Annotated in this window: 164 protein-coding genes and 7 pseudogenes (1 of these 171 cut by a window edge); 67 read left to right on the top strand and 104 right to left on the bottom strand. The window is 60.0% G+C overall.

From position 1 onward, the window contains the following. On the bottom strand, positions 1 to 1,158 hold a 1,158-nt coding region (locus ACOI7Z_RS08215), incomplete at its 3' end, for a tyrosine-type recombinase/integrase (RefSeq protein ID WP_420702137.1). Further along, a complete protein-coding gene (locus ACOI7Z_RS08210; RefSeq protein ID WP_087849877.1) occupies positions 1,106 to 1,462 on the bottom strand; it encodes a hypothetical protein in 357 nt (118 codons plus the stop codon). The genes ACOI7Z_RS08215 and ACOI7Z_RS08210, both read right to left, overlap by 53 nt. A 155-nt stretch (positions 1,463 to 1,617) precedes the next feature. Here ACOI7Z_RS08210 and ACOI7Z_RS08205 point away from each other — a divergent pair, with 155 nt between their 5' ends. Together ACOI7Z_RS08205 and dcuR are read left to right on the top strand one after the other, a co-directional pair. Then, positions 1,618 to 3,234, top strand: a complete 1,617-nt coding sequence (locus ACOI7Z_RS08205) for a sensor histidine kinase (RefSeq protein ID WP_086076207.1) — start codon at positions 1,618 to 1,620, stop codon at positions 3,232 to 3,234. Beyond that, positions 3,231 to 3,950, top strand: a complete 720-nt coding sequence (dcuR, locus tag ACOI7Z_RS08200; RefSeq protein ID WP_023289524.1) for a two-component system response regulator DcuR — start codon at positions 3,231 to 3,233, stop codon at positions 3,948 to 3,950. Before ACOI7Z_RS08205 ends, dcuR begins: the two co-directional genes overlap by 4 nt. On the opposite strand, the gene ACOI7Z_RS08195 is transcribed toward dcuR, so the two are convergent. Continuing rightward, positions 3,931 to 4,881: an FAD:protein FMN transferase gene (locus tag ACOI7Z_RS08195; protein WP_023289523.1), complete on the bottom strand. Its 951-nt coding sequence runs from the start codon at positions 4,879 to 4,881 to the stop codon at positions 3,931 to 3,933. The genes dcuR and ACOI7Z_RS08195 overlap by 20 nt on opposite strands. Positions 4,882 to 4,946: 65 nt before the next feature. Then, the gene (locus tag ACOI7Z_RS08190) at positions 4,947 to 7,724 is read right to left on the bottom strand and encodes a flavocytochrome c (RefSeq protein WP_087849876.1); all 2,778 of its coding nucleotides are present in this window, start codon (positions 7,722 to 7,724) and stop codon (positions 4,947 to 4,949) included. 642 nt (positions 7,725 to 8,366) lie between these two features. Here ACOI7Z_RS08190 and ACOI7Z_RS08185 point away from each other — a divergent pair. Together ACOI7Z_RS08185 and fumA (ACOI7Z_RS08180) are read left to right on the top strand one after the other, a co-directional pair. Further along, the gene (locus ACOI7Z_RS08185) at positions 8,367 to 9,878 is read left to right on the top strand and encodes an anion permease (protein WP_049092623.1); all 1,512 of its coding nucleotides are present in this window, start codon (positions 8,367 to 8,369) and stop codon (positions 9,876 to 9,878) included. A 53-nt stretch (positions 9,879 to 9,931) separates the two neighbouring features. After that, on the top strand, positions 9,932 to 11,584 hold the full coding sequence (fumA, locus tag ACOI7Z_RS08180; protein WP_087849875.1) for a class I fumarate hydratase FumA: 1,653 nt from the start codon (positions 9,932 to 9,934) through the stop codon (positions 11,582 to 11,584). A gap of 313 nt (positions 11,585 to 11,897) precedes the next feature. On the opposite strand, the gene pcaC is transcribed toward fumA (ACOI7Z_RS08180), so the two are convergent. Genes pcaC through ACOI7Z_RS08150 form a run of 6 tightly spaced genes read right to left on the bottom strand, consistent with a single transcriptional unit; the run spans position 11,898 to position 16,962 of the window. Continuing rightward, positions 11,898 to 12,287, bottom strand: coding sequence for a 4-carboxymuconolactone decarboxylase (gene pcaC / locus ACOI7Z_RS08175; RefSeq protein ID WP_023289519.1), 390 nt, complete (start codon positions 12,285 to 12,287; stop codon positions 11,898 to 11,900). Further along, entirely contained in the window at positions 12,277 to 13,044 is a 768-nt protein-coding gene (pcaD, locus tag ACOI7Z_RS08170) for a 3-oxoadipate enol-lactonase (protein WP_080901503.1), read from the bottom strand. Before pcaD ends, pcaC begins: the two co-directional genes overlap by 11 nt. Next, a complete protein-coding gene (locus tag ACOI7Z_RS08165; protein WP_065882276.1) occupies positions 13,034 to 14,386 on the bottom strand; it encodes a 3-carboxy-cis,cis-muconate cycloisomerase in 1,353 nt (450 codons plus the stop codon). The genes pcaD and ACOI7Z_RS08165 overlap by 11 nt, the downstream gene beginning before the upstream one ends. A 9-nt stretch (positions 14,387 to 14,395) precedes the next feature. Then, positions 14,396 to 15,598: a 3-oxoadipyl-CoA thiolase gene (gene pcaF / locus ACOI7Z_RS08160; protein ID WP_048297434.1), complete on the bottom strand. Its 1,203-nt coding sequence runs from the start codon at positions 15,596 to 15,598 to the stop codon at positions 14,396 to 14,398. Positions 15,599 to 15,608: 10 nt separating this feature from the next. Beyond that, positions 15,609 to 16,265 (bottom strand): 3-oxoacid CoA-transferase subunit B, encoded by a 657-nt coding sequence (locus tag ACOI7Z_RS08155; RefSeq protein WP_023289515.1) that lies wholly within the window; start codon positions 16,263 to 16,265, stop codon positions 15,609 to 15,611. A gap of 10 nt (positions 16,266 to 16,275) precedes the next feature. After that, complete coding sequence (locus tag ACOI7Z_RS08150; RefSeq protein ID WP_023289514.1) at positions 16,276 to 16,962, bottom strand: 3-oxoacid CoA-transferase subunit A; 687 nt, start codon at positions 16,960 to 16,962, stop codon at positions 16,276 to 16,278. Positions 16,963 to 17,131: 169 nt separating this feature from the next. Here ACOI7Z_RS08150 and ACOI7Z_RS08145 point away from each other — a divergent pair, with 169 nt between their 5' ends. Then, positions 17,132 to 17,938 carry an IclR family transcriptional regulator domain-containing protein gene (locus ACOI7Z_RS08145; RefSeq protein WP_023289513.1) on the top strand — a complete coding sequence of 269 codons (807 nt, stop codon included), beginning with the start codon at positions 17,132 to 17,134 and terminating at the stop codon, positions 17,936 to 17,938. Here ACOI7Z_RS08145 and smrA read toward each other — a convergent pair. Together smrA and ACOI7Z_RS08135 are read right to left on the bottom strand one after the other, a co-directional pair. Next, positions 17,935 to 18,498, bottom strand: a complete 564-nt coding sequence (gene smrA, locus ACOI7Z_RS08140) for a DNA endonuclease SmrA (RefSeq protein ID WP_032452707.1) — start codon at positions 18,496 to 18,498, stop codon at positions 17,935 to 17,937. The genes ACOI7Z_RS08145 and smrA overlap by 4 nt on opposite strands. A gap of 101 nt (positions 18,499 to 18,599) precedes the next feature. Beyond that, positions 18,600 to 19,508 carry a LysR family transcriptional regulator gene (locus tag ACOI7Z_RS08135; protein WP_044522727.1) on the bottom strand — a complete coding sequence of 303 codons (909 nt, stop codon included), beginning with the start codon at positions 19,506 to 19,508 and terminating at the stop codon, positions 18,600 to 18,602. A gap of 166 nt (positions 19,509 to 19,674) precedes the next feature. On the opposite strand from ACOI7Z_RS08135, the gene ACOI7Z_RS08130 reads away from it, so the two are divergent. The 3 genes from ACOI7Z_RS08130 (at position 19,675) to abgT (ending at position 24,080) form a co-directional block, all read left to right on the top strand. After that, the gene (locus tag ACOI7Z_RS08130; RefSeq protein ID WP_087849874.1) at positions 19,675 to 20,985 is read left to right on the top strand and encodes a M20 family metallo-hydrolase; all 1,311 of its coding nucleotides are present in this window, start codon (positions 19,675 to 19,677) and stop codon (positions 20,983 to 20,985) included. Then, positions 20,985 to 22,430 (top strand): M20 family metallopeptidase, encoded by a 1,446-nt coding sequence (locus tag ACOI7Z_RS08125; RefSeq protein ID WP_087849873.1) that lies wholly within the window; start codon positions 20,985 to 20,987, stop codon positions 22,428 to 22,430. The genes ACOI7Z_RS08130 and ACOI7Z_RS08125 overlap by 1 nt, the downstream gene beginning before the upstream one ends. 123 nt (positions 22,431 to 22,553) lie before the next feature. Further along, entirely contained in the window at positions 22,554 to 24,080 is a 1,527-nt protein-coding gene (abgT, locus tag ACOI7Z_RS08120) for a p-aminobenzoyl-glutamate transporter (RefSeq protein ID WP_049013443.1), read from the top strand. A gap of 32 nt (positions 24,081 to 24,112) precedes the next feature. On the opposite strand, the gene ACOI7Z_RS08115 is transcribed toward abgT, so the two are convergent. Then, on the bottom strand, positions 24,113 to 24,271 hold the full coding sequence (locus ACOI7Z_RS08115) for a hypothetical protein (protein ID WP_023289507.1): 159 nt from the start codon (positions 24,269 to 24,271) through the stop codon (positions 24,113 to 24,115). A 262-nt stretch (positions 24,272 to 24,533) separates the two neighbouring features. On the opposite strand from ACOI7Z_RS08115, the gene ogt reads away from it, so the two are divergent. The 3 genes from ogt (at position 24,534) to uspE (ending at position 27,084) form a co-directional block, all read left to right on the top strand. Continuing rightward, positions 24,534 to 25,049, top strand: coding sequence for a methylated-DNA--[protein]-cysteine S-methyltransferase (gene ogt / locus ACOI7Z_RS08110; RefSeq protein WP_023289506.1), 516 nt, complete (start codon positions 24,534 to 24,536; stop codon positions 25,047 to 25,049). Positions 25,050 to 25,242: 193 nt separating this feature from the next. Beyond that, positions 25,243 to 25,995, top strand: a complete 753-nt coding sequence (fnr, locus tag ACOI7Z_RS08105) for a fumarate/nitrate reduction transcriptional regulator Fnr (RefSeq protein ID WP_004887031.1) — start codon at positions 25,243 to 25,245, stop codon at positions 25,993 to 25,995. Positions 25,996 to 26,133: 138 nt separating this feature from the next. Then, positions 26,134 to 27,084 (top strand): universal stress protein UspE, encoded by a 951-nt coding sequence (gene uspE, locus ACOI7Z_RS08100; RefSeq protein WP_004887033.1) that lies wholly within the window; start codon positions 26,134 to 26,136, stop codon positions 27,082 to 27,084. Between the two features lie 119 nt (positions 27,085 to 27,203). On the opposite strand, the gene ACOI7Z_RS08095 is transcribed toward uspE, so the two are convergent. From ACOI7Z_RS08095 to pntA, 3 genes are all read right to left on the bottom strand, one after another. After that, positions 27,204 to 27,392 carry a YdiH family protein gene (locus ACOI7Z_RS08095; RefSeq protein ID WP_004887037.1) on the bottom strand — a complete coding sequence of 63 codons (189 nt, stop codon included), beginning with the start codon at positions 27,390 to 27,392 and terminating at the stop codon, positions 27,204 to 27,206. A 148-nt stretch (positions 27,393 to 27,540) separates the two neighbouring features. After that, the gene (gene pntB / locus ACOI7Z_RS08090) at positions 27,541 to 28,929 is read right to left on the bottom strand and encodes a Re/Si-specific NAD(P)(+) transhydrogenase subunit beta (RefSeq protein ID WP_004887040.1); all 1,389 of its coding nucleotides are present in this window, start codon (positions 28,927 to 28,929) and stop codon (positions 27,541 to 27,543) included. A gap of 10 nt (positions 28,930 to 28,939) precedes the next feature. Continuing rightward, the gene (gene pntA / locus ACOI7Z_RS08085) at positions 28,940 to 30,469 is read right to left on the bottom strand and encodes a Re/Si-specific NAD(P)(+) transhydrogenase subunit alpha (protein ID WP_087849872.1); all 1,530 of its coding nucleotides are present in this window, start codon (positions 30,467 to 30,469) and stop codon (positions 28,940 to 28,942) included. 521 nt (positions 30,470 to 30,990) lie between these two features. Between pntA and ydgH the strand changes: the two genes are divergently transcribed. The 3 genes from ydgH (at position 30,991) to folM (ending at position 34,260) form a co-directional block, all read left to right on the top strand. Beyond that, complete coding sequence (gene ydgH / locus ACOI7Z_RS08080; RefSeq protein WP_004887044.1) at positions 30,991 to 31,941, top strand: DUF1471 family protein YdgH; 951 nt, start codon at positions 30,991 to 30,993, stop codon at positions 31,939 to 31,941. Between the two features lie 177 nt (positions 31,942 to 32,118). Further along, positions 32,119 to 33,501 carry an amino acid permease gene (locus ACOI7Z_RS08075; RefSeq protein ID WP_044522700.1) on the top strand — a complete coding sequence of 461 codons (1,383 nt, stop codon included), beginning with the start codon at positions 32,119 to 32,121 and terminating at the stop codon, positions 33,499 to 33,501. Positions 33,502 to 33,537: 36 nt separating this feature from the next. Further along, positions 33,538 to 34,260, top strand: coding sequence for a dihydromonapterin reductase (gene folM / locus ACOI7Z_RS08070; protein ID WP_032452696.1), 723 nt, complete (start codon positions 33,538 to 33,540; stop codon positions 34,258 to 34,260). Here the strand turns inward: folM and ACOI7Z_RS08065 are convergent. Beyond that, positions 34,257 to 34,592 (bottom strand): GlpM family protein, encoded by a 336-nt coding sequence (locus tag ACOI7Z_RS08065; protein WP_023289501.1) that lies wholly within the window; start codon positions 34,590 to 34,592, stop codon positions 34,257 to 34,259. The two genes, folM and ACOI7Z_RS08065, sit on opposite strands and share 4 nt — an antisense overlap. 128 nt (positions 34,593 to 34,720) lie before the next feature. Here ACOI7Z_RS08065 and rstA point away from each other — a divergent pair, with 128 nt between their 5' ends. The 4 genes from rstA to tus all read left to right on the top strand — a co-directional run bounded on the left by rstA (position 34,721) and on the right by tus (position 38,604). Next, positions 34,721 to 35,437, top strand: coding sequence for a two-component system response regulator RstA (rstA, locus tag ACOI7Z_RS08060; RefSeq protein WP_023289500.1), 717 nt, complete (start codon positions 34,721 to 34,723; stop codon positions 35,435 to 35,437). A gap of 231 nt (positions 35,438 to 35,668) precedes the next feature. Continuing rightward, positions 35,669 to 36,031 (top strand): hypothetical protein, encoded by a 363-nt coding sequence (locus tag ACOI7Z_RS08055; protein ID WP_087849871.1) that lies wholly within the window; start codon positions 35,669 to 35,671, stop codon positions 36,029 to 36,031. Between the two features lie 263 nt (positions 36,032 to 36,294). Then, entirely contained in the window at positions 36,295 to 37,596 is a 1,302-nt protein-coding gene (gene rstB, locus ACOI7Z_RS08050) for a two-component system sensor histidine kinase RstB (RefSeq protein WP_065882260.1), read from the top strand. Positions 37,597 to 37,671: 75 nt separating this feature from the next. Continuing rightward, positions 37,672 to 38,604, top strand: a complete 933-nt coding sequence (gene tus, locus ACOI7Z_RS08045; protein WP_087849870.1) for a DNA replication terminus site-binding protein — start codon at positions 37,672 to 37,674, stop codon at positions 38,602 to 38,604. On the opposite strand, the gene fumC is transcribed toward tus, so the two are convergent. After that, positions 38,594 to 39,994 carry a class II fumarate hydratase gene (fumC, locus tag ACOI7Z_RS08040; RefSeq protein WP_087849869.1) on the bottom strand — a complete coding sequence of 467 codons (1,401 nt, stop codon included), beginning with the start codon at positions 39,992 to 39,994 and terminating at the stop codon, positions 38,594 to 38,596. The genes tus and fumC overlap by 11 nt on opposite strands. Positions 39,995 to 40,331: 337 nt before the next feature. Continuing rightward, on the bottom strand, positions 40,332 to 41,978 hold the full coding sequence (gene fumA, locus ACOI7Z_RS08035) for a class I fumarate hydratase FumA (protein ID WP_023289495.1): 1,647 nt from the start codon (positions 41,976 to 41,978) through the stop codon (positions 40,332 to 40,334). 201 nt (positions 41,979 to 42,179) lie between these two features. On the opposite strand from fumA (ACOI7Z_RS08035), the gene manA reads away from it, so the two are divergent. Together manA and ACOI7Z_RS08025 are read left to right on the top strand one after the other, a co-directional pair. Next, positions 42,180 to 43,358, top strand: a complete 1,179-nt coding sequence (gene manA, locus ACOI7Z_RS08030; RefSeq protein ID WP_023289494.1) for a mannose-6-phosphate isomerase — start codon at positions 42,180 to 42,182, stop codon at positions 43,356 to 43,358. Positions 43,359 to 43,444: 86 nt separating this feature from the next. Further along, positions 43,445 to 45,004, top strand: coding sequence for a YdgA family protein (locus ACOI7Z_RS08025; protein WP_065882257.1), 1,560 nt, complete (start codon positions 43,445 to 43,447; stop codon positions 45,002 to 45,004). 39 nt (positions 45,005 to 45,043) lie between these two features. On the opposite strand, the pseudogene ACOI7Z_RS08020 reads toward ACOI7Z_RS08025, so the two are convergent. Beyond that, positions 45,044 to 45,313 (bottom strand): annotated as a pseudogene (locus ACOI7Z_RS08020) (substrate-binding domain-containing protein); the annotation flags it as partial. Between ACOI7Z_RS08020 and ACOI7Z_RS08015 the strand changes: the two are divergent. Beyond that, positions 45,300 to 45,389: pseudogene (locus ACOI7Z_RS08015) on the top strand (hypothetical protein); the annotation flags it as partial. The pseudogenes ACOI7Z_RS08020 and ACOI7Z_RS08015 sit on opposite strands and share 14 nt — an antisense overlap. 295 nt (positions 45,390 to 45,684) lie before the next feature. Further along, positions 45,685 to 45,888 (top strand): putative selenium delivery protein YdfZ, encoded by a 204-nt coding sequence (gene ydfZ, locus ACOI7Z_RS08010; protein ID WP_004151566.1) that lies wholly within the window; start codon positions 45,685 to 45,687, stop codon positions 45,886 to 45,888. Between the two features lie 69 nt (positions 45,889 to 45,957). On the opposite strand, the gene ACOI7Z_RS08005 is transcribed toward ydfZ, so the two are convergent. Then, on the bottom strand, positions 45,958 to 46,437 hold the full coding sequence (locus ACOI7Z_RS08005; RefSeq protein WP_170927874.1) for a hypothetical protein: 480 nt from the start codon (positions 46,435 to 46,437) through the stop codon (positions 45,958 to 45,960). Between the two features lie 239 nt (positions 46,438 to 46,676). Here ACOI7Z_RS08005 and ACOI7Z_RS08000 point away from each other — a divergent pair, with 239 nt between their 5' ends. The 4 genes from ACOI7Z_RS08000 (at position 46,677) to ACOI7Z_RS07985 (ending at position 49,220) form a co-directional block, all read left to right on the top strand. Beyond that, positions 46,677 to 47,030 (top strand): DUF1304 domain-containing protein, encoded by a 354-nt coding sequence (locus ACOI7Z_RS08000; protein WP_048297423.1) that lies wholly within the window; start codon positions 46,677 to 46,679, stop codon positions 47,028 to 47,030. Between the two features lie 103 nt (positions 47,031 to 47,133). Then, positions 47,134 to 48,345 (top strand): selenium metabolism membrane protein YedE/FdhT, encoded by a 1,212-nt coding sequence (yedE, locus tag ACOI7Z_RS07995; RefSeq protein WP_048294706.1) that lies wholly within the window; start codon positions 47,134 to 47,136, stop codon positions 48,343 to 48,345. Next, complete coding sequence (gene yedF / locus ACOI7Z_RS07990) at positions 48,342 to 48,575, top strand: sulfurtransferase-like selenium metabolism protein YedF (protein ID WP_004204092.1); 234 nt, start codon at positions 48,342 to 48,344, stop codon at positions 48,573 to 48,575. The genes yedE and yedF overlap by 4 nt, the downstream gene beginning before the upstream one ends. A 252-nt stretch (positions 48,576 to 48,827) precedes the next feature. After that, complete coding sequence (locus ACOI7Z_RS07985; RefSeq protein WP_023289488.1) at positions 48,828 to 49,220, top strand: DUF1398 domain-containing protein; 393 nt, start codon at positions 48,828 to 48,830, stop codon at positions 49,218 to 49,220. Positions 49,221 to 49,259: 39 nt separating this feature from the next. On the opposite strand, the gene ACOI7Z_RS07980 is transcribed toward ACOI7Z_RS07985, so the two are convergent. Then, on the bottom strand, positions 49,260 to 49,418 hold the full coding sequence (locus ACOI7Z_RS07980) for a YqaE/Pmp3 family membrane protein (RefSeq protein WP_002903230.1): 159 nt from the start codon (positions 49,416 to 49,418) through the stop codon (positions 49,260 to 49,262). Positions 49,419 to 49,700: 282 nt separating this feature from the next. On the opposite strand from ACOI7Z_RS07980, the gene gap reads away from it, so the two are divergent. After that, positions 49,701 to 50,699: a type I glyceraldehyde-3-phosphate dehydrogenase gene (gene gap / locus ACOI7Z_RS07975; RefSeq protein ID WP_016160929.1), complete on the top strand. Its 999-nt coding sequence runs from the start codon at positions 49,701 to 49,703 to the stop codon at positions 50,697 to 50,699. Between the two features lie 48 nt (positions 50,700 to 50,747). Here gap and aldA read toward each other — a convergent pair whose 3' ends face one another. Then, positions 50,748 to 52,187, bottom strand: coding sequence for an aldehyde dehydrogenase (gene aldA / locus ACOI7Z_RS07970; protein WP_087849867.1), 1,440 nt, complete (start codon positions 52,185 to 52,187; stop codon positions 50,748 to 50,750). Between aldA and ACOI7Z_RS07965 the strand changes: the two genes are divergently transcribed. Continuing rightward, positions 52,186 to 52,323 (top strand): hypothetical protein, encoded by a 138-nt coding sequence (locus tag ACOI7Z_RS07965; RefSeq protein WP_048334914.1) that lies wholly within the window; start codon positions 52,186 to 52,188, stop codon positions 52,321 to 52,323. The two genes, aldA and ACOI7Z_RS07965, sit on opposite strands and share 2 nt — an antisense overlap. 61 nt (positions 52,324 to 52,384) lie before the next feature. On the opposite strand, the gene ACOI7Z_RS07960 is transcribed toward ACOI7Z_RS07965, so the two are convergent. Beyond that, entirely contained in the window at positions 52,385 to 53,185 is an 801-nt protein-coding gene (locus ACOI7Z_RS07960) for a YdcF family protein (protein ID WP_087849866.1), read from the bottom strand. Positions 53,186 to 53,566: 381 nt separating this feature from the next. Here ACOI7Z_RS07960 and ACOI7Z_RS07955 point away from each other — a divergent pair, with 381 nt between their 5' ends. Continuing rightward, complete coding sequence (locus ACOI7Z_RS07955) at positions 53,567 to 54,892, top strand: MFS transporter (protein ID WP_087849865.1); 1,326 nt, start codon at positions 53,567 to 53,569, stop codon at positions 54,890 to 54,892. Between the two features lie 630 nt (positions 54,893 to 55,522). Here ACOI7Z_RS07955 and ACOI7Z_RS07950 read toward each other — a convergent pair. From ACOI7Z_RS07950 to ACOI7Z_RS07925, 6 genes are read right to left on the bottom strand one after another with little or no spacing between them, the layout of a single operon-like run. Further along, entirely contained in the window at positions 55,523 to 56,953 is a 1,431-nt protein-coding gene (locus ACOI7Z_RS07950) for an amino acid permease (RefSeq protein ID WP_032452677.1), read from the bottom strand. A 9-nt stretch (positions 56,954 to 56,962) separates the two neighbouring features. After that, positions 56,963 to 57,958: a succinylglutamate desuccinylase gene (gene astE, locus ACOI7Z_RS07945; RefSeq protein WP_087849864.1), complete on the bottom strand. Its 996-nt coding sequence runs from the start codon at positions 57,956 to 57,958 to the stop codon at positions 56,963 to 56,965. 10 nt (positions 57,959 to 57,968) lie between these two features. Next, a complete protein-coding gene (astB, locus tag ACOI7Z_RS07940; RefSeq protein ID WP_087849863.1) occupies positions 57,969 to 59,309 on the bottom strand; it encodes an N-succinylarginine dihydrolase in 1,341 nt (446 codons plus the stop codon). Positions 59,310 to 59,330: 21 nt separating this feature from the next. Further along, on the bottom strand, positions 59,331 to 60,797 hold the full coding sequence (gene astD / locus ACOI7Z_RS07935; RefSeq protein WP_086075404.1) for a succinylglutamate-semialdehyde dehydrogenase: 1,467 nt from the start codon (positions 60,795 to 60,797) through the stop codon (positions 59,331 to 59,333). Further along, complete coding sequence (gene astA, locus ACOI7Z_RS07930; protein WP_420702129.1) at positions 60,788 to 61,810, bottom strand: arginine N-succinyltransferase; 1,023 nt, start codon at positions 61,808 to 61,810, stop codon at positions 60,788 to 60,790. The genes astD and astA overlap by 10 nt, the downstream gene beginning before the upstream one ends. 18 nt (positions 61,811 to 61,828) lie before the next feature. Next, entirely contained in the window at positions 61,829 to 63,034 is a 1,206-nt protein-coding gene (locus ACOI7Z_RS07925; RefSeq protein WP_023289479.1) for a bifunctional succinylornithine transaminase/acetylornithine transaminase, read from the bottom strand. A gap of 169 nt (positions 63,035 to 63,203) precedes the next feature. Between ACOI7Z_RS07925 and ACOI7Z_RS07920 the strand changes: the two are divergent. Together ACOI7Z_RS07920 and ACOI7Z_RS07915 are read left to right on the top strand one after the other, a co-directional pair. Further along, positions 63,204 to 63,350 (top strand): annotated as a pseudogene (locus ACOI7Z_RS07920) (hypothetical protein). Between the two features lie 212 nt (positions 63,351 to 63,562). Then, positions 63,563 to 64,837, top strand: a complete 1,275-nt coding sequence (locus ACOI7Z_RS07915) for a Glu/Leu/Phe/Val family dehydrogenase (RefSeq protein WP_023289478.1) — start codon at positions 63,563 to 63,565, stop codon at positions 64,835 to 64,837. Positions 64,838 to 64,899: 62 nt separating this feature from the next. Here ACOI7Z_RS07915 and ACOI7Z_RS07910 read toward each other — a convergent pair whose 3' ends face one another. The 7 genes from ACOI7Z_RS07910 to ACOI7Z_RS07880 are packed head-to-tail and all read right to left on the bottom strand — an operon-like array spanning position 64,900 to position 72,382. Continuing rightward, positions 64,900 to 65,553, bottom strand: coding sequence for an HAD family hydrolase (locus ACOI7Z_RS07910; protein WP_087849862.1), 654 nt, complete (start codon positions 65,551 to 65,553; stop codon positions 64,900 to 64,902). Continuing rightward, complete coding sequence (locus ACOI7Z_RS07905; RefSeq protein ID WP_023289476.1) at positions 65,534 to 66,319, bottom strand: AfsA-related hotdog domain-containing protein; 786 nt, start codon at positions 66,317 to 66,319, stop codon at positions 65,534 to 65,536. The genes ACOI7Z_RS07910 and ACOI7Z_RS07905 overlap by 20 nt, the downstream gene beginning before the upstream one ends. A gap of 13 nt (positions 66,320 to 66,332) precedes the next feature. Continuing rightward, positions 66,333 to 67,538, bottom strand: coding sequence for an acetyl-CoA C-acyltransferase (locus ACOI7Z_RS07900; protein ID WP_087849861.1), 1,206 nt, complete (start codon positions 67,536 to 67,538; stop codon positions 66,333 to 66,335). Positions 67,539 to 67,540: 2 nt separating this feature from the next. After that, a complete protein-coding gene (locus ACOI7Z_RS07895) occupies positions 67,541 to 69,025 on the bottom strand; it encodes an FAD-dependent oxidoreductase (RefSeq protein WP_087849860.1) in 1,485 nt (494 codons plus the stop codon). A 60-nt stretch (positions 69,026 to 69,085) separates the two neighbouring features. After that, positions 69,086 to 70,150: an aldo/keto reductase gene (locus ACOI7Z_RS07890; protein ID WP_087849859.1), complete on the bottom strand. Its 1,065-nt coding sequence runs from the start codon at positions 70,148 to 70,150 to the stop codon at positions 69,086 to 69,088. After that, a complete protein-coding gene (locus ACOI7Z_RS07885; RefSeq protein ID WP_023289472.1) occupies positions 70,147 to 71,334 on the bottom strand; it encodes an MFS transporter in 1,188 nt (395 codons plus the stop codon). Before ACOI7Z_RS07885 ends, ACOI7Z_RS07890 begins: the two co-directional genes overlap by 4 nt. 49 nt (positions 71,335 to 71,383) lie before the next feature. Beyond that, positions 71,384 to 72,382, bottom strand: a complete 999-nt coding sequence (locus tag ACOI7Z_RS07880) for an aldo/keto reductase (protein WP_023289471.1) — start codon at positions 72,380 to 72,382, stop codon at positions 71,384 to 71,386. Between the two features lie 100 nt (positions 72,383 to 72,482). Here ACOI7Z_RS07880 and ACOI7Z_RS07875 point away from each other — a divergent pair, with 100 nt between their 5' ends. The 6 genes from ACOI7Z_RS07875 (at position 72,483) to ACOI7Z_RS07850 (ending at position 78,780) form a co-directional block, all read left to right on the top strand. Then, positions 72,483 to 73,397, top strand: coding sequence for a LysR family transcriptional regulator (locus ACOI7Z_RS07875; RefSeq protein ID WP_087849858.1), 915 nt, complete (start codon positions 72,483 to 72,485; stop codon positions 73,395 to 73,397). A 134-nt stretch (positions 73,398 to 73,531) separates the two neighbouring features. After that, positions 73,532 to 73,963 carry a MarR family winged helix-turn-helix transcriptional regulator gene (locus ACOI7Z_RS07870; protein WP_048297412.1) on the top strand — a complete coding sequence of 144 codons (432 nt, stop codon included), beginning with the start codon at positions 73,532 to 73,534 and terminating at the stop codon, positions 73,961 to 73,963. Further along, on the top strand, positions 73,963 to 75,615 hold the full coding sequence (locus ACOI7Z_RS07865; RefSeq protein WP_087849857.1) for an MFS transporter: 1,653 nt from the start codon (positions 73,963 to 73,965) through the stop codon (positions 75,613 to 75,615). Before ACOI7Z_RS07870 ends, ACOI7Z_RS07865 begins: the two co-directional genes overlap by 1 nt. Before the next feature lie 28 nt (positions 75,616 to 75,643). Beyond that, entirely contained in the window at positions 75,644 to 76,729 is a 1,086-nt protein-coding gene (locus ACOI7Z_RS07860) for an HlyD family secretion protein (RefSeq protein ID WP_032452665.1), read from the top strand. Beyond that, positions 76,726 to 78,105 carry an efflux transporter outer membrane subunit gene (locus tag ACOI7Z_RS07855; protein ID WP_065882229.1) on the top strand — a complete coding sequence of 460 codons (1,380 nt, stop codon included), beginning with the start codon at positions 76,726 to 76,728 and terminating at the stop codon, positions 78,103 to 78,105. The genes ACOI7Z_RS07860 and ACOI7Z_RS07855 overlap by 4 nt, the downstream gene beginning before the upstream one ends. A 15-nt stretch (positions 78,106 to 78,120) precedes the next feature. Further along, entirely contained in the window at positions 78,121 to 78,780 is a 660-nt protein-coding gene (locus tag ACOI7Z_RS07850) for an O-methyltransferase (protein WP_087849856.1), read from the top strand. 60 nt (positions 78,781 to 78,840) lie between these two features. Here ACOI7Z_RS07850 and hrpA read toward each other — a convergent pair whose 3' ends face one another. Then, on the bottom strand, positions 78,841 to 82,743 hold the full coding sequence (gene hrpA, locus ACOI7Z_RS07845) for an ATP-dependent RNA helicase HrpA (protein WP_048334923.1): 3,903 nt from the start codon (positions 82,741 to 82,743) through the stop codon (positions 78,841 to 78,843). Positions 82,744 to 82,946: 203 nt separating this feature from the next. Between hrpA and azoR the strand changes: the two genes are divergently transcribed. Then, positions 82,947 to 83,552: an FMN-dependent NADH-azoreductase gene (gene azoR, locus ACOI7Z_RS07840; RefSeq protein WP_002902889.1), complete on the top strand. Its 606-nt coding sequence runs from the start codon at positions 82,947 to 82,949 to the stop codon at positions 83,550 to 83,552. A gap of 36 nt (positions 83,553 to 83,588) precedes the next feature. Here the strand turns inward: azoR and ACOI7Z_RS07835 are convergent, their stop codons facing one another. The 14 genes from ACOI7Z_RS07835 to paaA form a co-directional block, all read right to left on the bottom strand. Then, positions 83,589 to 83,996, bottom strand: coding sequence for a GFA family protein (locus ACOI7Z_RS07835; RefSeq protein WP_023289463.1), 408 nt, complete (start codon positions 83,994 to 83,996; stop codon positions 83,589 to 83,591). Positions 83,997 to 84,007: 11 nt separating this feature from the next. After that, positions 84,008 to 84,604, bottom strand: coding sequence for a phenylacetic acid degradation protein PaaY (gene paaY, locus ACOI7Z_RS07830; RefSeq protein WP_023289462.1), 597 nt, complete (start codon positions 84,602 to 84,604; stop codon positions 84,008 to 84,010). Positions 84,605 to 84,613: 9 nt separating this feature from the next. After that, positions 84,614 to 85,540 (bottom strand): phenylacetic acid degradation operon negative regulatory protein PaaX, encoded by a 927-nt coding sequence (gene paaX / locus ACOI7Z_RS07825; protein WP_420702124.1) that lies wholly within the window; start codon positions 85,538 to 85,540, stop codon positions 84,614 to 84,616. A 99-nt stretch (positions 85,541 to 85,639) separates the two neighbouring features. Further along, a complete protein-coding gene (paaK, locus tag ACOI7Z_RS07820) occupies positions 85,640 to 86,956 on the bottom strand; it encodes a phenylacetate--CoA ligase PaaK (protein WP_023289460.1) in 1,317 nt (438 codons plus the stop codon). Positions 86,957 to 86,982: 26 nt separating this feature from the next. Beyond that, a complete protein-coding gene (pcaF, locus tag ACOI7Z_RS07815; RefSeq protein ID WP_044522629.1) occupies positions 86,983 to 88,188 on the bottom strand; it encodes a 3-oxoadipyl-CoA thiolase in 1,206 nt (401 codons plus the stop codon). Beyond that, entirely contained in the window at positions 88,188 to 88,610 is a 423-nt protein-coding gene (gene paaI / locus ACOI7Z_RS07810) for a hydroxyphenylacetyl-CoA thioesterase PaaI (RefSeq protein WP_023289458.1), read from the bottom strand. Before paaI ends, pcaF (ACOI7Z_RS07815) begins: the two co-directional genes overlap by 1 nt. Then, the gene (locus ACOI7Z_RS07805; RefSeq protein WP_170927872.1) at positions 88,600 to 90,024 is read right to left on the bottom strand and encodes a 3-hydroxyacyl-CoA dehydrogenase; all 1,425 of its coding nucleotides are present in this window, start codon (positions 90,022 to 90,024) and stop codon (positions 88,600 to 88,602) included. Before ACOI7Z_RS07805 ends, paaI begins: the two co-directional genes overlap by 11 nt. Continuing rightward, entirely contained in the window at positions 90,025 to 90,813 is a 789-nt protein-coding gene (gene paaG / locus ACOI7Z_RS07800) for a 2-(1,2-epoxy-1,2-dihydrophenyl)acetyl-CoA isomerase PaaG (RefSeq protein WP_087849855.1), read from the bottom strand. 2 nt (positions 90,814 to 90,815) lie between these two features. Then, positions 90,816 to 91,583 carry a 2,3-dehydroadipyl-CoA hydratase PaaF gene (gene paaF, locus ACOI7Z_RS07795; RefSeq protein WP_087849854.1) on the bottom strand — a complete coding sequence of 256 codons (768 nt, stop codon included), beginning with the start codon at positions 91,581 to 91,583 and terminating at the stop codon, positions 90,816 to 90,818. Then, positions 91,580 to 92,650, bottom strand: coding sequence for a 1,2-phenylacetyl-CoA epoxidase subunit PaaE (paaE, locus tag ACOI7Z_RS07790; RefSeq protein WP_087849853.1), 1,071 nt, complete (start codon positions 92,648 to 92,650; stop codon positions 91,580 to 91,582). The genes paaF and paaE overlap by 4 nt, the downstream gene beginning before the upstream one ends. 7 nt (positions 92,651 to 92,657) lie before the next feature. Next, complete coding sequence (gene paaD / locus ACOI7Z_RS07785) at positions 92,658 to 93,155, bottom strand: 1,2-phenylacetyl-CoA epoxidase subunit PaaD (RefSeq protein ID WP_023289453.1); 498 nt, start codon at positions 93,153 to 93,155, stop codon at positions 92,658 to 92,660. Between the two features lie 11 nt (positions 93,156 to 93,166). Beyond that, complete coding sequence (gene paaC, locus ACOI7Z_RS07780) at positions 93,167 to 93,922, bottom strand: 1,2-phenylacetyl-CoA epoxidase subunit PaaC (protein WP_087849852.1); 756 nt, start codon at positions 93,920 to 93,922, stop codon at positions 93,167 to 93,169. Positions 93,923 to 93,929: 7 nt separating this feature from the next. Beyond that, positions 93,930 to 94,217 carry a 1,2-phenylacetyl-CoA epoxidase subunit PaaB gene (paaB, locus tag ACOI7Z_RS07775; protein ID WP_023289451.1) on the bottom strand — a complete coding sequence of 96 codons (288 nt, stop codon included), beginning with the start codon at positions 94,215 to 94,217 and terminating at the stop codon, positions 93,930 to 93,932. A gap of 11 nt (positions 94,218 to 94,228) precedes the next feature. Beyond that, complete coding sequence (paaA, locus tag ACOI7Z_RS07770; RefSeq protein ID WP_240513463.1) at positions 94,229 to 95,158, bottom strand: 1,2-phenylacetyl-CoA epoxidase subunit PaaA; 930 nt, start codon at positions 95,156 to 95,158, stop codon at positions 94,229 to 94,231. Between the two features lie 286 nt (positions 95,159 to 95,444). Between paaA and paaZ the strand changes: the two genes are divergently transcribed. Together paaZ and tynA are read left to right on the top strand one after the other, a co-directional pair. Next, positions 95,445 to 97,490 carry a phenylacetic acid degradation bifunctional protein PaaZ gene (gene paaZ / locus ACOI7Z_RS07765; protein WP_050534148.1) on the top strand — a complete coding sequence of 682 codons (2,046 nt, stop codon included), beginning with the start codon at positions 95,445 to 95,447 and terminating at the stop codon, positions 97,488 to 97,490. Positions 97,491 to 98,192: 702 nt separating this feature from the next. Continuing rightward, a complete protein-coding gene (tynA, locus tag ACOI7Z_RS07760) occupies positions 98,193 to 100,460 on the top strand; it encodes a primary-amine oxidase (RefSeq protein ID WP_087849849.1) in 2,268 nt (755 codons plus the stop codon). 2 nt (positions 100,461 to 100,462) lie between these two features. On the opposite strand, the gene ACOI7Z_RS07755 is transcribed toward tynA, so the two are convergent. From ACOI7Z_RS07755 to ACOI7Z_RS07725, 7 genes are all read right to left on the bottom strand, one after another. After that, the gene (locus ACOI7Z_RS07755) at positions 100,463 to 101,446 is read right to left on the bottom strand and encodes a zinc-dependent alcohol dehydrogenase family protein (protein ID WP_072413118.1); all 984 of its coding nucleotides are present in this window, start codon (positions 101,444 to 101,446) and stop codon (positions 100,463 to 100,465) included. 22 nt (positions 101,447 to 101,468) lie between these two features. After that, a complete protein-coding gene (locus ACOI7Z_RS07750) occupies positions 101,469 to 102,287 on the bottom strand; it encodes a phytanoyl-CoA dioxygenase family protein (protein WP_087849848.1) in 819 nt (272 codons plus the stop codon). Between the two features lie 24 nt (positions 102,288 to 102,311). Beyond that, positions 102,312 to 103,496: an acetylornithine deacetylase gene (gene argE, locus ACOI7Z_RS07745; protein ID WP_372405403.1), complete on the bottom strand. Its 1,185-nt coding sequence runs from the start codon at positions 103,494 to 103,496 to the stop codon at positions 102,312 to 102,314. Then, complete coding sequence (locus tag ACOI7Z_RS07740; protein WP_044522615.1) at positions 103,474 to 104,148, bottom strand: DUF1028 domain-containing protein; 675 nt, start codon at positions 104,146 to 104,148, stop codon at positions 103,474 to 103,476. The genes argE and ACOI7Z_RS07740 overlap by 23 nt, the downstream gene beginning before the upstream one ends. Further along, positions 104,145 to 104,579, bottom strand: coding sequence for a RidA family protein (locus ACOI7Z_RS07735; RefSeq protein ID WP_004190423.1), 435 nt, complete (start codon positions 104,577 to 104,579; stop codon positions 104,145 to 104,147). The genes ACOI7Z_RS07740 and ACOI7Z_RS07735 overlap by 4 nt, the downstream gene beginning before the upstream one ends. Positions 104,580 to 104,605: 26 nt before the next feature. Continuing rightward, positions 104,606 to 105,862: a flavin-containing monooxygenase gene (locus ACOI7Z_RS07730; RefSeq protein WP_023289443.1), complete on the bottom strand. Its 1,257-nt coding sequence runs from the start codon at positions 105,860 to 105,862 to the stop codon at positions 104,606 to 104,608. A 170-nt stretch (positions 105,863 to 106,032) separates the two neighbouring features. Continuing rightward, entirely contained in the window at positions 106,033 to 106,947 is a 915-nt protein-coding gene (locus tag ACOI7Z_RS07725; RefSeq protein WP_023289442.1) for a LysR substrate-binding domain-containing protein, read from the bottom strand. A 488-nt stretch (positions 106,948 to 107,435) separates the two neighbouring features. On the opposite strand from ACOI7Z_RS07725, the gene ACOI7Z_RS07720 reads away from it, so the two are divergent. The 4 genes from ACOI7Z_RS07720 to ACOI7Z_RS07705 are packed head-to-tail and all read left to right on the top strand — an operon-like array spanning position 107,436 to position 111,446. After that, on the top strand, positions 107,436 to 108,956 hold the full coding sequence (locus tag ACOI7Z_RS07720; protein WP_023318097.1) for an amino acid ABC transporter permease/ATP-binding protein: 1,521 nt from the start codon (positions 107,436 to 107,438) through the stop codon (positions 108,954 to 108,956). Positions 108,957 to 108,982: 26 nt separating this feature from the next. After that, complete coding sequence (locus tag ACOI7Z_RS07715; RefSeq protein ID WP_086075385.1) at positions 108,983 to 109,855, top strand: phytanoyl-CoA dioxygenase family protein; 873 nt, start codon at positions 108,983 to 108,985, stop codon at positions 109,853 to 109,855. Positions 109,856 to 109,878: 23 nt separating this feature from the next. Beyond that, positions 109,879 to 110,709, top strand: coding sequence for an ABC transporter substrate-binding protein (locus ACOI7Z_RS07710; protein ID WP_087849846.1), 831 nt, complete (start codon positions 109,879 to 109,881; stop codon positions 110,707 to 110,709). A 5-nt stretch (positions 110,710 to 110,714) separates the two neighbouring features. Next, positions 110,715 to 111,446, top strand: coding sequence for a class II aldolase and adducin N-terminal domain-containing protein (locus ACOI7Z_RS07705; protein ID WP_032452631.1), 732 nt, complete (start codon positions 110,715 to 110,717; stop codon positions 111,444 to 111,446). Between the two features lie 17 nt (positions 111,447 to 111,463). On the opposite strand, the gene ACOI7Z_RS07700 is transcribed toward ACOI7Z_RS07705, so the two are convergent. Beyond that, positions 111,464 to 112,354, bottom strand: coding sequence for an oxidoreductase (locus tag ACOI7Z_RS07700; protein WP_086075384.1), 891 nt, complete (start codon positions 112,352 to 112,354; stop codon positions 111,464 to 111,466). A gap of 124 nt (positions 112,355 to 112,478) precedes the next feature. Then, positions 112,479 to 113,978 (bottom strand): aldehyde dehydrogenase family protein, encoded by a 1,500-nt coding sequence (locus ACOI7Z_RS07695; RefSeq protein WP_087849845.1) that lies wholly within the window; start codon positions 113,976 to 113,978, stop codon positions 112,479 to 112,481. A gap of 235 nt (positions 113,979 to 114,213) precedes the next feature. On the opposite strand from ACOI7Z_RS07695, the gene feaR reads away from it, so the two are divergent. Further along, positions 114,214 to 115,116 (top strand): transcriptional regulator FeaR, encoded by a 903-nt coding sequence (gene feaR / locus ACOI7Z_RS07690; protein WP_087849844.1) that lies wholly within the window; start codon positions 114,214 to 114,216, stop codon positions 115,114 to 115,116. Here feaR and ACOI7Z_RS07685 read toward each other — a convergent pair whose 3' ends face one another. The 3 genes from ACOI7Z_RS07685 to ACOI7Z_RS07675 are packed head-to-tail and all read right to left on the bottom strand — an operon-like array spanning position 115,117 to position 118,269. Next, on the bottom strand, positions 115,117 to 115,440 hold the full coding sequence (locus ACOI7Z_RS07685) for a YdbL family protein (protein WP_087849843.1): 324 nt from the start codon (positions 115,438 to 115,440) through the stop codon (positions 115,117 to 115,119). A gap of 7 nt (positions 115,441 to 115,447) precedes the next feature. Beyond that, on the bottom strand, positions 115,448 to 115,633 hold the full coding sequence (locus ACOI7Z_RS07680; protein WP_004204017.1) for a YnbE family lipoprotein: 186 nt from the start codon (positions 115,631 to 115,633) through the stop codon (positions 115,448 to 115,450). Beyond that, a complete protein-coding gene (locus ACOI7Z_RS07675) occupies positions 115,630 to 118,269 on the bottom strand; it encodes a YdbH family protein (protein ID WP_087849842.1) in 2,640 nt (879 codons plus the stop codon). Before ACOI7Z_RS07675 ends, ACOI7Z_RS07680 begins: the two co-directional genes overlap by 4 nt. Positions 118,270 to 118,475: 206 nt before the next feature. On the opposite strand from ACOI7Z_RS07675, the gene ACOI7Z_RS07670 reads away from it, so the two are divergent. The 3 genes from ACOI7Z_RS07670 (at position 118,476) to hslJ (ending at position 120,676) form a co-directional block, all read left to right on the top strand. Beyond that, entirely contained in the window at positions 118,476 to 118,976 is a 501-nt protein-coding gene (locus tag ACOI7Z_RS07670; RefSeq protein WP_087849841.1) for a DedA family protein, read from the top strand. A gap of 147 nt (positions 118,977 to 119,123) precedes the next feature. Further along, entirely contained in the window at positions 119,124 to 120,113 is a 990-nt protein-coding gene (locus ACOI7Z_RS07665) for a 2-hydroxyacid dehydrogenase (RefSeq protein WP_032452619.1), read from the top strand. A gap of 122 nt (positions 120,114 to 120,235) precedes the next feature. Continuing rightward, positions 120,236 to 120,676 (top strand): heat shock protein HslJ, encoded by a 441-nt coding sequence (gene hslJ / locus ACOI7Z_RS07660; protein WP_087849840.1) that lies wholly within the window; start codon positions 120,236 to 120,238, stop codon positions 120,674 to 120,676. Between the two features lie 31 nt (positions 120,677 to 120,707). Here the strand turns inward: hslJ and ACOI7Z_RS07655 are convergent, their stop codons facing one another. Continuing rightward, the gene (locus ACOI7Z_RS07655) at positions 120,708 to 120,971 is read right to left on the bottom strand and encodes a DUF333 domain-containing protein (RefSeq protein WP_008805145.1); all 264 of its coding nucleotides are present in this window, start codon (positions 120,969 to 120,971) and stop codon (positions 120,708 to 120,710) included. A 361-nt stretch (positions 120,972 to 121,332) separates the two neighbouring features. Between ACOI7Z_RS07655 and nifJ the strand changes: the two are divergent. Further along, positions 121,333 to 124,859 (top strand): annotated as a pseudogene (gene nifJ, locus ACOI7Z_RS07650) (pyruvate:ferredoxin (flavodoxin) oxidoreductase). 358 nt (positions 124,860 to 125,217) lie between these two features. Continuing rightward, positions 125,218 to 126,342, top strand: a complete 1,125-nt coding sequence (gene ompK37 / locus ACOI7Z_RS07645; RefSeq protein WP_044522574.1) for a porin OmpK37 — start codon at positions 125,218 to 125,220, stop codon at positions 126,340 to 126,342. On the opposite strand, the gene ACOI7Z_RS07640 is transcribed toward ompK37, so the two are convergent. Beyond that, complete coding sequence (locus ACOI7Z_RS07640) at positions 126,330 to 126,488, bottom strand: hypothetical protein (protein ID WP_158240102.1); 159 nt, start codon at positions 126,486 to 126,488, stop codon at positions 126,330 to 126,332. The genes ompK37 and ACOI7Z_RS07640 overlap by 13 nt on opposite strands. On the opposite strand from ACOI7Z_RS07640, the gene ACOI7Z_RS07635 reads away from it, so the two are divergent. The 3 genes from ACOI7Z_RS07635 to ttcA all read left to right on the top strand — a co-directional run bounded on the left by ACOI7Z_RS07635 (position 126,487) and on the right by ttcA (position 128,373). Then, entirely contained in the window at positions 126,487 to 126,699 is a 213-nt protein-coding gene (locus ACOI7Z_RS07635) for a KTSC domain-containing protein (RefSeq protein WP_023289427.1), read from the top strand. The two genes, ACOI7Z_RS07640 and ACOI7Z_RS07635, sit on opposite strands and share 2 nt — an antisense overlap. An 81-nt stretch (positions 126,700 to 126,780) precedes the next feature. Beyond that, a complete protein-coding gene (gene uspF / locus ACOI7Z_RS07630; protein WP_023289426.1) occupies positions 126,781 to 127,215 on the top strand; it encodes a universal stress protein UspF in 435 nt (144 codons plus the stop codon). A gap of 222 nt (positions 127,216 to 127,437) precedes the next feature. Further along, positions 127,438 to 128,373: a tRNA 2-thiocytidine(32) synthetase TtcA gene (gene ttcA, locus ACOI7Z_RS07625; protein ID WP_048297383.1), complete on the top strand. Its 936-nt coding sequence runs from the start codon at positions 127,438 to 127,440 to the stop codon at positions 128,371 to 128,373. 45 nt (positions 128,374 to 128,418) lie between these two features. Here the strand turns inward: ttcA and dbpA are convergent, their stop codons facing one another. The 3 genes from dbpA to zntB form a co-directional block, all read right to left on the bottom strand. After that, the gene (gene dbpA / locus ACOI7Z_RS07620) at positions 128,419 to 129,792 is read right to left on the bottom strand and encodes an ATP-dependent RNA helicase DbpA (protein WP_044522571.1); all 1,374 of its coding nucleotides are present in this window, start codon (positions 129,790 to 129,792) and stop codon (positions 128,419 to 128,421) included. A gap of 14 nt (positions 129,793 to 129,806) precedes the next feature. Beyond that, positions 129,807 to 129,983: a hypothetical protein gene (locus ACOI7Z_RS07615; protein ID WP_369707506.1), complete on the bottom strand. Its 177-nt coding sequence runs from the start codon at positions 129,981 to 129,983 to the stop codon at positions 129,807 to 129,809. A gap of 335 nt (positions 129,984 to 130,318) precedes the next feature. After that, on the bottom strand, positions 130,319 to 131,302 hold the full coding sequence (zntB, locus tag ACOI7Z_RS07610; RefSeq protein ID WP_032436262.1) for a zinc transporter ZntB: 984 nt from the start codon (positions 131,300 to 131,302) through the stop codon (positions 130,319 to 130,321). A gap of 278 nt (positions 131,303 to 131,580) precedes the next feature. Between zntB and ACOI7Z_RS07605 the strand changes: the two genes are divergently transcribed. The 3 genes from ACOI7Z_RS07605 (at position 131,581) to ACOI7Z_RS07595 (ending at position 133,836) form a co-directional block, all read left to right on the top strand. Beyond that, positions 131,581 to 132,324: a DeoR/GlpR family DNA-binding transcription regulator gene (locus ACOI7Z_RS07605; RefSeq protein ID WP_023289422.1), complete on the top strand. Its 744-nt coding sequence runs from the start codon at positions 131,581 to 131,583 to the stop codon at positions 132,322 to 132,324. Next, the gene (locus ACOI7Z_RS07600; protein WP_072420311.1) at positions 132,287 to 133,405 is read left to right on the top strand and encodes an oxidoreductase; all 1,119 of its coding nucleotides are present in this window, start codon (positions 132,287 to 132,289) and stop codon (positions 133,403 to 133,405) included. Before ACOI7Z_RS07605 ends, ACOI7Z_RS07600 begins: the two co-directional genes overlap by 38 nt. Before the next feature lie 236 nt (positions 133,406 to 133,641). Beyond that, entirely contained in the window at positions 133,642 to 133,836 is a 195-nt protein-coding gene (locus tag ACOI7Z_RS07595) for a hypothetical protein (protein WP_004203980.1), read from the top strand. A gap of 273 nt (positions 133,837 to 134,109) precedes the next feature. Here ACOI7Z_RS07595 and ACOI7Z_RS07590 read toward each other — a convergent pair whose 3' ends face one another. Further along, complete coding sequence (locus tag ACOI7Z_RS07590) at positions 134,110 to 135,489, bottom strand: amino acid permease (RefSeq protein WP_043522066.1); 1,380 nt, start codon at positions 135,487 to 135,489, stop codon at positions 134,110 to 134,112. A 334-nt stretch (positions 135,490 to 135,823) separates the two neighbouring features. Here ACOI7Z_RS07590 and ACOI7Z_RS07585 point away from each other — a divergent pair, with 334 nt between their 5' ends. From ACOI7Z_RS07585 to ACOI7Z_RS07575, 3 genes are all read left to right on the top strand, one after another. Then, entirely contained in the window at positions 135,824 to 136,303 is a 480-nt protein-coding gene (locus ACOI7Z_RS07585) for an Lrp/AsnC family transcriptional regulator (protein WP_023289419.1), read from the top strand. Positions 136,304 to 136,554: 251 nt separating this feature from the next. Further along, positions 136,555 to 137,169 (top strand): YitT family protein, encoded by a 615-nt coding sequence (locus ACOI7Z_RS07580; RefSeq protein ID WP_004176405.1) that lies wholly within the window; start codon positions 136,555 to 136,557, stop codon positions 137,167 to 137,169. A gap of 38 nt (positions 137,170 to 137,207) precedes the next feature. Next, complete coding sequence (locus tag ACOI7Z_RS07575; protein ID WP_087776798.1) at positions 137,208 to 138,407, top strand: amino acid aminotransferase; 1,200 nt, start codon at positions 137,208 to 137,210, stop codon at positions 138,405 to 138,407. Between the two features lie 44 nt (positions 138,408 to 138,451). On the opposite strand, the gene ACOI7Z_RS07570 is transcribed toward ACOI7Z_RS07575, so the two are convergent. From ACOI7Z_RS07570 to ACOI7Z_RS07560, 3 genes are read right to left on the bottom strand one after another with little or no spacing between them, the layout of a single operon-like run. Continuing rightward, positions 138,452 to 139,120: a methionine ABC transporter permease gene (locus ACOI7Z_RS07570; RefSeq protein WP_044522560.1), complete on the bottom strand. Its 669-nt coding sequence runs from the start codon at positions 139,118 to 139,120 to the stop codon at positions 138,452 to 138,454. Then, complete coding sequence (locus ACOI7Z_RS07565) at positions 139,113 to 140,126, bottom strand: methionine ABC transporter ATP-binding protein (RefSeq protein WP_032429140.1); 1,014 nt, start codon at positions 140,124 to 140,126, stop codon at positions 139,113 to 139,115. The genes ACOI7Z_RS07570 and ACOI7Z_RS07565 overlap by 8 nt, the downstream gene beginning before the upstream one ends. A gap of 8 nt (positions 140,127 to 140,134) precedes the next feature. Next, positions 140,135 to 140,938, bottom strand: a complete 804-nt coding sequence (locus ACOI7Z_RS07560) for a MetQ/NlpA family ABC transporter substrate-binding protein (protein ID WP_087849838.1) — start codon at positions 140,936 to 140,938, stop codon at positions 140,135 to 140,137. Positions 140,939 to 141,158: 220 nt separating this feature from the next. Here ACOI7Z_RS07560 and ACOI7Z_RS07555 point away from each other — a divergent pair, with 220 nt between their 5' ends. Further along, complete coding sequence (locus ACOI7Z_RS07555; protein WP_087849837.1) at positions 141,159 to 142,334, top strand: aminotransferase class I/II-fold pyridoxal phosphate-dependent enzyme; 1,176 nt, start codon at positions 141,159 to 141,161, stop codon at positions 142,332 to 142,334. Between the two features lie 19 nt (positions 142,335 to 142,353). Here the strand turns inward: ACOI7Z_RS07555 and ACOI7Z_RS07550 are convergent, their stop codons facing one another. The 3 genes from ACOI7Z_RS07550 to ACOI7Z_RS07540 form a co-directional block, all read right to left on the bottom strand. Continuing rightward, a complete protein-coding gene (locus ACOI7Z_RS07550; RefSeq protein ID WP_023289413.1) occupies positions 142,354 to 142,713 on the bottom strand; it encodes a hypothetical protein in 360 nt (119 codons plus the stop codon). A gap of 206 nt (positions 142,714 to 142,919) precedes the next feature. After that, positions 142,920 to 143,831: an NmrA/HSCARG family protein gene (locus tag ACOI7Z_RS07545; RefSeq protein ID WP_087849836.1), complete on the bottom strand. Its 912-nt coding sequence runs from the start codon at positions 143,829 to 143,831 to the stop codon at positions 142,920 to 142,922. Beyond that, positions 143,831 to 144,694, bottom strand: coding sequence for an MBL fold metallo-hydrolase (locus ACOI7Z_RS07540; RefSeq protein WP_170927870.1), 864 nt, complete (start codon positions 144,692 to 144,694; stop codon positions 143,831 to 143,833). The genes ACOI7Z_RS07545 and ACOI7Z_RS07540 overlap by 1 nt, the downstream gene beginning before the upstream one ends. An 87-nt stretch (positions 144,695 to 144,781) precedes the next feature. Here ACOI7Z_RS07540 and ACOI7Z_RS07535 point away from each other — a divergent pair, with 87 nt between their 5' ends. Continuing rightward, entirely contained in the window at positions 144,782 to 145,705 is a 924-nt protein-coding gene (locus tag ACOI7Z_RS07535; RefSeq protein ID WP_087849834.1) for a LysR family transcriptional regulator, read from the top strand. A 21-nt stretch (positions 145,706 to 145,726) separates the two neighbouring features. Here the strand turns inward: ACOI7Z_RS07535 and ACOI7Z_RS07530 are convergent. Then, positions 145,727 to 146,632, bottom strand: a pseudogene (locus ACOI7Z_RS07530) (LysR family transcriptional regulator). Between the two features lie 138 nt (positions 146,633 to 146,770). Here ACOI7Z_RS07530 and ACOI7Z_RS07525 point away from each other — a divergent pair. Both ACOI7Z_RS07525 and ACOI7Z_RS07520 read left to right on the top strand, forming a co-directional pair. Continuing rightward, positions 146,771 to 147,700 carry an aromatic alcohol reductase gene (locus ACOI7Z_RS07525; protein ID WP_087849833.1) on the top strand — a complete coding sequence of 310 codons (930 nt, stop codon included), beginning with the start codon at positions 146,771 to 146,773 and terminating at the stop codon, positions 147,698 to 147,700. A 25-nt stretch (positions 147,701 to 147,725) separates the two neighbouring features. After that, entirely contained in the window at positions 147,726 to 147,932 is a 207-nt protein-coding gene (locus tag ACOI7Z_RS07520; protein ID WP_087849832.1) for a DUF1471 domain-containing protein, read from the top strand. A 50-nt stretch (positions 147,933 to 147,982) separates the two neighbouring features. On the opposite strand, the gene ACOI7Z_RS07515 is transcribed toward ACOI7Z_RS07520, so the two are convergent. Continuing rightward, entirely contained in the window at positions 147,983 to 148,861 is an 879-nt protein-coding gene (locus ACOI7Z_RS07515; protein ID WP_044522551.1) for an AraC family transcriptional regulator, read from the bottom strand. 158 nt (positions 148,862 to 149,019) lie between these two features. Here ACOI7Z_RS07515 and ACOI7Z_RS07510 point away from each other — a divergent pair, with 158 nt between their 5' ends. Beyond that, the gene (locus tag ACOI7Z_RS07510; protein ID WP_032452600.1) at positions 149,020 to 149,775 is read left to right on the top strand and encodes an SDR family NAD(P)-dependent oxidoreductase; all 756 of its coding nucleotides are present in this window, start codon (positions 149,020 to 149,022) and stop codon (positions 149,773 to 149,775) included. Between the two features lie 4 nt (positions 149,776 to 149,779). Here the strand turns inward: ACOI7Z_RS07510 and ACOI7Z_RS07505 are convergent, their stop codons facing one another. The 20 genes and pseudogenes from ACOI7Z_RS07505 to tssB all read right to left on the bottom strand — a co-directional run bounded on the left by ACOI7Z_RS07505 (position 149,780) and on the right by tssB (position 176,208). Next, the gene (locus ACOI7Z_RS07505) at positions 149,780 to 150,274 is read right to left on the bottom strand and encodes a hypothetical protein (RefSeq protein ID WP_032452599.1); all 495 of its coding nucleotides are present in this window, start codon (positions 150,272 to 150,274) and stop codon (positions 149,780 to 149,782) included. Between the two features lie 126 nt (positions 150,275 to 150,400). Next, positions 150,401 to 150,943: a type VI secretion system lipoprotein TssJ gene (gene tssJ, locus ACOI7Z_RS07500; RefSeq protein ID WP_087849831.1), complete on the bottom strand. Its 543-nt coding sequence runs from the start codon at positions 150,941 to 150,943 to the stop codon at positions 150,401 to 150,403. Further along, positions 150,921 to 152,006, bottom strand: a complete 1,086-nt coding sequence (gene tssG / locus ACOI7Z_RS07495; protein WP_087849830.1) for a type VI secretion system baseplate subunit TssG — start codon at positions 152,004 to 152,006, stop codon at positions 150,921 to 150,923. The genes tssJ and tssG overlap by 23 nt, the downstream gene beginning before the upstream one ends. Then, positions 151,970 to 153,724, bottom strand: coding sequence for a type VI secretion system baseplate subunit TssF (tssF, locus tag ACOI7Z_RS07490; RefSeq protein WP_087849829.1), 1,755 nt, complete (start codon positions 153,722 to 153,724; stop codon positions 151,970 to 151,972). Before tssF ends, tssG begins: the two co-directional genes overlap by 37 nt. Positions 153,725 to 153,803: 79 nt before the next feature. After that, positions 153,804 to 155,396 (bottom strand): type VI secretion system protein TssA, encoded by a 1,593-nt coding sequence (gene tssA / locus ACOI7Z_RS07485; RefSeq protein WP_087849828.1) that lies wholly within the window; start codon positions 155,394 to 155,396, stop codon positions 153,804 to 153,806. Beyond that, entirely contained in the window at positions 155,393 to 158,842 is a 3,450-nt protein-coding gene (locus ACOI7Z_RS07480; protein ID WP_087849827.1) for an ImcF-related family protein, read from the bottom strand. Before ACOI7Z_RS07480 ends, tssA begins: the two co-directional genes overlap by 4 nt. Next, entirely contained in the window at positions 158,829 to 159,965 is a 1,137-nt protein-coding gene (locus ACOI7Z_RS07475; protein ID WP_065882158.1) for a hypothetical protein, read from the bottom strand. Before ACOI7Z_RS07475 ends, ACOI7Z_RS07480 begins: the two co-directional genes overlap by 14 nt. Beyond that, positions 159,962 to 160,219: a PAAR domain-containing protein gene (locus ACOI7Z_RS07470; RefSeq protein WP_048334957.1), complete on the bottom strand. Its 258-nt coding sequence runs from the start codon at positions 160,217 to 160,219 to the stop codon at positions 159,962 to 159,964. Before ACOI7Z_RS07470 ends, ACOI7Z_RS07475 begins: the two co-directional genes overlap by 4 nt. Before the next feature lie 42 nt (positions 160,220 to 160,261). After that, positions 160,262 to 162,667: a T6SS phospholipase effector Tle1-like catalytic domain-containing protein gene (locus ACOI7Z_RS07465; RefSeq protein ID WP_087849826.1), complete on the bottom strand. Its 2,406-nt coding sequence runs from the start codon at positions 162,665 to 162,667 to the stop codon at positions 160,262 to 160,264. Further along, positions 162,655 to 163,184 (bottom strand): annotated as a pseudogene (locus tag ACOI7Z_RS07460) (DUF3304 domain-containing protein). Before ACOI7Z_RS07460 ends, ACOI7Z_RS07465 begins: the two are co-directional and overlap by 13 nt. Before the next feature lie 95 nt (positions 163,185 to 163,279). Further along, a pseudogene (locus tag ACOI7Z_RS07455) lies at positions 163,280 to 163,808 on the bottom strand (DUF3304 domain-containing protein). Positions 163,809 to 163,832: 24 nt separating this feature from the next. Further along, positions 163,833 to 164,609, bottom strand: coding sequence for a DUF4123 domain-containing protein (locus tag ACOI7Z_RS07450; protein WP_065882150.1), 777 nt, complete (start codon positions 164,607 to 164,609; stop codon positions 163,833 to 163,835). 3 nt (positions 164,610 to 164,612) lie between these two features. Continuing rightward, on the bottom strand, positions 164,613 to 166,982 hold the full coding sequence (locus ACOI7Z_RS07445; RefSeq protein ID WP_170927873.1) for a type VI secretion system Vgr family protein: 2,370 nt from the start codon (positions 166,980 to 166,982) through the stop codon (positions 164,613 to 164,615). Between the two features lies 1 nt (position 166,983). Then, the gene (tssH, locus tag ACOI7Z_RS07440) at positions 166,984 to 169,638 is read right to left on the bottom strand and encodes a type VI secretion system ATPase TssH (protein WP_087849824.1); all 2,655 of its coding nucleotides are present in this window, start codon (positions 169,636 to 169,638) and stop codon (positions 166,984 to 166,986) included. A gap of 265 nt (positions 169,639 to 169,903) precedes the next feature. Further along, entirely contained in the window at positions 169,904 to 170,395 is a 492-nt protein-coding gene (gene hcp, locus ACOI7Z_RS07435; RefSeq protein ID WP_023289393.1) for a type VI secretion system effector Hcp, read from the bottom strand. Positions 170,396 to 170,399: 4 nt separating this feature from the next. Then, positions 170,400 to 172,106: an OmpA family protein gene (locus ACOI7Z_RS07430; RefSeq protein ID WP_087849823.1), complete on the bottom strand. Its 1,707-nt coding sequence runs from the start codon at positions 172,104 to 172,106 to the stop codon at positions 170,400 to 170,402. Further along, complete coding sequence (tssL, locus tag ACOI7Z_RS07425; protein ID WP_087849822.1) at positions 172,103 to 172,780, bottom strand: type VI secretion system protein TssL, short form; 678 nt, start codon at positions 172,778 to 172,780, stop codon at positions 172,103 to 172,105. Before tssL ends, ACOI7Z_RS07430 begins: the two co-directional genes overlap by 4 nt. Continuing rightward, on the bottom strand, positions 172,777 to 174,120 hold the full coding sequence (tssK, locus tag ACOI7Z_RS07420; RefSeq protein WP_170927869.1) for a type VI secretion system baseplate subunit TssK: 1,344 nt from the start codon (positions 174,118 to 174,120) through the stop codon (positions 172,777 to 172,779). Before tssK ends, tssL begins: the two co-directional genes overlap by 4 nt. 9 nt (positions 174,121 to 174,129) lie before the next feature. Next, the gene (tssC, locus tag ACOI7Z_RS07415; RefSeq protein ID WP_044522514.1) at positions 174,130 to 175,674 is read right to left on the bottom strand and encodes a type VI secretion system contractile sheath large subunit; all 1,545 of its coding nucleotides are present in this window, start codon (positions 175,672 to 175,674) and stop codon (positions 174,130 to 174,132) included. 42 nt (positions 175,675 to 175,716) lie between these two features. Then, positions 175,717 to 176,208 (bottom strand): type VI secretion system contractile sheath small subunit, encoded by a 492-nt coding sequence (gene tssB / locus ACOI7Z_RS07410; protein ID WP_023289388.1) that lies wholly within the window; start codon positions 176,206 to 176,208, stop codon positions 175,717 to 175,719. Between the two features lie 600 nt (positions 176,209 to 176,808). On the opposite strand from tssB, the gene ACOI7Z_RS07405 reads away from it, so the two are divergent. Then, a complete protein-coding gene (locus tag ACOI7Z_RS07405; RefSeq protein WP_023289387.1) occupies positions 176,809 to 177,375 on the top strand; it encodes a DJ-1/PfpI family protein in 567 nt (188 codons plus the stop codon). Between the two features lie 142 nt (positions 177,376 to 177,517). Here the strand turns inward: ACOI7Z_RS07405 and ACOI7Z_RS07400 are convergent, their stop codons facing one another. Next, positions 177,518 to 178,279, bottom strand: a complete 762-nt coding sequence (locus ACOI7Z_RS07400; protein ID WP_032452582.1) for an SDR family NAD(P)-dependent oxidoreductase — start codon at positions 178,277 to 178,279, stop codon at positions 177,518 to 177,520. A 108-nt stretch (positions 178,280 to 178,387) separates the two neighbouring features. Between ACOI7Z_RS07400 and ACOI7Z_RS07395 the strand changes: the two genes are divergently transcribed. Both ACOI7Z_RS07395 and ACOI7Z_RS07390 read left to right on the top strand, forming a co-directional pair. Beyond that, positions 178,388 to 179,302, top strand: a complete 915-nt coding sequence (locus ACOI7Z_RS07395; protein WP_087849821.1) for a LysR family transcriptional regulator — start codon at positions 178,388 to 178,390, stop codon at positions 179,300 to 179,302. A 302-nt stretch (positions 179,303 to 179,604) separates the two neighbouring features. Then, the gene (locus tag ACOI7Z_RS07390) at positions 179,605 to 179,793 is read left to right on the top strand and encodes a hypothetical protein (protein ID WP_023289384.1); all 189 of its coding nucleotides are present in this window, start codon (positions 179,605 to 179,607) and stop codon (positions 179,791 to 179,793) included. A 45-nt stretch (positions 179,794 to 179,838) separates the two neighbouring features. Here the strand turns inward: ACOI7Z_RS07390 and ACOI7Z_RS07385 are convergent, their stop codons facing one another. The 5 genes in view from ACOI7Z_RS07385 to opgC are tightly spaced (at most 19 nt apart) and all read right to left on the bottom strand, a layout consistent with a single transcriptional unit that may run on beyond the window. Next, positions 179,839 to 180,306: an ATP-binding protein gene (locus ACOI7Z_RS07385; protein ID WP_087849820.1), complete on the bottom strand. Its 468-nt coding sequence runs from the start codon at positions 180,304 to 180,306 to the stop codon at positions 179,839 to 179,841. 19 nt (positions 180,307 to 180,325) lie between these two features. Continuing rightward, positions 180,326 to 180,664: an STAS domain-containing protein gene (locus tag ACOI7Z_RS07380; RefSeq protein WP_023289382.1), complete on the bottom strand. Its 339-nt coding sequence runs from the start codon at positions 180,662 to 180,664 to the stop codon at positions 180,326 to 180,328. Beyond that, complete coding sequence (locus ACOI7Z_RS07375) at positions 180,654 to 181,868, bottom strand: PP2C family protein-serine/threonine phosphatase (RefSeq protein WP_087849819.1); 1,215 nt, start codon at positions 181,866 to 181,868, stop codon at positions 180,654 to 180,656. The genes ACOI7Z_RS07380 and ACOI7Z_RS07375 overlap by 11 nt, the downstream gene beginning before the upstream one ends. Before the next feature lie 8 nt (positions 181,869 to 181,876). Then, positions 181,877 to 182,776, bottom strand: coding sequence for a hypothetical protein (locus ACOI7Z_RS07370; RefSeq protein WP_087849818.1), 900 nt, complete (start codon positions 182,774 to 182,776; stop codon positions 181,877 to 181,879). Between the two features lie 10 nt (positions 182,777 to 182,786). Then, positions 182,787 to 183,399 carry the 3' portion of an OpgC domain-containing protein gene (gene opgC, locus ACOI7Z_RS07365; protein WP_087849817.1) on the bottom strand. 605 nt of this gene lie beyond the right edge of the window, so only the last 613 of its 1,218 coding nucleotides appear in the window; its start codon lies off the right edge, out of view; the stop codon is at positions 182,787 to 182,789.

Below are 183,399 nucleotides of genomic sequence, written 5' to 3'. Positions count from 1 at the left end.
CAGCGCTTCCTGTTTTTGGGGTATGTACTTGCTGCGGTTATAGATTCCGGCCACCCCCTTTATGGTGTGTCCCAACAGTTGCTCAACAACATAAAAATCAACTCCCATGTCGTTGAGGCTTGTTGAGAACGTTCGTCTCAGGTCATGTAATGACCACCGTTTTTCATGTTTCAGAGATACAAAGTTTGTGCATCCCATCGCGCTGACGATTGAATCAGATTTCAGTTCCCCGAGTATATACCTACGCCTTTTAGTCTCTTCGTGCAGGTTTACGATCCACTGCCGCATTTTCTGAGGCACCGGCCGGAGAATCTCTTCGCCGTTTTTACTGTGCTCTTTTGGCACCGTCCAAAGCCATTTTTCGAAGTCCCATTCGTCCCATGTGGATAGACGTGCCTCACTGAGCCTGCATCCAAATACAAGGCACAAGATAGCTATCCGCTTCTTGTAATTCATAACACGGGTTTTGCCCTTACCATGAAAGTAAACACCCCACAGATCGGAAACATAGCTTTCTTCAAGCAACCGTTCTCTCTTGTTTTGATACGTGCCAATATCACCGGGGCTCAAGTCATCCAGCACATTACATCGCACATACTGGCGCACCCGGCAGTATTTAAAGATCTGCTTTAACTCAATCAGCATCGCGGCAGACTGAACCGGCACGATTTTCTTCACGCGATCAAAGCATCTTATCCAGTCTGACAGGCTGCATTTCTCGACAGGAAAATCCCCAATGTAGGGGAAGATGTATCTCTCATAACGACGATAGATACGCACCGTCTCCTTGCGTTTTTCCCTAGCATAATTATCAAACCAGTAATCGACAGCGTTCTTAACCGTCACAGGAGTGAACAGACGCTCTTTGGTGAGTTTATTCTCTATCCGTGGATCCAGTCCTTGTGATAACCATGCCCGGCACTCATCCCTTTTCTCCCTGGCCTGTTTAAGTGTCATATCTGGATACTTGCCTAACGTCATCCAGACAGGAGCACTTTGTCGGCCAGAATGTCTAAAGAAATAAACAAAGCTTACAGTGCCAGTCTTGCTCACTCTGGCAGACAGTCCCCGACCATCGGCCAACATCTTTTGACGCGGCTGCGGTTTACCATGTAAGGCTTTTAGCGCCTTGTCGCTTAACTTGTTCTCGCCAGCCATAAAACCTCATTCTGCAATACACATTGCAATACACACTTAGCTGCAACGCCGAAAAACAGTAGAAAAGCAATGCAAAAAACATTTCTTTCTTCTTCACAATTAACAATGAGTTAATGAATGAGTCCGGTTCTTCATGCGTACCCATGAGGTAGTGTGATGGATAATGGATCACCACCCCGCTGCGATGCCGCCAGCGCGCGATCTCCCACTCTGCTTCCGCTTCACGGTCCTGTTGACGATGCTGCGTCAGTCGTTCAACGTGCTGTTGCCGGAGGATATCCCGGACCAGAGATGCCAGTTCCATCATGTCTGCCTTAAGCCTGTGGCGAAAAGCGACAGTTTATCGTGGTCGGGCCGAGGCTACCGTAGCAAAAGCGGCCTTTTGCTTTGATTACACGGCTTTATGAATGCCGCGCTATCAGCGATAATAATCGTTCACTGAATCTATCCGGGATCGTCATGAAGGCATCAGAGCACCCGCCTCGCGTTCGTCAACGCGCCTTACCGCTAAAGCTGAGCACCGCCGTCTCCTTGATGATTGGCAGCGTGATCGGCGCCGTGCTGCTGCTGGTCTATGCCCTGTGGTATATGCAGATCAGCAATGCCACCCGCGACGGCCTGAAGGAGACCGCGCTGGCGGTGGCGCGTACCATGGCTGATATGCCGCAGGTGAAGCGCGGACTGGCGGCGCCGCCGCAGCAGCAGATTATTCAGCCGCTGGCGCAGGCCATCACCCGGCGCAACGACCTGCTGTACGCTATCGTCACCGATATGCACGGTATTCGCTATTCGCATCCGGACAGCTCGATTATTGGCAAACGCTTCATCGGCCACGATATCCAGCCGACGCTGCAGGGAAAAGAGAACGTGGCCATTAACCACGGGGTGCTGGCCCCGGCGCTGCGAGTGTTTACCCCGGTGTTCAACGACCAGCATCAGCAGATTGGCGTGGTGGTGGTCGGCATTTCGCTGAGTAAAGTGGACGAGCAGATCGCCAACAGCCGCTGGGACGTGCTGCTGACCATCCTGTTCAGCGCGCTGGTCTGCGCCATCGGCACCTGGAGCCTGGTGCGCGGCCTGAAGCGCGTCCTGCTGGGGCTGGAGCCGCACGAAATCTCCACTCAGTTTCAGCAGCGTCAGGCCATGCTTCACGCCCTCAAGGAGGGGGTGGTGGCCGTCGATGCCCATGGTGAGGTTAATCTGATCAACCCGGCGGCGCGCGAGATTCTCTTTTCCGGGCCGGACAAGACCCTCGCGCATACCCCGCTGCTGGCCGACCTGCAGACGGTTTTGCACAGCGGCGAGCCGATGTACGACCGCGAGCTGGGGTGCAATGGCCTGTTGCTCATCAGCAACACGGTGCCTATCCGCAGCCAGGAGGCGGTGGTCGGCGCCATCTGTACCTTCCGCGATAAGACCGAAGTCAGCCAGCTGCTGCAGCGGCTGGACGGCATGATGAGCTATGTGGATGCCCTGCGCACCACCTCTCATGAGTTCATGAACAAACTGCACGTGATCCTCGGCCTGCTGAATATGAAAAGCTATGGCAAACTCGAGGAGTACGTGCTGCAGACCGCCCACCGCTACCAGGCGGACATCGGCGATATTCAGCACCGCATTAAATCCCCGGTGGTGGCCGGCTTTCTGATAAGTAAAATGCAGCGCGCCACCGAGTGCGGCTTTACCCTTAAGCTGGCGGAAGAGAGCCTGGTGCCGGATTGCCCGAATGAGAAGCAGGTCACCGTGCTGGTGACGGTGCTGGGCAACCTTATCGAGAACGCGCTGGACGCCATGAGCGGTCAGGCGGAGGGCGAAATCGGCCTGCTGCTGCACTATCAGGACGGCTGGCTAAGCGGTGAAGTGAGCGACGACGGGCCGGGGATCCCGGAAAACAACATCGACGCTATCTTTAACAAAGGCTTCTCCACCAAAGGCGAGAATCGCGGCGTCGGGCTGTTTCTCGCCAACCAGCAATTACGCGAGCTGGGCGGCACCCTCGCCGTCGAGTCGGAACCCGGCGTATTTACCCAATTTTTTGTTCATCTCCCCTGGGATAGTAAAAGGAAACGTGCGTGATAAATGTGTTGATTGTTGACGATGATGCCATGGTGGCCGAACTGAATCGCCTGTACGTGGCAAGGGTTCCCGGCTTTCGTTGCAGCGGGAGCGCCTCGACGCTCAGTCAAGCCCGGGAGATGATTAACGATCCGCAGCTGGAGATCGATCTGGTGCTGCTGGATGTCTATATGCAGCAGGACAGCGGGCTCGATCTGCTGCCGACTATCCGTAAATCGGGGCGCGCCATCGACGTCATCATGATCACCTCGGCGGCGGATGCCGCCACGGTGCAGACCGCCATGCATTACGGAGTGGTCGATTACCTGATCAAACCTTTCCAGTTTCCCCGTTTTGAAGAGGCGCTCACCACCTGGCGGGAGAAGCGCAAGCTGATAACCGGCCAACCCTATTACGAGCAGGCCGACGTTGACCGCCTGCTGCACGGCGGCGCGCCGGAGGCCAGCGACGCGCGCAAGCTGCCCAAGGGGCTCACCGCGCAAACCCTGCGCACCCTGTGCCAGTGGATTGACGCTCACCCGGACGTTGAATTCTCTACCGATGAGCTGGCGGCGGCGGTGAATATCTCCCGCGTTTCCTGCCGCAAGTATCTGATCTGGCTGGCGCAGATCAATATTCTCTATACCACTATTCACTACGGCGCCACCGGGCGGCCGGTCTATCGCTACCGCCTGGTGGCCGAACAGTACAGTTTGCTTAAGCAGTACAGTCAGTAACGCGGTAGCCGCTGTCCAGCGACGCAAAGCGCAAGCGCTGCGGCGATGACAGTATAATGTCGCGATTTTTGGTGACGAAAATCGCGTCGATATCCTGCCGCTGACGCAACGCTGCGCAGCCTTTCTCGACGCCGAGGCCGAACAGCAGCGTGGTCCAGATATCGCCGTCTAAAGAATCGCTGGAAATCACCGTGACGCTGTCGAGTTCGTTGTCCAGCGGGTAACCGCTGCGCGGGTCGAGAATATGGTGCCAGCGCTTGCCGTCCTGCTCGAAATAACGTTCGTAGGTGCCCGAGGTGACTACCGACTGTCCGTTGACCGTCAGGGAGCCGATCAGCGCCTGCGCATCGGCAAACGGTTTTTTCAGGCCAATAGCCCATTCGCCGAGGGTATGCACATTGCCGCCGAGGTTGATCAGCGCCCTTTCCACCTGCTGCTGACGCAGATAATCACGCACCCGGTCAGCGATATAGCCTTTGGCGATCGCCCCAAGATCCAGCTCCATCCCCGGCTGCTGAAGAAACACGCTGCAGGTTGCCTCATCAAGGATCACCTCCTGCGGGCGGGTCAGCGCCAGCCGGGCCCTGATTTCGCCGGCGTCAGGCACGCTGTGTCCCTGAAAGCCAATCCGCCACAGCTTCACCAGCGGCCCAATCGCGAGGTTAAAGGCGCTGTCGCGCACCATGCTGGCGGCTTTGGCGCACTGAATGAGCTGAAAGACCGGGCGGCTGACGGTCACCGGGTGACGTCCGGCGGCGTGGTTGATATCCATCACCTGGGACTCGGCGCGGTTAACGGTAAGCAGATCTTCGTAGCGCTTGATTAACTGAAATACGCGGGAGGCCAGCGCCTCATCATGGGAGCAGAGTTTGAGCAGGATGGGAGAACCCATCAGAACGGCGGAGTAGCTATAGACGCGGTTATCAGACATCGGGCTCTCCTTAGTAGGGGTAAGCCGGGCGGCGACAGCGCCGGCCCGGCATCAACAATGGCGTGTTATCCTCTGGCGCGTTTCGCCGCCTGGTGGCCCGCGAGGGTGCCGAAGATGATGATATCCGCCACCGCGTTACCACCGATACGGTTGCCGCCGTGGATCCCGCCAACCACCTCACCGGCGGCGTAGGCGCCGCGGATCGGCTGCCGGGCCACGTTCAGCACTTCGCCATCGGTGTTAATGGTCACGCCGCCCATGGTGTGGTGCACCCCCGGGGCGATACGAATGGCGTGGAACGGACCTTCGTTAATCGGCGCGCGCAGCGCGGTGGTACGGCCAAACTGTTCATCATGCTGTTTTTCCACCGCCCCGTTGTAGCACTCGAGGGTGGCGAGGAAGGCATGGTAATCCATCCCCAGTTTCTCCGCCAGTTCACGCGGCGAGCTGGCGCTGGTGACGAAGCCTTTGGCGATGTACTCATCGGCGGCTTTGTTTTTCGCCCGTACATGTTCGTCAAAGACGATGTACGCATAGTGTTCCGGCAGGGCGATAATCGCCGCGGAGACTTTATCGCGGGTCTCCATTTCGTTGAAGAAGCGGTTACCCTGCTGGTTGACGAGGATCGCCCCACCGCCGCGAATCGACTCGGAAATCAGATAGGAGGTCTGCTGTTCAACGGTCGGGTGAATTTGAATTTCGCCCATATCCACCGTGTCGGCGCCGATACGCTCCAGCAGCGCGATACCGCTCCCGGTGGCCCCTTTGTGGTTGGTGGTGACGAAGCCTTCGAGGTCAGGACGATACTTCACCACCATCGCGCTGTTGGCGCTGAAGCCGCCGGTGGCCACCACAATGCTTTTGCTCTGGATTTCAACGATCTCGTTTTCGTCGTTGATCAGACGCACGCCGCTGACTTCATCGCCGCTCATCAGGATCTCCTCCACCGAGGTATCCAGCAGGACGTCGATGCCGCGTTTGGTGATGTTGCGCACCAGGCCGCTAATCAGATAGCCGCCGACCGCTGACCCGTCGCGCGGACGGTGGGTGCGGTCAATGCTCATCCCGCCGGTGGTGGTGATATCGTTGAGCATAATGCCGCGGTCAGCCAGCCATTCAATGGCTTGCGGTGCATTCTCCACGAAGCGGCGCAGCAGCTGCGGGTTGTTTTTATTGTGCCCACCTTTCAGGGTTTCCTGATAGAACAGCTCTTTGCTGTCCTGAATGCCTTTCACGCGCTGGAAGCGGGTCTCCGCGGCGTTCATCCCGGCGGAAGCCTTGATGGTGTTCCCGCCAATGGTCGGCATTTTCTCGACGATCAGCACGCTGGCGCCTTCGTCGTGAGCCTGAATGGCGGCCGCCAGACCGGCGCCGCCGCTGCCGACCACCACCACATCATAGCTTTTCGGCGCGGCGTCATTGCCGCCCTCTTCCGCCGCCAGCGCTTTGCTCGATTTCAGCATCGCTTTGGCGACCGCTTTTTTCACCGCCTCGCTCTGGCTGGTGGCCCCGGAAATAGCGTCCACGTGCGGGGTATTGGCGGTCAGAATACGTTCGCGGATCTCTTCGAAGCTGGTGGTGAACTCCACGGTCTGCACCGGGCTCGCCGCCAGTTCGATATCGGCGATATGGTCATTTTCGAGGCTGACGTTGATCACCAGCTCATTGGCGTCATCCTGAACGGTTTCAACAAACATCCCCGGCTTAAATTTGGCGTCGCCCATGCTCATGTCGCGGATCATCGCTTCCACCAGCGAGAAGCGCCACAGCGGTTCCGGAATGTGCAGCGCCTCGCGCTGGGTGCTGTCGATAAACAGCTCCAGCTCTTCACCCGCGGCGATACGAGCCGCCCAGTCCGGATAGGCGATGCAGGCGCGGCCCACGGCGATCAGGTCATAGCCGTGATCGAGGCCCAGCTCGGCATCGGCGACGTTAACCACCCCGCCGACGCCCATCACCGGCACCTGAGCCAGAGTGTCAGAGCGCATGGCGCAATATTTCTCAATCAGCGGCGTTGGGTCGCAGGTATCAACGATAGAGGGACGCAGAGTCGCGCCCACCGAGAAGTGCAGATAATCGACGCCGCGAGCGGCCAGTTTTTCCAGCAGATACATGGTGTCGTCGAAGCGGATCCCCGGGACCTCCATCTCTTCCGGCGAGAAGCGGTAACCGATGATAAAGGCATCGTCAGCGTACTGGCGGGCCATTTTATGGGTGATGTCGAGCACCGCCAGCGGGAAACGAGCGCGATTGTCGCGGCTACCGCCCCACTCATCGTCGCGCTGGTTGGAGTTCGGCGAATAGAACTGCTGAATGAGATAGGTGTTAGCCCCGTGAATTTCGACTCCGTCGAAACCGGCGAGGATAGCGCGACGGACCCCATCGCCAAACTTGGCGATCATGCCTTCCACTTCGTCTCCGCTCAGCGCCCGCGGCATCGCGGCGCCCTCACGCGGGGCGGCGATAGCGCTCGGCGCCACCGGCTGGCGACCGCCGATCAGCTGCGGGTCGACCATGCGGCCGCCGTGATAGATCTGCAGAATCGCTTTCGAACCTTCCGCTTTAATCGCTTCGGCGATTTTCGCCAGGCCGGCGATTTTTTCATCGTTATCGATACCGATAGCACCCGGGAAGGCCAGGCCGTAGTCATCAATAAAGCAGCACTCGACAATAATGGTGCCGATGCTGCCGGCGCGAGCGCGATAGTATTCCACCAGCTCGCTGGTGACAGTCCCATCGTAATAACCGGTGCAGGTGGTCATCGGCGCCATGAGCAAACGGTTTTTCAGCTCCGTACCATTTGGTAAAGTAAATGGCTGCAGAATTCGTTCGTTACTGGTCATAAGTTACGCTCCAGATTTTAAAATATTAAAAATTCAGAATGGGGTGACGGAATCATTAATGGTTGTGGTTTTTTAATTCCTGTTGTCATGCCAATAATATAACGGGTTTTTTAGTTACTAAATCAATTACGTTAGTTATAAAACTATTTAACCCCAGCAATAACATCGCTACCTCTATTGTATTATTAAAATAATAAATAGCATTTACATAATACAAATAAACGATAACATTTCAGATACTTACGTTAACATTCACAACGACCAAACTCGCGCACATTACAGTTATTATTCAGCAACTTACGAAACAAATGAAAAAAATTAGCATTAATTGCTTATTTTTATTTTAACATTTACCGATATTTTCGCCAAAATAACACCTCATCACATAGGGTTATACTGATAATAAAAAAAATAGTGAAATCACCTGCTTTTCTTGATCTTGATCAATTGCAACGGCCATTGAAAGCGCAATATATAAATAACCAATAAATTTAATTTAACGCCCATCAAATCGCGTTAAATAATCGCCCCAACGATACTCAGAAACGCAAAATAAAAACTAAAGAAACTTTTGTAATTAAAGAAACCACTGAGCGCATCGCTGGCGTAAACGTTATTTTCAACAACTTGCAGATACTCATTATGAAAGAGAAAAAGACAACCATACCGCCTGCCGGTGCAGTCAATCCAACGACTGCGAATAAAAAACGTCTCCTGATGATGGCGCTGCCAATTATCGTTGCCGTGCTGTTACTCTTCGTCCCGGTCCCGGACGGCCTGCCGCCGTACGCCTGGCACTACTTCGCTATCTTCGTCGGGGTGATCGTCGGGTTGATTTTTGAACCACTGCCTGGCGCCGTTATCGGCATCACCGGCGTGGTGGTCATCGCCCTGTGCAGTCAGTGGCTGCTGTTCAGCCCGGAACAGATGGCCGCACCCGGCTTCAAAATGGCCGGCGCCTCCTTTAAGTGGGCGGTGAGCGGCTTCGGCAACTCCACCGTGTGGCTTATCTTCGGCGCCTTTATGTTCGCCGCCGGCTACGATAAAACCCAGTTTGGCCGCCGCCTGGCGCTGATTCTGGTGAAATATCTCGGCCGTCGCAGCCTGACGCTGGGCTACGCCATCACCTTCGCGGATCTGCTGCTGGCGCCGTTTACGCCGTCGAATACCGCGCGCAGCGGGGGCACCATCTACCCGATTATCGCCAACCTGCCGCCGCTGTACGGTTCAAAACCGAACGATCCGAGCGCGCGTAAAATCGGTTCCTATCTGATGTGGGTAGCGATCACCGCCGCCTGTATCACCAGCTCGATGTTCCTGTCGGCACTGGCGCCGAACCTGCTGGCGCTGGCGCTGGTAAAAAGCATCGTCGGTATCAACATCTCCTGGGGCACCTGGTTCATCGCCTTCCTGCCGCTTGGCGTACTGCTGATCCTGACCATGCCGCTGCTGGCCTACTGGTTCTACCCGCCGGAAGTGAAAGTCAACAACGAAGTGCCGCTGTGGGCCGCTCGTGAACTGGAAAAACTGGGCAAACTGTCGCGCAATGAGATCCTGCTGCTGGTGTTCGTCTGCTTCGCGCTGATGATGTGGATCTTCGCCGCCGACTGGATTGAACCGGCTCTGGCCGCCCTGCTGGTTATCGTGCTGATGCTGTGGACCGGCGTGCTCTCCTGGAGCGATATCACCAACAACAAAGCGGCGTGGAACACCTTTGTCTGGTTCGCCACCCTGGTGGCGCTGGCCGACGGCCTCTCCTCTACCGGCTTTATCGCCTGGCTGGGTAAAGAGGGCGGCGCGCTGATGAGCGGTATCTCTCCGGGGATGGCGACCATCGTCCTGCTGCTGGCGTTCTACCTGCTGCACTATCTGTTTGCCAGCACCACCGCGCACACTACCGCGCTGCTGCCGGCCATGCTGACCATCGCAGCCACCATTCCGGGGATGAATATGGAAGTGTTCGTTCTGCTGATGGTCACCTCGCTGGGCGTGATGGGGATCATCACCCCGTACGGTACCGGCCCAAGCCCGATCTACTACGGCAGCGGCTATCTGCCGACTAAAGATTACTGGCGCCTCGGCACCATCTTTGGCGCCATCTTCCTGGCCGCCCTGCTGCTGATTGGCTATCCGTGGATGTCCATGATGTTTTGATTCATAACCGCCGGGACCACCCCGGCGGTTTTATCTTTATGGAGTAAGTGATTATGTCGACTAAACCGTTTGTTTATCAGGATCCGTTCCCGCTGGCGCACGACGATACCGAATACTATCTGCTCAGCAAAGCGCACGTCTCCGTCGCCGAATTTGACGGCCAGGAAGTGCTGAAAGTGGAACCGCAGGCGCTGACCCTGCTGGCGCAGCAGGCCTTCCACGACGCCGCCTTTATGCTGCGCGTCTCCCATCAGCAGCAGGTCGCGTCGATTCTGCTCGACCCGGAGGCCAGCGATAACGATAAATATGTCGCCCTGCAGTTCCTGCGCAACTCGGAAATCGCCGCCAAAGGCATTCTGCCCACCTGCCAGGACACCGGCACCGCCATCATCATGGGTAAAAAAGGCCAGCGCGTCTGGACCGGCGGCGGCGACGAAGCCGCCCTGGCGCAGGGCGTGTACAACACCTATACCGAAGATAACCTGCGATACTCGCAGAACGCCCCGCTGGATATGTATAAAGAGGTCAACACCGGCACCAACCTGCCGGCGCAGATCGATCTCTACAGCGTCGACGGCGACGAATATAAATTCCTGTGCATGGCGAAAGGCGGCGGTTCCGCCAATAAAACCTATCTCTATCAGGAAACCAAAGCGCTGATCACCCCGGCGAAGCTGAAAAACTATCTGGTGGAGAAGATGCGTACCCTCGGCACGGCGGCCTGCCCGCCGTACCATATCGCCTTTGTCATCGGCGGCACCTCGGCGGAAGCGACGCTGAAAACCGTCAAGCTGGCCTCCACCCGCTACTACGACGGCCTGCCGACTGAAGGCAACGAGCACGGTCAGGCGTTCCGCGATGTGCAGCTTGAGCAGGAACTGCTGCAGGAAGCGCAAAACCTCGGCCTCGGCGCGCAGTTCGGCGGCAAATACTTCGCCCACGATATCCGGGTGATCCGCCTGCCGCGCCACGGCGCCTCCTGTCCGATCGGCATGGGCGTCTCCTGCTCCGCCGACCGCAACATCAAAGCCAAAATCAACCGCGACGGTATCTGGATTGAGAAACTGGAGAGCAATCCAGGAAAATATATCCCTGAACATCTGCGTCAGCAGGGCGAAGGCAAGGTGGTCAGCATCAACCTTAATCAGCCGATGAGCGAGATCCTGGCGCAACTGTCCGCCCATCCGGTTTCCACCCGCCTGAGTCTCAACGGCACTATTATCGTCGCCCGCGATATCGCCCACGCCAAGCTGAAAGAGCTTATCGATAATGGCGAGGAACTGCCGCAGTACGTGAAAGATCATCCGATCTACTACGCCGGCCCGGCCAAAACGCCTGCCGGTTACGCCTCCGGCTCCCTCGGCCCGACCACCGCAGGCCGCATGGACTCTTACGTCGATCTGCTGCAGTCCCATGGCGCGAGCATGGTGATGCTGGCGAAAGGCAACCGCAGCCAGCAGGTCACCGACGCCTGCCACAAACACGGCGGCTTCTACCTCGGCAGCATCGGCGGCCCGGCGGCGGTGCTGGCGCAACAGAGCATCAAGAGCCTTGAGTGCGTGGCGTATCCGGAACTGGGGATGGAGGCGATCTGGAAAATCGAAGTGGAAGATTTCCCGGCGTTTATTCTCGTCGATGATAAAGGCAACGATTTCTTCCAGCAGATCCCGAACAAGCAGTGCGCCGGCTGTAAACAGCACGGCTAACGCCCCCCTCTGGCGCTAACAGCAGGCCGTCGCCGTTCAGGTGACGGCTTTTTTTATGCCCGCGCCGCGCCAGCTTGAATTCACTTCCTGCCCGGCTATGCTCAACGACAAGTCGTCCCTTGGATGCTGAAAAATAACAATAATTCCCTTTCCCGGGTTGATGCTGACCCTCAGGTCGACCGGGACGATGCCCCAGCCGTCGCGCCGCAGGAGGGTGAGAAATAAGGATAACGTAGCGGCATTTCCGCCGGGTGGCGGCGTACGCCTTACCCGGCCGACAACGACTGCCGGGCAATTCGACCTGGACGACGACTCAACCCTGCGCGGCGTCAATGTCGTCAAACACCTGCTGCGCCAGATGCATCGTGGCATTGGCCGCCGGCAGTCCGCAGTACAGCGCAGAGTGCATGATCAACTCTTTCAGCTCATCGCGGGTCACCCCGTTGTTAAACGACGCGCGCAGATGCATCTTCAGCTCCGCCTCGCGATTGAGAGCAATCAGCATGGCAATGGTGATCATACTGCGGGTGTGGTGGTCGAGCCCCGGACGGGTCCAGGTCTCACCCCAGGCGTAGCGGGTGATAAAGTCCTGAAACTCTTCGTTCAACGGCGTCAGATGCTGCAGCGTACGGTCGACGTGGGCGTCGCCCAGTACTTTGCGCCGCACCGCCAACCCGTCCTGATAGCGCTGTTTATCCTCCATGGCGTTCTCCCTGGAAAAAGCTCAGCAGCGCTGAAGTAAAGCTTTTCGCCGCCTCAATGTTTGACAGATGCGATGCCGGCAGAACTACCACCTGGGAGGCGGGGATCTGCTGCTGCAGGAAATTAGCGTCACCGACCGTGGTGACAGGGTCACTTTCCCCGGCAATGATTAACGTCGGCAGCGGGATCTGCCCTACTTCGCCCCGCAGGTCGGCGGCGGCCAGCGCCTCACAGCAGGCGGCATAGCCTTCGGCGTCGGTATGGGTCAGCTGGTGACACAGGGCTTCCACCACCTCCGGCGCCTTCTGGCGAAACGCGTGGGTGAACCAGCGATCTGCCGCCCCGGCGGCCACCACCGCCATTCCCTCCTGGCGTACCGCCCGCGCCCGCGACAGCCAGCTGGCCTGATCGCCGATGCGCGCCGCGGTGTTCGCGACGGCAAGACCATAAAAACGCTCTGGCGCAAAGCGGCCCAGCCACAGACCGGTCAGACCGCCCATCGAGATCCCGCAGAACCAGGCGCGGTCGATATTCAGATGATCGAGCAGCGCAATCACATCTTCCCCCAGCTGGGCGAGGGTCACTTTGCCATTTTTCGTCGTTTTACCGTGGCCGTGGGTGTCGTAGCGCAGCACCCGGAAATGGGCGGTTAACGCCTCTATCTGCGGCTGCCACATCGCCCGGGTGGTACCCAGCGAGTTGGAGAGAACGATAACCGGCGCACCTTCCGGTCCGTCGAGTTGATAATCAAGATTCATCATGTTGCTCCTGATAACGCGCCAGCACCTGGCGCACAAAGCGTTCGGCGCTGCCGGTCGCCGTTGCCGGGTCCAGCAGCGTGGTTAAGCGTTCGCGGGAGAGATACTGACTAACCTGCGGGTCTGCCGCGAGCAGATCGACCAGCGGGCGGTGGCGGTCCAGCGCCTGACGGCACAGCACCTCAATATGATGGTGCGCCTCAGCTTTGCCGATGCATTCCGCCAGCGCCAGGGTCACCGCCTCAGCCATGATCAGCCCGTGGGTGATATCGAGGTCGGCGCGCATCTTTTGCGGGAAGACCTGCATGTCGCGCACCAGCGCCTCGCTTTGCGCCAGCGCCCCGCCCACCAGGGTAATCAGCTCTGGCAGGGTCTCCCACTCCGCCTGCCAGCCGCCCAGCGCCCGCTCGTGCTGCTGAATCTGGCAGGCGTAGAGGGTGGCCATCAGACCCGGGGTGCGCTGGGCGGCGGTCAGGATCGCCGCGCAGGCCACCGGATTGCGCTTATGCGGCATCGTCGACGAGCCGCCGCGCCCTTCCGCTACCGGCTCGCCCACCTCAGCCACTTCGGTCTGCATCAGCAGGGAGAAGTCGTTAGCGAATTTCCCCAGGGTGCCGCAGACGCCAGCGAACCAGGCGCCTGCCTCCAGCAGCCGATCGCGCTGGCTGTGCCACGGGGTATCCGGCAGCGACAGACCGAGGTTCTGCGCCAGCGCCTGGCCAACCGCCGGTCCTTGCGCTTTCAGCGCGTCCAGGGTCCCCGCGGCGCCGCCGAACTGCAGCACCAGCAGACGCGGACGCATCTCCCGCAGCCGCTGCTGCCAGCGCAGCAGCGCGTCGAGAGTGCCCGCCAGCTTCAGACCAAAGGTCACCGGCAGCGCATGCTGCATCCAGGTCCGGCCCGGCATCACGCTGTGGCAATGACGGTCGGCCTGCCCGGCGAGGGCCGCCAACAGTCGCTCAAGCAGTTGCTCGGCGGCATCCAGCGCCCCGCGCAGCTGGAGCACCAGCCCGGTGTCGATAGCATCCTGACTGGTGGCGCCCCAGTGAACGTAGCGCGCGGCGTTTGGATCCCGTGCTTTTACCTGGGCCGTCAGCTGTTTCACCAGCGGGATCGCCAGATTACCCGCCCCCACAGCCGCCTCGCCCAGGGCGGTAAAATCGATCGCCTCGTGGCGGCAGGCCGCGACAATCGGCCCGACCGCCGCCGCCGGCACCATCCCGCAGGCGGCCTGCGCCTGGGCCAGCGCCGCTTCAAAATCCAGCATGCCCTGCACCCGCTGCGCGTCGCTGAACCAGTCGGTGAGCGGACTGCTGCGCAGCATCGGGGTCAACAAACTCATTCTGGCTCCTTAAACACGTTCAATAATCAGGGCGATCCCCTGCCCGACGCCGATGCACATGGTGCACAGCGCGTAGCGGCCGCCGGTCCGTTTCAGCTGGTAAGCTGCGGTCATCGCCAGGCGGCCGCCGGAGGCGCCGAGCGGATGCCCCAGGGCGATCGCCCCGCCGTTGGGGTTCACATGGGCGGCATCGTCCGGTAAGCCCAAATCGCGGGTCACCGCCAGCGCCTGGGCGGCGAAGGCTTCATTCAGCTCGATCACATCCATCTGGGCTAACGTCAGACCGGTCTGCGCCAGCACCTTCCGCACCGCCGGCGCCGGGCCAAAGCCCATAATGCGCGGCGCCACCCCCGCCGTCGCCACGCCGACCACCCGGGCCAGCGGCTGAAGATCGTTGGCCGCCAGCGCAGTTTCGCTGGCCAGCAGCAGCGCGCAGGCGCCATCGTTAACGCCTGAGGCGTTGCCGGCGGTGACGCTGCCGTCGGCGCGCACCACGCCGCGCAGTTTCGCCAGCGCCTCCAGCGAGGTGCTGCGCGGGTGTTCATCGCGGCTAAACCGCAGCGGTTCGCCTTTACGCTGCGGCACCTGGACGGCGATCAGCTCATCGGCAAAACGCCCAGCCTCCTGGGCCGCGGCGGTGCGCAGTTGACTGCGTAAGGCGAACGCATCCTGATCGGCGCGGGAAATGGCAAACTCATCGGCGACATTTTCCGCCGTCTCCGGCATGGAATGCACGCCGTACAGGGCTTTCATCTGCGGGTTAATAAAGCGCCAGCCGATGGTGGTATCCTCCATCTGCATGCTGCGGCTAAAGGCGCTCTCCGCTTTACCCATCACAAACGGCGCCCGGGACATACTCTCCACGCCGCCGGCGATCATCAGCTGCGTCTCCCCGCTTTTAATCGCCCGCGCCGCGACGCCGATCGCATCGAGGCTGGAGCCGCACAGGCGGTTGATGGTGCTGCCGGGCACGCTCTCCGGCAGCCCGGCCAGCAGCAGCGCCATCCGCGCCACGTTGCGGTTGTCTTCCCCGGCCTGGTTGGCGCAGCCAAAGATCACATCGTCAATGCGCGAAGGATCCAGTCCCGGGTTACGCTCCAGCAGCGCTTTCAGGGGCAGCGCCGCCAGGTCGTCAGCGCGCATCGTCGCCAGGGTACCACCAAAACGGCCAAAGGGTGTACGCACCGCATCACAGATAAATGCCTGATTCATCATAGGTTCCTTACGCGCTTTCCGCCAGTTGTTCAAAGGTCAGCGTCACCGGAGTGATGCGCTGCAGCTCTTCAAAAGAGAGACCGTTAAAGATTTCCCGCACCACCGGGCCGCGGTCGGTAATGTCGATCACCGCCAGGTCGGTATAGATCCGGCTCACGCAGCCGACGCCGGTCAGCGGGTAGCTGCACTGTTCCACCAGCTTGCACTCGCCGTCGCGGGTTAGATGGTCCATCATCACAAACACCTGGCGAGCGCCGATGGCCAGATCCATCGCCCCGCCGACCGCCGGGATGGCGTCCGGCGCGCCGGTGCTCCAGTTGGCGAGATCGCCGCTGGCGGAGACCTGATAGGCCCCCAGCACGCAGATATCGAGATGGCCGCCGCGCATCATGGCGAAGGAGTCGCCATGGTGGAAATAGCAGCCGCCCTGCAGGAGGGTAACGTACTCTTTACCGGCATTGATCAGCTCGGGATCTTCTTCTCCGGGCTGCGGCTTCGGCCCCATGCCCAGCAGGCCGTTCTCGCTGTGCAGGAACACCTCTTTGTCGGCAGGCAGGTAGTTGGCAATCCGGGTCGGCAGGCCAATGCCGAGGTTAACGTAAGCGCCTTCGGGGATATCGCGGGCCACGCGCTGGGCCATTTCGTCACGGGTCAGTTTTTGCATCTCGGGTTCCTCAGGCGCGTTGTGCGGCAGTCAGGTTTTCCAGCGAGAACACGCGCTGGACGAAAATGCCGGGGGTGATGATGTGTTCCGGGTCGAGGTCGCCCAGCGACACCAGCTGCGAGACTTCAACGATGGTGGTTTTCGCCGCCGTCGCCATAATCGGGCCAAAGTTGCGCGCTGCTTTGCGATACACCAGGTTGCCCCAGCGGTCGCCCTGGTGGGCTTTAATCAGCGCGAAATCGGCTTTGATCGGATACTCCAGTACATAGTGGCGGCCGTCGATTTCCCGTGTCTCCTTGCCTTCCGCCAGCGGCGTGCCGTAGCCGGTGGGGGTAAACACCGCGCCCAGCCCGGCGCCGGCGGCCTGGATCCGCGCCGCGAGGTTGCCCTGCGGCACCAGCTCCAGCTCCACTTTGCCGCGGCGATAGAGGTCATCGAAAATCTGGGAATCGACCTGGCGCGGGAAGGAGCAGATCATTTTGCGCACCCGGCCAGCCTTAAGCAGCGCCGCGAGCCCCACTTCGCCGTTGCCAGCGTTGTTGTTAATGATGGTCAGGTCGCGGGCGCCCTGGTCAATCAGGGCGTCAATCAGAAAGGTCGGCTGGCCGGCGGGACCAAAGCCGCCGATCATAATAGTCGCCCCGTCGTGGATCCCGGCGATGGCCTCGCTCAGCGTCGATACGCTTTTATCAATCATCAGGTCGCTCCAGTGATGTGCGGTAATCGCACTTTTATTCGTTGTTCGCACAAAATGTGACCCGCTTAACGATGTCGGTCAAGGGCGATAATAGAAATATGGTGCGATAATCGAACATCGGTTATCTTTAGCGAAAGAATGTGATCGATGGCAAATATGGGGAACAGAAATGGACAAGCATCCAGACGATTTACTGACCGGCGACGGCGATCCGTTCAAGGGCGATCCTAACTTCATGGCCTCGCTGGCGCGCGGCCTGGAGGTGATTCAGGCATTCACGCCGCAGCGGCCCCTGCTGTCTATCTCACAGATCAGTCAGAAGACCGGCATTCCGCGCGCAGCGGTGCGCCGCTGCCTGTATACCCTGAGCAAGCTGGGGTTCGTTTATGCCGAAGACGGTAAGCATTTTCAGCTGCGGCCGCGGATCCTGGCCCTGGGGCACGCCTGGCTGGCCTCGACGCCGCTGGCGCGTTCGGCGCAGCCGGTGCTGCGGCATCTGAGCGAAATGCTCAATGAGTCCTGCTCCATCGCCACCCTTGACGGGGACGATATCCTGTATATCGCCCGCGCTTCCAGCTCGCGGATCATGACCATCGACCTCGATATCGGCAGCCGCCTTCCGGCGTGGGCGACCTCGATGGGTCGGGTGCTGCTCAGCCATCAGCCGGAGGAGAAGCTCAACGACATGCTGGCCCGGGTAACCATGATCCGCTATACCCCGCAGACGGTGGATTCGGTGGCGAAGCTGCGCGCCGAGCTGAAACGGGTGCATCAGCAGGGGTATGCCCTCAACGATCAGGAGCTGGAGATGGGCCTGCGCTCCCTCGCGGTACCGCTGTTTAACGCCCAGGGGCAGGCGCAGGCGGCGCTGAACGTCGGGGTGCATGCGGGCCAGATGTCGGCCCGCGAGATGATCGACCGCGTGCTGCCGGAGCTGCAAAAAGCCGCTCGCGAGCTGACGCTGCTGCTGCGCTAGCGGCTGCGCTTGGCGTGCCGCTCCCAGGTCTCCTGCTTCGCTTCGGCCGATTTACGCAGCGCGACATAGCAGGCGCCGCTACCGCCATGATGTGGTAGCGCGGCGCAGAAGGCCTGCACCTCCGGCAGCTCTTCCAGCCAGCGCGCCAGATAGCTGCGGATGATATTGGCATGGGACTGGTCGTCGCGGCCTTTGCCGTGAACGATCAGCACATTGCGTAACCCCTCTTTCTGCGCCTGCACCATAAAGGCGAAGAGCATCTGCCGGCACTGTTCCACCGGCTGGCGCAGCAGGGAGAGGCTCGCCTGCTGGCTGTATTTCCCCCGCCGTAGCTTATCCAGCACACCGCTCTGCAGCCCTTCGCGCTTAAACTCCAGCGGCGTGGCGAGCGGTACGATATCGAGATAGCCGGTAGTGAGAAAATTATCCAGTTGCAGGGTGTCGACGCGCTGCGGGGCGCGACTGTTGCGCCCGGGATGCCAGTGCACGTCATTGTTACGTTTCAGGGGCTGGACATCTTCCATGGCGTCAAGAAACAGGGATTTGTCATCAAGGTTCATGGGCTCTCCTCCAGCGGCTGTCGCCAGCTACTATAGCCGCCTCGCGCTCCCCCCTCAACGCGTTTAGCCCCGTCTGCTGGCAAAGTGAGCGCGACGGGCGGTTAAGGAAACAATTGTCGACTCTGGCGGCGAAACAGGGTGATTAATGACGCCGTTAGCGGCGTCTGCCGGGTGTCGCGCCGCTGGATCAGAAAATAGGCCGCCGTCGGCAACGCTTCGCGGACGGGGATCATCATCAGCTTGTCCGCCATCATCGGATCGTTGCCGAGCTCCACCGGCAGGATACTGAGAAAATCGCTTTTCACCACCAGGCTGATGCACGACGAGAAGGTCTCGCACACAATATCCACCTTTGGCGCCAGTCCGGCCTGATTAAACCGGTCCTGCAGCTGTTTAAAGTAGCTGCCGCGCGGCGTCGGCATGGTCCAGTGGTGATCCATCAGCTCCACCAGCGAGGTGGCCTGCGCCGCCGGATGCCCCGCGCGGGCGAAGACCGCGAACGGTTTCTCAAACAGTTTTTCAAAGCTGAACTCATGGTCGTACGGCCCGGGATAGTAGGTGTTGATGGTGAAATCCAGCTCCCCCTGGCGCAGCTCATTGATCATCGCCAGCAGCTGGCCCTCCATGATCCGCACCTTCACCTGCGGATGCTGCTGATGAAAGCGGCAGATCACCGACGGCATCAGCGACCGGGCGACGCTGGCGCCAAGGCCAATATTGATCTGCCCGGCCTGCTCTCCCTGGCGCTGCAGCAGTTCATCCTGCGCCGCCCGCAGCTCCTCGAGGATCAGGCTCGCATGTTGATAAAAACTTTCGCCATCGTCAGTCAGCGCCACCCCCTGGCGGCGGCGGACGAACAGCTGAGCGGAAAGCCCCTCCTCCAGCTCTTTAATCGCTTTGGTCAGGGCCGGCTGCGAGACCGCCAGCGAGCGGCTGGCGCCGCGAATACTCCCTTCCCGGGCCACCTCGACGAAGGCGCGAATTTGATGAAATTTAATCTGAAATGCCATGCTTTTGGTGATAACCGTTGTTTATCAGACGGAAGAAAATGACATCTACTGTAATCCATCAGGCTGTGGCAGGTTAAGAGCGTTAAGGCCTGTAGCGCGTCAGTGATAAACAAAAGCTATCACACCGTGAACGCCGTCACATTTTTTACTTATGACAGGATAAGCTATGCCGCAACTTGATGAATACCTGCGCCAGCTGGCGCCAGCCATGACCCAATGGCGCCGCGATTTTCACCTGCACGCTGAATCCGGCTGGCTGGAGTTTCGCACCGCCAGCAAGGTGGCGGAGATCCTCGACGGGCTCGGCTACCAGCTGGCGCTGGGGCGTGACGTCATCGATGCCGACAGCCGGATGGGGCTGCCGGATGAGGAGACCCTGACCCAGGCTTTCGAGCGCGCCCGCGAGCAAGGGGCGCCGGAACGCTGGTTGCCGGCGTTTGAAGGCGGGTTCGCCGGCGTGGTGGCGACGCTCGACACCGGACGTCCCGGCCCAACCCTGGCCTTTCGCGTCGACATGGACGCCCTCGACCTCAATGAGCAGCACGATGACAGCCACCGCCCCCATCGCGACCATTTCGCCTCCTGCAACGCCGGCATGATGCACGCCTGCGGCCACGATGGACATACCGCCATCGGGCTGGGTCTGGCGCATGTGCTCAAGCAGTATGCCGCCCAGCTCAACGGGGTCATTAAACTGATTTTCCAGCCTGCTGAAGAGGGTACCCGCGGCGCCCGCGCGATGGTGGCCGCCGGCGTGGTGGACGAGGTGGACTATTTCACCGCCATCCATATCGGCACCGGCGTTCCGGTCGGCACCGTGGTGTGCGGGGGGGACAACTTTATGGCCACCACCAAATTCGATGTGCAGTTTAGCGGCGTGGCCGCCCATGCCGGCGGTAAGCCTGAAGATGGGCGCAACGCGCTGCTCGCCGCCGCCCAGGCCGCCCTTGCTCTGCACGCCATCCCACCGCACAGCGCCGGCGCGTCGCGGGTCAACGTTGGGGTGATGCAGGCTGGCACCGGACGCAACGTGGTGCCCTCTTCGGCCCTGTTAAAAGTGGAAACCCGCGGCGAAAGCGAAGCCATCAATCAGTATGTTTTTGACCGGGCGCAGCACGTCATCGCCGGGGCCGCGGCGATGCATCAAGCCGGGTACGAGTTACGCATGATGGGCGCGGCCACCGCCAGCGCCCCGTCGCCGGCGTGGGTGGCGTACCTGCGCGAACAGGCCGCCCTTGTGCCCGGCGTGCAGCAGGCGGTGGATCGCATCGCCGCCCCGGCGGGATCGGAAGACGCCACCCTGATGATGGCCCGGGTCCAGGCGCGCGGCGGCCTCGCCTCGTACATGATATTCGGCACCGAACTGAGCGCCGGTCACCACAACGAGAAGTTTGACTTCGACGAGAGCATAATGACGGTCGCGGTCGACACCCTGGCGCGCGTCGCGCTTAACTTTCCCTGGCAGCGGGGGGTGTGATGGAACCCATCTTTCAGTTTGTGGACGAGGTGATTGAGGCAAGCCGCGAGAGGTATTGCGCTATCGCCGATGATATCTGGGATCACCCGGAGACGCGCTTTGAGGAGTTCTGGTCCGCCCGCCGGCTGGCGGACGCCCTGGAAGCGGAAGGTTTTCAGCTTACCCGGGATGCCGGCGGGATCCCCAATGCTTTTATCGCCAGCGTTGGCGAGGGCCAACCGGTTATTGCCCTGCTGGGCGAGTTTGACGCCCTGGCGGGTCTTAGCCAGCAGGCCCACTGCGCGGAGCCGACATCGTCGACGCCGGGGGGCAACGGTCACGGCTGCGGGCACAATCTGCTCGGGACGGCGGCTTTCGCCGCGGCGGTCGCCGCTAAAAAATGGCTGCAGCAGCACGGCGGCGCAGGCACCCTGCGCTTCTACGGTTGCCCGGGGGAAGAAGGCGGCTCGGGCAAAACCTTTATGGTGCGCGAAGGGCTGTTTGATGACGTCGATGCGGCCCTCACCTGGCATCCAGAGGCCTGGGCCGGGATGTTCAGCACCCGCACCCTCGCCAACATTCAGGCGGCGTGGCGCTTTACCGGCACCGCCGCCCACGCCGCCAATTCGCCGCACCTGGGGCGAAGCGCCCTGGACGCGGTCACCCTGATGACCACCGGCAGCAACTTCCTGAATGAACATATTATCGAGAAGGCGCGGGTTCATTACGCCATTACCGATACCGGCGGCGTCTCGCCCAACGTCGTCCAGGCCCAGGCGGAAGTGCTGTATCTGATCCGCGCGCCGGAGATGGCCGACGTGGAACAGATTTTCGCCCGCATTGAGAAGATTGCCCAGGGGGCCGCGCTGATGACCGAGACCCACGTCAGCTGCCGCTTTGAAAAAGCCTGCTCGGGCTATCTGCCCAACCGCACGCTCGAAGCGGCGATGTACCAGGCGGTATGCCATTACGGCACGCCGGCATGGAGCGACGACGAGCGCGCCTTTGCCGCAGCGATCCGCGCCACGCTCAGCGACAACGATATCAACAACAGCCTGAACAATATCGCCGGCACCGGCGGCGAGGCGGGGAAAACCTTCGCTCGTCGCCACCGCGACACGCTGCTGATTGATGAGGTGGCGCCGTGGGCGGCTACGGATACGCTCCTCGCCGGCTCCACCGACGTCGGCGACGTCAGCTGGAAAGCGCCGGTGGCCCAGTGCTTCAGCCCCTGCTTCGCGGTGGGTACCCCGCTGCACAGCTGGCAGCTGGTGAGCCAGGGACGCACCGCCATCGCCCATAAAGGGATGCTGCTGGCGGGGAAAGTCCTCGCGGCGACGGCGATCCGCTTATTCAGCGACCGCGCGCTGCTGGAGGCCAGCCAGCGAGAGCTCAGGCAAGCGCTGGCCGAACATCCCTACCGCTGCCCGATCCCGGCGGAGGTGAGACCGTCGGTTTTACGCTAACCATACAGACCAGACCGCTCCTGACAGACGCTGACCGGCATCGCGGCACGCACCGACCATAATAACCGCCGGCAGTACGGGAGCAGGCCTGCCTAACACAACAACGACAACAGAGGAACGCCCATGAGTATGTCATCCATACCGTCGCCTTCCCCCGCCGGAAAGCGCTATGGCTGGGTAGAGAAGATCGGTAATAAGGTCCCACACCCGTTTTTGCTGTTTATCTATCTTATCGTGGCGCTGATCGCCGCCACGGCGATACTCTCCGCCTTCAACGTCGGGGTCCAAAATCCTGCGGACGGGTCGCGGGTGGTGGTCAAAAACCTGCTCAGCGTGGAAGGGTTGCACTGGTTTCTACCGAACGTGATTAAAAACTTCAGCGGTTTCGCGCCGCTGGGGGCGATCCTCGCCCTGGTGCTGGGCGCCGGCTTTGCCGAGCGGGTGGGCCTGTTGCCCGCGCTGATGGTGAAGATGGCCTCCCACGTTAGCGCCCGTTATGCCAGCTATATGGTGCTGTTTATCGCCTTTTTCAGCCATATCTCTTCCGACGCCGCGCTGGTGATCATGCCGCCGCTGGGGGCGCTGATGTTTCTCGCCGTCGGTCGGCATCCGGTCGCCGGCCTGCTGGCGGCCATTGCCGGCGTGGGCTGCGGCTTTACCGCCAATTTACTGATCGTCACCACCGACGTGCTGCTCTCCGGGATCAGCACCGAGGCGGCCAAATCCATCGATGCCTCTCTGCACGTCAGCGTGATCGACAACTGGTACTTTATGGCGACCTCGGTGATCCTCCTGACCCTCGTCGGCGGTTTGATCACTGACAAGCTGGTGGAGCCGCGGCTGGGCCAATGGCAAGGCAGTCGTGATGACAAGCTGCAGACGCTGACCGCCGAGGAGCGTTTCGGCCTGCGCATCGCCGGCGTGGCGACGCTGGCGTTCGTGGCGGTCATCGCCCTGATGGTGGTTCCCGAAAACGGCATTCTTCGCGATCCGGTTCAGCACACGGTCATGCCCTCGCCGTTTATCAAAGGCATCGTGCCGCTGATCATCTTTTTCTTCTTTGTCGTGTCGCTGGCTTACGGCATCGCCACCGGCAAAATTCGCCGCCAGGCCGATCTGCCGCAGCTGATGATTGAGCCGATGAAAGAGATGGCCGGATTTATCGTGATGGTCTTCCCGCTGGCGCAGTTCGTGGCGATGTTCAACTGGAGCAATATGGGTAGGTTTATGGCCGTTGGCCTGACGGACCTGCTGGAGAGCGCCGGCATGAACGGCGTCCCGGCGTTTGTCGGTCTGGCGCTGCTGTCGGCTTTTCTGTGTATGTTTATCGCCAGCGGCTCGGCCATCTGGTCGATTCTGGCGCCGATCTTCGTGCCGATGTTTATGCTGCTGGGCTTCCACCCGGCGTTTGCGCAGATCCTGTTTCGCATCGCCGATTCATCGGTGCTGCCGCTGGCGCCGGTTTCACCGTTTGTGCCGCTATTTCTCGGTTTTTTACAGCGCTACCGACCGGACGCCCGCCTCGGGACATACTATTCGCTGGTGCTCCCTTACCCGCTGATTTTTCTCGCCGTCTGGCTGCTGTTGCTGGTGGGCTGGTATCTGGCAGGACTGCCCATCGGCCCTGGCATCTATCCGCGGCTTCCTTAAGCCGTTGAAGCGCCAGGGACGGCGGCTTACGCTTAACGCGGCACCTTCACTTTGACCTTGCGGGGGAGATCCGCGGCTCCGGCGAAGATGCCGAAAAGCGCGCGATACCCGCGTTCGAGCAACAGCGTGAGGCCATGGATAACCAGGCCGCTGAAGATCAATACGATTACGCCAGTCAGTATATATTGCATAGCCCCACCTCTGAGTTATTAACCGCACCGCGCCGACGGCACCTTCCCGGGCGCGCAAAGCTGCGCGGAGGACCGGCGTCGTCAGCTTAAAAGTAGCAAAAACCATGCCCGATAACCCGCCAGGATCGATCCAAAAATAAATCAACGTAACGGCCGCTGGCTGCCGGTCGATGATGCGGGTTTATCTTTTGGGAGTATAGTTGGCCGCCGCCGGCGCGTGGTATCGTGTGGCCCTCGTGTACGATGGTGGATGACCGAAACGATGTTGACCTTGCTGCAGGATAAAATGGATACCCCGCTGGGGGCGCTGTGGGTGCTCTGCGACGAACAGTTTAATTTGCGCGCCGTCGAGTGGGACGAGCACCGCGATCGGATGGAAACCCTGCTCGATGTACACTATCGCCGGGAAGGCTATCAGCGCGTCGACTGCCGCAATCCAGGCGGTCTCAGCAGTAAGCTGAACGACTATTTTGCCGGCGATCTGGCCGTTATCGAGACCCTGCCTACCGCCACCGCCGGCACCCCTTTCCAGCGTCAGGTCTGGCGGGCGTTACGCGAGATCCCCTGCGGCCAGGTGATGCACTACGGTCAGCTGGCCGAGGCGCTCGGTCGTCCCGGCGCGGCGCGCGCCGTGGGGGCCGCCAATGGCGCCAACCCGGTGAGTATTGTGGTGCCCTGCCATCGGGTCATCGGGCGTAACGGCACGATGACCGGCTATGCCGGCGGCGTGCAGCGTAAAGAGTGGCTTCTGCGCCACGAGGGCTATCTGTTGCTTTGACTGAAAATGCGTTTTCGGAATTTTCAGGTAATTTTACAATCCAATGTGGCTGAATAATCTATTTTTAATCAAGCAGATATCAGCCTGTGTTGATTTACCCTGCTGATATTACGTGTTTCAGAGCCTGAAGACTTACCTGCTCATCAAAAAGATGTTAAAATTGACCAATATCAATTAAGGCCTGAGCAGACATATGATCCCTGAGAAGCGAATTATTCGACGCATTCAGTCTGGCGGTTGTGCTATCCATTGTCAGGATTGCAGTATCAGCCAGCTCTGCATCCCCTTTACTCTGAACGAGCATGAGCTTGATCAGCTGGATAATATTATCGAGCGGAAAAAGCCCATCCAGAAAGGTCAAACCTTGTTCAAAGCGGGCGATGAGCTGAAATCGTTGTACGCCATTCGCTCCGGGACCATCAAAAGCTACACCATCACCGAGCAAGGCGATGAGCAGATTACCGGCTTCCATCTGGCGGGCGATCTGGTGGGCTTCGACGCCATCGGCACCGGCCTGCACCCGAGCTTCGCCCAGGCGCTGGAAACCTCGATGGTGTGCGAGATCCCCTTTGAAACCCTCGACGATCTTTCCGGAAAAATGCCGAATCTGCGTCAGCAGATGATGCGCCTGATGAGCGGTGAGATCAAAGGCGACCAGGATATGATCCTGCTGCTTTCCAAAAAGAACGCCGAAGAGCGCCTGGCCGCGTTTATCTATAACCTGTCACGCCGTTTCGCGCAGCGCGGTTTCTCTCCCCGCGAGTTCCGACTGACCATGACCCGCGGCGACATTGGCAACTATCTCGGCCTCACCGTCGAAACCATCAGCCGTCTGCTGGGGCGTTTCCAGAAGAGCGGCATGCTGGCGGTGAAAGGCAAATACATCACCATTGAAAACGGCGACCTGCTGGCCCAGCTGGCCGGTCAGGCGCGCAACGTCGCTTAATCTCCGCGCAACACCTGGTCAGGATCGGCATTTTTTTCAGATTTGTTGATCTGACCAGGCTCCTCCCCTGTTTCAATTCATCCATATAGGTTATCTTTTTAATAACTGACGGTAGCTGCAGTTGTAAGGAGACCCTGTATGGCGAAGTATCAGAGCATGCTGGTAGTAATCGATCCTAACCAGGACGACCAGCCGGCGCTAAGGCGAGCGGTGTACCTGCACCAACGGATTGGTGGACGCATCAAAGCCTTTTTGCCGATCTATGATTTTTCTTATGAAATGACCACCCTGCTGTCGCCGGACGAACGGACGGCGATGCGTCAGGGCGTCATTGCCCAACGAACGGCCTGGATCCGCGAGCAGGCGAAATTCTATCTTGAATCCGGTGTGCCGATTGACGTGAAAGTGGTGTGGCACAACCGCCCCTTCGAAGCCATTATTCAGGAAGTGATCAGTGAGAAACACGACCTGCTGCTGAAGATGGCCCACCAGCACGACAAGCTGGAAGCGGTGATCTTCACCCCGACCGACTGGCATCTGCTGCGTAAGTGCCCCTGCCCGGTCTGGATGGTGAAAGATCAGCCGTGGCCGGAAGGCGGTAAAGCGCTGGTCGCCGTCAATCTGGCCAGTGAAGAGAATTATCACAACACCCTCAACGAGAAGCTGGTTCGCGAGACGCTCTCGCTGGCGGAAGAAGTCAACCACACTGAAGTGCACCTTATCGGCGCCTATCCGGTCACCCCGATCAATATCGCGATTGAGCTGCCGGATTTCGATCCCAGCGTCTACAACGACGCCATTCGCGGTCAGCATCTGCTGGCGATGAAAGCGCTGCGGCAGAAGTTTGGCATTGACGAGAAATTCACCCATGTGGAAAAAGGGTTGCCTGAGGAGGTGATCCCGGATCTCGCCGAGCATCTGCAGGCGGGGATCGTGGTGCTGGGTACGGTCGGACGCACCGGCCTCTCCGCGGCGTTCCTTGGCAATACCGCGGAGCAGGTCGTCGACCACCTGCGCTGCGATCTGCTGGTGCTTAAACCAGAGGCCTATCAGACGCCGGTGGAACTGGACGACGACGACGACGATTAACCTTCCCTCCCGGAACGTTCACCTTCCCCCGCCTCGCGGGGGATTTTTTTGCCCGCGTTCCCTCAGGCACAAAAAAGGGCCGCTTGCGGCCCCGTCATTGCATGGCGATCATGAACGACTCAGTGGATACCCAGACGCCAGGCCAGATCGATCTCTTCTTTCAGCTCCAGCGAGGAGAGCGCCATCAGGTCAGCAAACTCCAGCTCCAGCAGTTTAAGTTTTTTCAGATACTGCGCTGGGGTCATGACGGTGGTGTCGCGGCGTAAGAATTCGATGGCCATCTGCGTTGGGGTTAACTCGGTATCCATAATATCCTCTGTCTGATGTAAGAACCGGAACATTATATCACCTCTCGCCGCTTATTTTATGAACAATTCCTGGCATCCTTCTGCATATAAAAAAGCCGTCTCACAGGAGACGGCTTATAAACAAACGTTGTAAAACAATAATGTTACATTACAGCGCTTTCAGGATCGCATCGACGCTGGCTTTGGCATCACCAAACAGCATATGGGTGTTCTCTTTAAAGAACAGCGGGTTCTGTACGCCGGCGTAACCGGTGTTCATCGAACGCTTAAAGACCACCACGTTCTGCGCTTTCCACACCTCAAGCACCGGCATGCCAGCAATCGGGCTCTTCGGATCGTCCTGCGCCGCCGGGTTGACGGTATCGTTAGCGCCAATGACCAGCACGGTGTCGGTGTCGCTGAAATCATCGTTGATCTCATCCATCTCCAGCACGATGTCGTAAGGCACCTTGGCCTCCGCCAGCAGGACGTTCATATGCCCCGGCAGACGGCCGGCGACCGGGTGAATGCCGAAGCGCACCTTAATGCCGCGCGCCCGCAGCTTCTCGGTGATCTCGGCCACCGGATACTGCGCCTGGGCCACCGCCATACCATAGCCCGGGGTGATGATGACCGAGTGCGAATTTTTCAGCATCTCCGCCGTCTCTTCGGCGCTAATTTCGCGGTGCTCGCCCACTTCTTCATCGCCGCCGCTGGAGGAACCATCGGTGCCGAAGCCGCCGGCGATCACGCTGATAAAGGAGCGGTTCATCGCCTTACACATAATGTAAGAGAGGATGGCGCCGGAAGAGCCCACCAGCGCGCCGGTGACGATCAGCAGGTCATTGCTCAGCATAAAGCCCGCCGCCGCCGCCGCCCAGCCCGAGTAGGAGTTGAGCATAGAGACCACCACCGGCATGTCCGCGCCGCCGATAGAGGCCACCAGGTGCCAGCCGAAGGCCAGCGCGATCGCGGTCATCACCAGCAGGCACAGGACCTGGGTGCCGGTGCTGTCGGAGCGCACGAAAATCACCATCAGTATGAAGGAGACCACCAGCGCCGCCAGGTTCAGCTTATGGCGATTAGGCAGCATCAGCGGTTTGGAGGAGATCTTGCCGCGCAGTTTACCAAACGCCACCACCGAACCGGTGAAGGTCACCGCGCCGATGAAGATGCCGAGGAACACTTCGGTCAAATGGATATTGACCAGAATCTGCTCCATACCGGTTTCATGCTGCAGGTAGCTGTTAAACCCTACCAGCACCGCCGCCAGGCCCACGAAGCTGTGCAGGATGGCCACCAGCTCCGGCATCTCGGTCATTTCGACCTTCTTCGCCAGACGAATACCGATTGCCCCGCCGATCACCATCGCGAGGATAATCCAGCCGACGTTGCCGGCGTCCGGCCCCAGAATGGTGGCGATCAGAGCGATGGCCATCCCGGCGATGCCGAAATAGTTGCCCTGCTGCGAGGTTTCGTGTTTCGACAGACCCGCCAGGCTGAAAATAAACAGGATTGCAGCAACAATGTATGCAGCTGTAACTAATCCACCAGACATGTGCTACCCCTTATCCTTTGCGAAACATTTTCAGCATGCGCTGAGTCACGGTAAAACCACCGAAAATATTAATGCTGGCGATCAGTACCGCGATAAAGCTCAGGAAGCTGACCCAGCCGCCGTGGCCTATCTGCAACAATGCGCCAACCACGATAATGCCCGAAATGGCGTTCGTCACCGACATCAGCGGCGTATGCAGGGCATGGGAGACATTCCATACCACGTAGTAACCCACCACGCAGGCCAGCGCGAAGACGGTGAAATGGCCGAGGAACTCTTTTGGCGCCACGTTGGCCAGCCAGCCGAAGAGGATAATCGCCAGCGCAATCAGCGCATATTTGCGCCACGGCGACGCCGGTTTGACCTCTTCTTTCGGCGCTTCCACTTTTTTCGCCGCGGCCTGCGGCTGAGCGGAGACCTGAATCGGCGGCGCCGGCCAGGTGATTTCGCCTTCGCGCACCACGGTAACGCCGCGCACCACCACGTCATCGAAATCGATAACGATATTGCCGTCTTTCTCTTTGCACAGCAGCTTCAGCAGGTTCACCAGGTTAGTGCCGTAGAGCTGGGAGGACTGAGTCGGCAGACGGCCTGGGAGGTCGGTATAACCGATAATTTTCACGCCGTTGGCGGTGGTCACCACTTCGCCCGGCACGGTGTACTCGCAGTTGCCGCCGTTTTGCGAGGCGAGATCGACCACCACGCTGCCCGACTTCATTGAGTCAACCATTTCCCGGGTGATCAGCTTCGGCGCCGGTTTGCCCGGTATTAACGCCGTGGTGACGATAATATCGACCTCTTTCGCCTGAGCGGCGAACAGCGCCATTTCGGCTTTGATAAAGGCCTCGGACATCACCTTGGCATAGCCGTCGCCGCTGCCCGCTTCCTCTTTAAAATCCAGCTCGAGGAACTCGGCGCCCATACTCTGCACCTGCTCCTTCACTTCCGGGCGGGTATCGAAGGCGCGGACAATCGCGCCCAGGCTGTTGGCGGCGCCAATCGCCGCCAGTCCAGCTACCCCGGCGCCGATAACCATCACCTTGGCAGGCGGAACTTTGCCTGCCGCCGTGATCTGCCCGGTAAAGAAACGACCGAATTCATGGGCCGCTTCAACGATAGCGCGGTACCCGGCGATATTGGCCATTGAGCTGAGCGCATCCAGCGACTGGGCGCGTGAGATACGCGGCACCGAATCCATCGCCATCACGTTGATATTACGGGCCGCCAGTTTTTCCATCAGCTGCGGGTTTTGCGCCGGCCAGATAAAGCTAATCAGCGTGGTTCCTGGGTTTAACAGGGCAATTTCATCGTCATCCGGGGCATTGACCTTGAGGATGACATCAGACTGCCACACCTCGTCGCCGGTCACGATTTCAGCCCCTGCCTGGGCAAAGGCCTCATCGTCAAAGCTGGCCAGCTTCCCGGCGCCGCTTTCTACCGCGACGCTAAAGCCGAGTTTGAGCAACTGCTCAACGGTCTTCGGCGTGGCGGCGGCCCGGGTCTCCTGGGCTAGCCTTTCTTGTGGTACACCAATACGCATAGTTTTCCCTTCCATCGGTTTTTGATGATGGTTTACTTTTCTGACCAACAGCGACAGGACGGCAAAATCATCCTCGCCATCTTTCGCTGTCTGCAAAATGAAACAGTAACAAACTTTTTATAACCTACTGAAAATAGCGATTGTGATCTACAGCGATAAAACAGAAATTTTGATTTTATTGCTTATTGTCAGCACAGATGGTTCCGGGCAGCAATATTTACCTGAATTTGCCTCTCAGGCCTGATAATCCGCTTATCCAGTGGTATAAAACGCCATTTATCGCCATTGAGATCATTGTATTAACATTACATTAACTAATAAAAGTGGTATCGATTATCGTTTTTGCTGGTCAAGCGGCTGTTTTTTCAACATATCGAAAAATGTTATCTTTCCGTAGTATACGATTCGGGCGGCACGCAAAAAATGACGCAGACAGTCACGGCGATTAAATGTAATAATCAAACGTTTTCAGTCAACAACAACACCAGTATATGGTTTGCGCAAGGCAAAGGATTATTTTTATGAAGCTTAAAAACACCCTCCTGGCGTCTGCTCTCCTGACAACCGCCACGTTGTCTGCCCACGCAGCGACCGAGTTGACCCCGGAGCAGGCGGCTGCGCTGAAGCCCTACGATCGCGTTGTCGTCACCGGCCGCTTTAATGCCATTGGCGACGCGGTGCAAGCGGTATCGCGCAAAGCTGACAAAGACGGCGCGGCCTCATTCTATGTTGTCGACACGTCGGATTACGGCAATGGCGGCAACTGGCGCGTCACGGCTGACCTCTATAAAGACGACGCGCCGAAAGCGGATGCGCCGAAAAATCGCATCATCAATGGCGTGATGGAGCTGCCAAAAGATCAGGCCGTTGAGCTGATGCCTTACGACACCGTCACCGTCCAGGGCTTCTATCGCAGCCAGCCGGAAGTGAACGACGCCATCACCAAAGCGGCGAAAGCGAAAGGCGCCTATGCGTTCTTCATCGTCCGCCAGGTGGACGCCAACCAGGGCGGCAACCAGCGCATTACCGCCTATATCTACAAAAAAGATGCGGAAAAACGCGTTCTGCAGAGCCCGGACGCTATCCCGGCTGATTCTGAAGCCGGCCGCGCGGCGCTGGCCAAAGGCGGCGAAGCGGCGAAAAACGTCGAAATCCCGGGTGTCGCCACCACCGCGGCGGTTGGCTCCGGCACCGGCGTAGGTCGTTTCTTCGAGACCCAGTCGTCAAAAGGCGGACGTTACACTGTCACGCTGCCGGATGGCACCAAAGTTGAAGAAGTGAACAAAGTGACTGCGGCGCAAATGGTGCCGTTCGATAACATCAAGTTCACCGGCAACTACGGCAACATGACCGAGATCTCCTATCAGACGGCAAAACGCGCGGCGAAGAAAGGGGCGAAGTACTATCACATTACCCGCCAGTGGCAGGAACGCGGCGGCAACATCACCATCAGCGCCGATTTGTACAAATAATCGCTGCTGACTGGCTAAAAAGGCGGCGCATTGCCGCCTTTTCATTTTTTTTCATCCCCCGCCATTGCATGGCCCCCGGACACTCCGTAAAATCCCGCGCCTTAGCGCAATCCTCCATTTTTATGCGATTTCGCAAAATAAATATTCTGGAACAGCCATTTTCACCTCGGGAATGCAATGGAAAAGAAACTGGGCCTGAGCGCCCTGACCGCCCTGGTCCTCAGCTCAATGCTCGGCGCTGGCGTATTCAGTTTGCCGCAAAATATGGCGGCCGTGGCCAGCCCTTCCGCTCTGCTCATCGGCTGGGCGATTACCGGCGTCGGGATCCTGTTCCTCGCCTTCGCGATGCTGTTGTTGACCCGTATTCGTCCCGACCTCGACGGCGGGATCTTCACTTACGCCCGCGAAGGGTTCGGCGAGCTGATCGGCTTCTGTTCCGCCTGGGGCTACTGGCTGTGCGCGGTGATCGCCAATGTCTCCTATCTGGTGATCGTCTTTTCGGCGCTCAGTTTCTTCACCGATACCCCTGAGCTGCGCCTGTTTGGCGATGGCAACACCTGGCAGTCTATCGTTGGCGCTTCAGTTCTGCTGTGGGTGGTCCACTTCCTGGTCCTGCGTGGCGTGCAGACGGCGGCGGGGATTAACCTGGTCGCCACCCTCGCCAAGCTGTTGCCGCTGGGGGCGTTTGTCGCCCTCGCCGCCCTGGCCTTTCAGCTGGATACGTTCCGCCTCGATTTCAGCGGCCTGGCGCTGGGCGTACCGGTGTGGGAGCAGGTTAAAAACACGATGCTGATCACTCTGTGGGTGTTTATCGGCGTCGAGGGCGCGGTGGTGGTCTCCGCCCGCGCGCGACACAAGCGGGACGTTGGCCGCGCGACGCTGCTGGCGGTGCTTTCGGCCCTCGCGGTATATCTGCTGGTCACCCTGCTGTCGCTGGGCGTGGTGCCGCGTAGCGAACTGGCCGAAATGCGCAACCCGTCGATGGCGGGACTGATGGTCAGACTGATGGGCTCGTGGGGTGAAATTGTGATTGCCGCCGGGCTTATCGTGTCGGTGTGTGGCGCCTATCTCAGCTGGACGATCATGGCCGCCGAAGTGCCTTACCTCGCCGCCACTCACAAAGCCTTCCCGCGCCTGTTCGCCCGCCAGAACCGCAACAACGCCCCCTCCGCTTCGCTGTGGCTGACCAATATCAGCGTTCAGGCGTCGCTGGTCCTCATCTGGCTGACCGGTTCGGACTACGGCACCCTGCTGACCATCGCCTCAGAGATGATCCTCGTGCCCTATCTGCTGGTCGGCGCCTTTTTGCTCAAAATCGCCACCCGTCCGCTGCATAAAGCGGTGGGTATCGGCGCCTGCATTTATGGCTTATGGTTATTATACGCGTCGGGACCTGTGCATTTGCTGTTGTCGGTGGTACTTTACGCTCCGGGTCTTCTGGTCTTTTTGTACGCCCGACGTACGCACCAGCACGATCGTTCGCTCAAACGCCGCGAATTGGCGCTAATTGGTTTATTGCTGGTTGCCGCTGTGCCGGCAACGTGGATGCTGGTGGGGTAAGCGGTCGCCCTGCCGCAGAAATCAAAGGAGATACCCATGGCTGAACAACAGCCCCGCCCTGTTCTGATCACAGGAGGAGGCCGCCGCATCGGCCTCGCGCTGGCGCACCATTTTCTGCAGCAACACCAGCCGGTGATCGTCAGCTATCGCACGCCCTATCCGGCGATCGAAGACCTGCGCGAAGCGGGCGCCCTCTGTCTGCAGGCCGACTTCAGCAGCGATGACGGCATTCTGACCTTTGCCGAAGCGGTTAAATCGCATACCAGCGGCCTGCGGGCCATCATCCACAACGCCAGCGACTGGATGGCGGAGAAGCCGGGCGTACCGCTCAGCACGGTGATCAACCGCATGATGCAGATCCACGTCCATGCCCCCTATCTGCTCAACCACGCGCTGGAGGAGCTCCTGCGCGGCCACGGCCACGCCGCCAGCGACATTATCCATATCACCGATTACGTGGTGGAGCGCGGGAGCGATAAACATATCGCCTACGCCGCCAGCAAGGCCGCGCTGGACAACATGACCCGCTCCTTTGCCCGCAAGCTGGCCCCGGAGATCAAAGTCAACGCCATTGCGCCGTCGCTGATCATGTTCAATGAAGGTGACGACGAGGCTTATCGTCAGCAGGCGCTGGATAAGTCGCTGATGAAAATCGCCCCGGGCGAGAAAGAGATCAGCGACCTTATCGACTATCTGTTTACCAGCCGCTACGTGACCGGCCGGTCATTCGCCGTCGACGGCGGTCGCCCTCTGCGTTAGTGGAAGCGGCTCCAGCCAACAATCAACAGCCACGCGCACAGCCCCCAGCACCCCACTGCGCCTGCCAGCGCCAACGGCAGGCGCATGATCCCGGTGAAGTACCACAGCGACAGCAGATAGATAAAATAGGGAACGATCGACCACATACCGAACACGATAGTGGTGCGCAGGGCTTCAATACCGCGCTCGCTGGCGACAATATAGTGGGCGATGAGCGCAAAGGTGGGAAACAGCGGAACAAGTCCGGCGATGGCGTAGTTTTTGGTTTTCGCCAGCACGCCAATCAGCACCACCACCAGCGCGCCCAGCAGCCCTTTGATTAACAGCCCCATGTCCTTATGCCTTAACAATGAATCAACAAGTTAGCGCAGCATAGCGGAATTAGCGCTGTTTTTAAAAGAGGAATGGCGGGTAAAATAGGTGCGGTGTATGTTACTTCTTTTACTGATGTGCAATAGACATGAATAAAATCGTTTTTGTTGAGGATGACCCTGAGGTAGGGGCGCTGATCGCCGCCTATCTCGGCAAGCATGATATGGATGTGGTGGTCGAGCCTCGCGGCGACCGCGCAGAGGAAGTGATCGCGCGGGAGAAACCGGACCTCGTGCTCCTGGACATTATGCTGCCCGGCAAGGACGGAATGACGCTCTGTCGCGATCTGCGTGGGCAATGGCAAGGGCCGATTGTCCTGCTGACCTCGCTCGACAGCGATATGAACCATATCCTCTCCCTGGAGATGGGCGCCAGCGATTATATCCTGAAAACCACCCCGCCGGCGGTGCTGCTGGCGCGACTGCGTCTGCATTTGCGCCAGCATATCGCCCCGGCGGGAGCTGGCGCGCCTGCGACGCTCACCCCGCACAAGACCATCTCCTTTGGCTCACTGACCATTGACCCGGTCAACCGCCAGGTGCTGCTCGGCGGAGAAAGCGTCGCCCTGTCTACCGCCGATTTCGACCTGCTGTGGGAGCTGGCTACCCACGCCGGGCAGATTATGGACCGCGACGCCCTGCTGAAAAATTTACGCGGCGTCACCTACGACGGGATGGATCGCAGCGTCGACGTCGCCATCTCGCGCCTGCGCAAAAAACTGCTCGATAACGCCACAGAACCCTACCGGATTAAGACGGTACGCAATAAAGGCTACCTCTTCGCCCCCCACGCCTGGGACAACTGAGCGGTCCTTCTGCGGCCCTGAAAGGGGCCCGTTTCACCGCCTGCCCCCCGGCGGCATGCGCATCGCGTTTTCCGCCGCCTTCGCGCTGGCTGGCCACCGCCAGTTTGTCATATTGAGTAAATCAATATGTTTCGCCGTACAGAAGCCCATCACATAACCCCTCAATATGATTGTGCTCAAGGACTTACCGTTATCAGAGTGGCATAAAGCCTGAAAACACAGGACTTTTGCATGATGAAATACGTTGTACTTTTGGCACTTACCCTCTTCACGTCACTCTCTGGCTGGGCTTTTTCCCTCGACAACGCCGATATCCGGCTCCTCTGTCCACAGCGCGGGCAAATTAAGGTGCTCCTCCACCGCTATCAACATACCCAGCAATCCTGGGGAAAGCACCATTTCGAAACCGGCGGCGGATACGTGCGCCAGGGGCCGCTGCTGGTGATCCCGTTTGCTAACCTTGATCAGATGATTTACCACCAGACCACCGGCGAATTTGCTTACTGGTATGCCGAAGCAAAACAGCTGGTGCGCTGTCGACTGCTGAGCCTGGCCACCCTCTATCCGGTGGATATCCCCTACTATCGCGAGTAGCGCCCAGCGGCGCGCAGATGACACTGGACACAATCCTTGCCTAATGCAGAGGTAAGCTCGCAATAAGTGACACTGTCACATTTTTAACGACGTCGCTCCCCCGGCTGGCTATTGTCAGGGGGCATAAACCCTGCTTTGATAGCGTATCGGTTACTCCCGCGCGGGCCTCGGCTCGCCCCGGTAAACCCGAGACGTTTCCGCCTCGCCGGGCAGATGGTCCCGAGGCGCCGGCAGGTTTCTCTTTTTGACTATGCGGTAATGTAATGAAAAAGCTGTTCGTGCAGTTCTATCTTCTGCTCTTCGTCTGCTTTCTGGTGATGACCATGCTGGTGGGCCTGGTCTATAAATTTACCGCTGAACGCGCCGGCCGGCAGTCGCTTGACGATCTGATGAAAAGCTCACTGTATCTGATGCGCAGCGAGCTGCGGGAAATTCCGCCTCGCGACTGGAGCAAGACGCTGAAAGAACTGGATCTTAATCTGTCGTTCGACCTGCACATCGAACCGATGAGCAAATTCAAATTGTCGGAAAGCTCGATGCAGCACCTGCGCGCCGGGGATATCGTCGCGCTCGACGACCAGTACACCTTTATCCAGCGCATCCCCCGCAGCCACTATGTGTTATCCGTGGGCCCGGTGCCCTATCTCTATTTTCTGCATGAAATGCGTCTCCTGGACGTAGCGCTGATGGCGTTTATCGCTATCTCGCTGGCCTTCCCGGTGTTTATCTGGATGCGTCCGCACTGGCAGGACATGCTGCGCATTGAGACCGCCGCCCAGCGCTTTGGCGAAGGCCACCTCAGCGAGCGTATTCATTTTGACAGCATGTCCAGCTTTGAGCGGCTCGGGGTGGCCTTCAACCAGATGGCCGACAACATTAACGCCCTCATTGCCAGTAAAAAGCAGCTGATTGACGGCATCGCCCATGAGCTCAGGACGCCGCTGGTGCGCCTGCGCTACCGTCTGGAGATGAGCGAAAACCTCACAGAAGCGGAATCGCAGGCGCTGAACCGCGATATCGGCCAGCTGGAGGCGCTCATAGAAGAGCTCCTGACCTACGCCCGTCTCGACCGCCCGCAGACGGAGCTCAGCCTGACCACCCCCGATTTCCCCGCCTGGATCCGCGACCACGTCGAGGATATCCAGATGGTCAACCCGCAGCGCGAAGTCGGCCTCGCGACGCTGACCCGCGGCAACTATGGCGCGCTGGATATGCGGTTGATGGAGCGGGTGCTGGATAATCTGGTGAACAACGCCCTGCGCTACAGCGGTCAGCGGGTAGCGGTCAGCCTGACCCTGCAGGGTTCCCGCGCGTCGTTGCAGGTCGACGATGACGGCCCGGGCATTGCCCCCGAGGAGCGCGAGCGGGTGTTCGAACCTTTTGTTCGTCTTGACCCCAGCCGCGATCGGGCGACCGGAGGCTGCGGCCTCGGCCTGGCCATTGTCCACAGTATCGCCCAGGCGATGGGGGGCGACGTTCGCTGCGAGGCCAGTCCACTCGGCGGCGCCCGCTTCTGCTTTAGCTGGCCGGTCTATCATCAGTTGCCCGATTTTACCTCTGCCTGAATAAAACTTGCGCAGAAGCCGCGAGCTGGGTATGCTGCAAAAATCGAATAGTATGTTGTAACTAAGGTGAAGGCGATGGCCAGCTACGACCTCGTTGAACGTCTGAATGATACCTTTCGCCAGATCGAACTGGAGCTGCAGGCGCTGCGCCAGGCGTTAGCGGCCTGCCGGCTGCTGGCGGGCCGGGTGTTTGAGCTGCCGGCGATCAGTAAGGATGCCGAGCACGACCCGCTGGCGAACATTACGGTCGTCCAGCACACCGGCGAGGCGGCGCTGGATCTCGCCCTGCGCCACTACGGCCATCTGTTTATCCAGCAGCAGTCGGAAACCCGCAGCAGCAAAGCCGCCGTCCGCCTGCCGGGCGCTATCTGTCTACAGGTCTCCGCCGCGGAACAGCAGGCGCTGCTGGCGCGCATTCAGCAGATTAACGCCCTGAAGGCCACCTTCGAGAAAATCGTCACTGTCGACGCTGGCCTGCCCCCCACCGCCCGCTTTGAGTGGGTGCATCGCCATCTGCCTGGATTAATTACCCTCAGCGCCTATCGCACGCTAACGCCCCTCCTCGACCCGAGCACTATCCGCTTCGGCTGGGCCAATAAGCACGTAATCAAAAATCTGACCCGCGACCAGGTGTTGATGATGCTGGAAAAAAGCCTGCAATCGCCGCGGGCGGTGCCGCCCTGGACCCGCGAGCAGTGGCAGAGCAAACTGGAAAGGGAGTATCAGGATATCGCCGCCCTGCCGCAGCGGGCGCGGCTGAAAATCAAACGGCCGGTGAAAGTGCAGCCGATTGCCCGCGTCTGGTATACCAGCGAGCAGAAGCAGGTGCAGTACGCCTGCCCCAGCCCGCTGATCGCCCTGATGTCCGGTAGCCAGGGGGTCAGCGTGCCGGATATTGGGGAATTGCTCAACTACGACGCCGACAATGTGCAATACCGCTACAAACCGGAGGCGCAGGCGCTGAGATTACTGATCCCTCGTCTGCACCTCTGGCTGGCTAGCGAGTAGCCAGGCTGCCGACCATCTGCTCCGGGCGCACCCAGCTATCGAATTCGGCTTCCGTCAGGTAGCCCAGCGCCAGCGCCGAAGCCTTCAGGGTCAGCCCCTCATGGTGCGCTTTTTTGGCGATCTCCGCCGCTTTATCATAGCCGATATGGGTATTCAGCGCGGTCACCAGCATCAGCGACTCGTTGAGCAGCTGGGTGATCCGCTCACGATTCGGCTCAATCCCCACCGCACAGTGCTCGTTAAAGCTCGTCATGCCGTCCGCCAGCAGACGCACCGACTGCAGGAAGTTGTGAATGACCATCGGCCGATAGACGTTGAGCTCAAAGTTACCCGAGGCGCCGCCGATATTCACCGCCACGTCGTTACCCATCACCTGGCAGCAGACCATGGTCAGGGCCTCGCACTGCGTCGGGTTGACCTTACCGGGCATAATCGATGACCCAGGCTCGTTTTCCGGGATGGCGATTTCGCCAATCCCGCAGCGCGGCCCGGAGGCCAGCCAGCGGACATCGTTAGCGATTTTCATCAGCGAGGCCGCCAGACCTTTCAGCGCGCCGTGGGCATGGACCAGGGCATCGACAGTGGCCAGCGCTTCGAATTTATTCGGCGCGGTGACAAACGACTGTCCGCTGAGCGAGGCCAGCTCGGCCGCCACCCGCACGGCATATTCCGGATGCGTATTCAGCCCGGTCCCCACCGCCGTCCCGCCCAGCGCCAGCTCGGCAAGGTGCGGCTGGCTGGCTTCAAGATGCTTCAGGCTATGGTCCAGCATCGCCACCCAGCCGGAGATTTCCTGGCCTAAGGTGAGCGGCGTGGCGTCCTGCAGATGGGTGCGACCGATCTTCACGATATCCCTGAAGGCCACCGCTTTTTCGTTGAGCGTGGCCCGCAGCGCCTGCAGCGACGGGAGCAACTTTTCCCGCAGGGCGACCAGCGCCGCGACGTGCATGGCGGTGGGGAACACATCGTTCGAGCTCTGGCTTTTATTGACATCGTCATTGGGGTGGATTTTTCGCGCCATCCCCCGCTCCCCGCCGAGCAGTTCACTGGCGCGGTTAGCCAGCACCTCGTTCATATTCATATTGCTCTGGGTGCCGGAACCGGTCTGCCAGATAGCCAGCGGGAACTCCTGGGGATGTTTTCCGGCCAGCACTTCGTCAGCGGCGGCGACGATCGCCCCGGCTTTCTCCGCCGTCAGCAGGCCAAGATCCTGATTGACCTTCGCCGCCGCCCGCTTGGTCAGCGCGAGGGCATATATCAGTTCCCCGGGCATTTTTTCGGTCGAGATGCGGAAATGCTCCAGCGAACGCTGGGTCTGGGCGCCCCAGAGTTTATCGGCCGGGACGTCGATGGCGCCCATCGAGTCTTTTTCACTGCGATGCGTTGTCATTACTTTCTCCTTGGATGAAAAGTGCGTCATAGCGACAAAGCTCACCTGCTTAAAAGAGTAAGTATTGGCCAGATTGATAAGTTGTTTTGGTGGTTCGTGCCGCAAAGCGGCATAAAAAAGCCGCCCCGAAGGGCGGCCCGGACGGCTGACAACGTGCCATCTTCAGCGATTGCCCGGCGGCGCTGCGCTGGCGCGGGCCGACAGGGAATGGCATACCCGGTTGATAGTGCTGTTTTCGTAGGCCGGGCAAGGCGAAAGCCGCCACCCGGCAGAAGGCGCGCACGATAACGAAAACAGGTTTGTCATCGGCCAGAGCCGCCCCGAAGGGCGGCCAGGTTTATTTCACGCAGCGGGCGCACTGCGACGTCTGGATCTGCTGGAAGAAGTCGTTGCCTTTATCATCGACGAGGATAAACGCCGGGAAGTCTTCCACTTCGATTTTCCAGATCGCCTCCATCCCCAGTTCCGGATACGCCACGCACTCCAGGCTGCGGATGCTCTGCTGAGCCAGTACCGCCGCCGGGCCGCCGATGCTGCCGAGGTAGAAACCGCCGTGCTTGTGGCAGGCGTCGGTGACCTGCTGGCTGCGGTTGCCTTTCGCCAGCATGATCTTACTCGCGCCGTGAGACTGCAGCAGATCGACGTAAGAGTCCATGCGGCCTGCGGTGGTCGGGCCGAGGGAGCCGGAGGCGTAACCGTCCGGCGTCTTGGCCGGGCCGGCGTAGTAGATCGGGTGATCTTTCACGTACTGCGGCAGTTCCTCGCCGTTATCGATAAGCTCTTTCAGCTTGGCGTGGGCGATGTCGCGGGCGACGATAATGGTGCCGCTCAGCGACAGACGGGTGGAGACCGGGTACTGCGACAGCAGCGCCAGGATCTCGCTCATCGGCTGGTTAAGGTTCACCTTCACCGCTTCGCCTTCGCCGGCCTGGCGCAGATGCTCAGGGATATATTTCCCCGGATTGCTCTCCAGCTTCTCGATCCAGATGCCGTCGCGGTTGATTTTGGCTTTGATGTTGCGGTCGGCGGAACAGGAAACCCCCATCCCTACCGGACAGGAGGCGCCGTGGCGCGGCAGGCGGATCACCCGGATATCGTGGGCGAAGTATTTGCCGCCGAACTGCGCGCCGAGGCCGAGATTTTGCGCCTCCACCAGCAGCTCCTGCTCCAGCTGAATGTCGCGGAACGCCTGGCCATGCTCATTACCTTCGGTCGGCAGACCGTCGTAGTATTTGGTGGACGCCAGCTTGACGGTCTTCAGCGTCGCTTCCGCCGAGGTACCGCCGATGACAAAGGCGATGTGGTACGGCGGGCAGGCAGCGGTACCAAGGGTACGCATCTTCTCCACCAGATAGTTTTTCAGCTTCGCCGGGGTGATCAGCGCTTTGGTTTCCTGGTAGAGATAGGTTTTGTTCGCCGAGCCGCCGCCTTTGGCGATACAGAGGAATTTGTACTCATCGCCATCGGTAGCATAGAGGTCGATCTGCGCCGGCAGGTTGGTGCCGGTGTTGACCTCTTTATACATATCCAGCGGGGCGTTCTGCGAATAACGCAGGTTGTCCTGGATGTAGGTGTTGTATACCCCCTGCGCCAGCGCGGCTTCGTCGCCGCCGCCGGTCCAGACGCGCTGGCCTTTTTTACCCATGATGATGGCGGTGCCAGTATCCTGGCAGGTGGGCAGAATGCCTTTGGCGGCGATATCGGAGTTGCGCAGGAACTGCAGGGCGACGTATTTGTCGTTTTCGCTGGCTTCCGGGTCGTTAAGGATATCCGCTACCTGCTGCTGATGGGCCGGGCGAAGCATAAAAGAGGCGTCGTGGAAGGCATGTTGCGCCAGAAGGGTCAGCGCCTGAGGGTCAACTTTTAGCACTTCCTGGCCGGCAAATTCGGCGACGGAGACGTAATCACTGCTGAGGAGATAATACTCGGTGTCATCCTTTTTGAGGGGAAAAGGATCCTGGTAAACAAACGGTTTATTCGACATTGTACTCTCACTTACTGCTTTGGCTGATTATGTTTCAGGCAGGGACTCCATGTGCCTGTAGAAAAGCGAGTCGATCAATTTTACACAAATTTTTAACAAAAACTGAGACAGGGACGACTTTTTCTTTCAGCAGTTGCTTCTCCAGCGTTTGCTGGTTTAATAGGGCGATAAATTTTACTTTGATTGAAACAGGGATTGAGAATGCAAAAGCTGATTAACGCCGTGCAGAACTATGCATGGGGAAGCCACACCGCCTTAACTGAACTGTATGGCATCGCCAACCCGGACAACCTGCCGATGGCAGAGCTGTGGATGGGGGCGCATCCGAAGAGCAGCTCGCAGATCCTGGCGGCAGACGGCCAGCCGCGTTCGCTTCGCGAAGTGATTGATGCGGACAAAGCCGCCCTGCTCGGCGACAAAGTGGCGCAGCGCTTCGGTGAACTGCCGTTCCTGTTTAAAGTGCTGTGCGCCGCGCAGCCCCTCTCCATTCAGGTCCATCCTAACAAGCAGGCCTCCGAAGAGGGTTTCGCCCGCGAGAACGCCGCCGGCATCCCCCTCTCCGCCGCCGAACGTAACTACAAAGATCCGAACCACAAGCCGGAGCTGGTCTTCGCCCTGACCCCGTTCCTGGCGATGAACGCGTTTCGCGAGTTCAGCGAGATTGTCAGCCTGCTGCAGCCGGTGGCTAACGCGCACCCGGCGATCGGCGCCTTCCTGCAGCAGCCGGACGCGGCTCGCCTGAGCCAGCTGTTTGCCAGTCTGCTGAATATGCAGGGCGAGGAAAAAGCGCAGGCGCTGCAGGCGCTCCGCGAGGTGCTGGACCGCGAACAGGGCGAACCGTGGCAGACCATCCGCCTGATCGCCGAATTTTATCCCGACGACAGCGGACTTTTCTCCCCGCTGCTGCTGAACGTGGTGAAGCTGAATCCGGGCGAAGCGATGTTCCTGTTTGCCGAAACGCCGCACGCGTATCTGCAGGGGGTGGCGCTGGAGGTGATGGCCAACTCGGATAACGTGCTGCGCGCCGGCCTGACGCCGAAGTACATTGATATCCCTGAGCTGGTGGCCAACGTCAAGTTCGAGGCCAAACCGGCGGGTGAGCTGCTGACCCAGCCGCAGCGGCACGGCGCGGAGCTGGACTTCCCGATCCCGGTGGAAGATTTTGCCTTCTCGCTGCACGATCTCTCCGCCGAAGCCAGCGATCTGGCCCAGGCGAGCGCGGCGATCGTTTTCTGCGTCGACGGCGAAGCCCTGCTGCGCAAAGGCGACCAGAGCCTGACCCTCAAACCGGGCGAATCGGCCTTTGTGGCCGCCAATGAGTCGCCGGTGCAGGTCAGCGGCCATGGCCGCGTGGCGCGCGTGTTCAATAAGCTCCAGTAAACGACAGACCTTTCAGGTCGCGCTTACTGATTATGACAACTCAGCCAGGCGGTCTCTCCGCCTGGCTTCATTTATGGACAAATGCTATGAAAAAATCGCTGGTCGCAGCAGGAATCATCGTGGCGCTGGGCGTGGTATGGACAGGCGGCGCCTGGTACACCGGCAAACAGCTGGAAGGCCGGATTGCCGATATGGTGCAGCAGGCTAACGCGCAGTTACGCAGCAGCGCGCCTGAGTCAGGTCTGGAGCTGAGCTATCAGGACTACCAGCGCGGGCTGTTCAGCAGCCATCTGCAGCTGGTGGTGAAGCCGATCGCCGGTCAGGCTAACGGCTGGCTGGCCGCCGGGCAGAGCGTGGTGCTTGACGAGGTGGTCGATCACGGCCCCTTCCCGCTGGCCTCGTTAAAAACCTTTAATCTGGCCCCGGCGATGGCCTCGGTCCACACCACGCTGGTGAAAAACGACGCCAGCCAGGCGCTGTTCGAAATAGCCAAAGGCAATACCCCCTTTACCGTCGATACGCGCATCGCCTACAGCGGCGACAGCCAGTCGGCGATCGTCCTCAATGCCCTCGACTACGCCAAAGGGGATGAGAAAGTCACCTTCAGCGGCGGCGAGTTCCAGCTCGACGCCGACCGCGACGGCAAAAACATCAGCCTGAAGGGCCAGGCCGGCAGCGGCCAGATCGATGCTCTCAACGAATATAACCAGAAGGTGCAGCTGCGCTTCGTCAACCTGACCACCGACGGCGCCACCGAGCTGGCCAGCTTCAACGAGCGTATCGGCCAGCAAAAAATGACCCTCGATAAACTGGCCATCAGCGTCGAAGGCAAAGAGCTTGCGCTGGTTGAAGGCATGGCGCTGGACGGCGGCTCCACGCTGACCAAGGACGGCAAAGGCGTGAACAGCCAGGCGAACTACACCGTCAACAGCCTGAAGCTGCAGGGTCAGGATATGGGTAGCGGCAAACTGACGCTGAAAGTGGATAACGTCGACGGTCAGGCGTGGCACCAGTTCAGCCAGCAGTACAGCGCGCAGTCTCAGGCGCTGCTGGCGAAACCAGAGCTGGCGCAGAACCCGGAGCTGTATCAGCAGGCGCTTACCGAAACCCTGTTCAATGCGCTGCCGATCCTGCTTAAGGGCAATCCGTCGGTGACTATCTCACCGCTGAGCTGGCGCAATGCCAAAGGCGAAAGCAGCCTCAACCTCTCGGTGCTGCTGAAAGATCCGGCCCAGGTGACCGCCCCGCCGCAGACCCTGGCGGACAGCCTGGATCGCGTGGTGCAGTCCCTTGACGGCAAAGTGGTGATCCCGGTGGATATGGCGACGGAGTTTATGACTAAGATCGCCGGCCTGGAAGGCTACCAGCCAGCCGACGCCGCCAAACTCGCCGATCAGCAGGTCAAAGGCCTGGCGGCGATGGGCCAGATGTTCCGCATCACCACCATGGAAGATAACGCCATCAGCAGCAGCCTGCAGTACGCGAACGGCCAGGTGACGCTGAACGGCCAGAAAATGCCGCTGGAGGATTTTGCCGCGATGTTTGGTCTCGAAGCGCCTTCGTTACCGGACAGCGCGCCGCAGGAGGGCCAGCCGCAGCAGGATGACGCCGCGCCTCAGCAGGACGACGCCGCCCCGCAGCCGTAACTTATCGGCTCAGGAGACGGCCACCGCGCGCCGTCTCCGTCATTTTCTCGTCACCAGCCGCGGGGGCATGATCTGATTTCGCGTCTCGCCCGCACCCTCCTCCAGCCGCCGCAGCATCGACTCCGCCAGCGCTTTTCCCATCTCGCGCGCCGGGGTGGTGACCCAGGTGAGCGGCAGGTCGTCAAGCGCGGCCTCAGGCACATCGGCGAACGCCGCCAGCGCCACCCGCTGCTCGAAGTAGCTGTCGACGCCATCTTCCCCACTCTGCCTTCCGGCGCGCAGCAGACCGAACCACGCGCCGGTCGCCGGGCAGAAGGTGGCGATTATGCCGGGGTATACCTATGGTCCCGAAGGCAATGGCTTTCTGCGCCTCAATGTCGGCTAGCTGGAGCGCGGTGTCGCTGGGCTGATAGCCGCCCTGCGCAGCCTTATCTGATGCGCCGGCAAAGTGAATTATCTGGTCGTCAAACCCTATCCTGCCTGCCAGATGGCTGGCAGGATGATCGAGGCTTTTCCCTCGGCGCAGGCAAACCCTGTAGCGGCCATGAATGACTCTCGCGCCCGGCTGATGTCGGCATTATTAAAATAATTTTGATATTCCTCAAAACTTTTTTAGGCAGGAAGCGGTATTAATTTGGCCGCTTAATCATTGCTTACACTGGTTTATTGAGGAGGAGAGCATGAAAACCTATGACCGTAATCGTAACGCTATTGCCACCGGCAGCATGGTCATGATCGCCGGTAACGGTACGACGGGCGTGATTAAAGCGATCCATGGCGAGGGGAAAACCGCCGAGCAGCTGCGTCGGGCGGACTGCGTGGAAATCGACGGCTGCGAGGGCCGCTTCTGTCCGTTAGATCTGATCCGTCTCGGTTTCCATTAATCCCTGCCGCCAGGGCAACATGAGCAGGCCACCCAGGGTGGCCTCTCTTTACCGGCCTGATACAGGCGCTTAGCGAAAGCTCCACTGAATACTCATCACAAAGATCGCCGGGAGAATAATCCCGCCCTCGACGCCGAAATAATCGGTAAAGTTATACTGCAGACCATGATAGATATAGGGCGAAAAACCGACGCCGGTGATTTTTTTGGCGGTGCGGTAGGTACCTGAGTCGCCGCAGTGGCTGAAAGCGTCAAAGAAAAATTCTCCGGTATAGGCATACACCCCTTTCAGCAGCCAGCCGGTGTCGTTTTTCAGCCAGTCGCGGCGCACGCCGAGGGTCAGACAGCGATCGTCGAAGCTGTTTTTCATGGTGCCGACCAGCGCGCTGTATTTTGAAACCGCTGAAAACTTGCGCTCCACCGAGAAAAAGTTGTTGTTGAAATGCTCGTTATATTGTCCGTGGTTGCCGGTCATGTGATAAACATAGGAACCGGTATTCATCGAATAGAGATTTAATTCCCCGGCCTGCGCCGACGGCATGGCAACCAACAGCAGCCCGGATAACACAAGCCATAATTTATTCAACATTCAGTAACCTACGCCACACCCGTAAAAAAAGAACCCGGCATACTATCACCGCTAAGCTAAACCAAAGGGCAATCAGATAAACCGGCGCTCGTCGCGGCAGGCAAACATGACGCTATATGCACTATAGCAGTCGCCCTCTCGCCTGGTGAGCGCCAGCGGCTATACTGCAGACACATTCATCTCATCGATTAAGGACTGCTGTGTTAGCCACTCTCCTCGTTGCGCTGGTCGCTATTATTCATCTCGCCATCCTGGTGCTGGAGATGTTTTTCTGGGAAGCGCCCGCCGGGCGCCGGGCCTTTAACCTCAGCGCCGATTTCGCCCGGGAAACCCGGGTGCTGGCGGCCAACCAGGGGTTGTATAACGGTTTCCTGGCCGCCGGCCTGGCGTGGGGGCTGTGGCTGGGGGAGTCCGGCGAGCCGGTGGTGATCTTTTTCCTCGCCTGCGTGCTGGCCGCCGGGATATTCGGCGCGCTGACCGCCAGCCGCAAAATTCTCTATATTCAGGCGCTGCCCGCGCTGCTGGCGCTGCTGGCGGTGCTGACGCAGGGGTAGGGCCTTGATCTAAAACAGAGAAAGCTGGCGGTAAGGCGGATACTATGTGCCCCCTTCGGTCGGTCATCGACCTTTAATACCTTCTGAGTTCAGAGGCATTTTTATGACATGGCAATCCTTCAAACAGGCCTGGCTTATCCGGTTCTGGTCCCCCGTCCCGGCGGTCATCGCCGCGGGCATTCTCTCAACCTACTATTTTGGCATCACCGGCACCTTCTGGGCGGTGACCGGCGAATTTACCCGCTGGGGTGGCCAGCTGCTGCAGCTGCTGGGGGTCCACAGCGAACAGTGGGGCTATTATCAGCTGATCCATCTCGACGGGACGCCGCTGACCCGCATCGACGGCAGGATGATCATCGGCATGTTCGGCGGCTGCCTGGCGGCGGCGCTGTGGGCCAATAACGTCAAATTGCGCTTGCCACGCAGCCGGATCCGCATTGTGCAGGCCGTAGCCGGGGGTATCATCGCCGGGTTCGGCGCGCGGCTGGCGATGGGCTGCAACCTGGCGGCCTTTTTCACCGGCATTCCGCAGTTCTCCCTGCACGCCTGGCTGTTTGCCATCGCCACCGCCATCGGCTCCTGGTTTGGCGCTCGCTTCACCCTGCTGCCTCTTTTTCGCATACCGGTAAAAATGCAAAAGGTATCCGCTGCTTCGCCGTTAACCCAAAAACCGCAGCAGGCGCGCCGCCGTTTCCGCCTGGGCATGGTGATCTTTTTCGCCATGATCGGCTGGGGCCTGCTCACCGCCGCAGACCACCCTGCGCTCGGCCTGGCGATGCTGTTCGGCATCGGCTTCGGTCTGCTTATCGAGCGCGCGCAGATCTGCTTCACCTCCGCTTTTCGCGATATGTGGATCACCGGCCGGACGGTGATGGCGAAGGCGATAATCTTCGGCATGGCGGCGAGCGCCATCGGCATCTTCAGCTATGTGCAACTGGGGATGGCGCCGAAAATCATGTGGGCCGGTCCTAACGCGGCGATTGGCGGGCTGCTGTTTGGCTTTGGCATCGTGCTGGCCGGCGGCTGTGAAACCGGCTGGATGTACCGGGCGGTGGAAGGCCAGGTTCACTACTGGTGGGTGGGGCTGGGCAACGTTATCGGCTCCACGCTGCTCGCCTGGTGCTGGGACGATATCGCCGCCCCGCTCGCCACCCACTGGCAAAAGGTCAACCTGCTGAACGCTTTTGGTCCCTTCGGCGGACTGCTGGCGACCTATCTGCTGCTGCTGATCGCCCTGCTGCTGGTGATCGCCTGGGAGAGACATTTTTTCCGCCGCCAGTCGGCAGCGGTCCGGACCGTGAAGGAGAGCGCATGAAGAACATCATCCCTGATTATCGCCTGGACATGGTCGGCGAGCCCTGCCCCTATCCGGCGGTCGCCACCCTGGAGGCGATGCCCTCCCTGCAAAAAGGGGAGATCCTCGAAGTGATTAGCGACTGTCCGCAGTCGATCAATAACATTCCGCTTGATGCCAGGAACCATGGCTATACGGTGCTGGATATTCAGCAGGATGGCCCGACCATTCGCTATCTGATCCAGAAGTAACCCCGTTTCCCCGCCGGCGACCTTCATCGCCGGCACGGGTTTCCCCGTCTCCCGTCACGCCATTTCCTCACCACCAGAGGGGCCGTGCAGGCAAACGATTGCAATACATTGTAACACTTGAAACGATGTTCCAGTTATCCAATAACCCTTAATATAACGCGCCTATATTATTAAAATACGAATAAGTGACTTCGTGAATGGTTTCTGCCGCTACCGGCCAAAGCCGCACACCGCAACACAATAAGGATAGAAATGGAACTGCTGGCCAGGCTGGGTCATTTTTTTGAGCAAGTGCGTTCAGATGCCGATTTTGCCACCTTCGCCAGTGAACTGCGTCGGCATCAGGTCTCGTGTTATATCTACTTTGTCTCTACCGGCAATATGAATTTTGTGATGGCCAACGACGAGGTGATCACGATAAAAAGCGCCCGCGGCCTGCTGCGCGTGCGCAGCGCCCCCAGCCATCGGCTGACCTCGGCCGCGGTCATCCGCCATTTTGCCGGCGCCATCAACTTTGAACAGTACTGCAGGGATCTCGCCAGCGCCGGGGTGTTTAAGTGGAGCGTAGACCTGGACGAGGAGACTCGCCACTACTGGTCGAAGGAAAACAGGCTGCTGTACAAAGAGAGCCTGATTCCCCCCTGAGCGGGTCCCAGGGGGAAGCCTGGCCTGAGGGGCCAGCCCTTAATCGCGGGTCTGCACCCAGAAGGCGTGGATCAGGCCTGGAATATAGCCCAGCAGGGTCAGAATAATGTTGAGAATAAACGCCCAGCCGAAACCTTTCCCCAGCAGTACTCCCAGCGGCGGCAGAATGATAGTAAAAACGATTCTCCAGAATCCCATAAGCTCTCCCTTTATCTAACGGCAATATTTTACTAAGTTATTCAATAGTTAAGCATAGACGCTTTTCACCGCTTCGCCAGCAGGCGGCCCCCTCATCTCCGGTAACAAAAATTATTCCCTGCCGTCACGGATAAAAAAGCCCGCCAAAACATCCACTTTTCTGGCTCATGCTGCGGGCCCGGCAGCGAACCGCACAGATTGTCAGTTGACCTGGCTGCGAGTCAGGACTAAGCCTGGAGGAGTTTTATCACATCGAGTCGTTTTACCAACCGGAGAATATCCATGAGTAAACTTGGGATTAATGGTTTTGGTCGTATCGGACGTCTGGTGTTACGCCGTTTATTAGAAGTCGACAGCAGCCTCGAGGTGGTGGCTATCAACGACCTCACCTCGCCAAAAGTACTGGCCTACCTGCTAAAGCATGATTCAAACTACGGCCCCTTCCCGTGGAGCGTCGACTTCACAGAAGATGCGCTGATCGTCAACGGTAAGACCATCACCGTGTATGCCGAAAAAGAGGCGCAGCATATCCCGTGGCAGGCGGCGGGCGCGGAAGTGATTGTGGAGTGTACCGGGTTCTACACCTCGGCAGAGAAATCGCAGGCCCATCTCCAGGCCGGCGCGCGCAAGGTGCTGATTTCCGCCCCCGCCGGCGAGATGAAAACCATCGTCTATAACGTCAACGATGACACCCTGACGCCGGATGACACCATCATCTCCGTCGCCTCCTGCACCACCAACTGCCTGGCGCCGATGGCCAAAGTCCTGCAGGATGCCTTCGGCATCACCGTAGGCACCATGACCACTATCCACGCCTATACCGGCACCCAGTCGCTGGTGGACGGGCCGCGCGGTAAAGATCTGCGCGCCTCCAGGGCGGCGGCGGAAAACGTCATCCCGCACACTACCGGCGCGGCCAAGGCTATCGGCCTGGTGATCCCCGCCCTGAGCGGGAAGCTGAAAGGCCATGCCCAGCGCGTACCGACCAAAACCGGCTCAGTGACGGAGCTGGTGTCGGTGCTGGAGAAAAAAGTGACTGCGGATGAGGTCAATCAGGCGATGAAGCAGGCGGCAGAGGGCAATGAATCCTTTGGCTACACCGAAGAAGAGATTGTCTCTTCCGATATCATCGGCAGCCATTTCGGTTCAATCTACGATGCCACCCAGCTGGAGATTGTGGAGGCCGGCGGCGTACAGCTGGTGAAAACCGTCGCCTGGTACGATAACGAATATGGCTTTGTCACCCAGCTGATCCGCGTGCTGGAGAAATTTGCCCGCTAAGTGAACGGCGGACAGCCTGCGCTGCCCGCCGATTCTGCATTGAGCGCCTCAGGCCTGCAGATAGACCACCTGAGTCTGCAGGTACTCATTCAGGCCATGGCGGCCATCTGCGCCGCCGATCCCCGATTTACGCCAGCCGGCGTGGAATCCCTGCATCGCCTCAAAGTTCTCGCGGTTGATATAGGTTTCGCCGAATTTCAGCCCCTTAATCGCCTTCATCGCCACATTAAGATCGCGGGTATAGATCGAGGAGGTCAGGCCATAATCGCTGTCATTGGCCATCGCCAGCGCTTCATCGAGCGTCGAAAACGCCACCACCGGCAGCACCGGCCCGAAGGTTTCCTCATGGATAATATCCATCTCCTGACGCACATCCAGCAGCAGGGTCGGCGGATAAAAATAGCCTTTCCCCTGCTGCGGCTGACCGCCCAGCGCGACCCGCGCCCCCTGCGCCACCGCCTTTGCCACTTTGCGCGCCACTTGATCCCGCGCGGCGGCGTTAATCAGCGGCCCCATGGCGATGTCATCCCGCGCCGCCGGGTCGCCAAACTGCACGGCCTTCATCGCCTCGCCGAGGCGGTTGACGAAGCGGTCGTAAATCCCCTGCTGAACATAGACCCGCTCGACGCAGTTGCACACCTGCCCGGTGTTGATCACCCGCGAGTCCACCACCGCCTTCACCGCCAGCTCCAGATCCGCATCGTCCATGACGATGGCCGGCGCTTTACCGCCGAGCTCGAGGCACACTTTGGTGATATTTTTCGCCGCGGCGGCCATGATTTTCTCCCCCGCCGCTACGCTGCCGGTCATGCTGACCATCGCTACCTTCGGATTGCCGGCCAGCTCCTGGCCGACGGTTTCCCCACGGCCGAGCACCAGGTTAAAGACCCCTTTCGGCAGCCCAACCTGGTGGACGATCTCGGCGAAAGCGATGGCGTTATTGGGCGTGAATTCGCTGGGCTTAATGACGATAGTGTTGCCGGTGATCAGCGCCGGCGCCAGCTTGCGGGCGATAAGAAAGAACGGGAAGTTCCACGGCAGGATCCCGGTGGTCACCCCCAGCGCGCGTTTGAAGACGAGGATATTCTCCCCGGGACGGTCGCTCTGCACGATCTCCCCTTCATAACGCCGCGCCCATTCGGCCATGTAGTCGAGATAGTCGGCGGTAAACGCAACCTCCACCGCCGCCAGCTGTTGGATCTTGCCCCCTTCAGCGACGATCAGCCCGGCGATGTCGTCGGCACGCTGACGAATGCCAGCGGCAATTTTGCGCAGCCAGCCCGCGCGCTCAATGGCCGGCAGCGCCTCCCAGTCCGGCTGGGCGCGCTCTGCGGCGTCAATCGCCAGCCGCGCCTCTTCCGCGGTCCCGTCCGGGATCCGCGACAGCAGCGCTTCAGTCGCCGGGTTAAGCACGTCGATCCAGCCGTCGCCGCGACCGGTAACGAACTGGCCATCAATATACATTGGGTGTTGAACGGGTGCTGTCATGGCTGCTCCTGTGGTGCATTTGTATTTAACAAGTGATTTTTTTGTTAAATATCGGGCGGATAAGCCGTGGCTTCGCAGCACGTTGGCGCATTTCTGTGAGCTGATTCATAAAACCGGGCCAAAAATGGCCGGTTGAGGTTACATTTCAATAACACAAATTGCCCGTTTGCGATAAATCTGCCGCAAACGGGCATTTTTCAGCCGAGGATGCGGGCCTGCAGCGCCCCGGCAAGCCGGTCATCCTCCCGCAGCTGTCGCCAGGCGTCGAGGATCGCCGGCGGGAAGGTCACGTGGCTGATAAAGTCTTTCCCCCGCGGACCGTACCCTTCAGGGGAATCCTGCAGGCGCGGCAGCTCGCCCAGCAGCAGCGCGAGGTAGCGGGTCACCGGCCACAGCCCCGCCCCGCCGCCCGCAAACCCCAGCTGGCCGTCGGTCTGCTCCAGCACCGGCGAGCAGCCGGGAAAGCTCAGCCACTGCGGCGGCGTCGTCTCCCCCTGCCAGACGCGGGCGAAGGTGGCCATCGTCCGCCGCTGCATGGTGGGGTCCTGAATGACGATCCCGCGACGATGGGGGATCCCCCGGCTCTCCAGCATTGTGCGGGTAAAGCGCGCGTTTTCCCCGCAGTTGGTCGACCGATCCTCCACCACCAGCCGCGGGCGAGGAATGTGCCAGAAATCATGCGCAATATCCGCCAGAATATGCGCTTCCGGGCGGCCCTCCACCGCGAGCGAACGGTAGCGGGGATCCTCGCGCACCGCCTCATACAGAAAACCGGTGGAGTGTCCTACGCCGCCGCTGATCAGCAGCGGAACCTCCTGCTCCGCCGCCAGCCGGCAGGCGGCGTCGATGGTGGGGATCACGGCATTGCCAGCCAGCACCACCACATCCACTGCCGGCGGCGCGGTCAGCGTCGCCAGATCGTTCTGCGCCAGCCAGCCGCCAGTCAGGTTAGCCGCCGCCAGCGTCGTCGCCGACAGCGGGGGAAATTGTTCTGCCATTCTGATCTCCTTAATCACCTCTCAGCCGCGCAGAGAGGATAGTCCGGCCATCATAAACGCCGCCTGCCGGGGCGCAAAGCGACGTCGATTTGTAACCATTTTGAAATAACAAGAAACATCTAAAAACACGCAGGTTGCACCTGAATAACTGACCATGAAAATAACAAAAAACAGCAAAAACAGGTGGAAAATAAAAATTTACCTCGCGGTTACACCAGACAAAAGCGCGTTTTCTCGCCCGCGTTGCCGAGTGATAACTTGCCAATTGTAACCATCAACTCTAAGTTGCTTAACAATTACACAACCTTTTTCACATCAGGTTGCACCCTGCACGCACAGAGTGACACCTGACCTTTTACCGTGGCGGGAGAACGTTTCGTAATGAGCAATCCAGAAAGCAACACTGCATCCATTCTGCAGAAAAACAAGAAGGTCCTGATCGCGAGCCTGACCGGCAGCGCCATCGAATGGTTCGATTATTTTCTCTATGGCACCGCCGCCGCGCTGGTGTTTAACAAAATCTTCTTTCCGATGGTCGACCCGGTCATCGGCCTGATCCTCTCCTGGCTCTCCTTTTCGCTCACCTTTTTTATCCGCCCCATCGGCGGGGTCATTTTCGCCCACATCGGCGATCGCATCGGTCGCAAGAAGACGCTGGTGCTTACCCTGTCGCTGATGGGCAGCGCCACGGTGGCCATTGGCCTGCTGCCCACCTACGAGATGGTGGGCCTGTGGGCGCCCGCCCTGCTGATTACCCTGCGCATTATTCAGGGCATGGGTATCGGCGGCGAATGGGGCGGCGCGCTGCTGCTGGCCTACGAATACGCCCCGGAAAAGCGGAAAGGCTTTTTCGGCAGTATTCCTCAGGCCGGCGTGACCATCGGCATGCTGATGGCGACCTTTATCGTCTCGCTGATGACCCTGTTCGATGAGGCGCAGTTTCTTGCCTGGGGCTGGCGCATTCCGTTTCTGCTCAGCTCCGTCCTCGTTTTCCTCGGCCTGTGGATCCGCAAAGATATCGACGAAACGCCCGCCTTTAAGCAGGTGAAACAGTCTGGCCAGGTGGCGAAGGCTCCGCTGCGCGTGACGCTCAAACACCACTGGCGGGAGGTGCTGATCGCCGCGGGTCTGAAAGTGGTGGAGACCGCCCCCTTCTATATCTTCTCTACCTTTGTGGTCAGCTACGCCACTACCACCCTGAGCTATCAGAAGTCGCAGGCGCTGGAATCCGTCACCCTGGGCGCGCTGGTGGCCACCGTGATGATCCCGCTGATGGGGCTGTTGTCCGACAAGGTGGGCCGGCAAAAGATGTACACCCTGAGCGTGGTGCTGCTGGGGCTGTTTATCGTTCCGTGGTTCCTGCTGCTCGACACCGGCACCAGCTGGGGCATTATGCTGGCGACGATCGTTGCCTTCGGCATCCTGTGGGCGCCGGTGACCGCGGTGCTGGGTACCCTGTGCTCAGAGATTTTCAGCGCCAATGTGCGCTACACCGGGATCACCCTGGGTTACCAGCTGGGCGCCGCGCTGGCCGGGGGCACCGCGCCGCTTATCGCCACCGGTCTGCTGGCGAAATACGATGGTGACTGGCGACCGGTGGCCATCTACCTGGGCGTTACGGTGGCGATTTCGCTGCTGGCGATATTCTGCGCCAGCCGGATGAAATCCGTCCCTGGCGCGGCGCGCCCCCGGGCGGAAAGCACCTAACCGCAGCCGGTCCGGGTCGACCATCCTGCCCGGCGGCGCTGCGCTTGCGCGGGCCTACAGGGAGATCGCGCCACGCGGGAAACCGCTCATCCCAGGCTCAGTAAGACAGTAGGCCCGGTAAGGCGCCAGCCGCCACCGGGCAGTAAAGCTGCTGCGAAGCCGACTATCCCGCCCGGCGGCGCTGCGCTTGCGCGGGCCTACGGGGGATCATACCGCGGGTGAAACTACACCCTTCCGGGTCCGGTAAGCATCCAGGCCCGGTAAGGCGCCAACCGCCACCGGGCAGTAAAGCCGCTGCGGAGCCGAGTATCCCGCCCGGCGGCGCTGCGCTTGCGCGGGCCTACAGGGAGATCGCGCCACGTGGGAAACCGCTCATCCCAGGCTCAGTAAGACAGTAGGCCCGGTAAGGCGCCAGCCGCCACCGGGCAGTAAAGCTGCTGCGAAGCCGACTATCCCGCCCGGCGGCGCTGCGCTTGCGCGGGCCTACAGGGGGGATCATACCGCGGGTGAAACTGCACCCTTCCGGGCCCGGTAAGCATCCAGGCCCGGTAAGGCGCCAGCCGCCACCGGCCAGACAAACGAGAACAACGGCTAAGACGAGTTGTAGCCGGCCGCCAGGGCCGGCGGGTGTCAGGCGCTCTGATTGTCCAGCTGAAGCTGCCCCTCGCGCCGCTGCTTCAGCTTCCAGAAGGCCCACAGCGCGATAAACCACAGCGGAGAAGCCAGCAGCGCCAGCAGCGTGTCCGGGTCAAAGATCATGATGAAGATGGCGAACGCGAAGAACAGCAGGCTCACCCAGCTCATCGCCACGCCAAAGGGCATCTTAAAGATCGAACCGGCGTGCAGGTCCGGACGCTGACGGCGATAAACCAGATACGCCACGAGGATCATCCCCCAGCTGAACACCACCATAATCGCCGCCAGGGTCGAGACGATGGTAAACAGGGTCATCACATTCGGCACCAGGAACAGCAGCAGCGTACCGATCAGCATACAGAAGCAGGAAAACAGCAGGCTGCGCACCGGGATGCGGGTGCTGCGCGACAGAATGCGGAACTGCCAGTGCGCATGCTTCTCCACCGACAGGCCGTACAGCATGCGGGTGCTGGAGAAGACCCCGCTGTTGGCCGAGGACATCGCCGAGGTCAGCGCCACGAAGTTAATCACCGCCGCCGCCGCGGGCAGCCCGGCTTTGGCAAACAGCGTCACGAAGGGGCTGGTCTCCGCCGACACTCCCGGCCAGGAGGCGACAGCGATGATCACCACCATCGACAGCAGATAGAAGATGATAATCCGCAGCGGCAGGGCATTGATCGCCTTGGGCAAAATGCGCTGTGGATCACGGGTCTCCGCCGTCATCGTCCCCAGCAGTTCAATGCCGGTAAAGGAGAAGATCGCTATCTGGAAGCCGGCGAAAAAGCCGGTGATACCGTGAGGCATAAAGGCCGTCGGGTCGGTGAGATGGCTCAGAGAAGCCGTCACGCCGTCCGGAGAGGTCCAGCCGGTGGCAATCATCCAGCCGCCGGTGGCGATCAGGGCGATAATGGTGATCACCTTGATCAGGGCGAACCAGAACTCCGCCTCGCCAAACATTTTCACCGACAGCAGGTTGAGCAGGAACAGGATAGCCAGCATGCTGAGGGCCGGCATCCACGCCGACAGCTCGGGGAACCAGTACTGCATATAGCTCCCGCACACCACCACGTCGGCGATACAGGTCACCACCCAGCTCAGCCAGTAGGTCCAGCCGAGATAAAAGCTGGCCTGCGGTCCGAGATACTCGCCGACAAAGTCGGCAAACGAGCGGTAGTCATGGCGGGTGAGCAGCAGCTCCCCCATCGCCCGCATCACCATATAGGTAAAGAACCCGACCAGCACATAGATAACCAGAATCGAGGTGCCGGCGACGGCGATGTTGCGCCCCGCCCCCATAAACAGCCCGGTGCCGATGGCGCCGCCGAGGGCGATCATCTGGATATGGCGGGCGCCAAGCCCGCGCTTAAGCTGTGACGCGCCTTCACCTCCGGCGGCAGATGGCGCCTGATGTTGATGTTCAGTCATGGTGTTTCCTCAGGCTGGTTGCGGGAGGCGAAGCGCCGCGGCGCGGAGCAGCAGCCCGGCGCGCTGGCCGGTGGCGACCCCGGCATTGGGAAAGAGGATATAGGGGGCCCGGGCCTGCACCACCCACCGTTTCTCTGCCTGGCGGGCGATCTCATACCCTGCCGGGAGCGCGGTGAAGTTCTCGACGTTGGCCGCCAGATTGAGCGTAAATTCCCCTTCGCGCTTGATGATGCTCTCCTCGACCAGGAAGTAATCCACCGGCGCTTTGTCGCGCGTGGGCAGCGGCGCGTCAGAAATCCAGGCCCGGATCGCCGCGTCGGCGGCGGCGAACAGGCTGAGATCGTTGGCGCCGAACGGCATCACTTTTCCCAGCTCAAGGGTGGCGCTTTGCGCGGCGAACTTTTCGCAGGTGAAATGAGTGAAGGTGCCGCCCGCTTCGGTATGGCGCACGATGGCGTCCATCCCGCTGGCCTGCAGCAGCTGGTAGAAGCCGGGCGAAAAATCCTCCGCGTGGGCCGGGAGCAACGCAAACTGGCGATACAGCGACCCGCGAATGGCGGTATGCATATCGAGATGGCTGCGGCTGACCGGCCCCGCCGCGTCGGCGGCGCGATAGAAGGCTTGCACCGCCTGCTCGAGGGCAAAAGCCCGCCGCGACTCATTGCCCGGGGAGACCGCCAGATGGCGGCCGCCGAACAGGCGATTGAGGTCGTTGTGCAGATAGCGACGCGCGGCGCGGATCGCCGGCAGGTTACCAAAGACGATCAGCAGCGCCTGGGTGAGCGGCTGCCGCCCCTGGCTCAGATCGTGGGTCAGCTGCAGCAGCAGCTCGGTCGGCGCGGTCTCATTGCCATGGACGCCAGCGGAGAGGATCGTCGCCAGACGCCACGGCGTGGACGGCAGCAGCTGCAGGATGCCCTCGCCCAGCCAGCGGGCCTCGATGTCCGCCGGAAAGGTCCACTCCTGCAGGCGGCAGTGCAGTAAATCGTTAACCAGACGCTCCATCTGCCGCTCCTTAACGCTGAAAATCATAGACAGGGCCCAGACGCAGGATCTGCGTCAGCTCATCCAGCGCCTGATAAACCTCGCGCAGCAGCTGCGGGTCCGCCAGATCGCGGGCGTGCAGCCGGTCACGGTAGTGTTTTTCCACCCACGCCGTCAGCTGCTGGTAACGCTCGTCGTTCATCAGGCTGTGGGCGTTGACCGCGTCGCGCTCCGCCTCGTTGAGCACCACCCGCAGCCGCAGGCAGGCCGGGCCGCCGCCGTTGCGCATGCTTTCCCGCAGGTCAAAAACCGCCACTTCATCGATCGGCGAGGCACTCTCGGCCGCCAGGTCGCCCAGGTAGCGCCAGACGTTTTCCCGCTGCCGGCACTCCTCTGGCACCACGATCAGCATCTTGCCGTCGGGTTTGCTCAGCAGTTGGCTGTTGAACAGATAGGAGGCCACGGCGTCATCGAGCGACACCCGCTCGTCCGGCACTTCCACGCTGGCAAACGGGATATCGAGACGGTCGCTTTTTGCCCGCAGCGTCGCCAATACTGTCGACTGATCGACAAACGCCTGCTGATGGTGGAACAGCACATGGCGATTGCTGACCGCGATAACGTCGTTATGAAACACGCCGCGATCGATAGCCTGCGGCGCCTGCTGGGCAAACACCGTATAGCGCGGATCCAGCTGGTGCAGACGGGCCACCGCTTCGCTGGCCTCCAGGGTCTGCCGCGCCGGATACTTCACCGGGGCGATGCCGCCGCTGGCGCGTCGACCGTAGACAAACAGCTGCACGCCCTGACGATCGTACTCCCGGCAGAAGCGGTTATGGTTGGCCGCCCCTTCGTCGCCGAGGTCGCCATGCTGCGGCAGCGCCGCGTGATGGGCGAAGTAGCGCGGATCGGCGAAGGTGGCGCGCAGGATCGCCGAGGTGGTGGGCGCCTCCTGCATGCGGTGCAGCTTATTGTTCAGGTTGGCGACAGTGAAATGGACTTTGCCATCGGCGCTGTCCGCCGACGGCGAAACGGTCGCCGCGTTGGCGGTCCACATCGACGAGGCGGAGCTGAAGGCGGAAAGCAGCTGCGGCGCCGCCTGGGCCGCCTGGCGGATGACCTGCTCATCGCTACCCTCGAATCCCAGGTCGCGCAGCAGGCGCAGGTTCGGCCGCGGCTGCGGCGGCAGGATCCCCTGCACGAATCCGCGGTCGGCCAGGGCTTTCATTTTATACAGCCCCTGCAGCGCCGCCTTTTTAGGGTTAGAGAGACCATCGCGGTTATTTTGCGAGGCTTCATTGCCGACGGAGAGTCCGGCGTAGTGGTGCGTCGGGCCGACCAGGCCATCAAAGTTAGCTTCAAAACCAGACATATGTCCTCACAGGATCCGTTATCAGAATGGCAGGCCCGGCGATACGTTCGCCGGAAGCGTCAGCGTGTCGCTGACCAGAGAGGCCATCGGCCAGGCACAGTAATCGGCGGCGTACCACGCTGCCGCCCGGTGGTTGCCGGAGGCGCCCACCCCGCCAAACGGCGCTTTACTGGAAGCGCCGGTCAGCGGCTTGTTCCAGTTGACGATCCCGGCTCGCGCCTCGTCCGCCAGCTGGTCAAACTGCGCCGCATCGCTGGAGATCAGCCCCACGGCCAGGCCATAGCGGGTCTGGTTGGCGAGGCGAATCGCCTCCGGGAAGTCGTCGTAACGGATAACCGTCAGCAGCGGACCAAAGTACTCTTCATCCGGCACGTCGATACCGGTGACGTCGATGATCCCCGGGGTCAGCACCGTGGAGTGCGGGTCGGGCTGGCGCATGCGCAGCAGCACCTTGCCGCCGAGCGCCTCCAGTTTCTGCTGCGCCGCCAGCATGTTCTGCGCCGCCTCAAGGGAAATCACCCCGCCCATAAACGGCGCCGGCTGGTCATCCCATTTCCCGGCGCGGATCTGCGCGCTGGCCTCCACCAGTCGCCGCAGCAGCGCATCCCCCTGCTCGCCGCGCTGAACGATCAGCCGGCGCGCGCAGGTGCAGCGCTGTCCGGCGGAGATAAACGCCGACTGGATAATCACATGCAGCGCCGCATCGACATCGGCCACGTCGGCCACAATCAGCGCGTTGTTGCCGCCCATCTCGAGGGCCAGCATCTTCTCCGGCTGACCGCCGAAGTAGCGATGGAAGTGGAAACCCGCCGCCGCGCTGCCGGTGAACAGTACGCCGTCGATATCGCGGTTTTCCAGCAGCGCCTGGCCGGTGGCTTTCCCGCCCTGCAGCAGGTTAATCACCCCGTCGGGGACGCCCGCCTGCTGCCACAGCTGGACCGTCAGTTCCGCAGTGGCCGGCGTCAGCTCGCTGGGTTTAAATACCACGGTGTTACCGGCGATCAGCGCCGGAATGATATGCCCGTTGGGCAGATGGCCCGGGAAGTTGTAGGGACCGAAGACCGCCATCACGCCGTGCGGCTTATGGCGCAGCTGCGCTTTACCGTCCGGCAGGGTCGACTCGTGAAAGCCTGTCCGCTGGTGATAGGCCTCGACGGAGATGGCGGCTTTGCCGATCATCGCCTGCACTTCGGTGCGGGTCTCCCACAGCGGCTTGCTGGTCTCCCGGGAAATCAGGGTCGCCAGCGCCTCTTTGTGCGTCTCCAGCAGCGCGGCGAAACGCTGGACGACGTCAATACGCTCGGCCAGCGGGCGGTGCGACCAGGGATAAAACGCCGCCCGCGCCGCGGCACAGGCCGCCTGGACGTCGTCGGCCCCCGCGCTGGCCGCCTGCCACAGCAGAGATTGATCCTCCGGGGCCAGTTTACTCATCGTAGCGCCGCTGCCCGGCTGCCACTGCCCGGCTATGAACTGTGCTTTTACCGCCATGATCTGTTTTCCTCTGGGTTCAGGGTTACCGTGTAAACGCGGTCGGTTTCAGTGACCTGCAGCGCATCCAGCGCGGCGGCGTCCAGTGAGACCTGCTCTTCGTGGGCCACCAGCAGCGCCCGAAAATTGTCGAACTGACCGTTGGCGACCAGGGTCGGCGCCGACAGCGTGCCCGTCAGCTGCTGAGCCGGCAGGCACTGGCAGTCGCGCACGGCGCGGATCTGATCGGTCTCCGCCTCCAGCACCGGACCGGCATCGAAAATATCCACCGAGCCGCGCCAGCTGAACCCCTCTTTCTCGAGGATCGCCCGCGCCGGGGCGGTGTTGGGATGCACCTGACCGATGACCCGACGGGCATTCTCCGGCAGCAGCGAGATATAGATCGGGTACGCCGGCATCAGCTCGGCAATAAAGGTTTTCATGCCGGTGCCGGTCAGCCGGTCGGCATCGGCGAACGGGATCTCGAAGAAGTGATGGCCCAGCGCATCCCAGAACGGCGACTGCCCTTGCTCATCGCTGCAGCCGCGCAGTTCGGCAAACAGGTGCGGCGAAAACCACTCGCGGAAGGCGGCGATAAACAAAAACCGCGCCTTGGAGAGCAGCAGACCGTTGCGGTTGCGCTGATACCCGGGGTCGAGAAACAGCGTACACAGCTCGCTGTGACCGGTGTGGTCATAGCTCAGATTGAGCAGCTCCTGAGGCTTATAGACTCCCAGCGCTTTCGAGGCGCGAACCGTTTTCTGAATGCGAAAATTGTAAAACGGCTCGTCCAGGCCCACCGCCACCTCAATGGCGCTGACCCCCACCACCCGCTCCAGCGCGGTGTCTTCCAGCACAAACAGAAAGCCTTGCTGGCCGCGCGGCAGCGCGCCGGCGAAGGTGTCAATGCTGCGGCGTATCCGGGCGGCCAGGCGCCCGGCATCATGGGGTAAAGAGGTCATGCCGACCCCCGCCCGCGCGGCAAGGCGGACGATGTCGTCAAGATCGTTTTCCCTTACGGGACGAAATAGCATCACAGGCCGTCCTCCCGGTTAGCGGGTTAAGCGGGCAACGGCGCGATCAAGGCGCACGAAGGCTTGCGCAATATCCGCCAGCGGGATATTGAGCGCCGGCGCGAAGCGCAGCACGTCCGGACCGGCAATCAGGGCGATCACCCCCTCTTCCGCCGCCAGGTTGGTCAGGGTTTTGGCCTTCCCGCGCAGCGGTCCGGCCAGCTCGGCGCCGATCAGCAGACCGGCGCCGCGCACGGCGCTGAACGCATCGTAGCGGGCAGAGAGGGCATTCAGCTGGTCGACGATCAGCGCATGGCGCTCGCCGACCCCCGCCAGCAGCGGCGCATCCAGATGGGCCAGCACGGCGTTGGCGACGGTCGCCGCCAGCGGGTTACCGCCGAAGGTGGTGCCATGGGTGCCTGGCTGGAAGACCTGCGCCCAGGCCTCTTTCGCCAGCATCGCGCCGATCGGGAAGCCGCCCCCCAGCCCTTTGGCGCTGGTGAGGATGTCCGGGACGACGTTGTAATGCTGGTAGGCGTAGAGATGGCCGGTACGCCCGGCGCCGGTCTGCACCTCATCGAATATCAGGGTGGCGTGATGGCGATCGCAGAGGGCGCGCAGCGCCTGGAGGAACGCCGGGTCCGCCGGGATCACCCCGCCTTCGCCGATAATCGGCTCGACGATCACCGCGCAGGTACGTGAGGAGATCGCCGCGGTGACCGCCTCGATATCGTTATAGGGCAGATGGGTAATGCCCTGCGGCAGCGGCGCATAATCGCTGGAATATTTCGGCTGGCCGCCGACGGAGACGGTGAACAGCGTGCGGCCATGGAAGGCGTGGTTGAAGGCGATGATTTCGCTTTTTTCACCGCCGAACTTATCGTGGGCATATTTCCGCGCCAGCTTAAGGGCCGCCTCATTCGCTTCAGCGCCGGAGTTGCAGAAGAACACCTTGTCGGCAAAGGTGGACTGCACCAGGGTTTTCGCCAGCTGCAGCACCGGTTCGTTGGTATAGCCATTGCCGATATGCCACAGTTTCGCCAGCTGACCCTGCAGGGCCTCAGCCAGCGCCGGGTGGGCATGGCCGAGGGCGTTCACTGCGATGCCGCCGGCCATATCGATATACTCTTTCCCCTGCTGGTCCCAGACGCGGGAGCCCGCCGCCCTCACCGGAATAAACGGCGCGGGGGCAAAACAGGGAACCAGGTAAGCGTCAAAATCTTCGCGAGTCATACTGCCTGACATCATTCATCTCCGGAACGTAAGACGACGGAAAACGCTCCCGCCGCGTTGGACAATCGACATTAACCCTGACCCTCGGCTTATTTTGGGCACGAGCGCGCCCGCTGCGATGGTAAAAATATTCACCACAGAAAAGTTAAGCCCTATTATTTTTACGGGTATTTGTTAATTCATGGTTAACGCCATGTTGTTGTGTGGGCTAATGCTGGCCTGTGAACAATAAGATTGTCAATATGGGGAAACGCAATTTATTCACTTTTTGAAGATCATCAAGATAATGAAAAACATAGAAAAAATATTTTCTTATGCACTTAAGTGAATAAAAAGTGAATTAAAATGCACAGCTTGCGGGTGGTTCTCGTGCGTAGTTATTCACTTAAAAAATAAAATTTCTAACAAAAATTTAAAAATCGGAATTGCCGTCAAATACCGCTTTATAAAATTGGTGATACCATTCATTGCACAGAGTTTACTGCTGTAGCTATTCCACGGTTTTACACGACATAAATAACACTGAGAAACAGGACTCTTATGGAAAAGTTATCTTACGCATCTGAAAGTAGTACATCTCCATGGACCACCTACCTGCGCCAGATCGACCGTGTCGCGCCTTATCTCGGCGATCTTGCCTACTGGGTGGAAACCCTGCGCCATCCGAAGCGTGCGCTGATCGTCGACATCCCTGTGCAGATGGACGACGGCACCATTCGCCACTTCGAGGGCTATCGCGTTCAGCACAATCTTTCGCGTGGGCCGGGTAAAGGTGGTGTTCGCTACCATCCTGATGTTGATCTTAACGAAGTCATGGCACTTTCTGCCTGGATGACCATTAAGTGCGCCGCGGTCAATATTCCTTACGGCGGGGCCAAAGGCGGCATCCGCGTCGACCCCTTCTCGCTGTCGGAAGGTGAACTGGAACGCCTGACTCGCCGCTATACCAGCGAAATCGGCATTATCATCGGGCCGCAGAAAGATATTCCGGCGCCGGACGTTGGCACCAACGGCAAAGTGATGGCGTGGATGATGGACACCTACTCCATGAACCATGGCACCACCATCACCGGCGTGGTCACCGGCAAGCCGATCCACCTCGGCGGCTCCCTCGGTCGTGAAAAAGCCACCGGACGCGGCGTGTTCGTCACCGGCCGGGAAGTGGCCCGTCGCGCCGGCATCGAAATTGAAGGCGCTAAAGTGGCGCTGCAGGGCTTTGGTAACGTCGGTAGCGAAGCGGCGCGCCTGTTCGCCGGCGTCGGCGCCCGCGTAGTGGTCATTCAGGATCACACCGCCACCCTGTACAACGAAGGCGGGATTGATATGGCCGCCCTCACCGCCTGGCAGGCGGAGAAAAAGCAGATCGCCGGTTTCCCGGGCGCCCAGGAGATCGATAAAGAGGCGTTCTGGACCACCCCGATGGACATCCTGATCCCGGCGGCGCTGGAAGGGCAAATCACCCGCGAGCGCGCTGAGAAGCTGAGCTGCAAACTGGTGCTGGAAGGGGCTAACGGCCCAACCTATCCGGAAGCGGACGATGTGCTGGCCGAGCGCGGGGTGATCGTGGTGCCGGACGTTATCTGCAACGCCGGCGGGGTGACCGTCAGCTACTTTGAGTGGGTGCAGGACATGGCCAGCTTCTTCTGGAGCGAAGAGGAGATCAACGCCAAGATGGACCGCATCATGACCGACGCCATTATTCACGTCTGCGATAAAGCGGCCGAGAAAGAATGTACCCTGCGTACCGCCGCCTATATCGTGGCCTGCGAGCGCATCCTGATGGCGCGTAAAGACCGCGGCATCTACCCGGGCTGATCCCCGTCAGGGAGCGAATCAGGGGTGGCATTGCGCCGCCCCTTTTTTTTGCCGTCGCGCCGTCAGCCGCCGGTGGACCACAGCACTGGCCATCCCCGACGCTGCGCCTCCGCCAGCAGCCCCGGAGAGGGATTCACCGCGCAGGGGTGGCCGACCGCGGCGAGCAGCGGCAGATCCGAGATATGATCGCCGAAGGCGTAGCATGCCGCCAGCGGCTGGCCCTGTTCCTGCGCATAGCATTGGGCATGCGCCGCCTTGTGTTCGCCGATGGCGGTCCGCCAGAGCTCGCCGGTATAGCGGTCATCCACCACGACCGGCTCTGAGCACAGGGCATGCTCCACCCCCAGCGCCGCCATCGCCGGCCAGAGAATGTCGGTCATCGACCCGGAGACAAACACCACGTCATCCCCCCGCGCCTGGTGCTGCCTGAGGCGCGCCACCACCTCGCGGTGAAAACCATATCCGCCTTCGCGATACAGGCTCTCGGCGACCGCCCGCACCCGGGGGCGCGACTCGTGGCGAAACAGCGAGTAATAGTAGCGGTTTATCGCCTCCCGCGGCTGACCCGCTTCGCTGAGCGCCTGCAGCTGCCGGACAATCGCCGCGGCCGTCAAACCGCACTGCAGCGGATATTCCGCGGCATAGCGGTGCAGAAACAGGAACATACTTTTGCCGGTAATCAGCGTTTCATCCACATCAAAAAAGGCGATGCTCATCCCCGTCCCCCTGCTCAATACTGACCAGATAATGTTGATGGCACTGCGCCGCCTGCTCGCACTCTTTGCGAGTGATGTAGTTAAGGTCATAGACGCTGAAGCTAAAGCCAACTTCCGCTTTGCGGGTGCCGGTCTGGTCAAACCCCACCGAGCATTCACAGGTAAAGCGGCCATGGGCTGAACTTTTGCGCGACACCACGTTGAGGACAATGGTCACCGGCAGCGGAAAAACAAAGCAGGAAAAGGCCACCTGCAGCGAGCTCAGGGTAAAGTACTTCTCCGCCATCGCCACGCCGGCCTCCGCCAGCAGGAATTTTTCCGTGGTGGCGATGATGGTCTGCCGCGCCGCCTCGATCAGCACCATCCCCTGAATATGTTGCCCGGTCTGGTGGTCGCAGAGCAGCTCCGAGGCATCCTGCAGGATCAGGCGCGCGCAATAGCTATCCTCATCGCGTTTTTCCGGCGAGGTGATGAGGATATTCGCTTTTTTACGTTTATGTACCAGCCGCTGATGATCGCGATTGTTTTGATAATAGAGATCCTGCAGATTGACGATCTGGCGCATTGTGTCCGGGTAGTGCTGACGAATAATGCAGATGGTGCGGGAGATGTCGTCGAGCTGTACCCCCTGACCGATAACGATTTTATCGACGCCAGCCAGCTCGCCGCTCCAGACAAACCGCTCAAACTCATTCACCGTCAGCACATTCTCATGCCGCCGGGCAAAATCGGTAAATTTCTCACCCACCACAATTAATTTTTCCATGGCGCTTGTCTCCTCAGATCGTTTTCACCAGTAACGCAATCCCCATCCCGCCGCCGATGCACAGCGACGCCAGGCCGGTCGGTTGATTCTCCCGGCGCAGCGCGTGCACCAGGCTGACCACAATCCGCGTCCCGGAACTGCCCAGCGGGTGGCCGAGAGCGATCGCGCCGCCGTGGACGTTCAGCCGGGAAGCAATCTCCTCCTCCGTCATCTGATGCGCTCTGGCCAGTCCCTTGACCACCCCCAGCACCTGCGCGGCAAAGGCTTCGTTGATCTCCAGCCGGGCCATATCGCTGAGCTGAAAACGCCCGCGGCGCAGGGCGCACGCTATTGCCGGCAGCGGGCCAAGCCCCATCATGGACGGGTCGACGCCGCCCTCGCCAAAGGAGACAATCTCCGCCAGCGGCTGCAGGCCATAGCGGGCAACGGCACGCGCCGACGCGAGGATCACCGACGCGGCGCCATCGTTCAGCCCGGAGGCATTGCCCGCCGTGACGCTGCCGTCAGCGCGAAAGGCCGGTTTCAACGCCGCCAGCTGCTCGGCGCTAAGATCATGGCGGATCGGCTCATCCTCGCGGACCGTGCTGACGCCCCACTTCGCGCTGACCGTCACCGGCACCATCTCATCGGCAAAATAGCCGGCGCGGCTGGCGGCGGAGGCTTTGTGATGGCTCTCCAGGGCATATTGGTCCTGCGCCGCGCGCGAGATCTGCTCCTGCGCGGCGATGGCCTCCGCCGTTTCCCCCATCGGGATCTGCAGCAGCGGATCGGTTAATCCGTCGCGCTGGATCACATCCTCACTGCTGAACGCGCCGAATTTCATCCCGCCCCTTATCTCTCCCCGCAGCAAAAACGGCGCCTGACTCATATTTTCCATTCCGCCGGCGACCACCAGGTCGGCATAACCGCTCTGGATATGGATCGCCCCTTCGGTCAGGCTTTTCATGCCGCTACCGCAGATCATATTCAGGGTGTAAGCCGGCTTTTGCACCGGGATCCCCGCCCGCAGCGCAACCTGACGCGCCGGTCCCATCCCCTGCCCGGCGGCAAGGACGCAGCCGCAGATCACCTCATCGATCCACGCCGGGTCAATGCCAGCCTGCTGCAGGTTGTGCCTGACGGTGAGCGCGGCCAGCTCCACCGCGGAGACCGTTTTCAGGGCGCCAAGAAAGCGCCCCACCGGCGTACGGCAGGCCGCGACGATATAGACTTTGTTCATGATTATTCCATTACGTAGAGCGAGGAAAGATACTGCCGTGTCCCGGCTTCGCTGCCGGTAAAGCCCACATAGCCATCGGGATTGACCACCGCATAGTCATCTGGGCCGATCTGTAGCGCTTCGAGAAACGCCTCGTCCGCCGGTTCGAGGGGGCAGAATATAAACCAGCCGGCCTGCTTCAGGCGGGACATAGGAGGACAAGCGGCGCGGGCGGAAAAGATCACCACCTTACCGCTGGCGAAGACGTCATAGCTGTTGCGAAACATCGCCTGCGGCGAGGCAAAAACGTACCAGGGAACATGGTGCCCTGCCAGGCCGTCCGGGTGCTGCGCCTGCGTTGCGGTGAAACCGGCGTACTGCAGCGGCAGCTGGTGACGATAGTAGTGACGGTTGCAGAACTCCGGAAAGTAGACCCCGTCGATATGATTTCTCGGCACCAGACCGGCAATCAGGCCGGTATCGCGATCGGTGGAGCGAAGCACGCCGCTCACCGCCGCGAAGCGCTGGGCGCGATAGGACGCCGGCAGTCGGTCAGTGGCCACGCCGTGCAGATAGAAAGCCAGCTTCCAGGCGAGGTTCACCGCATCCTGGACGCCGGTGTTCATCCCCTGCCCGCCAATGGGACTGAACAGGTGGAAGGCATCTCCCGCCAGCATAATATGATGCTGCAGATTGTCATCGGCGATGCGGTTATAGAAATTGGCGCTGGAAGACCAGGTGAGCGTCTGCGCCGGCGGCACCTGAGGGCAGTAGCGCGCCAGCGCGACGTTGATCTCCTGCAGGTCCGGCACCGGACGCGGCGTCGGCAGGCGCCCGGCTTTTTTAATCACGATCCTGACCTGATTGTCTGGCATGGGCAGGAAAATCAAAAAGCCCTGCTCATCAATATGGTAGGAGGTTCCCGGGAGCGCCGCCGCGCGGTCGAATTGCACGTCCGCCATCACAAAATGCAGCGGATAGTCATGACCGCTAAAGCCGATCCCGGCCAGCTCGCGGACGGTGCTGGCCGCGCCGTCGGCGCCGATAATATAGTCATAAGCGGCGGAACAGGCCCGGCGGGCATCGTCGAGCAGGGAGACGTGATAGCGTTCCCCCTCCCGGCGCCAGGAGACCAGCTGGTGCCCACGTTTGACCTCCCGCCCGGCGTCGGCCAACGCCGTTTCGAGGATCTTCTCCGTCCGCGGCTGCGGGATACTGACATGGAAGGGGTAGCAGGTGGCGAGTCGGCGGTTATCGATATGCAGAAATTTGCGGTTTTTATAGTAAGCGTAGACTGACTGAACCTGCTTTCCCTGGGCGATCAGTTCCCCGGCAAGGCCTAAGCCGTGGAAGGCTTTAATGGTCGCCGGACTGACGCTCAGCGCTTTGGACCAGGTGGTACTGTGGGTATTTTTATCAATGATATCAAAATCAATTCCATACTTATTCAGATAGCAGCCAATGATTAACCCTACCGGGCCGGCGCCAACAATGAGTACTTTTTTCACGATCGAGCCTCTCTGTATGCCCCGTGCGGGGCATACGCGTGTTGCCTGGGTGTAGGGTGATTAGGGATAGATATCATCGGCCAGACGACGATCGCCGGCGACATTGCAGATATGCCAGTAGGGGTATGGTTTCTCTTTCTCGCTCACGCTGTTGAGGATCGCCGTCTCCTCGTCGCTCAACGTCCAGTTCAGCGCCGCCAGGTTATCCTCCAGCTGGGCCAGTTTGGTCGCGCCGATCACCAGCGAAGCGATCCCCGGACGGGTACGCAGCCAGTTGAGCGCCACCTGCGCGACGCTGGCGTTGCGCTGGCGGGCAATCTCCTGCATCACCTCCAGGGTCTGCCAGGCCTGCTCGCGGTTGGCGATCGGCGCGGATTCGAACGGCGTGGCGTTCGCCAGGCGACTGCCCTCGGGAAACGCCTGATTGCGTGGGTATTTGCCGGTGAGAAAGCCCCCGGCCAGCGGGCTCCAGACGGTGATGCCGACGTTCTGATCGACGCTGAGCGGGATAATCTCATGCTCCAGTTCACGCGCGGCGATATTGTAATAGCCCTGATAGACGCAGAATTTCTCCAGCCCAAGGCGCTCCGAGATCCCCAGCGCCTTCGCCAGCTGCCAGGCCGCGTAGTTGGAGACCCCGATATAGCGAATTTTCCCGGCGCGGATCAGCGTATCCAGCGTGCGCAGGGTATCCTCCAGCGCGGTGCGCGGATCGAACCCGTGAAGGTGATAGATATCGATATAATCGGTCTTCAGCCGCTGCAGGCTGGCCTCAACGGCATTGATGATATGGTAGCGCGACGCTCCCAGCGCGTTCGGGTTGGGGTCGGTTTGCCAGCGTCCTTTGGTGCCAATAATCACCTGCTGGCGTCTTCCCTTCAGCGCGTTGCCGAGCAGCTCTTCGCCCTGGCCGTTCTTATAACAGTCCGCGGTATCAAAAAAGTTAATCCCGGCGTCCAGCGCTTTGTACACCAGATCGTAGGCCGTCTGCTCAGGCACCACGCCGAATTCCGACCAGTTGCGCCCCGGCGCGCCGAGAAAGGCCCCTTTCTCGCCAAACGTCATGGCGCCAAAACAGAGCTCCGAAACCGACAGCCCGGTGGAACCTAAATATCGATACTTCATGCTTGACTTCCTTTTAAAGGTGACAACGTCACACTAGCGATAACCCATCCGCTGGCGGTCAGGCAAGCACCGGCCAGGGGAATGTGCGAGAGAGAAACGCCGGAGGCGAGCAGCAGCCCACCAAACCAGGCGCCGCCGGCATTGCCGAGGTTAAAGGCGGCGATATTGCACGAAGAGACCATGCTTTTGCCGCTCTCACTGCTGTCCAGGGCCTGCATCTGCAGCGGCGGAATGGTGGAGAACATCGCCGCCCCCAGCAGAAACACCGCCGCGCAGGCGCCGGGCAGCGTCTGAATCGCCCACGGAAAAAGACACAGGACGACGCTCAGCAAGGCGAGAGTTAGCAGCAGCGCCCGGCGGACGCCGCCGTCGGTCAGTCGGCCGCCAAGATGATTCCCGGCGACCATCCCGACGCCGAACAGCATCAGCACCGGCGGAATAAGGTGGTCGCTCATCCCGGTGACGGTTTTCAGCATCGGCGCGATGTAGGTGAAGGCGGCGAAGACGCCGGAGAACCCGAGGGCGGTGATCAGCAGGCTGCGCAGCACCGCGGGATGGCGGAGCACCTTCAGCTCATCGCGGATCCGGCTCTGGGCCGACGGCTGCGCCTGACGGCCAGGCACCAGGGCGATCACCGCCAGGGCGGAGAGAATGCCGATCAGCGTAACCATATAGAAGGTATAGCGCCAGCCAAGGTACTGCCCCACCCAGGCGCCGAGCGGCACGCCCAGAATATTGGCCAGGGTGGCGCCGAGAAACACAGCGGAAACCGCCGAAGCCCGTTTATCCACTGGCGCCAGCTCCGCGGCATAGACCGAGCTTATTCCGAAGAACGAGGCGTGAGCGAACGCAGTTATTACCCGGGCAATAATTAGCATGGTCATATTACCGGCGATCGCGCAGCCTAAATTTCCAATGGAAAATAAGATCATTAAAAATAACAGCGCCGGTTTTTTGCGATAACGGCTTAATAGCGGCGTCAGCAGCGGCGCGCCAATCACCACCCCACAGGCATAAGCGGTAATAGACCAGGCGGCGAGCGTAATGGATATATGAAAGTCATGGGCCACATCGAGTAATAAACCCATAATAACAAATTCGGTGGTGCCGATACCAAATGAACCCACGGAAAGCGCATACACCGCCGCAGGCAATCCCGCCGGACGGGAAACAGCAATAGTCATAAGTTACCTTATCTCCCGCCAGACCGGCGGGAGGAGCGTATTCAGAAGATTATTTATCGATTAAATTAAAGTCGCCCTGGTTATAGCGTAATCCGGCGACGTTTTCGGGAGCGAAAATATGATCGATGGCGAGAATATCCTCAGGGGAGAGCATAATATCGGCCGCAGCGGCATTATCGCGCAGATGGTTCATTTTTCGCGCCCCGGGGATCGGCACGATATCTTCCCCTTTGCTCATCACCCAGGCGAGGGCCATCTGCGCCAGGGTGGCCTCGTAGCGGCTGGCGACCTGCTGCAGACGGTCGAGCAGTTGCTGGTTTTTGCGCATGGTTTCGGCCTGGAAGCGCGGCAGATTGCGACGAAAATCATCGGCTGCGAAGACGCCGGGATCGGTGATCTGGCCCGTCAGGAAGCCGCGGCCCAGCGGACTGTAAGGGACAAAGCCCACGCCCAGCTCGCGGCAGGCCTTGAGGATGCCGCCCTCCGGCTCACGGGTCCATAGCGAGTATTCCGTCTGCACCGCGGCGATCGGATGCACCTTGCAGGCCCGGCGCAGCGTCTGGGCTGACACTTCCGACAGCCCGATATGGCGAATTTTACCCTCTTTGACCAGGTCGGCCATGGTGCCCACCACCTCTTCCACCGGCACCGCGGGATCGACGCGGTGCTGATAGAGCAGATCGATGGTCTCGATATTCAGCCGCTTCAGCGACCCTTCCACCGCCTCGCGAATATGTTCCGGACGGCTGTCGACGCCGGCCATCCGCTCCAGCCCCTGGCCGGTCGGCAGAATACGAAAGCCAAATTTGGTGGCAATCTGCACCTTATCGCGGATGCCTTTAATCGCTTTCCCAACAAGGACTTCATTGTCAAAAGGCCCATACACTTCGGCGGAATCCAGGAAGGTCACCCCCATGTCCACTGCGGCATGGATGGTATTTATCGCCTGCGACTCCTCAGCGCCGCCATAGGCGAAACTCATTCCCATACACCCGAGACCCAATGCGGAAACCTGGAACTTCTCTTTTCCGAGATAACGTGTTTTCACCTTATTTTCCTTACGTGCTGAATGTTATTAAATATATACTTCCCTTTTACATTGATAACAATTAATCTATTCCGAACGCGGTGTTAGCTGGAAATTAACAATGAAAACGTTGCCTGATTTGCAACAAATTGAAATATTAATACTCATAGTGAAACATGGCAGTTTTCGGCAAGCTGCCAGAGCATTAAATCTTTCACCGCCGGCCCTCACCAGCGCTATTAATCATCTGGAAGAAAAATTAGGCGTGCGCCTGCTCAATCGCTCGACGCGCAGTTTGTCTTTAACCGCAGTGGGTGAGGAATTTCTTAATAATATGACGCCGGTGGTGAATGATTATCGCCGGGTGGTCGACAGTCTGAATTATCACCGTCTGACCCCGGAAGGGGTGGTGAAAGTCAATTTACCGCGCATTGTTCTCGACCTTTTCTTTCAGCGCTATTTTATTGCTTTTAAAACCGCCTATCCTGACGTGACGCTGGAGCTGTTTACCACCGATCGGAAAGTGAATATTATCGAGTCCGGTTTTGACGCTGGCATTCGCTATTCCCGGGACGTGCCCAAAGATATGATTGCCATCCCCTTTGGCGAGAAGCTGTCGCTGATCCCGGTGGCCAGCCCGAACTATCTCCACGAGGCCGGTGCGCCCGACACCCCGCAGTCGCTGGTCAATTTCCGCTGCATTAACCGCTGTTTCCCCAGCGGCGAAAAGTACCGGTGGGAATTTATCAGCCCCGACGGCGAGCCAGGCGAAGTCGCCGTCAAGGGCGATCTGGTCGTCGATTCCGATACGGCGATGATCCAGGCGGCGGAGAGCGGACTGGGGATCGCCTTTGTCTATCAGTCGCTGGTGTCCGCGCAACTGAACGCCGGCAGCCTGGTTCGCTTATTACCCAGCTACCGCTACCCGGCGGATCATTTCTGCGTCTACTATCCGAGTCGCAAACATATTCCCGCGCCCCTGCGCGCTTTTATCACTTGGGTGATGGCGCAGAATAAGAGCATCCTCCATGAGTAAATGGCCTGAGGCGGTATCCTCCTGTCGCCACAATAAACGCACACACCGTTAACCATTTTTTATCCTTTCCCTTGAATTCCGCCGGTTATCAGACATAAAATCGTTAGAGCTCTAACGATTTTGGCAGACGACCTATGGACCATCGACAGCTTAGCTTCTCCCATCTTTTATATCTGACCGCCCATCACTGGCGGCTGGCGGTTAATCGTCGGCTGAAAAACCTCGGCCTCAGCCAGGCCAGCTGGGTGGCGGTCGCCGCCATCGCCCGCCACCACCAGCCGCTGTCGCAAAGCGAACTGGCGCAGGAGCTGGGAGTGGAGAGCCCAACCATTGTGCCGCTGATCAACCGCCTGGTGGCCCTCGGTCTGGTGGAGCGCGTCACCACCGACCGCGATAAACGCAAGCGGCTGCTGGTGGTCACCGACCAGGGGCAGGCCCTCTTCGAGCAGGTCAAAACGGTGGCGGACGATCTGCGTGAAGAGATCCTGACGGCGATCACGCCGCAGGAGCGGGAACAAACTCAGCGGGTGCTGGAAAAGCTGTTGCGCGAAGTGGAGAAGAAATAATGCCCCGTCGCCAGAGTAACCCCTACGTCCCTCATGACTGGGCGCCGCATGAAAAACCGGCCCTGCTCGGCTCGCCATCGACGCCGCTGCACAGTCCGGCGAAGCGCCTGGCCTACGGGGTGGTCGGGCTGCTGGTGTGCCTAACCGGCGCGCTGGGCAACGCGGTGGTCACCGCCAATCTGCAGCTGCTGCAGGGCACCTTCGCCGCCTGGTCGACGGAGATCGCCTGGCTGCCGGCGGTGTATGTCATGACCAACGTCTCCATTAACCTGCTGCTGGTGAAATTTCGTCAGCAGTTCGGGCTGCGCGCCTTTACCGAAGGCTTTCTGGTGCTCTATGTGCTGGTCACCTTCTTTCATCTGTTCGTCAACGATCTCAGCTCGGCGCTGATGGTCCGCGCCGCCCACGGCATGGTGGCCGCGGCGCTCAGCTCGCTGGGGATCTACTATCAGGTGCAGGCCTGGCCCGCACGCCACCGCCTCAAAGGACTGACTATCGGTATCACCGGCTCGTCGCTGGCCATTCCGCTGGCGCGCCTCTTTTCCACCGAGCTGCTGCAGATCGATGAATGGCGCGGGCTCTACTTCTTTGAGCTGGGGCTGGCGCTGGTGTCGCTGGCCTGCGTCATCGCCCTGAAGCTGCCGCCGAGCGATCGTAAAAAGGTGTTCGAGAAGAAGGATTTTATTACCTTCTTCCTGCTGGCCCCCGGCATGGCGCTGGTCTGCGCGGTGCTCTCGCTGGGGCGGCTCGAGTGGTGGTTCGAAGCGCCGTGGATCGGCTGGTCGCTGGCCGCGGCGGTGGTGCTGATCGTCGCCGCCATCGCCTTTGAGCATAACCGCAGCAATCCTCTGCTCAATACCAAATGGCTCTCCAGCGGCAGTATCCTGCGCCTGGGTCTGATTATGCTGCTGATCCGCATCGTGCTGGCGGAGCAGAATACCGGGGTGATCGGCTGGCTGCAGTACGTTGGCCTGCAAAACGAACAGATGACCAACCTTGCATGGTCAATTTTCGCCGGCATTCTGTGCGGGATCATCGCCAGCTGCCTGACGCTTAACCCGCAGAAGCTCTACTGGCCGACCGCCACCGCCCTGGCGCTGATCATGGTGGCCTCGCTGCTCGACAGCCAGTCCAACGCCCTCACCCGTCCGGAACAGCTGATGTTCAGCCAGTTTTTGCTTGGCTTCGGCAGCGCCTTCTTTCTGGCGCCGGCGATGCTCGCCGGCATTGGCGGGGTGTTCGCCGATCCGCGCAACCTGGTCAGCTTCTCGGTGCTGTTCGGCATGAGCCAGAACATAGGCGGTCTGCTGGGGTCGGCGATACTCGGCACCTTCCAGACCTGGCGGGAGAAATTTCACTCCAGCCAGCTGGCGGACCAGATCACCACGCTCAACCCGCTGATCGTCGAGCGGCTGCAGCAGTACAGCCAGATGTACCAGAGCCAGATCGGCGACAGCACGCTGCTCAGCGTCCAGGCCACCACCCTGCTGCAAAACGCCGCGACGCTGCAGGCCAATATTCTCGCCTGGAATGACACCTATCTGCTGACGGCGGCGATCTCCGCCGGGACGTTAGTGTGGGTTTTCTGGCGCTTAATTCGCTTACGATTGACCGCCCGTATCGCCTTAAAACGCGCCACCGGCAACAAATAATTATCATCATTTCATCTCTGGAGTCGTTATGAGTCAGCAGGATGCGGCCAAACAACAGGCCAACACCCGGAACAACATTCGCGTGGTTTCCATTTTTACCGCCGCGGCGATAGGCCTCGTCGGCGTACTGGTGATCCTCTATGCCTGGCAACTGCCGCCGTTCACCCGCCATAGCCAGTTTACCGACAACGCCTACGTGCGCGGGCAGACCACCTTTATCAGTCCGCAGGTCAACGGCTACATCACTGCCGTCAACGTCAAGGATTTCGCCATCGTTCAGCCGGGTGAGGTGCTGTTCCAGATAGACGATCGCATCTATAAGCAGCGGGTACACCAGGCCCAGGCCACCCTGGCGATGAAGGAGGCAGCGCTGCGCAACAACCTGCAGCAGCGCAAAAGCGCCGAGGCGACGATCGCCAAAAATGAAGCCGCGCTGCAAAACGCCCGCGCGCAGAATCTGAAAATCCAGGCTGATTTAAAACGGGTGCAGGAACTGACCGCCGATGGCTCGCTGTCGATCCGCGAGCGTGATTCCGCCCGCGCCAGCGCCGCCCAGGGGGCAGCGGATATTGAACAGGCGAAAGCGGCGCTGGAGATGTCGCGCCAGGACCGCGAATCGACCATCGTCAATCGCGATTCACTGGAGGCCGACGTGGCCAGCGCCAAAGCCGCCCTCGAGCTGGCGCAGATCGACCTGCAGAATACGCAGATCATCGCCCCCACCGGCGGCCAGCTGGGGCAGATTTCGGTGCGTCTTGGCGCTTACGTCAGCGCCGGAACCCATCTGACCTCGCTGGTGCCGCCGCAGCACTGGGTGATCGCCAACCTGAAAGAGACCCAGCTGGCCGATGTGCGTATCGGCCAGCCGGTTACCTTCACCGTTGACGCGCTCAACGGCGAGACCTTCCACGGCAAGGTGCAGAGTATCTCCCCGGCGACCGGGGTGGAGTTCAGCGCCATTTCGCCGGACAACGCCACCGGCAACTTCGTCAAGATCGCCCAGCGCATCCCGGTGCGCATCACGGTTAACGAGGGGCAACGCAACAGCGAGCGCCTGCGCCCCGGCATGTCGGTGCAGGTGACCATTGATACCCGCGCGGAGAAGCAGCCATGATCCGCCCGGTCACCCTTGCCATCGTCCTGGCGCTGGTCGGCTGTCAGTCCGCCGATGTGCAGCGCGCCCAGCCGACGCTCGCCATCCCTGCCGCCTGGCGGGCCGACGTTGGCCCTGCCAGCCCGGTGGAAGGCGTATGGTGGCGCAATTTTCATGACAGCGCGCTGAATCAGTATGTCGACCGGGCGCTGCGCTATAACAGCGATGTGCTGATCGCCCGCGAGCGGGTGAATGAGTATCAGGCGCGGGCGTATGCCGCCGACAGCACTCTTTTCCCCTCGCTGGATGCCAGCCTGACCGGCACCCGCGCCCGCGCGCAGTCCGCCGCCACCGGCCTGCCGATCCACAGTACGGTGTATAAAGGCGGCCTGACCGCCAGCTATGATGTCGATATCTGGGGCGCGAACCGCAGCGCGGCCAGCGCCGCCGGGGCCAGCCTCGAGGCGCAGAAAGCCGCTGCCGACGCGGCCAATTTGAGCGTCGCCGCCTCGGTGGCCGTGGGCTACGTGACGCTGCTGTCGCTGGATGAGCAACTGCGGGTCACGCAGCAGACGCTCCAGGCGCGGGAAGACGCCTGGCGCCTGGCCAAACGTCAGTATGAAACCGGGTATACCTCGCGCCTTGAGCTGATGCAGGCGGATTCGGAGCTGCGCTCCACGCGGGCGCAGATCCCGCCGCTGCAGCACCAGATTGCGCAGCAGGAAAACGCCCTCAGCGTGCTGCTGGGGGATAACCCCGGCGCGATAAAACGCGGCGAATTCGCCGGGCTCACCCCGCTGCGTCTGCCCTCGCAGCTGCCGTCCACCTTGCTCAACCGCCGCCCGGATATCGTACAGGCCCAGCGTCAGCTGGTCGCCGCCGATGCCACCCTGGCCTCGTCCCAGGCGCAGCTGCTGCCGTCTATCAACCTGACCGCCACCGGCAGCCTGCAGGACCGGACGCTGCCGGATCTGCTGGACAACCCGCTGCGACTCTGGAGCATTGGCGGTAGCATCCTGGCGCCGCTGCTTAACCGCCAGGCGTTAAATGCCCAGGTGGATGTCTCGATGGCCCAGCGCAACCAGGCGCTGTACAGCTATGAGAACACGGTGCGCGGCGCGTTCAAAGAGGTCAATGACAGCCTGGACGCCATTAGCCGCTACGGCGAACAGCTGACCGAACTGCAGGGGCAGGAGGCGGTGGCGGAAGAAACATTGCGCATTGCGCAGAACCGCTACCGTAACGGCTACTCTTCGTATCTGGATGTGCTTGATGCCCAGCGAACGCTGTTCTCCACCCAGCTTAGCGTGGTACAGGTGAAGAATAACCTGCTGCTGGCGCAGATCGATCTATACCGGGCGCTGGGAGGCGGCTGGTCTGACTCATCAGGGAGCTAAAGGGGGAAGCGTCATATGCAACAACAGTGGTCTGCAGTAGACAATTATTTGATTGAGGCCTTAATTCCCAGCGATCCTGTGCTCGATCGGGTACTGGAAAACAACCATCGTGCCGGGCTCCCGGCACACGATGTCGCCGCCAATCAGGGTCAGTTTCTCGCCCTGCTGGTACGGCTTACCCAGGCTAAGCGGATCCTGGAGATCGGCACCCTCGGCGGCTATAGCACCATCTGGATGGCGCGCGAGCTTCCTGCCGACGGCCAACTCCTCACCCTGGAGGCCGACGCGCATCATGCCCGGGTGGCGCGGGAGAATCTGCAGCTGGCGGGGGTTGACCAGCGGGTCACGCTGCGGGAGGGGCCTGCGCTACGGTCCCTGGAGGCGCTTGGCGAATGTCCCGCTTTCGACCTGATCTTCATCGATGCCGATAAGCCGAATAATCCCCATTATCTGCGCTGGGCGCTGCGTTATTCCCGCCCGGGAACCTTAATTATTGGCGATAACGTGGTACGCGACGGCGAAGTGGTCAACCCACAGAGCGCCGACGAGCGCGTTCAGGGCGTGCGTCAGTTCATTGAGATGATGGGCGCCGAGCCACGGTTGACGGCAACGGCGCTGCAAACCGTGGGCACGAAAGGCTGGGACGGCTTTACCCTGGCGTGGGTCAACGCTTAAGCGTGGACGCCTGGCCCGTCGCCCCGGTAAGCGCAGCGCCACCGGGGACAACCGGCCAGGTTACGGCGTAATCTGCTCCATCGCCTGCAGCACGCGTTTGTCCGAGATGGGGTACGGGGTCCCCAGCTGCTGGGCGAAGAAGCTCACCCGCAGTTCCTCGATCATCCAGCGGATCTCCCGGACATCGTCGTCCTCACGGCGGTTCGGCGGCAGCTTATTCAGCCACTGCTGCCACGCCTGCTGCACGCTCTCGATTTTCAGCATCTGCGCGCGGTCGCGGTGCGGATCGATAGCCATCTTCTCCAGACGCTTTTCAATCGCCTGCAGATAGCGCAGCGTATCGCCAAGACGACGGAAGCCATTGCCGGTGACAAAGCCGCGGTAAACCAGCCCCGCCATCTGCGCTTTGATGTCCGACAGCCCCAGCGCCATGGTCATATCCACCCGGCCTTTCAGCCGTTTGTTGATATTGAACACCGCGGTGAGGATCTGCTCGACCTGTTTGGCGATCTCCACGACCGTCTCGTTGAGCTCGGCGCGAACTTTATCATGCAGCTGGCTAAAGCCCTCTTCCGTCCACACCGGCCCGCCCGCCTCGTCGATAAGCTTATCAACGCCGCAGGAGATGCAGTCGTCAATCAGATCCAGCACTTTGCCGTACGGGTTAAAATAGAGCCCGAGCTTGGCTTTGTTCGGCAGCTTCTCGTGCAGATACTTAATCGGCGACGGAATGTTAAGCAGCAGCAGGCGACGCAGACCGCGCCACATGGCCTGCTGCTGTTCCTGTGGATTATCAAACAGCTTGATGGCCACGCTGTCGCGCTCGTCCACCAGCGCCGGCCAGGCTTTTACCTTATAGTTGCCGCGCTTCTGTTCGTAACTCTCCGCCAGGGTGCCAAAGCTCCAGATATGCAGCCCGCTCTGCTCGATGCCGTCATCAGCGACCGCCGACAGCGTCTCCTGAACTTTGCCCTTCAGCGCCTCTTTCAGCGCCTGCAGCGAGCGCCCTTCCTGCAGCTTCTTGTTTTTATCATCCACCACCCGGAAAGTGATTTTCAGGTGATCGGGCACCTGATCCCACTGCCAGGCTTCGCGGTCGATGGTCACGCCGGTCATCCGCCGCAGTTCGCGCTCGAGGGAGTCGAGCAGCGGCAGCTCCAGCGGCGTCGCCCGGCCAAGAAACGCTTCCGCATAGTTGGGCGCCGGGACGAAATTGCGCCGCACCGGCTTCGGCAGCGATTTTATCAGGGCGATAATCAGCTCCCGGCGCAGACCCGGGATCTGCCATTCAAACCCGGCCTCCTCCACCTGATTAAGCAGCGGCAGCGGAATATGCACCGTCACGCCGTCGGCGTCGGCGCCCGGCTCGAACTGATAGGTCAGACGCAGCTTCAGATTGCCCTGGTGCCAGAAGTTCGGATAGTCCAGTTTGCTGACCTGCTCCGCCCCTTCCTTAATCAGCATGCTCTTCTCAAAGTTGAGCAGATCCGGGGTGTCGCGGCTGGCCTGCTTCCACCAGGCGTCAAAATGCCGGGCGGAGATGACGTCGTGGCTGATGCGCTGGTCGTAGAATTCGAACAGGGTCTCGTCATCCACCAGAATGTCGCGGCGGCGCGACTTATGCTCCAGCTCTTCGATTTCCGCCCGCAGCTTCAGGTTCTCCCGGAAGAAGGCGTGGCGCGTTTGCCAGTCGCCCTCCACCAGCGCGTGGCGGATAAACAGCTCGCGGCACAGCGCCGGATCGATCTGGCTGTAGTTGACCTTACGTGCGCCAACGATCGGCAGGCCATAGACGGTGACCTTTTCCGTCGCCATCACCGCGCCCTGCGCCCGCTCCCAGTGCGGCTCACTGTATGAGCGTTTGATCAGGTGCTGCGCGACCGGCTCCACCCACTCCGGCTCAATGCGAGCGGCAATGCGGCCCCACAGCCGGCTGGTTTCCACCAGTTCCGCCACCATCGTCCACTTCGGCGGCTTTTTAAACAGACCGGACCCCGGGAAGATGGAGAAGCGGGCGTTACGCGCGCCGGTAAACTCCTGTTTATCGGCATCCTTCATGCCGATGTGCGACAGCAGACCGGTCAGCAGCGCAGTATGGATCTCGCGGTATTCCGCCGGTTCGCTGTTGATCGGCAGGCCAAGCTCTTTCACCACCTGACGCAGCTGGGTGTAGATATCCTGCCACTCGCGCACGCGCAGATAGTTCAGAAAATCGACCCGGCACTGGCGGCGGAACTGATTCGACGACAGCGCCTTCTGCTGCTCGCCGAGGTAGTTCCACAGATTGACGAAGGCGAGGAAATCAGACTCTTTATCGTGAAAGCGGCGGTGCTTCTCGTCGGAGGCCTGCTGCTTATCCATCGGCCGCTCGCGCGGATCCTGAATCGACAGCGCGGAGGTGATGATCATCGCTTCCCGCACGCAGCCGTGCTTCTGGGCCTCCAGCACCATCCGCGCCAGGCGCGGGTCCACCGGCAGCTGGCTGAGCTGGCGGCCCATCGGCGTTAGCTTATAGGCGGTGGCCTGCTCATCGGTGGTGATCGCGCCCAGCTCTTCCAGCAGGCGCACGCCGTCCTGAATGTTGCGCTTATCCGGCGCTTCAACGAACGGGAAGGCGGCGATATCGCCTAAGCCCAGGGCGGTCATCTGCAGGATGACCGACGCCAGGTTGGTGCGCAGAATTTCCGGGTCGGTAAATTCCGGGCGCGACAGGAAATCGTCTTCTGAATAAAGACGAATACAGATCCCTTCCGAGACGCGGCCGCAGCGGCCTTTACGCTGGTTGGCGGAGGCCTGGGAAACCGGCTCGATCGGCAGGCGCTGCACCTTGGTGCGGTAGCTGTAGCGGCTGATACGCGCGGTACCGGGATCGATAACGTACTTGATGCCCGGCACGGTCAGCGAGGTTTCCGCCACGTTGGTCGCCAGCACGATGCGCCGTCCGCTGTGCGGCTGGAAGACGCGGTTCTGCTCGCTGTTGGACAAGCGAGCGTACAGCGGCAGCACCTCGGTATGGCGCAGATCCAGCTTATTCAGCGCATCGGCGGTATCGCGAATCTCCCGCTCGCCGCTCATAAAGATCAGAATATCCCCTGGCCCTTCGCGCCCCAGCTCGTCGACGGCATCAAAGATCGCCTGCAGCTGATCGCGCTCGGTATCGTCCGCCTCTTCCACTATCGGCCGGTAGCGCACTTCCACCGGGTAAGTCCGCCCGGAGACTTCGATAATCGGCGCATTATTGAAATGCTTTGAGAAACGTTCCGGGTCGATGGTCGCCGAGGTGATGATGATTTTCAGGTCAGGACGGCGCGGCAGCAGCTCTTTCAGGTAGCCGAGCAGGAAGTCGATGTTCAGGCTGCGCTCGTGCGCTTCATCGATAATGATGGTGTCATACTGCATCAGCAGGCGATCCTGCTGGATCTCCGCCAGCAGAATACCGTCGGTCATCAGCTTGACCATGGTGTTGTCGCTGACGTGATCGCTAAAGCGGACCTTATAGCCGATACAACCGCCCGGCTCCGTTTGCAGCTCCTCGGCGATACGGTTGGCGACGGTTCGCGCGGCCAGACGACGCGGCTGGGTATGGCCGATCAGCCCTTTCAGCCCGCGGCCCAGCTCCATGCAGATTTTTGGCAGCTGGGTGGTTTTACCCGAACCGGTCTCCCCGGCGACAATCACCACCTGGTGATCGCGTACCGCCTCGAGAATTTCTTGTTTTTTCTGGCTAACCGGCAGGTTTTCCGGATAGGTGATGGCCGGTCGCGCCGCTTCGCGCAGCAGGACTTTACCGGCTGCCTGGCTTATCTCCTGCGCCATCTCCTGGAGGATGGCCTGTTGCGATTCAGGATTTTTAACCTTCTTCACGCCGTGCAGACGGCGGGCAAAGCGCGTTTTGTCGCGCAGCATCAGGCCGTCGAGCTGTTGATAAAGCTGGGGGAAGGTGATTTTTTGTTGTTCTGTCATAGCGTTATCGGGCAGAGCTCTGCCGGGAAAATCTCTTTTGAAGTATTGCCTTAGAGTACCACATCTGTGTCATCCGTGCCTTGTTCAAAAAATCTGAACATAGGATTCGATATATTGCGCTATCTCTGTGGCGCGATTGTGAATACAGTGTCATCAAGCACCAGGGCACTGACCCGTCAATCACATTAAAAAAGGAAACACCCATGAGCAAAGTATTAGTTCTGAAATCCAGTATTCTGGCAGGGTACTCACAATCTGGTCAGCTTTCCGACTATTTTGTTGAACAATGGCAGGAAAAACACCCGGGCGACGAGATCACCGTGCGTGACCTGGCCGCTAATCCGATCCCGGTTCTGGATGGTGAACTGGTTGGCGCCCTGCGTCCGAGCGACGCGCCGCTGACGCCGCGTCAGCAGGAAGCGCTGGCCCTTTCCGACGAGCTGATCGCCGAACTGAAAGGCAATGATGTGATTGTTATCGCTGCGCCGATGTACAACTTCAACATTCCGACGCAGTTGAAAAACTATTTTGACCTGGTGGCTCGCGCCGGCGTGACCTTCCGCTACACCGAGAAAGGGCCGGAAGGTCTGGTGACCGGTAAACGCGCGGTCGTCGTGACCAGCCGCGGCGGTATCCATAAAGATACCCCGACCGACCTGGTCACCCCGTACCTGTCCACCTTCCTCGGCTTTATCGGCATCACCGACGTGAACTTCGTGTTCGCCGAAGGTATCGCTTACGGCCCGGAAGTCGCGGCCAAAGCGCAGTCTGACGCAAAAGCGGCCATCGACAGCGTGGTTGCAGCCTAATATTTCACTCCTCTCGCTTCCTGCGGGAGGAGTGTTTTACTTTTTCTCGTAGCGCAAATACCCCACCACGCCTCCGCCGCCATCGTTTGGATGATTCACCCCGTCGTTGACCTCCACGCAGGAAAAATCGAAAGGCGAAACGCCGTCAATGCAGGCCACATTCACACCATACTCCTGTGGGTTTGAACGCCGTTGATGAAAGGTGTAGATCCCGCATACCGAGCAGAAAAAGTGCACGGCTTCCCCTGTATTAAAGCGATACTCGGTGAGCTTATCCCTTCCGCGTACCACCTCTATGCCTGAACGCGGCGAAGAGACCGCGACCGCCCCGCGCATTCGACAATATGAGCAGTTACAGCGCCGAGCGGTATTGAAGCCGTCGCTGAGTTCAACGGTAAACGCCACCGCACCGCAGTGACAGTGAGCGGATAATTTCTCTGCCATATATTTCCCCCTCAGGTTGAGGATTTTGGCCGCAGGTTTTCATCAAACTCCAGCCGCTTACGCCCCTCTTCCACTTCCCGTAATGGCTCAACCTGATGCAGCGTCTGCTTACAGCGTTCCACCAGCACCTGGTATTCACGGGTGCCATGCTTTTTCCACGCCAGCTCCTGTTCGCTCAGGACGCGAATCGCTTTTGCCGGGCTGCCGATGATCAGATGGTTGGCGGGCATCTCAGCGTTGGCTTTGACAAAGGCCGAGGCGCCGACAATGCTGTTTTCGCCGATGGTCGCCCCGTCGATAATCACCGCGCTCATCCCCACCAGCGCGTTGCGGCCAATCACGCAGCCGTGCAGAATAGCGCCGTGGCCGATATGTCCGTCCTCTTCCACCACCGTATCCTGGCCGGGGAAGCCGTGCATCACGCAGTTGTCCTGAATATTGGCCCCGTCTTTGACCACGATGCGGCCAAAATCGCCGCGCAGGCTGGCGTTGGGCCCAACATAGACCCCTTTGCCGAGGATCACGTCGCCAATCAACACCGCGGTCGGGTGGACGTAACTCTCCTCCGGCACCACCGGGGTCAGTCCATCAATCTGATAAATCGGCATGCAACCTCCTTATGCGCCCGGCAAACCGCCAAAGCGCTGATAATAGAGCGGGCCCGGCGCGGGAAGCTCGCCGACCGAGCTTTCACCTTTCTCGCTGACGAACGCCAGCGCGCCGGGACTCACCCGTTGGTAAATATTGATACACAGCTGGCGGGCGGTTTGCCCCGCCCAGTGCGCCGGCAGCAGCTCTTCCGGCAGCAGCGGATCTTTGAGCACCACCCGGCGATAGAAATGAATCAGCAGGAGCTGGATCTGAAAGCTGCGTTCCGGCGTTAACTCCGCGGGGTCGCAGTCGCGCAGCAGCGGCAGTAACGGCCGGAATAACGAGATAAAAGCCTCATACATCTCGTTTTGTTCGGTGAGATGCCAGCACTCCTCCACCCGGCTGCGCAGCGCCGCCCGGGAGAGCGCCAGCGGCGAGTGAGCTTCAAAACAGATGACGTTTTCGGCGCCCCCCGCTTCATGGAGCAGCGACTGGACATCCGCCAGCTTTTGCGACGGCGAGGCTAACAGGCTCGGCGCCAGCGCGCCAAACCCCTGCCACAGCAGCTGCTTTTTGACGTCGGCCAGCACGTTTTTCTCCAGGCCTTCCGAAAGCAGCAGCAGCCAGGTGCCGTCCCATTCCGCAGCGTTCGCGCGATAAATTTTATGTTCCGCGCGTCGGGTCAGGCGCAGCCCTTTGTCGCTCAGACGATAGAAGCTGCGGCGGCCGATACGGACGACATCGAGCCACTCCTCTTTATTGAGGCGAAACAGCGCGGTGCGGACGAAACGCTCGCCGAAGCCTAATCCTTCCAGCAGCGCCGCGACGCTGCCCAGCCACACTTCCCCACCGCGTTGTAATAAGGCGTCGCCATACAGCGAGGCGATTAATGACGTGCCGCTGATCGGCGTCGCCGTCACCGCTTGTTGAATAAAGGCGTCGAGTTTACTCATCTGATTCATTCTGTTGTTATATTTTTCCTTTATGAATCATAGCACAGGAAATTCCCGGCCTACGGCGTAAAGGCCTCAGCCGGGTTATCTGGGAGAGAATTAACCGCTGACCACCGCTTTACGCAGGTCGAATACGCGACAGGCTTTGCCTTCAGAGCGCGGAATGCTGCCGCAGTTGACGATGGTGATATCGGTGGAGATCCCGACCATCGACTTAATGCGGTGGCGCAGCTGGTGACAAATCTGGCAGCGCTGCTCGTGACTCAGGGCCAGCCCGCTCTCTTTCAGCTCCACGCGCACCGCCAGCGAATCGAGATGGCCGCGGCGATTCACCTCCAGCTGGTAGTGCGGCGCCAGGTGTTCAAACTTAAGGATCTCTTCTTCCAGCTGCGACGGGAAGACGTTAACCCCGCGGATGATCAGCATATCGTCGCTGCGTCCGCTGATGCGGTCCATACGGCGCATGGTGCGCGCGGTGCCCGGCAGCAGGCGCGTCAGATCGCGGGTACGATAGCGGATCACCGGCAGCGCCTCTTTAGTCAGCGTGGTGAACAGCAGTTCGCCGTGTTCGCCATCGGCCAGCGGCGTGCCGTCGTCCGGGTTAACGATTTCCGGGAAGAAGTGGTCTTCCCAGATGGTCGGGCCGTCAACGGTTTCCAGACACTCCATCGCCACCCCCGGGCCCATCACCTCTGACAGACCGTAAATATCCAGGGCGGTGATCCCCAGCCGGCGCTCGATCTCCGCGCGCATCGCCAGGGTCCACGGCTCGGCGCCAAAGACGCCGACGCGTAATGAACAGCCGCGGGCATCGCCGGCCATCTGGCGCTCCAGCTCTTCAATCAGATTCAGACAGTATGAGGGCGTCACCATGATCATATCCGGCTGGAAATCGCGGATCAGCTGCGCCTGTTTTTCGGTCTGTCCGCCGGACATCGGGATCACCGTCGCGCCTAAGCGTTCCGCGCCGTAGTGCGCGCCAAGGCCGCCGGTAAACAGGCCGTAGCCGTAGGCGACGTGAATTTTATCTTTCGCCGTGCCGCCGGCGGCGCGCAGCGAACGGGCGACGATATTGGCCCAGTTATCAATATCGTTTTGCGTATAACCCACCACCGTCGGTTTGCCGGTGGTGCCGGATGAGGCATGAATGCGCACCACCTGCTCCATCGGCACCGCGAAGGTATCGAAGGGATAGTTGTCGCGCAGATCCTGTTTGGTGGTGCACGGGAATTTGGTCAGGTCGCTCAGTTCGCGGAAGTCGTCAGGGTGCACGCCTGCGGCGTCGAATTTACGACGATACATTGGCACATTGTTATACGCATGATTCAGCGTCCACTTCAGACGCTGGGTTTGCAGGGCCTGCAGCTCATCACGCGAGGCGGTTTCAATCGGATCTAATTTTGTAGTAGTTATCATTGTAGGGTACTCGCAGGTAAATTAGCTCACACTCGCTCGAGGATCATGGCGATGCCCTGACCCACGCCAATACACATCGTACACAACGCATAGCGCCCGCCGCGGCGCTGCAGCTCAAGGCTGGCGCTCAGCGCCAGACGCGCGCCGCTCATGCCCAGCGGATGGCCTAAAGCGATGGCGCCGCCGTTGGGATTCACATGCGCCGCATCGTCCGGCACGCCGAGCTGTCTGAGCACCCCCAGCGCCTGGGCGGCGAAGGCCTCATTCAGCTCAATCAGATCCATATCGTTAATATTGAGCCCCGCCCGCTCCAGCACTTTACGCACCGCCGGTACCGGCCCCAGCCCCATCAGGCGCGGCTCGACGCCCGCCGTCGCCATCGCCACGATCCGCGCCCGCGGCGTGAGCCCCTGGCTAGCGGCCTGCTGTTCGCTGGCGATGATCAGCGCCGCGGCGCCGTCGTTGACGCCGGAAGCATTGCCCGCGGTAATGACGCCGCCTTGACGGAACGGCGCTTTCAGTTGCGCCAGCTGCTCAAGCGTGGTTTCCGGTCGCGGATGCTCGTCCTCGCGCACGTCGCTAAGCGCCCCTTTCCGGCCGACAACCTGCACCGGCACGATCTCCTGCGCCAGAATGCCGTCGCGCTGGGCCTGCGCCGTGCGCTGCTGGCTGCGCCAGGCGAAAGCATCCTGATCGGCGCGGCTGATATTTAACAATTCGGCTACATTCTCGGCGGTTTCCGGCATGCTGTCAGTTCCGAAGTGTTGCGCCATGAGCGGGTTCACAAAACGCCAGCCAATGGTGGTGTCGAACAGCTCCGCCTGACGCTGATACGGCGCGCTGGCCTTCCCCATCACAAACGGCGCGCGCGACATCGACTCCACGCCGCCGGCGATCAGCAGATCGGCATCGCCGGCTTTGATCGCCCGGGCGGCAAAACCGACGGCGTCCAGCCCGGAGCCGCACAGGCGGTTGAGGGTGGTACCCGGCACGGTGTGCGGGTAGCCGGCCAGCAGCGTCGCCATATGCGCCACATTGCGGTTATCTTCGCCCGCCTGATTCGCGCAGCCGTAAATCACATCATCGATCGCGGTCGGGTCAAGCCTGGGGTTGCGGCTCAGCAGCGCACGCAGCGGGATCGCCGCCAGGTCGTCGGCGCGCACGCTGGCCAGCGCGCCGCCGTAGCGGCCAATCGGCGTGCGGATCCCGTCACAAATAAAGGCCTCGCGCATTACACTTCTCCTGTGATTGTGCCGCCGATGCGGTGCGATTTGCCGCGAAACAGGGCCACAATTTTTTGCTGTTGATTAACAATTTCAATGTCGTAGACCCCGGTCAGCTTGCCCTGCTGTTTGACTCTGGCGGTGGCGACCAGCCGGTCGCCGGCAAACGCCGGGCGGAGAAAATCAATGCTGGCCGCCGAAGCCACCGCCGCCAGCCCCTGGCTGTTACAGGCGTAGGCGAAAGCGGTATCGGCAAGGGTAAATAGCTGACCGCCGTGGCAGGTTTGATGGCCGTTAAGCATGTCCGGCGAGACGGTCATGGTCATCTGCGCAAAACCGTCGTCCATTTCGATGAGTTCGATCCCCATCGTTCTGGCGCAGGTATCTTTTTCATACATCGCGCGCGCGTTGCGCCAGGCGTCATTGCTCATGATGCTTCTCCATCAGCGCCTTCTGGCGCAACAGGGAGCCGGGGCGATAGCGCTCCTCGCCATAATGGTGGTGCAGGTTCTCCAGCAGGCGCAGCACGCGGCGCCAGCCGAGGCTGTCCCCCCACGCCAGCGGGCCCTGCGGGTAATTGACGCCCAGACGCATGGCGGTATCGATATCCTGTGCGCTGGCCACCCCTTTCTGTAGTGCATCCAGCGCTTCGTTAATCAGCATCGCCACCGTGCGCCACACCAGCAGGCCGGGATAATCGGCGATACGCAGCACGTTCTTGCCCTGCTGCTGGAAGTAGTGCACCGCTTTGTCCGTCGCCGCCGGCGCGTTGGTCGCCGCTGCGGCCAGCACCACCGTATCGCTGGCGCACAGGTCATACACCACCACCGGACGGCGATGCTTAACGCTCAGCGCCAGGGCAGTCTCGCCTTCGGTCTCCAGCAACAGCAGCTCGTCCAGCTCGGTGACACTGTCACTTATAGTGATGACGGAGTGAGCGCCATGGGCAACCGGCGGCAGCGCCGCCGCCGTCCTGACTTCCGCAGGCCAGCGATAGACGCCATGGCCGCTCTTTTTGCCCAGCCGCCCGGCCAGCGCCAGCTCTTGCTGGAGGAGCGATGGCAGGTAACGGCGGTCCTGCCAGAAAGCGTTAAATACCGAGCAGGTCACGGCGAAGTTGACGTCCTGGCCAATCAGGTCCGTCAGCGCCAGGGGCCCCATCGGGAAACCGCCGCCGTCACGCAAAGCGGCATCGATAACCTCCGGGGCGGCCACCTGCTCCTCCAGCGCCCGCCAGGCTTCGGCGTAGAATGGACGCGCCACGCGGTTAACGATAAAGCCGGGCGTCGAGCGGCAGCGCACCGGCCGTTTCCCCCAGCCGCTCACGCACTGGCACAGCTGCTCCACCACTTCCGCAGACGTCGCCAGGCCGCTGACGACCTCCACCAGTTTCATGACCGGCGCCGGATTAAAGAAGTGCAGCCCGGCGACGCGTTCGGGATGCTTGACCCCGGCGGCGATGGCGGTAATCGAAATCGACGAGGTATTGCTGGTCAGCAACGTTGACGGCGCGCAGATCGTCGCCAGCTGCGCGAACATCGCCGTTTTTACCTCCAGGCGTTCAGAGGCCGCTTCGATCACTAAATCTGCGTCGGCCAGCGCGGCTAAATCGTGGGCCGGATGCAGGCGTGCCAGCAGCGCGTCGGCCTGCTCTGACGCCAGTTTGCCGCGCTCGACCCGTGAGGCGAGCCGCCTGGCAATACCCTTGATCGCCCGGGCGATGGCCTGATGATCGATGTCGTAAATCAGCACCGGATGCCCGGCGGCAGCCGCCACTTCGGCGATGCCGGCCCCCATGGTGCCGCTGCCGATCACCGCCACGTTGGCTATGGATGTCGTCATCATCTATTTCCCGCTGAACTGTGGTGGCCGTTTGGCCAGAAACGCGCTGACCCCTTCGCGGTAATCATCGCTGCGCCCGGCGAGGCGCTGATAATCGCGCTCCAGGTCCAGCTGCGCGTCGAGACCGTTGGTTTCCGCCGCCAGCAGCGCCTTTTTAATCAGCCCAAGACCCAACGTCGGCTGAGCCGCCAGATGGCGCGCCAGCTGCAGACTGGTGTCCGCCAGTTCGGCATCATCCACCAGCTGCCAGATCATCCCCCACTGCGCGGCCTGTTCCGCGCTGAGGCTATCGCCCAGCAGCGCCAGCCCCATGGCGCGCGCGCGGCCGGCCACCCGCGGCAGGAACCAGCTGCCGCCGCAGTCCGGCACCAGCCCGAGCTTGCTGAAGGCCATCACAAACTTGGCCGAACGCGCGGCCAGCACGATATCGCAGCCCAGCGCCAGGGTGGCCCCTGCGCCAGCGGCTACGCCGTTGACCGCGCAAATCACCGGTTTCGGCAGCGCCGCCAGACGACGCACTAACGGGTTGTAAAAGCGTTCCACCGACAGGCCGAGATCCGGCGGCGGGCCACTGGGGTCGACGTTGCGGTCGTTCAAATCCTGGCCGGCGCAAAAGCCGCGGCCGGCGCCGGTGATCAGCAGGCAACGCACGCCGTTGTCGCGCTCGGCCTGCTTCAGGCATTCCGCCAGCTGTTGATGCATCAGGTCGTTAAAACTGTTGAGGCGGTCCGGGCGATTGAGGGTAATGGTCATGACGCCCTGTTCCACTGCGCTGAGAATGAAAGCTTCCACGATTAGCGTCCTTTAAAGTCCGGGGTACGTTTTTGTAAGAAGGCGTCGATGCCTTCGCGGCGGTCTTCGGTGGCGCTCAGCAGGGTGAACAGCTGGCGCTCCTGCTGGAGACCGGCCTGCAGGCTCACCTCCTGCGACAGGCGCAGCGACTGTTTCGCCGCCCGGAGCGCCAGCGGCGCGTGGCGGGCGATGGTGGTCGCCAGTTGCAGGGCATATTCATCGGTTAACGCCGCCGGATGGATATCGCTTACCAGTCCGGCCTGCTGCGCCTGACGGCCGTCAATACTCTCGCCGCTCAGCACCATCCGGCTGGCCAGCGCCTTGCCAACGCTGCGGATCAGCCGCTGGGTGCCGCCAGCGCCCGGCATGATGCCGAGGGTAATTTCCGGCAGGCCAAAGCGGGCGTTGTCCCCGGCGACAATCAGGTCGCACAGCAGGGCCAGCTCGCAGCCCGCGCCGAGGGCGTAACCGTTGACCGAGGCGATCAGCGGTTTGGGGAAGGCATCGATACGCGCCCACAGCCGCGGGCGGATATCATCCAGAGTCGCCGGGAGATCTTTCTCCGCCATCTCGTTCAGGTCGGCTCCGGCGGCAAAGAAGCGCGGATTGCCGCTGATGACGCAGACGCTGACGTTGTCATCAGCGGCCGCAGCCTCCAGCGCCTCGGCAATCCGGGTTAATAAGGCATTGTTCAGCGCGTTGCGGGCCTGCGGACGGTTGAGCGTCAGCTGCAGCACCCGGCCATGGCGGTGGATCATCAGCTCGCTCATGCCATCCCCCGCGCGTCAAAGTCGACCACCACGTCGCCGCTGGTGGGCAGCGCCTGGCAGCTCAGCACGTAACCCGCCGCCAGCTCATCCGCTTCGAGGCAATAGTTGGCGGCCATCGCCACTTCGCCGCGCAGCACTTTGCATTTACAGGTGGCGCACACCCCGCCCTTGCAGGCAAACGGCAGGTCTGCCCCCTGGCGCAATGCGGCATCCAGAATGCTGTCGTCTTCGGCGCTGAGGGCGATCAGCCGATCGCGCCCGTCCTGGCGGATGGTTACCGTGCGCCCTTCCGCCTGCACCCCGGCGGCGCGCTTAACGCTGCCGCCCGGCGTATTGAAGCGTTCGAGATGAATGGCGTGCTCCGGCACGCCGAGCTCGCGCAGGGTCGTTTCCGCCTCATCCATCATCGTCGCCGGGCCGCAGATAAAGGCCTCGTCGAAACGGCTGAAATCCAGCAGATGGTCCGCGAGCTGGCGCAGTTTGTCGCCATCGATGCGCCCCTGCAGCAGATCGCTGTCCATCGACTCCTGGCTGAACAGATGCACCACCTGCAGGCGCTGCGGATAGCGGTCTTTTAAATCGGCCAGCGCCTGGCGGAACATCATGCTGTGGCTGCTGCGGTTGCCGTAGATCAGCGTGAAGCGGCTGTGCGGCTCGGTGGCCAGGGTGGCGCTAACGATCGCCATCATCGGCGTGATCCCGGAGCCGGCGGCGATCGCCAGATAGTCGCCCTGCCGTTCAGCCTGCGGCTGATAGCCGAAATGCCCCTGCGGCACCATTACCTCCAGCTCCATCCCCTGCTGGATAGCGTGCTGGGCGAAGCGCGAGAAGCGCCCGCCGTCGATGGCTTTGACCGCGACGCTGATCTCTCCCGGCGTAGGGCTGCGGCAGATGGAGTAACAGCGGCGCAGCTCTTCACCGCCCAGTCGGGCTTTCAGCGTCAGATGTTGGCCCGGACGAAAGCAGTACTCCGCCTGCAGGGCTTGCGGAATCGCAAACGTAATGGTCACCGCATCGCGGGTTTCCGGCTCGACTCTCGCGACCTTAAGCGCATGGAACGTCGTCATGGCAACCTCAAATACATTTAAAGTAATCAAAGGGTTCCCGGCAGCTGTCGCAGCGATAGAGCGCTTTGCAGGCCGTGGAACCGAATTCGCTAATCAGCGAGGTGCGGGTGCTGCCGCAGCGCGGACAACTCACCTCGGCGGGCATTTCCGCGTGGCAGGCGTGCCCCTGCGGCGGGCTGATGCCGTACTGGCGCAGGCGCTCGCGGGCCTCCTGGCTCATCCAGTCGGTGGTCCACGGCGGGTCCAGCTGCAGGACGATGTGGACCGGCAGATAACCATGCTCGCTCATCACCGCGCGGATCTCGCTCAGCAGATGCTCCGTCGCCGGGCACCCTGAATAAGTCGGGGTAAAGCCAATCACCCAGCCGTCGCCGTGGCGCGCGACGCTGCGCACCATGCCGAGGTCGGTGATGGTGAGTACCGGCACTTCCGGGTCCGGGATCGCGCTTAACACTCCCCAGATGGCGCGCACCTCGGCGGGAGCGATGTCATCTAAACGTTGCATCGTCCCCTCCCTTACCACTGCAGGCCGGGATGGGAACGCTGCAGATATTGCATCTCCGCCAGCAGCGGGCCGAGATGTTCACTGTGCAGCCCCTGTTTGCCGCCGCTGCGAAAGGCCGCTTCCTGCGGGACCGGTAAGCCTGAGTCAAGCAGCGCGGTATGCACGGTGCTTTGCCATTCGGCCTGAAGCTCGCGCGGATCAACCGCAATGCCCTCCCCGGCCAGGCTGAGCTCCAGGTCATCGGCAAGGAACAGTTCGCCGGTGAAGCGCCACAGATTGTCGACCGCCTGCTGCATTTTGCGATTTGAAACCTCGGTGCCGTGACCAAGACGCTCCAGCCAGCCGCGGCTGAAGCGCTGGTGGTAGCGCACCTCTTTCAGCCCTTTGGCGGCAATGGCCGCCAGCTGCGCGTCACGGCTGTTCACCAGCCGGCTGTACAGGGCGACGTGCCAGACGTCGATAAAGAACTGGCGGGCGATGGTGTCGGCAAAATTGCCGTTCGGCTGCTCCACCAGCAGCAGGTTGCTGAACTGGCGCTCATCGCGGCCAAAGGCCAGGGTATCTTCATCGCCGCAGCCGTTAAGCTCGGCGGCATAGCTCAAAAAGTTGCGCGCCTGGCCAAGCAGATCGAGGCCGATATTGGCCAATGCGAGATCGATCTCCAGCTCCGGGGCATGGCCGCACCAGGCGCCTAAGCGCTGGGCCAGCACCAGGCCGTTGTCGCCAAGACGCAGAGCGTAGGTGGCTACAGGATTGGGGTTATTCATCGCCGCCTCACATGTGTTCCATGCCGTCCGGCACGGTATAGAAGGTCGGATGACGGTAGACTTTGCTTTCCGCCGGGTCGAAGAATTCGCCGCGCGCTTCCGGCTGCGAGGCGACGATTTCGCTGGCCTTCACCACCCAAATGGAGCAGCCTTCGCTGCGGCGGGTGTAGGCGTCGCGGGCGTTCTCCAGCGCCATTTGATCGTCGGCGGCATGCAGGCTGCCGACGTGACGATGGGAAAGCCCCTGTTTGCTGCGAACGAACACTTCATATAACGGCCAGTAAACTTTGCTCATGTTGTCTCTCCTTATGCCGCGCTGCGGGCCTGCAGTTTTTGCGCATGGGCCAGCGCGGCTTCGCGAACCCACTCGCCCTCTTCCCAGGCCTTACGCTTGGTGGCCAGCCGCTCGTGGTTGCACACGCCACGGCCGCTAATCACCTCGTTAAACTCCTGCCAGTCGATTTCGCCGAAGCGGTAGTGGCCGCTGGCTTCATCAAAGTGCAACTCCGGGTCCGGGACGGTCATGCCGAGGATCTCCACCTGCGGCACGGTGTTGTCGACGAAGCGTTGACGCAGCTCGTCGTTGGAGTGCAGTTTGATTTTCCACGCCATGCTGCGGGCGCTGTTCGGCGAGTTGTCGTCGTTGGGGCCAAACATCATCAGCGCCGGCCACCAGAAGCGGTTAATGGCGTCCTGCAGCATCTGCCGCTGGGCGTCATTACCCTGCGCCAGCGCCATGCAGGCTTCGAATCCCTGGCGCTGGTGAAAGCTCTCTTCTTTGCAGATTTTGACCATCGCCCGGGCATAGGGGCCGTAGGACGTCCGGCACAGCGCCACCTGGTTGACGATGGCCGCGCCATCGACCAGCCAGCCGATCACGCCGATATCGGCCCAGCTCAGCGTCGGGTAGTTAAAAATGGAGGAGTATTTCATCTGCCCGTCGAGCATCTTCTGATACAGATCTTCCCGCGCGCAGCCGAGGGTTTCCGCGGCGCTATAGAGATACAGCCCGTGGCCGGCCTCATCCTGCACTTTAGCCAGCAGGATCGCTTTGCGGCGCAGAGTGGGCGCCCGGGTGATCCAGTTGCCTTCCGGCAGCATGCCGACGATTTCCGAGTGCGCATGCTGACCAATCTGACGGATCAGGGTTTTACGATAGGCATCCGGCATCCAGTCCTGCGGTTCGATGGCCGTTTCCTGCGCGATGCGCTGGTCAAAGCGTTGTTCTTCTGTCACGTCATCACCTTTATGATTCCGATATTCACACAATAATCGTTTATGTGAATCACTTTGTTTATTGAAGGTTACATATTGGTTAAAGAAAACCACAAATTTTGTTTGCTCTTTTTGTGATAGCCTCCGCAAAACCTTTTGTAAACCACAACAAATACAGTTAATTAGGCCGAAAACATAACGTCATCGCGATCACAATGTTAATAATTTATTAAATACGCGCTTGCATTTTATGATTCATAAAAGAACTATTTATAGACATTCCACGTAACATATTTGGAGATTCGCGATGCAGCAGTTAGCCAGCTACTTATCCGGCGCCTGGCAGACCGGCCGGGGCCGCGCCCGTACTATCCATCACGCCATCACCGGCGCGGCGCTGTGGGAGGTGACCAGCGAAGGCCTGGATATGGCGCAGGCGCGCCGCTTCGCAATTGAGCGCGGCGGTCAGGCTCTGCAAGCCATGACCTTTATTGAACGCAGCGCGATGTTAAAAGCGGTAGCGAAACATCTGCTGGAGCAGAAAGACCAGTTCTACGCGATTTCCGCGCAAACCGGCGCCACCCGCGCCGACAGCTGGGTGGATATCGAAGGCGGCATCGGCACCCTTTTCACCTATGCCGGGCTCGGTAGTCGCGAACTGCCGGACGATATCCTGTGGCCGGAAGACGAGCTGATCCCGCTCTCTAAACAGGGCGGTTTTGCCGCGCGTCACGTGCTGACCTCGAAATCAGGCGTCGCTGTGCATATCAACGCCTTCAACTTCCCCTGCTGGGGAATGCTGGAAAAACTGGCCCCCACCTGGCTGGCCGGCATGCCGGCGATCGTTAAACCGGCCACCGCCACCGCCCAGCTCACCCAGGCCATGGTGAAGGCGATTGTCGACAGCGGCCTGGTGCCGGAAGGCGCCATCAGCCTGATTTGCGGCGGCGCGGGCGATCTGCTCGACCATCTCGACAGCCAGGACGTGGTGACCTTTACCGGCTCAGCCGCCACCGGCCAGCAGCTGCGGTCGCACCCCAACCTGGTGGCCAAATCGATTCCCTTTACCATGGAAGCGGATTCGCTCAACTGCTGTGTGTTAGGCGAAGACGTCACGCCGGAGCAGCCGGAGTTCGCGCTGTTTATCCGGGAAGTGGTCCGCGAGATGACGGCGAAAGCCGGGCAAAAATGTACCGCTATCCGCCGCATCATCGTCCCGTTGGCGCAGATCAATGCGGTTAGCGATGCCCTGATCGCCCGCCTGCATAAAGTGACCGTCGGCGACCCGGCGCAGGAAGGGATTAAGATGGGGGCGCTGGTTAATCACGAGCAGCGTCAGGACGTTCAGGAGAGCGTCAATAAACTGATTGCCGCCGGCTGCGAAGCGCTGCTTGGCGGACAGGCGGACCTCAGCGCGGCCGGGGCCTTTTTCCCGCCGACGCTGCTCTACTGCGCGCAGCCGGATGAAACCCCGGCGGTTCACGCCATTGAAGCCTTTGGTCCGGTGGCGACCCTGATGCCCTACCAGGATCGCCAGCATGCCCTGGCGCTGGCTCGCGCCGGCGGCGGCAGCCTGGCGGGAACGCTGGTCACCGCCAGCGGCGAACTGGCGCGCGAGTTTATCCTCGGCGCCGCCCGCGCCCATGGCCGTATTCAGATACTGAACGAGGCATCCTCGGTCGAGTCAACCGGCCACGGTTCGCCGCTGCCGCAGCTGGTGCACGGCGGCCCCGGCCGCGCCGGCGGCGGCGAAGAGCTCGGCGGACTGCGTTCGGTGAAACACTATATGCAGCGCACCGCCGTCCAGGGCAGCCCGACGATGCTGGCGACCATTGGCCAGCAGTGGGTGCGCGGCGCCCAGGTGAGCGAAGACCGCATTCACCCGTTCCGCAAATATTTCGAAGAGATCCAGCCCGGCGACAGTTTGCTGACCCCGCGGCGGACCCTGACCGAAGCGGATATCGTTAACTTCGCCTGTCTGAGCGGCGACCATTTCTACGCCCACATGGACAAAATCGCCGCCGCCGACTCGATTTTCGGCGAGCGCGTGGTCCACGGTTATTTCCTGATCTCCGCGGCGGCCGGTCTGTTCGTCGATGCCGGCGTCGGGCCGGTTATCGCTAACTACGGCATGGAAAACCTGCGCTTTATTGAACCGGTCAAGCCGGGAGACACCATCCAGGTGCGTCTGACCTGTAAGCGGAAAACCGTTAAACGTCAGCGTAGCGCCGAGGAGAAAGCTACCGGCGTGGTGGAATGGGCGGTGGAGATTTTCAACCAGCACCAGCAGGCGGTGGCGCTGTATTCCATTCTGACCCTGGTGGCGCGCCAGCAGGGGGATTTCCCGGCGTAATGGCGGAATCTGTTGGCCGAACCTTGAGCCATTGAGACTGCAAGCGGTGTGCAACGGTTTCGCCCCGGGAAGTCCTTTATGTTATCTGCGCCTTCAGCGTAGTTTGCGCTCCCGGTTGGTCCTCTGCGTTATGTCTCTTACGGCGCAGGGAGCGCACAGGCGGCGGCCCGTCGCCGCCGCCCCCTGTTCCCCCGGGCTCCGGCCAGCCCCGGCAGTTTCAGTCGCGCAAGTGGGTAAATCAAGGACAGGTCGCACGAACCCTCCAGGCCGGGTAAGGCGCAGCCGCCACCCGGCACAAAATCGGCTCCGTGCCCGCGGTCCTTGCCCGGCGGCGCTGCGCTTGCGCGGGCATACTGGCAGTCAGACCCGGACAGGTAGGCCGGGTAAGGCGCAGCCGCCACCCGGCAATAAAATCGGCGCACGTGCCCGCTGTCCTTGCCCGGCGGCGCTGCGCTTGCGCGGGCCTACTGGCAGTCAGACCCGGACAGGTAGGCCGGGTAAGGCGCAGCCGCCACCCGGCAATAAAATCGGCGCACGTGCTCCATGCCTCTGCGGAGGCATTTTTTACGTCCGTCTGGCAAACCTGACAAATAACCTGGCAAGAGCAAACAAACGCCCCGGCGCCGCGGGCTGGTAGCTTAAGGGTGACAAAGCCGACATTCGCAGCGGCAAAAGACAACACAACTATAAGATGAGGTCATCATGGCAAACGGCTTGAAATTTTCCCCTCGTAAAACCGCGCTGGCGCTGGCCGTGGCGGTGGTTTGCGCCTGGCAATCCCCGGTCTTCGCTCACGGCAGCGAAGCGCACATGGTGCCACTGGATAAAACGCTGGAGGCGTTTGGCGCTGACGTGCAGTGGGACGACTATGCGCAAATGTTTACCCTGATAAAAGACGGCGCTTACGTCAAAGTGAAGCCTGGCGCTAAAACCGCGATCGTCAACGGCAAAACCCTTGATCTGCCGGTGCCGGTGGTGATGAAGGACGGTAAAGCCTGGGTCTCCGATACCTTTATCAACGACGTGTTCCAGTCCGGTCTCGACCAGACCTTCCAGGTGGAAAAGCGCCCTCACCCATTAAACTCGCTCTCGGCAGCGGAAATCAGCGACGCGGTGACTATTGTCAAAGCCGCGCCGGAATTCCAGCCTAATACCCGGTTTAGCGAAATTTCCCTGCATGAGCCGGATAAAGCGGCGGTATGGGCCTTCGCCCTGCAGGGTACGCCAGTGGATGCGCCGCGCACTGCCGATGTGGTGATGCTGGATGGCAAACAGGTGATGGAGGCCGTGGTCGATCTGCAACACAAAAAAATCCTCTCATGGACGCCGATCAAAGGCGCCCACGGCATGGTGCTGCTCGATGATTTCGCCAGCGTGCAGAACATCATCAACGCCAGCAGTGAATTCGCGGCGGTGCTGAAAAAGCACGGGATTACCGATCCTGGAAAAGTGGTCACCACCCCGCTCACCGTCGGCTACTTCGATGGCAAAGATGGCCTGCAGCAGGATGCGCGCCTGCTGAAGGTGGTCAGCTATCTCGATACCGGCGACGGCAACTACTGGGCGCACCCGATTGAAAACCTTGTGGCGGTGGTCGACCTGGAAGCGAAGAAAATCATCAAAATCGAGGAAGGCCCGGTGATCCCGGTGCCGATGGAACCGCGGCCGTATGATGGCCGGGACCGCAACGCCCCGGCGGTGAAACCGCTGGATATTACTGAACCGGAAGGCAAAAACTACACCATTACCGGGGATACCATTCACTGGCGGAACTGGGATTTCCACCTGCGGCTTAACTCGCGCGTCGGGCCCATCCTCTCGACGGTGACCTATAACGATAACGGCAAAAAACGCCAGGTGATGTATGAAGGTTCCCTCGGCGGGATGATTGTCCCCTACGGCGACCCGGACGTCGGCTGGTATTTCAAAGCCTATCTGGACTCCGGCGATTACGGCATGGGCACCCTGACCTCGCCGATTGTACGCGGCAAAGACGCGCCGTCGAATGCGGTGCTGCTGGATGAAACCATCGCCGACTACACTGGCGCGCCGACCACCATCCCGCACGCTGTCGCCATCTTCGAGCGCTACGCCGGGCCGGAATATAAGCACCTGGAGATGGGCAAGCCCAACGTCAGTACCGAGCGCCGGGAGCTGGTGGTGCGCTGGATCAGCACCGTCGGCAACTACGACTATATCTTTGACTGGGTATTCCACGACAACGGCACCATCGGTATCGACGCCGGCGCCACCGGGATTGAGGCGGTGAAAGGCGTGCTGGCGAAGACCATGCACGACCCCAGCGCCAAAGAGGATACCCGCTACGGAACGCTGATCGACCATAATATTGTCGGCACCACCCACCAGCATATCTATAACTTCCGCCTCGACCTCGACGTGGACGGCGAAAACAACACCCTGGTGGCGATGGACCCGGAGGTGAAGCCCAACACCGCCGGCGGCCCGCGCACCAGCACCATGCAGGTGAATCAGTACACGATCGACAGCGAACAGAAAGCGGCGCAGAAATTCGACCCGGGCACGATTCGCCTGCTGAGCAACACCAGCAAAGAGAACCGCATGGGCAACCCGGTCTCTTACCAGATCATCCCTTACGCCGGCGGCACCCATCCGGCGGCGACCGGCGCAAAATTCGCCCCGGACGAGTGGATCTACCATCGTCTGAGCTTTATGGATAAACAGCTGTGGGTGACGCGTTACCACCCGAGCGAACGCTATCCGGAAGGCAAATACCCCAACCGCTCCGCTCACGATACCGGGTTAGGCCAGTATGCGAAGGACGATGAGTCGCTGGCGCACCAGGATGACGTGGTGTGGATCACCACCGGCACCACCCACGTGGCGCGCGCTGAAGAGTGGCCGATCATGCCCACCGAATGGGCGCACGCCCTGCTGAAGCCATGGAACTTTTTTGACGAAACGCCGACCCTCGGCGAGAAGAAACAGTAATCTTAACCCACGGTGAAATCGAGCAGGATTTTACCGCCTCTTCCCGGCTGGCCGGCGGCGGCAATCGCCTCCCGCCAGTCGTTCAACGCCACCCGCCGGGCCGGCGGTTGCGTGGTCGTCGGCAGCCGTTGCCAGATTTCGTCGAACGCCGCCCGCCATGCCGCCACGCTGAGGCCAGGCAGCGCCTCCCGCAGATGAAACTTGCGCACCGCCGCGCTGGCGCGCGTCTGGATCAGCGGCCGTCCGGATAATAAGCCATAGGAGATCAGGATCGACGATGCGGGCAGCACCGACAACAGCGTGTTCCCCAGCTCCCCGCCCACCGCGTCAAACACCAGATCGCTGTGCTGGCTGACCTTCTCCACCAGCGCCCGGTCGGCCTCGAGGATCGGATAGATCCCGGCCTGCTCCAGACGCGCCCGATGCTGCGGCGAGCGAATAATACCGCTTACCGAACGGGCGCCCATGGCCAGCGCCCACTGCCCCAGCAGGCTGGCGCAAGAGGAGGCGGCGGCGGTCAGCACGATCTGTTTCCCGGCAACCGGCCAGCGTCTGAGCATCAGCATCGCGGTCAGCGGATTGATATACCCGCGGGCGGCCAGCAGATCGTCCACCGCCGCGGGAACCGGCACCAGCCAGGTCTCATCCAGATCGATAAACCGCTGCCAGGTGCCGCCCCCGCGCAGGGGCAGCACCCGCTGGCCCGCGGTCAGTCGGCTGCCGAACGGCGCGGCGACCACCTCGCCAAGGCCTTCGTAGCCGGGCACGGCCGGCAGTCGGGTACGGTGGCGATAGGCGCCGGTAATGGGGATCAGATCTGAGGGATTCACCGGGGCATAGCGCATCCTGACCCGCACCCGTCCGCCGGCCAGCGGCGCCAGCGGGGTGCGTTTCAGCGATAGCACCGCGGCCGGCGGACCGTAGCGGTCATAAACAATGGCGTCATTGAACATCGACAGGCTCCAGACAACGAAAGGCGGGATCATAGCAGATCCCGTCCGAAGCCGCTTACGCCGGTGGCCAGACCTGGGGGAACAGTGGCGAATCCAGCGGGTCGCCGTCCCGCAGAGTCAGTTCGGGGAATGGCGGCGAGGTCACGCCGCCGCGGTCGGCAAACGCGGCGTCATCCCCCACCCAGCGGGCGGAGAAGACCCGTCGCGCCCGCGCCCCGGGGTTGCCGCGGGCGCCATGGACGGTGCGAAAATGGAAGGCCACCGCGTCCCCCGGCTCCAGCGCCCAGCTGACGATATCGTACTCATCCTCATGGGCGTCGATATCCGGCAGCGCGCTGAACCGGGTGTGCTCGTAGAGCTTTGTGCCATTGAAGCGAGTGGGACTGTACTCCGCCTCCCAGCGATGCGACCCGCGAATGCAGCGCAGCGAGGTGGCCTCCGCTACCGGGTCCAGCGGGATCCAGAAGCTGACGTTCTGCCGGCCGGAGACGCAATAGTACGGCTGATCATGATGCCAGGGGGTGACCGTGCTGCCTCCGGCGGGTTTGACCAGCGTATGCTCATGGAAAAATTTCGCCGTCTGCGACTGCATCAGCGCCGCGGCGATCTCCGCGGCCGCCGACTGGAAGACAAACTCGCTAAACGCCGGGATCCGCGACCAGTTACAGTAATCCTGAAAGAAAGGCGGCGAGCCATCTTTGGGGATCACCGTGCGCGCATGACCATATTCGCTGGGGCTGGCCATCAGCGCCGTGGCCCCCTCGGCGAGGCGCTCAACCCAGGGGGTAAAAACGCCCTTCAGTAATACCACGCCATCCGCCTGCCAGCGGTCGACAGTCGCTTGATCGATATGGGGAGAGTGTTGATTGTGCATCGCTTGGGTTCCTGTGTGGGTGGATCAGGTAAGCGGTTCTGCGGGCTCGGCGCGCATCCAGGCGCACAGCTGGCCCAGCATCGTCATACAGCGTTCGGTCTGGTCGATGCTGATGTACTCATCGGCCTTATGGCCCTGGGCCATGCTGCCCGGCCCGCAGACCAGGGTCGCGACGCCCATCTCATCGAACAGCCCCCCTTCGGTGCCGAACGCCACGGTGGAAAACCGATCGCTGCCGCACCATTGCGCCAGCCAGCGGGCGAAGTCGGACTGCGGATCGCTGAGCAGCGGCGGGTAGTGGCTCAACAGCTGAAACTGGATGTCGCTCTCACCGCCGACCCGGCGCATCTCCGGCAGCAGCCGGCGGCGGGCGTAGGCCGCCAGCGCCTCGGTGACCGCTTCGGGACGCATCCCCGGCAGGTAGCGGATCTCAAAATCAAAGCGGCAGGACTGCGGGACGATGTTCAGCGCGGCGCCGCCCTGAATGGTGCCCACCTGCAGGGTGCTGAAGGGCGGCGAGAAGCGGCTGTCCTGCTGCCGGGCCAGACCCGCGCCCAGCCGATCCAGGCGATTAATCAGCCTGGCCGCGTAGCGGATGGCGTTCACGCCCTGTGGGGCATAGGCCGAATGGCAGGCCTGGCCCTCGATACAGCAGCGCATGGCCAGTTTGCCTTTATGACCGAACACCGGCTGCATCTCCGTCGGCTCGCCGATGAGGCACAGCGCCGGTTTCTCCGGCGAGGCCTGCAGAAACGCCGCCAGGCTACGCACGCCGAGACAGCCGACCTCTTCATCATAGGAGAAGGCCAGATGCAATGGCATCCGCAGCGGCGCCGCCAGAAAGTCATCCACTGCCGCCAGCACGCAGGCGAGAAAGCCCTTCATATCGGCGCTGCCGCGGCCGTAGTAGCGGCCATCGCGCTCGGTCAGGCTAAACGGCGGCACGCTCCAGTCCTGCCCGTCCACCGGGACCACGTCGGTGTGGCCCGAGAGCATCACCCCGCCGCCGCCGGACGGCCCCAGGCGGGCGTAGAGATTGGCCTTACCGCCCGACGGGTCATAAAAGCGGCGGGACGTCACGCCGCGGGCGGCGAGAAAATCGGCGATCCAGTCGATCATCGCCAGGTTCGAATGGCGGCTGGTGGTATCAAAGGCCAGCAGCGCGGCAAGGATCGCTCCCGGCGTGTTATTCATCGCCAGGCACGCCATAGGCCGGCGCCTCGCGCGGGTCGAGCGCCCGGGTAATATAGGCCTCCATTTGCGGCTCCCACGCCAGCCACAGCTGCTCAAGGGCCGCCAGCGGATCCGCCTCCGCCCAGTCAATGCGCAGGTCGACCACCGGCCACGGGTAATCATCCACCACCTTCACCGCCGCCGAGTGGACCGGGCCGGCCTCGCCCCCGGCGACGATCCCGGCGCGCAGCCCGGCCAGCAGCCGGCTGGCCAGCTCACCGGTGGCGGCCTCAAAGGCGCCCACCATCGCGGCGATCACGCCCTGACTGGCCAGCATATTGCCCGCCGCCACGCAGTTATCCCCCGCCAGGGCGCCGCCGATCCCGAGGGTGAACTCCCCGCTGAACACCGCTGTGTCGCCGTTGGCGTCAATCGCTGCGACCTGGCGATATTCGCGGAAGCGATCCTCCGCCAGAGCCTGCTTCATGGCCTGCTCAACGCTGGCCCCCGCCTCGATCGCGCTGAGGATCTGCGGCCCCAGCGACGGCAGGGTAATATTCTGGCTGGAAACCGCCCCCACGCCGGGCAGCAGCCACGGACAGCGCGACCCGACGGCCATGCTCGATGAACTAATGGCGATGCCCAACTGACCCGTTTCCGGGCAGCGGGCGGTAAGGGAGAGGGTCATTCTGCCGCCTCCCCCTGCCAGTCGTCGGGGATCACCGCCGTGACGTCAATCTCCATCAGCCACTGCGGCTGCGCCAGGGCCGACACCACCACCCCGGTGGAGATGGGGAAGACCCCTTTCAACCATTTGCCCACCTCCTGATAGACCGGCTCGCGATAGCGGGGGTCGATCAGATAAGTGGTGGTCTTGACGATATGCGAGAGGTCGCTGCCGGCCTCTTTCAGCAGCTGTTCGACATTCTTCATCGCCTGCTCCGCCTGGGCCCGCGGGTCGCCGAGGCCGATCAGGTTGCCGGCGAAATCGGTGCCGACCTGGCCGCGAACGTAGACGGTATTCCCCGCCCGCACCGCCTGGCACAGATCGTTATTCAGCGCCTGGTTCGGGTAGGTCTCTTTGGTGTTAAACATGCGAATACGGGTATGGGTTGGCATCAAAGCACTCCTTCAGGAATCGGTTATCAGGACGGCTGGTAGCGCTGATACTGGCGCTGAATGGCGATCTGGTCGGCAATATATTTGGCATCGTGCCAGACGCCCCAGATAAAGGTGGACCCGCGCCGCGACAGCCACGGCAGGCCGAGGAAATAGACCCCCGGCTCCGTCGACACGCCGCGGTGATGCTGCGGCCGCTGCGCGTCATCGAAGGCGTTGACCTTCAGCCAGCGATAATCGGTGGTATACCCGGTCGCCCAGATGATGGCGCCGATCCCGGCCTCGGCCAGGTCGAGGCTAAGCAGCGGGTCGCTGACGCAGGCCGGGTCGGGCAGAAAGTCACGGGCGGAGGGCTCTTCGGGCAGATCCAAACCGTTGCGCGCGACCCAGTCGTCGGCGGCGTCGAGCAGCGCAAGATAGGAGGCATCGCCGCGGCGGATATTCTCCGCCAGGTCGGGGTGGAACAGCGCCCTGGCGCCGTCAAAGCCGCGGGTCTGCCCCACCAGGGTGACCCCCTGATGCGCCAGCTGGCGAAAATCGACGGTATGGCCGCCGCGCGCGCCGCTCACCGCGATAGTGACATGCTCTTTCCCCGGCGCATTGGCCGCAGCGTCCCACATCCCCAGCACGCCGAGCCACCAGCAAAAATCGCGCTGGCGATAGCGACGCGGCGGCCGGTCGTGCGCCCCCACCGACAGCCACACCGCGCGTCCGGCACGCTGTAGCTCATCGGCAATCTGCACGCCGGAGGATCCGGCCCCCACCACCAGCACGCCGCCCTCCGGCAGCTGCTGCGGATTAAAATAGTGCGCCGAATGGAGCTGCTGAATAGCCTCACTCTGCGGGGCGATGGCCGGGATCGTCGGGCGCTGGAAGGGTCCGGTAGCCGCCACGATCCGCTGCGCCTCAATAACCCCCTCGGAGGTGTCGACACGAAAGCCCGGCCGCCCGGCGAGGCGTTCGGCGCTGTACACCTCCACCCCGGTGCGGATCGGCGCATTGAAGCTGCGGGCATAGGCGGCAAAATAGTCCGCAACCTGCTCTTTGCCGACAAAGCTGTCCGGCGGGCAGTCAGGGAACACCATCCCCGGAAACCGATCGTGCCAGGCCGGGCCGTTGGCCACCAGCGAATCCCAGCGCCCGCTGCGCCAGGCCTGGGCAATACCCTGTTTCTCCAGCACCAGATGGGGGATATCCAGCCGGGTCAGATGCTCGCTCATGGCGACGCCCGCCTGCCCCGCGCCGACCACCAGGGTATCGATCTCGGTTATCTGTTCAGTCATTTCTCTATCCTTCAAGCACAGTTGCCGACGAGGTCGCCGGAATTGACGGCTTTCAGGTTATTTAACTGTGACGAATTGGTAAAATATTATAAAACGATCGACTGAATAGAATTTTACGAGGCTGAGTGGCGACAGAAAAAATAACGCCTGCCGGATCGACAGGCATTATTTCAGCCGTGAGAGGGGGTTAATTCGATACTGCGACAATATTCCATAAACAGTTGCGTCGGCCGCGTCGGCTCATTATTAGCGAGGTGCGCCATAATTAAGGTTGAGGCGGGCATGTCGTCGGCAATATCCCGCTGCACCACCCTTTCGCCATCGTAGGTCATATCGCAGCAGGGCCGGGTGACCAGCACCGAAAAACCGAGCCCCTGGCCGACCATACAGCGCACCATTTCGATAGAGGGGGAGCTGTAAGCCACTTCCGGGTGATAGCCCTTTTCCTTAAAGATGGAGATGAAATAATTTTTACTCGGGACCGCATCGAGGAGGATCATCGGCTCGCGACTCAGCTCCTGCAGCGTCACCTGCGCCTTTTGCGCCAGCGGATGCGCGGCGGGCAGCAGCGCGTAGGGTTTATGCGGAGCATTAAGCCGCTCTTTATTGATCGAGTGGCCGAGCTCCAGATCGTAGACCAGCGCCAGGTCGAAGCGGCCGCGGTGCAGGCCATGCATCAGCTCATGCTGTTCGCCGTCATACAGATGCAGCGTAATTTCCGGATAGCATTTCTTAAACCCGGCCACCAGCTTCGGCATATACAGCGGGGCCACCGACTCAAAGCAACCAATGGAGATCATGCCAGAAACCAGCTCCTTATCCGCTCGCGAATTCTGCTCAAATTCCCACGACAGGCGCAGCAGCTCCTTCGCTTTATCGTAGATCCGCCGACCGCTGGAGGTGAGCGAGACGCCCTGCGCGTGGTGGCGAATAAACAGCTGCTGGTCGAAGGTGCTCTCCAGATTCTTAATAGCAATGGAAATCGACGGCTGCGCAATGTGCAGTTGGCGGGAGGCCTCGGCGATACTCTCCGTCTCCACCACGGTGACGAAATATTTGAGCTGCTTCAGGGTAAATCGGTTCATAGCATCACCATTGATAAAATATGGTCCGGCGCACGCGGGGAATAGTTTTCCTCTAAGTCCCAAGCAATCCGCGTGCCACCCGCGAAGAATGGCGGCGCATTGCCCGCCAGGGGGCGATATTATTTTTTCTCCTCCCGCGCCGGCGCGGTTTATTTCCCCGTTTGCACCATCATGCATCACGCTGCACATTGAGCAGGCAGCGGTCGCCCCAGTTTCGCGCAAAATAACCTGTCCGCATAAAATGGCGTTATTAAATTACAGCTATTGTTTTTAAATTGTTTACGCAAAGTGTCCTGATAATCACTTTAAATTCCATATCGTTAATAACGCTGTATAGTTTTTTTAAACTTAAAGACCAAAAATTTACTAATTGCCTCTGAAAGCATCCTGCCAGCATAGTGTATTCGCACGATGAACACCGGCGGCTCCCCATTAATGCACAGCCGAGCCGCTTTCATTTAGGTTAATTATGACGAGTGAAATAGCCCATGACGTTTAACTGGAACTACATGTTAAGCCTGCTCAGCGATGCCGATTTTTGGTGGGCCACCTGGACCGTCATTAAATTAAGTCTGCTGACCTGGGGCTGCAGTATTGTGCTCGGATTTATTCTGGCGCTGGCTAAACAGTCGCCGCGCGGCTGGTTATCCACCCCTGCCCGGCTGTATATCTGGTTATTTCGCAGTATGCCGCTGCTGGTCCTGCTGATTTTTGTCTACAACATGCCGCAGGCGCTGCCCTCCTTCGCGCCGGTGCTGAACGACCCCTTCTGGGCCGGTCTGCTGGCGATGGTCCTCAGCGAAGCAGCCTATATCGCCGAGATCCATCGCGGCGGGCTGCTTTCCATCCCCCGCGGGCAGAGTGAAGCCGCGCGGGCCCTGGGTTTGCGCTACGCCGGGATCCAGTGGCGGGTGATCATTCCCCAGGCGCTGCGCGTCGCCCTGCCGGCGCTGGCCAATGAGTATATCGCCATCGTGAAGCTCAGTTCGCTGGTGTCGGTGATCTCCCTGACCGAAATATTGATGGTTGGCCAGCAGCTCTACTCGCAGAACTTTCTGGTCATGGAGACCATGACCGCCGTGGCGTTTTATTACATCTTTATCGTCACGGTGTTCGATTTTCTGCTGAAACGGCTGGAGAACTACCTCGATGTCACCCGACGCGACACCGCCCGGCCGGTGGATGCCGAGATGCAGCAGTTGGCGACCGCCCGCCGCCCGGCGATGGCGCGCAGCGTCTCCCAGGGCCAGGAGCCGGCGCTGCAGGCCTCTAAGCTGCATAAGGCCTACAACAACGTCGAAGTGCTGGGAGCGGTGAGCCTGCAGATCCAGCCCGGCGAAGTGGTGTCGGTCATCGGCCCGTCAGGCTCGGGAAAAACCACCCTCATTCGCCTGCTGAACGGTCTTGAGCAGATCGACAACGGCGAAATTCAGATTAACGGCCAGCCCTTTATTCATCTCGACCGTCAGGGGCAGCAGAAGCCGCGCTTTATGGAGAATGCCGAACACCGTCTGAATATCGGCATGGTGTTCCAGAGCTTCAACCTGTTCCCGCATCTGACCGTGTTCGGCAATCTGCTGCTGGCCCCGCGCTATCACCATCTGGCAAGCGACGCGGAGCTGCGCCAGCACGCCTGCGAGCTGCTGCACAAGGTGGGCATGCTGGAACACGCCTGGAAGTATCCGCACCAGCTCTCCGGCGGTCAGCAGCAGCGAGTGGCAATCGCCCGCGCCCTGATGATGCGTCCGCAGATCATGCTGTTCGATGAGCCCACCTCGGCGCTGGATCCGGAAAAAGTGAATGAGGTGCTGCAGGTTATCGAATCCCTGGCCCATGAAGGCATCACGATGGTCATCGTCACCCACGAGATGAACTTCGCCTTCAAAGTGTCTGACCGGATCGTGTTTATGGAGAAAGGCCGGGTGGTGTGCGATGACACGCCGCAGGCGATGCGCAGCGGGCAACACCCGCGGGTCGAGGCCTTTCTGAAAGATGTTTCTCTGGCTTAACTATCGGGACGTGAAGAGGAAAAACTATGATTGCGCAGTGGCAAATTGAGCAGTTTCATCAGCAGGGTTATCTGGTGGTCGAAGGGGTGCTTTCCGCCGCCGACATCGCCACTCTGCAGAGCGATTTTGACGGCTGGGTCGAGGAGAGCCGCCGCCACGCGTCGGCGTGGGGGGAAACCCTCGACGGGCGGCCGCGCTTCGATATCGAACGCGACCATGCTCCCGACCATCCGTCGCTGCGCCGGGTCGCCTCCCCGACGGAGATCTCCGAAGCGTATCGCCATACTGCGCTCAACTCGCGGATGGCGACCATCGCCGCGCAGCTGATCGGCGGCAGCGGCACCCGCTTTCACCACAGCAAAATTAACTCCAAGCTGCCGCACACCGCCACCGAGGTGAAATGGCATCAGGATTTCCTCTTCACCCCGCACAGTAATGACGACATCATCACCGCCCTGCTGATGGTCAGCGAGGTGACGCCGGAGAATGGCCCGCTCAACGTGGTGCCGGGCAGCCATCAGGGGCCGCTGTGGTCCCACTGGCAGGAGGGTCGCTTCACCGGAGCGGTGGATGACGAGGTGGTGACGGCTCACTGCCAGCAGCCGCAGGCCTGTTTTGGCCCGGCGGGCTCAGTCTGCTTTATGCATACCCGCCTGCTGCACGCCTCCAGCCCCAACGAAACCGCCCTGCCGCGCACCCTGTTCATCAGCGTCTACGCCGCCGAGGATGCGCTGCCCTACGGCGAAAACCCGCTGCCGAGCCGCCATGCCGGCCAGCTGGTGGCCGGGGAAGAGAGCGGTCTGGTGCGCAGCACCGATAACCAGCTTCGTCTGCCGCAGAAGCCGCGCGGCGCTTCGTTTTTTGTTCAGCAGGCCGGTGCCGATCGCGCCAGCATGTAATTCGCCCACACTACGGAGGTTTTATGACACGCTTTTTCGCACCACGCCCGCTGGCTCTGCTGCTCTGCGCAGCGGGGGCTCTGACATCCCTGAACGCGCTGGCCTTCCAGCAAAGCGGCAAGATCACCGCCGGTTCGGACATGACCTTTTTCCCTTACGAGTATATGGAGAACAACAAGCCGGCGGGGTTTGATATTGAACTGCTCGACGGCCTGGCGAAGAGCATGGGCCGCGAGGCGGTGAATATCGATACCCGCTTCCCCAACCTGATCCCTGGGCTGCAGGGCGGGCGCTTCGATATCACCAACTCGTCGATGTACATTACCGCCGAGCGCCTGAAGGTGATCGACATGGTGCCGTACCTGAAAAGCGGGGAAGCGATCCTCGCCCGTAAAGGGAGCGACTATCAGCCAAAGACCCCGGAAGACTTCTGCGGGCATAAAATCGGCTCGATGGGCGCCACCTCGTGGCTGGCGCAGTTGCAGAAGCTTTCCGCCGACTACTGCGTGAAGAAGGGGCTGAAGCCGATTGCGCTGAGCGTCTATACCACCGACCCGCAGACCACCCAGGCGCTGCTGTCGCGCGCAGTGGATGCGCAGATCACCGACGCCGCCGTGGCGCGCGGGGTGGTGGAAAAGCTGGGCGACCGGGTGGTGATCGCCTCTGACACCCTGATCTATCCGGTGCTGAACGGCTTTGGCGTTAAAAAAGGCAACACTGAGGTGAAAACCGCCCTTGAAGAGGCGCTGAAAAAATACAGCGCCACGCCGGAATACGCCGCTCTGCTGAAGAAATATCGCTTCCAGGCGCCGACGGCAGAGGATCTGCAGACCTTGATGCCAAAAGCGGAGTAATGCCCATGCGCGATACCGATGAAGAGCAGATCCGCATCGACCTGGCGGCCACCTTTCGCATCATTGCCCATCTTGGCATGCATGAGGCGGTGGCCAACCATTTCAGCGCCGCGCTCTCCGCCGACGGGAAGACGTTTTTACTGAACCCGAAGTGGAAACACTTTTCGCGCATCCGCGCCAGCGATCTGCTGGTGCTGAACGCCGATGATGAAAGCTGCGCCGCGCGCCCTGACGTCGATGCCACCGCGTGGGCTATTCACGGGCAGATCCATCAGCGGCTGCCGGACGTGCGGGTGGTGCTGCATCTGCACCCGGTGTACACCACCAGCCTCGCCTGTCTGGCGACGCCGCAGATCCTGCCCATCGACCAGAACACGGCCCGCTATTTTAACCGGGTCGCCGTCGATACGCTGTACGGCGGGATGGCGGACACCGCGGCAGAAGGGGCCCGGCTGGCGGGGCTGCTGGCGGATAAACGCCGTCTGCTGATGGGCAACCACGGGGTGCTGGTGACCGCCCCGACCATCGGCGAAGCGTTCGACGATATCTGGACCCTGGAGCGCGCCTGTCAGATCCTGATCACCGCCTGGTCAACCGGCCAGCCGCTGAAGGTGCTGTCAGACGCGGTGGCGGAAAAAACCGCCCAGGACTGGGAGAAGATTGCCGATTTCTCCCGGCAGCACTTTGCCGAGATGAAGCAGTTGATGATCGACCTCGATCCCTCCCTGGTGGACTAACCCCGCGCCAGCCCGGGTCAGCCCGGGCCATCGCTGGCCGCCGCCAGCAGCGGCACGATGATATCGCTGAGCGGCGTCGGTATGCCGTGCTGACGCCCGCGACGCTGCACCACCCCGTTACGAATATCCCACTCCAGCGGTCGGCCATGCAGGCGATCGATCAGAATAGAGGTGCTCAGGTCGGCAGGCGCCCGATGAAAACCGGCGATGATCTCCTCCGGCACGCTGTCGCTCAGGACGGCCCCTTCCGCCCGCGCCACCTGCAGGCATTCGCGCAAATAGGCCAGTCCGAGAGCGGTGATCTCCTCCCGGGCGAACATCCCGGCGCGTCGTCCGGTCAGCACCATCAGTCCGGCGACGGCGTTCTGCAGCAGTTTACGCCAGGCCAGGGTGGTAAAATCGGCCGCCAGCTCCACCGCGCAGCGGGTTCCCGCCAGCGCCTGCTGCACCCGCTCCGCCCCCGGCAGGTCCGGCAGCGTCAGTCGCGGCGCGGCGCGCAGCCAGACGGAAGCATCGGCGTCGCGCTGCGCCGGAAACCAGACCACCGACGGCAGCACCGTCGCGCCGCCGGTCAAAGGGGCAAACTGCTGGCGCTGCTCGACGCCGTTTTGCAGCACGCATACCACGGTGTCCGGCGAACACAGAGCCGTCAGCCAGGGGGCGATGGCCTCCGTCTGGGTGGCCTTCACCGCGACAAACACCAGGTCGAAGGGGGCGGCTATCGCCGTCGGGTCGGTGAGCACCGGGCCGGGGACCACGATCTCACCCTCATCAGTGCGCAGCACCAGCGACGAATGGGCAGTGCGCCCGCAAACCACCGGCGCCCTTCCCACCGCAAACAGGGCGGCGGCGATAGTCGTGCCGATGGCGCCGGGACCAATTAGTGCAACCTCAGGAAATGCTGTCATGCCGAAGACCTCCTCATCATTCACCGCCCTGCGCGGGCAAAGATTGCCCTCCACAGTAGCGAGAAAGCGCGGAGGTCGGCAAGCGGGATGTCGGGAAAAGCGATGCGCCTTCCCCGACGGAGGGCTAGTAACGCACGCAGACCGATTTGGTTTCGCACCAGCCGTCGAGCCAGTCCGGGCCGAAATCGCGACCGGTACCGGACTGCTTCATGCCGCCGAACGGCAGGTTGGCGTCAATCAGGGTATGGCTGTTGACCCATACCGTCCCGGCCTGCAGGCGGTCGGTATAGTTGAGAGCCTGGGTCAGGTCGCGGGTCCAGACGCTGGCGGTCAGGCCGAAATCGCTGTCGTTGGCCAGGCGCAGCGCCTCCTCGCCGTCAGCCACCCGCACCAGGTTCACCACCGGGCCAAACACCTCCTCGCGGGTAAGGCGCAGCCCGGCGTCCGGGTTGACCACCAGCGTCGGCGGTATATAGTACCCCCCGGCATCCGGCCCGGCGCTGCCGCTGATTAGCTCCGCCTTCTGCTGGCGGGCCTCTTCGAGGTAGGCCGCCACCTTGTCGCAGTGGGCCCGGGAGACCACCGGGTTGATCTGCGCCGTCTCCTGCATCCCCGGTCCCACCTGCAGCGATTTCACCGCCTGTTCGAAACCGCTGACCAGGGTGTCAAACAGCGGCGCTTCAATGTAGATCCGCGAACTGGCGGCGCAGACCTGTCCCTGGTTGAGGAAGCTGCCGGTCATCAGCCCTTCAATGACCCACTGGGGATCGGCGTCTTTGAGCACAATCGCCGGGTTCTTGCCCCCCAGCTCCAGCGTCACGCGGGTCAGACGGTCGGCGGCCACCCGCGCAATCTGTTTCCCGGTGGCCGTCGAGCCGGTAAAGCTCACCTTCGCCACCTGCGGATGTGAGGTCAGCGCCGCGCCGCAGCAGGCGCCGCTGCCGGTGACCACGTTGAACACCCCGTCAGGAATGCCCGCCTGGGTCGCCAGCTCCGCCACCCGCAGCAGGGTAAGCGGGGTGGTTTCCGAGGGTTTGATGACGATCGAGCAGCCCGCCGCCAGCGCCGGCATCACCTTCCACATACCGATCATCAGCGGGAAATTCCACGGAACGATGCCCGCCACGACCCCCACCGGCTCTTTTTTGGTCCACGCCTGGTAACGGGCCCCTTGCGGGAACGGGATCGAGACGTCCAGCGTCCGGCCGCTGATTTTGGTGGTCAGCCCCGCCGTGTAGCGCATCCAGTTCAGGGTGCAGCCGACCTCGAAGGCGCGGGAGATGGCGATGGATTTACCCTGCTCAAGGGTCTCCAGCTGCGCCAGCTCCTCGCCGTGCGCCTCCACCAGATCGGCAAAGCGCAGCAGGATGCGCTCACGGTCGGCCGGAGTGCGACCGGCCCAGCGGCGATCGACGAAGGCGCGCCAGGCGGACATCACCGCCCGGTCGACATCCGCCGGGCTGGCGTCGGCGGTGGTGGCGATCGCCTGCCCGGTGGCCGGATCCCAGACGGTTAACCGGTTTTCGCTCTGCGCGGCGCAGGGAGCGCCGTCGATATACAGGCCATGCTGACGGTCTAAAAACTGCTGGACGCTGGCAAGCAGCGCTATCTGAGAGGTGGACATACCCTTTCCTTATTCTTCGCGGATAGTGCTTTCAGTCTATGTCCGGTTGGCAGCTGGCGCTTTTTTCTCTGTGACATTCGTTTGCGCCGCTGTGACAGTCGCCGCAATTCCGTCGCCTGCCCTGACAGAAATGTGCCGCAGGTAATAGTTCTTTCATATACCCGCCATCGCGCCCTTGCCTGAGGCGGCATAAATGCAACAATGCAGAAACATTATTATTACAGGAGAACGGCGAATGATGACCACGGCTGAGGGGGGGCTGGCCTACCAGCGCTGGCTGGCGACGATCAATCAGGTCTGCGGCCATTTCGCCGCCCGGCCGCTGGAGGGACGCTTTCACGGCGAGATTGACGCCCGCTACGCCGGCAGTCTCAAAGTCAGCACGGTCACCGCCGCCGGCGTCAATCTCTACCGCACGCGCAATGAGATCAAACGCGATAACGACGCCTGGTTCTATACCGTGTTTCAGCTCGCCGGCGAAGCGGTGATCGAACAGGACGATCGCCAGGTGACCCTGGCGGCGGGGGATATCACGCTGATCGACGCCGCCCGCCCGTGCTCTATCGTCTGGCAGCAGACCTCGCGTCAGGCTTCGCTGTTGCTGCCGCGCCAGCGGGTGGCGCCGACGGGCGAGATCGCCACCGCCTGCCGGCTGGACAAGTCTCTGCCGATGGTGCAGCTCAGTCAGCGCCTGCTGCTGGAGAGTATGGGCGGCACGACGCTCTCCGCCAGCGAGAGTGAGGCGGCGCTGGACGCGATCGCCTGCCTGTTGCGCCCGGTGCTGCGCCAGCGCGAGCCGATCCCGTCCCGGCGGGACCAGCAGTTTCAGAAGATCATTGCGTTAATCGACGCGTCCATTCAGTCGGAACACCTGAGGCCGGAGTGGCTGGCCAGCGAGACGGGAATGTCGGTGCGCAGCCTCTACCGGCTGTTTGCCGACAAAGGGCTGGTAGTGGCGCAGTATATTAAGAACCGGCGGCTGGATCTGTGCGCCCGGGCGTTACAGAACGTCCATGACGACGAAAAGCTGGCGGGGATCGGCTACCGCTGGGGCTTCAGCGACCACAGCCATTTCTCCACCGCCTTTAAGCAGCGCTTCGGCGTCTCGCCGGGCGAATACCGTAAGCGCTGCCGCTAACTATTTGCGCAGCCACTGGCCGTTCAGCCCCTGGACGTATTCCCCGGGCTGAGCGCGGGCCACCAGCTTCTGTCCGGCCATTTTCGCTACCTCATCCACCGGCAGATTGTTGTCATCCGCCAGCTGCTGGTAGCTTTCACTGCGCGCGGCGTTAATCTGCCTCACCAGCGCCAGCGTCTCTTTATCCTGACGCAGCGGCGCCAGATAGCCGTTCAGCGTCTCCCCCACCCGCCCCTGCTGGCGCGCTTCGTTCAGGGTCAACGCCAGCGCGGGCGCGCTGAGCAGAGTCAGCGCCAGCGCCGCGGTTAACAGTCGTTTTCTCATCGTCGCCTCAGAACAAATCGCTGCGGGATTTCAGCAGGTTTTCCACATCCTTATCGACCTTGATATGGATCTCATGCTCAATTTTGACATTCATATTGATGGTGATGGGCTCTTTCGACGCCGCAATTTCGATACGCGGCGTACAGCCGGCGAGCAGCATCGACGCCACTATGGCCAGTAACAGCTTCTTCATTTAGGTTCCTTACATGTCTTACCGTCCGTACAGCGCCGCACGGGCAGCGTGGCATTTTGCTCAAGCCACGCCTGTAAATTGTCGCCGAAGCGTAAACTGCGCCACAGATCGAAAATATTCTCCTCATGAGCGTAGTTTAAATGCACGGTACTGCTTTTCCCGTCCACCCGGCTGGTGCCGTTGATGGCGGCCTTAAGCGTCAGCACGCCCAGATTGTTGAGGTTAATCTGCGTCGATGAACGGGAGATCTCCATATAGCGCAGCCAGTTGATCGCCGCCCCGGCGGAGACGTTGTCCGCCACCAGCGCATCGGCGGTATCTTTGTCGAGCCGCAGCGTCATCGGTCCGTCATTACGCAACCAGCCGTCGTGGATAATCCATTGATTGTTCTCCAGCCACAGCGGCAGAGCGCCGCTCACTGCCCCGGACATGGCGAACTGCTTCACCTTGACCGCGCTGGTCAGTTCGCTGCTGGAGATGTGCTGCAGACGGATCAGCGCCGGGTCGCGCTGCGGCATGCGCAGCTGCAGCAGGGTCAGCTTGCCGCCTAACAGATCGACGCTGACGTCGCTAAGCTGCAGCGGATTGGCCTCGCTCCATGGCCAGGTGCCCTGCAGGTCCGCCGTCAGGTTGCGCGCGGTGACCTGGTTGACGATTTCGCCAATGCGCAGGGAGACCGGACGGCGGGTGCCCAGCTGCCAGTGGCCATCGCTGAAGCGGAACGGCAGAACGAAGTCGACGCCATTGATCTGGTTATCCGGCATCCAGGCGCTGCCGCCCTTCAGGACGCCATGACCGCCCGCCTCAAATCCCTGCCCGGCTGCCGCCGAGAAGGCCACCTGCGCATAGAGACTGCCTTCCCGCAGGTTCATCTTCCAGTCCGGCGGCACCAGCGGCTGGAATACCGTCAGCGACTGTTTAGGCCACCAGGCCTGGCCGCGCAGCCGTTCGCCATCCCAGCGCCCGGTCAACCGCACCGGGCCAATGGTATCGGCGTGCAGCGCGCCGGTGAACTGGAACCACGTCGGGTCCCGGCCGTCGAGAGCGAATTTCAGCGTCGACGCCGGGAGATAGCTGCCGCCGGAGAAGGTGGTTTTTGCCGCATCCAGCGACAGCGCGCCGGTCAGCCGCGGATGCTCAGCGTCGCGCAGCCAGCGAATCGGCTGCTCGAGGGCCAGACGCGGCGTGCTGACCCGCATCGTGCCGTACTCGAGCTTATCGAAGCCAGTGGAGAGGCTGCTCAGCGTAATGGCATTGTCCCGCCACTCACCGCTGCCCTTCACATCCCAGCGCGCCTGCATTGGCGTGAAATGCCCCTCGCCCCAGTAGCGCCACTGCCAGCGGCCGCTGTCGGGCAGAAAATCGTTCGCCAGGCCGTCCAGGTGCAACGTAAAGTCGCCCATCTGCTGCTCATGGGCGCGGAGGATCGCCTGCAGGCGGCCATCGACGCCCTGCTGGGTAACCTTCACCCCGGCCAGCGGCCAGCGGATTTCGTCAATGTTCAGCGCGTCGATCACCCGCCCGCGCGAACGCAGTAGCGCCCCGGGGTGAAACGCCAGCTGCGGGCTGACCAGCGACCCGCTGAGCTGAGCCGGCAGCGCGGCGTAAAAGATCATCTCCCCCAGCTTGGCCTCGCCGGTGAGCCGCAGCGGCAGGTCGCTGTTATCCATGCTTAACTTGCCCGGACCGATATTCAGCACCGCGTTGCCTTTGCCGGCATGCCCCTCGGTGAGCACATTTAAGCGGCCGCTGACAATCATCTGTTCCGTGCCCTGCTGCCAGTTACCGACCGACAGCGCCACGCGGCCGCTAAGCGGATACGCCTCGTAGCGGGTGCGCCAGCGGCCGTCGCTGATGGTGATCCGTTCCGGGGTGATTTCCCACGGCAGGTCGAGAATGGGCTCCACCTCGCCGCGCGGAGTGACCAGCAGCTGGCCGCGATTATGCTGCCACGCCAGCTCGGCATCGATCCATTCTGCGGTCTGCGGAAATTCGAAGGTGCCCTGCATCTGGCCATCGACCGGCAGGCCATCCGGCACCAGCGGCAGATGGAAGGTCCCCACCAGCTTCACCGGCGGCTGATCGTCAGTCAGCCGGGCGCTGAACTGGCTGACAGTGAGCGCCTGGCCGCGCAGGCGCGCCTGCAGGCTCAAATCATTCCCGGCGAAGCCGATATCCTGCTGCGCAGGCGTCAAGGACATCACCAGCCGCCCCTGCCATTTTTCCCACGGCGACAGCCGCAGGTTCTCAATGGTTAACCAGCTGTAGGGCAGCATTGATTGCCATTCGGCGAGGGTGCGAGGCGACCCCGGCGCGGGATCGCTGGCCGGCAGTTTGCTCAGGCAGGCGCTGTTGATCTCCAGCTGGTCAATATGCAACCGCCAGCGGCTGGGGCGCGAGAGACGGGCATCGGTCACCCGGGCGAGTTCACAGTCGCCCACCAGATAGCGCAGATCGGGGATCAGCAGGGCGGAGCGCGTAAGACGCGGGCTCTCCTGCAAAGCGATATGAGTCCCCACGGGCAGCCAGATGCCCGCCAGCGTCGGCACCCAGTGGGTCAGCGTCAATAGCAGGGTTAGCGGCAGTAACACCAGCGCTAACACCAGCGCGATGGCGGCTTTATATTTACCCTTCATGGGCAGTTAATATCCTGATTCAACATAAGTAAAAGCCGAAAGGCGCCCATTGTGACACGTTCGACCAGTGAGTGAAAGTTTGCGACCTGTTAAAGCATAGTTGCCAGCCGGTATCGCGGCGCGGCGATCGCTCGTCACTATTTAGCTTTTGTTTAAGCGCTACCTGCCACACTCCAGCCAGTTCGGTTTTGCTTGCGGGAGAGACAGTGTCGTTAATTATCTCGCTCACTGAGAGCGCACAGGGCCACTATCCATTGGTATTACTGATGGTTTTCCTGCTCACCTTCACTAAATCCTGCGCGCTGGTGTCGCTGGCGATCCCGGGCACCTCCGGCCTGCTGCTGCTGGGGACATTCGCGTCCGCCAGCCTCGGTCATTTCCTGTTAATGTGGTCCAGCGCCAGCCTCGGCGCCATCGGCGGATTCTGGCTCTCGTGGTGGTTAGGCGTTCGCTATCGTCACCGCCTCACCCAGTTGCGCTGGCTGACCGCCGAGCGGCTGGCCCGCAGCCGACTCTTTTTTCAGCGCCGCGGGCTGTGGGCGGTCTTTTTCAGTCGCTTCCTCTCTCCCCTGCGCGCCACCCTGCCCCTGGTCAGCGGCGCCAGCGGCCTGCCGCTGTGGTCGTTTCAGCTGGCTAACGTTACCTCCGGTCTGCTGTGGCCGTTTCTGCTGCTCTCCCCCGGCGCTTTAAGCCTGAGTTTGTGGTGAAAAAACTTTGTCTTTCAAAGAGATTCCGCAAATCCGCGATATGCTCTAGAATTAGGATAAGCACCTGCTATTTAAACTATTTTTTAATAATTGTACGATTATTTTAAATATGCTACCGTGACGTTATAATCACTGGAGAAAAGTCTTATGAAAATCGCGGTTTACAGTACGAAGCAGTACGATAAAAAGTACCTGCAGCACGTTAATGATACCTACGGCTTTGAACTGGAATTCTTCGACTTCCTGCTGACAGAGAAAACCGCCAAAACCGCCCACGGTTGCGAAGCGGTATGCATCTTCGTCAATGACGACGGCAGCCGTCCGGTGCTGGAGGAGCTGAAGGCCCACGGCGTGAAGTATATCGCCCTGCGCTGCGCCGGGTTTAACAACGTCGACCTCGAGGCGGCGAAAGCGCTTGGCCTGCGCGTCGTGCGCGTCCCGGCCTACTCGCCGGAAGCGGTCGCTGAACATGCGATCGGCATGATGATGTCGCTTAACCGCCGCATCCACCGCGCCTACCAGCGTACCCGTGATGCCAATTTCTCCCTCGAAGGCCTCACCGGTTTCACCATGTACGGCAAAACCGCCGGGGTGATCGGCACCGGGAAAATTGGCGTGGCGATGCTACGGATCCTTAAAGGCTTCGGCATGCGTCTGCTGGCTTTTGATCCGTACCCAAGCGCCGCCGCGCTGGAGCTGGGGGTGGAATATGTTGACCTGGCCACGCTGTACAAGGAGTCGGACGTGATCTCCCTGCACTGCCCGCTCACCGACGAAAACTACCATCTGCTCAATCGCGAGGCCTTCGATCAAATGAAGGACGGGGTGATGGTGATTAACACCAGCCGCGGCGCGCTGATCGATTCCCAGGCGGCCATCGATGCCCTGAAGCACCAGAAAATCGGCGCGCTGGGGCTGGACGTTTATGAGAACGAACGCGATCTGTTCTTCGAAGACAAATCCAACGACGTGATCCAGGACGACGTCTTCCGTCGCCTCTCCGCCTGCCACAACGTGCTGTTTACCGGCCATCAGGCGTTCCTCACCGCCGAGGCGCTGATCAGCATTTCGGAGACCACCCTGGGCAATCTGCAGCAGGTCGCCAACGGTGAAACCTGCCCGAACGCTATCGTCTGATTCCTTTCCCTTTTGTGCTCCTCTCCCCGGGGGAGCACATTCAGATAATCCCCACAGATCCCCGCTGCGATACCGTTACACTGGCTTTGTTTTATTAGTAATGTGAATGTTTTGGAGTAAAAATGAACAAATTTGCGGCATTACTGGCGGCAGGGTTGCTGCTGTCCGGCTGTGTCTATAACAGTAAGGTGTCCACCGGCGCGGAACAGCTACAGCATCATCGTTTCGTGTTGACCAGCGTCAACGGCCAGGCGGTGAACGCGGGCGACCGGCCGCTGGAGCTGAGCTTCGGCGAGAAGACGACTCTTACGGGCAATATGTATGTTTCGGGCAATATGTGCAACGGCTTCAGCGGGGAAGGTAAGGTGTCGGACGGCGAGCTGAAGGTTAAATCGCTGGCGATGACCCGGATGCTGTGCCACGATGCCCAGCTCAATACCCTTGACGCGACCATTGGTAAGATGCTGCGCGAGGGCGCGCAGGTCGATCTGACGGAAAACCAGTTGACGCTGGCGACCGCCGACCAGACGCTGGTCTATAAGCTCGCCGACCTGATGCACTAGCCGGCGTGGTGAACCCGCTGCGGGGCTGCCATTAATAGCCGCAGCTTCCGCCCGCCAGCGCCTGCTCGCTGCAGCGTTTACCGTTCGGCAACGCGCACATGCCAATCGCCGAACCATCGAGCTGACGAGCCACCGATAACGAGCCGCCTATCATGGCGCAGTTGGCCTGACCGGCGTCGCTCATCGCCGCCCGCATTCCTGGCGTGACGTGCGCTGCCGTGGCCTGCTGAACGGGTTCACTACTGCACGCCGACAGCAACAGCGCCGCACATCCCACTAATATCGCAGCTCGCATTTTCTCTCCCCTCGGAAACGTCTTAAAAAGCAAACCCAAGAATAATAGGCAGCGTGGCGCGCGGCGTCGAGAGGGGAAGTACGTATTTATGCGTCTCATTAACATTTTCTAGCAAATTTCTGCCTAAAGGTTGATCTCCCCCGGGTTCGCCACCGGACAATCGCTGGCCTTCACGCCCTGGAAAGCCACTTTCTCCGCGAACCGCGCAAAATATTGATCTGGTCACGGGTGGCCGCCGCATTGAGGACACAAATGCAAAAATGGCGGCATCAACGGTTTGCTAAACTACCTCTTATATAATTACAGGGCGCGTCGCGGTTTTACGCGTCCATTCTTTTGCGCAATGTAAGGGTGTCTTCCTATGATTACTATTGATGGTAATGGCGCGGTCGCTTCCGTCGCGTTTCGCACCAGTGAAGTTATCGCCATCTACCCGATCACGCCCAGTTCAACGATGGCGGAACAGGCCGACGCCTGGGCCGGCAATGGGCTGAAAAACGTCTGGGGCGATGTGCCCCGCGTGGTCGAAATGCAGTCGGAGGCAGGCGCCATTGGCGCCGTACATGGCGCGCTGCAGACCGGCGCCCTCTCCACCTCCTTTACCTCATCGCAGGGCCTGCTGCTGATGATCCCCACGCTGTACAAACTGGCCGGCCAGCTGATGCCGTTTGTCCTGCACGTCGCCGCCCGCACCGTCGCCACCCACGCGCTGTCGATTTTCGGCGACCATTCCGATGTGATGGCGGTCCGCCAGACCGGGTGCGCCATGCTGTGCGCCAGCAGCGTTCAGGAAGCGCAGGATTTCGCGCTGATCTCGCAAATCGCCACTCTGCAAAGCCGGGTGCCGTTTATTCATTTCTTTGATGGTTTCCGCACCTCGCACGAAATCAACAAAATCGCCCCGCTGGCGGATGACACGATTCGCACCCTGCTGCCGCAGGAAAAAATCGCTGAGCATCGCCAGCGCGCGCTCAATCCGGAACACCCGGTGATCCGCGGGACCTCGGCCAACCCTGACACCTACTTCCAGTCGCGGGAGGCCACCAACCCGTGGTACGACGCGGTTTATGATCATGTCGAGAAAGCGATGGACGACTTCTCCGCCGCCACCGGCCGCCAGTACAAACCGTTTGAGTTTTACGGCCATCCGCAGGCGGAGCGCGTCATCGTCATTATGGGCTCGGCCATCGGCACCTGCGAAGAGGTGGTCGATGAACTGCTGAGCCGCGGCGAGAAAGTCGGCGTACTGAAAGTGCGCCTCTATCGCCCATTCTCCGCCGCCCACCTGCTGGCAGCGCTGCCGGAGAGCGCCCGGGCGGTGGCGGTGCTGGATCGCACCAAAGAACCTGGCGCGCACGCGGAGCCGCTGTATCTCGACGTGATGACCGCCCTGGCGGAAGCCTTTAACCGCGGCGAGCGCGAGACGCTGCCGCGGACCATCGGCGGCCGCTACGGTCTCTCTTCCAAGGAGTTCGGTCCGGAATGCGTGCTGGCGATATTCCATGAGCTGCAGGCCGCCCAGCCGAAGCCGCGCTTTACCGTCGGCATCTATGACGACGTGACCAACCTGTCGCTACCGCTGGGCGAAAATACCCTGCCGGCAGAGGCCAAGCTCGAAGCGCTGTTCTACGGCCTCGGCAGCGACGGCAGCGTGTCGGCTACCAAAAACAATATCAAAATCATCGGCAACTCCACCCCGTGGTTCTCCCAGGGGTACTTTGTCTATGACTCGAAGAAGGCGGGCGGCCTGACCGTCTCCCATCTGCGGGTCAGCGAAAAGCCGATTCGTTCTTCGTATCTGATTTCGCAGGCCGATTTCGTTGGCTGCCACCAGCTGCAGTTTATCGATAAATACCAGATGGCCGAGCGGCTGAAGCCCGGCGGCATTTTCCTGCTCAACACGCCGTACAGCGCCGATGAAGTCTGGTCCCGCCTGCCGCAGGAAGTGCAGGCCACCCTGAATCAGAAAAAAGCGCGTTTTTACGTGGTCAACGCGGCGAAGATCGCCCGCGAATGTAGCCTCGGGGCGCGCATTAATACCGTGATGCAGATGGCCTTCTTCCATCTGACTCACATCCTGCCAGGCGACAGCGCGCTGGCGGAACTGCAGGCGGCCATCGCCAAAAGCTACAGCAGCAAAGGCCAGGAGCTGGTGGAACGTAACTGGCAGGCGCTGGCCCTGGCCCGCGAGTCCCTGGCGGAAGTGCCGCTGCAGCCGGTGAATGCCAGCAGTCCGAACCGCCCGCCGGTGGTCTCCGACGCCGCGCCGGATTTCGTCAAAACGGTCACCGCCGCCATGCTGGCCGGCCTCGGCGATGCGCTGCCGGTCTCCGCCCTGCCGCCGGACGGCACCTGGCCCATGGGCACCACCCGCTGGGAGAAACGCAACATCGCCGAAGAGATCCCGATCTGGAAGGAGCGCTCTGCACCCAGTGTAACCACTGCGTTGCCGCCTGCCCGCACTCGGCAATCCGCGCCAAAGTGGTCGCGCCGGAGGACATGGAGAACGCCCCTGCCAGTCTGCACTCGCTGGACGTTAAATCCCGCGATATGCGCGGGCAGAAATACGTTCTGCAGGTCGCCCCGGAAGACTGCACCGGCTGCAACCTGTGCGTGGAAGTGTGCCCGGCAAAAGATCGCCAGAACCCGGAGATCAAGGCCATCAATATGATGTCGCGCCTGGAGCATGTGGAAGAGGAGAAAGTGAATTACGATTACTTCCTCAACCTGCCGGAAATCGACCGCAGCAAACTGGAGCGTATTGATATACGCACTTCGCAGCTGATCAGCCCGCTGTTTGAATACTCCGGCGCCTGCTCCGGCTGTGGAGAAACGCCGTATATCAAACTGCTGACCCAGCTGTATGGCGACCGGATGCTGATTGCCAATGCCACCGGCTGCTCATCCATTTACGGCGGCAACCTGCCCTCGACCCCGTACACGACCGACGCCAACGGCCGCGGCCCGGCGTGGGCCAACTCGCTGTTTGAGGATAACGCTGAATTCGGGCTCGGCTTCCGCTTAACCGTCGACCAGCATCGCCAGCGCGTGATGCGCCTGCTGAGCGAATTCGCCGACCAGCTGCCGGCAGAGTTGAACGCGGCGCTGCATGCCGAGGCGACGCCGGAAGCGCGCCGCGAACAGGTGGCAGCCCTGCGTCAGGCGCTGGCCGGCGTGCAAGGCGCTGAAGAGCTGCTGACCGATGCCGACGCGCTGGTGGAGAAATCCGTCTGGCTGATCGGCGGCGACGGCTGGGCCTACGATATCGGCTTCGGCGGTCTGGACCATGTGCTGAGCCTGACGGAAAATGTCAACATTCTGGTGCTGGATACCCAGTGTTACTCCAACACCGGCGGCCAGGCGTCAAAAGCCACCCCGCTGGGGGCGGTCACTAAGTTTGGTGAGCACGGTAAACGCAAGGCGCGCAAAGATCTTGGCGTCAGCATGATGATGTACGGTCATGTCTATGTGGCGCAGATATCGCTGGGCGCGCAGCTGAACCAGACGGTGAAAGCGATTCAGGAAGCGGAAGCCTATCCGGGGCCGTCGCTGATCATCGCCTACAGTCCTTGCGAAGAGCATGGCTACGATCTGGCGCTCAGCCACGATCAGATGCGTCAGCTGACCGCTACCGGCTTCTGGCCGCTCTACCGCTTCGACCCGCGTCGGGCGGAAGAAGGCAAGATCCCACTGGCGCTGGACTCCCGCCCACCGTCAGACGCCCTGGCTGAGACGCTGCTCAATGAGCAACGCTTCCGTCGCCTGAATGCGCAGCAGCCGGAAGTGGCGGAGCAACTGTGGAAAGACGCTGCCGCCGACCTGCAGAAGCGCTACGACTTCCTCGCCCAGCTGGCGGGCAAAGCGGAGAAATCACCGAGCGAGAGCTAAGGTTATTTTTCCTCCCGCAGTCATAAAAAAAGCCCGAACATAAAGTTCGGGCTTGTCGTTTTACCGATAAACAAAATCATTCCGCAGAATGAGACGGCAAATAAAATTGCTTGGCATGACAATAAAGGCATATAACGCGCGAATAATACGCGATCAAACTGAATATGTATAATTTTTATTTTGTATATTATTCGCAGATATATTCACCATAATTATCACCATTACTTCAGACGTATTTTATTTAGATTTTACTTATATCGTAACAATTGAGTCTTACCATATCTCAGACCGCTCCTTTAGCATGAGTTCACTTCCTTCCCGGAAGCTAGAACATAAAAACAGTTAAAGGAATTTCTTCATGAAAAGAAAAGTACTGGCCCTCGTTATTCCGGCTTTATTAGCCGCTGGCGCTGCGCACGCGGCGGAAATTTATAATAAAGACGGAAATAAATTAGATGTCTATGGCAAGGTAGACGGTCTGCACTATTTCTCCAGCGACTCGAAAAAAGACGGCGACCAAACTTACGTTCGCTTTGGCTTTAAAGGCGAAACCCAGATCAACGATATGCTCACCGGTTACGGCCAGTGGGAATACAACGTTCAGGCCAACAATACCGAAAGCGCCGGCGATCAGGCGTGGACCCGTCTGGCCTTCGCCGGTATCAAAGTGGGCGATTACGGTTCTTTCGACTACGGTCGTAACTACGGCGTGCTGTACGACGTCGAAGGCTGGACCGATATGCTGCCGGAGTTCGGCGGCGACTCTTACACCTATGCGGATAACTTTATGGCAGGCCGCGCCAACGGCGTCGCGACCTACCGCAACAGCGATTTCTTCGGTCTGGTAGATGGTCTGAACTTCGCCCTGCAGTATCAGGGTAAAAACGAAGGCCAGAACGCCCAGGATATCAACGTCGGCACCAATAACCGCAGCAGCGACAGCGATGTTCGCTTTGACAACGGCGACGGTTTCGGTCTCTCCACCTCCTATAACTTCGGCATGGGCATCAGCGCGGCTGCGGCCTATACCTCTTCTGACCGTACCAACGATCAGATGACCCAGACCAACGCCCGCGGCGATAAAGCCGAAGCCTGGACTGCCGGCCTGAAGTACGACGCCAACGATATCTACCTGGCGACCATGTACTCTGAAACCCGCAATATGACCCCGTACGGCAATGACGGCGTGGCCAACAAGACGCAAAACTTCGAAGTCACTGCTCAGTATCAGTTCGACTTCGGTCTGCGTCCGGCTATCTCCTACCTGCAGTCCAAAGGCAAAGATCTCTATAATACCGGCAGCTACGCCGATAAAGATCTGGTCAAATATATGGACGTCGGCGCCACCTATTACTTCAACCGTAATATGTCCACCTACGTTGATTACAAAATCAACCTGCTGGATGACAACGACAGCTTCTACAAAGACAACGGTATTTCTACCGACAACATCGTCGCGCTGGGCCTGGTTTACCAGTTCTGATGCGCCAGCCCGCCGGTTCCGGCGGGCTTTATCTCTCTTTGCATCGCAGCAGCTAAAACAAAACAATATATCCCACAGCTTAAAATAGCCGTCCTTTTAGTGATATAGTCGTGCTCAGTCAGTGCCTGCCCGAGGACGTCCATCATGCATCATCACCCGGTAAAATCTTCCCGAATTATCTCTGTCGCCTATGATGACGCCTCCGCCACGCTGGAAATCTGTTTTTATCACCAGCCGCCGTTGCAATATACCGGGGTTCCACCGCGTATTTTTCGTGACTTTTTACAGGTGGTGTCAAAAGGCCGATTTTATGACGGCGTGATAAAGGGAAAATTCCCCGAACGCAAGCCACGTTAATGTCAAAGTGTGACTGCGGTCATGATACAAAACGTGCCATAATGCCGTACAATATGAGGGGATACTTAAACAGGAGGTTTTATGAGCAGAATGATTCTTGTCCCCATCGATATCTCTGATAAAGAATTTACTGAACGCATTATCAGTCACGTTGAATCGGAAGCGCGGATTGACGACGCTGAGGTCCATTTCCTCTCCGTTATCCCTTCCCTGCCTTATTATGCCTCACTGGGAATGGCCTATACCGCCGAACTGCCTGGTATGGATGAGCTGCGCGAAGGGACGGAAACGCAGCTTAAAGAGCTCGCGAAGCAGTTCTCTATCCCGGAAGATCGGAAACATTTTCACGTTGCCGAAGGATCGCCGAAGGATAAGATCCTGGCCCTCGCCAGGTCGCTACCCGCCGACCTGGTGATCATCGCTTCGCACCGGCCGGATATTACCACCTATCTGCTGGGCTCCAACGCCGCCGCGGTGGTCCGCCACGCCGAGTGCTCGGTGCTGGTCGTTCGCTAACGCCTCAGCCCGCCGCCCGGCGGGCTTTTTATTTTTACTTCTGCCCCTGCCCGCAGCGGAAAGTGCCGGAAAGATGCTGACATTCCGCCCCTGAATCCGTACCATACACGCCACGGTTGTCTGTCAGACCTCATTAATTGCTACGCGCCAGCGCCACGTTGTCCAGCGGCTGGCAGAACGCGTGCTCTTCTGATGCCACACTATGAATTGAGCCACTATTACATGCTGCAAAATCAAGAAATCAGTAAAAAAGAAAAATACAACATCGATAAGCTGCAGAAACGTCTGCGCCGCAACGTCGGTGAGGCGATCGCCGACTTCAATATGATTGAAGAAGGCGACCGCATTATGGTTTGTCTGTCAGGCGGCAAGGACAGCTATACCATGCTGGAGATCCTGCGTAACCTGCAGAAAAGCGCGCCCATCTCCTTCTCGCTGGTGGCGGTGAACCTCGACCAGAAACAGCCCGGGTTCCCGGAGCATATTCTGCCGGCTTATCTTGAGCAGCTGGGAGTTGAATACAAGATTGTCGAAGAGAATACCTACGGCATCGTCAAAGAGAAGATCCCGGAAGGGAAAACCACCTGCTCGCTCTGCTCTCGCCTGCGTCGCGGCATTCTCTACCGTACCGCCAGCGAACTCGGCGCCACCAAGATTGCCCTCGGCCATCATCGCGACGACATCCTGCAGACGCTGTTCCTGAATATGTTCTACGGCGGCAAAATGAAAGGAATGCCGCCGAAGCTGATGAGTGATGACGGCAAACACATCGTCATCCGCCCGCTGGCCTACTGCCGTGAAAAGGACATCGAGCGCTTCTCCCAGGCCAAGGGCTTCCCGATCATTCCATGCAACCTGTGCGGGTCGCAGCCTAACCTGCAGCGCCAGGTGATCGCCGATATGCTTCGCGACTGGGATAAGCGTTATCCGGGACGCATTGAAACCATGTTTAGCGCGATGCAGAACGTGGTGCCTTCGCACCTGAGCGACGTTAATCTGTTTGATTTTAAAGGCATCACCCACGGTTCTGAGGTGGTGGACGGCGGCGATCTGGCGTTTGACCGGGAAGAGATTCCCCTGCAGCCTGCCGGCTGGCAGCCGGAGGAAGAGGACGCCCGGTTAGATGAGCTGCGTCTGAACGTAGTGGAAGTGAAGTAACCCGAAAGCGTCTCAGGCCGCCGCCTGAGACGCGCTATTCTGCCCTTACTTCAGCAGTCGTACGCGGCAGGCTTTGCCTTTGATCTTACCGTTTTGTAACTGCTTATACGCTTTCTGCGCCATATTCTGGCGGATCGCTACATAGACGTGGGCCGGGTGGACGGTAATTTTGCCGATATCGGCGCCATCAAACCCCATATCTCCGGTCAACGCCCCCAGCACATCCCCCGGGCGCATTTTCGCCTTTTTTCCGCCGTCGATGCACAGCGTCGCCATCTCCGCCGTCAGCGGCGTGATAGCGTTGCCCGTCGGCGCCGGCAGCCAGTTAAGGGATAATTGCAGCATGTCGGCCAGAATGGTGGCGCGCTGCGCCTCTTCCGGCGCGCAGAAGCTGATAGCCAGGCCTTGTTCGCCGGCGCGGGCGGTGCGGCCGATGCGGTGAACATGCACCTCCGGATCCCAGGCCAGCTCGAAGTTCACCACCAGCGCGAGAGATTTGATGTCCAGGCCGCGGGCGGCGACGTCGGTCGCCACCAGAACCCGGACACTGCCGTTCGCGAAGCGCACCAGCGTTTGATCGCGGTCGCGCTGCTCGAGGTCACCGTGCAGCGATAATGCGCTCTGCCCGGCGGCGTTGAGCGCATCGCAGACCGCCTGGCAATCGCGCTTGGTATTGCAGAACACCACGCAGGACGCCGGCTGATGCTGGCTGAGCAGACGCTGGAGCAGCGCAATCTTGCCGTGGCGGGAAACTTCAAAGAACTGCTGTTCGATAGCCGGTAACGCATCGACGCTGTCAATCTCAATCGTTTCCGGATGACGCTGCACCCGGCCGCTGATCGCCGCGATCGCCGCAGGCCAGGTGGCGGAAAACAGCAGCGTCTGCCGGTCAGCCGGCGCGAAGCGGATCACCTCGTCGATGGCGTCGCTGAAGCCCATATCGAGCATGCGGTCCGCTTCATCCATCACCAGGGTCTGCAGCGCGTCGAGAGAAACCGTCCCCTTCTGCAGATGATCGAGCAGACGGCCCGGGGTGGCGACGATAATATGCGGGGCGTGCTGCAGTGAATCGCGCTGAGCGCCAAACGGCTGCCCGCCGCAGAGCATCAAAATCTTGATGTTCGGCAGGCAGCGCGCCAGACGGCGCAGCTCGCCGGCAACCTGATCGGCCAGTTCGCGGGTCGGACACAGCACCAGCGACTGGGTCTCAAAGCGCGACGGATCGATATGCTGCAGCAGGCCCAGCCCGAAGGCGGCCGTTTTTCCGCTGCCGGTTTTTGCCTGCACGCGCACATCTTTCCCCGCGAGGATCGCCGGCAGGGCGGCGGCCTGAACCGGCGTCATCGACAGATAACCCAGCTCGTTAAGGTTGGCTAATTGGGCGGCAGGTAAAACAGTCAGGGTAGAAAAAGCGGTCACAATGTATTCTCGTATTAAAGGACAGACGATCTGCAGGCGCGTATCCTCGCAGATCTCCGCGCCTGATGCGACAATTTAATCGGCTCTTCATCAGGCGGCGGATCGGGCTGAGGCTGCGGGCGCGGTCGCGGATCGGGTAAAGGAACCGGATCGTTCGGCTCGGGCGAGATGGGGATGGACTGGGCTGTCAGCCCTGAAGCGTAATGCATAGTGGCCTCCCGGAAAGTGATACGGGCGTACCCGCAGGCGTAAACGGCCTGAAGACCGTCGGGTGTCTTAGTAAGCGTAGAAGCTGGTCCGGAGAGCGCAAAAAAAAAGCCGACTCAACAAAGTCGGCGTCGTACGAATCAATTGTGCTATGCAGTAATTCAAAAAAGGAAGTAAGACAATATGGAGCGCAACGCCCATCGCTTGACGTTGCATTCACCTGCGAGAGAGATATTGCCCTGAATGGGTAGAGGGTTTATTGATTTCGCTCAAACATTGCCGGGTTTTCCCGGCATCGTCGCCGCTAAAAGGCGATTCTTTACAACCATTTACTGCGATGTAACCACCACGCAACACCACCGATGACAACGACTAACATCAGGCAGAAGAGGCTAAAGCCCAGATGCCAGCTGTTACCTGGGATCCCCCCGAGGTTGACGCCGAACAGGCCGGTTAAAAAGGTGCTGGGCAGAAACACCATCGCCATCAATGACATCGTATAGGTCCGCCGCGCCAGCGACTCCTGCATAATCTGGGCGATCTCATCGCTCATGATCGCCGTCCGGGCAATGCAGCTGTCGATCTCGTCCAGCCCGCGCCCCAGCCGCTCGGCGATATCCTGCATCCGCCGCCGCTGATCGTCGCTCATCCACGGCAGGCGTTCGCTGGCCAGCCGGGCGTAAACATCGCGCTGCGGCGCCATATACCGGCGCATCACAATCAGCTGCTTACGCAGTAGTGCGAGAAAACCGCGCGGCGGCACCTGCTGATCGAGCAGGTCGTCTTCGAGGTCGATAATTCGGTCGTGCAGTTGTTCAATAAACTCACTGGCATGATCGGTCAGCGCGTCGCAGACTTCCACCAGCCAGCTGCCGCCATCCGTCGGCCCATTGCCCTCCTTCAGGTCGCCCAGCACATCGTCCAGCGCCAGCACTTTGCGCTGACGAGTGGAGACGATCAGCCGCTCATCCATATACAGACGCATCGCCACCAGCTGGTCTGGCCGTTCATCGGTGCTGCCGTTGATGCAGCGCAGGGTAATCAACGCCCCGTCGCCGATCCGCGTCACCCGCGGTCGGGTGCTCTCGCCCGCCAGGGCATCGCGCACGTTATTGGGCAGCAACGGGGTGGCCGCCAGCCAGTCGGCGCTGTCGCTATGGGTATAGTTGAGATGCAGCCAGCAGGGCTTCTCTTTGTCGATAATATCGTCATCGGCGAGCGGCTTCACGCCCCCCTGCCCGTCGAGCACCCACGCGAAGATCGCGTCCGGTATCTGCAACTCCGAGCCTTTAATCGCGTCCACTCAACCTCCGTTAATCCATGCCTGTCGCATTGCGCGCGCTCTGTATAAGGTACGCGAAAGCGCGCTTTTTCGCTGTTTATTGCCCGGTGAAAGAGGCTAATCGCTTCATTAAAAAGCGCTTTCCCCCGGGCCGCGCCCGCTTTCCTCATTTAACGTTAAAGTGTAGTGAAATCAAGTTCTTCAGGTTTTGCGCGGTTCACTGCGACCTTTTGCGGTTTATTTTGCGGCTTTTTGCTGTATTATGCCGCTTATTGCGTCAATTTGCGGAGTCCCTCGCCATGCATAAGCTCGCGCGACAAAAACACATCCTTGACCGGCTGAGTGAAACCGGTCAGCTGAGCATCAGCGAACTGGTTGATGCGCTGCAGGTGTCGGCCGATACCATACGCCGGGATCTCAGTGAGCTGGAAAACCAGGGGGTACTGCAGAAAAGCCACGGCGGCGCCATCGCGCTTAACGTCCCGGCGATGACGCGCCAGGGAAGAAACGCCCTGCTCCCCGGAACGAAACAGCGTCTGGGCCAGCAGGTCGCCGCGCGCATCCCCTCCGGCTCGACGCTGTTTCTCGACGCCGGCAGCACACTGCTGGCCGTCGCTACCCAGCTGAAAGGCCCCATGACCGTGATCACCGCTTCGCTGGATATCGCCCAGCTGTTCAGCGACCGCGCCGATATCCAGCTTATCCTGCTTGGCGGCCAGTGGGACAGTGAACAGCGGCTGTTCGCCGGCAGCGCCACGCTGTCGCTGGTGGCGCGCTACCGCGCCGATATCGCGATTCTCGGCGCCTGCGCGTTGCATGCCGAACTGGGCCTGAGCGCCAGCCAGGAGGCCGATGCGGACGTAAAACGCGCCATGCTCGCCGCCAGCGCGGAACACTGGCTGGTGGCGGACCATACCAAAGTCAACCATTGCGAACCCTGGCTGGTGGCTGGTCTCAGCGACATTCACCATCTTTTTCTCGATCGTCCCTGGCCTGAGCTGGGGGATGACCCTGTCCTCTCTGTACATATTGCTGACGCTTAACAACGTGGAGAACCTGATGAGTAACAACACGATAAATATCGCCCTGATTGGCTATGGCTTCGTCGGTAAGACTTTCCACGCGCCGCTTATCCGTTCGGTGCCGGGCCTGAACCTGGCCTTCGTCGCCTCGCGCGATGAAGAGAAAGTCAAACGCGACCTGCCGGACGTCACAGTGATCGCTTCCCCGGAAGCGGCGGTCCAGCACCCGGATGTCGATCTGGTGGTTATCGCCTCCCCTAACGCCACGCACGCGCCGCTGGCCCGCCTGGCGCTGAACGCCGGCAAGCATGTGGTGGTGGACAAACCCTTTACTCTTGATATGCAGGAGGCCCGGGAGCTGATCGCCCTGGCGCAGGTGAAACAGCGGCTGCTTTCCGTCTTCCATAACCGCCGCTGGGACAGCGACTATCTCGGTATCCGTCAGGTTATTGAGCAGGGCGCCATCGGCACGGTGAAACATTTTGAGTCCCATTTCGACCGTTTCCGCCCGGAAGTCCGCGTCCGCTGGCGCGAGCAGAACGTCCCCGGCAGCGGTTTATGGTTCGATCTTGGGCCGCACCTGATCGATCAGGCGCTGCAGCTGTTTGGTCTGCCGCAGTCGGTACAGGGCAATATCGCCACCCTGCGCGACGGCGCGGAGATCAACGACTGGGCGCATGTGGTCTTAAACTACCCGGCGCATAAAGCGATCCTCCACTGCAGCATGCTGGTCGCGGGGGGCTCCTCGCGCTTCACGGTGCATGGCGATAAAGGCAGCGTTGTTAAAGCGCGGGCCGACCAGCAGGAGAGCCAGCTGCTGGCGGGTGTGGTGCCGGGAAGCGCCGGCTGGGGAGAGGATGAGGATGGGCTGGTTATCTATGACGCCTCGCTGCAGACCCAAACCCAGCCTACCCCGCCGGGCGATCAGCGCCAGTACTATATGCAGATCCGCGACGCGCTGAAGGGCCTGATCGCCAATCCGGTGCCGCCGGTGCAGGCGCTGGCGGTGATGGCCGTCCTGGAAGCGGCGGCGCGCTCTGCAGAAAGCGGCGTGGCGCAGACCCTCGACCTGACCGACGACGAGCGCAACGCGCTGCGCTAAGCCTGTCGTTACTCCGGTTATCTGCGCAGCCTGCAGGTAACCGGATCGCCACCCCGACTGCAGAAATAATCACTGCCTGTCAGTAGATTATCCTTTCTTTATCCTGCCTTTTTGCCTAAAGCACCGCTGGAAATTTCAGCCAATTGGGAGGAGGATAGAGAACAGATCGATCGTGATGAGAACAAGGTTGCTGACGCTGTGGACGCGGTGACCGCAATACCGGACAGGAGAAGCTCATGTACTACACGTTAGGAGATACCACTCTCCATTTTTATCGCTATCAGTGCAAATTCTACGTCGCCCACTGGGAAGGAGGGAACGTGATGGACGAAAAATTTAAACCGTTTATCGAGCAGATCACTGAGAAGACCGGGCTGGACGCGAAGCGCGTCGAGACCGCCGCGCGCGATTATTTTACTAACGTGGATTAACAGGCAGCCTGTTGCGGTATACCGAAGGCCAGGCCGACGCGCCTGCCGTTGATCTCCCCCCTTCCGCCGCCACGGCCCTCGTTCCCGCTGGCGGCTCTCCTTCCCCACCGGCGATAAACAGGATAACGACCAGCCAGAACCCCAGGCTGTCTGCCCCACACTTTTGTCAATTTCCAGACCGATAACGTGAGATGTCATTTATCGTAATTATCTATTTCCCCGTGATTTTTAGTCGAAACAATATCGCCCTGCCGCCAGGCAGGGCGTCGGCGACTACCGCTCCTCCAGCGCCGCCACCGGCTCCGGCGCGCTTTTCCTGCGCAGCAGATAGCCTGCGGCAAGGATCAGCAGCCATACCGGGATCAGGCAGACGGAGATGCGGATGTCCGGGGTCAGATACATCACCCCGAGGATCCCGGCGAGAAACAGCAGACACAGCCAGTTTGTCAGGGGATAGGCGAAACTCTGGAAAGCCGTTACCTTCCCGGCCCGCTGCATGGCGCGGCGGAACTTAAGATGAGTGATGCAGATCATCGCCCAGTTGATGACCAGGGCGGCCACCACCAGGGCCATCAGCAGGGCAAAGGCTTTCCCGGGCATCACATAGTTAATCACCACGCAAAGCGCCGTGGCGACGGCGGACACCGCCAGGGCGGTCAACGGGATCCCGCGGTGGTTCACCCGCAGCAGCGCGCGCGGGGCGTTGCCCTGCTGAGCCAGGCCGAACAGCATCCGGCTGTTGCAATAGACGCAGCTGTTGTAGACCGACAGCGCGGCGGTAAGCACCACCAGATTGAGGGCGTTGGCCACAATATTGCTGTCAATGGCGTGAAAGATCAGCACAAAGGGGCTTCCCCCTTCCACGACGTTCCGCCACGGGTAGAGTGACAGCAAGACCGCCAGCGACCCCACATAAAAAAGCAGAATACGGTAGATCACCTGGTTGGTGGCTTTGGGAATGGTTTTATGCGGTTCGTCGGCTTCCGCCGCGGTGATCCCCACCAGCTCAAGCCCGCCGAAGGAGAACATGATCACCGCCATGGCCATCACTAAGCCCGTGATACCGTTAGGGAAAAATCCCCCGTCCTGCCACAGGTTGGCCACCGTCGCCGCCGGCCCGCCGTGACCGCTAAATAACAGATAGCAGCCAAAGGCGATCATGCTGATGATGGCGGCCACTTTGACAATCGAGAACCAGAACTCCAGCTCGCCATACACTTTGACGTGCGTCAGGTTGATGGCGTTGATCGCCACGAAGAAGATTGCCGCCGACAGCCAGGTGGGTACCTCCGGCCACCAGTACTGAATATAGATCCCCACCGCCGTCAGCTCCGCCATGCTTACCAGCACGTACAACACCCAGTAATTCCAGCCGGACATAAACCCGGCGAAGGGCCCCCAGTAGCGGTTGGCGAAATGGCTGAACGACCCCGCCACCGGCTCCTCTACCACCATTTCGCCAAGCTGACGCATGATAAAGAAGGCGATAACCCCGGCGATGGCGTACCCCAGCAGGACCGAGGGGCCTGCCATACGGATCGTTTGCGCGATACCTAAAAACAGTCCGGTGCCGACCGCCCCCCCGAGGGCGATCAACTGGATATGGCGGTTTTTTAACCCGCGCTTTAACTGATGCTCTTGCTGCGTTGTCATCTCTGACCTGCCCCTGTCTGTAAAAAGTCACTTTCGCCGGTAGCAACTTTCAGGCCAGTGGATCGTCGCGGAGCGTCAGACCAAAACTAATCCATTGAATGATATTGAAATATTATTTTCCAGTTCGTTCTGAAAGCTGGTCATCGCGCCGCTGACCTGGCGCATAACGCGCGAAAATTGGCCAGATGACGCACAGATCATGAGAAAACTAGTGACTTCATGCATGATGCTGACCCGTTTTGGTGCATCCGGTTTGCCGCCGTCGGGTCAGGCTTCACGCCAGGCAAAAAACTGTTAGGCTGGTAGCCACTTTTACGTTCCGCTAGTGGCCACTATGTACAACATCGACGACTATGATCTGAAAATTCTTACCCTGCTGCAGGCCAATGGCCGTTTGACCAATCAGGAGCTTAGCGAGCTTATCGGCCTGTCCGCTTCCCAGTGTTCGCGCCGCCGTATCGCCCTTGAACAGGCGCAGCTTATCCTCGGCTACCATGCGCGTCTGGCGCCGGATGCCGCCGGGCAGGAGATGCTTGGCCTGATTGAGGTGCGCCTGCTGAATCACACCCCACAATGCGTGGAGAGCTTTCATCAGATGCTCAGTGAAGTGGACGCCATTCTGGACGCCTGGAAAACCACCGGCGACGCCGATTATCTGCTGCGGGTAACGGTCCCGGACCTGCCCGGATTGAGCCATTTGATCAGCCATATTCTGGCGCAAAACAAAGGGGTGGCTCATCTGAAAACCGCCGTCGTGCTCAACCGCCTGAAGGAGAACGGCCAGCTGATGCCGGGCACGCCCTCGCTGCGCTGAACCGGAGCACAGTGCCCTGCGCTGGTGCAGATGCGGGGCCAGTCAATGCGTGATAAGCAGTAAATTCGCACAACTTACGCATTTCATAACCATTATGCGCACGACCCGTGCGATTTTCTCTTTCCGACAGAACAACAGGTTAGGCTAAACCACGGCTATTTTTTCCGCAACCAATCGCCCGGGCACGCTCCTCTGGTGCGATTTTTGCAAACAAGAGCTTATCCTTGTTAACGAAAAGATAGTGCTTATTTATGGATAACGTCCTTTCCCCTGAAAAACTGACCCACACCTGGCTGGAGGATGCCCTGGCGCTGCTGTTCGGCACGCTGATGATCTCCTTTGGCATTATCCTGTTTCGCCAGGCCGGCGCCCTGACCGGCGGGACGGCAGGCATGGCCTTTCTGATCCACTACGCCACCCACCTGCCGTTCGGCGTGGTTTTTTTCGCCATTAACCTGCCCTTCTACTGGCTCTCCGTCCGGCGGATGGGCGCCGCCTTCACGCTGAAAACCTTCTGCGCGGTCGGACTGGTGTCGCTGTTCTCCGACCTGCACGGCTACTTTATCCATGTCGATCGCCTGAACCCCTATTACGCCACCCTCTTCGGCAACATCATGGTCGGTATCGGCTTTGTGGTGCTGTTCCGCCATAAAGCGAGCCTCGGCGGCGTCAATATTCTGGCCCTCTATCTGCAGGATAAAAGCGGCATCCGCGCCGGTAAATTCCAGATGGTGGTGGACGCCTGCATCGTCACCGCCTCGCTGTGGGTGGTTAGCCTGCCGATGCTGCTGGTCTCTGTCCTCGGCGCCGTGATTTTGAATTCGATTATCGCCATGAACCACCGCCCGGGACGCTACGCGGTGTAATGGCTTCACCTTTAACGGTCATTTCAGGAGTAACCACTGTGTTCCAGAACGTTGACGCCTACGCAGGCGATCCTATCCTGTCGCTGATGGAAGCCTTTCAACAGGATCCCCGGGCAGACAAAGTTAACCTTAGCATCGGGCTGTACTATAACGAGCAGGCCATCATTCCTCAGCTGGAGGCGGTCCGTCAGGCCGCTGACCGGCTGCAGAGCCAGTTGCACAAGGCCAGCCTCTATCTGCCGATGGAGGGACTGGCTCCCTATCGCCGCGCGGTCCAGACGCTGCTGTTTGGCGAACACCATCCGGCGTTGCGTGCCGGACGCATCGCCACCATCCAGACGCTGGGCGGCTCCGGCGCGCTGAAGGTGGGTGCTGATTTCCTCAAGCGCTACTTCCCCGACTCCGCGGTCTGGGTCAGCGATCCAACCTGGGAGAACCATGTGGCCATCTTTGCCGGGGCGGGTTTCGAGGTGCATACCTATCCCTGGTTCGACAGCGCCACCCGTGGGGTCAATTTCCCCGCTATGCTTGCCGCCCTCCAGCAGCTCCCGCCGCGCAGCATCGTGCTGCTCCATCCTTGCTGCCATAATCCGACGGGGGCCGATCTCGCCCCCGAGCAGTGGGATCGGGTGATTGAGGTGTTGATCGCCCGGGAGCTGATCCCGTTCCTCGATATTGCCTACCAGGGTTTTGGCCGCGGGCTGGATGAAGATGCCTATGCCATACGCGCCATCGCCAGCGCCGGACTGACGGCGCTGGTCAGCAACTCGTTCTCGAAGATTTTTTCACTGTACGGCGAGCGTGTCGGCGGCCTGTCGGTGGTCTGTGACAACGCCGATGCCGCCGGGCGCGTGCTGGGCCAGTTGAAAGCTACCGTACGCCGCAACTACTCCAGCCCGCCGGGGTTTGGCGCCCAGGTGGTGTCGCAGGTGCTCAACGATCCCGAGCTGAATGCCCTGTGGCAGGGGGAAGTGGAGGCCATGCGCACCCGCATCAGCGCCATGCGCGTCGCGCTGGTGAAGGCTCTGCAGGCAGCCCTGCCGGCGGTGGATTTTTCCTATCTGCTGACCCAGCGCGGCATGTTCAGTTACACCGGCTTTAGCGCCGATCAGGTAGACGTTCTGCGTGAAGAACATGGCATCTATCTGATTGCCAGCGGTCGCGTCTGCGTGGCCGGGCTCAACCACGGCAATATTGCGCGGGTAGCCAGCGCCTTCGCCGGGGTCTGCGCACGCTGATCCGCTTTCCCGCTGGCCGGGGCAACCCCGGCGCGGTATAGCAGTTATTCGCGACGCAGTCGGCGAGCCAGGCGGGTGCCCAGCGTCTGAATAAGCTGGACAATAACAATCAGCACCAGGGCGGTGGTGAGGGTGGCAAAGGCGTCGAAACGCTGATAGCCGTAGGTGATCGCCAGGTCGCCGATCCCGCCGCCGCCCACCGTTCCCGCCATGGCGGTCGCGCCAAGCAGACCGATGGTCGCGGTGGTAAGGGCCAGAATCAACGACGCCGCCGCCTCCGGCAGCATGAAATGCCAGACGGTCTGCAGAGGGGTAGCGCCCATGGCGTCTGCGGCCTCAAGGATCCCCTCATCCACCTCCAGCAGCGAGCTCTCCACCAGCCGGGCAATATAGGGGGCGACAAAAACGATCAGCGGCACGATGGCGCCCGCGGTGCCGATAGTCGTACCCACCAGCAGCCTGGTGAAGGGCAGGATCACAATCAGCAAAATGATAAACGGCAGCGAGCGCAGCACGTTAATCAGCGGATTCAGCGCCTGATGCACCACCGGGTTGGCCACGATGCCGCCAGGACGGCAAACCACCAGCACAATTCCCAGCGGGACGCCGAGCAGCGCGCCAAAGCCCAGTGAGATGGCGACCATAATCAGGGTATCATGCAGCGCCAGCAGAAACTGCTCGCCGGTAATGGCGGTATCAATTAGATCAAACATGGATGATTTTCACTCCTGCGTCGGCCAGATGGGTGATGGCGCGTTCGGTTTCGTCAGGCTCGCCGAGGAGTTGCACAATCATAAATCCCAGAATCCGGCCCTGAACTTCGGACATGCTGGCAAACAGGATATTCACCTCGACAGCATACTCGCGGATCAGGCGGTTAATGATCGGCTGCCGGGCCGTCGCGCCGATAAATTCGAGGCGTAAAGCCCGGGCGCCGTTGTCGCGCTGCAGGAGCGACGCCACCCGCTGCGGCAGGCGATCGTGCACCACCGACTGCACGAAACTGGCGGTGACCGGATGCTGCGGCTGGGCAAAGAGATCGAAAACCGTCCCCTGCTCAACAATGCGCCCGGCCTGCATCACCGCCACCTTGTGACAGATTGTCTGGATCACTGACATTTCATGCGTAATCAGCACAATGGTGATGCCATAGCGGCGATTAATCTCCTGCAGCAGCAATAAGATCTGTACCGTGGTATGGGGGTCGAGCGCCGAGGTGGCTTCATCGCACAGCAGCACCGACGGGTTGGTGGCCAGCGCCCGGGCGATACCGACCCGCTGCTTTTGCCCTCCCGACAGCTCATTCGGGTAGCTGTGCATTTTGTCGCTCAGGTCGACAAACGCCAGCAGCTCCGCAACCCGCGCCTGGATAAAAGCCTTGTCGCGTCCCTGCAAAATAAGCGGGATAGCGATGTTATGAAATACCGTTTTCGAATTCAGCAGATTAAAATTCTGAAAGATCATGCCGATATCTTTTTTGATCGCCTGCAGGCGCTGGCCGCTGCAGTCCTGGAGCGACTCACCGTTCAACACCACCTCGCCCTCACCCGGCGTTTCCAGACGATTAATCAGCCGCAATAAGGTGCTTTTCCCTGCGCCGCTGTAGCCAATAATGCCGAAAATATCGCCCCGGTCGATACTGAGATTAATATCCTGCAGGGCCAGAACCGGATGCCCTTTTCTGTTAAAGGTTTTACTGACATGGCGAAATTCTATCATCGCGTTATTCATTTTAAATAATCAGGCAGCAGGTAACCATCATACTGCGGATGGCTGAGAATATATTTTTTGAAATCGGCAGAGTGATAGCCGTCGATGATATCTTTGGCAAACTGCGCCTTCTGATTTTTACCGGCAACGGTCACAACGTTAATAAAATGGCTGGTGGCGGCCTCCAGCTTTAATGCCGAGGTAAGCGCCATGCCGCTGGAGACGGCGAAATTGCCCTGAATCAGGCCATAGTCGACGTCCGGCAGCGCGCGAACCTGCTGGGCATTGTCCATCTCCTTAAGCACGATGTTATAGGGGTTGGCAACGATATTACGCTGCGAAAAGGTGGCGGGATCGCTGTCCGGTTTAATCTTCACCCAGCCGAGACTTTCCAGCACCAGAACCGCGCGATATTCGTTCGACGGCTGGTTTGGCACCGACACCACCGTGCCAGCTGCCGGGGTGCCCAGGGTCGTCAGCTTGCCGCCGTACAGACCCATCGGCGGCGTGGGTACCTGCACAATGCCGACGTTATCGATCCCCAGTCGCTCATTGATCGCTTTCAGGTATACCGGATGCTGCATAATATTCGCTTCGATATCGCCGCGAGCTACTGCGTCATTGACCTGAATACCGTCGCTGAAATCTTTATATTCGATTTTATATCCTTTACTCAATAAATAGGGGGTGACCCCTTTTTCAAATTGCTCTTTATACGGCCCGGGGTTAAAGCCGATGCGAATAATTTGATCGGCGGTGGCGTAAAAGGAGGTAGCGGATAACAGGGCGAGCGTCATTCCGAGCGCAACTGACTTGTTCATAAGGTATTTTCCTGGAAGGTTGGCGATATTGAGCGATTAAATCACAGCCGAAAGCGGGTTGTAAGCCAGAACGCCGGATTTCCTTTTGCTTATTCCTCATAAACTTTTGCCATCCCGACATATCCTAAAAACAATAATCCTTTGCATATATTGTTATTTAGCCAGGCGCAATAAATCCCTTAAAGATGGCAGATTATTGATAACGTAAACCGGGAAAATTATGCCTGATTTCGCTGCTTCACCGCTGGTGGACGCCCTGGAAGAGAATCTGTTCAGCCTGCTGGAAAAACTGGCCGCGGAGGTCAACACCGACGCGCTGCCGTTGATCGACCTCTCCAGCGGCAGTCCGGATCAGCCCACTCCGCCAGAAGTGATTGACTCGCTGCAGAGCGCCATTCATCGTCGTGAAAACCATGGCTACCCGTCGTTCTGGGGCAAGCCGCAGGTCCGCGAAGCGATCGCCCATTTTTATCGCCGCCAGTATGATGTGGAAATCGATCCGCACAGCGAAGTCGCGGTATTTCAGGGCTCGCATATTGTTATTGGCGGCATCCCGCGGGCGCTGCTCCGTCCCGGGCAATACCTCATCTCCACCGATCCCTGCTATCCCATTTACCGCTCAGCGGCGCTGCAGTCCCAGGCGGCGTTTTATGGCCTGCCGCTCAGGGCTGAGAATCAGTTCCTGCCGGATTTTAACGACCTCCCCCGGGAGGTGGCTGACCAGGCCGGGCTGGTGGTGCTTAACTATCCACATAACCCCACCGGCGCGCTCGCCACGCCGGCGCTGTTCGCCAGCGCCCTGCAGTTTGCCCGCCGTCACCAGGTGCCGATCCTGCACGATTTTGCCTATGCGGCCATAGGCAGCGCGGCCAGCGATGCGCCGCTGAGCCTTTTCTCTCAGCCCGGCGCGAAAGCGTGGGGAGTGGAGACCTACACCTTCTCCAAGACCTTTAATATGGCCGGCTGGCGCTTCGGCTTCGCGGTCGGCAACGCCTCGATTATCCGGGCGTTTAAAAAACTGCACACCCACAGCTACAGCACGGTGTTTGGCGCCATTCAGGATGCGGCGATCGCCGCGCTCAGCCTGCCGGCAGAACGGATTGCGCAGCTGACGGCGGTGTATCATCAGCGCCGGGAGTGGGTTCTGCGTCGACTGGCCGCACTGCGCTGGCCGGTTCGTGCCGCACAAGGTACTTTCTTCCTCTGGCTGAGCGTGCCGCCCGGGTACCGTTCACAGGAGTTTGCCCGCCTGCTGCTGCAGGAGGCGCATATTCTGGTGGCGCCAGGCACTGGTTTTGGCGATGGGGGTGAAGGGTTTATTCGCATCAGTCTGACGGCTGGGGACGACGCGCTGCGCAAGGCGCTGGACCGTCTCGCCCGGCTGGCGCTGTTTTAGCGCCCGCCTCGCGGAGTCGTTACACCTTCAGGTAGCCCGCCATGCGTTGAATACGCGCGGCGGAATAGTCATAGCAGGCGCTGGCGGGTTTACCCAGTACGCGATATTTGGCGCCATTGTAAAAGGCGGTCTTATTTTCCTCTTCCAGAAAGCGCCGGGAGACGGTGTCGCTGAAAATACGGTCGCCATCCGACTGCGGCTGATAGCGGCTGGATTTGACGCTCTCCCAGGCCACGCCGATCGGCTTATGGTCATAGCCGGTCATACAGAACAGCCGGTTGGAGGCCAGCAGATCGGCCTCGATGGTTTTAAATTCCGCCGCCGTAGCGGCGCAGGTTATGCTTAACAGGCAGGCCGAAGCCCATCGGTAAATTGTCATTATTCAGGCGATCCCAGAGAGTTTCCTCCATTCTAAGCGGCTGAAAATTCTGGACGTTCACTTTCACCTATCGTTGCCAGCAAAAACCGCCAAAAAATTTACACTCAGACTCCTCGTGCGTTGTCTTAACGACCTGCAGGCCTTCTCAGCGCAGGTCATCCGCCGGGCCAGACAACGAGACGCCGGCGGGAAGGATATAGCCGTCTTTAACGATTAAACGCCCAGCGGGTCCCGCTGGTCAGCGCCCGCTCGAAGGCGGTACGGCCGGGGCCCGCCAGCCAGCCGGCGAAGGTGTGCAGCTGCGGGTGCAGCTGGCGCAGGGCGTCGAGGTCGGCGTGCCCCGCCAGCCGCCCGTCGTCCACCAGCCCGGTCAGCTTGTGCAGAAAAGGGCTGGCGGCCAGCACCTCGTCGGAAAATCGCGAATAGGGGATCGGCCGTCCCGCCGCCGCGGAGAATAACGCCTCCAGCTGACGACCGGTCACGCTGTCGCTGGCGATCTCGAACGTCTTGCCGGCAAACCGCGCCGGCGCGGCAAAAATCGCTGCGACAAGCTGGCCGATATCCTCCACCGCCAGCACCTGCATCCTCCCCTCCGGCAGCATAAAAAAGTGAAAATGACCTTCATCAAGGCCAAAACCGGGCATCACCAGCAGCTCCATAAAGGTGGCGGGCCGCACGATGGTCGCCGCCAGCGGCAGGCGGCGGATATGCCGCTCAATCGCCGCTTTGGTGTCATAATGCGCTACGCCGGTCGGCGTCTCCCCCGCCGCGCTGCCGGAGCTGTACACCAGATGCTTTACCCCGCACTCGACAGCAAGGTCGGCGATGGTTATCCCGTAGCGCACCTCCTGCTCATCGGTTACCGTCCCGCCCGGCGAGCTGGGCTGCACGCTGAAGACGCCGTCGACCCCGGCCATCGCTGCCCGCATTGCCGCCCGGTCTTCAAAGGCGCCCACGACCAGCTCCGCTCCCCGCGCCGCCAGCGCGACAGCCCCGGCGGAGAAAGGATCCCTGACCAGCGCCCGCACTCGCCAGCCGCGGTGCAGCAGCGCCCGCGCCACCGAGCCGCCCTGCTGGCCGGTGGCGCCAAAAACCAATACGATTTGGACATTATTCATCACCGTTCCCCGTCGTCAGCAGATCGTTGTCCGGCGTCTCGCCAGCGATACTCCCCTGGCCTGTCCTCCTCCAGCCAACCGCAGGAGGGTCCGGCGAAATGCCCGGTGAACCATTGGGCATGATGGCTTGCGCACCACGCCATCATCTCGCGTCGCGAGCGTTCCGCCTGCCGGGGATCGCCGCAGAACGCCGAGCTCCAGTGCGGATGGGTAAACTGGCGCGGGGAATGAAGAAGATCGCCGGAGAAACAGGCGTAGTCATCGCCAGAGGAGAGGATCAGCGCGGCATGGTCCGGACTGTGGCCGGGGGTAGGGATAAAGGCGATCCGTCCGCCGACCAGCGGCCTGGCCGCCACATCCACGGTCTCCAGCTGGCCAGCCTCGATCACCGGCAGCAGGCTGTCGAGCCAAAGCGCCCGGTAGCGTTCGCTGTTCTTCACCCGCGCGAGCTCTTTTGCCGAACACAGGTAGCGCGCGTTGGGAAACAGCGGCGCCCAGCGATCGTCCCGCCAGACGGTATTCCATCCGACATGGTCGGTGTGCAGGTGGGTCAGTAGCACCAGGGTCACCTCCTCCGGGTTCACTCCCGCGGCGCGGAGATTCTCCAGATAGGGCGTGTTAAGTTGATGATAGAGCGGATTGCCGCCGCGCTCCCGACCGTTGCCGGTGGCGGTATCGATAACGATCAGATCGTGGGGGGGCTGTACCACCCAGCTGTGGATTGACAGCGCGATTGGCTGATTATCGGCGTCCGCCTCCGTTACAGGGAACGCCGCAGGATAGAGCGCCGCCGACTGCAGGCTAATCTCGCGCTCCGGCACTTTGAATATCATGCTGTCGCCTGTCTGGTAAGTTTGCATCACTCCCTCCGCGCGCATTGCGCTGGTTGATTTACCGGGGTGATATTCACTATGCTGCCGGGATAACCCACATTCAAATTGATTATCATAATGAAGAAAATCATTGAAAATGATTTTAGTCGTATCGATCTGAATTTGTTGACGGTCTTGATGGTGCTGTACCGCGAAGCCAGCGTTACCCGCACCGCAGAGGCGCTGCATCTTGGCCAACCCGCCATCAGCGGGGCGCTGAAACGGCTGCGCGAGATGTTTGGCGATCCGCTGTTCGTGCGCAGCGCCAGAGGCATGCTGCCGACCCCGCGGGCGCAAGCGCTGGTGACCGAGCTGCAGCCGCTGATGGAACATCTGCATTCGGCAATGTTTGGCGCCGGGGAGTTTTCCCCCGCCAGCGCGCAGCAGCTTTTCCGCGTCGGCCTCAGCGACTGGAGCGAACACTGGCTGATGCCCCAGCTGTTACCCGGACTGATGCAGGAGGCGCCCGGGGTGTCGCTCCAGACACTCGCCGCCGACCCCTTCCAGGTACACCAGCTGCTGGAGGCGGATCGCATTGATGTCGCGGTGTCCCTCAACAAGCAGAGCCGCGGGGAGATCGTCAGCGAACCGGTGATGAGCATGGGGGTGACCACCCTGTGGTCGCCGCAGCAGATCCCCTGCCGCGGGCCGTTGTCGGTGGGCGATTTCGTCGCCTGGGAACATGTGATGGTGGCCTATCGCGAAACCGGCCACGGGGAAATAGATCGCCAGCTCGCCAGTCAGGGACTCGCGCGGCGCGTGCGCTTCGCCACGCAGAATTTCTCCACCTTTCCCCTCCTGCTGACCACCCTGCCGCTCTTCGCCACCGTCCCCCAGGGGCTGGCGCAACGCTGGCAGGCGCAGTATGCGCTGCGCGCGGACGCCCCGCCGGTGGCCTACCCGGAATTTACCCTGTGTATACTGCGCCACAAACGCCGGGCGCAGGATCCGGCGCTGAACTGGCTGATAGCGAGGATAAAACAGGCCATGCGCGGACCATAGCGGTAGCGAATACCACCGTCATCAGGCCTCGCTGAGCGGGGGTTGCAGAACGCGCCTGCTCCAGTCGTAAAACGCGCGCACCGCCGGCAGCAGATAGCGGTTTTGCGGATAGACCAGCGACAGGGGAAGATCAGCCGCGGCCTGCTCCAGACAGGCGACCAGCGCGCCGCTCTGCAGCCAGGGTTGCGCCAGATAGCTGGCGACGCGGATCAGGCCCAGCCCCTGAACGCCGGCCTGGATATAGGCATCGGTATCGTCGACCACCAGCGTCTCCTGCATGCGGATCGCGCAGTCGCCGTCATCGAGGGAGAAAAGCCAGTCGATGGTCCGCCCGGTACGGTGGTTCAGGTATCCCACCGCCCGGTGCTGGTGCAGATCGTCAATGCTCTGCGGCCGGCCGTGGGCCGCTATCCAGGCCGGCGAGGCGAGGACCATCCAGCGGTAGCGGGCCAGAGGGCGCGCCACCAGGGTGGTGGAATCTTCGATTTGCCCGGTACGGATCACGCAGTCGAATCCCTCCTGGATGATATCTTCCACGTTGTCGCTTGAGCAGAGGATCAGCTCCAGGTCGGGATACTGCTGCAGAAACTCGCCGATCCTCGGCTAAACGCAGTGCCGGGCGAGAGATTGCGGCATCCCCACCTTGAACCGCCCGGCGGGCTGGGCCGAGCGGCCGGGAAAGGAGGCTTCCATCGCCGTCATTTCGGCCAGCAGCCGTTTACACTCCTCGTAATACCGACGCCCCTCCGCCGTCACGCTGAGCTTGCGGGTGGTGCGCTGAAGAAGCTGCGCCCCAAGCCAGGCTTCCAGCTCCTTCACTACCCGAGACACCGTTGAGCGCGGCTGCCCCAGCGCCTCCGCCGCCCGGGCGAAGCTGTGGGCATCCACAACCGCAACATACAACTGCATGGCATCCAGTCTGTCCATTAGGTGCTCCCCCGCCGGTTATTATCCCATTATGACGAACAGTCTAACCCGAAATCCTGTTCTTATCGAATGATGCCCTCCCCCCTACACTGAGCCTGTAGCCAGTGAATACAAGGCTTAACTGAGCAAGGAGTTAAAATGAAAACTGATGATATTAATCTTGAGGAAAAAGTATTAGTTCTGGGAGCGGGACAACTGGGGGCCGCCGTACTGGATGCGCTGGTGCCAGCGGTGATCCAGCGCCAGGGCGCGGTCTCGGTGATCGTCTCGCCGGCGGCCTGGGATGAAACCGGCCAGCTGCGTTCGGCAAGCCACCGGGCGCTGGCCGACGCCGGGGCCGACTTTATCGCCGTCGACATCGCCGTTCGTTCACTGGAGACCCTGACCAGGGCTTTTCGCGGGTACAGCACCGTGATTAACTGCATGGGCTTTGTCGCCGGTCCGGGGACGCAGCTGAAAATTACCCGCGCGGTGCTGGCCGCCGGAGTGCCCCGCTATTTTCCCTGGCAGTTTGGCGTCAATTACGATGTGGTCGGCAAAGGCAGCGGCCAGCCGGTCTGGGACGAGCAGTATGATGTCCGGACCCTGCTGCGCGCGCAGCAGGCCACGGAGTGGGTCATTGTCTCCACCGGCATGTTTACCAGCTTTCTCTTCGAGCCAGACTTCGATGTGGTGAATTTATCCAGCCGAACCCTTCACGCCCTTGGCAGCTGGGACACCCAGGTGACCGTCACCTCGCCGGCGGATATTGGCCGCCTGACCACCGCGATTTATCTGCATCAGCCGCGGATCGTCAACGAGGTGACGTTTGTTGCCGGCGAAACGACCTCTTACCGGCAGCTGGCGGACACCGTGGAGCGCGTGACGCAGCAGACGTTCAGCAAAGCCGTTCACACCCTGCCCGCCCTGCTGGACCAGCTGCGGACAGACCCGGATAACGCCATGCTGCGCTATCGCGCCGCCTTCGCCCGGGGGGATGGCGTGTGGTGGCCGATGGGCGACACCTGGAATACCCGCCACCATCTGCCGACCCAGGACATTGCCGGCTGGCTGCATGCCGCGCGCTGATTTTCTCTCACAGGACAGAATGACGATGAACAAGCTGATTCAACTGATCGTATTGAGTTGCCTGCTGCCGCTGGCGGTCAACGCCAGGACCCTCACCGCCACCGGCGATACCCTGGACCACGCGGAAAGCAAAATTCGCCAGCAGGCCGCCCGCGAGGGCGCAACCGCCTATCGGATCATTGAGGCGCGAATGGGTAACAAAGTGCACATCACGGCGACACTCGATAACTGAACCACCGCTATCCGGCTCAGGGATGAGCCGCCGCCAGCCCGCGCGCCAGATCAGGCGCTCATTCTTTCCCGTCGACGGTCGCGGCCCGGCGGCGCGCCGTACAGGCGAGCGTATTCCCGGGTGAACTGCGACACGCTGATATAGCCCACTTCGCCGGCCGCCTGCGCAATGCTCATCCCTTCCGCCAGCATCAGGCGGCGGGCGTGGATCAGGCGCAACTGCTTCTGAAACTGCAGCGGCGACAAGGTGGTCATGGCGCGGAAATGACGGTGAAAGACCGAAACGCTCATCCCGGCGGCGTCGGCCAGCGCGTCGACGCTGACTGGCTGCATAAAATCCCGGCGCAGCACCGCCACCGCCCGGCGGATCCGCGCCGAATGGCTGTCTGCGACGCCCAGCGCCCGGATAGCCGCCCCGTGAACACTCTGCAATAGCCAGTAATGCAGCTCCCGCCGCAGCCCTTCGCCTAACACCGCCAGCGCCCCCGGTTGATCAAACAGTCTAGCCAGCCGATAAGCGGCGTCCGTCACGTCGGCATTCATCGGTTCGATACCGACGCGGGGCGCCTCATCTCCCCCTGACGGCCCCACCTCCTGCAGCTCGCGCAGGATAGCCAGATCCAGCTCCAGCACCAGCGCGTAATAGGGAAAACGCTGACTGGCCTCGGTGATCTGGCTGGTGGTGGGGACATCCGCGGCGATCACCATCGCCTCCCCCGGACCATAGTCGAAACTTGCCAGGCCGGTGGTCACGCTTTTGCGCCCCTGCAGCAGCATGGCCACCAGCGGCCTGGCGATGGCCGCCTGCAGATCGCCGGGGTGCAGGGCCCGCACCAGAGTGATGCCGGGAACCGGGGTAACCGCCACCCCGCTGCTATCGACATGAGCATCGGCATACCGGCGGCAGAGAGCGAAGAGTTCGTCGCGCATAAGATCCTTTCAGGCAAGTTTTAAAGCCTCAGTATGCGCTATTTCCCACCAGAAGAGAGTGTATGGAGAGGAATGGGCAAAAAATAACAAGGATTGGGCAACCCGGTCTGGTAGGCACCCCCTATTGTAAGGACTCCACACACCAGAGAGGATCGAACATGACTAAGATTGCACTTATCACCGGCGCTAACCGCGGCCTTGGCCGTCAGACCGCACTGGATATCGCCCGCCAGGGTGGGGACGTCATCGTCACCTGCCGCGGCAATATTGAACAGGCGGAAGCGGTGGTGGCCGACATTCACGCTCTCGGCCGCAAGGCCATCGCCCTGCCGCTGGATATGGCGCAGACCGCCAGCTTTCCGGCCTTCGCCGACAGCCTGCGCGCTGCGCTGGGCAGCGTCTGGGGACGGGACACCTTCGACCATCTGATCAATAACGCGGGACACGGCGAATTTGCCCCGCTGGCCGAAACGCGCGAGGCGCAGTTCGACGGGCTGTTTAATGTCCACGTTAAGGGGGTGTTTTTCCTCGTTCAAACCCTGCTGCCGCTGCTGGCTGACGGCGGACGGATCGTTAACTTCTCCTCCGGACTGACCCGCGTCTCTTATCCCGGCTTCTCCGCCTACGCCGCGGCCAAAGCGGCTGTGGAGATGCTGAGCGTATACATGGCCCGCGAGCTGGGCGGGCGCGGCATCACCGTCAATACCGTCGCCCCCGGCGCTATCGCCACCGACTTTGGCGGCGGACTGGTGCGGGACGACGCGGGGGTTAACGCGCAGTTTGCCGCGATGACGGCGCTGGGACGGGTGGGCGTTCCCGAGGATATTGGGCCGATGATCGCCAGCCTGCTGCGCGACGATAACCGCTGGGTGACCGCCCAGCGGATCGAGGTATCGGGCGGACAAACCATCTGACCAGTCAGGCCAGGCTGTCGATCGCCATAAAAAAGCGGTCTTCGGTGAGAATCTGTCGCGCCTCCGGGGACTGGCGCGACTGACGGATCAACCAGCCGCCGTCCGGGGCCAGGCTCAGATAAAACACCTCCCGGGAGCCTGCCCCGCCAGGTGTCTCAAGGCTCAGAGTCACGACCCCCTTTTCCACGCCATCCCACAGCTGCTGCGGCACGATATTGACGCTGCGCTCGCCGTTTTGCAGGCGGAGAGTGGGGATATCGTAGCGGCAGATGCCGCTATTGAGGCTGTAGCCAAGGGTGCTCAGATCGTGGAGGTGGCGGGTCGAAACCACCACCTCGATGCCCGTTCCGTCAAACCACTGATTCACCTGCCGGGCGAGCGCCGCCATCTGCTGGCGAAACATGGCGATATCCGCGGCGGCCGCCCCATCGAAGGTGGTTGTCCGCGGCGGATTTTGCTGGTGCTGTAGTTTCTTAAAAAAACGCTCCCTCGCTGTCACGTTATCTCCCTGTGCTGTGATGAAACCGGTGAGGCTGGATGAGGATGGTTACCGCCAGTTCGTTGGTTAACGAAGATTACGGGCCAATCGCCACGATGGACCCGCCGCAGAAATTTGTTTTCGACGTTACTTCGCCGCTTCAGGCCTGAGCCCTAGCTGGTTAGTTTCGGCGGTAAAAATACGTGGCTTGTCAGGATCCAATTCCTCACGCGCCAGCACCTGCTTCCAGGTATTTCTTTCTGTATCCGGATGGCGGAACAGGCCGACAACCGCCACGAACTTCGCCTGCGTTTCCAGCGGCATATTGAGACTGGCGTCCCCTCCGGGGTTGATCACTACGTCGCGACTGGCGAGGAGATCGGCGGCGAGCAGAATATCCCCCTCCTCCAGCAGCTGCTGGTAAACCAGCCGGTCAAAGGTCCGGCGATCTTTAAGCTGATAGATGCGCACCACCACCGGTTCGGAGAGCGAGTGATTCTCTCTGGCATCGGTGTTGAGCGCTTCGCGCGCCGTAAAATCCAGATGCAGCGTATTAATTTGCTTATAAAAAACGGCGTTGAAGGCGGATTTTGTTCCCTCCGAGACGCGCTGGGTGAGCCCGCATCCGCTCAGGCAAAGCGCTAGCAGGGACAGCAGGCAGGCGGTTTTAATCAAACTTATACGTAACACGTCGGTTTCCTTGCGATGAGTTGGCAGGCTGCAGGCCGGTATAGGTGCCCAGTTCGGTGGTAAATGTCTGCGGGATATCATCCTGACTCTCACCCTCTCCAGCGCCCAGCACGCCGTTCATACCGAGCCAGAACGGTCCGTCCCCCAGCGGCGGGACAGCCAGCAGTCGGGTCGGCGCGGTCAGGGTGATTCTGGCCCGGAATCGCCAGCCCAGATACACCCGCAGCAGGATGAGAAAGTCCCGAAACAGCGGGCCATCAGGCTTCCAGCCCTGCGCCTCCTCGGGATTATCGGTGATAAGGGCGACGAGGAGCTGGCTACTGCTGTCCATCGCTTCGTCACCCAGCGGGGTATTTCCGTCCAGTAAGAAGTCGTCATCGCCGTAAAAGCCCAGCGGCTGGCTGACCGCCACCGGACGCAGGCAGTAAGGGCTCACCCTGACGGTGGTCTTCGGGGCCAGCAGCGTGATCAGCGCCTGGATCCCCTGCTGAGTTTTGCCCGGCTGACGCAGCACGCCAGTCAGCGCCAGAAAGCGCGACGCTGGCGAGGCGATATGCCGCGTCGTGCCGGGGATGCCCAGCCCCGCCAGACCCAGCAGCGACTGTGACAGGCGGTCGGTACCGCCGGGCTCAAAGGTGGCGGGCCAGCAGTATTTCCGCCAGAGGCGGTAATACTGCGTGATAATCCGGTGACTGAAGATATCCAGCAACCCCTGCAGCGCTTCATGCCCTTCCCTGCGCTGGGCGATATCATCGAGCCAGGCCGTCGGGAGCGGCGAATCGACACCGTACAAGCCCATAAAGGTGGTGCGAATGACCGGCGGCCCGCTGTCATTGGCCTCATCGTATTCCACGGCTCTGAGTTCGCTGGCGGGGAATCCCATCCCCGGGTGCGGATAAAAACGTACCGGATCGTCAGCCGGATGGCTGGTCGCCCCCATCAGGGGTTTATCGGGGTGCTGTCGTTCCAGAAGCTGACAAAAGCGGTAAAAATTGATCCGCGGCAGGTCGGCCTCCAGACGCGGCATCAGCCGGGAATGCGTCGGCTGCGCTTCTCTTCCCATTCCAGTCGTTCTCCGGTTGGTTGCAGAATGATAATCAGGCGGTTGAACAAGTAGATATCGGTGTAGAGCGCAAAGAAGCGGCTAAGCATCTCGCCAAACAGGCATATATCGCCTCGTCCGGCAAAGCCGTGGCTGTCGAGGGTGACTTCAATTTGCACGCCGCGCACCAGATGGCCCTGTGCAAAGCGCTCTGTTGCGCGGTGCTTCACGTCGAGGATGGCTTCCAGACGCCGACGATTCATCTCGCTGTCGGTCCATTCATACAGCGCCAGGGTGCCGCGCAGGACTTCAGCGTTGTCCATCAGGGAAAGAAAACTGCTGCCCAGATGGCTCAGCACCCGCCAGTGAAAACGATCCTGGGCAGGGGGATAGCACGGGAGCGTCGGCGCGCAGAGGTTACGAACCGCGACGCTGGCCGAGGTGGTTTTCATCACCGTATCGAGCACGGTGCTCTGCAGCGCACAACGCGGAAGCTGGCCGTTGGTTCCGGTGAGGGTGAGCGACAGGCTTTCATCTTCCGGTACGGTATGATTGTCAAAGGCTTCCCCGCCGACGATAAGCCAGGTGTTATGCAACCCGGAGGGGCCACGGCGCACCCGGGTATGATAGTAATAATCAGGCGAGTCATGACGCATCATGCCGCCTTTGTGACGAAAGCTTGAGAACGGCGCGTAAGCCTGTTGGCTCGAGGAGATCACGGAATCGACGGTGTAAATTTCAGTGTGGCCGTCCTGCACGCGCAGTGGGCGCAGCAGGTATTCTGTCTGCAGGGAATTGATGGTCAGCGGATCGGACTCCAGCGGGAACAGGTTGATCGCCGGTACGCAGTGCAGGCGCAGCTGCTTTTCGCTGAAGCGGAAGTCATGTTCCCAGCGTTCCGCCAGCACGACGTCGATCTCAAACCACGCCATCCCGGCCGGGAAAGCCACCGTCTCCAGCCCGCGCAGGTCGATGAACATGAACTTTTCGCGGAAGGTAAAATACTCCAGCAGCAGCTGGTAGCCGCGAAAACTGCGGCCATCTTCGGGCCAGAGGCCGTCATCCTCGCCAAACCCCAGCGCGCTGAAATACCCGTCCAGCGGCTTTCTGTCCTCCTCACCGGGTACGCGCAGCCACATCCTGGCCACATTGAGGGTAAAGGCCTCGTGCATGGCGCAGGCCAGCGGCGCATCGGCGTTGCAGTACAGCGGGATATGGCTGAGATCGATCCGGCGCCAGTCCGTCAGGCTGCTGCAGTTAAAGCGCAGCGTGATCACCGACCGGCCATCCGTATCGGTGGTCAGCTGAGCGCGCTCCAGGGACAACGGCTGCAGAGCGATCGCTTTGGTGGTGGTGTACCGACAGCGCGTGCCCTTTTCACCGATCGGCCGGGAAAGCACTTCAAAGCCTTTAGCCATCGTCATCGGCTCTTTCATCTCCTGCCAGTCGGGGGTGAATTCCACGACCGACAGGGAAGGAATGGTACGTAAATAATGTGGCCACAGCAGGCTGACCACGCCTTCGGTGAGTTCGGGCAGATCGTCATCGAGCTTCTGGCGCATGCGGCCCATCAGGAAGGCAAAACCTTCAAACAGACGCTCGACAAAGGGGTCGCGGGCGCCCGCTTTGTCAAGATTGAGCATTGCCGCCTGCTCAGGATGAGCGCGGGCAAACTCTTCACCCGCTTCCAGCAGGTAGCGCATTTCAGCGTCGTAATAACGCAGGGTTAAATCGTCCATAAGTCACCAGAAGAAGTAATAGCTTTCAGATATGCAGAAGACAGCAGATGCAAGTAATAAGGTGCGGTTGACGCGTCAATTATGCGCACAGCACCGCAGCGCGAGCGGGATCCAGAGCGATAAGCCCGGCAAGCAAAGACTCCATCTCTGGCTGCAAGCGATTTTTTTCTGCCTCACTGCGCCCGGCCTTGCCTCTTAGCAGCCGGAGTCGGCGGGCTTTGATCTCAAAGATAAGCTCCGGCGTCCATTGTTCGAGCGTCATCTCCCGGGCACGGCTGTCGAGTTCCGCCAGCAGATGCAGCGCTATTTCATTTTTTCCGTACTGCTCGCTGACCCGCGCCATCAATAAGCGCATCATCCACCGATTGCGGCTGGTGGTATAGCCCGGTTGCGCCTGTAACCAGTTCAGCGCCGACTCAATACCTTCATCGTCCGCGCGGGCGAGCACTTCTGACTCCAGCGACAGCACCTCATCAGTGCTGGTCGCCGCCATCACCGGCTCACCTTGCCATCCGGCCATCTCATCCAGAACATGTTCGTTAAGCCAGTTGAGCGTCACTTCATCGGCGAATGGCGTACCATCGTTAAACGCCAGGGTTTCCAGCCCCGGTAGACGAGCCAGTAGCCCTTTCATATCCCGGCACAGGATATCGGCCCGTACAGTGTCAGCATCCAGTTTCAGCAGCGCCTGCCAGGCGTACCACTGCACGTCCAGCCACAGATGATTGACGCCTTGCGCCAACAGCGTGTCCGTATGCTCCAGCAGTTCTGACCAGCTTTTCTGTAAATACAACCGCTTAAGATGGGCTTTACTCTCCGGCTTTGGAGGCAATAGCCGGGTCCGGCCGGAGGCATCCAGCAGCGGTATCTCCGTTAGGGTATCCCAACGCACACTCTTCATCAGATGATGACCTGCCAGCCATCCGCCGGGACACTCACGCAGATATTTCGCCAGCACTTTAACCTGGTCGAGCAAATCACGTCCTGACGTGACGGTATGCATTACCGGTGCGGTGTCTGCATGTTGGGGCAGCAGATCGTGTTCTTCGCGGCTGGTCTGCGGCACCAGGCTGCGGGCGCCGCCGCTTTGCACCAGTCGGTTCTCCAGGAGCTGATATAGCCCGGAAAGATCGGGGCGAGAGGCCTCAGCCAATACGGCAAAAGAGGCTTCCGTCAGCAATAACGCCCCGATAATGACCTGCATACTGGTCATGTCGACTTCCGGATAAAGAGACAGACTGTCCGACATCCGGCGACTGCCGAGCCATTCCAGCGCCGATTTGCAGCTACGTTCACGTTGGGGATGGAGCATATCCCCAAACCGCTCAAGCATTGCCGCAAGCAGCGTAACGCCCTCGGCCAGACCGGTTTCGCCATCCTGCTGCAGACGCGCCCACACGTAAAAGGTGATCACGCGCAGATCCTTGCAGGTATGAGTCAGCAGTTTTTCTGCGAGCTGGCAAATCAGTTCGGTATCGACGCCGGAGATCTTATTGACCTCCTCGCGGATACGCTGAAAATCATCGTCATAGCCCGGATCGCTGCCGGTGGGCTGGCTATCACTGATTGGCGCAAGCCATGACTGCCAGTTTTCCTGGCGTGACCGGGCCTGCTGGCGCAGTACGCTTTCATCCAACTGACTGGCGGCAACCAGATTTTGTAAAATACTCATTTTTCCATCTCATCCATGTCACTATTCCCTACCCCCGCCGTCAGGGCCTGTGCGCTCTCAGCCGCATCGACAGTGAAAATCTGATCCGGCAGGGTCAATCCGCGCAGCGCCAGAAGCACCAGCGGGCCGCTCCCAAGCTGGGAGCGCAGTACCCACTGCAGGGTGCGGCCATCCGGAGCGGTGAAGCTCATCATCCACTGGCTGCGTTCGAGCCGCTGGCGTTTACCCTGCTCCAGCCAGCGAATAAAACCCCAGGTTCCGCTGTAGTCACCAAACAGACGCGTGCCCGCATTGACGGTGGTCCAGGTCAGCAGAGCGCCGGGTTTATACGTTTCCCCCGGCCAGCGGAAAGTCTGCCAGTCGGCCATCTGATTGAAATAGCGCAGCTTTTGGCCGTCTATCGTCAGCTGTGTCTCCACGACCTGTGCAACAGGCCTGGCCTGCAATTCGAAGCTGATGCCCTGGCTGCCATCGGTGAAAAGAATGTCGGACAGCTGGCTTAGCTGGTTGATGGCGCGCAGAAAGGCTGGATTAAAGACCAGGCCGTGACTGTTGACCTTATCCGGCACCCACTGACTACCTTCTTTATGCAGAACACCGTTCAGCTCCGTCGTAAGAAAACGTTCGATTCGCCCGCTGTCTTTGCGCACAAACTCAGCCAGCATCGGCAGAGAGGCGTCGCTTTTGCTGGCGGCAAACGGAAAGCGGCCGTCAAAAGCGGTGTGCCAGCTGGCGACTACCGATCGGCGCCATTTATCATTCAGACTGGCCGCCGACGGCAGAAGCACGGTTTCCCAGGCCTGAGTCAGCGGCTGCACAAACAGAGTGTTACCGAAGCCACTCCACTCTTCGCCAAGGCTTGCCGAAATCAGACTGCCATATTGTTGCGTGTCGGTCAGGTCGACGCTTTTCCCCTGGAAGACGGTCTGCGCCAGGGTCTGCATCATCTCCTGCGGATCGGAGGCATTCGCAACCTGCTGCAGACGCAGGCGCACGCGGGTGATGCGGGTCAGATAGGTTTGCAGGCTCAGGGTGCTGTCGGCCGACATGACGTTGTTGCCCGTGTTTTTCCCCATTAGCTGAAGCAGTGGGCCGAACGTGTCATCCAGAGGCCCCTGCGGCCCGGCTGCCGACTGGTCGATGACCGGCTTGTCTTTTCCGCCCACCAGATCTTTGGCCGATTTAATAAGGCTGTCCGACAGCCCCTCCCTTTGTTGCCCCGCCTGCCCCTGCCAGGCAAGGGTATTCATCAGGGCAATCAGCGGCGACTGGCGGACATCGCTTATCAGCGTGAGCTGGTCGGTAACATCAGCAATGGTGGTCGCCGGATTAAGTCGCAGACTGTTGAGAAAATTCAGCCAGCTGCCGGCGAAATCGGTGAAGTAGCGTCGGGTCAGACGCGCTTTCAGCGCCTCCGGCGACAGGTCTGTCGACACCGTTTTGCGCGAATCGCTCAGCACCCAGTCGATTTCCTCCCGGCGCGAGCTGGCTGCCTTATCAATGGCCTGCTGAATGCCGCCTTCCCATGCCTGGCGGGTAAACATCCCCGGGACCACTTCATCGGTGGTAAACAGGCGGCGCGCATCGGTGCCACTGGTCATGTCTTCCAGCGATACATCGGCAAAATTACGACGCACGGATTTGAGCATGTTCTCATACAAGGTGCTTTCGGCATTGCGGCGACCTATCTGCTGCAACAGAACCTGACGGCTCTGACTGACTCGTTGCGCATCCGGGATTATCTTCCACTCTGGCCGCTCGGGTAGCAGGGAGAGATAAAAGGCCCACAGATCCGGCGCCAGACTTTGCCACAGTCCGGTCGAGATCCCCTTTCGCGTTGGCTGGACCGTTTTCATGGTCTGCGCGAAAAAGGCGCCATCGGCTTTATCCGGACGCGCCATCATCAGCCAGGCTTTCAGCTGGTCATAGCCCGGTTTCGCCAGCAGGGCTCGCTGGTCGCTATTGGGTGCGGAGTTGACCAGCGCGCTGAGCGCCTGCTGCAGCGCGACATTGGCCGGGTCACGTATCAGGCGGTTGTTTACCACACCGTACCAGGGCAGGACGGCGTCTAATAGTTGCTGATGATGGTCCAGGCCAAAGCGCCGATACCAGGGAGCGCCCTTCTGCCCATCATGCACGAGACGGCCGGCCTCATTGCGCAGGGCATGGAGGGCCGTCAGTTGATAGTCAGAAACGGAGGGGTGGGTCACCAGGTCACGGGCTTTTCCCGCTACCGAAACAATCTGGCTGTAATTAAGGGTAAAGGAGAGCAGCAATCCCGCCGCCCACAGGCCGAGGATAGCCATCAAACCGCACGCCAGGCCCCGCTCCCACGCCATTCCCACGTGATGCCCGCGTAAACGGCGGCAGTCATCGACGATTCCCTGCCAGGTGGCGGGCAGCTTCAGGAGATGAGGCTGGCCCGCAGGCGAGGCATCAGCCTCCTGATAAGGATCTGCGGTGCGAGGCGCCGGCAGGCTAAACATCAGGCCTCGCAGCGCAAACCGCTGCCGCGAGGCGGTCAGCCATGGCGCCAGCTGCCAGCGCCATTGCGCGATCCCCCCGTCGAGAAGCTGCTGCCCCAGACGCAGCAGGAAGTCGTGGCGGGTCTCCTCCGCGATCTGGCGCATCCCCTGCTCCCGCAGCATGGGCAGCATTTGCTCAAGCTGACGGGCGACATCGTCCTCGGTAGCGCGTAACGGGAAGCTAACCCCTACCGCCTGCACCGCGCGGTCAGCCTGCGACCACTCACTGCCGCACAGTTTCCACAGCCAAACCGGGGCGGCATAGCCCAGCAGTTCGCTAATTTTTTCCAGCGCGCGCAGGTCGTTTTCGCTTATCTGCGGCGTCAGGGTGAGAGACGATGGCATCACCCGCACAATCCCGTCCAGAGGACGGCCGCGGCGCAGCTTGCGCAGCGCGATGTATTTTTCTCGGTCAGGCTCCGATGCAAGGCTGCCGCCGTAAATCAGTACGGTGCGGTTGCCTTCAAGCCAGTGCTGCCGTTGTAGGCCGGGAACCAGTTGTTCTATTGCCTCATCGTCGCCGGTGACTAAAAGCAGGCGGACTTTGCGGCGCCAGAAGAGGTGGTAGCATTTGCGCAGCACGGTGCCAATGTCTCTGGCGAGCGTCAGGCGCCTTTCCCTGGCCTTCTTTTTAGCTTCATTTTTCTGAGATATTGAGGTCGTTCGTTTGACCCGACTGATGATCCAAAAATGAACGGCAAGGAAAGCCAGGGCGATCACACAGGCAAGTGTGACCCAGAGGAGGCTGCACACAAGCAGAACTGGAGAAATCACTGACCATTCCGTCGAACGCTCTCCGGCAATCAACCAGTATGCAAATCCCCCCAGCATGATCACCAGCGTTACTGCTACAGCAATAAGCAGTACAGTGATCCCGGCAGAAATTTCCTGAGTCTGGTTTTTGTCCTTATCTGTTTCCATGTGGTTTTACGATCCCAAGTGCTAAGGTATGAAGGGGGTCTGACGCTATCCAGCCGCAGGGCTTTGCTTCACTCTTAGCGGTAATTGCAGCGAGCGATATCACAACCAGCGCATCAAGATTTCCAGGATCGCCCCAGTAGTCATCCTGGATATTGTGGGTCACATTCCAGCCACAATCGGCGAGTTCAGGTTGCTCCGGATGTGAGAAGAGAATGCACCGTTCGGGCGACTCATTAAGTTCACTCTGTTTTTCGGCTCGCAAGGCGACGTGCCGCAGGGACTCACTATCAGAAGGCTCAAAAAATTCACCACGGGATAATGTGACTTCCCCCTGGTTTCCAGCCAGCCACAGTACTGCGCATTCACCAGCAGGACGAGTAGAGTCAGAAGAAGGAGATAAAGACTGGCACCCGGCAATCAAAAAATTAGCCTGCTGTTTATTGTTCGCAAGAACATTAGCCAGTAAGGATAATGTTTTCTCCCCTTGCCATAACTCCGGTAATTCAGGAGGTTTAATTCCCGGAAAACTCTCAATGAGCTGTGCCACAAAGGCTTGCCAGGCTTCAGGGCTCCCCTGCCAGAAATATTTCGCCGGAGAAACGAATAATTCCTTACCTCGCTGCCTTTTCCATTGCAATACAAGCATTTGAGCCAGTTGTTTTTCACGTTCAATAAGAGCAGAAGAGAAACTTCTGGCAATACGTAACGATTTCCCCAAGGATTCCTGCCTGACTAATGGAGCCTGATGCTCTCGCTTAATCATACGCAGCCAGTCAGAAAGCTCAGCGCCTGCCGGACCAATCAGGACAATATCTTTCAGGGCAAACTGACGCCGATGGATTTCCCACCAATGCCTGCGCTCATTTTCTGTTTCGCGCTCCCAGGTATGTGAATGATGAACTGAAAGGCGAAAAAAGATCGTGCGTACAAACCAGACAACACCGCCGAGTAATACCATTCCAACCATGCAGATAAGAATGATACTGGTATTGGCACCGGATTTTCTTGCCATTGCCGCGATGATACCAGAGAGCAAAACCAGAGCGGCACCTCCCCCAAACCAGCGCTTTGCAATCGGCGGTTTCGCAAGACGATAGCGAGGAAATGTAGGAATAGCTCTCACTGCGCAACCCTGCAATCGGGGTTGGAACTCACCAGCGTGCAACCACATGCGCAGCGATGACCATGTAATGCTACTGGTTGACCGTCAACTTTTGTCAGATAGCTACCTTCGACAATCGTTGTCATCCCATGCTTATTACATTTCACCGCATCACCTTTCACAGCAATACCTTTACCAAAATAAAGATAGTGACCGCCAATAACTGAACCACCATACTCTTTTAGCGAATCACCCTGCCTAATAATATGTTTCATTAACTTTCCTTAATTAAATTAAACAGAAGGAATAACGAACCATCACCATATTTTAAGAATATCAGCCTTGGTTTCGGCGAGTTTCGCAGCATCCAGGGCTTTACGTGTCTGGCTACCCAATGGCGCAATTCCATTTGTCATTGCAGGTTGAATAATAGATTCTGCATTAATAATTTCAGGCGCACTTGCCGAAGTAGGGGTGATAGAAATCACTTGTTTAATACCAGATGTAATTTCATTCGAAATATTACTGTTGATAGTCGTATTGTCAAAAGTGAGACTGGCTCCTTTTATCGCTGATTTAAGTTGACCTTCAACAAACCGGCCATATTTAGCGATCAATGAGACATTTTTACTCATCAACTCACCAAAAAAAATCATCCGATAAAGGAAGTAACTTCCCCAGGGTTCTCTGTCACCAAAGGTAGCGTGCATAAACCAGGCACGTGAGTCATGAACCTGATCGTCAAATAATGATCTGACCAGACTGTCTGGCGTTTGAGCGGGTTCTCCAGCAGATTGTTTAGGAAACAGTTTGTAAAATAAACTGTCACCTGAACTTTTGATGCGTTCATACTCAACAGAGAAATCATTCTCACTGAAGGCATACATCACATTAGATAATTGCTGAGACACCGTATATTTCCAGTTCCCCGTAACAGGGCGTGGCTTAGAATGATAATCGGCATTGAATTCTTCTGCCGCCTGTCTTAGCTGAACCTGAGCGATAGCTGGGTCAAAATTTTTTGGCCCTGGAGGTAATGGTATGAATTTTTTATTTTTGAACCTATTATCCACGATTGCTCTCAGGCGCGCATCATCCACCTCTTTTTGTTTCCGTTCTTGCTCAGCCTTAGATGCAGCCAGAGTGGCCGGGTCAGAGTCTTTATTTTGCCACTCGGCACCTGAAGATTTGTAAAATCCTTGAGATTTATAAGCGCCGTTTACATATCGCCCGATACGCCATGCCGTAATCCAGCCGTGTTGATTTTCTAGAGCTGTAATGACATTTGAACTTGCACGAATGGGGTTATATTGGAACGCATCAGTAGATGCTTCAGCATTATCTGAAGATAAATTAAGAGCAAGCTCTCGCCAAGCATTGAATCGTGAACTTAAATCAGGTGAAACTTCAAATTCAAGTAATTGATCTGCACCCAACATCCTCCATGTGTCTTTTCGTAAATCATTCGGTAATGATTCTCTTTTTACTTTCAAAGGCGCTCCTGCATTAAATGCAGAAATATACATATCATGCAAAACAATTTGCGATAATAAATTACCATCATCATCTCCAACAGCCTTTCCCTGATCTCCCGGAGGATACCCCCCACCAATATCGGAGTGCATTCCAGGATAAACCACTTCCGTAGCATAACTTGGGTAAGTTCCGTCGCTGCGGCAGATTGAATCCAGCGGGAAACAAAGTCTTTGTTCGTGGGATGAAACGAGGTGAGTGCATTTTTTGATCAGCCCATTATCCGGTAATTCCATGGTGTCATCAGCCCAGCCCATATGCCCTTCTGCGAATGGCGCGATATTTGCAATGCCAACGGATGCCACAGTGTCGAGCAGGCCAAGAAATTCAATACTTAAGGGGATTTTTACGTCACCCGACCTCAGACAAAGCTCAGGTTTACTTCCCTTTCTCCTGCCCCCCGGCAGCAACTCGGATAGCCAGTTCACAAATGTTCGCGCACTTGCTGCACCGCGGGAGAAACCATAGATATATAATTTAATGCCTAATAACTTCGGTTTTCCGGGTTCTGGCTGTATAACTGCCTGCTTCAGTTTAGGTGCAAGATCCGCGGCCTTTAAAAGTTCATTAAACACGGTATAACGCCTGTCTGGCCCGTCCGATCCCAGATATGATGTCATTCGGTTGACGGCGGCATAACACTCGGCATCAGAAATCTCGGTTAAACCCGATGTTCTTCTGAGTGCGTCAATAATCCGTAGCAGCCCCCAGTTGACGCGTTCTTCACCGTAGGTCGCAAAAGCCAGGCCTGGCGTACTATAATCAAGGTCATTAACTTCTGGAAAAGGTGTGCCAACCCCAGGGATATAATATTTATAATATTTGTTGCCTGACGTTCCTGCTAAATCAACCAACTCTTCAGTATGTCCCTGAACCCCACCAGCATAACCCTGACCGATAGTTGCACGAAACAAACGAGCAATATTTGTTGTATGCTTAGGACTGGCAATATACAGATCGTTATTTAAGTTATTTCCTGTACCATCAAAAAATAAACTGATATGCAGAGTTTTACAGCAAGGCGGCTCTACGATTTTACCCGCAGCGTGACAGAGCTCATTCCGGTATGCCAGCTCATGGCTGTCCTGCTGTTTACAGTTTCGCTTCGTTGCTGCTGTATCTGTTGGTAAACGCCCTTGTATTGGAAAGTGAGGTGGATACCATGTTAAGTCTGGGTTCATTTTGGACATACTTCAGGCTCCTCCATCTTAATCGGATCCTTAATCGGGTAGTTCGGATTGCCGTAATCGTAACAACTGGTTGCAACTTTTACCTTGTCGCACGGAAGGAAGTGTATTTTGATGCCACAGGTTTTTTGGCCGTTATAGTCAGGAACCGGTACTACTGCAATGTGTTCTTTATGACTTGCTTTTATTTTTTTTTCCATTCAAGATACTCATCCCAATGATCGTATCCTGGAAAGCCATCTGTTGAAGCTTCTCCTGTTTCCCACTCAATTTTTACCGTCATTCCCGGTTCCCATTTTGGAGGCACACCAAAGTAACCAGCACCGCCTCCTCCCTGCCACGGGCCGATAATATCGACACCGGACTGCCCGTTGACACTAAAGTGGTTGATGGCCCAGTGGGTATGGTTGATAGCTTCAATGGTTCCGCCACCGCCGCTGACTGAATCAGATTCAGCAGGCTGATTACAGCCCGTTAACAGAAATATCTCTGCAACTAAAAAGAGAAAGGGAGATTTCATTTAACATTCCTTTGCTTAGGGGATAATGAGAGATTACAGGTTCCTATCCCAGCCATGTGTCAAAAGGAGCTAACCATGCCCTGGCAGCCCTGAATTTATTTTGGACATACTTCAGGCTCCTCCATCTTAATCGGATCCTTAATCGGGTAATTCGGATTACCGTAATCGTAACAACTGGTTGTCACTTTTATCTTGTCGCACGGAAGGAAGTGTATTTTGATGCCACAGGTTTTTTGGCCGTTATAATCAGGAACAGGCACTATTGCACTGTGCTCTACATAACTTGCTTTTATTTTTTTCCCATTCAAGATACTCATCCCAATGATCGTATCCTGGAAAGCCATCTGTTGAAGCTTCTCCTGTTTCCCACTCAATTTTTACCGTCATTCCCGGTTCCCATTTTGGAGGCACACCAAAGCAACCCGCACCGCCTCCTCCCTGCCACGGGCCGATAATATCGACACCGGACTGCCCGTTGAAACTATAGTGGTTGATGGCCCAGTGGGTATGGTTAATGGCCTCGATGGTTCCACCACCGCCGCTGACTGAATCTGATTCAGCAGGCTGATTACAGCCCGTTAACAGAAATATCTCTGCAACTAAAAAGAGAAAGGGAGATTTCATTTAACACTCCTTGTGAGGGATTAATCAGGTAACAGAGTTATTTGAAATAACCTGCGCCATAACCCAGTCATTGCGCTTATCATCAAAAACAATTCTCTGCTCTGTTGCGGTCAGCATCGCCTCATAACAGGCTGTAAATTCGGCTTGCCGGTTAGTAAACATCCCTTCTGGCACACTCTCGTATCTCAGAAACTGGCTCGTATCACTGACACACATGAGTTTCTCAAACTGGCTATCGGTAAATTCGATTTGCACCACGGACTTGTCAGATTCCGGGATTTCACCACTCCCCAACCGAATGGAAGACTGATAGTCACAATCGAGCCATGTCCAGAATAAGACCGGTATCAGCAGTTGCTTTTGCTGCTCAGCATCAAGAATGTGGCTGAATAAGAAAGGAAAAATACGGGTATCCCAGAAACGGAAAATCCCCTCCCGACCTTCATGTTGCGCATCAACACAATCCCTGAGCCAATCAGCAAGCTGTTCAAACGACCAGCAAGAACCGCATATCAGCAGGGGAGCCGATTCCATCATTTCTGCTGCAAGGTTATGTAGCCACTGAACATGTTCAGCGTCCGATAGATCCACCCGAACCAGCACAGGCGCATCCTCAGGATACATATCCTCAGGTAACCCTTGATATAGCGACTGCCACATCATAGGGTTACTGAAAGTAGTAAGTGCGGGCAGGACAGAGAAATTAACAGCACACTGATCGATTATCACATCAACATGGTCTATCTCGGCACGCTGGCAGGTTGTTCTGATTTTGTCCATCCACGGAGAAACGAAATCCATCTTTTACATCTCCCTTGGAACAAAACCCTGAGCGATTTCCTGTGCCCGTTTCAGACAATCTTTGCAGACCGATGATGGTAGTTCAGGCAACGGGAAATCCTGGCTCGCAGGTCCTTCCATGTTGTGCTGCCCTTTAAGGCTTAACAGTCCAGGGCCATGAACCTTAATTTCTCCCTGAGGTGTCAACTGGATGTAAGCGCCGCCACATGCAATAGTGATCCCGTTTTTTGCCGTTAGCTGCAGGTGACCTTGTGTTGACTGAACCGTGACGTCTTTCAGTGACGTAAGGGAGAGTGTGTCAGCGTGTGATTCTACTTCAAGTGGTCCTTTCGCCGAGACCAGCCGGATCCCTTCCTGTTGTGAAAGTAGCGAAATCGCTTTACTGGCGTTTACTGAGTGGCGCTGCGCGGTTGCAATATTGACCTCTCCCAGACTTTGCAGGTAGAGGCCTTTACCACTGTGCATTAGCGCAATATCAGGGGTAACAGAAGCAACCCCTCTGGGAGCAGCCATCAATAAAGCCGCTTCTTTCAGGTTACTGGCACCGTTAACAAACTCTCTCAGTGAATCTGCGTCCGGTGAATAATTATGATGAACCTGGGCAATACTGCCCCATTCGGTTATCTGATTCAGCGCGCCTTTCAACAAACTGACCGCCGGCTCCATATCCAGCGCCTGCCCCTGGGCCTGCGCCTGTCCGTCCGCGCTGATAAAAATACCCTTCTGCGCCCTGATGGCCCCCCAGCTGTCGGTTCTCAGCTCAAAGCCTTCGCCGCGCGGCTGCCTGTCGCTGTTCACCAGGTGCCCCAGATTCAGCTGGCTCTTGCCGCCATACTCCGTCGACACCTTGATATGCTCTTTCCCACGCTCATCGTCGAGGCGGATTTTGTTGTTGGCCGGGGTGCGCAGGACGTTACGTTTGTCATTGCGGATGGTGACGTGGTCGCCGTGCGCCGAGTCATGCAGCACGCCGGCGATGTACGGCCGGTCCGGGTTACCGTCCTCAAAGCCAATCGCCACCTCCGTCCCCGCCAGCAGCGGCAGGTGCAGGCCGTAAGTGTCTCCGGCATACGGCCGCGACTGGCGGACCCACAGGCTCTCGAACCCGGTTTCCCAGCACGCCCGGTCAAACAGCATATTCACCCGGTAGCGCCCGTGTTTGTCGATATGCCCGTAGGTGTCGTTTTCCCGGGTACTGGTTACGCGGGCCGGCAGCGTCCCGGCCATCACCGGGCGCGCGCCGGGCTCGGGCCGGTAGCCGACGTCCGGGCTGTCCGGTATGCCGGCAAACTCCACCGCAAAGTCGGCATCGCGCCGGGCGTGGCTGTGCATCGCCGTGATAAGCACGCCATCAGCAAACTCTCCAGCCACCTCCTCTCCGCCGGTCACCTTCAGCACCTGACCCGGGCAGAGCGTCGGGCAGCTGGTGGTGCCCTGCATCCGGGTCTGGCCGTTCAGATAACGCTCATGGCGAAGCCGGGCGTAAAACGCCCCGGTCTCCGGCGCCGGATGGCGGTCATGGACATTCCCGGCGGTCAGGTAGTTATCTCCCCAGTGGTAAGCCTCACCAAAGGTAGTGGTCTCCCCGCGGGTGACATCCACCTGCGCGTTCATGTCCGCCGTCGCCTCGCGGTAGTTGTAGTCGCGGGTACTGACCTGCTGCTCCACGACGCGGTGGCGGCATGCCATCTCCCACACCGCGTCCACCCCGGCCGACTGCTGCCCGGACGGCGGGACCGAAGGTAACGTCAGCCCCTTCTCATAGCCCTGCTGACTGTCGCAGAACTCCGCGACGTCGATGTGCAGCCGCGTATCGGCGGTAAAGCGAAACCAGATCCCCACCTCACCCAGCAGCCGGGTGATAAAGCGCAGGTCATCCTCACCGTACTGCATCACCTGCTCGCGGCGCGGATACATTTTTGTCAGCGAGAACAGAAAATCCTGACCGCGCAGGCCGTGGCGCTCGCGGAGGATTTTTTCCACAATCTGCGGAACGGACTGGTCCTGATAAATGGCGTTCTGGTGCGAGCGGTTAAGCAGCGCCAGGCGCGGCTGGAGGGTCAGCGCGTAGTGCGTTTCATCCCTGGAGGTGCCGAGCCGTTCGAACCCCGTCACCACGCCCTGGATCACCCGCACGGGTTGCTGAACATTGATGCCGAAGCCCTGAGCCACCGGCGCCTGCAGCGTCAGGGAGGCTGCCTTCATCAGCATCATCTCTTTGCTGATGGCATGGTCTGCGCTGGTGAATTCGATACGATAGCGGAACGGCTGGCTCAGGGCTTCATCGCCCTCAAACGCCAGCACATCAAGCCCGGCTTCACATCCCTTCACCGAAAGCAGATGGTGGTTGTGGCTGAACAACAACGATTTCACGCTACTCATCGGCGATTGCCCCCACGTCAAACGCCATCACGATGCCTTCTTCTTCGTGATACCCCAGCGTCACATGGTTCGGTTTATGCCCCGCCGCCATATGGCTCAATAGCTGCTGACTCAGCGCCGGCAGGATCTGCTGATTGAGCAGAATGTCGACGTTGCGGGCGCCGGTGTCCGGCAGCAGGCAGGCCTCGGTCAGCGCGTCGAACAGGCTCTCGCTGAGGGTGGCGGTCATCCCGTAATGGCAAGCCAGACGCTGACTCACCTGCCCGAGCTTCATGCCGACAATGGCGCGCAGCGCTGCCGCCGGCAGCGGACGGTAAATCACCGTCTGGAAGCGGGCCAGCAGCGCCGGCTGGAAGTGGCCGCGCAGCACCGGGCGCAGCAGCTCGTGCAGGTCTGATTCGCTGGCCTCAGGCTGTTCATCCAGCAGCTGCATTAGCAGGTCACTGCCAAGGTTGGCGGTCATCAGGATCACGGTGTTGCGGAAGTCGATTTCACGCCCCTCGCCGTCGCGCATTACCCCCCGATCGAAGACCTGGTAGAACAGGTTCATCACATCGCGATGGGCCTTCTCCACCTCATCGAGCAGCACCACGCTGTAGGGGCGTTTGCGCACCGCCTCGGTCAGGATCCCGCCCTGGCCGTAGCCGACGTAGCCCGGCGGAGAACCCTTCAGCTGGCTGACGGTGTGCGGTTCCTGGTACTCGGAGAGATTGATGGTGATCAGCGCTTTCTCGCCGCCGAACAGCGCATCGGCGAGGGCGATCGCCGTTTCCGTTTTGCCGGTGCCGCTCGGCCCGACCAGCAGGAACACCCCCTGCGGACCGTTCTCCGGCGTCAGGCCGGTTTTCGCGGCGCGCAGGCGCCGGGCAATAGCGCTCAGGGCCGCCTCCTGGCCAACCACCCGTTTGCCGAGGCTCTCTTCCAGGCTCAGCAGCTCCGTCTGCTCATCTTTCATCAGCGAGGAGAGCGGCACGCCGGTCCAGTCGGCAATCACCGTCGCCACGGTGCGGACGTCGACGTCCAGCCCGAGCAGCGGATTGCCGTGCTGGGCGGCAGTAAGCGCGTTTTGCAGGTCGTTGATTTCCCCCTGGCGGGAGATATCGCGACGACAAGCCCGCAGCGCCTCCGTCAGCTGCAGCTCCTGACCATATTGGGTTTCGAGGGTATCCAGCGCCAGGATAAGGCGGTTCTCCTCCTGCTCAATGAACGCCAGCCGTTCGCCGCGGGCGCTGTTGCCCAGCGCGATATCCTCCAGCAGCGCCTGCTTCTCCATCGCCAGCGCGGTGAGCTGCGCCTTCAGGCGGGTCAGCGGCTCTGGCACGGTATCAAGGCTCATGCGCAGGCGGGCGGAGGCGGTGTCGAGTAAATCCACCGCCTTGTCCGGCAGCTGGCGGCCGGTGAGATAGCGTCGTGACAGCGTCACGGCGGCGCGCACCGCGTCATCCGTGATATGCACCCCGTGGTGGTGGGCATACCGGGGCTTCAGGCCGCGCAGCATCAGGCAGGCGGTGTCGTCGTCCGGCTCATCCACCTTGACCATCTGAAAGCGGCGCTCCAGCGCGGCATCGCGCTCGAAGTACTGCTTGTATTCACGCCAGGTGGTGGCGGCGATGGTCCGTAGTTCCCCCCGGGCCAGCGCCGGCTTCAACAGGTTGGCGGCATCCGCCCCGCCTGCCTGATTGCCCGCGCCGATAATCGTGTGCGCCTCGTCGATAAACAGCAGCACCGGCCCAGGCGACTGCTGCACCGCCTCAATGATATTTTTCAGCCGCTGCTCGAACTCGCCTTTGACCCCGGCGCCGGCCTGCAGCAATCCGAGGTCGAGGGTGCGCACCGACACCGGCTTCAGCGCGTCGGGGACGTTGCCTTCGGCAATGCGCAGCGCCAGGCCTTCCACCAGGGCGGTTTTGCCCACGCCCGGTTCACCGACGAGGATCGGGTTGTTTTTACGACGCCGGGAGAGAATATCCACCATCTGGCGGATTTCCGTATCACGTCCGAACACCGGGTCAATCTGCCCGTCTCTGGCTTTGGCAGTGACGTCGAGAGTAAATTTGTCGAGGGCATTCTGCAGCGCCGGGTTGGGCCCATCCGCGTTCGGTACCCCGTCCGCAGGACGCCCCACAAACTCCACGTCCCCGCCATGACGCTGCGCCAGCGCCGCCTCCTGCTGCGCTTGCGGACGTTCGTCGGACTGGGTATCCAGCAGGGGGCGCAGGCGTTCCAGCTGGCTCTGGCCCAGGGTTAACAGCGGCCACAGGCCATCGCACTGGATCAGATTCTGTTTTGCTACCAGCGCCATCAACAGATGAACACTGCGGATCTGCGCTTCGCCGCTGAGCGAGGCAATCAGCCAGGCCTCCTGCATCAGCTTCAGGATAGCGCCAGATAGCTGAGGACGATGACGTACCGAGCGCGGCTGTTTATCCAGCCAGCTAAGCAGATCCTGCCATAGCGCATCCATATCCCATTCGTAGCGCCGCGCCAGCACCGTCAGATCGCCTTCCCCCTGTTCCAGCAGCTTGAGCAGCCAGTGCTCGGGCAGGATCTCAGCTTGCGCCCGGGACTGGCACAGCGAGGCCGCCCCCTCCATCGCGCGGGCACAGCAGGGATTAAGACGGCGTAACAGGCTGGCTGGATTTTCCATGAGATCCTCTCTTTATTGGTTCCGGACACGCTACCGCCCGTCGCTGTTCCCCAACAGGAACCCATAGCGCACAGGGTCAGGCAGGCAGATTGTGTTTTTCTTTGCTGAGTACCCGCATCTCAGGCATTCAGCAAAAAACGGCGGACAGAGAAACGCTGTCCGCATCAGGCGATGGCCCTCCTTACTCCCCGGTCGCATAGATAACGATGCGACCGGGGTGAGCGAACGCCGCCAACGCGCCTCCGGCGCGAAGAATGACGGGCAATTACGCGGTAGCGCGTTCGTTCCAGCTATCGGAATGAATGATGTTGCCGTCTTTATAGGTCCAGATGATCTTCTCGTAGCGCAGCTCGATCTGTTCCAGATGGTTGTGCTTCTCGTAGGCAGGGTCTTTGATGTCGTGCATCAGGGGATTCACTTTCACCACCTTGACGTTCTCAAGGGTGGTGTTGAAATACTCCACTTCCTGGCCAGCATCGTTGATCCGGTACCACTTGAACTCGGCGGATTTCAGGGTCTGACCGGTGGTCACCGCCTTGTACAGGTAGGGGCTGGAGGAGTCGATCTCCTTGGTGAACAGGAAAGGCGTATGGATCCGCGTGCCGGTCAGTTTGCCGGTGTTGTTATCGGTCGGGATGTACAGGTTATGCTCCTGGGCCACCACTTCGATACTGCCTTCACGATCCTGAACGTCGACAGACCCTTTAATGTCCGCGCCGCCGTCGTCTTTCAGCCAAAGATAAACAGGAATTGCCATGGAATTACTCTCCATTGTGTAGTGAAGCGCCATCATCCTGGGATGACGCAGAGGGTTTGTCCGGTAACCGGCAGGCGTCGACCTGCGGCACCAGACTGATTTCGACACGTCGGTTCAGCGCCCGGCCTTCCGGCGTGTCGTTTGTTGCAATTGGGCGGCTTTCGCCATAGCCCTGAACGGCAAAGCAGCTGTCCGGCACGTCGCCGGTATCGCGCATCCAGTCGCGGACCGATTCCGCGCGTTTCAGCGACAATAACTGGTTGGCTTTTTCCTCACCGACGCTGTCGGTGTGGCCCGCCACCACGATCAGCCACCCGGGCCTGGCCTTAATGTCCACCAGCGAGTGGACAAGCCGCTTTGTCGAACCGGGTTTCAGTACCCATTTCCCGGTATCGAACAGCGACATGCTGTCAAGGCGGATGACGTGCTGCGCGACGCGCTGCACCGGCCTGGGGGGCGGTGGCGGCGGCACGTAGCGGCGAATAGCCTCCAGCAACGGCAGGCGAATCCGCTCCCCGCGATATAAGCCAAGACTCAGGCGCAGCGGGACGCCGTTACGCGCCCAGCTATCCAGCAGCGCGGCATCTTCACGCAGCACCCTAACGGCGCTGGCTTTTGCCCCATAATCATTCATCGCGATCCGCTCATAACGGGCAATATCAACGCCCACGCGCTGCAGCAGTTGTCGATTGTTCCAGCCACTGCTGAGCAGCGCGGCGACAGCCGCAAGAGTGAAAATAGCGAGCGCCGCGCGCCCGGCCCTGCCCCATGGCGTGAGCCCCCGTCCCGCCGGTAACTGCGACAGGATGAAATCCGGCAAGGATGACGCATCCGGGGTGTCGGTCTCGCCTGGCTGCCAGCCAGCTACCCGCGTCAGGCCGGTATGCCGGGATAACCACCTCGTCCATGCCGACGACGCCAGGCTCCCGGCATGGGTGGGTCCGATCCCCCAAAGTACGGCCGCTGGGGTCAGGGGTGGCAGGTCGGCATTCTTCTCCGTTAACACGGCAAGGACGTGCCGTGCGAACCAGCCCATCAGGCTGTTCATTAACACCTGCTGCTGCAGCGCCGCCGCACCGCCGACGCTCAACCAGGTCGACACAGAACAGGGGGCGCAGGAGGGCTGCCAGACTTTCACCGCCTCACCCGGGATCGCCGCCTGCCAGAGCAGACTAGGGCTCATCGCGCTGCCCACCTGCCCCTGCAGCGCCAGCGGTACGGCATACCCCGTCTGCTGCCGCAATTGGCTGAGTTGCCAGCGCAGGGCCAGCAGGGCGCTGGTCAGCGCGTCGCTTTGCGCGTGCCGCTGCGGGCAGACGCAGAGCAGCACCGACAGCTGAGGCCCCCACTCCGGTCGCTGGCTTAATATCTGGCGCGCAACCTGCGGCAGCTCCTCCATCTTTTCCACCCGGATCCAGCAGCCCTGTTTGACGACCCGCACCGGGGACGGCTGCGGCCAGACACACGGCAAATCGCCGCAAACGAGGACTACCGGCTGGCGATAAGCGATCGCCGGAAGTTCGTGCAGGGTTGACGTGACCTGACGTTCGGCACCACGACGGGCAATACGCAAGATCGCGATAATCAGGGCCAGCGTGACCAGCAGAATGAGCCACGCCCCCCAGCGAGGAACCGGCAAAAATAGCAGGCACACCAGCGCGCTCAGCAAACCTGCCCACAGCGCCAGCCCGCGCTGCTGGGCGGGGCTCATTTCCCCTCCCCCGGCAGCAGGGTCAGCAGCAGATGATCGAGCCAGTGGTTCAATCCCCACCACAGAGCCACGCTCAGCCCTGCACGTACCGGCCAGGAGGCCAACCAGCCGCTTATCCCCAGTCCGGCGCGGCTCTCTATCAGCACCGGAGCGCCCTGCGGACAACGGAAAGGCGGGACATGTTCACTGAGCGCGTTGACCAGCTTCAGGCGCTCCGGGTCGTTGAGGGAGCGAAAGCTGCCAACAAAACCCAGCTGCATCACCCGCTGAAAACAGGTGACCACAGCCAGGTCGGGCGTCGGATCATGCAGAACCTTGCGCATCCGCTCGCACAGGGTGTCGCCGGCGTCCATGGTGCCGAGAAAATGCCCCTGCAGCGGAATGTCATACCACTGCAGGCAGGCATCATCCTCCACGCCGCGCCCTTTCACGACTTCATCGAGCAGCGCGCACTGGGCGGTGAGAATATGCTGACAGCTGACGTCATCAAGCCCGCTCGCCTTCAGCTCAGTTTGCACGCGCTCGACATCAGCAATACAGCGCTGCCAAAGCGTGTACCCCTCCTCATCGCGGAACTGCGGGCCATGGCGCAGGCTGATAACCTGCAGCCAGGTGTTTTGCAGCAGCGCATCGATATCAATGGACGCGGCGTTGCCGCGTTGACGTTCATTCACGTTCGTAGCACCGCAAAAAGTTCAAGTTCTGGCTCGCCAAGCATCCCCGGGACGTAGAACATACAGGTACCGCTCTGCAGCATTTCCGTCGCCAGAGGATGGGACACATCGAGGCTGAAATACTGGTTTTCCAGACGCAGCGGGATCGCCGCCGGCACATGACGCAATGGCGCCAGGGGCACCCCTGTCCGCGAGGAGTTGACGATGGCTTTGACATGATCCGGACTGCCCACTTTGCACTGCCGCGGAAACTGTTCCTGCAGCTGAGCGACCGGTACCGACGAACGAACCGACAGATAGTAATCCGCCCCTTCCCGCAGCCGGGCATCGTGCAGACGCGCCTGCCAGAAGTGCAGCCGGGCATCATGCTCCAGGGCAATCGCTACCACCCGCGACGGCAGGCTCGCCTCCAGCAGGTCGCTGAGTAAATCAAACAGCGGCGGAAAAACCGCGTTCAGCTGGTCATGTTGATAGATCGGGACGGCATTCGCCTGATGGGTCAGCGAAAAGGTCAGCAGGCTGCCAGCCAGGCGCGCCAGCTCCGGATAGAGGCGTTCCGGCGGGCTTTGCCGGTAACGCAGAAAATAACCCAGCACCGGCTCAGCGCTGTTCAGCGCGTTCAGCAACCAGAACAGAGAGACATCGGCCACGGCAAAATCAGCCATCCGTTCATTGCTCTCGCGACGCATGGCCATCAGGCGCGTCAGACGAGCCCGGAGCTGAGTAAGCAGCAGTTCAAGCTGCGTCGCCAGCCAGCGGCTGCCCTGAATCTGCAGCAGCGGCGGGAGAAACGTCTCGTCGATGAGCCAGGCCCCCTGCGAATCCCGCAGCAGGCGTACCACCGGACAGGTCAGGTAATCGCTGTTATCCTGATGGGCGAAACGGAGGGACAGCTCCGGCTGCATGACGGCAATCTGCCGGGTATCATCCCCGAACTGGTTGCGGACATCGCGCCAGCGCTGCCGGAAGCGCACCGGCCTGTCGGCCACATCATCAGGCTTCAGGCAGTTGCCGCCATTGGCCTTCATCAGAGGCAGCGCCAGCATCACCAATCCCGTGCGGGATTCGCCCTCCAGCGACAAAGCCGGCGGCAGCGCATCGGCATTGTCCGTATCAATCATCGTGCCATCCTGGAACCGGACCTGCAGCCTGTGAGCCTGCAGGCGTCCCAGTTTGAGCATCTCTGGTTCGAAGGTCGCCTCAACCACTCCCCAGGGGTGGTTGAGGCCCATCCGGGCAATCGCTTCCGCAGCCCAGGCGGCATACGCAGCCTGCTGTTGAAAATGCTGGGGCGACACCATAATGCCCCGGCCCCATAACGGACGTTCGGTTTTCATCATCGTCCGACCCTACGCCTTCGCCTTCGGCATCTGGCTGACCAGCGACAGATTGACGTCCAGCCCCTCGACCTGGAAGTGCGGCACGGCGTACAGCTTCACGCGGAAGAAGCCCGGGTTGTCCTCGATATCTTCCACCACCACGCTGGCATCGCGCAGCGGATGGGAGGCCTGCAGCTCGTCGCCCGGATCGGTCATTTCAGTGACCAGGCTCCGCACCCAGGTGTTCAGCTCCAGCTCCAGCAGGCGCCGGTCCTTGGTGGTGCCGATATTCTCGCGCTGGATCATCTTCAGGTAGTGCGCGATGCGCGACAGCAGGAAGATATAAGGCAGACGCGCGTTGATGCGGCTGTTGGCGGTAGCGTCGGCGGTATCGTACAGCGCCGGTTTTTGCGCGGAGTTGGCCGAGAAGAAGCAGGCGTAATCGCGATTTTTGTAGTACGACAGGGGAATGAAGCCCAGGCTGGCGAATTCAAACTCCCGCGTTTCCGGGATCATCACCTCGGAAGGGATCTTCACCTGATTGCCGGTGCCCAGATCGTACAGATGGATGGGCAGATCTTTCACCGCGCCGCCGGCCTGCGGGCCGCGGATCTGCACGCACCAGCCGTTATTGACAAAGCTCTTCACCATATTGGAGGCGAAAGAGAACGCCGCGCTGGTCCAGAGATACTTTTCGTGGTCCGGCCCCTTCACCTGCTCGACATAGTTGAAGCTGCGCACCGGCACGGTGTCCGGACCATACGGCAGACGACCCAGCACGCGCGGCATCACCAGGCCGATGTAGCGGGCGTCGTCGGTTTCCCGAAACGCTTTCCAGCGAATATATTCCGCACGTTCGAAGTAGTTACCGATATCTTTGATGGCGGCGACCTCTTCCATGGTCTCTTTCAGGAAGAAAGCCGGGCCGACGGCGCCGATAAACGGCATGTGGGCGGCAGCGGAAACCCGGGAGATATTGCGCAACAGCGCCACGTCCTGCGCGCTGGCATCGAACTCATAGGCCGAGATCAGCGAGCCGATCGGCTCGCCGCCGGGGGTGTCGTACTCCGCGGTGTAGGTGTGCCAGTAAAGGCCGCTCTGAATCAGCTCCGGCGCATCCTCAAAGTCCTGACGCAGATCGTCCTTCGAGACGTCGAGGATCTCCGTTTTCACGTTCTGGCGGTAGTCGGTGTTGTCCACCAGCTGTTTGAGGCCGCGCCACAGGGATTCGACCTGCTGAAACTCCGGATGGTGCATCACTGCGTCCAGCTGGCGGCTTATCTGGAAATCCAGTTCAGCGATATGGTGGTCAATCAGCGTTTTATCGAGCTTTTCCACCCGCTGGCCGGACTGGCGGATGCGCTCCATAAACACCTGCATCGCCGCGGTCAGACGCTCCGCCGCCGGCGCCTCGGAGAGCGCGGCATCGTCCAGAAAGTCGTTGATGTCCCCGAGGCGAGCGGCTGGGGCGAGATTGATTTTTTCAAACAGCGACGCGTAAACGCCCTCGCTCGCCGTGTTTTCCTGCAGCGCGGTTTGCCCCTGAACAGGGCTGTTTTCTGTGGTAACAGACATTAGCATTTTCCCGGTTATTCCATTAACAGACTTGCCCCGCCATTATTTCGGAGCAAGCGCACTCATTTCGTCGCGTAATTCCTGTGACAGCGCCGGATCTTTCAGAATTGCCTCGAGCTCTTTTCTGAAAGTGGCGTTATCGAGCAGATTGGATTTGAGATCGCGTAATAAATTACGCATCGCCAGCATGGCGCGGAGTTGTGGAATTTGCCGGGCAATCTGCTCCGGTTCAAAATCGTTGATATCGGTAAAACGCAGCCTGACGTTCTCCTCTTCGCCATTGCCAGCCAGCGTATTCGGCACCGAGAGATTCACCTCCGGGCTAAATTCCGAAAGTACGCTGTTAAAGTTATTTTTATTGACGTTAATTTTTTCTCTTTCCGATAATGGCCGGTTTTCTTTACCGTGACTAAAATCGCCAATGGTAAGTAGCTTTAATGGCAGCTCAACCTTTTTTTGCACGCCGCCGGTGTGGAGAGATAATTTGAGATTAATTCGAGCCTTAGGCACTTCATTCTGGAACGTATCAGCCATAGCAGTTCCTTTCCTCAGGGAATAATTATTGAAGAGTTGACGGTAAAAGCCTGAGGATAATAAAACAGAAATAGATTATCGATCAACTTAACAAGAAGATTTATTGAATATACTCACAAGGTGAATGATTTTATTTTTTCTTAGCGCCAGGATAAATATTTAATAAATAAATACAAAACCTAAAACAATAATCAAAATAAATTACGCACCAAAGAAAAATATAAGAATAAACATAGCGATAACAGCACCTGGAATTAAATCATCCCCTCGCAACGCAATTTATCGTCACCCGCGCGGCAAAACATTCAAGAGCAACCTTTTTCCCAGCAACTGGTTTGCGCTAACCGGCCAGCGAACGTGGCGAGGAATGACCGCGGACCCAGCGATATGTTCCTCCGCAGACAGTCGTCAGTGGCTGAAGAGCCTATTTTTCTGGGCGACTGACCACAGCGCGATGGCGAAAAAAGTTGTCGTTACCAAAAAAATATGAACCCGGTTACAAGATGCGCACGCCACCGTCATCGGCCTCCTGAGGAGGTCGCATTCTGCGGATCGCCAGGCTATATCTATGACACCTTTCTCCCACAACGAGTAAAAATAATGAGCAAGAAGATCCTGATGCTGGTCGGCGATTACGCCGAAGATTACGAAACGATGGTCCCTTTTCAGGCACTGCAGATGATTGGCCACCAGGTCGATGCCGTCTGCCCGGATAAAGCCGCCGGCGACTATGTGATGACGGCGATCCATGATTTTGACGGAGCCCAGACCTACAGCGAAAAGCCGGGGCACCGCTTCACTCTGAACGCCGATTTTGCCGCGGTGAAGGCTGAGGATTACGACGCGCTACTGATCCCCGGCGGCCGCGCGCCAGAGTATCTGCGTCTGAACGAACAGGTCATTAAACTGGTCCAGGCGTTCGACGCCGCGCGTAAACCTATCGCCGCCGTCTGTCACGGGCCACAGCTGCTGGCCGCCGCCGGGATTCTGCAGGGGCGGACCTGCAGCGCCTATCCGGCCTGCGCCCCGGAGGTGCGCCTGAGCGGCGGGCATTATGCCGATATCGGTATCGATCAGGCGCATGTTGACGGCAATCTGGTCACCGCCCCCGCCTGGCCGGCACACCCGCAGTGGCTGGCGAAATTCGCCGCCCTGCTGGCGGAGTAACGCATTTTCTCTGACTAAGTGAACGACTATCGCCGCGCTGGCGCTCTCTTTGTTACCGGCCCGGCGGTTTTCGAACGACCGTTTCCGCTGCCGCCGAACCTGATTTAGCTCAGCGAAATGCTGGCCGGATTGTCTCCTCGCCTCAGATGCGCATTCCCCCGGAAACTTCAATGCGCTGGGCATTAACCCAGCGATGATCATCGGATAACAGCGAGGCGATCATCGGCCCGATATCCTCTGGCACCCCCGGTCGGCCAAGCGCCGTCATGTTCGCCACCGCCTGAGCCACCTGCGGGTTATCCCGCACCACCCCGCCGCTGAAATCCGTGGCGATGGCGCCCGGCGCCACGCAGTTCACCGTGATCCCGCGGCCGCCCAGCTCAAACGCCATATAACGGGTCAGGGTTTCCACCGCAGACTTCATGACTGCATAGGGCGCCCGATTCGCCATCACGATACGGGTCAGTCCGGACGAGATATTCACAATTCGCCCGCCATCGGCCAGCAGCGGCAATAATTTTTGGCTGAGGAAAAAAACACCCTTCACATGGATGCGATAAAGCGCATCGAGCTCCGCTTCGGTAGCGTTCAGAAACCCCATGCCGCTGGCATTGCCGGCATTATTGACCAGGTAATGAAACCGATCGGCCCCCAGCTCCGCCAGGGCCGCCTGAAAGGTGCTGACAAACCCGTCAAAGGTGTCGGTTTCGCCGGCGCTGAAGGGCAGCGCGATCGCCCGCGAGCCCTGGGCTTCAACCCACGCGACCACATCGGTCGCCTCGGCGAAATGCGCGTTGTAGGTCAATACCACATTCACGCCGCGCTGAGCCAGCGCTTCAACGGTCGCGCGGCCCAGGCCACGGCTGCCGCCTGTCACCAGGGCGATTTTTGCGCTATTGTTCATGTTTTCCCCTTTTATCTCTGCTGAAAACATGAGCGATTATAGGCCTCTGAATGCCGACGATAAGACCGCATGGTGCGACAGGATTGTTTTGCCAGCTGGAACAATGTCATGGATAAACTGGATACCCTGACCCTGTTCGTGCGTATCGTCGAACGGGGTTCGTTCAGCGCTGCCGCCACGGATCTGGGTTTTTCCCGGCCGGTGGCGACCGCAGCCATTAAGGCGCTGGAGGCCAGCCTTGGGGCGCGCCTGCTGCAGCGCACCACCCGGCACGTGCAGCCGACGGCGGAGGGCTCGCTGTATTATCAGCGCTGCGTCTCCATCCTGGCGGCCCTGGAGGAGGCCAACCGCAGCGCCGGAGGGAGCATCTCCGGCACCCTCCGGGTGGACGTGGCGGGCAATCTGGCGCGAACCCTGCTGCTGCCCGCGCTACCGCAGTTTCTCGCCCGCTATCCGGCCATTACCTTGCAGATTGGCGAAAGCGAGCGCGACGTCGATCTGGTCCGCGAAGGGGTAGATTGCGTCATTCGCGGCGGCCATCTTCCCGATAGCGAGATGATTTGCCGGCCGCTCGCCATGCTGCAGGAGATCACCTGCGCCAGCCCGGCCTACCTCGCCCGGTACGGTACCCCGCATACGATTGACGAGCTGGCGGGACACGTGACGATCGGTTTTGTTTCATCGCGCACGCACCGTACCTTGCCGCTCAGTTTTACCCTGGATGGCCGCCAGACCGAGGTCAGTTTGCCCTGTCGCCTGCTGACTTCCGATGCCGACGTCGGCGCCGAAGCGGCCAGGCTGGGCTTTGGCCTGTATCAGGCACCCTTGTCCCGCCTTGAGGCCGATCTGGCATCCGGTGGGTTAACGGAGGTGCTGGCTGATTTTCGCCCTGCGCCGCTGCCGCTCTCCCTGCTCTATCCCAGCAGCCGGCAGCTCTCTGCCCGGGTACAGGTATTTATCGACTGGGTGACGGCGCTGATGAAGGCGCCCCTGGCGCAGCAGGCATCCGGAAGGCTAAAATAACGTTTGCTATTATTTGCGGCTCGTGCGTTAATCATTAAGTCGATTTACCAGACGAAAAATTATTATCGAAGCACGTGTTCTCATCTCCAGGCGTTATCCCTGATACCACCTTCCTTTGAGCAGTCCCGTTAGTATTTTGCTTTTTCTGTAAACAGGCCCTGTCAGACCCCTGTTGGCTCGTTAAAAAAGCCCTCCGTCTGACCCAATACCCGGCTTACCACTAACAAAAATCAGCCGCGTTAATTTCCCTGAAAACGACCATTGTCTTTTCAACAGAACATTACCCATACAAGGTTTACATTATGATTGAACATATCCATTTTAGATGCCCATGCTGCCATGGCTCCCAGTACAGAACGTCCCAGTTTGACGTGACGGAAAAAAATCCCTTTGGTGCGAAATGCATTTTCTGCAAATCGGCCATGATGACCTTAGATACTATTCGCCCTTATCACCTGGGCGCGCTGTCCACCGCTCAGGCACAGCCATAAGACGATGAAGCTGGTGAACGCGGGCGGGAAAATCCCCCCGGTGATTCACCTGGGGGCAACCTCTGGTCCTTCACCTGACGCACCGTTGGTGGAATGGCGAAGGCCGGCATCCGGCAACGCTTTTATCAGGGTCGTCACATTCTCCCCGGCGCGGCTTTCCACATTAAAATAGTCCACCGCGCGCAGAATGAGCCGCAAACCTCTGCCGCTTTCCGCTAACGGATCGACATCGAAGCGCTCATCGCTACGCGCCAGCGCCAGGCGCTCGGCCGGAAAGCCCTCTCCTGCATCAATAAAGCGCAGCGTCACCCGGTCCTCCGCCGCGATAAATTCGACACGAAAAACGCGTTGCCGATCCTCATGCAGCGCATAGCGAATGATATTGGCGGCCGTCTCACAGGCGGCAAGATCGAGCGCGAAGCGCCACTCCTCCCCGACGGGCAGCGGCGCCAATTGTTGAGTCAGCCACGCCGCCAGCGGTGAAAGCGAGCTGAGTTGGGCAGGAAACAGCATGACGTTATTCACGGGCGCATCACGGATTGAACTGCGCAAGGGCTGAAGTGCGATCCTCGCAAATACGAAAAATACGATCCATCCTGGTCAGGGTAAACATATTGCGGATGCCGGGGTTCAGCGCGCACAGTGTCATTTCTCCTTTACCATTCATCATTTTCATCAGGGAAACCAGCGTTCCTAAACCGCTGCTGTCGATAAAATCGATTTTACTGAAATCAACAATCAGATCGGTGCGATCTTCGCCTATCTCCTGGGCGATTGCCGCTTTAAAGGCTACCGCGACGGACGCATCCAGCCGACGCACCGCCGGCGTCAGGATCGTCACCGAGGCCTGCCGTTCGGTTTCAATTTTCATCACTGTCCCCTGTTCGTTCAATAATCAAGAGTGAAACATCATCGGCCATCGCCTGAGTCTCGTGCGCGTCGCCACTGCGCCAGCGGATCAGGTGCCGGGCAAACCGCGGCAGAAGCGCGGGCAGCGGCTGCGTCACGCTGTCCTGCAGCCACGCTTGTAAACGCGCCTCGCCAAACTGTTCACCGCTCCGGCTTTCACATTCGGTGATGCCGTCGCTGAACAGGCACAGCCGCTCTCCCGGCGCCAGTGAGAAACTGACATCTGCCCACGAGAGATGGTCTATCAACCCCACCGGCGCCCCGCCGCTGCCGACCGGACGGACGGCTGCGTCCGGGCTCACGATAAAAGGCGTGGGATGCCCGGCCTGACAGAGTTTGCCCGCGCCGGTCTTCAGGTCGATGACGCCATAGATCAGGGTGAAATAGCTGACAATCTCTGTTTCGTCACTGCAAAAACGACCATTAAGGATCGCCACCACCTCGGCAGGCGACGCCGGCTGGTTGTCTGCCGTAAAAAGAAAGCGCTCAACGGCCCTGCCATGCAGAAACTGGCGGGCGACGGCGAGCGACATCATCGCCGCCCCCACGCCGTGCCCGGAGACATCCACGCAGTAAAATCCGAGCCGATCGCCCAACGGGAAGACGTTAAAAATATCCCCCGACACCCAGGCCGAGGGCAGGAAAATCCAATCGGAGAAAAATCCCTGATGACGCAGCTGATGAGCCGGGAGAACCGACTGCTGAATGCGTGCCGCCAGCTCCAGATCCTGTTCAATCTGTCGCAGCGCTTCGCTCAGCCGCGCATTGCGCGCGGCGAGGTCAGCCTCAAGGGAGAGGATCCGCGACCCGGCGTGCAGCCGCGCCCGCAGTTCGCTCTGCTCTACCGGTTTGCTGAGAAAATCATCGGCCCCGGCCTCAAACCCCTGCGTTAAATCGCCAGGGTCTTCGCGGGCGGTAAGCAATATCAGATAAACGTAGTGACCAAACTGGCGACGGCGAACTTCCCGGCACAGCGTCAGGCCATTCATCTCTGGCATCTCCCAGTCGCTTATCACCAGGCTGACGGGCTGGTTTTCGAGGATCGCCAGCGCGGCGACGCCGTTTTCCGCCTCACTGACGATATAGCCCCACTGCGTCAACATCCGGCTTAGCAGCCGACGATAAACCAGCGAATCTTCAACAATCAGGACGTGCTGTGCCGACATCGCGCCTCCTAAATCGGCAAGAACCAGATAAGGCTGATCGTGCCTTCACGAAACTTGCCGCTGCCGCTGCCGTGCCCCGGATAGCGGGTACCGGCATAGTTGGCATATTGCACAGAGAACGATCCTGGCGTATAGCCCGCGTAACCGAAACTGTAACTGTAGTCGCCATTCCACGGCTGCTGCTGGCTACTGTCCGGATACCAGAACGCGGTAGCGCGCACAAAAAAATGCTGCTTAAAGGTATATCCGCAACCGCCGAGCAGCACGTTTTTGTTTTTACGGATGTCATCGCTCTCCAGGTCGTAATAGCGCGGCACCCAGCTGTAGCCTACCTGGCAGATAATGGCATCGCCTTTGTTAATCAATAGCGCATGCTCCATGGGTTTCGGCAGCGAAAATTTATACGCCAGGGTAATCGCCCCCTGCTCAAAATAGGTGTGACGCTTGCTGCCCGAGGTCCAGAAGTGGTTATCGCCATAGTTACTGTAAACCAGGCTGACGGTGTTGGCATGCCAGTCGTCGTAGCCAAAACTATAGCGAAAATCGGCGGTATAGCGGCTGGTATCGGTCACCGGTAAACGGGATGTCACGTTGGCGAACCAGAAGCTGTAAGGCGAGTATTGCAGGCTGAGGTTCAGCGTCTGATTATATTTTTTCTTCTGTTCTGCGCTGTCTGAGCTGTTGGGGACGGTCATCCACTGCTCTTTTAAACCCGAACTAAAGCTCAGCGCTCCAGAAAACACCTTGTCATTCCCGGAAAAAAGTCGTCCCCAGCGGCTGGTAAACACGCCGGCCTGCACCGGTTCACCATTTTTATCACGCAGCGGTTGTGCGTCGTTCTTCTCTGCTCCTTCGGCACCTGCGATGGTGCACCATAGCGCGCAGGCCAGCATATATTTCTCCCGCATTTGCCCTTCCTTAGTTAGGTATCCAGCGTGCGGCGACGCGGTATTTGGCCATCAGCCACAGTACGCCCAGCGCGGCGGCATGGATCAAGGTGTTCACTATCCACGCCTGGCGCCACAGATCGAAAGTGACCAGTTGGCTTACGGCGAGCACGATGTAAACATGCAAAATAAAGGTGTAGAGCGAACGCTGCCCGAGCGGGATCAGGAGCCAGCCTGCCAGCCAGTTCAGGGGGCGCCAGCACCAGGTCAATAGCAGATAAATAGTGACCATCAGACTGATATCATTGAGGATCCGTACCGGCCCGAGGCCGTTTTTCGCGGCCCAGGTATGGTAAAAGGCGTTAAATTCCGCCGGTGGGATCACATGCATCAGCAGCGCGGGCGGCATAAAAGGATTGGTATGATTCTGGGCGACAAACGCAAGGATAAGCGCGATGCACACCAGCGCCGCGACGGCGACTTTGCCGGGCGGCGTGCGGGCGAAAGAGATCAGTTCCGCTTTGTACCAGCCGCAGCACATTCCCAGCACAAAGATAAATTGCCAGGCCAACAGGGGAAAGGCGAATTCAAATTCGCAGGGCGTCACCCGTACCGGCCAGCGTTGCCAGCAGCCGTAGATCAGC

Origin of the sequence: Klebsiella sp. C283, from assembly GCF_048822555.1 — a bacterium.
GTDB classification, from domain to species: domain Bacteria; phylum Pseudomonadota; class Gammaproteobacteria; order Enterobacterales; family Enterobacteriaceae; genus Klebsiella; species Klebsiella quasipneumoniae.
The sequence above is the reverse complement of the archived record's forward strand: the minus strand, read 5'-3'. Positions and strand labels throughout refer to the sequence as shown.

What these genes read in the sequence shown, in the direction of transcription:
- ACOI7Z_RS08210 (WP_087849877.1), bottom strand. Translation starts at nt 1,462, where the DNA reads ATGGAACTGGCATCTCTGGTCCGGGATATCCTCCGGCAACAGCACGTT.
- ACOI7Z_RS08205 (WP_086076207.1), top strand. Translation starts at nt 1,618, where the DNA reads ATGAAGGCATCAGAGCACCCGCCTCGCGTTCGTCAACGCGCCTTACCG.
- ACOI7Z_RS08195 (WP_023289523.1), bottom strand. Translation starts at nt 4,881, where the DNA reads ATGTCTGATAACCGCGTCTATAGCTACTCCGCCGTTCTGATGGGTTCT.
- ACOI7Z_RS08190 (WP_087849876.1), bottom strand. Translation starts at nt 7,724, where the DNA reads ATGACCAGTAACGAACGAATTCTGCAGCCATTTACTTTACCAAATGGT.
- ACOI7Z_RS08185 (WP_049092623.1), top strand. Translation starts at nt 8,367, where the DNA reads ATGAAAGAGAAAAAGACAACCATACCGCCTGCCGGTGCAGTCAATCCA.
- fumA (WP_087849875.1), top strand. Translation starts at nt 9,932, where the DNA reads ATGTCGACTAAACCGTTTGTTTATCAGGATCCGTTCCCGCTGGCGCAC.
- pcaC (WP_023289519.1), bottom strand. Translation starts at nt 12,287, where the DNA reads ATGGAGGATAAACAGCGCTATCAGGACGGGTTGGCGGTGCGGCGCAAA.
- pcaD (WP_080901503.1), bottom strand. Translation starts at nt 13,044, where the DNA reads ATGAATCTTGATTATCAACTCGACGGACCGGAAGGTGCGCCGGTTATC.
- ACOI7Z_RS08165 (WP_065882276.1), bottom strand. Translation starts at nt 14,386, where the DNA reads ATGAGTTTGTTGACCCCGATGCTGCGCAGCAGTCCGCTCACCGACTGG.
- pcaF (WP_048297434.1), bottom strand. Translation starts at nt 15,598, where the DNA reads ATGAATCAGGCATTTATCTGTGATGCGGTGCGTACACCCTTTGGCCGT.
- ACOI7Z_RS08155 (WP_023289515.1), bottom strand. Translation starts at nt 16,265, where the DNA reads ATGCAAAAACTGACCCGTGACGAAATGGCCCAGCGCGTGGCCCGCGAT.
- ACOI7Z_RS08150 (WP_023289514.1), bottom strand. Translation starts at nt 16,962, where the DNA reads ATGATTGATAAAAGCGTATCGACGCTGAGCGAGGCCATCGCCGGGATC.
- ACOI7Z_RS08145 (WP_023289513.1), top strand. Translation starts at nt 17,132, where the DNA reads ATGGACAAGCATCCAGACGATTTACTGACCGGCGACGGCGATCCGTTC.
- smrA (WP_032452707.1), bottom strand. Translation starts at nt 18,498, where the DNA reads ATGAACCTTGATGACAAATCCCTGTTTCTTGACGCCATGGAAGATGTC.
- ACOI7Z_RS08135 (WP_044522727.1), bottom strand. Translation starts at nt 19,508, where the DNA reads ATGGCATTTCAGATTAAATTTCATCAAATTCGCGCCTTCGTCGAGGTG.
- ACOI7Z_RS08130 (WP_087849874.1), top strand. Translation starts at nt 19,675, where the DNA reads ATGCCGCAACTTGATGAATACCTGCGCCAGCTGGCGCCAGCCATGACC.
- ACOI7Z_RS08125 (WP_087849873.1), top strand. Translation starts at nt 20,985, where the DNA reads ATGGAACCCATCTTTCAGTTTGTGGACGAGGTGATTGAGGCAAGCCGC.
- abgT (WP_049013443.1), top strand. Translation starts at nt 22,554, where the DNA reads ATGAGTATGTCATCCATACCGTCGCCTTCCCCCGCCGGAAAGCGCTAT.
- ACOI7Z_RS08115 (WP_023289507.1), bottom strand. Translation starts at nt 24,271, where the DNA reads ATGCAATATATACTGACTGGCGTAATCGTATTGATCTTCAGCGGCCTG.
- ogt (WP_023289506.1), top strand. Translation starts at nt 24,534, where the DNA reads ATGTTGACCTTGCTGCAGGATAAAATGGATACCCCGCTGGGGGCGCTG.
- fnr (WP_004887031.1), top strand. Translation starts at nt 25,243, where the DNA reads ATGATCCCTGAGAAGCGAATTATTCGACGCATTCAGTCTGGCGGTTGT.
- uspE (WP_004887033.1), top strand. Translation starts at nt 26,134, where the DNA reads ATGGCGAAGTATCAGAGCATGCTGGTAGTAATCGATCCTAACCAGGAC.
- ACOI7Z_RS08095 (WP_004887037.1), bottom strand. Translation starts at nt 27,392, where the DNA reads ATGGATACCGAGTTAACCCCAACGCAGATGGCCATCGAATTCTTACGC.
- pntB (WP_004887040.1), bottom strand. Translation starts at nt 28,929, where the DNA reads ATGTCTGGTGGATTAGTTACAGCTGCATACATTGTTGCTGCAATCCTG.
- pntA (WP_087849872.1), bottom strand. Translation starts at nt 30,469, where the DNA reads ATGCGTATTGGTGTACCACAAGAAAGGCTAGCCCAGGAGACCCGGGCC.
- ydgH (WP_004887044.1), top strand. Translation starts at nt 30,991, where the DNA reads ATGAAGCTTAAAAACACCCTCCTGGCGTCTGCTCTCCTGACAACCGCC.
- ACOI7Z_RS08075 (WP_044522700.1), top strand. Translation starts at nt 32,119, where the DNA reads ATGGAAAAGAAACTGGGCCTGAGCGCCCTGACCGCCCTGGTCCTCAGC.
- folM (WP_032452696.1), top strand. Translation starts at nt 33,538, where the DNA reads ATGGCTGAACAACAGCCCCGCCCTGTTCTGATCACAGGAGGAGGCCGC.
- ACOI7Z_RS08065 (WP_023289501.1), bottom strand. Translation starts at nt 34,592, where the DNA reads ATGGGGCTGTTAATCAAAGGGCTGCTGGGCGCGCTGGTGGTGGTGCTG.
- rstA (WP_023289500.1), top strand. Translation starts at nt 34,721, where the DNA reads ATGAATAAAATCGTTTTTGTTGAGGATGACCCTGAGGTAGGGGCGCTG.
- ACOI7Z_RS08055 (WP_087849871.1), top strand. Translation starts at nt 35,669, where the DNA reads ATGATGAAATACGTTGTACTTTTGGCACTTACCCTCTTCACGTCACTC.
- rstB (WP_065882260.1), top strand. Translation starts at nt 36,295, where the DNA reads ATGAAAAAGCTGTTCGTGCAGTTCTATCTTCTGCTCTTCGTCTGCTTT.
- tus (WP_087849870.1), top strand. Translation starts at nt 37,672, where the DNA reads ATGGCCAGCTACGACCTCGTTGAACGTCTGAATGATACCTTTCGCCAG.
- fumC (WP_087849869.1), bottom strand. Translation starts at nt 39,994, where the DNA reads ATGACAACGCATCGCAGTGAAAAAGACTCGATGGGCGCCATCGACGTC.
- fumA (WP_023289495.1), bottom strand. Translation starts at nt 41,978, where the DNA reads ATGTCGAATAAACCGTTTGTTTACCAGGATCCTTTTCCCCTCAAAAAG.
- manA (WP_023289494.1), top strand. Translation starts at nt 42,180, where the DNA reads ATGCAAAAGCTGATTAACGCCGTGCAGAACTATGCATGGGGAAGCCAC.
- ACOI7Z_RS08025 (WP_065882257.1), top strand. Translation starts at nt 43,445, where the DNA reads ATGAAAAAATCGCTGGTCGCAGCAGGAATCATCGTGGCGCTGGGCGTG.
- ydfZ (WP_004151566.1), top strand. Translation starts at nt 45,685, where the DNA reads ATGAAAACCTATGACCGTAATCGTAACGCTATTGCCACCGGCAGCATG.
- yedE (WP_048294706.1), top strand. Translation starts at nt 47,134, where the DNA reads ATGACATGGCAATCCTTCAAACAGGCCTGGCTTATCCGGTTCTGGTCC.
- yedF (WP_004204092.1), top strand. Translation starts at nt 48,342, where the DNA reads ATGAAGAACATCATCCCTGATTATCGCCTGGACATGGTCGGCGAGCCC.
- ACOI7Z_RS07985 (WP_023289488.1), top strand. Translation starts at nt 48,828, where the DNA reads ATGGAACTGCTGGCCAGGCTGGGTCATTTTTTTGAGCAAGTGCGTTCA.
- ACOI7Z_RS07980 (WP_002903230.1), bottom strand. Translation starts at nt 49,418, where the DNA reads ATGGGATTCTGGAGAATCGTTTTTACTATCATTCTGCCGCCGCTGGGA.
- gap (WP_016160929.1), top strand. Translation starts at nt 49,701, where the DNA reads ATGAGTAAACTTGGGATTAATGGTTTTGGTCGTATCGGACGTCTGGTG.
- ACOI7Z_RS07965 (WP_048334914.1), top strand. Translation starts at nt 52,186, where the DNA reads ATGGCTGCTCCTGTGGTGCATTTGTATTTAACAAGTGATTTTTTTGTT.
- aldA (WP_087849867.1), bottom strand. Translation starts at nt 52,187, where the DNA reads ATGACAGCACCCGTTCAACACCCAATGTATATTGATGGCCAGTTCGTT.
- ACOI7Z_RS07960 (WP_087849866.1), bottom strand. Translation starts at nt 53,185, where the DNA reads ATGGCAGAACAATTTCCCCCGCTGTCGGCGACGACGCTGGCGGCGGCT.
- ACOI7Z_RS07955 (WP_087849865.1), top strand. Translation starts at nt 53,567, where the DNA reads ATGAGCAATCCAGAAAGCAACACTGCATCCATTCTGCAGAAAAACAAG.
- ACOI7Z_RS07950 (WP_032452677.1), bottom strand. Translation starts at nt 56,953, where the DNA reads ATGACTGAACATCAACATCAGGCGCCATCTGCCGCCGGAGGTGAAGGC.
- astE (WP_087849864.1), bottom strand. Translation starts at nt 57,958, where the DNA reads ATGGAGCGTCTGGTTAACGATTTACTGCACTGCCGCCTGCAGGAGTGG.
- astB (WP_087849863.1), bottom strand. Translation starts at nt 59,309, where the DNA reads ATGTCTGGTTTTGAAGCTAACTTTGATGGCCTGGTCGGCCCGACGCAC.
- astD (WP_086075404.1), bottom strand. Translation starts at nt 60,797, where the DNA reads ATGGCGGTAAAAGCACAGTTCATAGCCGGGCAGTGGCAGCCGGGCAGC.
- astA (WP_420702129.1), bottom strand. Translation starts at nt 61,810, where the DNA reads ATGCTATTTCGTCCCGTAAGGGAAAACGATCTTGACGACATCGTCCGC.
- ACOI7Z_RS07925 (WP_023289479.1), bottom strand. Translation starts at nt 63,034, where the DNA reads ATGTCAGGCAGTATGACTCGCGAAGATTTTGACGCTTACCTGGTTCCC.
- ACOI7Z_RS07915 (WP_023289478.1), top strand. Translation starts at nt 63,563, where the DNA reads ATGGAAAAGTTATCTTACGCATCTGAAAGTAGTACATCTCCATGGACC.
- ACOI7Z_RS07910 (WP_087849862.1), bottom strand. Translation starts at nt 65,553, where the DNA reads ATGAGCATCGCCTTTTTTGATGTGGATGAAACGCTGATTACCGGCAAA.
- ACOI7Z_RS07905 (WP_023289476.1), bottom strand. Translation starts at nt 66,319, where the DNA reads ATGGAAAAATTAATTGTGGTGGGTGAGAAATTTACCGATTTTGCCCGG.
- ACOI7Z_RS07900 (WP_087849861.1), bottom strand. Translation starts at nt 67,538, where the DNA reads ATGAACAAAGTCTATATCGTCGCGGCCTGCCGTACGCCGGTGGGGCGC.
- ACOI7Z_RS07890 (WP_087849859.1), bottom strand. Translation starts at nt 70,150, where the DNA reads ATGAAGTATCGATATTTAGGTTCCACCGGGCTGTCGGTTTCGGAGCTC.
- ACOI7Z_RS07885 (WP_023289472.1), bottom strand. Translation starts at nt 71,334, where the DNA reads ATGACTATTGCTGTTTCCCGTCCGGCGGGATTGCCTGCGGCGGTGTAT.
- ACOI7Z_RS07875 (WP_087849858.1), top strand. Translation starts at nt 72,483, where the DNA reads ATGAAAACGTTGCCTGATTTGCAACAAATTGAAATATTAATACTCATA.
- ACOI7Z_RS07870 (WP_048297412.1), top strand. Translation starts at nt 73,532, where the DNA reads ATGGACCATCGACAGCTTAGCTTCTCCCATCTTTTATATCTGACCGCC.
- ACOI7Z_RS07865 (WP_087849857.1), top strand. Translation starts at nt 73,963, where the DNA reads ATGCCCCGTCGCCAGAGTAACCCCTACGTCCCTCATGACTGGGCGCCG.
- ACOI7Z_RS07860 (WP_032452665.1), top strand. Translation starts at nt 75,644, where the DNA reads ATGAGTCAGCAGGATGCGGCCAAACAACAGGCCAACACCCGGAACAAC.
- ACOI7Z_RS07855 (WP_065882229.1), top strand. Translation starts at nt 76,726, where the DNA reads ATGATCCGCCCGGTCACCCTTGCCATCGTCCTGGCGCTGGTCGGCTGT.
- ACOI7Z_RS07850 (WP_087849856.1), top strand. Translation starts at nt 78,121, where the DNA reads ATGCAACAACAGTGGTCTGCAGTAGACAATTATTTGATTGAGGCCTTA.
- hrpA (WP_048334923.1), bottom strand. Translation starts at nt 82,743, where the DNA reads ATGACAGAACAACAAAAAATCACCTTCCCCCAGCTTTATCAACAGCTC.
- azoR (WP_002902889.1), top strand. Translation starts at nt 82,947, where the DNA reads ATGAGCAAAGTATTAGTTCTGAAATCCAGTATTCTGGCAGGGTACTCA.
- ACOI7Z_RS07835 (WP_023289463.1), bottom strand. Translation starts at nt 83,996, where the DNA reads ATGGCAGAGAAATTATCCGCTCACTGTCACTGCGGTGCGGTGGCGTTT.
- paaY (WP_023289462.1), bottom strand. Translation starts at nt 84,604, where the DNA reads ATGCCGATTTATCAGATTGATGGACTGACCCCGGTGGTGCCGGAGGAG.
- paaX (WP_420702124.1), bottom strand. Translation starts at nt 85,540, where the DNA reads ATGAGTAAACTCGACGCCTTTATTCAACAAGCGGTGACGGCGACGCCG.
- paaK (WP_023289460.1), bottom strand. Translation starts at nt 86,956, where the DNA reads ATGATAACTACTACAAAATTAGATCCGATTGAAACCGCCTCGCGTGAT.
- pcaF (WP_044522629.1), bottom strand. Translation starts at nt 88,188, where the DNA reads ATGCGCGAGGCCTTTATTTGTGACGGGATCCGCACGCCGATTGGCCGC.
- paaI (WP_023289458.1), bottom strand. Translation starts at nt 88,610, where the DNA reads ATGAGCAATGACGCCTGGCGCAACGCGCGCGCGATGTATGAAAAAGAT.
- ACOI7Z_RS07805 (WP_170927872.1), bottom strand. Translation starts at nt 90,024, where the DNA reads ATGATGACGACATCCATAGCCAACGTGGCGGTGATCGGCAGCGGCACC.
- paaF (WP_087849854.1), bottom strand. Translation starts at nt 91,583, where the DNA reads ATGAGCGAGCTGATGATCCACCGCCATGGCCGGGTGCTGCAGCTGACG.
- paaE (WP_087849853.1), bottom strand. Translation starts at nt 92,650, where the DNA reads ATGACGACGTTCCATGCGCTTAAGGTCGCGAGAGTCGAGCCGGAAACC.
- paaD (WP_023289453.1), bottom strand. Translation starts at nt 93,155, where the DNA reads ATGCAACGTTTAGATGACATCGCTCCCGCCGAGGTGCGCGCCATCTGG.
- paaC (WP_087849852.1), bottom strand. Translation starts at nt 93,922, where the DNA reads ATGAATAACCCCAATCCTGTAGCCACCTACGCTCTGCGTCTTGGCGAC.
- paaB (WP_023289451.1), bottom strand. Translation starts at nt 94,217, where the DNA reads ATGAGCAAAGTTTACTGGCCGTTATATGAAGTGTTCGTTCGCAGCAAA.
- paaZ (WP_050534148.1), top strand. Translation starts at nt 95,445, where the DNA reads ATGCAGCAGTTAGCCAGCTACTTATCCGGCGCCTGGCAGACCGGCCGG.
- tynA (WP_087849849.1), top strand. Translation starts at nt 98,193, where the DNA reads ATGGCAAACGGCTTGAAATTTTCCCCTCGTAAAACCGCGCTGGCGCTG.
- ACOI7Z_RS07755 (WP_072413118.1), bottom strand. Translation starts at nt 101,446, where the DNA reads ATGATCCCGCCTTTCGTTGTCTGGAGCCTGTCGATGTTCAATGACGCC.
- ACOI7Z_RS07750 (WP_087849848.1), bottom strand. Translation starts at nt 102,287, where the DNA reads ATGCACAATCAACACTCTCCCCATATCGATCAAGCGACTGTCGACCGC.
- argE (WP_372405403.1), bottom strand. Translation starts at nt 103,496, where the DNA reads ATGGCGTGCCTGGCGATGAATAACACGCCGGGAGCGATCCTTGCCGCG.
- ACOI7Z_RS07740 (WP_044522615.1), bottom strand. Translation starts at nt 104,148, where the DNA reads ATGACCCTCTCCCTTACCGCCCGCTGCCCGGAAACGGGTCAGTTGGGC.
- ACOI7Z_RS07735 (WP_004190423.1), bottom strand. Translation starts at nt 104,579, where the DNA reads ATGCCAACCCATACCCGTATTCGCATGTTTAACACCAAAGAGACCTAC.
- ACOI7Z_RS07730 (WP_023289443.1), bottom strand. Translation starts at nt 105,862, where the DNA reads ATGACTGAACAGATAACCGAGATCGATACCCTGGTGGTCGGCGCGGGG.
- ACOI7Z_RS07725 (WP_023289442.1), bottom strand. Translation starts at nt 106,947, where the DNA reads ATGAACCGATTTACCCTGAAGCAGCTCAAATATTTCGTCACCGTGGTG.
- ACOI7Z_RS07720 (WP_023318097.1), top strand. Translation starts at nt 107,436, where the DNA reads ATGACGTTTAACTGGAACTACATGTTAAGCCTGCTCAGCGATGCCGAT.
- ACOI7Z_RS07715 (WP_086075385.1), top strand. Translation starts at nt 108,983, where the DNA reads ATGATTGCGCAGTGGCAAATTGAGCAGTTTCATCAGCAGGGTTATCTG.
- ACOI7Z_RS07710 (WP_087849846.1), top strand. Translation starts at nt 109,879, where the DNA reads ATGACACGCTTTTTCGCACCACGCCCGCTGGCTCTGCTGCTCTGCGCA.
- ACOI7Z_RS07705 (WP_032452631.1), top strand. Translation starts at nt 110,715, where the DNA reads ATGCGCGATACCGATGAAGAGCAGATCCGCATCGACCTGGCGGCCACC.
- ACOI7Z_RS07700 (WP_086075384.1), bottom strand. Translation starts at nt 112,354, where the DNA reads ATGACAGCATTTCCTGAGGTTGCACTAATTGGTCCCGGCGCCATCGGC.
- ACOI7Z_RS07695 (WP_087849845.1), bottom strand. Translation starts at nt 113,978, where the DNA reads ATGTCCACCTCTCAGATAGCGCTGCTTGCCAGCGTCCAGCAGTTTTTA.
- feaR (WP_087849844.1), top strand. Translation starts at nt 114,214, where the DNA reads ATGATGACCACGGCTGAGGGGGGGCTGGCCTACCAGCGCTGGCTGGCG.
- ACOI7Z_RS07685 (WP_087849843.1), bottom strand. Translation starts at nt 115,440, where the DNA reads ATGAGAAAACGACTGTTAACCGCGGCGCTGGCGCTGACTCTGCTCAGC.
- ACOI7Z_RS07680 (WP_004204017.1), bottom strand. Translation starts at nt 115,633, where the DNA reads ATGAAGAAGCTGTTACTGGCCATAGTGGCGTCGATGCTGCTCGCCGGC.
- ACOI7Z_RS07675 (WP_087849842.1), bottom strand. Translation starts at nt 118,269, where the DNA reads ATGAAGGGTAAATATAAAGCCGCCATCGCGCTGGTGTTAGCGCTGGTG.
- ACOI7Z_RS07665 (WP_032452619.1), top strand. Translation starts at nt 119,124, where the DNA reads ATGAAAATCGCGGTTTACAGTACGAAGCAGTACGATAAAAAGTACCTG.
- hslJ (WP_087849840.1), top strand. Translation starts at nt 120,236, where the DNA reads ATGAACAAATTTGCGGCATTACTGGCGGCAGGGTTGCTGCTGTCCGGC.
- ACOI7Z_RS07655 (WP_008805145.1), bottom strand. Translation starts at nt 120,971, where the DNA reads ATGCGAGCTGCGATATTAGTGGGATGTGCGGCGCTGTTGCTGTCGGCG.
- ompK37 (WP_044522574.1), top strand. Translation starts at nt 125,218, where the DNA reads ATGAAAAGAAAAGTACTGGCCCTCGTTATTCCGGCTTTATTAGCCGCT.
- ACOI7Z_RS07635 (WP_023289427.1), top strand. Translation starts at nt 126,487, where the DNA reads ATGCATCATCACCCGGTAAAATCTTCCCGAATTATCTCTGTCGCCTAT.
- ACOI7Z_RS07640 (WP_158240102.1), bottom strand. Translation starts at nt 126,488, where the DNA reads ATGATGGACGTCCTCGGGCAGGCACTGACTGAGCACGACTATATCACT.
- uspF (WP_023289426.1), top strand. Translation starts at nt 126,781, where the DNA reads ATGAGCAGAATGATTCTTGTCCCCATCGATATCTCTGATAAAGAATTT.
- ttcA (WP_048297383.1), top strand. Translation starts at nt 127,438, where the DNA reads ATGCTGCAAAATCAAGAAATCAGTAAAAAAGAAAAATACAACATCGAT.
- ACOI7Z_RS07605 (WP_023289422.1), top strand. Translation starts at nt 131,581, where the DNA reads ATGCATAAGCTCGCGCGACAAAAACACATCCTTGACCGGCTGAGTGAA.
- ACOI7Z_RS07600 (WP_072420311.1), top strand. Translation starts at nt 132,287, where the DNA reads ATGACCCTGTCCTCTCTGTACATATTGCTGACGCTTAACAACGTGGAG.
- ACOI7Z_RS07595 (WP_004203980.1), top strand. Translation starts at nt 133,642, where the DNA reads ATGTACTACACGTTAGGAGATACCACTCTCCATTTTTATCGCTATCAG.
- ACOI7Z_RS07590 (WP_043522066.1), bottom strand. Translation starts at nt 135,489, where the DNA reads ATGACAACGCAGCAAGAGCATCAGTTAAAGCGCGGGTTAAAAAACCGC.
- ACOI7Z_RS07585 (WP_023289419.1), top strand. Translation starts at nt 135,824, where the DNA reads ATGTACAACATCGACGACTATGATCTGAAAATTCTTACCCTGCTGCAG.
- ACOI7Z_RS07580 (WP_004176405.1), top strand. Translation starts at nt 136,555, where the DNA reads ATGGATAACGTCCTTTCCCCTGAAAAACTGACCCACACCTGGCTGGAG.
- ACOI7Z_RS07570 (WP_044522560.1), bottom strand. Translation starts at nt 139,120, where the DNA reads ATGTTTGATCTAATTGATACCGCCATTACCGGCGAGCAGTTTCTGCTG.
- ACOI7Z_RS07565 (WP_032429140.1), bottom strand. Translation starts at nt 140,126, where the DNA reads ATGATAGAATTTCGCCATGTCAGTAAAACCTTTAACAGAAAAGGGCAT.
- ACOI7Z_RS07560 (WP_087849838.1), bottom strand. Translation starts at nt 140,938, where the DNA reads ATGAACAAGTCAGTTGCGCTCGGAATGACGCTCGCCCTGTTATCCGCT.
- ACOI7Z_RS07555 (WP_087849837.1), top strand. Translation starts at nt 141,159, where the DNA reads ATGCCTGATTTCGCTGCTTCACCGCTGGTGGACGCCCTGGAAGAGAAT.
- ACOI7Z_RS07550 (WP_023289413.1), bottom strand. Translation starts at nt 142,713, where the DNA reads ATGACAATTTACCGATGGGCTTCGGCCTGCCTGTTAAGCATAACCTGC.
- ACOI7Z_RS07545 (WP_087849836.1), bottom strand. Translation starts at nt 143,831, where the DNA reads ATGAATAATGTCCAAATCGTATTGGTTTTTGGCGCCACCGGCCAGCAG.
- ACOI7Z_RS07535 (WP_087849834.1), top strand. Translation starts at nt 144,782, where the DNA reads ATGAAGAAAATCATTGAAAATGATTTTAGTCGTATCGATCTGAATTTG.
- ACOI7Z_RS07525 (WP_087849833.1), top strand. Translation starts at nt 146,771, where the DNA reads ATGAAAACTGATGATATTAATCTTGAGGAAAAAGTATTAGTTCTGGGA.
- ACOI7Z_RS07520 (WP_087849832.1), top strand. Translation starts at nt 147,726, where the DNA reads ATGAACAAGCTGATTCAACTGATCGTATTGAGTTGCCTGCTGCCGCTG.
- ACOI7Z_RS07515 (WP_044522551.1), bottom strand. Translation starts at nt 148,861, where the DNA reads ATGCGCGACGAACTCTTCGCTCTCTGCCGCCGGTATGCCGATGCTCAT.
- ACOI7Z_RS07510 (WP_032452600.1), top strand. Translation starts at nt 149,020, where the DNA reads ATGACTAAGATTGCACTTATCACCGGCGCTAACCGCGGCCTTGGCCGT.
- tssG (WP_087849830.1), bottom strand. Translation starts at nt 152,006, where the DNA reads ATGGGAAGAGAAGCGCAGCCGACGCATTCCCGGCTGATGCCGCGTCTG.
- tssF (WP_087849829.1), bottom strand. Translation starts at nt 153,724, where the DNA reads ATGGACGATTTAACCCTGCGTTATTACGACGCTGAAATGCGCTACCTG.
- tssA (WP_087849828.1), bottom strand. Translation starts at nt 155,396, where the DNA reads ATGAGTATTTTACAAAATCTGGTTGCCGCCAGTCAGTTGGATGAAAGC.
- ACOI7Z_RS07480 (WP_087849827.1), bottom strand. Translation starts at nt 158,842, where the DNA reads ATGGAAACAGATAAGGACAAAAACCAGACTCAGGAAATTTCTGCCGGG.
- ACOI7Z_RS07470 (WP_048334957.1), bottom strand. Translation starts at nt 160,219, where the DNA reads ATGAAACATATTATTAGGCAGGGTGATTCGCTAAAAGAGTATGGTGGT.
- ACOI7Z_RS07465 (WP_087849826.1), bottom strand. Translation starts at nt 162,667, where the DNA reads ATGTCCAAAATGAACCCAGACTTAACATGGTATCCACCTCACTTTCCA.
- ACOI7Z_RS07450 (WP_065882150.1), bottom strand. Translation starts at nt 164,609, where the DNA reads ATGGATTTCGTTTCTCCGTGGATGGACAAAATCAGAACAACCTGCCAG.
- tssH (WP_087849824.1), bottom strand. Translation starts at nt 169,638, where the DNA reads ATGGAAAATCCAGCCAGCCTGTTACGCCGTCTTAATCCCTGCTGTGCC.
- hcp (WP_023289393.1), bottom strand. Translation starts at nt 170,395, where the DNA reads ATGGCAATTCCTGTTTATCTTTGGCTGAAAGACGACGGCGGCGCGGAC.
- ACOI7Z_RS07430 (WP_087849823.1), bottom strand. Translation starts at nt 172,106, where the DNA reads ATGAGCCCCGCCCAGCAGCGCGGGCTGGCGCTGTGGGCAGGTTTGCTG.
- tssK (WP_170927869.1), bottom strand. Translation starts at nt 174,120, where the DNA reads ATGATGAAAACCGAACGTCCGTTATGGGGCCGGGGCATTATGGTGTCG.
- tssC (WP_044522514.1), bottom strand. Translation starts at nt 175,674, where the DNA reads ATGTCTGTTACCACAGAAAACAGCCCTGTTCAGGGGCAAACCGCGCTG.
- tssB (WP_023289388.1), bottom strand. Translation starts at nt 176,208, where the DNA reads ATGGCTGATACGTTCCAGAATGAAGTGCCTAAGGCTCGAATTAATCTC.
- ACOI7Z_RS07405 (WP_023289387.1), top strand. Translation starts at nt 176,809, where the DNA reads ATGAGCAAGAAGATCCTGATGCTGGTCGGCGATTACGCCGAAGATTAC.
- ACOI7Z_RS07400 (WP_032452582.1), bottom strand. Translation starts at nt 178,279, where the DNA reads ATGAACAATAGCGCAAAAATCGCCCTGGTGACAGGCGGCAGCCGTGGC.
- ACOI7Z_RS07395 (WP_087849821.1), top strand. Translation starts at nt 178,388, where the DNA reads ATGGATAAACTGGATACCCTGACCCTGTTCGTGCGTATCGTCGAACGG.
- ACOI7Z_RS07390 (WP_023289384.1), top strand. Translation starts at nt 179,605, where the DNA reads ATGATTGAACATATCCATTTTAGATGCCCATGCTGCCATGGCTCCCAG.
- ACOI7Z_RS07385 (WP_087849820.1), bottom strand. Translation starts at nt 180,306, where the DNA reads ATGCTGTTTCCTGCCCAACTCAGCTCGCTTTCACCGCTGGCGGCGTGG.
- ACOI7Z_RS07380 (WP_023289382.1), bottom strand. Translation starts at nt 180,664, where the DNA reads ATGAAAATTGAAACCGAACGGCAGGCCTCGGTGACGATCCTGACGCCG.
- ACOI7Z_RS07375 (WP_087849819.1), bottom strand. Translation starts at nt 181,868, where the DNA reads ATGTCGGCACAGCACGTCCTGATTGTTGAAGATTCGCTGGTTTATCGT.
- ACOI7Z_RS07370 (WP_087849818.1), bottom strand. Translation starts at nt 182,776, where the DNA reads ATGCGGGAGAAATATATGCTGGCCTGCGCGCTATGGTGCACCATCGCA.